Below are 227,225 nucleotides of genomic sequence, written 5' to 3'. Positions count from 1 at the left end.
TCGGAAGCAAGTTTGGCAGCGCCCGTGTGATCGGAGCCATCGGAAGCGAAGGACGCCGAGCCTGTATGGTCGTAACCGTCAGAAGCGACAGCCGCTTGCGTGGTGTAAGTAGCCGAGCCAGTGCGGTCGTAACCGTCAGCGGCGAAGGTGTTAGCGGCCAGGACAGAGAGGGTCAGGGCGAGGATCAGTTTGGTTTTCATGGTAGTGGCTCCAGGTTCGTTGGCGTTTTGTGCCTTGGGTATGGAATTGATACTACGCCAGATAATTCGATTAAAAAGCGCAGATAAACGCTAAAAACAATCGTAAAAAACGATCTATACGGTTCGGCGCTTCATCTGCCTTAAAGAGCGAGGCGGGTGGGTCGAACCGTTAAGGGGAGAGCGGGTGATCAGCCGTTAGAGCAGCCGTTACCCATGACGCTGTAACGCAGAATGTGGCGTTGGCCTTTGGAGTCGTCGTATTCCATTTTCGCCGGAACAACTTCGCAGACGTTCGGGATTTCGCTCATGGAGATAACTTTGGCGATGTCCAGGTGAGTGGAGTAAGTGTATTCCTCAATGGCGGGTTGCTGCTGCGCGACATCAGTCGGGACCTCGTCTGCCATGGCGGTTGCGCACAGGCTGCTGAGGGCCAGAACTAATAAAGCTTTCATTTCAAATTTACCTTTTAGAGGTCGAGTGGGGTCACGCAACCTTTTTGGGGTTGCGTGTGGAACTTAAGTACTAGGTTTTGGATTAACTGCCTTCGTGGGGGCTGCAACTTGGTTAATCACGTTGCCTTGTTGGCGAGGCTGATTTTAGGCGGGGGGGTTGCATTCATATAGGCGTGCTTTTGATAAACACCTTTGACAGATTTCGTAACAATCAACGAATAACGTTGTAGGAGCTGGCTTGCTGGCGATCTTGACGATGCGGTTTTTTCAGGTGGACCGCGTTATCGTTCTTCGCGGGCAAGCCTCGCTCCTACAGGGGTTGCGTTTTGTTCGGGACGTGCGTTCCAGACTTGTTTTGGGCTTATCACGATATTTTGTAGGGGCTTGTTACTACCATCGTCGAATGGTTCTATAGGCCCGGTCCGGCTACAACTGGGTCATACAAAAACAACTATTCCACCGAGGTAAGAAAGATGAGTGCGGCTTCTCTGTATCCCGTTCGTCCCGAGGTTGCGGCCAACACGTTGACTGATGAGGCGACCTACAAGGCCATGTACCAGCAGTCCGTCGTCAACCCGGACGGCTTCTGGCGCGAGCAAGCCAAACGCCTCGACTGGATCAAGCCTTTCACCACGGTGAAACAGACCTCCTTCGATGATCACCATGTCGACATCAAATGGTTCGCCGACGGTACCCTGAACGTTTCCTACAACTGCCTCGACCGTCATCTGGCCGAGCGCGGCGATCAAATCGCGATTATTTGGGAAGGGGATGACCCGGCCGAAAGCCGCAACATCACTTACCGCGAGCTGCACGAAGAAGTCTGCAAGTTCGCCAACGCCCTGCGCGGCCAGGATGTGCACCGCGGCGACGTGGTGACTATCTATATGCCGATGATCCCCGAAGCCGTGGTCGCCATGCTGGCGTGTACCCGGATCGGCGCGATTCACTCGGTGGTGTTCGGTGGTTTCTCGCCGGAAGCCCTGGCCGGCCGGATCATCGACTGCAAATCCAAAGTGGTGATCACCGCCGACGAAGGTATTCGTGCCGGCAAGAAGATCCCGCTCAAGACCAACGTCGACGACGCGCTGACCAACCCGGAAACCAGCAGCATTCAGAAGGTCATTGTGTGCAAGCGCACCGGTGGCGACATCAAGTGGAACCAGCATCGCGACATCTGGTACGAAGACCTGATGAAAGTGGCGGGCAGTGTCTGCGCGCCGAAAGAGATGGGCGCTGAAGAAGCGCTGTTCATCCTTTACACCTCCGGTTCCACCGGCAAGCCGAAGGGCGTGCAGCACACCACCGGCGGTTACTTGTTGTATGCGGCCATGACCCACGAGCGCGTGTTCGACTACCGCCCGGGCGAAATCTACTGGTGCACCGCCGACGTCGGTTGGGTCACCGGCCACACGTACATCGTCTACGGCCCGCTGGCCAACGGCGCGACCACGGTGCTGTTCGAAGGCGTGCCGAACTATCCGGACATCACTCGGGTGGCGAAGATCGTCGACAAGCACAAGGTCAACATCCTCTACACCGCGCCGACCGCGATCCGCGCGATGATGGCGTCGGGCAAGGCTGCCGTTGAAGGCGCTGATGGCAGCAGCCTGCGTCTGCTGGGTTCGGTCGGTGAGCCGATCAACCCGGAAGCGTGGGATTGGTACTACAAGAATGTCGGTCAGTCCCGTTGCCCGATCGTCGATACCTGGTGGCAGACCGAAACCGGTGGCAACATGATGAGCCCGCTGCCGGGCGCTCACGGCCTCAAACCGGGTTCTGCTGCACGTCCGTTCTTCGGCGTGGTGCCGGCACTGGTGGACAACCTGGGCAACATTCTCGAAGGCGTTGCCGAGGGCAACCTGGTGATTCTCGATTCGTGGCCAGGCCAGGCGCGCACGCTGTATGGCGACCATGACCGCTTCGTCGATACCTACTTCAAGACCTTCCGCGGCATGTACTTCACCGGCGACGGTGCGCGTCGTGACGAAGACGGTTACTACTGGATTACCGGTCGCGTGGATGACGTGCTCAACGTGTCCGGTCACCGCATGGGCACCGCGGAGATCGAAAGCGCGATGGTCGCCCACCCGAAAGTCGCCGAAGCGGCCGTGGTCGGTGTGCCGCACGACATCAAAGGGCAGGGCATTTATGTCTACGTCACTCTGATCGGTGGCGAAGAGCCGAGCGAGCAACTGCGTCTGGAACTGAAAAACTGGGTACGCAAAGAGATCGGTCCAATTGCCTCGCCGGATGTGATTCAGTGGGCACCGGGTCTGCCGAAAACCCGTTCGGGCAAAATCATGCGCCGGATCCTGCGCAAGATTGCTACGGCTGAATACGATGGGTTGGGGGATATCTCCACCCTGGCGGATCCGGGTGTGGTGCAGCATTTGATTGATACGCACAAGACCATGAACGTCGCTTAACCCGCCGTTCCTGAGTCATCGAAGCCCCGCCCGGCATTGCGCCTGGCGGGGCTTTTTTTCGTACTGATCGTTCCCACGCTCTGCGTGGGAATGCCGCCGTAGACGCTCTGCGTCCGCCGTGAGCGCTGTGACGCAGAGCGTCACGGGATGCATTCCCACGCGGAGCGTGGGAACGATCAATGGAGAGCCAATAATTATCGACTTCGTCTGTAGGCTCATTCCCACTGTTACCCATCACCTTTCAAGTAACTGAATGTGTAACCGCCCGCGCCGATCCGGGGCATTGGGAAACGCGAAGCCCCATCATCGGGCCTCTCCATCCCCCATAAAAAATAAGACACAACGCTGTGCTTGCCGGATTAGAAGGGTTTGCCAATAATAGGCCCGCAATTTGCAGCATAGATCGGTTCACTGTCTTTTGCTCTTGCATGAATTTGCAAGGCTGTCAACGCGCCCAAGCGGCTATCTCGGTGCTTCTGTAATTAGTTGTCGCATTGAAGAAATATCGGCTTCGGGCCTGTCGTTAGAATGCCGATCACTCGCTCGTTGTTGCTCGCGTTGAAAAAAGCGCGCGATTCCTACGACGCAGCACCGCTTTGCGGTTCCACTCATTCGCATATTGGGCTGTCGCTCACTCTGCCGTTTTAGCCCTTTACCGATGGAGTCCCAAGATGAAGAAACTCGTGCTGCTTGGCGCCCTGGCACTGTCCGTGCTGTCCCTGCCGACTTTCGCCGATGAAAAGCCTCTGAAAATTGGTATCGAGGCGGCTTACCCTCCGTTCGCTTCCAAAGCGCCGGACGGCAGCATCGTTGGTTTCGACTACGACATCGGCAACGCTCTGTGCGAAGAGATGAAGGTCAAGTGCGTATGGGTCGAGCAAGAGTTCGACGGTCTGATTCCGGCACTCAAGGTGCGCAAGATCGACGCGATCCTGTCGTCCATGTCGATCACTGAAGACCGCAAGAAGTCCGTGGACTTCACCAACAAGTACTACAACACCCCGGCTCGCCTGGTCATGAAGGCTGGTACTCCCGTCAGCGACAGCCTGGCTGAGCTCAAGGGCAAGAACATCGGCGTACAACGTGGTTCGATCCACGAGCGTTTCGCCCGTGAAGTCCTGGCCCCGCTGGGTGCCGAGATCAAGCCTTACGGTTCGCAGAACGAAATCTACCTCGACGTCGCTGCCGGCCGCCTCGACGGCACCGTGGCAGACGCTACGCTGCTGGATGACGGTTTCCTGAAGACCGACGCCGGCAAAGGTTTCGCCTTCGTTGGCCCGGCCTTCACCGACGTCAAATACTTCGGCGACGGCGTGGGTATCGCGGTTCGCAAGGGTGACGCGCTGAAAGACAAGATCAACACCGCGATCACTGCCATTCGCGAGAACGGCAAGTACAAGCAAATCCAGGACAAGTACTTCGCCTTCGATATCTACGGCAAGTAATACGTCCCGGTGACAAGTCCGAAATGGCGCAAGCAACAGGATCTCTGAGGTTTGCGCCATTTTTTCATCCCAACTTTCGAGGACCTGAATCATGTTGAAAGGCTACGGGGCTGTCATCCTCGATGGCGCATGGCTGACGCTTCAGCTCGCCTTGTCGTCCATGGTCTTGGCCATTGTTCTGGGTCTGATCGGCGTTGCGCTGCGTCTGTCCCCGATTCGCTGGCTGGCCTGGCTGGGCGACCTGTATTCCACGGTGATCCGCGGTATTCCCGACCTGGTGCTGATCCTGCTGATTTTTTACGGCGGTCAGGACCTGCTCAACCGTGTCGCACCGATGCTCGGTTTTGACGACTACATCGACCTGAACCCGTTGGCCGCCGGTATCGGCACCTTGGGCTTCATCTTCGGTGCGTACCTGTCGGAAACCTTCCGTGGCGCTTTCATGGCGATCCCTAAAGGTCAGGCAGAAGCCGGCATGGCGTACGGCATGAGCAGTTTTCAGGTGTTCTTCCGGGTGTTGGTGCCGCAGATGATTCGCCTGGCGATTCCGGGCTTTACCAACAACTGGCTGGTACTGACCAAGGCCACCGCGCTGATTTCGGTGGTGGGTCTGCAAGACATGATGTTCAAGGCCAAGCAGGCGGCAGATGCTACCCGCGAGCCTTTCACCTTCTTCCTCGCAGTGGCGGCGATGTACCTGGTGATCACCAGTGTCTCGTTGCTGGCATTGCGTCACCTTGAGAAGCGCTACTCGGTAGGCGTAAGGGCGGCTGATCTATGATCTTCGACTACAACGTCATTTGGGAGGCCTTGCCGCTGTACTTCGGCGGCCTGGTGACTACCCTCAAATTGCTCGCGCTGTCGCTGTTGTTCGGCCTGCTGTGCGCCTTGCCGCTGGGCTTGATGCGCGTCTCGAAGAACGCGGTCGTCAACATGAGCGCCTGGCTCTACACCTACGTGATCCGCGGCACGCCGATGCTGGTGCAGCTGTTTTTGATCTACTACGGTCTGGCGCAATTCGAAGCCGTACGTGAAAGCTTCCTCTGGCCGTGGCTGTCCAGCGCCACGTTCTGTGCGTGCCTGGCCTTCGCGATCAACACCAGCGCCTACACCGCTGAAATCATCGCCGGCAGCCTGCGGGCCACGCCGAACGGTGAGATCGAAGCCGCCAAGGCGATGGGCATGTCGCGCTACAAAATGTACAAGCGCATCCTGCTGCCGTCGGCCCTGCGCCGGGCGCTGCCGCAGTACAGCAACGAAGTGATCATGATGCTGCAGACCACCAGTCTGGCGTCCATCGTGACCCTGATCGACATCACCGGCGCCGCGCGCACGGTCAACGCTCAGTTCTACTTGCCGTTCGAAGCCTACATCACGGCGGGTGTGTTCTACCTGTGCCTGACCTTCATTCTGGTGCGCCTGTTCAAACTGGCCGAGCGCCGCTGGCTGGGCTATCTGGCCCCGCGGAAGCACTGATATGGAACGCATCGATCATGCATTGCCGTGGAGCCACCTGGGCAGCGAGCGCCAGATTTCGGTGTTCCGCTTCGGCGGTGGCGAGCGCAAGGCTTACATCCAGGCCAGCCTGCACGCCGATGAATTGCCGGGGATGCGCACGGCCTGGGAGCTGAAAAAGCGCCTGACCGAGCTCGAAGCCCAAGGCTTGCTCAACGGTGTGATCGAATTGGTGCCGGTGGCCAATCCACTGGGCCTCGGTCAACTGCTGCAAGGCAGTCATCAAGGGCGTTTCGAAGCGGGCAGCGGCAAGAATTTCAACCGGGATTTCGTCGAGCTGAGCGAGCCGGTGGCCGCTGCGCTGGAAGGGCATCTGGGCGATGATCCGCACACCAACATTCGCTTGATCCGTCAGGCCATGAGCGATGCGCTGGCCGCATTGCCACCGGCCGCGAGTCAGTTGCAAGGCATGCAGCGCATTTTGCTCAGCCATGCCTGCACCGCCGATGTCGTGCTGGATCTGCACTGCGATTGCGAAGCGGCGCTGCACATGTACACCTTGCCGCAACACTGGCCGCAATGGCGTTCGCTCGCCGCGCACCTGAATGTGAAAGTGGGTCTGCTGGCGGAAGATTCCGGCGGCAGCTCCTTTGATGAAGCCTGTTCATTGCCTTGGCTGCGCCTGTCGCGTCTGTTCCCGGATGCACAGATTCCACTGGCTTGCCTGGCGACTACCATTGAGCTGGGTGGTCAGTCTGATACCGGTCGCCCTGAGGCTGAGGCTTATGCCGAAGGCATTCTCGCATTCCTCGCCGAGCAGGGTTTGATCAGCGGCGAATGGCCAAAACCTGCGCAGGACGCGTGCGAAGGCATGCCGTTCGAAGGCACCGAATTGCTGTTCGCGCCGCACCCTGGCGTGATCAGCTTTTTGCGCAAGCCCGGCGAGTGGGTCGAAGCCGGTGACGAGATTTTCGAAGTGATCGATCCGTTATCGGATCGGGTCAGCACGGTGTGTGCTGGTACGTCCGGGGTGCTGTTTGCCATTGAACGGCTGCGTTATGCCCAACCCGGTTTCTGGCTGGCCAAGGTGGCGGGGCGCGAAGCGCTGCGTCACGGGCGCTTGCTCAACGACTGACTGTTTTTGTGAGAACCGACCGCATGTACAAACTTGAAGTCCAAGACCTGCATAAACGCTATGGCAGTCACGAAGTGCTCAAGGGCGTGTCCCTGAAAGCGGCGGCTGGCGATGTGATCAGCATCATCGGCTCCAGTGGCTCCGGCAAAAGTACGTTCCTGCGTTGCATCAACCTGCTCGAGCAGCCGCACGCGGGCAAGATTCTGCTCAACAACGAAGAGCTGAAACTGGTCGCCAACAAGGACGGCGCGCTGAAGGCGGCCGACCCGAAACAGCTGCAACGCATGCGTTCGCGCCTGTCGATGGTGTTCCAGCATTTCAATCTGTGGTCGCACATGACCGCGCTGGAAAACATCATGGAAGCGCCGGTGCACGTGCTTGGCATGTCCAAGGCCGAAGCCCGCGAGAAGGCCGAGCACTACCTGAACAAGGTCGGCGTGGCGCATCGCAAGGATGCTTATCCGGGCCACATGTCCGGCGGCGAGCAGCAGCGCGTGGCGATTGCCCGGGCGCTGGCGATGGAGCCCGAGGTGATGCTGTTCGACGAACCGACCTCGGCGCTCGACCCGGAACTGGTCGGCGACGTGCTGAAAGTCATGCAGGCCCTGGCCCTCGAAGGCCGGACCATGGTGGTGGTGACGCACGAAATGGGCTTCGCCCGTGAAGTGTCGAACCAGCTGGTGTTCCTGCACAAAGGTGTCGTCGAAGAAAGTGGCAACCCGCGTGAGGTGCTGGTCAATCCACAGTCCGAACGCTTGCAACAATTCCTCTCGGGCAGCCTGAAGTAATCGCTCCCGTTACGCACCAAATTAGGTCATGCTGCGCACCGCGCGCCAGATGGTCTAATTTGGTTGCAGCCGCTTTCGGCTTCTAACACTGTTTTCGTTTCGGATTGCCCGCCATGACTGCCCATCGAATTGGTTTCCTGATTTGGCCCAGCACTAAAGCACTGACGCTTGCGCTGGCTGAGGAGGCCTTGCGTGTTGCCCAGCGTGTGCATCCGGACGTTGTCTACGAACTGTCGTTTTTGCAGGCCGAACCACCGACCGAAGGCGCCTGGCAATTGCCGGGTGAGCCATGGGCCGGCAAGCTCGAAAACTTCCAGAAACTATTCCTGCTCGCCGATGAGCCACCGACCTCACTCGCGCCGGCGCTCAGTAGTTCGTTGAAACAATTGGTGCGTGCTGGCTGCGTGATCGGTGGTTTGTCTGCCGGTGTTTATCCGTTGGCTCAACTGGGTTTGCTCGACGGTTATCGCGCGGCCGTGCATTGGCGCTGGCAGGACGATTTCACCGAACGTTTCCCGAAAGTCATCGCCACCAGTCATCTGTTCGACTGGGATCGCGATCGCCTGACCGCGTGCGGTGGCCTGTCGGTACTCGACTTGCTGCTGGCCGTGCTGGCCCGTGATCACGGCGCCGAACTGGCGGGTGCGGTGTCCGAAGAACTGGTGGTCGAGCGCATCCGCGAGGGCGGTGAGCGCCAACGCATTCCGCTGCAGAACCGTCTCGGTTCCAGCCATCCGAAGCTCACGCAAGCCGTGTTGCTGATGGAAGCCAATATTGAAGAACCGCTGACCACCGACGAAATCGCCCAGCATGTGTGCGTGTCCCGTCGGCAGTTGGAGCGGATTTTCAAGCAATACCTCAACCGTGTGCCGAGCCAGTATTACCTGGAGTTGCGCCTGAACAAGGCCCGGCAGATGTTGATGCAAACCAGCAAGTCGATCATCCAGATCGGCCTGTCGTGTGGCTTCTCTTCGGGGCCGCATTTCTCCAGCGCCTACCGAAACTTCTTCGGCGCCACGCCGCGGGAAGATCGCAACCAGCGGCGCAGCAGCAGCCCGTTCGAGTTGTCGTCGGTGCCGTCCGAGCGTGGGTGATCGAGCAACCCACGCCGCAAGACAGTCGCCGAATCAAGCCTCGACTTCGGACCCTTCAGACGTCGAAATGTCCATTTCACCCCGGTTGATCACCTCTTCCACCCCAAAGTCCACGCGGGTGCGTTCGTAATAGTTGATCAGCCGTCCCAGGCTTTCCTCAGAAAACGGGTTGCCTCGCAATGAGATGTTTTCCGCCGTTTCCACTGGCAGTTCCATCAGGTCGCTGGGGAATTCGGTGATGGCATTCATGCTCAGGTCTGCCCAGTCCAGTTCCTCCAGTTGAAGTAGTCCGGGCGGTACTTCGGTAATGCCGGTGTCGTTGAGCAGGACGGTCGCCAGATCCGGCATCTGCCTCAGATCAGGTGTATGCCCCAGTGGGTTGTAGCCCAGATCGAGGTAGTCGAGGTGCTCCATGCCGGCCAGCGCGTTTGCCGATTCCACTGACAAACTGATACGGCACCTGGCAAGTGACAGCGAGCGCAGTCGACCCATTTTGAACACGGCGTCGGGAATGTTGCCTAGATCGTATTCGCGCAAGCGAAGGGTTTTCAGGTTGGGGAAAGCATCCAGGAAACGCCCGATGCGCGTTTCGCCATCGACACCTTGCAGCTCCAGCGTGGACACATGGCTGAAGTCGGCACTGAGGGCAGGCAATTCTCCATTTATCTGTTGATCGATGACCAGTTCAAACGTTGGCTCAAGCGAATCATTGAAATCATCCAGTTCGGATTCATGACGCCAGCATCGCTCCAGTGCTTACTTGAAATCGTCACGGTTGGCGTGCTCGATAAACAATTGCTGTGCATCGAACGGTTGCCCCGTCAGCGGGTGCAGCGGCGGAAGGTCGGCCGTCCATGCGGCGAGATCGTCGCTCAATTGAGAGAGTTCTGCTTCCAGCTTTGCAAGTTCTGTGCGGCCCTCTCCCAATGTGCCGGGTAATTCATACACGAAGTCGCTGGCCTGTCCGATTTCCAGATTTGGGTACAGCGCCTTGACGCGTTGGATATCCGCATCGGGTGCCGAAACACCCAGGTCGTAAGACGTCTCGAAGTAATACTGCTTGATCAGTTCTCGTGCCTGGTCGTTGAGCGGGTTGTCAGAAAGATGCACGCCGCGCTTTTCATACACCGGGCTCTCGAACAGTTCGGCAGGCAACTCGCTGATGTTGTTGTTCATCAACAAGAGCGTTTTGAGACGAATGTTTTGCAGGGCGCCGCCGGGGATGTCAGTCAGCCCGGTATGGTTCAGGTCCAGATGAACGAGTTCTGGCATTGAATCGATCTGCGGCACGCCTTCGATCGGATTCCGGTTGAGATCCAGCATCTTCAGTTTTTTCATCGATGACAGCTTTGACCAGGCGACGGCATCGAAATTGATTGCGCAATCGCTCAGTATCAATGTCTCAAGATTTGCCATTTGCCCGATGACCTCGGGAAGCGAGTTCAGCGAGAAACGGCGCAACTCCAGTCGAAGAAGCCCGGGGAATTGCTGCAGAAAGCCGGGGACGCCATGCACCGCATGAGTGCCCTCGAGCATGAGCATCGAGACATGGCTGAAGTCCGCCGTCAGGTTTGGCAGGTCTCCTGGGACAGGTTCGGCAAACCGCAGCAAATAGCGGTCGGTGCCATCCGGCGCATCGAAGTCCCGCTCGGTCTGTCGGCGCCAACTGTCCTGGATTTCCTGAGCCAGCAACCGGCGATTGTGTTGCGTCGCCTGTTGTTCCACATCGTCGAGCGGCAGCCCGGTTTCGTGGTGGACGGTGGGGGCATCGGTGACCCAGCGTTCCAGATCCCGATGCAATTGATCGAGTTCGCGCGACAGGCGTGAAAGTTCCATGCGAGCGCCGTCGGGATGGCGTTGCAGCTGGGAGACGACGGCGCGCAGCTCCTCCGCAGACAAGCCGGGATAAACCTCGCGAACCCGATCATCAAGCGTTGGCGTCGGGCGATGACTTCGGCGGTAGCCGTCCGTGCCTCCAGGCAGGCGCATGGTCGTCGGATCGTAAAAGGGTTTTCGATGAGGGTTTTTGGCGAACAGCTTGCGCAATTCCGGTTGATTGATCGCGTGCTCGGCAATGCGCTGTTTGAACGCTCTGGCGTCTTCGACAGAAACCCCCAGCGCAGTGCGCTCCGTCTCTGGCAGCACCTGAAGCAGGGCGTGATAGAAGTTAGCGGCTGGCTCGCTGTTTCCATGAACCTGATAAGTGCCGTCATCCGCATGCATCAGTGTCTTGAGGAGCGGTGCGTCGCTCGGTCCAATGTTGTCGCGCAATGACCCGGTCTCGGAAAACTCCCTGACCTCGATGCGCAGTCCGGCCGGCCAGCCGGGCATCGATTCGAGGCTGTGCAAGGCCAGTCGGTGAGTGTCCGCCGTTTCCATGCCGTCGAGAAAGAAACCTTCGTAAGCCCTGGCGACGCGTACCGCTTCCATGGCTTTGACGACCACGTCTTTCAGGCGCTGAGGAACGCGTCCGTTGTGCAGTTGCATCAGCTCGGTGCCGGAAGCGTTGTCCACCAGTTCTTGCGCGATGTCTGTTGGCAGGCCCTGGACTTCGCCCTGCAACAGCAGAACCTGACGATCATCGGTGTTTTCAAGTTCGCGGTAGCGGGATTCGAACAGCGATAGGCGCTGGTTCAGCGCTTGATAGTGGTCGGGGTGGCCGGGCTGCTCGGTCAGCGCCTGAATATCGCGATCGATTGTGTAGCGCTTGATGGTGTCGGTCAGCAATGAAGGCGGGCGCTGGCTCTCGACATGGGCCTCGCGCAATACATTGTCGTGGAAGCCGCTGATGCGCAGGATTTGCTCACGCTCGGCGCTGCTGAACGACTCGACACTGTGCCCGAGGCGGCGCATCACGGTGTCCCGGTCCCACGTCAAGGGTTGATCCAGTGTTGTTTGCCAGGCGCCATGATGGTTGTGCCGAAGCGACGGTTGATAGGCATCGGCACGGTCAGGATGCTCAATCTGAAAACGACCGGTTTCGCTATCGAGTTTGACGGTGTAGAGCCTGTCCTCAAGGCGCAGCAGCATTTTGCCCTCATGCTGATACAAGCCGAGCTGATCGGGCCTGGTGGTTTTCGGCAAATCGACAGGCTGCTCGTAAGGCGCGAGATCCGGTTTCCAGTATCGGGTTTTGCCACCGACTGTTTCGACCGGTTTGAGCGGGGAGAACAGTGCCACGGCTTCGCTGGACATCAAGCGGCTGAACGCACCGGCCGCCAGGGCGCCGCCCACCGCGAATGTCCCGAGTTGCACCACCGATTCTACGAGGGTCATCACGTGTCCGAACGCTTCGGTCTTCAGGCCTTCGGCCCAGTCGACAATGCCTTCAAAGGTTTCGTCGAGTACCTGGTAGGCCATGTAGGCCAGCACTAACTCACCCAGAAACGGAACAAAGGGCAGGGCCACGAACGTTGCGACCTCAAGAATTGTGGTCGCGACTTTGCTGAAGGTGTCCCACAGCGCCCAACGTGCAGCTCGGTTGGCGCTGGCGGTGGATACAGCCAGGGTGCGGGCGTCATTGAGGATCTTGTTCACTTGCTGCTGGTAGAGGTGAGTCCACAGACCGGTTTTGATCGGGTTCACCGAGAACTGCAGGTTGGGTTTGTCGATGGGGGTGTCTCGCCAACTGGGCAGCGGATCGCCGTGCTGGCGCTCATGCCAAATGACGCTGCTCAGACGTCGGGAGAGGTCGGCAAAAAAATGCCCTCGCTCCTGATGATCGACAAAACGACTGAAGAACGCTTGGTAAGCGGGGGAGCGCAGCTTGCGGGTCAGGTCTTTGATGAACGTCAACGAGTCGGGATAGTGTTTGAGTGGATGCTCCGGATCGTCGGGAATATAGACAATGATCGGCGTTGCCTGCCGTGAACGCTGAAGTTCGGGCGCGAACACCACGATGCCAGTCAGCACCGAGGACATCATCGTCAGGTCATGACAGTGCAGTAGTTGATTATCCAGCCGCACGCCTTCGCGACCCTCCAGAAAATCGAGAATCGCCTGCCAGGCGTCGATCGGCAGGTCTTCTCGGGTATGGGCCAGTTGCAGGGCGGCTCGAAGGGCGGCTTTGTGCGTACTGACGACGTTCGATTCCAGTACCGCGCCGGCCACCGGCTGGTTCAACCCGAGAAATGCTTTCAGGTAAGTCTCGTATTGGCCGCCGATATCCAGTTCCCGACACAGGCGGGTGAACGCCTGAATAGAGAGACGGCGCTTGATCGCGGGCAGCGTGTCGAACTGTCCGGTGGGTGAGGGCTGAGTGATGAACGTCGAGGCGGACTCATAGGCTTTCGCTTTGGTTTCCGAGTCCTGAAAATTGTGCAGGGCGGCATCGAGCAGCGACACCGTCCAGGTACGCGCGGCGCCGGACTTGATCGCAAACCAGGGGATGTTCTGCGCAATGTACAGGCGCAAGAAGGTGGTCTTGACGTCCAGTTCGAGGCCGAAGCGGGTTTTCAGCGCATCACTCAGCAGTGATTCGGCAAAGTCCCGGGCGTTTTGCAGTCTGGACAGCCTCGCCTCCAGGCGATTGCGCCGGGTCCAGTGTTCCTCGCTGGCCATTTTCAGCGACTGGTGTTGCTCGCGGGTTGCTCTGGCGTGCCCATCAGGAAGTTGCAGTCGGGCGCTTTTCAGCGCATTGCGTGTGGCGGGCGAGGCTTTTAATACCCAGTCGGGCAGATTGTTGAGCGCGTGATGGAAGTGCGCGTCCGGCGTAGCAGTAAGCTCGAGTTCTTGATTCATTGCGCTAGTCCCTTAGCGATCGGATAGAACCCAAGCAAAACAGACGATGAAGCAGGGCGTGCGGTACATATTTACCGCACCGCTCGACAACCCTGCCTATAACCTGTGCCGGCAGTTTAAACTGCGCCTTTGCGACGCTATATGTCGCATTGCCGTAAACCCGGCTGAAACCGGGGTTTGCGCTATAAGAAGTTGTCGCTTGGCGGCAAGGCCGGGCTGAAAACTGTCCTTACAATCCTCACCAAGCTCGCCAGTTTCAGGCGAGTGTTCCTCATCAGGAGACTCCGATGTCCGTTGAGCACGCTGCGGTACAACGCGCCGATTTCGACCAGGTAATGGTTCCCAACTACGCGCCTGCCGCTTTCATCCCTGTGCGTGGCGCCGGTTCCCGCGTCTGGGACCAGTCTGGCCGCGAGCTGATCGACTTCGCCGGCGGGATTGCCGTTAACGTATTGGGCCATGCGCACCCGGCGCTGGTCAGTGCCTTGACCGAACAGGCGAACAAGCTGTGGCACGTGTCCAACGTCTTCACCAATGAGCCGGCCTTGCGCCTGGCGCATAAGCTGATCGACGCTACGTTTGCCGAGCGCGTGTTCTTCTGCAACTCCGGCGCCGAAGCCAACGAGGCCGCCTTCAAGCTGGCCCGTCGCGTCGGTTTCGATCGTTTCGGCAGCGAGAAGTACGAAATCATCGCCGCGCTCAACAGCTTCCACGGGCGTACCCTGTTCACCGTGAACGTCGGTGGTCAGTCGAAGTATTCCGATGGCTTCGGTCCGAAGATCACCGGTATCACCCACGTGCCGTACAACGATCTGGCCGCGCTGAAAGCTGCCATTTCCGACAAGACTTGCGCTGTGGTCCTGGAACCCATCCAGGGCGAGAGCGGCGTCATCCCGGCTGAGCTCGAGTACCTGCAAGGTGCCCGCGAACTCTGCACCGCGCATAACGCGCTGCTGATCTTCGACGAAGTGCAAACCGGCATGGGCCGCAGCGGCAAGCTGTTCGCCTACCAGCATTACGGCGTGACCCCGGACATCCTGACCAGCGCCAAGAGCCTGGGCGGTGGTTTCCCGATCGCGGCAATGCTGACCACCGAAGACCTGGCCAAACATCTGGTCGTCGGCACCCACGGCACCACGTACGGCGGCAACCCGCTGGCGTGCGCTGTCGCTGAAGCCGTGATCGACGTGGTTAATACCCCTGAAGTGCTGGCCGGCGTCAACGCCAAGCACGACAAGTTCAAGGCTCGCCTGGAACAGATCGGTGAGAAGTACGGCCTGTTCACCGAGGTCCGGGGTATGGGCCTGTTGATTGGTTGCGTGCTGAACGATGCCTGGAAAGGCAAGGCCAAGGACATCTTCAACGCCGCTGAAAAAGAAGGCCTGATGATTCTGCAAGCCGGCCCCGACGTGGTTCGTTTCGCGCCAAGCCTGGTGGTTGAAGACGCCGATATCGATGCCGGTCTGGACCGTTTCGAACGCGCTGCGGCCAAACTGACTCAAGCCTGATAGACCCTTCGACGCCTGATATTTCAGGCGTCGAACAAATTTTTATGCCGGCCCCGCTTTTCTGTAGGAGCGAAGCTTGCTCGCGAAGGTGTGTCAGTCGACCTCACGGTGGCTGACACACCTTCGCGAGCAAGCTTCGCTCCTACAAGGGCCCGGCTTATTTTCCTCAAAGAGTTTTTCGAGAAAGGAGTGACACCATGCTGGTGATGCGCCCCGCGCAAATGGCTGATCTGGGCGAGGTACAGCGTCTGGCTGCGGACAGCCCGATTGGTGTCACTTCCTTGCCGGATGACGTTGAACGCCTGAGCGACAAGATCGCAGCAAGCGAAGCTTCGTTTTCCGCTGAAGTCAGCTTCAACGGTGAAGAGAGCTATTTCTTCGTTCTCGAAGACACCGCCACCGGCAAACTGGTGGGCTGTTCGGCCATCGTTGCGTCGGCCGGTTATTCCGAGCCGTTCTACAGTTTCCGTAATGAAACCTTTGTGCACGCCTCCCGCGAGCTGAAGATTCATAACAAGATTCACGTGCTTTCCCAGTGCCACGACCTGACCGGCAACAGCTTGCTGACCAGTTTCTACGTGCAGCCTGAGCTGGTGGGGTCGGCCTGGTCGGAACTCAACTCCCGTGGTCGCTTGCTGTTCGTGGCCAGCCATCCGGAGCGTTTTGCCGATTCGGTGGTGACCGAGATCGTCGGTTACAGCGATGAAAATGGCGACTCGCCGTTCTGGGATGCCATCGGTCGTAACTTCTTCGACCTCAACTACGCCGCTGCCGAGCGTCTGTGCGGTCTGAAGAGCCGGACGTTCCTGGCCGAGCTGATGCCGCATTACCCGATCTATGTGCCGCTGCTGCCGGACTCCGCTCAAGAAGCGATGGGCCAGGTGCACCCACGGGCGCAGATCACCTTCGACATCCTGATGCGCGAAGGCTTCGAGACCGATCACTACATCGACATTTTCGACGGTGGCCCGACCCTGCACGCCCGTGTCTCGGGGATCCGTTCGATCGCCCAGAGCCGTGTGGTCCCGGTGAAAATCGGCGAGCCGGTCAAAGGCGCCGGTCGTCAGTACCTGGTGGCCAACGCCCAGTTGCAGGATTACCGCGCGGTATTGCTTGAGCTCGATTACGCACCAGGCAAACCCGTGACCCTGGACCTGGAAGCAGCCGAAGCCCTGGGCGTCGGTGAAGGTGCGAGCGTGCGCCTGGTGGCGGTTTAACGACTGCTTTGAATGCCTGGAAAGAGAAGTGTTTCGCGGGTGGCAGCAGCGGCCCGTTTGAGGAGATAGCATGATCGTTCGTCCCGTACGCAGCAGCGATTTACCCGCTCTGATCGACCTGGCCCGCAGCACCGGCACCGGCCTGACCACGTTGCCGGCCAATGAAGAACGTCTGGCCCATCGGGTCGGCTGGGCCGAGAAGACCTTCCGCGGCGAAGCCGGGCGGGGCGATGCGGACTACCTGTTCGTGCTCGAAGACGATGACGGCCGCGTGGTGGGCATTTCCGCCATCGCCGGTGCCGTCGGTCTGCGTGAGCCTTGGTACAACTTCCGGGTTGGCCTGACCGTCAGCGCTTCCCAGGAACTGAACATCTACCGCGAGATACCGACGCTGTTCCTGGCCAACGACCTGACCGGCAATTCCGAGCTGTGCTCGCTGTTCCTGCACGCCGACTACCGCAGTGGCCTCAACGGTCGCATGCTGGCCAAGGCGCGGATGCTGTTCATCGCCGAGTTCCCACAGCTGTTCGGCAACAAGATCATCGCCGAGATGCGCGGTGTGTCCGATGACGCCGGGCGTTCGCCGTTCTGGGAAAGTCTGGGCCGGCATTTCTTCAAGATGGAATTCAGCCAGGCCGATTACCTCACCGGCGTGGGTAACAAGGCGTTCATCGCCGAACTGATGCCGAAATTCCCGTTGTACACCTGCTTCCTGTCGCCAGATGCTCGCAACGTGATCGGCAAGGTTCATCCGGACACCGAGCCGGCGTTGTCCATGCTCAAGAGCGAAGGTTTCAGCTACCAAGGCTACGTCGACATCTTCGACGCCGGTCCCGCGGTGGAGTGCGAAACCGCCAAGATCCGCGCAATTCGCGACAGCCAGGCGCTGGTGCTGGCCATCGGCACGCCGGGAGACGACGCCACACCGTTCCTCATTCATAACCGCAAGCGCGAAGACTGCCGGATCACTGCTGCTCCTGCACGTTTCGCCGCCGGCACGCTGGTGGTCGATCCGCTGACCGCCAAGCGTCTTCAACTCAACGCCGGCGATCAAGTGCGCGCCGTTCCGTTGTCCGCTGCCAGGGAGTCGAAATAATGAATTCGCTATACATCGCAGGTGAATGGCTGGCCGGCCAGGGTGAAGCCTTTCAGTCGCTGAACCCGGTCACTCAGCAAGTATTGTGGACGGGCGAGGGCGCCACCACGGCTCAGGTTGAATCGGCCGTGCAAGCCGCGCGCCAGGCATTCCCGGGCTGGGCCCGACGTACCCTGGAAGAACGCATCACAGTGCTGGAAGCCTTTGCCGCCGCGCTGAAGAACAACGCTGACGAATTGGCTCGCACCATCGGTGAAGAGACCGGCAAACCCTTGTGGGAAGCGGCGACCGAAGTCACCAGCATGGTCAACAAGATAGCGATCTCGGTGCAGAGCTACCGCGAACGTACCGGCGAGAAGAGCGGCCCATTGGGCGACGCCACCGCCGTGCTGCGCCACAAACCACACGGTGTGGTCGCGGTGTTCGGGCCTTACAACTTCCCTGGCCACTTGCCGAACGGCCATATTGTGCCGGCGCTGCTGGCCGGTAACAGTGTGCTGTTCAAGCCAAGCGAGCTGACGCCGAAAGTCGCCGAGCTGACGGTCAAGTGCTGGATCGAAGCCGGCCTGCCAGCAGGCGTATTGAACCTGCTGCAAGGTGCTCGTGAAACCGGTATCGCCCTGGCGGCGAACCCGGGCATCGACGGCTTGTTCTTCACCGGTTCCAGCCGCACCGGCAATCACCTGCACCAGCAGTTTGCCGGTCGTCCGGACAAGATCCTCGCGCTGGAAATGGGCGGTAACAACCCGCTGGTCGTTGATCAGGTCGCAGACCTCGATGCTGCCGTTTACACCATCATCCAGTCGGCCTTCATTTCTGCCGGTCAGCGTTGCACGTGTGCCCGCCGCTTGCTGGTGCCGCAGGGCGCCTGGGGCGACACACTGCTGGCACGTCTGGTGGCAGTCAGCTCGACGATTGAAGTCGGCGCGTTTGATCAGCAACCGGCACCGTTCATGGGCTCGGTGATTTCCCTTGGTGCTGCGAAAGCCCTGATGGATGCGCAAGAGCATCTGCTGGGCAACGGCGCCGTGGCGCTGCTGGAAATGACTCAACCACACGCTCAAGCCGCCTTGCTGACCCCAGGCATTCTGGACGTGACGGCCGTGGCTGATCGTCCTGATGAAGAGCTGTTCGGCCCGCTGCTGCAAGTGATCCGCTACGCTGATTTTGAAGCGGCGATCGCTGAAGCCAACGACACCGACTATGGCCTGGCGGCCGGTCTGCTGTCGGATTCCGAAGCACGTTATCAGCAGTTCTGGCTGGAAAGCCGTGCTGGCATCGTCAACTGGAACAAGCAACTGACCGGTGCTGCGAGCAGCGCGCCATTCGGTGGTGTCGGCGCCTCGGGCAACCACCGCGCCAGCGCCTACTACGCGGCAGATTACTGCGCGTACCCGGTTGCTTCGTTGGAAACGCCGAGCCTGACCTTGCCGACCGCTTTGACGCCCGGCGTGCGCATGTCGTAAGACCGCTTTCGCGGGCAAGCCTCGCTCCTACATTGGAATGCATTCCCCTGTAGGAGCGAGGCTTGCCCGCGAAGGCCGCGACTCGGTCTTAAAGAACAGTTACTGATGCCTATAACAACAGATTCTCGTGGAGCCTCGCTGATGAAATCCTATGAAGTCAATTTTGACGGTCTAGTGGGGCCGACCCATAACTACGGCGGCCTGTCCTACGGCAATGTCGCGTCCCAGAGCAACAGCCAGCAGTCTTCGAACCCGAAGGAAGCCGCGCTGCAAGGCCTGGCGAAAATGAAATCGCTGATGGAAATGGGCTTTCAACAGGGCGTGCTGGCACCACAGGAGCGCCCGGACGTGGCAGCCCTGCGTCGCTTGGGTTTCAGCGGCACCGATGCTCAGGTGATCGAGCAAGCAGCCAAAGAAGCCATGCCGCTGCTGGTTGCCAGTTGCTCGGCATCGAGCATGTGGGTGGCCAACGCCGCCACCGTCAGTCCGAGCGCCGACACCGCGGATGGCCGTGTGCATTTCACGGCGGCCAACCTGAACTGCAAATATCACCGCAGCATCGAACACCCGACCACCAGTCGCGTGCTGGGGGCTATGTTTGCTGACCAGAAGCACTTCGCACACCACGCCGCATTGCCAGCCGTGGCGCAGTTCGGGGACGAAGGTGCAGCCAACCACACCCGTTTCTGCCGTGAGTACGGCGAAGCTGGCGTCGAGTTCTTCGTGTTCGGCCGCAGCGCGTTCGACACCCGTTACCCGGCACCGCAGAAATACCCGGCCCGCCAGACCCTCGAAGCCTCCCAGGCGGTTGCCCGCCTGCACGGCTTGAGCGATGACGGCGTGGTTTACGCTCAGCAGAACCCTTCGGTGATCGATCAGGGCGTGTTCCACAACGATGTGATCGCGGTGGGTAATGGCGAGGTGCTGTTCTATCACGAGGATGCGTTCCTCGACACCGAGCAGATGCTCGCTGAATTGCAAAGCAAACTCGCCAAAGTTGGTGGGAAATTTCAGGCAATCTGCGTACCGCGCTCCGCAGTAACTGTCGAAGACGCCGTTCGTTCCTACCTGTTCAATAGCCAACTGCTGTCGCGTCCTGACGGCTCGATGCTGTTGATCGTGCCGGAAGAGTGCCGTGGCAACGAGCGTGTCTGGCAGTACCTGCAAAGTTTGACCAGCTCCGGCGGGCTGATTCGCGAAGTGAAAGTGTTCGATTTGAAGCAGAGCATGCAGAACGGCGGTGGCCCGGCTTGCCTGCGACTGCGCGTCGCGCTCAACGAAACCGAACTGGCGGCCGTCAACCCAGGGGTTATCATGACGGCACCGTTGTACGGCACGCTGACCGAATGGGTCGACAAGCACTACCGCGACCGCATGACCGAAAACGATCTCGCGGACCCGCAATTGCTGCTTGAGTGCCGGACGGCACTGGATGAACTGACGCAAATCCTTAAACTGGGCGCGGTTTATCCATTCCAGATCAATTGAACGTCGAGAGCGTAAAACATGAGCGATACCCTGCAGCTGATCCTTGAAGACACCGACGGCACGCAACTGGAAACGTCCTGCACCCGCGTCGCGGTCATGTGGCAAGGCAAAGAGCTGTGGATTCAGCAGGACGGCCGCGGCCAACTGCTGATCGGCGTGGACGTCGAAGAAGGTGACGCTGAATACGCAAACCTGCTGCTGCGCCCATTGGCGACTAATCTGGTAAGTCTGCAACTGGAAATGGAACCGGCTGAAGTCGGTGACGAAGACCATGTGCACGGCCCGGATTGCGCGCACGACCATTAAGGAAACCGCTCTATGCTCGCCCTCGGCAAACTGCTTGAACTGACCCTCGCCGGCCGCGAACCGGCGGAGAAGACTCAACTGACTGTCGAAGGCGTGCGCATGCGCTGGTTGAGTGAAGGTGCGCTGGAAGTCCGGCCACCTGAAGCTCGCGACAATGGCCTGGACTTGCTGCTATCAGCCGGCATCCACGGCAACGAAACAGCGCCGATCGAGTTGCTCGATCGCCTGTTGCATGACCTCGCCCGCGGCGACTTGAAACCGCGCGCACGTATTCTATTCCTGTTCGGCAACCCGGAAGCGATTCGCAAAGGCGAGCGTTTCATCGAACAGGACGTCAACCGGCTGTTCAACGGCCGTCACGAACAAAGCAGCGGCTCCGAAGCCCTGCGCGCCTGTGAACTGGAGCGGCTGGCGGCGAGTTTCTTCAGCCTGCCGGACCGTAATCGTCTGCACTACGACCTGCACACGGCCATTCGCGGTTCGAAAATCGAGCAGTTCGCACTGTATCCCTGGAAAGAAGGCCGTCAGCATTCACGCCTGGAACTGGCGCGCCTGCGCGCTGCCGGCATGGAAGCGGTGCTGCTGCAGAACAAGCCGTCGATCGTCTTCAGCTCTTATACCTACGACAAACTCGGTGCCGAGTCCTTTACCCTGGAGTTGGGCAAGGCGCGGCCCTTCGGGCAGAACGATGGGGTCAACGTCGATCTGCTGGAAACCCGCCTCAAACAGATTATCGAAGGCAACGAGCCGGCCCAGACCGAAGAGGCGCTGGACGGTTTGCAGCTGTTTAGCGTGGCACGAGAAATCATCAAGCACAGCGATAGCTTCCGTCTGAACCTGCCAGTGGACATCGAGAACTTTTCGGAGTTGGAAGTGGGCTATTTGCTGGCCGAAGACATCGCCCAAACCCGGTGGATCATTGAGGAGGAGGGGGCCCGGATCATCTTCCCGAACCCCAAGGTCAAGAACGGCCTGCGCGCCGGCATCCTGGTTGTGCCGACCACCGACGAAAACCTCGCCTGACTGATCGTTCCCACGCTCCGCGTGGGAATGCAGCCCGGGACGCTCTGCGTCCCAACAGCGGACGCAGAGCGTCCATTGAGGCATTCCCACGCAGAGCGTGGGAACGATCATCAGACTAGACGGCTACCGCACGAGGCTCATTACGACGCAACACACGCATCTTGTGCAGCGTGTCCGCGCACGTCTTCGCCGCTTCCTGGCCTTTATGCACGAAATGCTCGAAGAAGAACTTCTGATGTTCTTCGCCGGCATGGAAGTGGTGCGGGGTCAAAACCACCGAGAACACCGGCACTTCGGTTTCCAGCTGAACCTGCATCAGGCCGCTGATCACCGACTGGGCGACGAATTCGTGGCGGTAGATCCCGCCGTCGACCACCAGACCCGCAGCGACGATGCCGGCATAACGACCGGACTTGGCCAGCAGCTTGGCGTGCAGCGGAATTTCAAAGGCGCCGCCGACTTCGAAGAAGTCGATCTCCGACTCCTGATAACCCTGAGCAATCATTTCGGCCACAAAGCCCTTACGGCTCTGATCGACGATTTCTTTGTGCCAGCAGGCCTGGATGAACGCAACGCGCTCGCCCTGATGGTTTTTGCTTTTGCTATCGATTGCGGTGGGTTGCATGTTCTGACTCCTGTTTATGTAAAAAACAGGGCATATGAATCGAATGGGATTTAAGGGTACGCACGCTCGCACGAATGCCTGCGGACGGCCCTTTGGCGCCAATCCCGTTCTCTCTTCATCCGGACTATGACCGTCGGCCCCGGGATCACACCGGGTCTGCTGACCTTGCCGCCATCACAGCCATTGCCGTGCCTGTCGCCAAGCGCTCGCGGGCTATGCGCATTGCGCGCAATTACCGCCGGTGGGGAGTTGCACCCCGCCCTGAGAACGTTTTGCCGCCAGATTGTTTGGCGGCGAAGCGTTTTTAACACATATTTCTCACCTGTGCATTGCTGCTATCTGATGATTGCTATCGACTTTTTCGTCGGATCAAGAAGCCATTTCCTACTCAAGGGTTGATTATTCGTCGGCGTGACCGCAGTAATTCCCTACTGAAAGGGTTTTCCCCCTGCTTACCGAGGCCAGATTCATGAGCGTTATCGATCTTCGCAGCGACACCGTCACCCAACCGACCGCAGGGATGCTCGACGCGATGGCCGCAGCAGCCACCGGTGATGACGTTTACGGTGAAGATCCGACGGTCAATCGACTGGAAGCCGAGCTTGCGAATCAGTTGGGTTTTGCTGCAGCGCTGTTTGTCCCGACAGGCACCATGAGCAATCTGCTGGGCTTGATGGCCCATTGTGAGCGCGGTGACGAATACATCGTCGGCCAGCAGGCTCACACGTATAAGTACGAAGGCGGTGGGGCCGCGGTGCTCGGTTCGATCCAGCCGCAGCCACTGGAAGTGCAGGCGGATGGTTCGCTGGACTTGGCGCACGTCGCGGCCGCGATCAAACCGGATGACTTCCACTTCGCCCGCACCCGTTTGCTGGCGCTGGAAAACACCATGCAGGGCAAGGTCCTGCCGCTGGAGTATCTGGCCCGGGCCCGCAGGTTCACCCGTGAGCACGGGCTGGCGCTGCACCTTGACGGCGCGCGGCTGTACAACGCGGCGGTCAAGCTGGGGGTCGATGCCCGAGAGATCACTCAGTATTTCGATTCCGTTTCGGTCTGCCTGTCCAAGGGCCTGGGCGCGCCGATCGGTTCGGTGCTGTGTGGTTCGGCCGAGTTGATCGGCAAGGCGCGGCGTCTGCGCAAGATGGTCGGTGGCGGTATGCGCCAGGCCGGTATTCTGGCGGCGGCAGGTTTGTACGCGCTGGATAATAATGTTCAGCGTCTGACTGACGACCACACCAATGCCCAATTGCTGGCCGAAGGCCTGCGAGCCGCGGGTTATGAGGTCGAGCCGGTGCAGACCAACATGGTTTACGTGCAGATGGGCGACAAGGCCGAGGCCATCAAGGCATTTTCCGCGGAGCGCGGGATCAAGCTCAGCGCTGCCGGGCGCCTGCGTATGGTCACGCACATGGACGTCAGCCGCGCTCAAATCGAGCAGGTCGTCGCGACATTCGTCGAGTTTTCGCGCAACTGATAGCGTTAGCGGTCCAATTGACCGTTTCTATCGTATAAACACGCTGTACCCCGCGCGCAGGGCCGATATAATGCGGCCCTTTGCCGTCGCTTCGTCTGTTGACGTTTCGCACAGGCCTATGGCCGCAGCCTCCGTGGAAGAACCTAATGAAAAGCGCAGAAATCCGTGAAGCCTTCCTTCGCTTCTTCGAAGAGCAAGGCCACACCCGTGTAGCCTCCAGCTCTTTGATTCCGGGCAACGATCCAACCCTGCTGTTCACTAACGCGGGGATGAACCAGTTCAAGGATTGCTTCCTGGGCCAGGAAAAGCGCGCGTACACCCGCGCGGTCAGCAGCCAGAAATGCGTGCGCGCCGGCGGCAAGCACAACGACCTGGAAAACGTCGGTTATACCGCCCGTCACCACACCTTCTTCGAAATGCTGGGTAACTTCAGCTTCGGTGATTATTTCAAGCGTGACGCCATCACCTACGCCTGGAACTTCCTGACGTCCGACAAGTGGCTGAACCTGCCGCAAGAAAAGCTCTGGGTCACCGTCTACGCCAGCGATGACGAGGCCTATGACATCTGGACCAAGGAAATCGGCGTTCCGGCCGAGCGCATGGTTCGTATCGGCGATAACAAAGGCGCGCCGTACGCTTCCGACAACTTCTGGACCATGGGCGATACCGGCCCGTGCGGTCCTTGCACCGAGATTTTCTACGATCACGGCGCCGACATCTGGGGCGGCCCACCGGGCTCGCCGGAAGAAGACGGCGACCGTTACATCGAAATCTGGAACAACGTGTTCATGCAGTTCAACCGCACCGCCGATGGCGTGTTGCACCCGCTGCCAGCACCGTCGGTCGACACCGGCATGGGCCTGGAGCGGATCAGTGCCGTGCTGCAGCACGTTCACTCGAACTATGAAATCGACCTGTTCCAGAGCCTGCTGAGCGCATCGGCCAAGGCCATCGGTTGCAGCAACGACAATCAGGCGTCCCTGAAAGTCGTCGCCGACCACATTCGCTCGTGCGGTTTCCTGATTGCCGACGGCGTGCTGCCGTCCAACGAAGGTCGTGGCTACGTGCTGCGCCGGATCATTCGTCGCGCCTGCCGTCACGGCAACAAACTGGGCGCCAAGGGCAGCTTCTTCTACCAGATCGTTGCAGCGCTGGTCGCCGAGATGGGCGAAGCCTTCCCTGAGCTGAAGTCCCAGCAAGCGCACATCGAGCGCGTGCTGAAAGCCGAAGAAGAGCAGTTCTCCAAAACCCTGGAGCACGGCCTGAAAATCCTCGAGCAGGATCTGGCCGAGCTCAAAGGCGAGGTAGTGCCGGGCGACGTAGTGTTCAAGTTGTACGACACCTACGGTTTCCCGATGGACCTGACCGGCGACATCGCTCGCGAACGCAGCCTGACCATCGACGAAGCAGGCTTCGAGCGCGAAATGGAAGCCCAGCGCGTCCGTGCCCGTTCCGCCAGCTCCTTCGGCATGGACTACAACAGCCTGGTCAAGGTTGACGTAGCCACCGAATTCACCGGCTATGAAGCGACTAAAGGTTCGGCGAAAGTCGTTGGCCTCTATAAGGATGGCCAGTCGGTCGACGTACTCAGTGAAGGCGAAGAGGGTGTGGTCGTTCTCAATCAGACCCCGTTCTACGCTGAGTCCGGCGGCCAGATCGGTGACTGCGGGTATCTGCAGGCCGGCAACAGCCGCTTCGACGTGCGCGATACCACCAAGACCGGCGGTGCGTTCCTGCATCACGGTGTGCTGGCGTCGGGCAGCCTGATGATTGGTGCGCCGGTTGAAACCCACGTTGAAGCCGAAGTGCGTCACGCGACTTCGCTGAACCACTCGGCGACTCACTTGCTGCATGCGGCATTGCGTCAGGTGTTGGGCGAGCACGTTCAGCAGAAAGGCTCGTTGGTCGACAGTCAGCGCCTGCGCTTCGACTTCAGCCACTTTGAAGCCATCAAGCCTGAGCAGTTGAAGGCGCTGGAAGACATCGTCAACGCCGAGATTCGCAAGAACTCCGAAGTTGAAACCGAAGAAACCGATATCGAAACCGCCAAGCAGAAGGGCGCCATGGCGCTGTTCGGCGAGAAGTACGGCGACAGCGTGCGCGTACTGAGCATGGGCGGTGATTTCTCCGTCGAACTGTGCGGTGGTATCCACGCCAACCGTACTGGCGACATCGGCCTGCTGAAAATCATCAGCGAAGGCGGTGTGGCCTCCGGCGTGCGTCGTATCGAAGCGGTCACCGGCGCCGCGGCGCTGGCATACTTGAACGCTGCGGAAGAACAACTCAAGGAAGCGGCCAACCTGGTCAAGGGCAGCCGCGACAACCTGATCGACAAGCTGTCGGCTGTGCTTGAGCGCAACCGTCTGCTGGAGAAGCAACTCGAGCAGTTGCAGGCCAAGGCTGCCAGCGCGGCGGGCGACGATCTGTCGGCTTCCGCCCTGGACGTCAAAGGCGTGAAAGTATTGGCCGTGCGTCTGGACGGTCAGGACGGCAAGGCGCTGCTGGCGCTGGTCGATCAACTGAAAAACAAACTCGGCCGCGCAGTGATCCTGCTCGGCAGTGTCCATGAGGAAAAGGTCGTTCTGGTTGCAGGCGTAACCAAAGACCTGACTGGCCAACTCAAAGCCGGTGATTTGATGAAGCAAGCCGCTGCGGCAGTGGGCGGGAAGGGCGGTGGTCGTCCAGACATGGCGCAGGGCGGTGGTGTAGACGCTGGCGCACTGGATGCGGCATTGGCCCTGACTGTTCCATTTGTAGAGCAGGGTTTATAAGGCAGTGTGTCCGGCCCGCAGTCTAGTGGCGGGCCAGAATGCTGTTTGAGTGATTATTTGGGCGCCCTTCATGGGCAGAGGCGGCTTTGAAATGGCTTTGATCGTACAGAAATTTGGAGGCACCTCCGTCGGCACTGTCGAGAGAATCGAGCAGGTCGCCGACAAGGTTAAGAAATTCCGCGAGGCCGGCGATGACCTGGTGGTTGTGCTGTCTGCAATGAGCGGCGAAACCAACCGTCTGATCGATCTGGCCAAGCAAATCAGTGGCGACGGCCAACCGGTTCCTCGTGAGCTGGATGTGATCGTCTCCACCGGTGAGCAGGTGACGATTGCGCTGTTGGCCATGGCGCTGATCAAGCGCGGCGTGCCCGCGGTGTCTTACACAGGCAGTCAGGTGCGGATTCTGACGGACAGCGCTCACAATAAAGCGCGTATCTTGCAGATTGATGAACAGAAGATTCGGGGTGACCTGAAGGCCGGTCGTGTGGTCGTTGTCGCCGGTTTCCAGGGCGTCGACGAACACGGCAACATCACCACCCTTGGTCGTGGCGGTTCCGACACCACGGGTGTGGCACTGGCGGCAGCCTTGAAGGCTGACGAATGCCAGATCTACACCGATGTCGACGGCGTCTACACCACCGACCCGCGTGTGGTGTCCGTGGCTCAGCGCCTGGACAAGATTACCTTCGAAGAGATGCTGGAAATGGCCAGCCTCGGTTCCAAGGTGTTGCAGATCCGTGCGGTGGAATTCGCCGGTAAGTACAACGTTCCGCTGCGCGTACTGCACAGCTTCAAGGAGGGTCCGGGCACCCTCATTACTATTGATGAAGAGGAAACCATGGAACAGCCGATCATTTCCGGCATCGCTTTCAACCGCGATGAAGCCAAGCTGACCATCCGTGGCGTGCCAGACACCCCGGGCGTTGCATTCAAGATTCTCGGCCCGATCAGTGCCGCGAACATCGAAGTCGACATGATCGTGCAAAACGTTGCGCACGATAACACCACCGACTTCACCTTCACCGTGCACCGCAATGACTTCCAGGCAGCGCAAACCGTGCTGGAAAACACCGCTCGCGAGATCGGTGCCCGTGAAGTCGTTGGCGATATCAAGATTGCCAAGGTGTCGATCGTCGGTGTGGGCATGCGCTCCCACGCAGGCGTGGCCAGCCGCATGTTCGAATCCCTGGCCAAGGAAAGCATCAACATCCAGATGATCTCGACCTCGGAGATCAAAGTCTCCGTAGTGATCGAAGAGAAGTATCTGGAACTGGCTGTGCGCGCTCTGCACACGGCTTTTGAACTGGACGCGCCGGCCCGCCAGGGCGAGTGATGCGTTTGCCGAAGGGCGCGGTCTGACCGCGCCCTTTTGTTTTTTTGAATGGTGCGGCCCGAAGCTGTTCTTTTGCTCGCGCTAGTCAATACTCAGGCATGTAGGGCTGCGATCGCTCCGGTTGTAGGTCGAGTGCCTTTTTTTTGCAGACTGTTGTCCCTGAAATGAAATGCGTGAGGAGAAAGGTATGCTGATTCTGACTCGTCGGTGCGCAGAAAGCCTGATTATTGGTGATGGCGAAATCACCGTGACCGTGCTCGGCGTCAAAGGAAATCAAGTGCGTATCGGTGTCAACGCCCCGAAAGAGGTTGCTGTCCACCGTGAAGAAATTTACCTGCGTATAAAGAAAGAGAAGGACGAAGAACCAAGCCATTAATTTTTATCGTTTTTTATGTTTGCAAACGGGGAAGAAGCTGGTTAATATACGCCCCGTGTTGCGGAGAGCTGGCCGAGTGGCCGAAGGCGCTCCCCTGCTAAGGGAGTACACCTCAAAAGGGTGTCGGGGGTTCGAATCCCCCGTTCTCCGCCATTATTTGCGTAGTACGTTGTAATCTGGCTTCTTCGGTAACTTGTTGAAATTACTAGAAAAAAGCGCTTTACAAAAAGATTCAACGGCCTATAATGCGCGGCAACAAATGCACTCGTAGCTCAGCTGGATAGAGTACTCGGCTACGAACCGAGCGGTCACAGGTTCGAATCCTGTCGAGTGCACCATTTAAGAGTTGTTTGCAGTAATGTGAATGACTTGGCTTCAACCAGTTGTGATCTGGTATAAAAACACAAATGCACTCGTAGCTCAGCTGGATAGAGTACTCGGCTACGAACCGAGCGGTCACAGGTTCGAATCCTGTCGAGTGCACCAAACACCAAAAAGCCCGCGTTTAACGCGGGCTTTTTGCCGTCTGGGATTTGGCTTTTCCTTTGGTGCATCCTCTCTCATCGAACTCGACATGTGCGCTACGACCTCGCTTGGTGTCGTAACGGTAGCTCGTGGCTGAATTGCGAATACTGATCTTGTCTGGCTTGCCAAGGGCGCTCTCGACGTCCTGCTGACTCATGCCGGCGACAACCCGCTGATTGATGATGGCTGCGCGGCGTTCCCTGGCGCTGATCAGGTTTCCACATTTGTCCTCGGTCTTGCCGACGACAGTCGGATCTCTCCTTTTGATTTTCATGCCTGATGTTTCACGAGTCTCGGCTTCCGGCATGAGAGCGGTCGTGCTGCCTGGCGTGAAGGTGCGCACATCCTGAAGCGAAAGGCTGTCTCCGGCCGTACAGCTCAACGTAGTGAAGGTAATGCGCCCGTTGGCCGCTTCGCAGCGGTGAACGGTCGTGGCTAGCGCCCAGGGCGACGGGCAGAGCAGGGCGATCAATAAAAAATAATGTGCATTCGATGGCATTAAACGTCCTCCATGACGGTCCATCTCAAGGGTAGTCGCTACATTTTTCGGCTGTGGTGTGTTTTCTTTTCAGGATGAGTCGTCGCAGCTTGATGGATCAGGACAGTGCTCAGGTTTGTCTTGCAAGCGCTTGTTTCAGCCACGATTTTTTAACGTTTAAAACCGTCGGGCGGTGTATCATTGCGCCCGTCAGCCCCGCCGGGGCTTGTGGAATACCTCCATGGACTTACCCAGTAGTTACTCAGTACCCCGTTTTTCCAATCATGAATTGACTGATTGATCCTTCCGGCGTGCCCCGCTGCTGGGAGTGGAGTTCGCCTATGTCTGAAGTTGAAGTAAAGAAAACGCAGGAAAGCTTGCAGGACCGCCTCGCTCAAGTTGTTGAGCTGCTGCAGCGTCAGCGGGTGGTCGAAGACCTGACTCATCGCCAGGAAGGTCCGCATCACGACCGGGTCGAGAACCTGGTTCACCGGCAAAACCTCGTCGAGTTGCAACGCAAGCTCGATGATTTGCACTCCGCCGACGTCGCCTACATCCTTGAAGCCTTGCCGCTGGACGATCGTCTGATGCTCTGGCAATTGGTCAAGGCCGATCGCGACGGCGACATTCTGCTCGAAGTATCCGATTCTGTTCGTGAAACGCTGATCGCCGACATGGACGATCACGAGCTCCTGGCTGCGGCCAAGGACATGGACGCCGACGAACTTGCTGACCTGGCCTCCGAGCTGCCGCGAGACGTCGTCCACGAGCTGATGGAAACCCTCGATGGCCAGCAGCGTGAGCGCGTACGCTCTGCGTTGTCCTACGACGAGGATCAGGTCGGTGCGCTGATGGACTTCGAGATGGTGACGATCCGTGAGGACGTCAGTCTCGAAGTGGTTTTGCGTTACCTGCGGCGCCTCAAGGAGCTGCCGAGCCACACGGACAAATTGTTCGTGGTTGATTACGACGGTGTCCTCAAGGGCGTGTTGCCCATCAAGCGTTTGCTGGTCAACGACCCGGAAAAACAGGTTTCTGAAGTCATGGCCAGCGACCCGGTGAGTTTTCACCCGGATGAAGACGCCTATGACGCTGCTCAGGCGTTCGAACGTTACGACTTGATCTCGGCGCCTGTGGTCGACAAGAACGGCAAACTGATCGGCCGTCTGACCATCGATGAAATGGTCGACCTGATTCGTGAAGAGAGCGAAAACGAAGTTCTCAACATGGCGGGTCTGCGCGAAGAAGAAGATATTTTTGCGTCAGTCTGGAAATCCCTGCGTAACCGTTGGGCGTGGCTGGCCGTTAACCTGATCACCGCGTTTATCGCATCCCGGGTGATTGGTCTTTTCGAAGGCTCCATCGAGAAACTGGTGGCGCTGGCGGCATTGATGCCGATCGTGGCCGGTATCGGTGGCAACTCGGGTAACCAGACGATCACCATGATCGTTCGGGCCATGGCGCTGGATCAGGTCAGCACCGGCAATACTTCGCGCCTGATGCGCAAGGAATTGGCGGTAGGTCTGATCAATGGCCTGGTCTGGGGCGGTGTGATCGGCGTGGTTGCCTACCTGCTGTATGGCAGTTGGTCTCTGGGTGTGGTGATGACGGCCGCCATGACGCTCAATCTGTTGCTTGCGGCATTGGCGGGAGTGTTGATTCCCATGACCCTGGCGCGGTTGGGGCGCGATCCTGCGATGGGCGCCAGTGTGATGATCACCGCTATGACGGACAGCGGCGGGTTTTTCATCTTTCTCGGGCTGGCGACAATCTTCCTGCTCTGACTTGCTGACGTTAAAAACCCGCCAATCGGCGGGTTTTTTATGCCCGAATTTCAGGCAAAAAAAGCCAGCGATTAAGCTGGCTTGAGCGTTCGGAATGAATCAGGAAGCGTCTGCGGCCATTTCGGCATCATGCGCAATCAGCGAAACAAGAGCGTTCTGCTGACGGTGGGAGAGTTGGCGGAAGCGTTGCAGCAGTTCACGTTCGTGCAATGACAGCTCCGGGCTGTCCAGGCGCATGCTCAATTCTTCGCCCAACGCGCCTTCCTGAATAAGGCTCTGCTCAAGGCGCGCGATGATTTCGGAGTTCATGCTGCGATGATGATTGCGAGCCACCTCGGCAATGCGTTCACGCATTCCGTCTGGCAGACGTACGACGAACTTGTCAGCCGTACGGCTGGAATAAATTGCCTGTTTCAATGGGCGCATATATTTAACCGGTTAGTTCAGGGGAGCGGTTCTCGGGATTGGCCGCAGGATGTCTGATAGGACAAGCGGTCTGGCCAAATGTTCAACCTGAATTGATAGAGGCTCGCATCATGCCTCAATGTAGCCAGTTCATTGGCGTCAATTCTGTGACAAATATTGAACTGGATAAAGGCGTTATGCCAGCACCAATTATCAGAAATGCGGACTGGTTTGAAAAGTTTGCTCTAGTCCGTATTACTGACCGCATCCTCCTGGCCGACAGGTGATGTCCGAAGACGCCTGAGGGTGCATGCTGTGCGGATTCGATCAGTGTTCCTTACGTGTACAGGATAGTGGCAAATGGCCGATTTACTAGGGGCAGACGTGCAGTGGGAGGCTATTTCAGGATGGATGGCAGGCTGATTTACTTGATGGGGCCTTCTGGATCTGGCAAGGACAGCCTCATCGAAGCCGCTCGAGAGCCGTTGCAGGCGCTCAATTGTGAAGTGGTGCGTCGGTTCATCACGCGGTCGGCCGAATCAGTGGGTGAGGATGCGATCGGAGTTTCCCGGGAAGAGTTCGAGCGACACAGAGTCGAGGGCGATTTCGCACTGTGCTGGAACGCCAATGGCCTGGATTACGGTATTCCGATCGAAATAGATCAATGGCTCAATGACGGCCGACATGTCCTCGTCAACGGCTCCCGCGGCCATTTGGTCGAGGCGCTGCACCGATATCCAACGCTGTTGCCGGTTCTGTTGACGGTCAAGGATAACGTCCTGCGAGAACGGCTGTTGCGCCGTGGTCGCGAGAGTCTTGCGGAGATTGAAGCAAGGCTCCACCGCAATGGGTTATTCACGGCAGAGGGTTCAATCGGTGGCACTCAGATCCATCGACTCGACAATTCAGGCGAACTGTCCACCACAGTTGCCAATCTGCTGAACCTGTTGAGAGTTATCGCAGTACCGGATCGAACTTGATCTTGCGCCCGGCAATCAGCGCCAGCACAAACAGCGCACCGAATACGCCGCAGGCGATCAGGGGCAAGGTAACGACCGTGTCCTGGACCACTGACAGATGAAGAATGCCGCTCAGTAAGGCGAGGATGAAAAATCCAGCGGCGGATTTGGACATGCGGTGCTCCTGATGGGGTGATTCAAAATACCAAACGTTCGGAAGACTGAGGCAGCGGGATGCCTTCCTGGCTCAGCTCTTGGCTGACAAAGCTGCGCTCGTCGCTCATAACCGCCAATTGAGGCGCTCTTTGCAGTTGAAGGTAATGAGGCATGCGTTGGGCAACTGGCTCAGCACCGCTCTCGGGGACAAAATGAAAGCCCAACAGAATCGCCAGGGCGATCGCGTTCGAGAGTAAAAGGGCGCTGTTCATGAGGCTGGCCTCCGCAGTTCTTTGGAAAACAGCAAAGCAGCCCGCATGCCAAAAGTTTAACTGCAATTAAATCCTTTAAAAACAATGAATTAAGTTATTTGTGCGAGGTGACTGCATTGCATTTTGCAATGATGGCTTTTTGCGGTGATGCAATTTGCACGGTAAACAAAGCCACGCCCCGCCAAGGCGTGTGCCTACACTTAAAAAGCCCAAAGGACGACATGACAAAAGCAGGCCTGCCCGTTAACATGCTCGCCGTCCATTGCACCGCGTTTCTTCGTGGTCGACCTGTGTCTCAGTAGCTCAATTGGATAGAGCATCCCCCTCCTAAGGGGAAGGTTGGCAGTTCGAACCTGCCCTGGGACACCATTTAATCCGAGCCTCTTCGGTCACCTGCCTGACAGCGCATTTACTCCTCGTCAGCAGGTCGCACCAAGAGGCAAAAAAAGCCCCGCCGGGCGATTGTCCGGCGGGGCTTTTTTACGCGCGATCACCCGACGACCTACATGGAAAGTCTGTCATTGCTGTGCCTTACTCCAGACACACCTCATGGAGTGAAATCGATGCGACGAAGAGGCGCAACGTTCTGGTTATGGACCAACATCCGATTGCCTCTCCATACCCATGAAGAAGTGCTCAGCAGTGGCGAGCACATCGAGGTGCTGGCGCGGGTCAGTCATGAGGGGGTTACCCAAGTATTTATCGGCGTCTACGGCACCAATGGCTGGGCGATTCGCGAGGAGTTCCATGACCGGCTCGTTGGTGAACAGTGCTGCGTCGCCTTGACGTGGGGCGCTCAGCGAGCGAGGGAGATTGTCGCGGACACCCAGGAGTTCGTCGCGCCGCACCGGGTGCAGTTGACGTTGAGTCCGGTCATCACCGATGAGTCGATACTGGCGCTGCGGCGGATGGAGATGACCGAGCGCGAGTCGTTGAAGCTCAGATCTGACGATGCCTGGGAGGAGTACCTGGCGGCCAAGGCGGCCATGCTGACACTGATGCGCTCAACCAAGGTCGATCCCTCGGTTTGGGCCGATAACAAGGAGCGACTCAGGCAGGCCATCGACCGACGAGCCTGGATCCAGCGCGCCTATTTGCACTGAACCTGTCTCAGGTCAGGGAGCGTCGCAGCGCCTCAATGGTTTCGATCAGGTCATCGTAGGACACCGGTTTTCCAATGTACTGGTTAAAGCCCGATTGCCGTGACCTTTGAATGTCGCTGTGTGCGCCATAGCCGGTCAGCGCAATGGCCGGCACATCCCTGACGAGCGGCAGCTGGCGTAAGGCGCTCATCAGCTCGTGGCCGTTCATGACCGGCATACCCAGGTCCGAAATGATCAGGTCGAAACGGGTGCTTTTTGCGGCATCCAATGCAGCCACCGGACGGTCGAACGCAATCACTTGCGCGTCTTCCATTTCCAGCAGCATTTTCAAGGTTTCCAGCACGTCGGCGGAGTCGTCGACCAACAGGATCGTCAAACCGCTCAGCCTGCCAGAGGCTTCCTCTACCTGGGTCGGGGATTGAGCCTCATCTTTGGTGTGGGTCAGGGGCAGGTAAACCGTGAAGGTACAACCCGTTCCGACCCCGGCAGAGTTCACCTCGACCGTTCCCCGTTGGGCTTCGGTCAATTGGCGGACCAGGGACAAGCCAATCCCCAGACCTTCACGGTTGTGGGTGGCGTGTTGCTTTTCAGCCTGGCCGAACAGGTCGAACACGTGATCGAGGTTCTCGGCCGCGATGCCGGCACCGTTGTCTTTGACGTCCAGCCGCGCCATGTTTCCAACCTGGCTGGCGATCAATTGCACGTGGCCATTGGAAGGCGTGAATTTCAGCGCGTTATTCACCAGGTTCCAGATGATTTGCTCCAGGCGCGTCGGGTCGGCATGGACCAACAATGCGCCTGAAGGCACGTGCAGTTCGACGGTGGCGTCGTGTCGGTCGTTGAGCACGACGGCGTGAATATCACGCAACACACCGGCCAGATCCACGGCGATTGGTTTCAGCTTGAGTTTGCCGGTGCGCACCCGAGCGACATCCATCAGATCATCGATGATCCGTGCCTGGCTGTTGACGGCGTCGCAGATGGTGTTGACGGCCTTGGCGGCCGGCGCCACCGATTTGGTCACCGGCAAGCGACGCAGCAGTTCGGCACTGAGCTGAATCAGGTTCAACGGATGCTTGAGTTCGTGGGACATGACCGCGAAGAACTCATCCTTGAGGTAATTGGTGTTGCGCGTTTCGGCCAACTGTTGGCTTTGCTCTTCATGCTGACGCTTGTGGCCGGTCAGGTCCCGGGCAATTTTCACGTAGCCCTGAAGGTTATCGCCGCTGAGCAGGGTAACCTCGCCGCTGCAAAAGAAGCGGCTGCCGTCCTTGTGCAGGTGCCAGCGCTCATCTTCGCTGCGACCCTGGGTGCGCACCGACAGCAGTTCGTTTTCAGGCACGCCGGACGCGCGATCTTCAGCCGAGAAAATAAAGTCGTAATAGGCGCCCTCGGCCTCAGCCTTGCTGTAGCCGAAGATCAATTCGGCGCCTTTGTTCCAAGTGGTGATCACGCCCCGCTCATCGAGGGTGATGATGGCGTAGTCGCGAGTGCTTTCGGCGACCAGGCGCATGCGTTCTTCGCCCAGTCTCAGTTCCTCTTCGGCCGCTCGACGTTTGGTGATGTCGATGAACGTCAGCACGGTGCCGTCGATGTGGTCTTCGCTGGAGCGATAGGGCAGCAGGCGGGCAATGTACCAGCGGTTATCGGTGCTGCTGACTTCGCGCTCAATCATGTTCAACGATTCGAACACCTGCACCGCGTCACCCGCCAGGTCTTCGTAATGCAGGCGATGGGTAATGTCGAGCAAGGAGCGCCCGGTATCCACCGGCAACATGCTGAAGATGTCAGTGGCGCGCGGGGTGAACCACTTGATGCGCATGCTGCGGTCGACAAACACCGTGGCGATGTCGGTGGAGGCGATCAGGTTGGTCAGGTAGTCGTTGATCTTGTCGGTTTCTTCGACCTTGGTTTTCAGCTCGTAGTTGACCGTCAGCAACTCTTCGTTGATCGACTGCAGCTCTTCCTTGCTGGTCTCCAGTTCTTCGGTGGCCGAGCGCAATTCTTCGTTGATCGCCTGCATTTCTTCGTTGGAAGCCTTGAGCTCTTCGCTGGAGACTTCCGTTTGTTCGATGGTGTCCTGCAGGTGCAGCTTGGTGCGTTGCAGTTCACGCTCCAGGTTGGACAGCACCTGGCTTTCGGTCAGCAGCACGGTGGTGGCCGCCCGCTCTGAAGGGTCAACCTCGACTTCGTCGAAGATCACCAGAAGGTATTCGTCGTCCGACTCTTCATCCTTGTAAGGGTGGGCGACCAGATCGATCAGGTAACTGCGGTCATCACGCTTGATCGGCACTTCGCGGGACTTCGCCGGCAGGCCGCTCTGCTGGACCTGGAACAGTGTGGTGCGGATCTCCAGGCGCAATTCAGGAAGAATCAGTGTCAGTAAGTTGCGCGACAATTCGCCGCCGACATGACGCAGGAAACGTCCGGCACTCTCGCTCATGTGCAGAATGTCGGCGTTGCCATCGACGATCACGCTCGGTGGTGCGGACTGTTCGAGGGCGCGTTGATGGATATCGGCGAATGACAGTTTGCGCGGCACGCTGCTTTGCGGCACCTGTTGGGAAATGTTGGTCCGCACATAACCTCCACGCGGCATGGTCGGTGTGCGCCGACTGTTGGCCGTGCCGGTCTTGGCACGGAAGATCCGGTTGCGTTTATCCACCGGGGTGAACAGTTCGTGGCACGCATCCGCGCTCTCGGAAGAACCGAGGAACAGGAAGCCGCCTGGGCGCAGGGCAAAGTGGAACATCTGGAGGATTTCGCGTTGCACTTCGCGATCCAGATAGATCAGCAGGTTGCGGCAAACAATCAGGTCGATCTGCGAGAAGGGCGGGTCGGACAACAGGCTGTGTTTGGCGAACAAGACCTTTTCGCGAATTTCCTTGCGGATCCGATAGTGATCGTCTTCCTTGATGAAGTAGTGGCGCAGCCGCGAGGGGGGCACATCGGTGATGATCGCTTGTGGATACAGGCCGGCCCGGCCGACGCTGATGGCGCGTTCGTCGATGTCGGTGGCGAACAGCTGCATCGACGCCGCGCAGGTGTCCAGTTGCAGTTGATCGTTGAGCAGCATCGCCAGGCTGTAGGCTTCTTCACCCGTGGAGCAACCTGCGGACCAGACCCGGATTTCTTCTTTCTCGGGTTGCGCGGACACGACGGCGCTGACCAGTTGCGGCACGACATCGCGCTCCAGGGCTTCGAAGGCTTCTCGATCACGAAAGAAATTGGTCACGCCGATCAGCATGTCGTCCAGCAGTGCCTTGGTTTCCTCGGGGTTGTTCTGCAAATACTGGTAATAAGCGCCCGGGTCCGGCTGGCCGGTGACCTGCATCCGGCGTTCGATCCGGCGCAACACGGTGGCGCGTTTGTAGTGCTTGAAGTCGTGGCCGGTACCGGTGCGCAACTGAATCAGGATGTCGCGCAGCATTTGTTCGGCAACTGCCGCGTCACGCTTGGACAGCGCAGCAAGGGTTTGCAGTTCCGGATCGTTGGCGGTGGGTAAAGAAATTTCCCTGGCGTTGCGCCATAGCTCCAGCAGCTTTTGCGGCATTTCCACCACGGGAAGCACCAGGTCAACCATGCGGGTTTCGATGGCCGCGCGAGGCATGCCATCGAATTCGGCGTCCTCCGGTGCCTGGGCCAGTGTAATGCCACCCTGCTCCTTGATCCGTGACAATCCGACAGCGCCGTCCGAGCCGGTGCCCGACAACACCAGGCAGAAGGCGCGTTCGCGGTGCACATCGGCCAGGTCGCGGAAGAACAGATCAATGGACGCGTGGCGACCTTCGTGCGGGTCTGTGGCAATGACCTCCAGCACGCCATCATTCATCGACAGCCGTTGCGCCGGTGAAATGACGAACACCCGGTTTTTCTCGATGGCCACCGTTTCGGTGACCTGCAGAACCGGCATCTTGGTCGATTCCTGGATGATCTTGTCAGCGATGCTTTGGTGATCGGGCGACAGATGGAGAATGATCACGAAGGCCATGCCATTGTCCTGAGGCATGTTTTCAAAGAACTGTTTGATCGCTTGCAGCCCGCCCCCCGACGCACCGATGCCCACCACCGGAAAGTCCAGGGTGCTGGGGCTCAGGGCCTTTCGCTCAGGAGCCGGGGCCGGGTGCTTGGGAGTGGTGGTCATCACGTTGCCTTTGGCGAGGGCAAACGCCTCGAGTTCAAATGGGGTGTGGGTGGGACTTAACAAATCAGGATAATCGCGATTTTCAATAACACCTTCAAATATTTAGCGCGTACTGAGCGGCATGACTTCTTAAGGGAACGCCACTACTGGCCGATAACCCGAACAGTCATGGTCTTCTTCTTAAATTGCCTGGAAATCTTCGATGCTGTCGTATCACCAAAAGCGTTTTTTGATCGTCGATGATTTCTCGGATTTCCGCAGTTCCGTCAGGTCGATGCTGCGCGAGCTGGGCGTCAAGGAAGTCGACACCGCCGACACCGGTGAACAGGCGCTGCGTATGTGTTCGCAGAAGGCCTACGATTTCATCCTGCAGGACTTTCACCTGGGCGATGGCAAGAAGAACGGTCAGCAGGTGCTTGAAGACCTGATGATCGAGAAGCTGATCAGTCATGAAGCCGTGTTCGTCATGGTCACCGCCGAGACCAGTCAGGCGATGGTGCTCAGTGCGTTGGAACACGAACCCGATGCGTACCTGACCAAACCGTTCAACCGTTCCGGCCTGGCTCAGCGTCTGGAGCGGCTGGAACAACGCAAGACGTTGCTCAAGCCGATCCTGCAAGCCCTTGACCGGGGCAAGCCGGTTGAAGTGCTCAATGCCTGCATCGCCTTGTGCAAGCAAGACATCCGCTACTCGCCGTTGTGCCTGCGCTATCGCGCCGATGCCCTGCGCGACCTGAATCAGAACGAGGCGCTGGAGCGTCTCTACGACAGCATCATTGCTGATCGGCCTTTGCCGTGGGCGTTTGCCGGTCTGGGTAAACTGCTGTTCAAGCGCGGCCAGGTCGGTCAGGCCAAGGGCGTCTACGAAAAAGCCCTGAAAGTGTTCCCGATGATGCCGGCGCTCTACGACGGCATGGCCGATGTGCTGGTCGCTGAAGGCGACACCAAGGCTGCCCAGGACGTGCTGGAAGAGGCGATCCGCTTGTCGCCGCTGGCGGTGCGCCGGCAAGCGCTGCTGGGCAAGTTGGCGATGGCCAATGAAGATTTTGAAACCGCCTCCAAAGCCTATCGTCAGGCGGTGGCGCAGGGCGCGCAGTCACGTTTCAAGGATGCGGAGAGCAACTTGGGACTGGCCCACGCCTTGATCAGCAAAGGCAGCGAGAAAGGCCTGGATACCCGGACCCGGCTGGAAATCAACACGACGCTGAGTGCGGTGGCCAAGGAAAACCCTACCGATCCGGGTCTGCAGATTCGTGCGCGGCTGATGAAAGCCACCAGCCTGCTGCTTAACGATGCCGAAACCGCCGAGAAGCTCACTGAGCAGGCGATGATGCGCCTCGATGGCATGGAACAGTTCATGAGCGCCGAAGCGGCGCTGCTGGTGGCCAAGCAACTGCAGATGCTCGGGCAGGCCAGCGCCGGTGCTTCGATGTTGAAAAACTGCGCGGAAATCTACGGCGACGACCCGACGGTGATGAAGGGCATCGCCAAGTTGACCGACGATCCAGCCATCCTCAATTCTGGCAACGCCGCTGCCGACCTCAACCGTCAGGGCGTGCGGGTATACAAGACCGGCAACCTGGTGGAAGCGCGGCAGGTGTTCCGCAAGGCCCTGGCGATGCAGCCGAAGAACATCAGTATCGCGCTGAACATGGCGCAGTCGCTGCTGCACGGCACCGACACCAGTGTCCCTTCGGCGGAGCTGGAGGAATGTCGGACCTGCCTGAAAATGGTCGGCCTGATGCCCGACACCGATGCGCGTTATTCCCGTTATCAGAAGCTGCGAAGCAAGGCGTTTGGCGAATGAACGACAGCGAACAGGCACTCGATTTTTCCACGGTAATTGCCTCCACCGTGCACGATATGAAGAACTCCCTGGCCATGCTGATGCAGGCCCACAGCCAATGGCTGACGCGCTTGCCGGATTCGCAGCAGCACACCCCGGAGCAGGGCGTCATCGACTTCGAGTTCGCCCACCTCAACGGCATGCTGGTGCAGTTGCTGGGGCTGTACAAACTCGGCGTCAACCAAATGCCATTGCAGCCGGCCTACCATGAGCTGGATGATTTCATCGAAGCGCAACTGGCGGCGCATCAAGACGTGTTCGCCAGTCGCGGCATTATGGCGACCTATGAAGTGGACCCGTTGAGCCCGTTGGGCTTCTTCGACCGGGAGCTGATTGCTTCGGTGCTGGCCAACAGCATTAACAACGCCATTCGTTACGCCCGCCACGCGGTGTTGATCAGCGTCAGCGATGAAGCCGGCCAACTGGTGCTGACCGTCAACGACGATGGCGAGGGTTATCCACCCGAGATGATCGAGCGTCAGGTCGAATACGTGCAGGGCATCAACCACAGCAGCGGAAGCACTGGCCTGGGCCTGTACTTTGCCGGGCGGATTGCCGCACTTCATCAGCGCAATGGCGTGGGCGGACGCACCGAAATCAGCAACGGCGGGCCGCTGGGTGGCGGAGTGTTCAACCTCTATCTGCCCTGACCGGTTCTTTTTGTTGGCCGCTGCTTGATATTCCGAACAGGCGGAGCCTATTTTGTACGGGTCGCCGTTCGCGGCTTGCATAACAAAAAGGATTGCGTCATGACAACCGATGGCCATTGTTCACTCGCGGAGCGATTGACGGGCATTGACGAGATTGAATGCGTCACGCCGGACCTGAATGGCGTACCGCGCGGCAAGGTAATGACTTCCGAAGGCTTTCTCGAAGGGCGGCGTTTGCAGTTGGCACGGGGGGTGCTGCTGCAGTGCATCATGGGCGGATATCCGCCAGCGCGCTTTTATGGAAGCGATGATGGCGACCTGGCGCTGGTGCCCGATCCCGCACAGATCCATCGCTTGCCCTGGAGCAAACAGCCGCGAGCTTTCGCCATTTGCGATGCGGATGAGCTGACCGGCGAAAGCTCGTCTCTGTCGACCCGTGGTCAACTCAAGGCCGTGATCGCGCGTTACGCGGCCCTCGGCCTGGCGCCGGTCGTGGCGACCGAGCTGGAATTCTTTGTCTTCGCGCCCAACACCGACCCGACTCAACCGTTCCAGCCGCCGCTGGGCCTGGACGGTCGTCGCGAGGACGGTCTTTCGGCGTTCAGTGTGAGTTCCAATAACGGCTTGCGGCCGTTCTTCAGTGAAGTCTACGCCTGCATGGCGGCGTTGAACTTGCCGCGCGATACCTTCATGCACGAGATGGGCGTCAGCCAGTTTGAGATCAACCTGCTGCACGGCGACCCGCTGCTGTTGGCCGACCAGACCTTCCTGTTCAAACATCTGCTTAAAGAAGTCGCACTCAAGCATGGCCTGATCGTGGTCTGCATGGCCAAGCCGCTGGCGCACACGCCGGGCAGTTCGATGCATATTCACCAGAGCATCGTCGAGATCGGCAGCGGGCGTAACGTGTTCAGTGACAAGGCCGGTGAGCCGACCGCGACCTTCCGTCATTTCATCGCCGGTCAGCAGGCCGGCATGGCGGATTTCACCGCGTTGTTCGCGCCGAACGTGAACTCCTATCAGCGCTTGTGTCATCCCTACGCATCGCCGAATAATGCCTGCTGGTCCCACGACAACCGTGCGGCCGGATTGCGTATTCCGGCCAGCTCCCCAGCCGCTCGTCGGGTCGAGAACCGCTTGCCGGGGGCCGATGCAAATCCCTATCTGGCGATCGCCGCCAGTCTTGCCGCAGGGTTGTATGGCATTGAACACAAACTGGAGCCGAGCGAGGCGATCCAGGGCGAATTTGAAGTGCCGGATAATCTTTCGTTGCCGTGTACCTTGCATGCCGCTATTGAACGTCTGAAACGTAGCCAATTGGCGAAGGAACTGTTCGGCAAGGAGTTCATCGAAGGCTACGTCGCTTCGAAAACCCTGGAGTTGGCCAGCTTTTTTGATGAAATTACTCCCTGGGAGCGCCGTGTCCTGGCCGCTCAGGCCTGACGTTCCATCGTCTTCGGGCTATCTTTTCGGGTAGCCCGATTCTCACTGCAAGGAGCCGCTCGGAACGCCGATGCGCCAAATCTGGAAACCTTTTCGAGCGCTTTATTTTGCCTCGCTGATGATGTTGATCGGCTCCGGCTTGCTGAGTACTTACCTGGGCTTGCGCCTGGCGGCCGATCATGTCGACAGCCTGTGGGTCGGTGCGTTGATGGCGGCCAACTATTTCGGCCTGGTGCTGGGTGGCAAGATTGGCCATCGGCTGATCGCCCGGGTCGGGCATATTCGAGCCTATTCGGCTTGCGCCGGGATTGTCGGCGCGGCGGTGCTGGGCCATGGCCTGGTGGACTGGTTGCCCGCTTGGCTGTTTTTGCGGGTCATTGTCGGCCTCGGCATGATGTGCCAGTACATGGTCATCGAAAGCTGGCTCAATGAGCAGGCGGAAGCCAAGCAACGTGGCATTGTGTTCAGCGGCTACATGATCGCCTCATACCTGGGGCTGGTGCTGGGTCAATTGATTCTGGTCATGCACCCGGCGCTGGGCCTTGAACTGTTGATGTTGGTCGCCCTGTGCTTTGCCCTGTGCCTGGTGCCGGTGGCCCTGACCCAGCGGATTCACCCGGCACCGTTGCACCCGGCACCGATGGAGCCGCGTTTCTTTATCAAACGCGTGCCGCAATCGTTGAGTACGGTGCTGGGGGCGGGGTTGATCGTCGGCTCGTTCTACGGTCTGGCGCCGCTGTACGCCTCGCAGCAAGGCTTGTCCACGGAGCAGGTCGGTCTGTTCATGGGTAGCTGCATTTTCGCCGGTCTGGTGGTGCAGTGGCCGCTGGGTTGGCTGTCCGATCGTTATGACCGGGCACTGTTGATCCGCTGTTTTGCATTTAGTCTGGCGCTGGCTGCATTGCCACTGGCGATCATCAAGCAAGTGCCGCTGGAGGTGCTGTTCATCGCCGGTTTCCTCTGCTCGTTAGTTCAGTTCTGCCTGTATCCGTTGGCGGTGGCGTTTTCCAACGACCACGTCGAGGGTGATCGTCGGGTGTCCCTGACGGCGATGCTGTTGGTGACCTACGGTGTCGGCGCCAGTATCGGACCGCTGGTGGCCGGGGTGCTGATGAAGCTGTTCGGCAGCCACATGCTCTATGCCTTCTTCAGCTTCTTCGCGTTGGTGCTGGTGTGGCGGATTCGCCCGAAAGCGGTAACCAACCTGCATCAGGTGGACGATGCGCCGCTGCATCACGTCGCCATGCCGGACAGCATGTCGAGTTCGCCGTTGGTGGCTTGCCTTGACCCGCGTGTCGATGAACAGGTGGTGCAGGACCAGATGCAGAACCCGATCAACCCTGAGCCGGACCCGGAACCCGAATCAGAACCCGAAACCGATCCGCCGCCCGAAGACCCTGATGCACCTCGCGAGCAAAGTTTTACCGAGGCCAGGCCTTAAATTTAAGGCATAAAAAAACGGGCAGTCACCGCAAGGGACTGCCCGTTTTCTATTGAAGCGTCGTATTACATGTCGTCTTTGTCGAAGCGTCGTGCTTCGCGCTGAAGCTGATAGACGAACCGCTCGACCTGGCGCTGCACCAGCCCGCTCATGTTGTGAAAGCGTACGCCGGCGAAGGTGGTGGAGATCTTCTCTTCGAAGTGCAGGTAACGCAACTCGACCGGTGCCGTCATGTTGCCAAAGGGCAGGGCGGCGATGAAGCGGTCGTAGACCTGGCCCAGTTGCAGGCTGCCCGTGATGTCGCCTTCAAAGCGCAACTTGCAGCCGGTGGCCGAGATGTCCAGGAGCTTGCCACTGATCGGCGACTTGAGTTTTTCACCCCCTAGATCGACGTTGACCAGTTGTGCCAGCTTCAATGCAGCACGGAATGCATTGCGGCGCTGATGGTAAACCACCTCGGAAGGCAGGGGGCCACGGTAGCAGCGAGCACCACCGGATTCGTCGATGGTCAACGGGCCGTTGCTTTCCCAGGCAATACGCACGCCGTCATGAAAGCCTTCAACCTTGAAGGGTTCGCCGGCCAGCAGAAAACGTTCACCGTCGCGGGGAATCATTTCGTCCAGGGCAATCATGTTTTTGTCGCGATCAAGGTCCACCAGATAACTCTGGAAGCGCTGGCTGCGCTCATGGAACGTGATGATCAGCGGATCATGGCTGTCTTGCAGCTGACGCAGGTTGCCGGAGATCTCCAGGGGCGTGGTGAGCACCTTGGGTGGCTGCGGAGCATCTTCCGCGCTTAAGGCATTGAACACGGTTCATCAATCTCCAGACAAAATATGACTACGGCTGGCTATCAGTTTGCCAGCATGTTTCGCGTCTTGATAGTGCGTGTTTTTCGGCAGGCTCAAGCCTGACTGAGCGCGCGCGGCTTCGCAAGCATGGAGGTTGATCCGCGTGCATCATAGAGCGCTGGCGGCTCGCCGCCGTTGAGGATTTTCAGCTGATTGGCCGTCGCGGCCTGTTGCACCAGAATCGACTGGCCATTCTTGATGTTGGCCGCCTGGCACTGTGCCAGAAGATCGGTCAGCACATCGCTCTGCTCCAGTAACTGAACGCCAATGCTCGAATGGCTGGCGAGTTGCTCCAGGCCGTTGCGGTTGGTCGGCAGATTGAGGCTGGCGAGGATTTCACTGCGCTTGCGGCCATGCTGATCGAGCAGAATGATCAATGCCTGTTTCTGCGCCAGAATTTCTTCCAGCAGTGGCATGTCACGACCGTGCAAGGCGAGGGACTCGGTTTGCAGTAACTCCAGCAAATGCTGTGCTGGAGCGAAATCGTCAGTGATCAGTTGCAGTAAATTAGAGTCGTGCATGGCTGGCCTTGGGTTTTAAGCGTCCAAAAGCCTGGCGCGGGCCTTGGCCTAGCGCTGGGCTTCGAAGTTGAGCAGTTTGCTGGCTACACGGTTGCTGTCGACTTTGTAGCTGCCATCGGCAATCGCTGCTTTCAACTCGGCCACACGGGCGTTGTCGACGGCAGGCTGATCGCGCAGCTTGTCAGTGACCTTCTGCAACTGTTGAGCCTCATTGCTGAGATGTACCGATTCCCCGCTTTTGGCGGTACTGGCCTGCTCGGCCGGCGTATTCAGCGGCGCGGATTTGCCGGCTTCGGCGGTTTCCTTCGCGGTGCTGGTACGTGTACTGCCGGTAAGTGACGAGGAACTGTTCAAACGGCTGAAATCGATGACCATGATAAAAAAACCTCTGGGTATTTGGACGCTTGCCATGTTTTCGGCCCTACCCGGGAAAACTTTAGGCCCATTTATCAATGAGCTTGCGCGCGTCAGCGCTTGCCCTGCCTGGGGCACAGTTTAGGTAACAGTCGGGCGGCGCGCCACATCTTCGCCACGAACAGAGATCCCTACATGGCCACTTCCACCTGACCCGGCGCGATAACTTGCGCCTTGATGACCCGCTGGGAGTTGAGGTTTTTCACCCGAATCTGTTCGCGCAAGCCGCCGTTGGACAGCGCTTCACCCGGCATGCGCACGCTGAGCGTACCACTGCGGGCGGTAATCACCACCTGGTCGCCCTTGCTGATGACTTCTGCCTGTTCCATGTGCACCAGGGTCATGACCTGATCGGCGACCATTGGTCGGGTAAGTTTCTGCCCGATCGCCTGGTCGACAGACGTCAGGTAACCCTGGTTGATCAGGCTGATGTCACGCTCGCGCAAGGTCACATCTTCGGGCTCGACGATACCGGCGCGTCGCAGCGGGCGGGTGGTGGTCACAATGTCGCGAAACAGGTGTACTTGAGCGGGTACGAAGACAGTCCAGGGGGACGCGCCCTCGCAGCGAACCTTGACCGTAACGCGACCCAGTGGTTTGGTCGGGCTCTCCAGGGACGCTGTCAATTCCTTGTCGCACATGGGCATGCGCAGTCGCGGATCGAGCTGGCTGACCTGAATTTCGTAGCGGCCTTCCGTTTGGCTGGTCGCCAGATAGTCTTCTACGGTGAATTCAAGAAAGCCCTGGGTGACGCCGATAAGCATGTCAGGCAAGGTAACCGCGTCAGCAAGGGCAGGGCAGCCAGCGTTGAACAGGCAGACGGCCGACATCGCGCAAAGCAATTTGCGGGCGTTTGATGTCAGGCGTCGGAAAAATGTCGGTTTTGTGTTCATAAAAGTTAAAAAGCAAGCGCCGTGCCGTTTAGTGATGAATGTGCGTCGCAACACACTTAAGCGTTGGTGTAGGAGTCTGTGCATGGCTGGTGTAATGGATGCAGTAAACCAGCGCACGCAACTGGTAGGGCAGAATCGCCTTGAGCTGTTGTTGTTCCGTCTTGACGGTCAGCAGCTGTATGGGATCAACGTGTTCAAGGTTCGGGAGGTGCTGCAATGCCCCAAACTGACGCTGATGCCAAAATCCAGTCCTGTCGTGTGCGGTGTGGCAAATATTCGGGGGGCGACCATTCCGATTCTTGATCTGGCGATGGCGACCGGCTCCGGTGCGCTGAAAGATCAAAGCAATCCCTTTGTGATCATCACGGAGTACAACACCAAGACCCAGGGTTTCCTGGTGCGGTCAGTGGAGCGCATCGTCAACATGAATTGGGAGGAGATTCATCCGCCACCCAAGGGCACGGGACGCGATCATTACCTGACGGCTGTGACTCGGGTCGACAATCAGTTAGTCGAAATCATCGACGTCGAGAAAGTGCTGGCAGAAGTGGCGCCGACACCGGAAGCGATTTCCGTCGGCGTGGTGGATGTCGAAACCCAGCACAAGGCGCTGTCCTTGCGAGTACTGACGGTCGATGACTCGTCGGTGGCGCGCAAGCAGGTGACCCGTTGCCTGCAGACGGTCGGTGTCGAAGTGGTGGCGTTGAACGACGGTCGGCAAGCGCTGGATTACCTGCGCAAGCTAGTCGACGAGGGCAAGAAGCCGGAAGAAGAGTTCCTGATGATGATTTCCGACATCGAGATGCCGGAGATGGACGGGTACACCCTCACGGCCGAGATCCGCAATGACCCTCGCATGCAAAAGCTTCATATCATCCTGCATACTTCGTTGTCGGGTGTATTCAATCAGGCGATGGTCAAGAAGGTCGGTGCCGATGACTTCCTTGCCAAATTCCGTCCTGATGACCTGGCATCCCGGGTAGTCAACCGGATCAAAGCAGCAGACATCAGCTAGGGGCCTTCTGCCCCTGGCGGTTAACACGATTTAAGAGGCGGCATCTTTGTCTACGGGTAATTTGGATTTCGAACAGTTCCGGGTCTTCCTGGAAAAAGCCTGTGGCATTTTGCTCGGTGAAAACAAGCAATACCTGGTCTCGAGCCGTCTCAACAAACTGATGGAACAGCAGGGCATCAAGTCCCTGGGTGAGCTGGTCCAGCGCATCCAGACCCAGCCGCGCAGCGGTTTGCGCGAGATGGTGGTGGATGCCATGACCACCAACGAAACCCTGTGGTTTCGTGACACCTATCCGTTTGAAGTCTTGAAGAACAAGGTGCTGCCCGCAGCGATCAAGGCCGCCCCTGGCCAGCGTCTGCGGATCTGGTCGGCGGCGTGTTCGTCGGGTCAGGAACCGTATTCGCTGTCGATGTCGATCGATGAGTTCGAGCGCGTGAACATGGGCCAGTTGAAGATGGGCGTGCAAATCGTTGCCACCGACCTGTCCGGCACCATGCTGACCAACTGCAAGACCGGCGAGTACGACAGCCTGGCCATCGGCCGTGGTCTGTCGCCCGAGCGCCTTCAGCGTTACTTCGACCCGAAAGGACCGGGGCGCTGGGCAATCAAGGCACCGATCAAGAGCCGGGTGGAGTTTCGCTCGTTCAACCTGCTGGACAGCTACGCGAGCCTCGGCAAGTTCGACATCGTGTTCTGCCGCAACGTGCTGATCTACTTCTCCGCCGAGGTGAAGAAGGACATCCTGTTGCGCATTCACAGCACGTTGAAGCCTGGCGGTTATCTGTTCCTCGGTGCTTCCGAGGCGCTGAACGGTTTGCCGGATCATTACCAGATGGTCCAGTGCAGCCCGGGGATCATTTACCAGGCGAAGTGATTCGTTGACGGTATAAAAAACGGGAGTCCTCAGGGGCTCCCGTTTTTTTTGTGCCGGATGATTTCTCATCCCGCCGCATTACCTGTAGGAGCGAGGCTTGCCCGCGAAGGCGGTGGGACAGTCAATAATGATGTTGTCTGACACACCGCTTTCGCGGGCAAGCCTCGCTCCTACAATTGCTCGGTGGTGCCGTGGGAAAGCGGCAGAAAAGCGGCAGGCGGCGGAAATCGGTTGCCGCTTTTCTGGCATTGCCGCGTTGCCACTGCCCGCAAAGCCCCGGTTTACGGCCTTTTTTTAATTGGCACGACGCTTGCTATGTCCATGTTACGAAAAATCAGGTCACCCGAAGGTTTCCGACATGAGCATCAGCTTCGATAAAGCGCTCGGTATCCACGAACAAGCCCTGGGCTTGCGCGCTCAGCGTGCCGAAGTCCTGGCCAACAACATCGCCAACGCCGACACCCCGAACTACAAGGCTCGGGATCTGGACTTCTCGAAAGTGCTCGCCGAGCAAAACGAGAAGACCAAGAGCGGCACTTTCGCCTTGAACATGACCAACAGCCGTCATATCGAAGCCGAAGGCCTGGGTAATGGTGACGAGTCGCTGCTGTATCGCACGCCGATGCAACCGTCGATCGACCAGAACACCGTGGACGCCCAGCTCGAACAGTCGAACTACGCGGAAAACGCGGTCGGCTTCCAGGCCAGCTTCACCCTGCTCAACAGCAAATTCAAAGGGCTGGTATCAGCCCTGCGCGGAGAGTAAGCCATGTCTCTATCCAGTGTTTTCAACATTGCCGGTAGCGGCATGAGTGCCCAGACCACTCGCTTGAACACCGTCGCCAGTAACATCGCCAACGCCGAGACCGTCTCGTCGAGCATCGACCAGACCTACCGTGCACGGCACCCGGTATTCGCCACCATGTTCCAGGGCGGCCAGAGCGGCGGCAGCGATTCGCTGTTCCAGAACCAGGACGCGGCCGGTCAAGGCGTGCAAGTGCTGGGCGTGGTCGAAGACCAGAGCAACCTTGAGGCGCGCTACGAGCCGAACCATCCTGCGGCCGACGCCAAGGGCTACGTCTACTACCCGAACGTCAACGTGGTGGAAGAAATGGCTGACATGATTTCCGCGAGCCGTTCGTTCCAGACCAACGCCGAAATGATGAACACCGCCAAGACCATGATGCAGAAGGTCCTGACCCTCGGTCAGTGATAAGGGGCGACTCAGATGAGTGTTACCGATACCACCAGTGGTTTGAGCCTCAACGACATCCTGGCCAACTCCTCGATCAAGACCACCACCACGACTGACGGCCTGGCATCTGCCACCAACAGCGCCACGGGCAGCAAATCCCTGGGCAAGGACGCGTTCCTGCAGTTGCTGGTGACGCAACTGAAAAACCAGAACCCGCTGGAACCGCAGGACAACGGCGCGTTCGTCGCCCAGTTGGCGCAGTTCAGTAGTCTGGAAGGTATTACCACGCTCAACGACACCGTGAGCGGCCTGGCCAGCAACTACAACTCGTCCCAGGCACTCCAGGCCTCGTCGCTGGTGGGGCGTTCGGTTATCGCGCCGGGCAGCAAAGCGGTGGTCGATACCTCCAAGAGCATGAACGGTACGGTTGTGATTCCCGCTTCAGTGGCCGGGGCCACTTTGAAGATCACCGACGCGGACGGCAAAACCGTTCGCACCATCGACATGGGCGCTCAGTCAGCCGGCGATGCCAGCTTCATCTGGGATGGCAAGAACGATGCGGGCGAAACGGCTGCGTCGGGCACTTACACCTTCTCGGCGTCGAGCACCATCGATGGTCAGGCCGTAGCGCTGATCACCAACCTGCCAGCGACCGTCAACAGCGTGACCATCAGCCAGACCGGCGGTGAGTTGATGTTGAACCTGGCCGGGCTGGGCAGCATCGCCCTGTCCAAAGTACAAACCATTGGTATGTAGAGCCGACTAACACGGCATAAAGGAGTGGAATATGTCTTTCAATATCGGCCTTAGCGGTCTCTATGCAGCCAACAAACAACTGGACGTGACGGGCAACAACATCGCCAACGTCGCGACCACCGGTTTCAAATCGTCCCGTGCAGAATTCGAAGACGTTTACTCGGCGACCAAGCTGGGTTCGGGCGGCAAGACCACCGGTAACGGTGTGCGTCTGGCCAACGTTTCCCAACAGTTCACCCAGGGCGACATCAACAATACTGGTAACGTGCTGGACATGGGCATCAACGGCTCCGGCTTCTTCGTACTGAACAACAGCGGCTCGCTGTCCTACACCCGTGCCGGTACGTTCAAGGTCGACAAGGACGGTTACGTCACCAACACCGACGGCACTTCGCGTCTGCAGGGCTACGGCGTGGATGCCAATGGCAAGATCCTCAATGGCGTGTTGACTGACCTGCGCATCGACACGTCCAACCTGGCGCCGAAATCCACCAGCACCGTTTCGTCGACGATCAACCTGAACTCGACGGCTGACGTGATCGACCAGACTGTTGCCGCCAACACGTTCGATCCGACCAAGCCGGCCACCTTCACCAAACAGTTCAGCACCCCGATTTTCGACACTCAGGGCAACCAGCACACCATGGATCAATACATGGTCAAGACTGGGGCCAACACGTGGGATACCTACACCCTGATCGATGGTCGCAACCCGGATGGCAGTGACCCTGCTGTTGCTGCTACCGCTCCGGTCGCTTCGACCATGACGTTCGACACGTCAGGCAAGTTGCTCCAGGTCAGCACCCCGGTTGTTCCGGCGACTGTTCCGCCAACGGCGACCATCAGCAGCGATCTGACGATCATGAACTGGACTCCGGGCACTGTGACCGCCGGCGTCTGGACAGCCAACGGCGCCGCCGCCAACCCGGCGGGCGTGACCATCTCCATGGCCAACACCACGCAGTTCAACGCCGATACCGCGCGTTCGATTCCTGCGCAGAACGGTTACGCCACTGGCCAGATCACCAACCTGACCATCGACGGTAGCGGAGTGTTGCTGGCTAACTTTAGCAACAACCAGACCAAGGCTATCGGCCAGATCTCGCTCGCCAGCTTCACCAACGAGCAAGGTCTGCAGCCAGTCGGTGGCACCAGCTGGAAAGAAACCTTCGCGTCGGGTATCCCGGGCTACGATGCGCCGGAAACCGGCACGCTGGGTTCGATCGCCTCCAACTCCCTGGAAGAGTCCAACGTCAACCTGACCAATGAACTGGTCGACCTGATCAAGGCGCAAAGCAACTACCAGGCGAACGCCAAGACCATCTCCACCCAAAGCACCATCATGCAAACCATCATTCAGATGACCTGATGCGGGTTCGCGGATAGCGCTGCACAAAGAGCCCCTCGCAAGAGGGGCTTTTTTGTGGGCGGGATTTTTATCAGGAGCTGAGTTTTTGGTTGCCTGTGATGGCCCCTTCGCGGGCAAGTCGGATCGCCGCACCGCTCGCTCCTACAGGATATATGTCGTCCACATGAGCAACGCGATCCTGTAGGCGCGAGGCTTGCCCGCGAAGGCGTCAGACGGGGCAGCACATTTCCATGGGCAAAAAGAAAACCCCCGACCAATCCAGAGGACTGATCGGGGGTTTCGAGTAAGCGCCTTGCAGCGCCCCGGCTCAGCTTATTGGCAAGCTTCGCAATCCGGCTCGTCGATGGCGCAAGCCTTCGGCACTGGAGCAGGACCGGCAGGCGCTGCCAGGACCGAATCTTCACCGTGGTTGCCGCCGCTGGAAACAGCGTTCAGCTTACCGGTGTTGATGGTCGACTTCTCGGTGCTGGTCGCGGCCAGGGCACGGAGGTAGTAAGTGGTTTTCAGACCACGGTACCAGGCCATGCGGTAGGTCACGTCCAGCTTCTTGCCCGATGCGCCAGCGATGTACAGGTTCAGGGACTGAGCCTGGTCGATCCACTTCTGACGACGGCTGGCCGCGTCAACGATCCACTTGGTGTCCACTTCGAAGGCGGTCGCGTAGAGCTCTTTGAGTTCTTGCGGGATGCGCTCGATCTGTTGCACCGAACCGTCGTAGTACTTCAGGTCGTTGATCATGACCGAGTCCCACAGACCGCGAGCCTTCAGGTCGCGAACCAGGTACGGGTTGATCACGGTGAATTCGCCCGACAGGTTCGATTTCACATAGAGGTTCTGGTAGGTCGGTTCGATCGACTGCGATACGCCAGTGATGTTGGCGATGGTCGCGGTCGGTGCGATGGCCATGATGTTGGAGTTACGAATGCCTTTCTGCACACGGGCACGAACCGGTGCCCAGTCCAGGGATTCGTTCAGGTCAACGTCGATGTACTTCTGGCCACGTTGCTCGATCAGGATCTGTTGCGAATCCAGCGGCAGGATGCCTTTGGACCACAGCGAACCCTGGAACGTCTCGTAGGCGCCGCGCTCGTCGGCCAGGTCGCAGGAAGCCTGGATCGCGTAGTAGCTGACCGCTTCCATCGACTTGTCGGCGAACTCGACGGCAGCATCGGAACCGTATGGAATGTGCTGCAGGTACAACGCGTCCTGGAAGCCCATGATGCCCAGACCGACCGGACGGTGCTTGAAGTTGGAGTTCTTCGCTTGTGGCACCGAGTAGTAGTTGATGTCGATAACGTTATCGAGCATGCGAACGGCGGTGTTCACGGTGCGTTCCAGCTTGGCGGTGTCGAGCTTGCCGTTGGTGATGTGGTTCGGCAGGTTGATCGAGCCCAGGTTGCAAACGGCGATCTCGTCCTTGTTGGTGTTCAAGGTGATCTCGGTGCACAGGTTCGAGCTGTGGACCACGCCGACGTGCTGCTGCGGGCTGCGCAGGTTGCACGGGTCTTTGAAGGTCAGCCATGGGTGGCCGGTTTCAAACAGCATGGACAGCATTTTGCGCCACAGGTCTTTGGCCTGGATGGTCTTGAACAGCTTGATCTTGCCCGGGTACTCGGACAGGGCTTCGTAGTACTCGTAACGCTCTTCGAAGGCCTTGCCGGTCAGGTCGTGCAGATCCGGCACTTCGGACGGCGAGAACAGGGTCCACTTGCCGTCATCGAAGACGCGCTTCATGAACAGGTCAGGGATCCAGTTGGCGGTGTTCATGTCGTGGGTACGACGACGATCATCACCGGTGTTCTTACGGAGTTCGATGAACTCTTCGATGTCCATGTGCCAGGTTTCCAGGTAGGCACACACAGCGCCTTTGCGCTTGCCACCCTGGTTAACGGCAACGGCGGTGTCGTTCACCACTTTCAGGAACGGAACAACGCCCTGGGATTTGCCGTTGGTGCCCTTGATGTACGAACCGAGTGCACGAACCGGCGTCCAGTCGTTGCCCAGGCCGCCCGCAAATTTCGACAACATGGCGTTGTCGTGGATCGCGTGGTAAATGCCCGACAGGTCATCCGGCACGGTGGTCAGGTAGCAGCTCGACAGCTGTGGACGCAGGGTGCCCGCGTTGAACAGGGTCGGGGTCGACGACATGTAGTCAAAGGACGACAACAGGTTGTAGAACTCGATGGCGCGGTCTTCTTTCTGCTTCTCTTCGATCGCCAGGCCCATGGCCACGCGCATGAAGAAGATTTGCGGCAGTTCGAAGCGGATACCGTCCTTGTGGATGAAGTAACGGTCGTACAGGGTTTGCAGACCCAGGTACGTGAACTGCTGATCGCGCTCGTGGTTGATGGCCTTGCCGAGTTTTTCCAGGTCGAAGGTAGCGAGGACCGGGTTCAGCAATTCGAATTCGATACCCTTGGCAATGTAGGCAGGCAGGGCCTTGGCGTACAGGTCGACCATCTCGTGGTGAGTGGCGCTTTCGGCGACTTCCAGGAAGCTCAGGCCTTCGGCACGCAGGGTGTCCATCAGCAGGCGAGCGGTCACGAACGAGTAGTTCGGCTCACGCTCGACCAGGGTACGGGCGGTCATCACCAAAGCGGTGTTGACGTCGGTCAGGGCCACGCCGTCGTACAGGTTTTTCAGGGTTTCGCGCTGGATCAGGTCGCCGTCGACTTCTGCAAGGCCTTCGCACGCTTCGGTGACGATGGTGTTCAGGCGGCCCATGTCCAGAGGCGCAAAGGAGCCGTCGGCGCGGGTGATGCGGATCGACGGGTGAGCGTTGACTGCTTCTTCGGCCGGTGCGTGGGCGGCGCGTTCTTTCGAGCGACCGTCACGGTAGATCACGTAGTCGCGGGCAACTTTCTGCTCGCCGGCACGCATCAGGGCCAGTTCGACCTGGTCCTGGATTTCTTCGATGTGGATCGTGCCGCCCGATGGCATGCGACGTTTGAAGGTCGCGGTGACTTGTTCGGTCAGACGGGCAACGGTGTCGTGGATTCGCGACGAAGCGGCAGCGGTGCCGCCCTCAACTGCGAGAAACGCTTTGGTGATGGCGACGGTAATCTTGTCATCGGTGTAAGGAACGACAGTGCCGTTACGCTTGATCACGCGCAGCTGGCCAGGCGCGGTGGCGGACAGATCCGAAGTCGAATCAGCGGCCTGCGGCAAGGTACCCTGCGGGTTCTCGCGAGTTGTGTCGGTTTGCATGGGTGTCTCCACATTCTCTATGTTTGTTTGGGCACCATCACGGTGCCCACCGTTCTGTCCTGAAGCACTACAACCGACGGGCGTCGGGCATAACAACTTCGGGACAGTAGGAAAAGGCTAATGATGCCGCTTCCTTGCCGAAGTCATTGGTCGCGAGCGTGGGCTCGAAACCGGATTCCATTCAGGGTGACAGTAATGACTGCAACACCCGTACCGTTCTGGCTGTTCTGGCCTTTAAAAACGGTGCCATCCGCAGGTGCGGTTTGGGCTTGTAAAATCACGCTTGGTTCAACCATAAACAGCAATAAAGCGCTTGAGTTTCTGGTCTGAAATGTGGTTGGGCTTTTTAAGCCAAAACCCTACATGTAGGGTTTTTTTGGCGCCGTGCTACAAGATAATGCGTTTTGGAGGGTGTTGCAACGTACTGCCTGTGGATAAACCTGTGCGTAAATTGTGTGTGAAAGAGGGAACAGGCGTGTAGGCCGCGACCTAGCGGGAGCGGACCGTTTTTCACTGATTTTCAGCGATTGAAAACAGTCATTCGGATTTTTAAGGGCGCGAACCCTATCACAAAAATCCGGGTTGTCCGAACGCATTTACCGGCTTGTGTTCTCGGCGAGCGACGTTTATACAATCGGCCAATGCAGATGCATTCTTATCCTCCCCCATCATTACAAAAAAGACGGGTGGATCCTTCCTTATTAGCGTTGTTGGCAAGCAGAGGTCACCGTGGAGCAAGAAGCCTGGCAGGTATTGATTGTGGAGGACGACCAGCGTCTGGCCGAACTGACCCGCGATTACCTGGAAGCCAATGGCCTGCGCGTGTCGATCGAGGGCAATGGCGCCCTGGCGGCGGCCCGCATCATCAAGGAGCAGCCGGACCTGGTGATCCTCGACCTTATGTTGCCGGGCGAAGATGGCCTGAGCATCTGCCGCAAGGTCCGCGACAAGTATGACGGCCCGATCCTGATGCTCACCGCCCGCACCGACGACACCGATCAAATTCTTGGCCTGGACCTGGGCGCCGACGACTACGTGTGCAAACCGGTTCGCCCACGTCTGCTGCTGGCGCGCATCCAGGCCCTGTTGCGACGCAGTGAAGCCCCTGAAGTGGCGCCGGAAAAACAACGGCGCCTGCAGTTCGGTCCGCTGGTGGTGGACAACGCATTGCGCGAAGCCTGGCTGAATGACAACGGCATCGAACTGACCAGCGCCGAGTTCGATCTGCTCTGGCTGCTGGTGGCCAACGCCGGGCGCATCCTGTCCCGGGAAGAGATTTTCACCGCGCTGCGCGGCATTGGCTATGACGGCCAGGACCGTTCCATCGACGTGCGCATCTCGCGCATCCGCCCCAAAATCGGCGATGACCCGGAGCATCCGCGGCTGATCAAGACCGTCCGCAGTAAAGGTTATCTGTTCGTTCCGGAAGCCTGCACGCTGTGAACTCGATCTTCCTGCGTATTTACGGTGGCATGTGCGCGGCGCTGATTCTGGTGGCGGTACTCGGCGTGCTGGCCTTGCACTTGCTCAACCAGGTGCGCGGCGAGCAGTACCGCGAACGCCTGGCCCACGGCACGTTCTCGCTGATGGCCGACAACCTGAGCCCGATGAACGAGACCGAGCGCCACCGTGCCGTGGTGGTGTGGGAGCGGTTGCTGGGAATTCCTCTGGCGCTGAAGACCTTTGCCCAGACCGACCTCGACCTCACCCAGCGCACCCGAGTGCTGCACGGTCAGGCGCTGGTGGAACAGACCGGCCCGCATGCGGCGAAGGTTTACCGGTTGGTCAGCGACAAGGAACAACTGGTGCTGACGGGGGAAGTCCAGCAGATCAGCGAGCAACTGGCCCGGGCGACTATTTACCTGCTGGCCGATGAACTGGTGCGCTATCCGGTGGGCGAGCAACCCGAGCGCCTGGCGCAGTTGAAGCGTGACAAAGGGTTTGGTTTCGATTTGCGGCTGGTTACGGTCGAACAGGCGGACATGGACGAGGACCAGAGTCGTCGGGTGTCTGAGGGCGACACGGTGATGGCGCTGGGCAAGGGCGGCGACTCGATCCGGGTGTTTGCTGGCATGGTCGGTACACCGTGGGTGCTGGAAATCGGTCCGTTGTATCAGATGAATCCTTATCCGCCGGAGTGGCTGGTGCTGATCGCCGCGCTTGGGTTGAGCCTGATCGGTTTGATCGTCTATTTGTTGGTGCGGCAACTTGAGCGCCGTTTGCGTGGCCTGGAAGCGGCCGCCACACGCATCGCCAAGGGCAGTCTGGAAACCCGCGTACCGGCACGCGGTGCGGACTCGGTGGGACGGCTGGCCTCGGCGTTCAACGGCATGGCCGAGCACTTGCAGCAGTTGCTGGCGATCCAGCGTGAATTGGTGCGCGCCGTGTCTCATGAGCTGCGCACACCCGTGGCACGCCTGCGTTTTGGTCTGGAAATGATCGGCTCGGCCACCACGCCGCAGGCGCTGGAAAAATACTGTGAAGGCATGGACCACGACATCGAAGATCTCGATCGCCTGGTGGATGAGATGCTCACTTACGCACGACTGGAGCAGGGCTCACCGGCGCTGAATTTTCAGCGGATCGATCTGGATGCGTTGGTCAGTCAGGTGATCGAAGAACTGGCGCCGTTACGCGCCGAGGTCACGGTGCAGCGCGGGTTGTGCCTGTCCGCCGCTGACAACGACGACGCGTGGGTCGAGGCCGAGCCGCGCTACCTGCACCGGGCGCTGCAGAACCTGGTGAGCAATGCCATGCGCCACGCTCAATCACGGGTGACCGTCAGCTATCAGGTGGGGCAACAGCGCTGTCGGGTGGATGTCGAGGATGATGGGCCGGGCGTGCCGGAAATGGCCTGGGAGAAGATTTTCACGCCGTTCCTGCGCCTCGATGACAGTCGCACCCGCGCCTCGGGCGGGCATGGGTTGGGGTTGTCCATCGTGCGGCGAATCATCCATTGGCATGATGGCCGGGCGTTGATCAGCAAGAGCAAAAGCCTGGGCGGGGCGTGTTTCAGCCTGAGTTGGCCGAGGCATCAGGAGAAGCGTTGAGATCCTGGTTGTCTGGTCTATCGCCTTCGCGGGCAAGCCTCGCTCCTACAGGTTCCACATTCTGTAGGAGCGAGCGGTGCGGCGATCCGACTTGCCCGCGAAGAGGCCCTTCCAAACACTGAAGATCCTCAGGCCTTGATGCTGACCAGACTCAACAACTGCCCATCCACAACCCCGAACTGCGCATCCAGCTCAGTGCCATTGCGCCACTCGCTGGACAGATCCGTCAGCAACCGCAGTCGCACTTCACCGCTCTCGGTCCACTCCAGCACTTCGGCGTGCTCAAAATAAAAACGCTGCTGAACGATCGGATAAAGCGCCTTGAACAGGCTTTCCTTCACCGAAAACGTCAGGGTCACCAGCATCGCCAACTGATCGCGACGGCCGGCGGTCATGCGTTGCAACTCAGGTGCGGTGAGGATTTCCCCGGACAGGCGTTCGGCCCGTTCAGGGTTGAGCAGGTTTTCCAGGTCCATCCCCAAGCCGCGCCAGTGGGCTTTCTTCGCGACAATCGCCGAGGCCCGGCCGGTGCTGTGGGTAATCGAGCCCGTGATGTGCGTCGGCCACACCGGTGCCCGGTCCTCGCCGATGGCCGGGATAAAGCTCAGCCCTTCCAACTGTTGCAACGCAGCCCGAGCGCACACCCGCCCGGCGAGAAACTCAGCCTGACGCTTGGCGACCGAACGCTGGATGGTGGGCGGCGGCTCGATGGCGCTGCGCTGGAAATCATCGCTGGCCAGTTGCGAGGTATCGAAGTGAGTGCTCAACAACACCGTATCGGCCAGCGCAAACGGCAGCGGCCAATGGGCATCGAGTGGGGTGCAGCAGACGGGTAGGGCGGGGGCGGGATTCATGTCGGGCATTTTGCCGGGTTGCCTTGTTGCTGGGTAGCCCTGACGTTAGACCGCGTTATCGTTCTTCGCGGGCAAGCCTCGCTCCTACGGAGTTGCATCGTCCCTGTAGGAGCGAGGCTTGCCCGCGAACGCCATCACTCGTTTTGTCTGATCAACCAAAAATCTTCTTGAAAAACGCCTGCATGTCCGCCCAGGATTTCTCATCCGCGGCTTTGTTATAGCCAATATCCGGCCCAGCATGATCGCCATGACTCAGACGATCCGCATCAGGGTTACTAAACCCATGTTTGGCGCCCTCAAGGCTGACGAACTGGTAATCGGCGCCCGCTTTGTCCATCTCGGCCTTGAAGGCCGCAACGTTATCCGCCGTTATCATGCTATCCAGAGCGCCATGTTCGACGAGGATTTTTGCTTTCACGCTACCCGGTGTGGCAGGCGTTTTGGTCGCCAATGCCCCGTGGAAACTCACCACGCCCGCCAGCGGCAAGCCCTGACGTGCGGCATTCAGCACCACACCACCACCGAAGCAATAACCGATGGCCGCAAGTTTGTCCGGATTGGTCTGCGGCTGTTTCTTCAACAGATCGAGCCCGGCCTGGAAGCGCGCACTCGCTGCGCCACTGTCTTTCAATGCAACTTGCATAAACGCCATGGCGTCCTTCGGATGCTCAGTGTTCTTGCCGTCGCCATACATGTCGATGGCCAGTGCGCTGTAGCCCAGACCGGCGAGATCACGGGCGCGACGCTTAGTGTACTCGTTGAGCCCCCACCATTCATGCACCACCACAACACCTGGGCGCGGTCCTTTCATGGCATCGTCGTAGGCGTAATAGCCGATCAATTTTGTGCCGTCGGTGCTTTGGTAGGGGATTTCCTGGGTCTTGATGGCGGCTTGGCTGAACCCGCTCAGGGCCATTAATACGAGGGCGAGGAAAATACGCATGGTCGAATCTCCTGCAAGAAAGTGATCACAACAGCCTGGTCGATTTGATTCAGCTCCGGTTCAGAGTGCGTTCAGGGTGAGTTCAGGGCCGGTTGAGTAACCTTGCCCGTACCCAAAAAGCACGTAGCGCATGAGGAAACTCCCTAATGACTGGCTTTAAGAACCTGCTTCTGGCGTTTACCGTCCTGAGCGCGAGTACCGCGGCGCTCGCTTCTGACGACAATTTCGCCAGCCTTACTCTTGGGAAGACCAGCGACAAGGTCAAAAAGTCCCACGCCCTGAACAGCTCGAACATTGACGGCGTGGCTGGCAATGACAGCGCTTGGCGCGTGCGTCTAGGCCAACAAAGCAACGAGGGCAGTTATTACGCCGCTTACGACAACGTGTCGGTCTCGCACAATGGCATTAAACTCCGTCAGGAAGACCTCATGGGCCGCTACGATCTGTCCTACCACAGCCAGTCGCCATGTTAGCCATCGTGAAGCGCCGTTGTGCCACTGGAGATGTTGATTTGCCCGGGAGAGCGTTATGAAACTGCTGGTCGTCGAAGATGAAGCGCTGTTGCGCCATCACCTGCAAACCCGCCTGACGGACAGCGGCCACGTGGTCGAGTCCGTGGCCAATGCCGAGGAGGCGCTGTACCAGACCGAGCAGTTCAACCATGACCTGGCGGTGATCGACCTCGGCCTGCCGGGCATGGGCGGGCTCGACCTGATCCGTCAGCTGCGCTCGCGCGGCAAGACCTTTCCGATCCTGATCCTCACCGCGCGCGGCAACTGGCAGGACAAGGTCGAAGGCCTCGCTGCCGGCGCCGACGATTACGTGGTCAAGCCGTTCCAGTTCGAAGAACTCGACGCGCGCCTGAATGCCTTGCTGCGCCGCTCCAGCGGTTTCACCCAGTCGACCATCGTCGCCGGGCCATTGCTGCTGGACCTCAATCGCAAACAGGCGTCCCTCGATGAACAACCGCTGGCGCTGACCGCGTATGAGTACCGAATCCTCGAGTACCTGATGCGTCATCACCAGCAAGTGGTGGCCAAGGACCGCTTGATGGAACAGCTCTACCCGGACGATGACGAGCGCGATCCGAACGTGATCGAAGTGCTGGTCGGTCGTCTGCGCCGCAAACTTGAAGGCCCGGCCGGCTTCAAACCGATCGATACCGTGCGTGGCCTCGGCTACCTGTTCAATGAGCGCTGCACTTGATTCGTTCCCTTCGTGTCCGCTTGATGCTCGCCGCCACCCTCCTGGCGGTGCTGTTCATGCTGGCGCTGCTGCCAGCCATGCAGGGTGCGTTCAGCCTGGCGTTGCAGGATTCGATCGAGCAACGCCTGGCGTCGGACGTCACCACGTTGATCTCCGCCGCACGAGTGGAAGGCAACCGCTTGCAGATGCCGGCGCAGTTGCCCGATGAGCGCTTCAACCTCACTGACAGCCGTTTGCTCGGTTACATCTATGACCGCGAAGCTCACCTGGTCTGGCGCTCGAAGGGCACCCAGCAAGAAAACATCAATTACAAACCGCGTTATGACGGACGCGGTAACGAGTTCGCGAGGATCACCGAAGCCAACGGCCAGGAATTCTTCGTCTATGACGTCGAGGTCAAACTGCTGGGTGGCAAGAGCGCGGCGTTCAGCATCGTCGCGCTGCAACCGGTGCGCGAATACGAAGACACCCTCGAAGGCCTGCGGGAAAACCTGTATCTGGGCTTCGGCGCAGCGTTGCTGGTGTTGCTCGCGTTGCTGTGGATCGGCCTGACCTGGGGCTTGCAGGCATTGCGCCGGCTCAGTCAGGAACTGGACGAAATCGAAAGCGGCACCCGCGAAAGTCTCAGCGAACAACACCCGCGCGAACTGCTGCGCCTGACCGGCTCCCTCAACCGCTTGCTGCACAGCGAGCGCGAACAACGCAGCCGATATCGCGATTCCCTCGACGACCTGGCCCACAGCCTGAAAACCCCGCTGGCCGTGTTGCAAGGCGTCAGCGAAGACATGGCCCAGCGCCCGGCAGATCGCGATCAGGCCTGGGTGCTGCAAACTCAGATCGAGCGCATGAGCCAGCAGATCAGCTATCAACTGCAACGCGCCAGCCTGCGCAAAAGCGGTCTGGTGCGCCACCAAGTGCGCCTGCGCCCCGTGCTGCAAAGCCTCTGCGACACCCTGGACAAGGTCTACCGCGACAAACGCGTGCGGGTCGCTTTCGATTTGCCGGAGCAGTGTTATGTGCCGATCGAGCAGGGCGCCTTACTGGAAATGATGGGCAACCTGCTGGAAAACGCCTATCGCCTGTGCCTGGGCGAAGTGCGCATCAGCGTGCGTGAAAGCCTGGCTGGGGTTGAACTGTGCATCGAGGACGACGGTCCGGGCGTGCCGCAGGACCAACGTGCGCGGATTCTTGAGCGCGGCGAACGGCTGGATCGTCAGCATCCGGGGCAGGGGATTGGGCTGGCGGTGGTCAAGGACATTATTGAGAGCTACAACGCGAAGCTGATGCTGGGGGATTCGCCGATGGGCGGGGCGGCGTTTCGGATTCATTTTCCGGTGGTGTGACCGCTGCTCCCGATCATTCCCACGCTCCGCGTGGGAATGCCTCCCCGGACGCTCCGCGTCCACTTCGGCAGGGACGCGGAGCGTCCCGGGTTGCATTCCCACGCGGAGCGTGGGAACGATCATTAGGCGGTGTTTAAAACCACCTCAACCCGGCTGCCCACATCAAAGCCACCCCGCGCACACCCGGCACCATGTTCATCGTCAACCCGGAGCTCGATACCGAAACCTTGCTGGCCCACGCTTGCGAGTCGCTGGCCTCGGCCAATGTCATGACCATGGACCTGGCGGATCATATGGAGGGGCCGAGTCGCCATTCGCTGTTGGGTATTGCGCAAATCATCATGCTGGGGGAGCTGGCGGTAAATCGGGCGCTGGATAACATCGATCCACAGTAAACGATCGTTCCCACGCTCCGCGTGGGAATGCAGCCCGGGACGCTCTGCGTCCCTCTCGAGAGCTGGAACGCGGAGCTTTGCTGCGCGTGGGAACGATCAGTGGCTCTAGTTTTCTTGGGCGCGGTAGGCGCCAGGCGTCAACCCGGTCCACTTCTTGAACGCCCGATGAAACGCCGAAGGCTCGGAAAACCCCAGATGCTCGGCAATCTGCTGCAACGACAAATCCGCACGCCCCAAGTGATAAATCGCAATGTCCCTGCGCAGCTGATCCTTCAATTCCTGAAAACTCGACCCTTCTTCGCGCAAATGCCGGCGCAAGGTCTGCGGGCTGATGTGCAAGTGCGCGGCCACCGTTTCCAGGTCCGGCCAACGTGAACTGTCGCGGCTGAGCAACCGGCGTAGTTGGCTGCTCAAACTGTCGCCGTCATCCGGGCGTGACAACAGGTCGGCGGGAGAGTGTTCGAGGAAATGTTTGAGCGTCCGTTCGTCCTGTAACAAAGGCATGTTCAGGTAACGACTGTGAAACAGCAGGCTGCTCTGCGCGGCGGAAAATTCCAACGGGCAGGGGAATAGCAAATCGTATTCGGCGCCATGCTCGGGTTTCGGGTAGCTGAACGTCGCCTGCTCCAGCCGAATGCGCTGGCCGATCAGCCAGCTGCCGAGTCGATGCCACACCATCAGCTGGCTCTCGGTGAGGAAGTGATCCGGGTCACGGAACTGCGAATCATCCAGGCTGAGGCGGATCATTTCGTCTTCGCGGGTCAGGGTCAGACGCGGCCCCTCGGGGAATAGGCTATAAAACAATAAGCCGCGATGGAGTGCTTTTTCCAGATTGCGGCAGTGGATCACGGCATGGCACATCATGGCGAAGCTGCCGGTTCTGCTCGGCACCGGCCCGAAACCCAAGTACTCGTCGTCCAGCGCCAGCCACAAACCCTGGATCAACCGGGTGAACTGCTCAGGTGCAATTCGCGCACGCGGTTCGTCAAGCAACTCAGGGATGATGCCCAGTTGTTGCAACAGGTGTGAATAGTCATAACCCAACCGGCGCGCACCACCGAGGGCGGCACGGGCGAAATGACTGGCGATGGTGCGTTCGCGCATAGAAGGCAGGTCCGTCCATTGAACGGCAGGATGGTAGCCGTGGTGGCCGACGATGAACAAGGCGGATATCCGCCAAATTGTAGGATGTGATTTGGCCGGTGGGCGGAAATCCGCCACATCTCTGTCACCGAGCAGTGACCAGGAAAAACCTGTAACCCTTGATGTCAAAAGGCTTGCAGGCTTTTTGACGAAGGTGGCACGGGCCTTGCGATACAACCCGCAGATGCCTGCCGTTGCGCAGCTCGACAAAACAAATCCCTCCAGTGCAGGAGGGTTCGCAATTGAAGTGTCTTGGGCAACAGATGGATGTTGTCACCGGGCACTCTTGAGGAACTTTGCAATGACGACTCGTCAGCCACTGTACAAATCCTTGTATTTCCAGGTGATCGTTGCTATCGCCATCGGCATCTTGCTCGGTCACTTCTACCCACAGACCGGTGTAGCCCTCAAGCCGCTGGGTGACGGGTTCATCAAACTGATCAAAATGATCATCGCGCCGATCATCTTTTGCACCGTCGTCAGCGGTATCGCGGGCATGCAGAACATGAAATCGGTCGGCAAGACCGGCGGTTACGCGCTGCTGTACTTCGAAATCGTTTCGACCATCGCATTGCTGGTCGGTCTGGTGGTGGTCAACATCATCCAGCCGGGTGCCGGCATGCACATCGACGTCACCACGCTGGATGCCTCCAAAGTCGCGGCCTATGTAGCGGCCGGTGCTGATCAAAGCGTCGTTGGCTTCCTGCTGAACGTGATCCCGTCCACCATCGTCGGCGCGTTCGCCACGGGCGATATCCTGCAAGTGCTGATGTTCTCGGTGATCTTCGGTTTCGCCCTGCATCGCCTGGGTGCCTACGGCAAGCCGATCCTGGACTTCATCGATCGCTTCGCCCACGTGATGTTCAACATCATCAACATGATCATGAAACTCGCGCCACTCGGTGCCTTCGGTGCCATGGCGTTCACCATCGGTGCCTACGGTGTTGGCTCGCTGGTGCAACTGGGTCAGTTGATGGCGTGCTTCTACATCACTTGCCTGTTGTTCGTTCTGGTGGTGCTGGGCGGTATCGCTCGCGCTCACGGCTTCAGCGTGCTGAAAGTGATTCGCTACATCCGTGAAGAGCTGTTGATCGTGCTGGGTACTTCTTCTTCGGAATCGGTGCTGCCACGCATGCTGATCAAAATGGAGCGTCTGGGCGCGAAGAAATCCGTCGTGGGTCTGGTGATCCCGACCGGTTACTCGTTTAACCTCGACGGTACTGCGATCTACCTGACCATGGCGGCAGTGTTCATTGCTCAGGCAACCGACACCCACATGGACATCACTCACCAGATCACGCTGCTGGTGGTGTTGCTGCTGTCCTCCAAAGGCGCCGCCGGTGTGACCGGTAGTGGCTTCATCGTATTGGCTGCCACCTTGTCCGCCGTGGGTCACCTGCCGGTTGCCGGCCTGGCACTGATCCTCGGTATCGACCGCTTCATGTCCGAAGCCCGTGCCCTGACCAACCTGGTCGGTAACGCGGTTGCCACGCTGGTTGTGGCCAAGTGGGTCAAGGAGCTGGACACCGACGTGATGCACGCTGAATTGGCTTCTGGCGGTCGCGGTATCTCCGACGAGCCTAAAGACGATGTTCTGGGCCACGTCGAAGGGGCAACTCCAACCAACGTCAAATAAGACGGCCGCACTGAAAAAACCCGCTTCGGCGGGTTTTTTCATGCCTGGGATTTGAGCGCAACGGTCAGCGCATCTGATGCATAAGGTGATTGCTGCAATGTCGTTGGCTGCCTAGTCTGGAGGCATCGTTTACGGAGAACGCCCATGCTCGGTCCACTGGCATCACTCAAGGTTCTGGATTTCTCGACACTGCTGCCGGGGCCGTTTGCCTCGTTATTGCTGGCGGACATGGGCGCCGAGGTGCTGCGCATCGAATCGCCAACGCGCATGGACCTGCTGCGGGTATTGCCGCCTCACGATCAGGGCGTCTCCGCCAGCCACGCCTACCTCAATCGCAACAAGCGCAGCCTGGCGCTGGACCTCAAGCAGCCTGAGGCGCTGGAGGTGATCAAGCAGTTGCTGCAGGACTACGACATCGTCCTGGAGCAGTTCCGCCCCGGCGTGATGGAGCGATTGGGCCTGGGTTATGACGCCTTGAAAGCGATCAATCCGAAACTGATCTACGTGTCGATCACTGGTTACGGCCAGACCGGTCCCTACAAGGACCGCGCCGGCCACGACATCAACTACCTGGCGCTGGCGGGGCTGGCGAGCTACACCGGCCGCGCCGACAGCGGGCCGTTGCCGTTGAGTATGCAAGTGGCGGATATCGCCGGTGGCTCGTTGCACGGGGTGATCGGGTTGCTGGCGGCGGTCATCGCCCGGCAGCAAACCGGGTTGGGGCAACATCTGGATGTGAGCATGACCGACTGCGCGTTCAGCCTGAACGCCATGGCCGGCGCCGGTTATCTGGCCTGCGGTGAGGAACCGGGGAGGGAGAATCAGATGCTCAATGGCGGCAGCTTCTACGACTATTACCGTTCGCGCGATGGGCGTTGGTTGTCGGTGGGTAGTCTGGAGCCGGCGTTCATGCAGCAATTGTGCACGGCGCTGGGTCGGCCGGAACTCGCGGCCAAGGGGCTCTCTCCCAAGCCTGCGGAGCAACTAGCGCTCAAGAATGAGCTGAAAGCCGAATTCGAGACGCATGACTTTGCCGCGTTGTGCGCGCTGTTTGCCGGCGTCGATGCTTGCGTGGAGCCGGTGTTGAGCGTGGGCGAAGCGGTGCGGCATCCGCAGTTGAAGGCGCGGGACCTGGTGACTGAAGTGCCGCGAGGGGATGGGACGAGTCAGGCGCAGATGGCCTGCCCGTTGAAGTTTTCGCAAGGGTTGCCCGAGCCTAAGCACATTGGCGCGACGCTGGGGCAGCATACGGATCAGGTGTTGGGGGAGTTGGGGTATAGCGCTGAGCGGATTGCAGAATTGCGGCTTGCCAAGGTCGTCGTATAGATCGTTCCCACGCTCCGCGTGAGAATGCCGCCATGGACGCTCCGCGTCCACTGTGACGCAGAGCGTCACGGGATGCGTTCCCACGCAGAGCGTGGGAACGATCAATCTAACTACTCGACCCGCATCTCCCCACTGAACACTAACGTGCTCCGGCACCGCCGACACAAATACCGCCGCCCCTGGCGCACCAAACCATGACGCTGGGCCGAAAACGGGAAATCACTGTCCGCACACGGGCACTTGTAGATGTAGCGGGTCACGCTGCGACGTTTGACGTCGTAGGTGTGGCAGCGATTGGGCGGCAGTTCGTACACGCCGCGCATGATCAGCTGCCACTCTTCACCGTGGGGCGCAATGCGGTCGCCGAACAGTTGATGGGCGATCAGGTGCGCGACCTCGTGGGCCACGGTTTGCTTGAGGAAGTCCTCGGTGTTTTCCCGGTACAGCTGCGGATTGAAGCGCAGCAGGTTCTCGTGCAAATGCGCGACACCGGCTTTTTGACCACGCAGCTTGAGGCTCACCACGGGGCGTTTGAAAGGTCGTTTGAAAAAGGATTCAGCGAGTTGGTAACAGTCTTCGACGCGGGTATTAAGTTGCTCGGGCATGCTTGATGGATCTCCAGAGACGTCGAGTATGCCGCAACCCTCGAGCCTTGCGAATCGCCGAGGCGCCGAATGGTCGTCACCGTTTTCTATCCTTTAGCATTAGAAGGCCGCCTTGCGGCGGCCTGTGTTGGCAGATCTAGTTTTTGGGTGAAGTGTTGCTAATTCGTATAGACCGGCCCCACGCCGAGTCCCCAGACAATCACAGTGAACGCCATGATGGCCACCAGCACCACCAGGCCTACGGCAAGCACCGAACTCGAAAACAGGAATCCCTCGTCTGATGGAATGTTCATGAAAGTGGGTAGCCCCACATACAGCAAGTACACCGTGTAGCAGATGGCCGCGGTGCCGACGATCATCCCAAGCCACATGTGTGGGTACAGCGCCGCCAGACCGCCGATGAACAGCGGTGTCGCGGTGTAGGTTGCAAAGGCAATGCAGCGTGCCAGGCTCGGGTTGGCGTCATAGGTGCGAGCCATCCAGTGGATGAATGCGCCCATTACCGCAACACCGCCGAGCATCGCCAGGTACGACATGACCGTCATCCATAACGCACTCTCCACCGTCAGCATCACCGGCGCTCGACTGCCAATGACCCAGCCGACCTGAGTGGTGCCGATAAACGCTGATACAGCGGGAATCGCCGCCAGGATCAGGGTGTGGGTGAGATACATGTGGCTGATGCTTTCCTCCTGGTCGCCACGAATCTCTTTCCATTCTTGGTCAGGGTGGGTGAAGAGCCCCACTACGTGATGGATCATGCCAGTCACTCCTCTTGTTTTTACCGTCGCCCCCCAGTGGAGCGCTTACGGGCCAAAGTGGCCGAGAAAGGAAAAGGTCTGGATATGTGTGTGACCTTATGTCGCAGTATAGAAAGGTCTTAACGGCGCAGGTTGCAGGGTGTTAGAGCAAATCGCGCTGTAAACACGCCTGTTAATCGCCGCAGGGTCTGTCGCTTAGAGGCTCTTCGCCCCCGAAGCGTTTTTGCGTAAAATGCCGACCTTTCGTCACACCTCACGGATTTCGCGTCATGGGCACTCTTACGGTCAACCAGAACAAACTGCAAAAGCGCCTTCGCCGCCAGGCCGGTGAGGCTGTTGCCGATTTCAACATGATTGAAGACGGCGACAAGGTCATGGTCTGCCTGTCCGGTGGCAAGGACAGCTACACCCTGCTCGACGTGCTGATGCACTTTCAGAAGGTCGCGCCGATCAAGTTCGAGATCGTGGCCGTGAACATGGACCAGAAGCAGCCGGGGTTCCCTGAGCACGTGTTGCCGGCCTACCTCAAAGCGCTGGGTATCGAGTACCACATCGTCGAGAAAGACACCTATTCGGTGGTCAAGGAGCTGATCCCGGAAGGCAAGACCACCTGTTCGCTGTGCTCGCGCCTGCGTCGGGGCACGCTCTACACCTTCGCCGACGAAATCGGTGCGACCAAAATGGCCCTCGGTCATCACCGTGACGACATCGTCGAGACCTTTTTCCTGAACATGTTCTTCAATGGTTCGCTCAAAGCCATGCCGCCGAAGCTGCGGGCCGACGATGGCCGCAACGTGGTAATCCGTCCGCTGGCCTACTGCAACGAAAAAGACATCCAGGCCTACTCGGACTTCAAGCAATTCCCGATCATTCCGTGCAACCTCTGTGGTTCCCAGGAAAACCTGCAACGGCAGGTGGTCAAGGACATGCTTCAGGAGTGGGAGCGCAAAACACCAGGCCGGACCGAAAGCATTTTCCGCAGCTTGCAGAACGTGATCCCGTCGCAACTGGCGGACCGCAACCTGTTCGACTTCACCAGCCTGCGCATCGACGAAACCGCAGCTTCGCGCTTCGTCAACGTTGTAAACCTCTAAACACAATCACTGTGGGAGCCAGCCTGCTGGCGATAGCGGCGGGTCAGACACATCATTGTTGACTGACCCGCCGCTATCGCCAGCAGGCTGGCTCCCACATGGGTCTATTCACTTACTCATCAGGAGAGGGCATGCGCGATTACAAGTGGCTGCACGAATACTGTCTGAACCGCTTCGGTTCAGCGGCTGAACTGGAAGCCCATCTGCCCGTTCCGAAAACCCCGGCGCAATTGCGCAAGATCAGCGACGACCGCTACCTCTCGACCATGGCGCTGCGCGTATTCCGCGCCGGGCTCAAGCACAGTTTGGTGGACGCCAAATGGCCGGCGTTCGAAGAAGTGTTCTTCAAGTTCGACCCGGAAAAAGTCGTGCTGATGAGCGCCGAACACCTTGAGCGCTTGATGCAGGACGCGCGGATCATTCGCCACTTAGGCAAGCTCAAGAGCGTGCCGCGCAATGCGCAGTTCGTGCTCGACGTCGCGCATGAAAAGGGCAGCTTCGGCGCGTTGATCGCCGATTGGCCGGTCACGGATATCGTCGGTCTGTGGACCTACCTGAAAAAACGTGGGCATCAATTGGGCGGGTTGTCGGCGCCACGATTCTTGCGGATGGTGGGCAAGGATACGTTTGTGCCGAGCTACGACGTGGTCGCGGCGTTGAATGCGCAGAAGATTGTCGACAAGGTGCCGACCAGTCTGCGGGATCTGGCGTTGGTACAGGATGTGTTCAACCAGTGGCATGAACAGAGTGGCGGTCGGGCGATGAGCCAGATTTCGATGATGCTGGCGTATACCGTCAATCATTGAAGCGGAAGATCGTTCCCACGCTCTGCGTGGGAATGCCGCCCGGGACGCTCTGCGTCCCTGTGGCGCGGAGCGTCACTTGATGCATTCCCACGCGGAGCGTGGGAACGATCACTGTGGGGGCGGTCAGGCGACGGAGGTTTCGCCTTCACCCGCCAACTTGCGGTTCAACTGAAACCGCCACCGCACATACAACAGCGCCGAGCAGAACACCGCCAGGCTCGCGCCCATCTCCAGCAAACCAAACAACTGTCGGTTCGGGTCATACGCGGCCAATGCGCCCTTGGTGAAATACAGGTTCACCACAAAACACATCCATGAATGCCCGCGCGCGCTGCCGACAATCATCCCCGGCGCCAGCAACAGCAGCGGCACCAGTTCGATCAGCAGAATCACCCACGGCCTTGCGCCGTGCAGGTCGGCGACCACCAGGTAGTAGGCGCAAAGCAGCCCCACCAGACCGAAAAAGCACAGCAGGCTGATGATGCGCATCGCTCGAACCCTGGGTTCGAGCCATTCGATGGAGGGCAGAATCTTCGGCTTCTTGGCCACGTTAGCGCTCCAGTTTCTGTGCAGTCTTGGCCAAGCGCAGACCCAAGGCCCGGCACAGCGCGACTTCATGTTCATTCAAACCGAGTTTGCCATCGGCCCCGGCGTGATGGCTGGCGCCGTAAGGCGTGCCGCCGCCGCGGGTTTCCAGCAGGGCCGATTCGCTGTACGGCAGGCCGGTGATCAGCATGCCGTGGTGCAGCAACGGAAGCATCATCGACAGCAGCGTGGTTTCCTGACCGCCGTGCAGGCTTGCGGTGGAGGTAAAGACCCCGGCCGGTTTGCCCACCAAAGCGCCGGTCAGCCACAGGTTGCTGGTGCCGTCGAGGAAATACTTGAGCGGCGCCGCCATGTTGCCGAACCGGGTCGGGCTGCCCATGGCCAGGCCTGCGCAGTTCTTCAGGTCGTCGAGGCTGGCGTACAGCGCGCCTTCGTCCGGAATGTCCGGCGACACCGCTTCGCACTCGGTGGAAATCGGCGGCACCGTGCGCAGGCGCGCTTCCATCCCGGACTGCTCGACGCCCCGGGCAATCTGCCGGGCCATTTCATTGGTCGAGCCGCTGCGGCTGTAATACAGAACCAGAATGTACGGCGCACTCACGGCAGCAACTCCAGCACATTCTCCGGCGGCCGGCCGATGATGGCTTTGTCGCCGACTTCGAGAATCGGTCGCTCCATGAGTTTCGGGTTGGCGGCGATGGCGGCAATCAATTGCGCTTCGCTGAGGCTGCTGTCGGCCAGGTTGAGGGTTTTGTACTCGTCCTCACCGGTACGCAGCAGTTGCCGGGCGCTGATGCCCAGCTTGGTCAGCAGGCTCTGGATTTGCACGGCGTCCAGCGGAGTCTCCAGGTAGCGGACCACCGTCGGGGTCAGGCCACGGGCTTCGAGCAGTTCGAGCGCACCGCGGGATTTCGAGCAGCGCGGGTTGTGATAAAGCGTCAGATCGGTCATGTGCGGTTCGCATCTTGCGTAAGGTGACGGCTATTCTAACTGTGCAGCGCGTAATCCAGAACCTTGGGAGGCGATGGGTCGCAGGCGCATTCAATTTTGAACAAGGATCACGACATGACTAGGCGACTGGCAACGGCATTGGCGATCATGGGCACGTTGATGCTGGGGGGCTGCGGTAACGACTATGGCATCGACCAGAATGGCCACAAAGTCGCTGCCGAACGTTTGGACAAACAATGGCTGGTGCTCAATTACTGGGCTGAATGGTGCGGGCCGTGCCGGACCGAAATCCCGGAATTGAACACCTTGGCCGATCAACTCAAGGACAAGAAGATTGGGGTGTTCGGGGTCAACTTCGACAACGTGCAGGGTGAAGAGCTGAAAAGCGCCAGCGAGAAGCTGGGGATCAAGTTCACCGTGCTGGCTTCTGATCCGGCCGATCTTTTTGAGTTGCCGCGCAGCGAGGCGTTGCCGGTGACTTACATCATCGATAACAAGGGCAAGGTGCGGGAGCAACTGATGGGCGAGCAGACGGCGGCGGGGGTGATGGCGAAGCTTGAGGCGTTGCAGGCGAAGAACTAATTGCGCTGATCGTTCCCACGCTCCGCGTGGGAATGCATCCTGTGACGCTCTGCGTCACGATCATTACGATCAGCTAGAGGGATCAACCCTCTTCGAGCCACCAACGCAACGGCTTCCCTTCCGCCGGCCAAAAGCGCATCTGCTCGATTGGCGAGACGTCCCAACGCTGAACGTTTTCCAACGCCTGGAGGAAACGCTTTTCCTGCTCCATCAACGCCGGCGCACACAGTTTGCGGGTGCTGCCGACTTTGCCGAAGCTCAGCTTGTCGCCTTCCAGGGTGTACGGCGCGAACCAGTGGTTGCAGCCGCCGTTGCCATAGGCGCGACCGTCTTCACCGAGGGTGACGGTCAGGTGGCTGTAGTCCATCAATGGACGTTCGCCGATCCACTCCAGAATGTAGCTGCGGTTCTGTTGCAATTGAACCGGCTCGGCGGCGCAGCCCAGCAGGCTGGCGCCAACCATCGCGGTCAGAGCAAGGCGTTTCATCACGCAGGCTCCTGGCATTTCGGGCACAGGTGCTTCTCGGCGATAGTGGTCCAGCCCAACTCGGCGATCCGTGCAGTGGCAGCCGGCTTTTCAGCCTTGTTGCCCAGCTTGGCGTCGACCGCGAACTCGAAGCTCAGCTCTTTGGCGCAGCTGTCGCAGTTGACTTTCCAGGTGTGGATCGCCAGTTCGCCGAACACCGGACCACTGGCCACCGCGACCCATTGGCCGGGCGGGTTGATCAGGTGGCGAACCGTTTCGACGGTCAGGCGCATGGACAAGTCCTTGGCACCCTTGAGGGTCACAACCAACACGTCGTTATTACGAATCGAGCCGCCGTTGCCGGTGACTTGATAACGCCCCGGCACAAGGGCGCGGCATTCGGTGAGGGTGTGTTGCGGGTTCATCAGGCTATAGCGGAAATCGTGTTCGACCATGGGTCCTCCAAATATGCGCGGCATGCTAGCACGGACATCAGCGCAGCATGGCGCGGGCATGTGACCTTCGATCTGGTTCAGTCACCCTTCACCAGATTCGCTGGCGCGCCCGCCGCCCAGGCGGCGATGTTCTGCAGGGTGGTCGCAGCAATCGCGCCCAGGGCTTCGTGGGTCAGGAAGGCCTGGTGAGCGGTGACGATCACGTTCGGAAAGGTCAGCAGCCGCGCCAGCACATCGTCCTGCAGCGGCAGGTCGGAACGGTCCTCGAAGAACAGCTGCGCCTCCTCTTCATACACATCCAGCCCCAGATAACCCAGTTGACCGTCCTTCAACGCGTCGATCAGTGCCGGCGTGTCCACCAGACCACCGCGTCCGGTGTTGATCAGCATCGCGCCGGGCTGCATGTGCGCCAGTGACTCGCTGTTGATCAAGTGTTTGCTCTGCTCGTTGAGCGGGCAGTGCAGGCTGATGATCTGAGACTCGGCCAGCAGTTCCGGCAGGCTCAGGTAACGAGCACCGAGGGCTTCGACTTGCGGGTTGGGGAAGGGGTCGTATGCGAGCAATTGGCAGCCAAAGCCGTTCATGATTTTCGCGAAGGTCGCGCCGATCTGTCCGGTGCCGACCACGCCGACGGTCTTGCCCATCAGGTCGAAGCCGGTCAGCCCGTGCAGGCTGAAATCCCCTTCGCGCGTGCGGTTGTAGGCGCGGTGCAGGCGTCGGTTGAGCGCCAGGATCAGCGCCACTGCATGTTCCGCCACCGCGTGGGGCGAGTAGGCCGGAACGCGCACAATCGACAATCCCAGAAGCTTCGCCACCGCCAGGTCGACATGGTTGTAACCGGCCGAGCGCAGGGCGATCAGGCGTGTGCCGCCGGCGGCCAGGCGTTCGAGCACCGGTGCGCTGAGGTCATCATTAATAAAGGCGCAGACCACCTCGTGATACTCCGCCAGCGCCACCGTATCGAGGCTCAGTCGCGCCGATTGAAAGTGCAGCTCGATGCCGGCCGGTCGCTCGGCACTGAGAAAACTGTCGCGGTCGTAGGTCTGGCTGCTGAAAAGAATCGTGCGCATGCGGTCCTCCTGGAATGTCCATCAAGCATTGATACGGGCATGGGCGGCCAGGCGATTGATGGCTCGGTCGAGGTCTTCCAGCGCGCTGGGGGCTTTCGGGTCCTGTTGTTTGAGCAGGGTTTCGCTGCGCTGGCAGGCGGCGCGCAGTTGCGGGACGCCGCAATAGCGTGTTGCGCCATGCAGACGATGGACTCGCTCGATCAGGGCGTTCTGGTCGTTGTTTTCCCGGGCAAAGCGAATCGCCTCGCGGTCGGCTTCCAGCGACGCCAGCAGCATCGCCAGCATGTCCGCCGCCAGGTCAGCCTTGCCAGCCGCCAGGCGCAAACCTTCCTCGTGATCGAGCACCTGCAACTCATGACCGCCGCCGTGGCTGTCGCTGGAACGCTCTGGGCCATGATTGCGCAGCGCCAGGCCGGTCCACTTCAGCACCACCTGGGCCAGTTGCCGTTCGCTGATCGGTTTGGTCAGGTAGTCGTCCATACCGCTTTGCAGCAGCGCGCGTTTTTCGTTGGCCATGGCGTGAGCGGTGAGGGCAACGATCGGCAGCGGCGTGCAATGCCGTTCACTTTCCCACTGGCGAATCGCTTCGGTGCTTTGACGCCCGTCCATGCCGGGCATCTGAACGTCCATCAGCACCAGGTCGAAGGTCTCGGTCTGCACCGCCTTGACTGCCGCGTAACCGCTTTCCACCGCGAGTACTTTGGCGCCCATGTCTTCGAGCAGGGTTTGCACCAGCAGCAGGTTGGCCGGGTTGTCGTCGACGCAAAGCACCTTTGGCGCACGGCTGGACAATGGCTCGCCGGGTTCGCTGCGGTGCTGACGCGGGTTGACCAGGTCGGACAAGGCCCGCCGCAACTTGCGGGTGCAGGCCGGTTTGGCCTGGAGCTGGCTGTGCGGGTTGGGCACCGAGAGGTGGAACAGCGTCTGTTCGGTGGTCGGGCACAACACCAGCACCTTGCAGCCCAGGTGTTCGAGGTCCCAGATGTGCTGGTTGAGGCGCTCCGGTGGCATGTCATTGCTGGTGATGCCGAGCACCGCCAGGTCGATCGCCTGATCGGTCTGATGTGCGCTGGTCACGCCATTGGCCAGGCTTTCCAGGGTATTGAACGGGGTGACTTCGAGGCCGCAGTCTTCCAGTTGATGCTGCAACGCCTGACGGGCCAGTTCGTGGTTTTCCAGTACCGCCACCCGGCGCCCGAGCAGTGGTGGACCGGGCAGGTCTTCGGCGTCGTCGCGGGTTTTGGGCAGGCTCAGGCTGATCCAGAATTCCGAGCCTTCGCCGGGCGTACTGTCGACACCGATCTCGCCGCCCATCTGCTCGATCAGGCGTTTGGAAATCACCAATCCCAGACCGGTGCCGCCCGGTTGCCGGGACAGCGAATTGTCGGCCTGGCTGAAGGCCTGGAACAAGGCGCGCACGTCCTGGTTCGACAGCCCGATACCGGTGTCCTGAATGCTGATGCGCAGTTGCACGCTGTCTTCATGTTCTTCTTCGAGCATGGCCCGGGCGACGATGGTGCCTTCGCGGGTGAACTTGATCGCATTGCTGACCAGGTTGGTGAGGATCTGCTTGAGCCGCAGCGGATCGCCCACCAGCGACAGCGGCGTATCGCGATAAACCAGGCTCACCAGTTCCAGCTGCTTGGCGTGGGCGGCCGGGGCGAGGATGGTCAGCGTGTCCTGGAGCAGATCGCGCAAGTTGAACGGAATATGGTCGAGCACCAGTTTGCCGGCCTCGATTTTCGAGAAGTCGAGAATCTCGTTGATGATCCCCAACAGGCTGTCGGCGGACTTTTCGATGGTGCCCAGATAGTCGAGCTGGCGCGGCGTCAGCTCGCTTTTTTGCAGCAGGTGCGTGAAGCCGAGAATGCCGTTGAGCGGCGTGCGGATTTCATGGCTCATGTTGGCCAGGAACTCGGATTTGATCCGGCTCGCTTCAAGGGCTTCCTTGCGCGCCAGGTCCAGTTCGATGTTCTGGATTTCGATGGTTTCAAGGTTCTGGCGCACGTCTTCGGTGGCCTGGTCGATGCTGTGCTGCAATTCTTCCTGCGCGTTCTGCAGAGTGCCGGCCATGCGGTTGATGCCGGACGCCAGTGTGTCCAGCTCCTGGCTGCCGAGGGGCGGCAGACGGGTTTCCAGATGACCGTCCTTGAGTTGCGCCACCGCTTGCTTGATCTGGCTCAGCGGCCGATTGATGGTCCGGCCCATGCGCAACGCCAGCAGCGCCGCACCGGCCAGGCCTGCGCCGATCAACAGCAGGCTGGCAAACAGGCTGCGGTAACCGCGCAGCAGCATGCCGTTGTGGGACAGTTCGAGTTCGACCCAGCCCAGCAGGCGGTCGGCTTCATCGGGAATCACGTCACCGGCCAGATTGCGGTGCTTGCCGAACACCGGCAGCAAGTAACGCGTCGCGTCATTGCCGCTGCGGCGCAGCATCTGCGAACTGTTGCCGACCGGTGCCTGATTGAGCATGGTCGGGCCGGCGTGGGCCAACAGAGAGCGGTCGGGCGCGAGGAACGAAACGGCGCGCACGTCCGTTTGTTCGAGAGATTGGGTGGCAATGCGTTCCAGCAGCTCGGTGTTCTTGTGGCCCATGGCCGGGGCCACCAGGGGCGCCAGTTGTTCGGCGATCATCTCGCCACGCTGCATGAGCTGGGTTTGCAGGTCGGATTGCTGCATCCAGGTGAAATAGCCGCCCAGAACCAATGCCATCAGGCTGGTCGGCAACAGGGTCAGCAATAGCACGCGGCCTTTAATTCCCAGTTTCTTGAGCACGCATCTCTCCTGCATCCAGCTATTTAATGACCTGCACGTACGTCCGGCACGCGCCACTTGCGCAGTGTAGCTATTTGCAAGCGGGCAATCTTCGTAAATTGATGTCGGCATTCGTCGGCCCGATCGCCACTTTCTACGTCATGGGCAAAGCTTGGGTTGCCCACAGCGAGGCAATCTTGAATAATCGCCAACTGAGAATTATTTGCAGATACTCATGACTCCCATCTCTATTGGCCAGCCCCGAATTCTTTCCATAGAAGACGACCTCGTGCTCGGTGCTTATGTTCACGAGCACCTGGGACGTTGCGGTTTTCAGGTGACATGGTGCCAGAACGGTCATGAAGGTTTGACCATCGCCCGCCAGCAAGTTTTCGATGTGGTGCTGATGGATATTCTGCTGCCGGGCCTGGACGGGCTGAACGTACTGACACAGTTGCGCCAAAGCCATTCCACCCCGGTGCTGCTGATGTCGGCGCTCGGTGCCGAGGCGGATCGCATCAGTGGCTTTCGCCTGGGCGCCGATGATTACCTGCCCAAACCCTTCAGCATGGTTGAGTTGCGGGTGCGCATCGAAGCGATCCTGCGGCGGGTTGCGCTTGACCGCCGACCAGCGCCGGCACCGATTGCCTCTTCGGCGGGCAGCCTGCGTTTCGACGATGAACGCTGTGATGTCTTTTATGGCGAACACGTTGCCGGCCTGACCCGCAGCGAGTACCGGTTGCTGGAAACGCTGAACCGCAGCGGCGATGAAGTCCTGAGCAAAGCCTTCCTTTATCAGCATGTCTTGCAGCGAGGTTATGCGCCCCATGACCGCAGCCTCGACATGCACATCAGCCAGATCCGTCGCAAGCTCAAGGCCATCGGTTACACCGAGCGGGAAGTGCGCACTGTCTGGGGCAAGGGTTACGTATTGAGTGCTGTCGATGAAATGGTCTGACCTGCCAGGCAGGCATTCGCTGTTCTGGAAGCTGGCCTGTTTGTTGGTGGCGTTCTGTCTGCTGATGATCTGGCTCAGTTGGTCCTGGGGACGCTACATGGAACAGAAAAACCTGTTCCTGTCCAACGAGGCCCGGGGCACGCTGACCCGCTACGCCGCCGAGGCCGAGCAGGCATGGAACAAGCGCCAGAGTGCAGGCGTCGATGCCTGGTTGCAGAGTGTCGGCCATCGCGAGTCGACATGGGTCGGTGTGATTGGCGGCGATTTGCAGTCATTGAGCAGTTACCCGCTGACGGAAAAAGAAATCCAGCGCCTGACCTTTTTGCGCGGTCTGGACTGGCCGATGAGTCGCCATAGCAAAGGCCTGCCGTGGCTGCGCGTGCCTTTTCCCAACGATCCGTCCGCCGGCAGCCTGGTCATCGAACTGCCCCAGCGTTTCATGCCCGGCCGCTACCGGGTGTTCTGGCGGGTGATCACCAACGGCGTGATTCCCGGACTGTTCACATTACTACTGTGCGTCGGTCTGTATCGGTTGCTGGTCGTGCCGTTAAACAGTCTGCGCGAACAGGCCAATGCCTGGCGTGCCGACCAGCTGAGCGTGCGCTTGTCGAGCCAAACCACCAACCGTTCGGATGAGTTGGGTGAACTGGGGCGGGCCTTCGATCACATGTCCGAGCGCCTGCAAAGCACGGTGGCCCTGCAACAACAACTGCTGCGCGACCTGTCCCACGAATTGCGCACGCCACTGAGTCGCCTGCGGGTAGCCAGCGAAAGCGAGCAGGGGCTGGCGCAATTGCGCGAGCGCATTGGCCGAGAGGTCGATGGCATGCAACGACTGGTGGAAGACACCCTGCAACTGGCCTGGCTTGACACCGAGCGCGCCCCATTGCCCGACGAAGCAATCCAGATCCAGGCGTTGTGGGAGATGCTCACGGAAAATGCCTGCTATGAAAGTGGCTGGCCGGCGAGCCAGTTGCAGTGTGCGGTGGATTCGTCCTGCTGGGTGCGCGGCAATCTCAATACGTTGGCCCAGGCGCTGGAAAACATCCTGCGCAATGCCATTCGTCATTCACCGCCGGGTGGCGTTGTGCGCCTTGGCGGACAGCGCGATGGCGATTTCTGGCATGTGTGGCTGGAGGATCAGGGTGGCGGGGTGGCTGATGAAGATCTGGAGCGGATCTTTTCGCCGTTCATCCGACTTGACGGTTCGCGACCGGGGGATGGTGGATTTGGCTTGGGGTTGAGCATTGCGAGGAATGCGGTGACGCGGCAGGGTGGCAGTCTTTGGGCTGAGAACACTGAGGTAGGGTTGCGGCTGAATATTCGATTAGTGGCTGATGATGGAGGTGTCAGTGACGACGCCATCGCGAGCAAGCCCGCTCCCACAGTGGTTCTCTGCCAGCCACAAATCGTGTGATCAACCCCGCACCCTGTGGGAGCGGGCTTGCCCGCGAAGAGGCCCTAACGTCCACCATAAAATCCGCCCTTATTCCCATAAGCCATAAGCACCGCACTTTGCGTGATATGGCCTGCCGAAGTTTGTCGGTATGATAGGCGCCCCCGCAGTCTGGATTGCGAATACGCCATGACCTTGCAGTACCCAACCATCGCCGATTGCGTCGGCAACACCCCGCTGGTCCGTTTGCAGCGCCTGCCTGGCGCCACCAGCAATACCCTTTTGCTCAAGCTCGAGGGGAATAACCCGGCGGGTTCGGTCAAGGACCGGCCGGCGTTGTCGATGATCACGCGCGCCGAGTTGCGCGGGCAGATCCACGTCGGCGATACGCTGATCGAAGCGACCTCGGGCAACACCGGGATCGCGCTGGCGATGGCTGCCGCGATCAAGGGTTACAAGATGATCCTGATCATGCCCGACAGCTCCAGCGCCGAGCGTAAGGCGGCGATGACTGCCTATGGCGCCGAGTTGATTCTGGTCAGCCAGGAAGAAGGCATGGAAGGTGCCCGTGACCTCGCCGACCGGATGCAGGCCGAAGGCCGCGGCAAGGTGCTGGATCAGTTCGCCAACGGCGACAACCCCGAAGCGCACTACACCACCACCGGCCCGGAAATCTGGCGTCAGACCGAAGGCTCCATCACGCATTTCGTCAGTTCGATGGGCACCACCGGCACCATCATGGGCGTCTCGCGCTACTTGAAAGAGCAGAACGAGAACGTGCAGATCATCGGTCTGCAACCGATGGAAGGCTCGGCGATTCCGGGCATCCGTCGCTGGCCGCAGGAATACCTGCCGAAGATCTACCAGGCCGAGCGCGTGGACCGGATCGTCGACATGGCGCAAAGCGAAGCCGAAGACGTGACCCGTCGTCTGGCCCGCGAAGAAGGCATCTTCTGCGGCGTGTCCTCGGGCGGTGCCGTGGCAGCCATGCTGCGTCTGTCCCAAGAAGTTGAAAACGCGGTGATCGTCGCGATCATCTGCGACCGTGGCGACCGTTACTTGTCGACCGGCATTTTCGACGCGCCCAACTGATGGCCAAGCAAGAGAGAGGCCTGCGCTTCCAACCCACGGGCGGCAGCAAGGCCCCGCAAATCCCGACGGGCAAAAAGCAGCGCTTGAGCATCGAGCGCCTGGCCAATGACGGTCGCGGTATCGCTTTTTTTGAAGGTCGCACCTGGTTCGTCATCGGCGCTTTGGCCGGTGAAGAAGTCGAGGCGCGCGTGTTGGGCGCCCACGGCAAAGTGGTCGAGGCACGTACCGAGCGCGTCTTCCAGGCCAGCGAACTGCGCCGGCCGGCACCGTGTCCGCATGCCGGTCGCTGTGGTGGTTGCAGCGTGCAACATCTGCCTCACAACGAACAACTTGCCCTGAAACAGCGCATGCTCGCCGAGCAATTGTCGAAGGTCGCCGGTGTCGAACCCGAAGAATGGGCCGCGCCGTTGAGCGGTCCGGAATTCGGTTACCGCCGACGCGCCCGAGTGGCGGTACGCTGGGACATGAAGGCGAAAAAACTCGAAGTCGGTTTCCGCGCCGCTGGCAGTCAGGACATTGTTGCGATCAACGAATGCACGGTGCTGGTACAGCCCTTGCAACCGATCATGACCCGCCTGCCGGAGATGTTGCGGCGCTTGAGCAAGCCTCAAGCGCTGGGGCATGTGGAATTATTTGCCGGATCAAAGCTGGCCGTTTTGCTGCGGCACATGGCGCCGCTGTCCGACGCCGACATGACGATACTCAAGGATTTCTGCGCCTTCCATGACGCCCAACTGTGGCTGCACGGTGACGGCGAACCGCAACCGGTCGAGGCTGACCAGTCGTTGGGTTATCGACTTGAACAGTGGGACTTGAACCTGGCCTATCGGCCGGGGGATTTCATTCAGGTCAACGCCGGGGTCAACGAAGCAATGGTTGCCCAGGCGCTGGACTGGTTGAAGCCGAAAGCAGATGAGCGAGTTCTCGATCTATTCTGTGGGTTGGGCAACTTCGCTTTGCCGCTGGCCAAAGTCGTTCGCGAAGTGGTGGCGGTGGAAGGTGTGCAGGCGATGGTCGAGCGGGCAGCTGCAAACGCCGCTAGCAATAATCTGAATAACGTAAAGTTTTTTCAGGCCGATTTATCCCAGCCCTTGACCGATGCCGAATGGGCGCGCGAAGGCTTTTCTGCGGTACTCTTGGACCCACCGCGTGACGGTGCTTTCGAGGCCGTGCGCAAGCTGGCGTCCCTGGGCGCCAAACGGTTGGTGTACGTGTCGTGCAACCCTGCAACGCTGGCGCGCGATACGGTCGAATTGATCAAGCAGGGCTACCGGTTAAAACGTGCCGGGATTCTCGATATGTTTCCTCAGACGGCACATGTCGAGGCCATGGCGTTATTTGAAGCGAGCTAGGACGGCTCGTCTGGTCCGACTGGCCCGCCCGTGCCGCGCTCGCATTAGCCCCGCGAGCGTTCACGGGTAACGAAAAGGTCAGCGATTTGACGCATTGAATCTGCGTCGTAGGGAAGGTAAGCAAGATGGTACAGGTGAGAGCACACCAGCCGATCAACACCGACGGCAGTATCAATCTCGAGGCTTGGCTCGATCACGCGGTCAGTGTCGATCCGGCACTGGATCGCGAAGCCTTGAAGGAAGCCTGCGAGTTCGCTCGACAGGCCGAACAGCAAGCCAATGCGGCGAAGAACCTGTGGTCCGAAGGGACGTCCAGTTTCCGCACGGGCCTTGAGATCGCCGAGATTCTCGCCGACCTCAAACTCGATCAGGATTCGTTGGTTGCCGCGATCCTGTATCGCGGCGTGCGCGAAGGCCAGATTGAATTGCCGGCGGTCAGCCAGCGCTTCGGTCCGGTGGTCGCCAAACTCATCGACGGCGTGTTGCGCATGGCGGCGATCAGCGCCAGCCTCAGCCCCCGTCAATCCCTGGTGCTGGGCACTCAGGGCCAGGTCGAAAACCTGCGCAAGATGCTGGTCGCCATGGTCGACGACGTTCGCGTTGCGCTGATCAAACTGGCCGAACGCACCTGCGCGATCCGTGCGGTGAAAACCGCCGATGACGAAAAACGCAACCGCGTCGCTCGCGAAGTCTTCGATATCTACGCGCCTTTGGCTCACCGTCTCGGTATCGGTCACATCAAGTGGGAACTGGAGGACTTGTCCTTCCGTTACCTTGAGCCCGATCAGTACAAGCAGATCGCCAAGTTGCTTCATGAGCGGCGCCTGGATCGCGAGCGCTTCATCAGCGACGTGATGACTCAGCTGAAAAACGAACTGCAGGCCACTGGCGTCGATGCCGACATCAGCGGCCGGGCCAAACACATCTATTCGATCTGGCGCAAAATGCAGCGCAAGGGTCTGGAATTCAGCCAGATCTACGACGTGCGTGCCGTTCGCGTGCTGGTGCCGGAAATGCGCGATTGCTACACCGCGCTCGGTATCGTCCACACCCTGTGGCGGCACATCCCGAAAGAATTCGACGACTACATCGCCAACCCGAAAGAGAACGGCTACCGCTCGCTGCACACCGCGGTGATCGGCCCCGAGGGCAAGGTGCTGGAAGTGCAGATCCGCACCCACGCCATGCACGAAGAAGCCGAGCTGGGCGTTTGCGCGCACTGGCGTTACAAAGGCACTGACGTCAAATCCGGTTCCAACCATTACGAAGAGAAAATTTCCTGGCTGCGTCAGGTCCTCGAGTGGCACGAAGAGCTGGGTGACATCGGCGGCCTGGCAGAACAGCTGCGGGTCGATATCGAGCCGGACCGGGTCTACATCTTCACCCCGGACGGTCACGCCATCGACTTGCCGAAGGGCGCTACACCGCTGGACTTCGCCTACCGCGTGCACACCGAAATCGGTCACAACTGCCGTGGCGCGAAGATCAACGGGCGCATCGTTCCGCTCAACTACAGCCTGCAAACTGGTGAGCAGGTCGAGATCATCACCAGCAAGCATGGCACCCCGAGCCGCGACTGGCTGAACTCGAACCTGGGTTACATCACCACCTCGCGGGCACGGGCGAAGATCGTTCACTGGTTCAAATTGCAGGCGCGCGATCAGAACGTCGCGGCGGGTAAAACCTTGCTCGAGCGCGAACTCAATCGCCTCGGTCTGCCAGCAGTGGATTTCGACAAGCTGGCCGAAAAGGCCAACATGAAAACCGCCGAGGACATGTTCGCCGCCCTCGGTGCCGGCGATTTGCGTCTGGCGCAACTGGTGAATCTGGCGCAGCAACTGGTCGAGCCGGAACGCGGCAACGAACAGCTGGAACTGATTCCACGCAAGGCCACCGGTTACAAACCAGGCAAGCGCGGTGACATCCAGATCCAGGGCGTCGGCAACCTGATGACCCAGATGGCCGGCTGCTGCCAGCCGCTGCCAGGGGATGCGATCGTCGGTTACATCACCGTGGGCCGTGGCGTGAGCATTCACCGTCAGGACTGCGCCTCGGTGCTGCAACTGGGCGGGCGCGAGCCCGAGCGGATCATCCAGGTCAGCTGGGGTCCGGTGCCGGTGCTCACCTATCCGGTGGACATCATCATCCGCGCCTACGACCGGTCCGGTTTGCTGCGTGACGTTTCGCAAGTGCTGCTCAACGAACGGATCAACGTGCTGGCGGTGAACACCCGCTCGAACAAAGAGGACAACACCGCGTTGATGTCCCTGACCATCGAGATTCCGGGACTGGATGCACTGGGGCGGTTGCTGGGTCGAATTTCCCAGTTGCCAAACATCATCGAAACCCGCCGTAACCGGACTCCATGAAACCGATGTACAGCCTTGAAGACTTGCTTCACCTGATGAGCCGTCTGCGCGACCCGCAGTTCGGCTGCCCGTGGGACATCAAGCAAACCTACGAAACCATCGTCACGCACACCCTCGAAGAAGCCTACGAAGTCGCCGATGCCATCGAGCGCGGTGACTTCGATCATTTGCAGGGTGAGTTGGGGGATTTACTGTTCCAGGTGGTTTATTACAGTCAACTGGCCCGGGAAGAAGGGCGCTTCGAATTCGCCGGGGTTATCGACAGCATTACCCGCAAGCTGATCCGTCGTCATCCTCACGTGTTTCCGACCGGCGATCTGTACGCGCCGCTGGATGTCCCGCGTCTGAATGAAGAACAGGTCAAACAGCGCTGGGAAGAGATCAAGGCTGAAGAGCGTGCCGAGAAATCATCCGCGCCTGAACAACTGTCCTTGCTCGATGATGTACCCGCCGCATTGCCGGCGCTGTCCCGTTCCGCGAAGTTGCAGAAGCGTGCAGGGCAGGTCGGTTTCGACTGGCCGGACGCCTTGCCGGTATTGGATAAAGTCCGCGAAGAGCTTGATGAAGTGCTCGAAGCCATGGCCGACAATGACTCGGCAGCGATTGCCGATGAAGTCGGTGATCTGTTGTTTTCCGTGGTCAATCTGGCGCGCCATCTCAAGGTCGATCCGGAAACTGCACTGCGTGGCGCCAACAGCAAGTTCGAAAGACGCTTCCGTTTTATCGAACAGGCATTGCGCGATACCCACCGTCCCATAGAAGATTGCACCCTCGAAGAGTTGGACGCCTTGTGGGGCGAAGCCAAACGTCAGGAAAAGAATTTGCCCAGCTGCGGTTGAGCAGTTGCCTAAGTGAGAAATAAGCACCATGAGCATTTCCCTTCGCGACCAGTTGCTCAAAGCAGGGCTGGTCAACCAAAAGCAGGCCAAACAGGTCGGCAAAGAGAAGCAGAAACAGCAACGTCTGGCCCACAAAGGTCAGATCGAACTCGATGACTCCCAGCAGCGCGCCGCCCAGGAAGCCATGGCCGAGAAGGTCAAGCGCGACCAGGAGCTGAACCGTCAGCAGCAGGAGAAGGCAGAAGCCAAGGCCCGCGCCGCCCAGGTCAAGCAATTGATCGAAGTGTCGCGTCTGCCGAAGCTGACGACCGAGGACTACTACAACTTCGTCGACGACAAGAAGGTCAAGCGCCTCTGCGTCAACACCTTGATGCGCAACAAGCTCAGCAGCGGTTCGCTGGCGATCGTGCACCATGCCGGCGGTTATGAAGTGATCCCGCGTGAAGCGGCCCTGAAGATCCAGGAGCGCGATCCACAGCGCATCGTGCAGCTGAATGTGAAGACCGAAGAAGTCGCTGCCGAGGACGATCCGTATGCGGCCTATCAGATCCCTGACGATCTGATGTGGTAAACCGTTAAGGCTGCAACAACGGCAAACCCCGCTCATGGCGGGGTTTGTCGTTTTCAATGCTGTCATTGCTTATGCGGATTGGAGCGCTCGTTGCTGCTCCAGTTTTTCCAGTTCGGCCTTGTAGCTGTGAGCGTCGGTCTCGGAGTGGAACATCCCCACCAGCATGTCTTGTTGGTGCACGTCCCACATCCGGATACCGGCGGCTATGCCTTCATGGGATTTATGTGAATCGTCGCGTTCAGTTACTTTTACAGTCATCTGCTAGCTCCAATCTCTGTTATCTGCAGCAAGGCGTGTGCAGGCCTCTGTTATATGTTTGGTTAGCTGGCTAAGTAAACGACTGAGTTTGGTAACGGACTTTTGCAAAATCGGAGAAAGTCCTGCAGCCCGCTAAATACGCGACATTCGGTCGCAGGGCGTTGAGTTTTATGACAAAAGCTTCATGTTTACATTGAAGAAAACCGCGGCTTGGTCACGGTACCTGTAGGAGCCAGGCTTGCCGGCGAAGGCGTCCTCAAGTACGTCTTCGCCGGCAAGCCTGGCTCCTACAAAAAGCATTGCAGTGCACATTTCCAGGCACAAAAAAAACGCCCCGAACCAGTCGGGGCGTTTTTATGTGCAGTGAAGCGGCGGGGTATTACTTACCCTGCCAGCGCTTCAGTACCAGCGTGGCGTTGGTGCCGCCGAAGCCGAAGCTGTTGCTCATCACGGTGTTGATGGTGGCGTCTTCGCGAGTCTTGGTCAGGATCGGCATGTCAGCCACTTCCGGGTCCAGTTCGTCGATGTTGGCGGAACCCGCCATGAAGTTGCCTTCCATCATCAGCATGCAGTAGATCGCTTCGTGAACGCCGGCGGCGCCCAGGGAGTGACCCGACAAGCTCTTGGTGGAGCTGATGGCCGGAGCCTTGTCGCCGAACACTTCACGCACACCTTTCATCTCCGCGACGTCGCCGACCGGAGTCGAAGTGCCGTGGGTGTTCAGGTAGTCGATCGGAGCGTCAACGGTGGACATGGCCATCTGCATGCAGCGGATGGCACCTTCGCCGCTTGGGGCGACCATGTCGTAGCCGTCGGAGGTCGCGCCGTAGCCAACGATTTCCGCGTAGATCTTCGCGCCGCGGGCCAGAGCGTGTTCCAGCTCTTCGACCACGACCATGCCGCCACCGCCGGCGATGACGAAACCGTCACGCTTGGCGTCGTAGGCACGGGAAGCTTTTTCCGGGGTTTCGTTGTACTGGCTGGACAGTGCGCCCATGGCGTCGAACAGGAACGATTGGCTCCAATGTTCTTCTTCACCGCCGCCGGCGAACACGATGTCCTGCTTGCCCATCTGGATCTGTTCCATGGCGGTACCGATGCAGTGAGCACTGGTGGCGCAGGCAGAAGCGATGGAGTAGTTCAGGCCCTTGATCTTGAACGGCGTGGCCAGGCAAGCGGAAACGGTGCTGCTCATGGTCCGCGTTACACGGTACGGGCCAACGCGCTTCACGCCTTTCTCGCGCAGGATGTCCAGCGCTTCCATCTGGTTCAGCGTGGAGGCGCCACCGGAACCGGCGATCAGGCCGGTACGCGGGTTGGAGACTTGCTCATCGGTCAGACCGGAGTCGGCGATGGCGTCTTTCATGGCCAGGTAGGCGTAAGCCGCCGCGTGGCCGACGAAGCGAAAGATCTTGCGATCGATCAGCTCTTCGAGGGGAAGGTCAATGGAGCCGGAAACCTGGCTACGCAGACCCATTTCGGCATATTCCGGATTGAACCGGATGCCAGGGCGGCTTGCACGCAGGTTAGCGGAGACGGTCTCTTTGTCATTGCCCAGGCACGAAACGATGCCCAGACCAGTGATAACGACGCGGCGCATGCGGATAACCCTTAGAAGTTTTCAGTGGATGTGAAAACGCCGACCCGAAGGCCTTCGGCGGTGTAGATCTCGCGGCCGTCGACGCTGACCGAACCATCGGCAATGGCCAGGTTCAGCTTGCCCTTCAGTACGCGCTTGATCTGAATGTTATAGGTCACTTTCTTGGCGGTCGGCAGGACTTGGCCGAAGAATTTTACTTCGCCCGAACCCAGCGCACGACCACGGCCCGGCAAACCTTGCCAGCCGAGGAAGAAACCGACCAGTTGCCACATGGCGTCGAGGCCCAGGCAGCCTGGCATTACCGGATCACCTTCGAAGTGGCAGGCGAAGAACCACAGGTCCGGAGTGATATCCAGCTCGGCGACCAATTCACCTTTGCCGTACTTGCCACCCTCGGCGCTGATATGGGTGATGCGATCCACCATCAACATGTTCGGGGCGGGCAGTTGTGCGTTACCTGGGCCGAACAGCTCACCGCGACTGCAGCGCAGCAGGTCTTCCCGAGTAAAGGCGTTTTGTTGGGTCATGCGAGCTCCTCAATAATCCCATGCGGCAGGTGGGGCAAATCTTCCCGGCCGATCGAAGCGTTCATGCCTCGAGTCAGCAGCCTACTCATAGACTATTGCGTTGTGGTGAAAGTCACAGCACCAAGGACATGAATGTACACTTGTGCACTGAAATTATTATTCAAGCCCCTTTTCGGGCCTGTTCGGGTGCCTAAGACTGCCGCACTTTCGCCTTTCACGCCAGTCGCAGATAGCCGAAAGGCCTGCACTACTGCACCCAGCGCTGCAGAATTTGCTGCAGATCATTGCGTTTGAAGGGCTTGGCCAGGTAATCGTTCATTCCCGCCGATAAACAGGCTTCACGGTCGCCCTGCAAGGCGTTGGCGGTCAGTGCAATGATCGGCAAGTCAGCGCAGCCGGGCAATTGGCGAATCTGTCGGGTGGCTTCATAGCCATCGATGATGGGTAGTCGACAGTCCATCAGAATGGCTTCGAAAATCAGACTCTCGGCACTGCGCACCGCCTGAGCGCCATCGGTGGCGACGCTGACAGTAAAGCCCAGACTGCGCAACATTGCTTCGATGACCGTCTGGTTGACCGGATTGTCTTCCACCAGCAATACATTGCGCCCTTCGCCATCACCGGTGCCGGTCTGAGTACGCGGCGCCAATACCGGCAGCGTCTGTTTAGAGAGTGCCAGCGGGATTTCCAGCGTGAACACCGAGCCGCGACCTTCCTCGCTCTGGGCGCGTAACGTGCCGCCCATGCGTTCAGCCAGCGTGCGAGCAATCGGCAGGCCCAGCCCGGTGCCACCGTAACGCCTCGAAATAGAACTGTCGGCCTGCTGGAAGGCGTTGAACATCAATTCCAGGCTTTCAGCCGAGATACCAATCCCGCTGTCGCGCACGGTGCAGGTGAACCACAGCAGTTCGTGATCCAGCGACTGCCATTGCGGTTCGATGCTGATACGGCCCCGTTCGGTGAATTTCAGCGCATTGCCGATCAGGTTGACCAGGATTTGCCGGATGCGCGTCGGATCGCCCTGAACCTGCAGCGCGCGCATGTCCTCCGGGATCACTAGCGCCAGGTCGAGCCTGCGTTGCAAGGCGCTGTGCGAAAACGACTGGGCGCAACTGCTGATCAGGTCCGCGAGGTTGAACGGAATGTGCTCCAACTCCAGTTCCGAGCGCTCGATGCGCGAGAAATCGAGAATGTCGTTGATGACTTTGAGCAGGTGTTCGGTGGACTCCGAGGCAAGCGCTGCGTATTCGACCTGTTCCTCGGTCATCGCGGTGGTTTCCAGCAGTTGCAGCATGCCCAGCACGCCATTCATCGGCGTTCGCAGTTCGTGGCTCATCATCGCGAGGAAATCGGATTTGGCGTTGTTGGCCTTTTCCGCTTCCTCGCGCGTCTGGATCAACTGCGCCATCGCTTGATGCTGTTCGCGGCTGGCTTGTTCGAGGCCGTCGGCGAGGTTGTTGATGTGTTGCGACAGCGCGCCCAGTTCGGTGTCGTCGACGATCGGCAGTGGCGTTTTGTAGTCGCCGTCCTGAATCGCCTTGACCGCGTTGCCGATGTCGCGGATCGGTTGCGAGAGGCTGCCGGCCAGTCGACGGGCGATCAGAAAAGTAAACAGCAGCGCGAACAGCGCCAGGATCCCGGCCTTGAACAGGATTTCCTGTTGACGCTGGCTGAAGGCGTCATTGGACAGGCCGACGATCACCCGCCCCAGGTAATCCTCGGCGGTGGCATTATTGGTGACGCGGCTGTTCTGGAAGAAATCATTGTGCAGTTGGATACGTTGCAGCCGCACCGGCGCCTGGAACACTTCAACCTGTTGCGAGCGGTTGTGGGTTTCCGACGGTTGCTCGACGTACACCAGAATCCGGTTGGCGCTGTCCTGGACTTCCAGAAAGCGCACATTGGGCGTGGCCAGGGTGGCCTTGAGCAAACTGTCGAGCACCTCGTTGTTGCCCGAGATCACCCCATATTCGGTGGCTGGAGCCAGTTGGTTGGCGATCAGCTGTCCAGTGTGGTTGAGCTCCCGACGCAGGTCCTGAATCCGTACGAAGGTGAAGAAGCTGATCAACAGCAACGTCAGCAACAGGGCAGGGCCGAGACTGATGATTTGCGTGCGGGTGTTGATGTCCCAACGGCGACGGAAGGTCATGGGCGCTTTTCTCCTTCGGCCAACTGTGTTGCGACAGAGGCTTCATTCATCTGTTCAATCCCTAATGAACGAGCCACTTGTGGGTTACTTAAGACTTTGAAACGTTGCGGGTAGTGAGTGCGTGGCCATGTGGCCGGTGGCCGGTCGAGCAGTTCGTCGAGTATCGCCAGCCAATCGCTCTGATCGCTGTAGGTGCTGGCCAGGCTTCCCGCCCTGACAAACCCGGCGTTAGGACCGATCAGTGCCAGTTGCCGTGCATAGCTGCTGAGCAACAGGTTCTTCGCGGTTTTCGGGTTGTACACATCGGGATCATCAAGGCCCAGCAACACGTCGCTGTTTTTCAGCAAGGTCTGCAGCGGCCGGCTGTCGTTAGTGTTATCCCAGCGCTGGGTGACCACCTCAAGGCCCAGGGAGTGGGCGGCCTGATGCAGTTCTTTCAAAAGGAATTCGCTGTGGCTGTCGAAGAGCACGCCGACCCGTTTGGCCTCAGGCAGGAGCAGTCGGGTCAGGCGCAATTGTCGCTCCAGGGGCGGGTCGCTCCAGAGCAGGCTGAGGCGCGGGGGCAGGGTGGCGCCCAGATGCTGACGGGCTTGCAGGCGGCTGATGCGCAGCACCAGCGTCGCCGGGCCTTGGGCGTCTTGCACGCGCCAGTCGAGGCTCGGCAGGTCGAGTAGAATCAAACGGGTGCTGGCGGGCAGTTTGCCCGGCGCCGGCAGGCTGGCCAGTGGCTGGAAGCGCACGTTATCGGCCGGCCGCAACTCGCTCAGGGCCTGGGTGAAGGATTGCATGCCCGGGCTGTCCTCGGCGCCGGTCAGCAAAATGTCCGCGGCGGTGGCCCCCAAGGGACTCAGCAGGCCGGCAAACACCAGGCACAGCCCGGCCAGCAGGCGGCCAAGGATTGGCGTCTTCTGTGACGGGCGATGCAGCATCTTAAAACGCCAGCTCCGCGCTGAAGTAAAGCACCCGGCGCTCGTCGTAGTTATTGTCGACGAAGGTAGTGGGCTGACTGTCGAGGCGTTGCTGGAGCACGCCGGCCAATTCCAGGTTGGCCTTGCCCAGGCCGATGCGTTTGGCGATGCGCGTGTCGACCCGTTCGAAGCGGTAGCCGTTCAGCGCATCGTCACCATAGTAGAAGAGCGCGCTGTTCCAACCATGGCCCCAGTTGCGCAGCCAACCGGCGGAACCGCTGTTTCGAGCAGTCTGTTGCGCGTCCTGTGGGTTGCTCGCCTCGGCGTCGACGTAGGCGTACGTCAGGCGCAGGCGATCGGCGCTGCTGATTCGCCAGTCGAGCTGGGTTTCGGTCCCTTCGAGGCGCGAGCTGTTCGAGTTGCTGGCGATGTACTGATTGTTGCGCAGCGGTTCGCTGATCATCCCGGTGATTTCGTCGTAGAACAGCTTCACATCGACCGCCAGTCCCCACTCGGCAAAGTAGCCGTTGTAGCCCAGTTCTCGGGAGCGCATGTGTTCCTGTTCGAGGTTGCCGGGGCCGCGGGTCTTGACGAAATAACGGGCACTGGACTGGCCATAGGCGCTGGGGCGCAGGTTCTTTACCTGATAGCTCCAGTTGACGTTGTTCTCGAACATGTCCGGTGAGCGGATGGCTTCCGAGTACACCGCCCGCAGGCCATGGCGCGGGTTGATCAGGTAGTTGACCGCCACCCGAGGGGTGAGCGAACTGCCGGTCAATTGCGTGTCTTCGAACATCGCTCCGCCCTGCAGCAACCAATGCTCGGTGGCGCGCCACTCGAGTTGGCCGAACGCCCGCCAGGTGGTGTCGTCGAGGGTGCCATTGAAGTAAGTCTCGGAATCTGCCCGGTCGTAACGATAATTCATGCCGCTGACCAGCCGCAGACTATCGGACAGACTGAGGGTGTCCTGCACTTCGAGGTCGTAGCGCGACTCCCGGGCGCTTTGGTCGATATCACCGCAGAGGGTTTGTCGGGCGCCGTTTCGCCATTGGTCCAGCACTTGATTGGCCAGTGCACGCTGGACCGGGTCACCTGCGGGCGCGCCAGGGCCGGTGTAGCGTTCCATATTGCGTGCCAGGCGTTCGGTGTAGTTCGGGTTGAGCTGCCAGAGCTCGGTCAACTGCGGGCTGAACGAAACCTCGGCATCGCAGGCACGCCAGGTTTGCTGACGATCCCAGTGTTGCGCCGAGCCCTGGATATAAAGGCTGTGATCGGGATTGATGTCGAGGTTCCAGCGCAGTGAGCCGGCGTAGTCCTTGGCGATGACGTCGGAATTGTCCCCGGAAGCAGTAATCCCCGAGAAGACCGGGCGGTAGGTATATGGCCGCTGGTTGGTCCCGTCCTTGGCATTCAATTGCCAGTCGATGCTCTGGTTTTCAGTGAGCGTCTGGCTGACCGCGAGGTTGAAGCGATTCAAGCGACGGCTGTCGCGGTAATCGGCGCCATTACGGTCCGAGTCGAAGCCGTCGTCTTGTTGACCGGACAGTGACAGGCGCAGGTCGCCGTCGTCCCAGCCCACACCCTGGCTGGCGTAAAAGTCGTCGATGCCGCGCTGTCCACGGGTGACTTTCAGCCGCGTGCCGTGGCTGTCGGCCGGGTTGCGCGTGATGATGTTGACCACCGCCATCAGTGCATTGGCGCCATAGCTGACGGTGTTCGGGCCGCGGAAAACTTCGATGCGTTCGATGTCTTCCATGGCTACCGGAATGTCACTCCAGTCCACCGTGGCCAGGCCTGCGCGGTACACCGAGCGGCCATCGATCAACACTTGCAGGCGTCGCGCTTCGGTCGCGTTGGTGCCGTGATAGTTCACCGCCGCCTGGTTACCGCTGATGTTGCCAACCATCATTCCCGGCACCAGTCGCAGCAACTCGCTGATGTCCCGGGCGCCACTGGCGTTGATCAGTTCGCTGTCGATCACCGTCATACTCCCCGGCACCGCGGCCGGCGACTGCTTGAGCCGCGTAGCGGTCAGCACTTGCGGCAGCGACTCGCTGTCGAGGAACAAGTCGTCGGCGAGCAATGGCGAGCTGAACATCAGCGCCAGTACCAGCGGCGAGCGAGGTGAAGGGGAGCCAAACGACACGACACATCCTTGATAGCGAACAATTGGCGCGCATGTTAACCGAGCGCAATGACTTTTCCAGTCACGTTGTGGGCATTTTCCTCGGTTTTGTTGGTCTTCTTCCTACAAGTGTCGGTAATTGATGCGGGGGCTGGCCGCCACTGGGCCGCTCCGTATAATGCCGTCATCGCCACTGGTATGGATTAACGGATTGCATATGACTGAACAGCGCCCAATTGCGGTCCTGGGAGGCGGAAGTTTTGGTACCGCCGTGGCTAATCTGCTGGCCGAGAACGGGCATCAGGTGCGGCAGTGGATGCGTGACCCTGAACAGGCCGAGGCCATTCGGGTCAATCGCGAGAACCCGCGTTACCTCAAAGGCATCAAGATTCTTCCGGCCGTCGAGCCTGTCACGGACCTGCTGGCCACTCTGGAAGCGTGCGACCTGTGCTTCGTCGCGCTGCCGTCCAGCGCGCTGCGCTCGGTGCTGGCTCCTCACGCCGCACGTTTGAGCGGCAAGCTGCTGGTGAGCCTGACCAAAGGCATCGAAGCCCACACCTTCAAACTGATGAGCGAAATCCTCGAAGAGATCGCCCCGCAAGCGCGCATCGGCGTGCTGTCCGGACCGAACCTGGCCCGAGAAATCGCCGAACACGCGCTGACCGCCACGGTGGTCGCCAGCGAAGACGAAGAACTCTGCCAGCGGGTCCAGGAGGCGTTGCATGGCCGGACCTTTCGCGTGTACGCCAGCGCCGACCGCTTCGGCGTGGAGTTGGGCGGCGCGCTGAAAAACGTCTACGCGATCATTGCCGGCATGGCAGTGGCGCTGGGCATGGGCGAAAACACTAAGAGCATGCTGATTACCCGAGCGTTGGCGGAAATGACCCGCTTTGCGGTGAATCAAGGCGCCAACCCAATGACCTTCCTTGGTTTGGCGGGCGTCGGCGATTTGATCGTCACCTGCTCGTCGCCCAAAAGCCGTAACTACCAGGTCGGGTTCGCCCTCGGCCAGGGCTTGAGTCTGGAAGATGCCGTGACGCGCCTGGGCGAAGTCGCCGAAGGGGTGAACACCCTCAAGGTGCTTAAGGCCAAGGCTCAGGAAGTGGGCGTGTATATGCCGCTGGTCGCCGGGCTCCATGCCATCCTGTTCGAAGGGCGCACGCTGGAGCAGGTGATCGGTCTATTGATGCGTGCCGAGCCGAAAACCGACGTCGATTTCATTTCCACCAGTGGTTTCAACTGAGCACTCAATTTACAGGGGCAGGGAGCGAGACATGAACGATCCGAAAGAAGAAGCCAAGTACGAATCCATCCTGCTGCGTGTGTTGTGGATGATCGTCTACGTGCTGGTCTGGCAAGTGGCGCAATTCATCCTCGGCGCCGTGGTGCTGGTGCAGTTGATCTATCGTTTAATCTATGGCGCCCCAAGCGCCAGCCTGATGAATTTCGGCGACAGCCTGAGCCAGTTTCTGGCACAGATCGGTCGTTTCGGCAGTTTCCACAGCGACCAGAAACCTTGGCCGTTCGCCGACTGGCCGACGCCGCGTACACCGGAAGGTGAAGCGCCGCACGCCGTGGCGCCTGCACCACACCCGGCCCGAGATGAGGAGCCCAAGCTATGAAACTCTGGATACTGCGTCATGGTGAAGCCGAGCCACACGGTACTCGCCCGGACTCCGAGCGGACCCTGACCGTCAAGGGTCGTGAAGAGGTGTTGCGCACCGCGGCAGAGTTGATCGGTAAGCCGCTCACTGCAATTTATGCCAGTCCTTACCTGCGAGCGCAGGAGACGGCAGAAATTGTGCGTGCGGCGCTGAATTTCGCGCCGGAGATTCGCACCGTCGAGTGGTTGACCCCCGACAACCGACCGCAAGCTGTGGCCGAGCAGTTGGTGTCTGTGGATCATGCGCTGCTGGTCAGCCATAACCCGCTGGTGGGTAACCTGTTGGGTTACCTTCAGCATGGACATGTGCAGGACCCGGAGGCGGTGAAAACTGCCGGCCTTGCAGAACTTGAAGGCGAAGGCCCGCTGGCCGGAGCGATGAAGCTCACCGGCATCAAGCACCCGTAAAATAGTCAACCGAGCAACTGCTTGGTTGACTACGCTTGCTCCAGACCAAAAATAAAGGAGCGAGTCGCATGCCTGCTGCTTTTCGTTTGCCGTTGGACGTTTTCTACGAGCGTGAAGCGCGCCATCCCCGCCAGCGCTTTTTGGTCCAGCCCACGGGCGGCGGCCAGGTCGAAACGCTGACCTGGGAAGACGTCGGGCATCAGGCCCGTTGCGCCGCACACTGGTTGCGGGCGCGCGAATTGCCACACGGCAGCCACATCGCCCTGATCTCGAAAAACTGCGCGCACTGGATCATCGCCGACCTGGCGATCTGGATGGCCGGCCATGTGTCGGTGCCGCTCTACCCGAACCTTACCGCCGAGACCGTGGCCCAGGTTCTTGAACATTCCGAAGCGGCGTTGGTGTTCATCGGCAAACTCGATGACTGGCCTGGCATGTCTCGCGGGGTCAGCGCTGATCTGCCGACGATCAGCCTGCCGTTGCATCCGCCCGGCACGTTCGATTTCAGCTGGGCCGACCTGCAAAAGAGCTCACCGATCCAGGACGATCCCAAGCCGTCCGCCGACCAGTTGGCGACCATTATTTACACCTCCGGCACCACCGGCATGCCCAAAGGTGTGATGCACAGCTTCGCCAGTCTGGGGTTTGCCACCACGCGCGGCACGCAGTTGTTCGGCCTGAATGAGTCGGATCGGCTGCTGTCCTACCTGCCGCTGTGCCATGTCGCCGAGCGGATGTTCGTCGAGTTGGCGTCGATCTACACCGGGCAAACGGTATTTTTTGCCGAGAACCTGGACACCTTCCTCACCGACTTGCGTCGTGCACGACCGACCGCGCTGTTTGGCGTGCCGAGGATCTGGACCAAATTCCAGATGGGCGTGTACAGCAAGATCCCGGCAAAGCGCCTCGACTTCCTGCTCGGTCTGCCGATCATCGGCAAGCGGGTCGGGCACAAAGTCCTCGTCGGGCTTGGGCTGGATGCCTTGCGCATCGCGTTGTCCGGCGCCGCGCCAGTGCCGCAGACCTTGCTGCTGTGGTACCGCAAACTGGGGCTGGATGTGCTGGAGGTCTACGGCATGACCGAAAGCTGCGGCTATTCGCACGTTGGCCTGCCGGGCCAGAACAAACCCGGCTGGATCGGCAAGCCATGCCCGGAGGTTGAGGTGTGGATTGCCGAGTCGGGCGAGGTCATGGTGCGCAGTGGTGCGACCATGCTCGGGTATTTCAAGGAGCCTGAGAAAACCGCCGAAACCATCACCGAGGACGGCTTCCTGCGCACGGGTGACATGGGGGAGGAGGACGCCGAAGGTAACCTGCGCCTGACTGGGCGCCTGAAAGAGATTTTCAAGACCAGCAAAGGCAAATATGTCGCCCCGGCACCGATCGAAAATCGTCTGGCGGTGCATTCGCGGATCGAACAGGTCTGTGTGGTCGGCGATGGCTTGAGTGCGCCGCTGGGGTTGTGCGTGCTCTCGGCGGTCGGTCAGCAGGATGCCAGCGGAACGGCGCGCGCAGGTCTGCATTCAAGCCTGGAAAAACTCTTGGAGGAGGTCAACGGCGCCCTCGACAAACACGAACGCTTGCGTCGATTGGTGGTGGTCAAGGACAGTTGGGCGGTGGAAAACGGCTTCCTGACGCCGACCCTGAAGATCAAGCGCAACATGATCGAAGCCGCGTACGGTGCCCGTTTCGAAGAATGGAGCGAGCGCAGTGAAGCGGTGCTGTGGCAGGATTGAGCCACGAATAAAACCAACCAAGGAAAGCAACGATGAGTCTGTGGCGTACCACTCCCAACGTCGAGCAGCTGAACGCAATCCAGAAAAACACCATTGGCGAAGTGCTGGATATTCGCTTCGAAGCCTTCGACGAAGAGTCCCTGACCGCGAGCATGGTCATCGACCATCGCACTCACCAGCCTTATGGCTTGCTGCACGGCGGCGCCTCGGTGGTGTTGGCCGAAACCGTGGGCTCGATGGCCAGTTACCTGTGCATCGATGCCAGCAAGTATTACTGCGTAGGCCTGGAAATCAACGCCAACCATTTGCGCGGCTTGCGCAATGGGCGGGTCACGGCGGTGGCCAAGCCGATTCACATTGGCCGCACGACGCATGTCTGGGATATCCGTTTGACCAGCGATGAGGGCAAGGCCAGTTGTGTGTCGCGGTTGACCATGGCGGTGGTGCCGTTGGGTGAGAATCCACCGGGACGTTGATGTTTCAAGATCAAAAGATCGCAGCCTGCGGCAGCTCCTACATTTAATTGCGTACATCCTGTAGGAGCTGGCGAAGCCTGCGATCTTTTGATCTTTGCGATATCTCCTACCACCATTCCTGGCAGTTATGGTCATTGCTGAAGGACGTCGTCTTACGGACAATCAACCCCTGTTCTAGCTCATGGATCGACCGGTATGTCGCAGCAGATATTTTTCGCCCACGCCAACGGGTTCCCCTCGGGCACCTACGGCAAGTTGTTCGCGGCGCTGGCGCCCGAGTATCAGGTGACGCATCTGGAGCAGCACGCCCACGACCCGCGTTTTCCGGCGGACGACAACTGGTACAACCTGGTGGACGAGCTGATTCATCACCTCAAACAGCAACCGGAACCGGTATGGGGCGTCGGCCACTCCTTCGGTGGCGTGCTGCATCTGCACGCGGCGTTGCGGTGCCCCGCGCTCTATCGCGGCGTGGTGATGCTTGATTCGCCGGTGCTGACCCGTGCCGATCAATGGGTGATCCGTGCGGCCAAACGCTTTGGTTTCATCGATCGCCTGACCCCGGCCGGCCGTACGTTGGGGCGGCGCGAAGAGTTCGCCGATCTGGAAGCGGCTCGGCTGTATTTCGCTGGCAAAACCCTGTTCCGTGGCTTCGACCCGGAATGCTTCGACGCCTACCTGCAACACGGCTTGCACAAGGTGGGCGACGCGCTGCGTTTGCGCTTCGACCCGGCCACGGAAATCAGCATCTACCGCGGCGTGCCGCACACCAGCCCCGGCCGCGCACGTCAGCTGAAAGTGCCGCTGGCCGTCGTTCGAGGGCACAAGAGCCGCGTGGTGATGCGTCATCACGCAAGCGCTGTGGGGCGCATGCCGCTGGGCGAGTCTCTGACCATGCCCGGCGGCCACATGTTTCCCCTCGAGCGTCCCCAGGACACGGCCACGCTACTGAAAAATCTGTTCAGCCGCTGGGAAGGTCGCCGCCAACAGGATTGCGCATGAGCAACGTCGTTGAAGAAGTCCGCCTGAGCCTGCCGCACATCGAGCTGGCAGCGCACCTGTTCGGTCCCGAAGACGGCATGCCGGTGATCGCTTTACATGGCTGGCTGGACAACGCCAACAGCTTTGCCCGACTGGCGCCGAAGCTCAAAGGCTTGCGCATCATTGCGCTGGACATGGCCGGTCACGGTCATTCCGGGCATCGTCCGACCGGTGCCGGGTACGCGCTGTGGGACTACGCCCATGACGTGCTGCAAGTCGCCGAACAACTGGGCTGGAAACGCTTCGCGCTGCTGGGGCATTCCATGGGCGCGATTGTTTCGCTGGTGCTGGCCGGTTCGTTGCCGGAGCGGGTGACCCATCTGGCGTTGATCGACGGCATCATTCCTCCTACAGACAAAGGCGAAAACGCTGCCGAACGGATGGGCATGGCCCTGCAAGCGCAGCTGGATTTGCGGGAGAAGCGCAAACCGGTCTACAAAACGCTCGACCGGGCCATCGAAGCGCGCATGAAAGGCTTGGTAGCGGTCAGTCGCGAAGCCGCCGAACTACTGGCCCAACGTGGGTTGATGCCGGTGCCGGGCGGTTATACCTGGCGCACCGATAACCGCCTCACGTTACCGTCGCCGCTGCGTCTGACCACCGAACAGGCGATGGCCTTCGTCCAGCGGGTCAGTTGTCCTGCAAAACTGGTGGTGGCTGCCGACGGCATGCTCGCCAAACATCCCGAGTTGCTGGAGCGTCTACCCTTTAGCCGTGAACAGCTGTCTGGCGGCCATCATTTGCACCTGAATGACGAACCCGGCGCCGACCTTGTCGCAGACTGTTTCAATCGGTTCTTCGCCGTTCCTTGACTTGCGCCGGGCAACTGTCGAGGCTGGGCGGGTTGAAATGGGAGACAACCATGATAGATCTCTACACCGCTGCGACCCCGAATGGCCACAAGGTCTCTATCGTGCTCGAGGAACTCGGCTTGCCCTACACGGTGCACGCCTTGAGTTTCGACAAAAAGGAACAGAAGTCCAAAGATTTCCTCAAGATCAATCCCAATGGCCGGATTCCGGCGATCGTCGACCGCGCCAACGGCGATTTTGCCGTGTTCGAATCCGGCGCCATCCTGATCTACCTCGCTGAACTGAGTGGCAAACTGCTGCCCAAAGACCCCAAGGGGCGCTCGGTAGTGTTGCAATGGCTGATGTTCCAGATGGGTGGGATCGGCCCGATGCAAGGTCAGGCCAACGTGTTTTTCCGTTATTTTCCGGAGAAACTCCAGGGCGCCATCGACCGTTATCAGCATGAAACCCGTCGTCTCTATGAAGTACTCGACACGCGCCTGCAAGCCGTAGAGTTCCTTGCGGGCGCGTACAGCATTGCCGACATCGCCACTTATCCGTGGGTCCGCAGCCACGAATGGTCGGGTGTCGAGGTCGATGGTTTGCCGGCCTTGCAGCGCTGGATGGCGACCATGGAGGCGCGTCCGGCGGTGCAGCGTGGTTTGCTGGTGCCGGAGTACATTGATGACGCCAGTATCATCAAGGGTGCCCAGGCCATGCTGATCCGATGAGTCTATCCATGCGTTCACTCAGTCTGCTGGCGCTGTGTTGTTTCAGTCCCCTGTTGTTTGCCGCCGATGTCCCGGGCAGCCAGGACCTGCCAATCGTGCCGCGTATGGCCGATGCGCAGATCGTCGACTATCGTCCGGTCGTCGAACTTGAGCGGATCTATCCACTGGGTTCGATCCGCAAGATCAGCGGCCAGTTGCGTTTCGACGGTCAGGTCAGCGCCCGGGGGAAAACCACCTCGGTGACCTACGAGCTGCCGGCGGAGCACTCCTCCACAGAAGCATTTACTGCCGCTCGCGAAGCCTTGCAGAAGCAGGACGCCCAGTTGCTGTTCTGGTGCCAGGCTCGTGATTGCGGCGAAAGCAGCCTGTGGGCTAACGATGTCTTCGGCAATGCCAAGCTCTATGGCGCGGATGATCAGCAAGCGTATTTGCTGTTGCGCCTGGCGGCCCCGCAGGACAACACGCTGGTGGCGCTTTACAGCATCACGCGCGGCAATCGCAAAGCTTATTTGCACGTCGAACAATTCGACGCCGCTGCGCCGCTGGGCGATTTGCTGCCGACGTCTGCAACCTTGCTTCGGGAGCTCAAAAGCACCGGTGAGCTCGATTTGCCCAAACTGACCGGCGATCCTGACGATACCTGGCTGCGCCTGATCTCCCGTGGATTGAATCTGGACACCACGTTGCGGGTCAGTGTTTCCGGGCCGAAGGCCGAAGCCTGGCGTCAGGCACTGATCGGACAGGGTGTGCGTACCGCCAGGATGGAAGCCGGCAGCGTCGAGGGCGCAGGCTTGCACATCGAACTGTTGCGATAAGCTTTATCAGGCGAACGTGCAAGCCGCGTTCGCCTACTCTTTTGCTGACGGACTTTTTTCGAGATTTAGATGATCAATAACGATCGGCTGTTGGTGCAGATCCTGCTCCTGGTGCTGTTTGGCGCGAGCTTCTGGGTGATGGCGCCGTTCTGGTCGGCGCTGTTCTGGGGGGCGGTGCTGGCGTTTGCCAGTTGGCCGCTGATGCGTTTGCTGACGCGTTGGCTCAATGGTCGCGAGTCGCTGGCGGCGGCATTGCTGACGCTGGGCTGGATGTTGCTGGTGGCGGTGCCGCTGGTGTGGCTGGGGTTCAACCTCGCGGACCATGTGCGCGATGCCACGGCGTTCATCAAGGATGTGCAGGTCGATGGGCTGCCGCAAGCGCCGACCTGGCTGGGCAGTGTTCCCTTGGTGGGCGAGCGGCTGGTGGGGATCTGGAACAGCATCGATCAGCAGGGCGCGGCGATGATGCTGGCGGTCAAACCTTATCTGGGCCAGGTCGGCAATTGGTTGCTGGCGCGCAGTGCGCAGATTGGCGGCGGGATTCTCGAGCTGACGTTGAGTATCGTTTTCGTGTTCTTTTTCTACCGTGACGGGCCGCGTTTGGCGGCGTTTGTCCATGGGCTGCTGGAACGGCTGATTGGTGACCGTGCCGGGTATTACATTGAATTGGTGGCGGGCACGGTGCAGCGGGTGGTGAACGGTGTGATCGGGACGGCGGCGGCCCAAGCGGTTCTGGCGTTGATCGGGTTTTTGATTGCCGGGGTTCCCGGGGCGCTTGTGCTGGGGATTGTTACGTTTTTGCTGAGCCTGATTCCGATGGGGCCGCCACTGGTGTGGATTCCGGCCACGGCGTGGCTGGCCTGGAAGGGTGAGTACGGGATGGCGGTGTTTCTCGGGATTTGGGGGACGTTCATCATCAGTGGCGTCGACAACGTGCTCAAACCGTATTTGATCAGCCGGGGCGGAAATTTGCCGTTGGTGATTGTCCTGCTCGGGGTGTTTGGCGGGTTGATTGCCTTTGGGTTTATTGGCTTGTTCATCGGCCCGACATTGTTGGCAGTGGCCTACAGCCTGCTGACGGACTGGAGCAAGAGTCAGGCTCGGGTTGAGGATCGCCGGCCCTGAGATTTTTGTTGGGGCTTAGGGCCTCTTCGCGGGCAAGCCTCGCTCCTACAGGTATAGTGCATGACCGTAGGAGCGAGGCTTGCCCGCGAAGCTTTTGATTTAAGTGGCCTCGTTCAGGTATTTGCCCACGGTCGCCACGTTGTCGAGCGAGTACTGCTTGCTCAGGTTGGCGATCATTTTGTTCAGGGCTTCGGAAACGTTCGACTGATCGGTGGAGCTGTCCGTGTTTCTCTCGCGGCCGGCTTGCAACGCCGCTTTCAACTCGTCGCTGCTGACGCCGCCACTGTCGTCGCTATCCAGCACTTTGAGCAACGCGGCACTGGTGTCGGTGCTGGACGATGACGTGCTGCTGGTCTGCAACGCACTGGTCAGTTCGGTGGCGCTGACACTGCCGTCGCTGTCCGCATCGAGCTGGCTGAACAGTTCTTCGCTGGAGACTTGTTGAGGTGGCGGTGGCGGCGGGGCGAGGCTGGCGGCGAGTTCGTCCTGGCTGACGGTGCCGTCTTCGTTTTTGTCCAGGGCCGAGAAGATTTCTGCGCTGTCGGCGCTGCTACCGGCGCTGGTCAGGCCATTGCTCAGCTCATCGCTGCTGATGGCGCCGTCACCGTCGGCGTCCAGGGCGCTGATCAGCGCGTCAGCCAGCTCAGTGTTCGGTGCCTGATCCTGTGGCGGCGGCGGGGGGGCCATCGCGGCCATTTCTTCACTGCTCAGGCTGCCGCTGTCGTCGCTGTCCAGGTCGGCGAAATTCTTGCTCAGGCTGACCAGCAGGCCGTCGTCGGTTTTCTGCGACAGGGCGCTCTTGAGTTCGTCCTGATCCACTGCGCCGTCGCTGTTGCTGTCGAGTTTGGCGAGCAGGTCTTTCTGAAATTGTTGACTGCGGGCGGTGCTGGTCGTGGTGCTGTTGGTGCTGGTATAGCTCGTGTAACTGCTGACGCTGCCGATCATTGGGCTCACTCCTTGGAATGGGTAACCGGTGGGTGCACCGGCTTATGCAGCCTCAAGGGGCAAGTTGTCGTGGGTATGTGAGGTTTGTACCGAACGGTACACAGAGTAAGACGGGTCCTTGTAGCAGCAGGCTTCGCCATCCAATTACACGGATCGAGGTAACCGGATAACGGCGGTCAAACCACCCCCCGGGGTTTCTTCCAGGCTCAGATGTCCACCCAGGCGTTCGGCCGCCTCGCGGGCGATGGTCATGCCCAGCCCGACACCACCGGAGTTGCGGTTGCGCGATCCTTCCAGACGAAAGAACGGCTCGAACACGGCTTCACGTTTATCCGCCGCAATACCTGGCCCTTGGTCGATGACCCGGATCACCAGGGTTTCGCGAGTGTCTTGGAGCGTAATCACTGCCTGCCCGGCATAACGCAGGGCATTGTCCAGCAGGTTGTTGATGCACGAGCGCAAGGCCATCGGCTGCACTTGCAACGGTGCGCAGTGGCCGCTGGTGAGAACATCGGCGCCCTGGTCCTGGGCGTTTTCACTCAGGGATTCGACCAGCGCCTGCACGTCCATCCACTGCAGGGCCTCACTGGTGCGCTGCTCGTGCAGGTAAGTGAGGGTGGCATCGAGCATGCTGATCATGTCGTCCAGATCCTGACGCATCTGGCCTTGCAGTTTGTTGTCGTCGATCTGCTCCAGCCGCAGCTTGAGCCGCGACAGCGGCGTGCGCAGGTCGTGGGAGACGGCGCCAAGCATCCGCGAGCGTTGCTGCACTTGTTCACGAATGCGTTGCTGCATCTTGTTGAAGGTGTGCGCCGCTTGCCGTGCTTCCCGTGGGCCGGATTCATCCAGAGGCGGGCTGTCGAGGTTTTCGCTCAGCCGCTCGGCAGCATCGCTCAGACGCTGGATCGGTCGGCTCAACAGTTTGGCGCCGTACCACGCGGCAATGATGAGCGAGACCAGTTGAAAGGTCAGCGGCACCAAAGGGCCGCCGAACCACGGCCGCGGGGGGCGTTTTTCGAAGCGTGGGTCCATCGGCGGATGCTGTCCGTCGAAGTTTTCGGAAAACCCTGGCGGCGGTGGGGGCGGCGGGGGGCCGTAATAATGAAACCAGAAAAACGCCAACAGGTGCGCCAGGATGATCGCCACCAGCAGCATGCCAAACAGGCGGCCGAATAGCGTATCGAAGCGTGCACGCATCAGCCGATGTCTCTGGCGTCGAACAGATAACCCTCACCGCGAACGGTTTTAATCAACTGCGGGGCTTTCGGGTCATCACCGAGTTTCTGGCGCAGGCGCGAGACCAGCAGATCGATGCTGCGATCAAAGGCTTCGATCGAGCGACCGCGAGCGGCGTCCAGCAGTTGTTCGCGGCTGAGTACCCGACGCGGACGTTCGATGAACACCCAGAGCAAACGAAACTCGGCGTTGGACAGCGGCACCACCAGGCCATCAGCGGCGATCAACTGACGCAGCACGCTGTTCAGGCGCCAGTTGTCGAAACGGATGTTGGCCCGCTGTTCAGTGCGATCGTCGCGCACCCGCCGCAGGATAGTCTGGATGCGCGCCACCAATTCTCGCGGTTCGAACGGCTTGGCCATGTAGTCGTCGGCGCCCAGTTCCAGGCCGATGATCCGGTCGGTGGGTTCGCAGCGGGCGGTGAGCATCAGGATCGGGATGTCCGATTCGGCGCGTAGCCAGCGGCACAGCGACAAACCGTCTTCGCCGGGCAGCATCAGGTCGAGCACCACGACGTCGAAATGCTCCGCTTGCAGCGCCAGGCGCATTGCGGCGCCATCGGTGACGCCGCTGGCGTGAATGTTGAACCGGGCCAGGTAGTCGATCATCAGTTCGCGGATCGGGACGTCATCGTCGACGATCAGGGCACGAATGCTCCAGCGTTTGTCGTCGCCGGGCGCTTTTTGATCGTCGTTCACAGGTGCGTGGAGGTTGTGCATGCGTGCGTTCATCTGCCAGGTAGGCTGCCAACCACAAAGATGGGCTGCGAGGTTGTGGTTTCAGCATAGGCGTCCGGCCCGGAGGCGGGAAGTGCTGTAAGGACGTGTTGCGGCTGCCGAAGGTAACGTTGAAGGGTGTTGCAGGCGTGTCGTGTGTGTATCTGAGTCGACACAATTGGCACAAGGGCTAATCTTGCTTGAGCCGTCTCGACGAATTACCGATCATCGGGTCCCGCAGAGGCGCTGGTTCCGCTACAATGCGCGCCGATTTCGACCTGCCTGAGAGCCCACTCATGTCCGCCTGCCAGACTCCTATCATCGTCGCCCTGGATTTCCCCACCCGTGACGCCGCACTGAAGCTGGCCGATCAGTTGGACCCGAAGCTGTGCCGGGTCAAAGTCGGTAAAGAACTGTTCACCAGCTGCGCTTCGGAAATCGTTGGCACCCTGCGTGACAAGGGTTTCGAAGTGTTCCTGGACCTCAAGTTCCATGACATCCCGAACACCACCGCCATGGCTGTCAAGGCGGCTGCGGAAATGGGCGTGTGGATGGTCAATGTGCACTGCTCCGGTGGTTTGCGCATGATGGCCGCGTGCCGTGAAGTCCTCGACCAGCGCACCGGTCCGAAGCCATTGCTGATCGGCGTGACCGTGCTGACCAGCATGGAGCGTGAAGATCTGGCGGGTATCGGACTGGATATCGAGCCGCAGGAGCAAGTGTTGCGTCTGGCAGCGTTGGCGGAAAAAGCCGGGATGGATGGTCTGGTTTGCTCGGCACTGGAAGCCCGGGCCCTGAAATCGGCGCACCCGTCGCTGCAACTGGTGACCCCGGGGATTCGTCCGGCGGGCAGCGCCCAGGATGATCAGCGTCGCATTCTGACGCCGCGTCAGGCGCTGGATGCCGGTTCCGATTATCTGGTGATCGGCCGTCCGATCAGCCAGGCAGCGGATCCAGCCAAGGCGTTGGCGGCCGTAGTCGCCGAACTCGCCTAACAAAACGCCGCATAGCCAAATGTGGGAGCGAGCCTGCTCGCGAATACGGAGTGTCAGCCGACATCATTGTTGACTGATACACCGCTTTCGCGAGCAGGCTCGCTCCCACATTGGTTTTTGGGTCTCTTCAAATTTTGGATCAGACCTTCAACACCAACTTCCCGAAATTCTCGCCGCTGAACAACTTCATCAGCGTTTCCGGGAACGTCTCCAGTCCTTCAACGATATCTTCCTTGCTCTTGAGCTGCCCCTTGGCCATCCAGCCGGCCATTTCTTGCCCGGCGGCGGCGAACTGTGCGGCGTAGTCCATTACCACAAAGCCTTCCATCCGCGCGCGATTGACCAGCAGCGCCAGGTAGTTGGCCGGGCCTTTGACCGCTTCCTTGTTGTTGTACTGGCTGATGGCGCCGCAAATCACCACTCGCGCTTTCATGGCCAGGCGACTCAACACCGCGTCGAGGATATCGCCGCCGACGTTATCGAAATACACATCGACACCTTTCGGACATTCGCGCTTGAGGCCGGCGTGGACGTCTTCGTTTTTGTAATCGATGGCACCGTCAAAACCCAGTTCGTCGATCAGGAACTGGCACTTGTCCGCGCCCCCGGCAATACCGACTACGCGGCAACCTTTGATCTTGGCGATCTGCCCGGCAATGCTCCCCACCGCACCCGCAGCACCTGACAACACCACGGTGTCACCCGCCTTTGGTGCGCCGACATCGAGCAGGGCGAAATAAGCGGTCATCCCGGTCATGCCCAGCGCCGACAGATAACGCGGCAGCGGCGCCAGTTTCGGATCGACCTTGTAGAAACCTCGTGGCTCGCCGAGGAAGTAATCCTGCACACCCAGGGCACCGTTGACGTAATCCCCGACCGCAAAGCCCGGATTATTCGAGGCAACGACTTTGCCTACCCCCAATGCGCGCATCACTTCGCCGATACCGACTGGCGGGATGTAGGACTTGCCCTCGTTCATCCAGCCACGCATGGCCGGGTCCAGGGACAGGTATTCGTTTTTGACCAGAATCTGACCCGCAGCCGGTTCGCCGACCGGTACTTCTTGATAGGTGAAGGTCTCACGGGTCGCCGCGCCCACCGGACGTTTGGCGAGCAGGAACTGGCGATTGGTCTGGGTAGTCATGACAGGCACTCAAGATGAATGAAGACTTGTTGATAGACCTTCAAGACCGATGCCGCAAGTTTGGCTGATGCGGCGAATGCATATCGATCCAGTGCAGTGATAGTCGAGCCGACGGTTTTATCACTGTCACTCATGGGCGCCCAACCGGCCTTCTGATAGTGCTGCCGTGCCGCAGGCCCCTGTGGCTAGATTGCGAACACGTGATCCCCCGCATCTTCTCTTCGAGGACATAACAATGAGCATGACGTTTTCTGGCCAGGTCGCCGTTGTGACGGGCGCCGCCAATGGCATTGGCCGCGCGACCGCCCAGGCGTTCGCCGCTGAAGGCTTGAAAGTGATAGTGGCCGACCTGGACGTGGCGGGTGGTGAGGATACGGTGGCGCTGATTCGTACCGCTGGCGGTGAAGCTACCTTCGTGCGCTGCAACGTCACGCTGGAAAGCGATGTAAAAAATCTGATGGACGAGGTGGTCAATACCTACGGCCGTCTCGACTATGCCTTCAACAACGCCGGTATCGAGATCGAGAAAGGCAAGCTCGCCGAGGGTACGGTCGATGAGTTCGACGCGATCATGGGCGTCAACGTCAAGGGCGTCTGGTTGTGCATGAAGTACCAGTTGCCCTTACTGCTGGCCCAAGGCGGCGGTGCGATCGTCAACACCGCTTCGGTAGCCGGCCTTGGGGCTGCGCCGAAGATGAGCATTTACGCGGCATCGAAACACGCGGTGATCGGCCTGACCAAGTCGGCGGCCATCGAATACGCCAAGAAAAAGATTCGGGTGAACGCGGTGTGTCCGGCCGTGATCGACACCGACATGTTCCGCCGTGCCTATGAAGCTGACCCGAAGAAAGGTGAGTTCGCCAATGCCATGCACCCGGTCGGGCGCATCGGCAAGGTCGAGGAAATTGCCAGTGCGGTGCTGTACTTGTGCAGCGACGGTGCAGCGTTCACCACGGGGCATTCACTGGCGGTGGACGGTGGCGTGACAGCGTTCTGAAACCAGGCACTGCAACGTAGGAAAAAACCCGCATTTGTGCGGGTTTTTTTTCGGTTCCTCAAAGGGGCCGGACAATGTGTTTCAAATGGTTAGAACCGAGGGTTTTGGCGGCGTTGTCGCACAGCTCATCGACCGCTCCTGTGATTAACTGTTTCCCGCAAAACGGACAGGAGTTTGCTTGCTCATGGAGTTGAGAATCGATCGACGGGCATTGGTGCCGGTCGTACAGCAAATCGTCGACGCGCTAGCCTGCTGGCTTCGCCGTGGCGAGGTGCCGCCGGGGACGCGTTTGCCTTCTGTGCGGCAAATCGCCCGGATCAATTTGCTCAGTCAGTCCAGCGTCGTTGAAGCCTGTGAGCGTCTGGTGGCTCAAGGGGTGCTGGCGTCGCGTCATGGCGCCGGTTTCATTGTCGCCATTCCAGCACTGGCCACTCAGGGGCAACAGGATTGCCCCTGGTTCGAGGGGGCAGAAGTGAAGCAGGGCGGTACCTCGGGCGAGCTCAACTTGGGGTGTGGTGGGCTGCCCGAGAGCTGGCGCGAAACTGACGACTTGAGCTACGCGATCTGTCAGGTCAGCCGCACCGACATGGCTGGCTTGTTCAACTACAGCACGCCGCTGGGCCTGCCAGCCTTGCGCCAACAGATCCACAAACGCCTGAAACAGCTGGATATCGTGGTGGAGGAAAGCCGGATCCTGACAACGGCGGGTGCCAGTCAGGGACTGGACCTGATTGTGCGGACCTTGTTCAAGCCGGGTGATTGCGTGGTGGTAGAGAATCCCGGTTATTCCTTGCTGTTCGATCTGCTCAGGCTGCACGGTGTCAGCATGATCGAGGTGCCGCGAACCCCGCGCGGGCCGGACATTGAAGCGCTTGAGGCGCTGCTGGTGAAGGACCGGCCTCGCGGGATCTTCATCAATAGCTTCTATCACAATCCAACGGGCAGCAGCCTGGCGCCGGCGGTGGCGCAGCGGGTTCTGCAACTGGCTAAAACCTATGGCCTTCTGGTGATCGAAGACGACGTCTATGCGGATTTGCACAGCGGCCCCGGTACGCGGCTCGCCGCGCTCGATATTGATGACAGCGTGATCTACGTCGGCAGTTATTCCAAAACCCTCAGCAGTTCCTTGCGGGTCGGTTTTGTCGTGGCCGGCGCCGGGGTTATTTCGCGGCTGGCCGAGGTCAAGATGATCAGCAGCATGGGCGCTTCACGGTTTTGCGAGTCGGTGCTGGCAAGCCTGTTGGCCAACGGTGCCTACCGCAAATTGGTACAGCGCCAGCGCCAGCGTTTGAGCAATGACAGGGAGGCGGCGTTACAAGTGCTTGAAGACGCCGAGTGGGAGGTCTTCGGCAAGCCGGTCGGAGGCCTGTTCATCTGGGCGCGATCTCGGATGTCCGACTACGCTCAGGTGCGGACTCAGGCACAGCGCTTCGGTGTCCTGTTGTCTTCTGCGACGGCATTCAGTCCCACCGGAGAGGCCAATGACTGGCAGCGCATCAATGTGGCCTATGCCTGTGATCCGCGGGCCCGGGCATTTTTTCAGGCCACCGCTCTGGATCGACCTCAAGCGTTCTGAAAACGACGTGAGCGTAGCTTTTTGCCATTATTCCGACGCCAGAGACTTGTGTTGATACAGGCCCGTTGCGAATCTGCGTCAACAGACTATATCAGGGGACTAAGTGCAATGATTTCGGCCGTGCAAGGACGTTTTGCCAACCTCGGTATGGCGAAAAAACTGGGTGTCGGATTTGTACTGGTGCTGCTGTTGACAGCCTTGGTGGCGGCCATCGGCGTATGGTCCCTGCAAACCATCAGCCAGCGCTTCGACGGGCTCAAGCAGATGTCGTCGCTCAACAGCGGTTTGCTCAAGGTGAGACTGCTCGAGCAGGAATACGCCTTGCACGGCAACCCCAAAACCGCCGATGCCCTGCACGAGGGCGTTGACGGCCTGATCGCCCTGGCGACCCAACTGAAAGCGGCGTCTGCGGCCAACGTGCCGGTGATGAATGACGTCGAGCAGTCACTGGGGGCCTACCGCAAGGCCTTTGACGAGTTCGTCTCGCTCAGCCAGGCCAAGGACCTGGCGCTGGAGATGGCCAGTTGGTCGGTGTCCAGCGTGGCCAATAACCTCGACGTGCTGCAGGCCGGGCTGGCCGATGACGGCGCTTATACCTTGAAGGAATCCGAAGGCAAGGACGGCGGGCAGTTCATCGAACAAGCCAATCAGGTCAGCCAGGTGTCGCGGTTGATGTTGCAAGCCATGAACGAAGCACGTGTGCGCCTGGACCTGAGCCGCAAAGGCGACGACAGCGCGGGGCAGGGAAAGATTGAGCAGGCCGACCAGGCACTGACCCAGGCCGAGCAGCTGAAAACCACGGTCAAGGATGAGGGTTATCAGACCGTCCTCAATGAAGTGGTCGGGCACATTGGCGGATTCAGCGAAAAACTGGCCGAGTACACGGGCCTGCTGGCGCAGGAAAAGACTGTCTATGAGCAGCTGCATCAGCGCGCCGCTCAGGTGGTGGAACGGGTGGATCAGGCCTATGTCGCCGAAGACCAGTCGATGCAGACGGAGCTGAAAAAGAATTCGCTGCTGATCATCGGTTCCTCGGCGCTGGCGCTGCTGGTCGGGCTGATTGCGGCCTGGGTGATTACCCGGTTGATCGTGGCACCGCTGCGCAGTGTGATCCGTGTCGCTCAGCAGATTGCCTCCGGCGATTTGAGTGCGACGGTTGAAGTGACCCGCCGTGACGAGATCGGGCAGTTGATGCAGGCCATGCAACAGATGGGTGCCGGGCTTAGCAGTATTGTCAGCGGTTTGCAGGCGGGTATCGAACAGTTGGCCAGTTCAGCGCAGTCGCTGTCGGCGGTGACTGAGCAAACCAATCTTGAAGTCAGCAGCCAGAAGGAAGAAACCGAACAGGTCGCTACCGCGATGAATCAAATGACCGCCACCGTGCATGACGTTGCGCGGAACGCGGAGGAGGCTGCCCAGGCGGCTCAGACGGCGGATGGCAAGGTTGAAAGTGGTCAGCAGGTGGTGCGCCAGAGCATGGCGCGGATCGAGCAGTTGGCGGATTCAGCGACCTCGGCCAGTTCGAGCATCGAAAGTTTGAGTGCGGAAATCCAGAACATCGGTACGGTGCTGAGCGTCATCAAGAGTGTGGCCGAGCAGACCAATCTGTTGGCCCTCAACGCGGCTATCGAGGCGGCGCGGGCCGGCGAGCAGGGCAGGGGCTTTGCGGTGGTGGCCGATGAAGTGCGGGCCTTGGCCAAGCGCACTCAGCAATCGACCGAGGAGATCGAACGATTGGTGAGTGCCTTGCGCTCGGCGGCTCAGTCTTCTGTTCAGCAGATTCAGAACAGTGGCGAGTTGGTGAAGCTGGCGGTGAGTGATGCGTTGCAGACTGAGAGTGCGCTGGGGAGTATTGCGGCGGCAGTGTCTTTGATTCAGCAGATGAACCAGCAAATTGCAGCGGCTGCCGAGGAGCAGAGTTCGGTGGCTGAGGAGATTAATCGCAGTGTCACGAGTATTCGCGCCAGCGCGGATCAGTCTTCGTTGGCGATGCAGGGGAATGCGGCTTCCAGTATTGAGTTGGCGCAGTTGGGGGTTGAGTTGAAGGGGATGGTGGGGCACTTTCGGCTCTGATTTTTGATTGAGTGTATATCCGTTGCTGCGGTAACGGCCGCTTCGACCACCTCTCGATGTGTTCGACTGCGTCGAACGGTGCTGTGCAGTGGTCAACTAATCCGGACACCTCGATAGGTGGATTTGATGCCATCACCCGCTCGTAAACGGTCGGCGGGTGTACGCCGCTTCATTGTGGGAGCGAGCCTGCTCGCGAAGGTGGCCTGATAGTCGACCTTTCTGTCCTGGCTGTACCCGCCTATCAAACGCGACGCAAAAAAAAGCCACCTGTTCAGGTGGCTCTCTCTTCTGCTTTATCTAATCAGTCGTAGATCGCTTTTTTCTTCCAGTCCGCATCGGCCTCGACGTCTTTGAGGCCTTCGGTCAGCTGGTTCACTTCGCCTTCTACCGGGGCGATGTTGTCCATGACTTGTGCGTTGGCGCGAGCCAGGAGTTTTTCCAGGTATTCCAGTTGTTCGGCGTAGACCTGGGGTTCCTGTTGTTTGCGCAGGTATTGCACGCCGCGTTCGAACGCCAGGCGGGCCTGGCCGGGCTGGTTCTGTTGCAGGGCGTGCTGGCCGAGGTTGTTGAAGAATTCGATGTGCAGCAGGACCAGGATGTGGCGAACTTCGCGGATCCAGCGTTTGGCTTCGTTGGTCGGCAAGAAGCCGTCCTGTGCAGCGCGGGTGATTTGGCCGTGCAGGGCTTCGAGCAGGAAGCGTACGTCCTTGGCTTTGGCTTCGGTCTGGATCGGTGCCGGCGGGTTGTTGACCGGGATCGATTCACCCTGGCCGACCAAGGCGCTCAGTTCGCCGATCCGTGCCTTGAGGTTGGAACTGGTTTTTTCCAGATTGAGCAGGCGTTGGCAGACGTTCAGTTCCAGACGAGTCAACAGCAGCTTGAGTGCCGGTGTCATCAACTGGCCGGGGAAGGTCTCGGTGATTTCACCGCAACGACGCAGACGATCGTTGAGCTCAACTTTGGCGCGGGCCTTTTCCAGCTTGTTGTTTTCCACCACATGGTTCATGTAGCCAATGGCGATCAATAGTGCGATCCCGGCTACGACTAGCAGGGTGATCATGAGTGGTGTCACCGGTAAGACCTCTTTATGGGGTTCGCGTGCGAGTGTAGTGGCTTGGCATTGGGACGCATAGCGCCGCTCAGCGAGTTCAATCGGCTACTGCACTGCCTGTATCGGCCGCGTTCCTGCTTATATAAGTAATAGCGTGCGAGGTGCACATTGCCATCATCTTTGGCGTGGGTGGACTATAACGTCTTGGTGGATGTCAGAATATAGGCGTCAAACGCCGGGCGACGGAAAAGCCGGATTAGTGTCTTAAAGCAGGGCGAAGTCATTGATTTAAATAAATTTATATCTGGGGGTTGACGACCCCTCAATCCATCCATAGAATGCGCGCCACTTACAGCGTAAAGCACACAGCGAAACGCGGTAGGGAGTGAATGTTGTACGTGTGTCCCCTTCGTCTAGTGGCCTAGGACACCGCCCTTTCACGGCGGTAACAGGGGTTCGAGTCCCCTAGGGGACGCCAATGCGGGAATAGCTCAGTTGGTAGAGCACGACCTTGCCAAGGTCGGGGTCGCGAGTTCGAGTCTCGTTTCCCGCTCCAATTTTAAACAGCGTTGCTTTCGGGCAGGGCTGAGTGAAACCAGAACCGATATCTTCGGATACGGATTTGGGCACTGAAATACACACCATGTGTTTCAGTTAGCGTGTCCCCTTCGTCTAGTGGCCTAGGACACCGCCCTTTCACGGCGGTAACAGGGGTTCGAGTCCCCTAGGGGACGCCATTTGCGGGAATAGCTCAGTTGGTAGAGCACGACCTTGCCAAGGTCGGGGTCGCGAGTTCGAGTCTCGTTTCCCGCTCCATATTTAACGAAAACGCCGCTCAGCAATGAGCGGCGTTTTTGTTTGTGCGTCATCCATAAAAAAGGACCGTAAGGTCCTTTTTTTTGTATTGGAATCAAGACGACCAAAGCGTCGGCCCCGCCTGAACAGCGGGTCCGAAAGAGCATCAGAGTTTCGGCAACTGCCCGATGCGCCCCATCATCTCGGTCACGATCTGCAGGTCCAGCAGGAACTGGTCGACAGTCTTGAACTCGTTGTCGGTGTGGCCGGTGTACTTGACCTCGGGCCTGGCTAGACCGAATTGCACGCCATTGGGCAGCTCATGGACCGAGGTGGCGCCGGCGGAGCTGCCGAACTTGTGTTCCATGCCCAGGTTTTCAGTGGACACCGCCAGCAAGGCCTTGACCCATTCACCCTCAGGGTTGCGGTACATCGGCTCGGCGATCGAGTAGGTGAAGGTCGCCGCTACGTGGGTCTTCTTGCTCCAGGCGCCAATCTTTTCAGCAATTTTCGCCTTGAGCGCTTCCGGGGACTCGCCCTTCGGCACGCGCAGGTTGACCGCGAGCTTGAAGGCTTTGTCATCCATCCCGACAAAGGTCAGGGAAGTGGTCAGCGGACCCATGAAGGCATCGGAGAAGCCGACCCCCAATTTGCCACCCAGGTAATCCAGGCCCCAGTTGTCGGCGGCGTAGCGGGCAGCGTCAGTGATGTGGTTGTGCTTCAGCGCGACTTTTCCATCAACGCTATGGATGAAGCCCAGCATCCTGGCCACTGGGTTAACACCGGACTCGGGCTCGGAGGAGTGAGCGGAAACGCCGGTGAAGGTCAGCTTGACGTCCTTGCCGTCGACCTTGGCGTTTACCTCGAAGTTACCGCCATTGCGCTTGGCATAATCCGTACCGGCCTTTTGCAGGCTGGCAGCCAGTTCGGCGGGCTTGTCGGTGACAAGGGTGGCCACCGAAGCAGAAGGAATCTGGTTGGTGGCCATCCCGCCAGTCATCGAGATGATTTCGGCGCCCTTGCCTTGACCATTACGTCGCGGGAAGTTGGCCATGACTGTGCCGTAGCCTTTCTCGGCAATCACCACCGGATAGCCGCCATCCAGCGCCAGGTTGTAGTTCGGCGTCGGGTTGTGTTCGAAGTAATAAGGGATGGCGTCGCCGGTGGTTTCTTCGGTGGTGTCGACCAACAGCTTGAAGTTCCTGGCCAGTGGCAGCTTCTCTTCCTTGATGATCTTCATGGCGTACATCGCCACCACGATGCCGTTTTTGTCATCCTCGGTGCCCCGGCCATACATGCGGTCGCCGATCAGGGTGATTTTGAACGGATCAAGTTGGGTGCCGTCTTTCAGGACCCAGTTCTCTGGTGTCACGGGTACCACATCGGCATGCGCGTGAATGCCCACGACTTCATCGCCACTGCCTTCGAGGGAGATCTCATAGACGCGGTTGTCGATGTTGCGAAAGTTCAGGTTGAAGGCCTGGGCCAGGCCCTTGATCTTGTCGGCGATCTTGATGAATTCAGGGTTGTCGTGCTGGGCTACACCGTCCACTTGGAAGGTCGGTATTTCCACCAGTTCACGCAGGGTTTCGGCGGCCGCACTGCCATATTTCACCCGGGCATAAATACCCAGCAGGCGATTGATCTCGTTCTGCTGTTCGGCAGACAGGGTTTTGTTGTCGAGAAAGGCACTGATTGCCGGGCCGAGGTTGGCGGTTTTGGCCAGGTCACTCTTGGCCACGCCTCCCAGGAATTGCCTGAAATCCGTGACTGATGTGTCACTGAAGGTCTTGAGGATAGTCGCGCTCTGTTGCGGGCTGATGTTGGCGTGCGCGAGCGTGGTGAACGACGAAAGGCCGGCCAGTATCAGGGTTGACGCGGCCAGGTGCTTGAGTGAGAAATTCATTGCTGAGGGCATTCCTTTGCAGGCAGTTTGTGAGAAGTTTCTGATCGATGAGACAGAAACGTTACCAAGCTAACACCACGAGAGAGCGATAGGGGAGTCCCCGAAGTGGGATCTGTCGCACAGAAACGCAAAAGCGGCGCACAAACGAAAAAGGCCCGCCAGTCAGACTGAGCGGGCCTTTGGCATGGGCGCAGGTTTTACATCGACAGAATCAGGCGCCCGGCGAACAGGATCAGAATCACCCCCATGGTGCGTTCGAACCAGTGCCCCATGCGCATAAACAGCAGCCGTACCCGGGCACTGGAAAAGAACAGCGCGACGATCACAAACCACAGCGCATTCACAAAACACATCCAGATTCCGTAAAGCGCCTGGATCTTCAGTGGCGTTGTGGCGCTGATGATGGTGGTGAAGATCGCCAGGAAAAACAGTGTGGCTTTCGGGTTGGTCGCGTTGGTCAGGAATCCGGTGGTAAATGCCTTCAGCAATGTTTGTTCTACGACCGGTTCGTCAGGCTTGTCGCCTTCCAGTACGGTCTTGGGCTTGCTGCGCAACAGGCTGACACCGAGGTACAAAATGTAAGCGCCCCCCACAACCTTGGCCACCGTCAGCAGCCAAGGGGTCGTGTGCATCAGCGCGCCGACGCCGAGCAGGGTGTAAAGCACATGCACCGAAATGCCTGCGCCGATGCCCAACGCCGTGCAAATTCCGACCAATCGACCGAAGCGCACACTCTGACGGATGGTCACTGCGAAGTCCGGCCCGGGTGCGACCACGGCCAGAAAGTGGATAGTTGCCAGCGCCAGAAACTCGCCCAGGTAATTCGAAAGCATCTCAACTCCAGAAAGTAAGGGGTGAAGCATTGCCGCGATAGCCGACAAAGAATGAAAGGCTCAAGCGCGGGTCGGCCACACCCGGTGTCACCGAGTGCATGCAGCGCGAATTGAACATGATGAAATCACCGGGTTCAGGAAGAATCTCCAGGGCCGGAGTGCCGAGCAGAGCCGGATCGATGCCGTAACTGTCGCCACGCATTTCGTCGAACTGATCCGGAGAAATGTCGTGGTCCCACATCTGCAGTGCACCCCCCTCGGTGGGCATGTTCAGGTAAACATTGCAGGCGAACTGCGCTTCCAGGCTTCTGGCCTGGTAACTGTCCGGCGCGTCCTTGGCGAAAATATCGTGGTGGGCCAGAAAACAGATCCCGGGTTTCACCACCCGGGACAACCCGACATACATCTTGCGACCGTAGAGATTTTCCAGGAGCGCACCCGCCGGCCAGGACTCATCGAGCATGCAGCGCAGGGTGTCGACGGGGGACGAATAGGGCGCACACCGGTTGCGCAATTCCGCAATGTTGCGGGTGGCGCGTTCGAAATAATCTTCGATCAGCAGCGGCTGGTTTTCCGCTTCATAAAACGCCATGCCGATACGGCCGATGCTCGGCGCATTGATATAGCCTTCGAAACCAGGGGCGAGGATCTTGTCGCCAATCTGAATCGCCAGCGGCTTGGGCAACAAGCCTTTGACGCGGATGGCGAGGACTTCTTCGTTGGCCAGTTTTTTTATGCACGTCTCATCGAGACGCTCGACGTCAAGCATCATGTCTTAGGTCCATCTATCAGATAGTCAACAGAACCCGCGACCGCAGGTCCCCCCGGCGTCAGGCGATGACGAGAACGGCATCGCCCAAATGCTCAATTCACGCTGTAGTGGACTGACAGCGTTCCTTTCTTCTGCGAAAGGGACGCGATCGTGACCGTTCCCAAATCCTTCAGGCTACGTACATGGGTGCCGCCGCAGTCGTAGGCGGGCAGGTCACCGAAACCGATTTCCCGGGCGCCTTCGCGAAGTGACGTCAGACGCGGCAGGTCATGGGTGATCCACTGCTCAATGCCGTGCTGAAGGGTCTGGGCGTCAACGTCCTGTGCTGAATCCGCCGGTTTGAACTGCACACGTCCTTCGCCCGGCCAGTGATGAGCCTTGATCGGCATCCAGCCCATGACCTGGATGAAGTGGCCGATCAGATGGCCGGCAGAATGCAGGCGGGTATTTAACTGGCGGCGTTGTTCGTCGACCCGAATCTGAGTCATGCCGAGTTTTACCGGGTGGTCGACGAAATGGATGATCCGGTCCGGATCCTGAACCACGCGCAGCACCCGGCTTTCGGCGATCCAGCCGGTATCAAAGGGCTGTCCACCGCCTTGGGGGTGAAACAACGTGGCGCGAAGCACCACAGCAAATTCGTTCTCGTGGGGCGTGCAATCCAGGACTTCCACATTGGCCTTGAGGTCATCACTATGGAAAAAGAGGCGAAGCGTCATATTCCATGCCCTTATTAACAATTCTATTTTTTATTATATGAAGCGTGGAATTGCGTGATAATCCGTTCAAACATCAAAGGACTGTTGCGTTGTGAGCATAAATCTTCCACTACAGCTGCTCGGTGAAATGGCGATTTTCGTCAAGGTTGTCGAGACCGGCAGCTTCTCCGAGGCAGCTCGCCAGTTGGGTGCTTCACCCTCGGCGGTCAGTCGCAGCATTTCGCGTCTGGAGAAGGCGCTCGCCACTCGTTTGCTGCAACGAACCACGCGCAAGTTACGCTTGAGCGACGGTGGCGAAGAGGTGTTCAAGCGTTGCCAGGAGATGGTCAGCGCGGCCAAGTCGGTGATGGAAATCAGCGGTCAGTTCACCCATGAAGCGCAAGGACTGGTGCGAGTCAGCGTGCCGAAGGCGGTGGGGCGGTTCGTGATTCATCCACATATGCCGGAATTTCTGCGGCGTTATCCCAAAGTGGATGTGGAGTTGTTGCTTGAAGACCGCCAGGTGGATTTGATCGACGACAACGTTGATCTGGCGATTCGTATTACTGATCGGCCACCCGCTGGGCTGGTAGGGCGGCAATTGCTGACCATCGATCATTTGCTCTGTGCAACCCCGCAATACCTGGCCGAGCACGGCACACCGACTCATCCTCACGACTTGCTCAATCACAGCTGCATCTACCTGGGCGAAACCCCGAGCGATGCGCGCTGGAAATTCAAGAAAGGCACCAAGGCTGTAACCGTTGGTGTACGCGGACGTTATGCGGCCAATCACACCGGCGTGCGGTTAGGTGCGGTGTTGCAGCACATCGGGATTGGCAGCCTGCCGTACTTCACCGCGCGTTATGCGCTGGAGCAGGGGCTGATCGTGCAGGTGCTGCCGGACTGGACCTTTCTGGCGTCATACCACGGCGGTGCCTGGTTGCTGCATTCGCCAACCCGTTATCTGCCACCGAAGTTACGGGTGCTGATCGACTATCTGGTGGAGTGCCTGGAGAAAGAGCCGACCCTGGGTAAGCCTGGCAAGTTGAGTGATTCGGGCAAGGTCGCGGCGGAGTATGAGTTGCCGGAGAGTGATGGGTTGCTCTGAAGCGAAGATCAAAAAAAGGCCCGCCTGTTCAACCATGCGGGCCTTTTGAATTTCTGACCGTGGATCAGTGCTTGCTGTCCTGGTTCGACATCGCCAGCAGCTGTTTTTCCTGGTTCCAGTCGAACGGTTCGTCGTTTTGTTCGGCTTCGAAACGACGTTCTTCCAGCGCCTGGTACAAGTCGATTTCATCGTCGGGCATGTAATGCAGGCAGTCACCGGCGAAGTACCACAGCAGGTCGCGCGGGACCAGATGGGCGATTTGCGGATAGCGGGTGATCACCTGGCACAGAATGTCCTGGCCCAGGTATTGGCTTTCGATCGGATCGACCGGCAGCAACGCACGCAGTTCGTCGAAGCGCTCCAGGAACAAGGCATGGCTTTCTTCGGGAACCTGTTCGGCCTCACCCACGGCGACCAGGATGCTGCGCAAGTGGTCAAGCAAGACGAGATGATCGGCAACGACGTTGGACACGAGATAAGTCCTCAAGAGCAAAACGGGCGCAGGAGTATAAAGCCCCTGCGCCCTTTTTCCCATGGTAGAGAGGGTCGCCTGGATCAGCGGACCTTTCCTTGCGCCAGCGCCAGCTCCTCTTTGTCGAAATCATCGACATCGATCACCTTGCGCCGCGCCGCTTCGGCGTCACGCAAGGTTTGCGCTTCCACTGGCTGCAACACACCAGCCTCAAGCGCTGCATCGATGTTGTGTTCCCCGGCGACGGGTTTGACCTGACCGCTTTTGAGCGCGACATGAAGCTTTTTCTGCAGCGGTTGCGCGGCACTCAGCAGGTTACACGCGTGTTGCAGGGCGCCGACCGGGTCCTCGGTCGATTGCGGACGGTAGCAACCGCCGAGCAACTCTTCCAGGGTTGGATCGCCTTTGGCGCGGCCGATCACGGCGGCCACTTCGGCGCCGAGTTTATCCGACGGCCCTTTGTGACGACGGCCGAACGGGAACACGATCACCCGCAACAGGCAACCCAACACCTTGTTCGGGAAATTGGTCAGCAGTTCATCCAGCGCACGCTCCGACTGACCCAGGCTTTCTTCCATGGCCCAGGTAAACAGCGGTGCCATGTGCTCCGGTGAATCGAGGTCGTGGTAACGCTTGAGCGCGGCGGAGGCGAGGTACATGTTGCTGAGCACATCCCCCAAGCGAGCCGACAGACGTTCGCGTCGTTTCAGTTCACCGCCCAGCAGCATCATGCTCAGGTCGGCAAGCATGGCGAACGCGGCAGCCTGGCGGTTGAGGGCGCGGAAGTAACCCTGGCTGAGCCTGTTGCCCGGCATATGTTCGAAATGGCCGAAACCAAGGTTCAGCACCAGGGTGCTGGCGGCGTTGCTCACGGCAAAACCGATGTGCTTGAGCAGCAGACTATCAAATTCGGTGAGGGCCTGATCCTTGTCCTCACGACCGGCGAGGGCCATTTCCTTAAGCACGAATGGATGGCAGCGGATCGCACCCTGACCGAAGATCATCAGGTTGCGCGAGAGAATGTTCGCGCCTTCCACGGTGATGAAAATCGGTGCGCCATTCCAGCTGCGACCGAGGTAGTTGTTCGGTCCCATGATGATTGCCTTGCCGCCATGAACATCCATGGCGTGACTGATGCACTCGCGGCCGCGTTCAGTGAGGTGGTACTTGAGAATCGCCGACAGCACCGACGGTTTTTCACCGAGGTCCACCGCGTTGGCGGTGAGCATCCGCGCGGCGTCCATCATCCAGGCGTTGCCGCCGATGCGCGCCATCGCTTCCTGAATCCCTTCAAATGCCGACAAAGGAACATTGAATTGCTCACGGACCTGAGCGTACTGGCCGGTCACCAGACTGGTGAACTTGGCGGCGCCTGTGCCAACCGCTGGCAACGAAATCGAACGCCCGACCGACAGGCAGTTCATCAGCATCATCCAGCCTTTACCGAGCATTTCCTGGCCGCCGATGAGGAACTCCAGCGGTACGAACACATCTTTGCCGGCGTTCGGGCCGTTCATGAATGACGCACCCAACGGCAAGTGACGGCGGCCGATTTCAACACCGGCGGTATCGGTCGGGATCAACGCCAGACTGATACCCAGGTCTTCCTCCTCTCCCAGCAGGTGATCCGGGTCGTAGGCCTTGAAGGCCAGGCCGAGGAGGGTGGCGACCGGGCCCAGCGTGATGTAACGCTTTTCCCAGTTCAGGCGCAGGCCCAAGGTTTCCTTGCCGTCCCATTCACCTTTGCAGATCACCCCGGTGTCGGGCATGGCGCCGGCATCAGAGCCGGCCAGTGGGCCGGTCAGTGCGAAGCACGGGATGTCGTCACCGCGCGCCAGTCGTGGCAGGTAATGGTTGCGTTGTTCGTCGGTGCCGTAATGCAGCAGCAGTTCGGCCGGGCCGAGGGAGTTGGGGACCATCACGGTGGACGCGAGGTCGCCGCTGCGGGTCGCCAGTTTCATCGCCACCTGGGAGTGGGCATAGGCGGAGAAACCCTTGCCGCCGAACTCCTTGGGAATGATCAGGGCGAAGAAGCCGTTTTCCTTGATGTGGGTCCAGGCTTCGGCCGGCAGGTCCATGGTTTGACCGATCTGCCAGTCGCTGACCATGGCGCAGAGTTCTTCGGTCGGGCCGTCGATAAAGGCCTGTTCCTCTTCGCTCAGCTGCGCTTTTGGATAGGACAGCAGTGTGTTCCAGTCCGGGCGACCGCTGAACAGTTCGCCGTCCCACCACACTGTGCCGGCATCGATCGCATCGCGTTCGGTTTCCGACATCGGCGGCAGGGTTTTCTGGAACCAGCTGAACAGCGGCGCACTGAAATATTTACGGCGCAGGTCGGGGAGCAACAAGGGCGCTGCGACAGCCGCGATCAACACCCAGAGAACCAGCAGCAACCAGCCTGGCGCGCGGCTGAAAGCGCCCATCGCCACCACGTAAACGGCAACGACGCACAGGGCGGGCAGTGGGGCGATACGACGGTGGGCTAAATACGCAATCCCGACAACCAGAACCAGTATCCACAACAGCAGCATATTTAATCCTCCGTGAAACCAGGGCAAAACCAACCTTCAGAGCTTAGACGGCATCCGCAAAACAGGGTGGTCAGAGCGATGTGATTGAAATCGTGGGAAGCCTTCGATGAGTTTTGTAGGACCGGTTGGTACCGGGCCGCGCAAATCGTTCGTTGGGCGGGGCGGCAAAGCGTCCATGTTTGGCCGAAACGTCGTTATCTCTGTGCTGAACGTGTCGCTAGACTCGTGGCTTCCCCAGGAGATTGTTCTCATGCACGAGTATCTGAGTTCCGGCCGCTTCATCGATAGTGACCACCCGTCGGTGGTGGAGTTCGCCGAAAAACATCGCGGCAGCCGTCGTGACCCGCTCGAGCAGGCGATCAATCTCTATTACGCCGTGCGCGAAGCCGTGCGTTACAACCCTTACACCTTCAGTCGCGACCCAGACACCTTGCGCGGCAGTTATGCGTTGGCAGCGGGGGAGAGTTATTGCGTGCCCAAAGCCACGCTCCTGGCCGGATGTGCCCGGCATTGTGCGATCCCTGCGCGTATCGGTCTGGCGGACGTGCGCAATCATTTGTCGACGCCGCGGTTGCTCGAGTTGCTCAAGAGCGATGTGTTCGCCATGCACGGCTATACGGAGCTGTACCTGAACGGTCGCTGGGTCAAAGCCACGCCAGCCTTCAACCAAGGCTTGTGCGAACTGTTCAATGTCGCACCACTGGAATTCGACGGAATCAACGACAGCGTATTCCATCCTTTCAATCGCGACGGCGAGCAGTTGATGGAGTATCTGGTCGACCACGGCCAGTTCACCGATGTGCCTGAAGCGTTCTTTTTCGAGCACCTGGAGAAGTGCTACCCGCATCTGTTCGGCGACAAGCTGCCAGTGCTGCTGGGTGACATGCAGAGCGATTTGAGTCGCGCCTGATCCGGCGTATGCTGCCTGCGCATTCATCCATAAAGAGGCGGTCATGCTGAAGATCTGGGGTCGGAAAAACTCATCGAATGTCAGAAAACCTTTGTGGGCCGCCGAGGAGCTGGGCCTGGCCTATGAAGCCATCGATGCGGGCGGCGCCTTTGGTGTAGTCGATACGCCGGAGTACCGCGCGATGAACCCCAATGGTCGCGTGCCGGTGATTGAAGAAGACGGTTTCGTGCTGTGGGAATCCAACGCCATCGTGCGTTACCTGATGGCTCGCCACGCCAACGGCACAGCCTGGTATCCAGAGGATCTGCAGGCCCGGGCCTCTGCCGACAAGTGGATGGACTGGACCACTTCAAGTTTTGCCGGGCCGTTTCGCACGGTGTTCTGGGGCGTATTGCGCACCCCGGAAGACAAGCGAGACTGGCCGGCCATCAACGCTGCGATCAAGGAATGTGATGGCTTGCTGTCGATGGCCGACCAGGCGCTGGCGACCCAACCGTACCTGTCCGGCGATGAGATCGGCATGGGCGACATTCCTTTGGGCTGTTTTATTTATGCCTGGTTCGAGATGCCGATCGAGCGTGCGCCGCAGCCTCATCTGCAAGCCTGGTACGCACGCCTGAAACAGCGTCCGGCGTATCAGAAAGCGGTGATGACCGCGTTGACTTAATACTCACTATCGACACACTTGACTGTACTTGTGTGGCGGCGACAAGCACCATTGCGCTCGTGCGCCGTGGTTGTATTAGTCGCCGCCCGCCCTTATTTGTCCCTTTCTTCCCTTCTTGGTGCGTAAATCCGATATGAGTTCCGCTCTGTCCATCCGGCAGCTAACCAAAACCTACGGCAACGGTTTCCAGGCCCTGAGTGGTATCGATCTGGACGTCGCCGAAGGTGACTTTTTCGCCTTGCTCGGCCCTAACGGCGCCGGCAAATCCACAACCATCGGCATTCTCTCGACCCTGGTGAACAAGACCAGCGGGACGGTGAATATCTTCGGTCACGACCTGGACAAGAATCCTGCGCAGCTCAAGCGCTCCATCGGCGTGGTGCCCCAGGAATTTAACTTCAACCAGTTCGAAAAGACCTTCGACATCGTCGTGACCCAGGCCGGTTATTACGGCATCCCGCCGAAAATCGCCAAGGAACGCGCCGAGCAATACCTGACCCAACTAGGCCTGTGGGACAAGCGCGATACGCCATCGCGTTCACTGTCCGGCGGCATGAAGCGTCGACTGATGATCGCCCGTGCACTGGTTCACGAACCGCGCCTGCTGATCCTCGACGAACCGACGGCGGGTGTGGACATCGAACTGCGACGTTCGATGTGGACATTCCTCACCGAGCTGAACAAGAAAGGCATCACCATCATTCTCACCACCCACTACCTGGAAGAGGCTGAGCAGTTGTGCCGCAACATCGGCATCATCGACCACGGCACCATCGTCGAGAACACCAGCATGAAACAGTTGCTCGGCCAACTGCATGTGGAAACGTTCCTGCTCGACATTAAAAACACGCTGCAAACCGCGCCACAGTTGCTCGGTTACCCAACCAAGCTGCTCGACAGCCACACCATCGAAGTTCAGGTCGACAAGGCCATGGGCATCACCGCGCTGTTCACCCAATTGGCGCAGCAGAACATCGAAGTGTTGAGCCTGCGCAACAAAACCAATCGCCTCGAGGAGTTGTTCGTGTCCCTGGTGGAGAAAAATCTGTCGAAGGTGGCGGTATGAGTTCCGAGCTGCAACCCAACCTCGTTGCCCTCAATACCATCGTTTACCGAGAGGTCAAACGCTTTACCCGGATCTGGCCGCAGACGCTGCTGCCGCCGGCAATCACCATGGTTCTGTACTTCGTGATCTTCGGCAATCTGATCGGCCGGCAGATCGGTGACATGGGTGGTTTCACCTACATGGAGTACATCGTGCCGGGGCTGATCATGATGTCGGTGATCACCAACTCCTACGGCAACGTGGTGTCGAGTTTCTTCGGCAGCAAGTTTCAGCGTTCCATCGAAGAGTTGATGGTGTCGCCGGTATCGCCGCATACGATTCTGATCGGCTACACCCTGGGCGGCGTGCTGCGCGGCTTGATGGTCGGGGTCATCGTGACCCTGCTGTCGCTGTTCTTCACCCAGTTGCAGGTGCATCACCTGGGTGTGACCATTCTGGTGGTGGTGCTGACGGCGACGATTTTCTCGCTGCTGGGCTTCATCAACGCCGTGTTTGCACGCAACTTCGATGACATCTCGATCATCCCGACGTTTGTGCTGACACCGCTGACGTACCTGGGCGGGGTGTTTTACTCGATCTCCTTGCTGCCGCCGTTCTGGCAGACCGTGTCCCTGGCCAACCCGGTGCTGCACATGGTCAACGCGTTCCGTTACGGCATTCTTGGCGTTTCGGACATCAAGATCAGCGTGGCGATCACCTTCATGCTGGTGGCGACTGTCGTGTTGTATATCGGTTGCGCACGGCTGCTGGTCAGCGGTCGCGGGATGCGTACTTAAAAGGACGACCGCGTCGCCTGCAATCGCGAGCAGGCTCGCTCCCACATTGGATTTATACTGCCCACATAATTTGTGATCGACACGCAACCCATGTGGGAGCGAGCCTGCTCGCGATGGCGCCAGCCCAGACACCGCAATAAAAACGGCCTCCCAAGTGGAGGCCGTTTTGCGTTTACTGCATCCGGTTTTTCTTGCGCCGCCGCCACTGCCGCCCAACCCACCAGCGCCAGTACATCATGGTCAGGCAATAGGCGAGGGCACCCAGTACCAGCCCCATCACCACTGAACCGAGCAAAAACGGCTGCCACAAGGAAGAGAGTTCGCCGCTTATCCATTCCCAGGTCAATTCATTCGGCAGATGGCGTGCAGGGACGTCCATCAACCAGGCACCGGTCTGGTAAGTGCAGAAGAACACAGCCGGCATGGTGATCGGGTTGGTCAGCCAGACCAGACTGACGGCAATCGGCATGTTGCCGCGCACCATGATGGCAAGAATGGCGGCGACCAGCATCTGCAACGGAATCGGCAGGAATGCCGCGAACAGACCAACAGCCATGGCCCGTGCAACGGAATGGCGGTTGAGGTGCCAGAGGTTCGGGTCATGCAGCAGTGTGCCGAGAAAGCGTAAGGACTTGTGTTCCCTGATGCTGGTCGGGTCTGGCATGTAACGTTTGAATAAGCGCCGGGGCATAAGGCTTCTCGGTCGGTTAAGGCGGCAAGTATGTCTGGATTCTATGCACCGCCCATTCAGACTTTGTGACAATTAATAACGATGCCCGTGCGGTTAGCCGGCTATGCCTAGGAGGGGACTCTCAAGGACGGGCGTATGCGCACAGGGATGATGGCGCTGGCGTTGGGTCTGTTGATCCTGCGTTTTTTACCGGTATTACCGCCGGTCTGGTTATGGATGTTGTTGCCGGTGATCGGTTTGATGGTGCTGCCGTTTCGCAGCTATCCATTGGCATTTTTGCTGTTCGGCTTCAGTTGGGCGTGTGCGCAGGCGCAGTGGGCACTGGATGATCGACTGCCGATGAGCTTCGATGGCGAAACCCGTTGGGTTGAAGGGCGGGTGGTGGGATTGCCCCAGAACACTGAGACAGTCGTGCGTTTCGAACTGGCGGACGCGCGGTCTCGACACGGTAAGTTGCCGCAACTGATACGCCTGGCCTGGTATGACGGACCGCTGGTGCACAGCGGCGAACGATGGCGACTGGCAATCAAGTTGAAGCGTCCTGCCGGGCTGCTCAACCCCCATGCCTTCGATTACGACGCCTGGCTGCTGGCGCAACGCATCGGCGCCACCGGGACGGTCAAGGATGGCGAGCGGCTGATGGAAACCCGGTGGGCCTGGCGCGACGGCATTCGCCAGCGTTTGCAGTCCGTGGATGCCCAGGGGCGAACCGGTGCGCTGACGGCGTTGGTGCTGGGGGATGGCGCCGGACTGAGTCGCGAAGACTGGCAGGTGCTGCAAGACACCGGCACCGTCCATCTGTTGGTGATTTCCGGACAGCACATCGGGTTGCTGGCAGGGGTGGTGTATCTACTGATCGCCGGGATGGCCCGTTATGGCCTGTGGCCTAAACGCTTGCCTTGGCTGCCGTGGGCCTGTGGACTGGCGTTCACGGCTGCTCTCGGTTATGGGCTGCTGGCCGGTTTCGAGGTGCCGGTGCGACGGGCCTGCGTGATGATCGGCCTGGTGCTGTTGTGGCGGCTGCGATTTCGTCATCTCGGTGCCTGGTGGCCATTGTTGCTGGCGCTCGATGGCGTTTTGCTGCTCGACCCGCTGGCGAGCCTGCAACCGGGTTTCTGGTTGTCATTCGCGGCGGTGGCGGTGTTGATTTTCACCTTCGGTGGTCGGTTGGGCCCATGGCGTCGGTGGCAAACGTGGACCCGCGCCCAATGGCTGATCGCGATCGGTCTGTGCCCATTGTTGCTGGTGCTCGGATTGCCGATCAGTCTCAGCGGGCCAGTGGCCAATTTGCTGGCGGTGCCGTGGATCAGTCTGGTAGTGCTGCCTCCGGCTTTGCTGGGCACGTTGTTTTTACCCCTTCCTTATGTGGGCGAAGGGCTGCTGTGGTTGGCAGGAGGTTTGATCGACCTTTTGTTCAAGGGCCTGGCACTGATGGCCGGGTGCTTGCCCGCGTGGGTGCCGGTGGCGATCCCGTTGTGGGTATGGGCACTCGGCGCACTGGGTGCCTTTCTACTATTAATGCCTCGGGGTGTGCCGTTTCGCTCGTTGGGCTGGCCGATGCTGCTGTTGCTGGTCTTTGCGCCCCGGCAAATGTTGCCTGACGGCATTGCCGAAGTCTGGCAGCTGGATGTCGGCCAGGGTCTGGCAATCCTGGTGCGCACCCGTCATCACACGCTGTTGTATGACACCGGGCCACGTTTCGGCGATTTCGACCTGGGCGAGCGGGTGGTGCTGCCTTCGTTGCGCAAACTGGGCGTGAACGGACTCGATCTGATGCTGATCAGCCACGCCGACGCCGATCATGCTGGCGGCGCCCGGGCCGTTGCCAATGGGTTGCCGGTGAAGCGGGTCGTCAGTGGCGATCCCCTGGCGCTGCCTGCCGAGTTGCAGGCCGAGGGCTGCGAGAGTGGCAAGCAATGGGTCTGGGACGATGTGAGGTTCCAGCTTTGGCAATGGTCTTTCGCCCGCGACAGCAATCAAAAATCCTGCGTCCTGCAGATAGAAGCCAACGGTGAGCGAATGTTGCTAACCGGTGATATAGACGCCGCAGCCGAGCGAGCCCTGCTCGACAGTCCGCTGGCGGTACCTACGGACTGGCTGCAGGCGCCGCATCACGGCAGCCGCAGTTCATCTTCGATGACGCTGCTCAACGGGCTGCAACCCAAAGCGGTGATGATCTCCCGCGGCCAGGGCAATTCATTCGGTCATCCCCATCCCACGGTCATCGCGCGCTATCAAAAGCGCGGTATGTTGATCTATGACAGCGCCGAACAGGGCGCCATCCGTCTGCAACTGGGACGCTTCAAGCCGCCGTGGACGATGCGTCAAGAACAGCGTTTCTGGCGCTCTACGCCATAACCCGGGGTTATTAAAGCCCGACCGGTTGCGACATCACGGTTTTCGGTGCGCCGACCCCCTATGTTAGAGTGGCGCACTTTTTCGAGGGGACTGTCACTGTGTGGGAATTGGTCAAATCCGGCGGGTGGATGATGATACCGATCATTCTGAGTTCCATCGCGGCCATGGCGATTGTCGCCGAACGTCTCTGGACCTTGCGAGCCAGCCGTGTGACCCCGGAGCATTTGCTCGGGCAGGTCTGGGTGTGGATCAAGGACAAACAACTCAATAAAGACAAACTCAAGGAACTGCGCGCCAACTCGCCGCTGGGCGAGATCCTGGCTGCCGGTCTGGCCAACTCCAGGCATGGTCGCGAGATCATGAAAGAGTGCATTGAAGAAGCTGCCGCGCGAGTGATTCACGAGCTCGAACGCTACATCAACGCGCTGGGCACCATCGCCGCCATGGCCCCGTTGCTGGGTCTGTTGGGGACGGTATTGGGCATGATCGATATCTTCAGCGCGTTCATGGGCACGGGCATGGGCACCAATGCTGCGGTGCTGGCTGGCGGTATTTCCAAAGCGCTGATCACCACGGCCGCGGGCCTGATGGTCGGCATCCCGGCAGTATTCTTTCATCGATTCCTGCAACGCCGGATCGATGAACTGGTGGTGGGCATGGAGCAGGAAGCGATCAAACTGGTCGAGGTGATACAGGGTGACCGTGATGTTGACCTGAATGGGGGCAAAGCGTGAAATTCCGCCGCAAACCGCGGGAAACGGTAGACATCAACCTTGCGTCGCTGATTGACGTGGTGTTTATCCTGCTGCTGTTTTTCGTCGTGACCACCACGTTTACCCGTGAAACCCAGTTGCGCGTTGATCTGCCGGAAGCGGTCAGCGGTTCGCCAGCCGAAGACCAACAGGTCAAACACCTGGACGTTGCCATCAGTGCCGAAGGCGCGTTCTCGGTGAATAATCAGGTATTGCCCAAGAACGACCTGGCGACCCTGATGGACGCGCTGCAGAAAGAATCCAGTGGCGACACCAACCTGCCGCTGTCCATCAGCGCTGATGGCAAGACTCAGCATCAGTCCGTCATCACCGCCATGGACGCCGCCGGCAAGCTTGGTTTCAGCCACCTGCGCATGACCACTGTCGAGGCGGCGCCGCCCGCGCCCTGATGGCCATGTCCGATCGCTTGCTCACCGCGTGGTACGAAGGTCATCCGGCCCTGAAGTTGTTACAGCCGCTGGAGTGGCTGTATCGGCGCGTGGTCATGAGCAAGCGCAAGCGCTTCCTGGCGGGTGAGGGTGAGATCTATCAGCCACCGGTGCCGCTGATCGTCGTCGGTAACATCACCGTCGGCGGCACGGGCAAGACGCCGCTGATTCTCTGGATGATCGAGCACTGCCAGCGCAGCGGCCTGCGGGTCGGCGTGGTCAGCCGGGGTTACGGCGCCAGGCCGGCGCAATTGCCGTGGCGGGTTGAGGCGGATCAAAGCGCCAGTATCGCAGGAGACGAGCCGCTGTTGATCGTCCAGCGCACCGGCGTCCCGTTGATGATTGACCCGGACCGTAGCCGTGCCGTCAAAGCGCTGCTGGCGAGTGAACCGCTGGACCTGATCCTCTCCGACGACGGCATGCAGCATTACCGGCTGGCCCGCGACCTGGAACTGGTACTGATCGACGCCGCCCGCGGCTTGGGCAACCAGCGTTGCCTGCCCGCCGGGCCGTTGCGTGAGCCGGCCGAGCGCCTGCAAAGCGTCGACGCGGTGCTCTACAACGGCGCAACTGCCGATCGCGACGGCGGTTTTGCCTTCCAGCTTCGACCCACCGAACTGGTCAATCTGCAAACCGGCGAACGGCGTCCCCTTGACCACTTTCCCGCTGGGCAGGCCCTGCACGCCGTGGCTGGGATCGGCAATCCGCAGCGTTTCTTCACGACCCTCGAAACGCTACACTGGCAGCCAGTCCCGCATGCGTTTGCCGACCACGCCGAATACAGCGTGCAGGCCTTGAATTTCACACCGTCATTGCCGTTGGTGATGACCGAAAAGGACGCGGTGAAGTGCCGTGCCTTCGCCGCCGCCGATTGGTGGTACCTGGCGGTCGATGCTGCGCCATCGCCGGCCTTCGTGGCCTGGTTCGATACGCAGCTGATGCGCCTGTTGCCGGCTCGTCTTTTGCCTTAAATCCGTTTTTATCCAGGGAATGCTCATGGACACCAAATTGCTCGATATCCTCGCTTGCCCGGTCTGCAAAGGCCCGCTCAAGCTCAGTGCCGACAAAACCGAGCTGATCAGCAAGGGTGCAGGTCTCGCTTACCCGATTCGCGACGGCATCCCGGTGATGCTCGAAACCGAAGCCCGTACCCTGACCACCGACGAGCGTCTGGATAAATGACCACAGCCTTTACCGTTGTCATTCCATCGCGTTACGCCTCCACCCGCTTGCCGGGCAAGCCGCTGCTGCTGATCGCCGGCAAGCCGATGATCCAGCATGTCTGGGAACAGGCGAGCAAAAGCAGCGCCCAACGCGTGGTGGTCGCCACTGACGATGCGCGCATCGTTGAGGCCTGCAAAGGGTTTGGCGCCGAAGTGGTGCTGACCCGCGAAGATCACAATTCCGGTACCGATCGCCTGGCCGAAGTCGCCACGAAACTGGGCCTGGCGCCGGACGCCATTGTGGTCAACGTTCAGGGTGACGAACCGCTGATCCCGCCGAGCGTGATCGATCAGGTGGCTGCCAACCTGGCCGCTCACACCGAAGCGCGCATGGCCACGTTGGCCGAGCCGATCGAAGACGTGGAAACCCTGTTCAACCCCAACGTGGTCAAGGTCGTCAGCGACCTTAATGGCCTGGCGCTAACGTTCAGCCGTGCCACGTTGCCGTGGGCCCGGGACGCGTTCGCCAAAAGCCGCGAGCAATTGCCGGAAGGCGTGCCGTATCGTCGCCACATCGGCATCTATGCCTACCGCGCCGGTTTCCTGCATGACTTCGTCAGCTGGGGCCCATGCTGGCTGGAAAACACCGAATCCCTGGAACAGCTGCGAGCCCTGTGGCACGGCGTGCGAATTCACGTCGCCGACGCGCTGATCGCACCGCCCACCGGCGTCGATACCGTTGAAGACCTCGAGCGCGTTCGTCGCCTGCTGGAGGCCTGATGCGGGTTTTGTTCGTCTGCCTGGGCAACATCTGCCGTTCGCCCACGGCTGAAGGTGTGCTGCGACACAAACTGCGCGAAGCGGGGTTGGCCGATCAAATCGAAGTCGCCTCCGCCGGCACCGGTGACTGGCACGTCGGCAAGGCCCCGGACAAGCGCAGCCAGGCTGCGGCGAAACTGCGCGGTTATGACCTGTCCGCTCAGCGCGGCCAGCAAGTGACCCGTGCGGATTTCACCACCTACGACCTGATTCTGGCGATGGACAACAGCAATCTGCGCAACCTCAAGGCCCTGCAACCGGCCAAGGGCAAGGCCGAGCTGGATCTGTTCCTGCGTCGCTACCAGTCGGAAATCGATGAAGTGCCGGATCCGTATTACGACGGCGACCAAGGCTTTGAGCAGGTGCTGGACCTGATCGAGCGCGCCAGTGATTTGCTGGTGATCGAATTGAAGGGACGGTTATGAGTTTGCAGGTACAAGCCCGGGTTTCGCTCAAACCGTTCAACAGTTTTGGTGTCGACGTTCAGGCCCGGTTATTTGCCGAAGCCCATAGCGATGCCGACGTGCGTGAAGGCCTGGCCTATGCGGCAGAACATGACGTGCCGCTGCTGGTGATTGGCGGGGGCAGCAACCTGCTGCTGACGGCCGATATCCAGTCGCTGGTGCTGCGCATGGCCACACGCGGGATTCGCATCCTGAGTGATGACGGCAGCAAGGTCGTTATAGAAGCCGAGGCGGGCGAGCCTTGGCATCCGTTCGTGCAACACACGCTGGCGCAGGGTTTGTCCGGTCTGGAAAACCTCAGCCTGATCCCCGGCACCGTCGGCGCGGCACCGATGCAGAACATCGGCGCCTATGGTGTGGAGATCAAGGATGTTTTTGCCGGCCTGACTGCTTTGGATCGCAAGAGCGGCGAGCTGCGGGACTTCACCCTGGAAGAATGCAACTTCGCCTACCGCGACAGCCTGTTCAAACAGGAACCGGGGCGCTGGTTGATCCTGCGGGTACGATTCATCCTGGACCGCGCCGCGCACCTGCATCTGGAGTACGGCCCGGTGCGGCAGCGCCTGACCGAGCAAGGCATCGATCACCCGACCGCCACCGATGTCAGCCAGGCGATTTGCAGTATCCGCAACGAAAAACTTCCGGACCCGGCAGTGCTCGGTAATGCCGGCAGCTTCTTCAAGAATCCTTTGGTGCCAGCGGCGCTTGTCGCGCAACTCAAAGGTGAATACCCGGATCTGGTGGCCTACGCACAACCCGACGGGCAGATGAAACTGGCGGCAGGCTGGCTGATCGAGCGGGCCGGCTGGAAAGGTTTCCGTGACGCCGATGCCGGCGTGCATAAATTGCAGGCGTTGGTGCTGGTCAACTACGGCAACGCGACGGGTCTGCAATTGCTGAACCTGGCGCAACGCATCCAAAAAGACATTTCAGAACGTTTCCATGTTGACCTGGAAATGGAGCCTAATCGGTATTGAGGCTACGCTTTCAAGACTGATTTCAAAGCCCTGCACACCTTCAACTGTGCAGGGCTTTTTTGTTAATGCTGAGTTAACTTAGCCACCTAACGATGCAAACGTTTGCTCCACCAAAGGCCCGATGCAGACGCTATCGTCCGCAAAAGAGAGCCTCATTAGCCTGAGCCGATCTGCGTGATGCCAACCGCCAACCCCTGGCGGCAGATTGCTCGACCCCATAACCAATAACTATGCGGGCGTGCCCATGATTACCCTGAAGCTCAATGGTCAAGACCATCAACTCGATGTCACCGAGGACATGCCGCTGCTCTGGGCGATCCGCGACGTGGCCGGTTACAACGGCACCAAATTTGGCTGCGGCATGGGCCTGTGCGGCGCCTGCACCATTCATATCGAAGGCGCTCCGGCGCGCAGTTGCATCACGCCGATCGGTTCGGTAGTTGGCCAGAACGTCACCACCATCGATAACCTGCACGCCGACCCGGTCGGGCAAATCGTTCAGCAAGCCTGGCTCGACACCGCCGTGGCCCAGTGCGGTTTCTGCCAGGGTGGGCAGATCATGTCCGCCACAGCGCTACTCAAGACCAACCCGAACCCCAGTGACGAACAGATCGAAGAGGCGATGGTCGGCAATATTTGCCGCTGCGGCACTTACAACCGCATCAAGACCGCCATCCGCCAGGCATCCACTCACCTGAAGGAGGCCAAGGCATGAGCCAATTACCGAATGATTTTGCGCTGAGTAACCTCAGTCGCCGTGGCTTCCTTAAAGGCGTCGGTGCGACCAGCGCGTTGGTGCTGGCGGCGAGCTGGGGCTGGCAAGACGCGTTTGCTGAAGAAAAAGAGAAGAAGTTCGGCGCCGACGGCATGCCCAACGGCTGGATCGATGATCCGAAGGTTTACATCAGCATTGCCGCTGACGGCATGGTTACCGTGGTCTGCAACCGTTCGGAAATGGGCCAGGGTGTGCGCACCAGCCTGACGATGGTGGTGGCCGATGAGCTGGACGCGGACTGGGCGATGATGAAGGTGCAGCAGGCGCCGGGCGACGAAGTGCGTTTCGGCAACCAGGACACCGATGGTTCGCGCAGCATGCGCCACTGGTACGAGCCGATGCGTCGCTGCGGTGCTGCCGCAAGGACCATGCTCGAACAAGCGGCTGCCGAGCAGTGGAAAGTGCCGGTCAGCGAATGCCATGCACAGCTGCATAAAGTCATCCATAAACCGTCCGGTCGTGAACTGGGTTACGGTGCCCTGGCCGCCGCTGCCGGTGCGTTGGCAGTACCGGCGCGTGACAGCCTGCGGCTCAAGCAGCCGTCGGAATTTCGCTACATCGGCAAGGAAGGGACCAAGGCCATCGACGGTGCCGACATCGTCAATGGCCGCGCCATTTATGGTGCAGACGTACATTTCGACGGCATGCTCTACGCCACCATTGCGCGCCCTGCGGTGTACGGCGGCAAGGTTAAGTCCGTCGACTCCAGCGCCGCGATGAAAGTCCCGGGCGTGATCAAGGTCCTGCAGATCGAAGGCCATCCGCTGCCGTCGGAGTTTCAGCCGCTGGGCGGCGTGGCCGTGGTGGCTAGCAACACCTGGGCCGCGATCAAAGGCCGCGAGGCGCTGAACATCGAGTGGGATGACGGTCCCAACGCCAGTTACGACTCGATCGCCTACCGCAAAGAACTGGAAGCCGCGTCCCTCAAGCCCGGCAAAGTGGTGCGCAATACCGGCAACATCGACGAGGCCATGAGCAGCGCCGACAGCACGCTCGAAGCATCCTATTACCTGCCGCACCTGACGCAGGCGCCAATGGAACCGATGGTCGCCATCGCCCGCTTCAAGGACGGTGTGTGCGAAGCCTGGGCCCCAAGCCAGGCACCCCAAGTCACCCGCGAACGAATTGGCGAACGCCTGGGCATTCCATTCGATAACGTCAGCTTTAACGTCACCCTGCTGGGCGGCGGTTTCGGTCGTAAATCCAAACCGGACTTCATCATCGAAGCTGCGATCCTTGCCAAGGAATTCCCTGGCAAGGCTGTCCGGGTGCAATGGACGCGTGAAGACGACATCCACTGTTCCTACTTCCACACGGTGTCGACCGAATACCTGAAGGCCAGCCTGAACAAGGACGGTCTGCCGTCCGGCTGGTTGCACCGCACCGTGGCGCCGAGCATCACCGCGCTGTTTGCGCCGGGCATGAACCACGAGGCGGCCTTCGAACTGGGCATGGGTTTTACCAACATGGCGTACGCGATCCCCAACGTGCGCCTGGAAAACCCGGAAGCGGCGATTCACACGCGGGTTGGCTGGTATCGCTCGGTGTCGAACATTCCTCACGGTTTTGCGATTCAGAGCTTTGTCGATGAACTGGCGCACAAGGCCGGCCAGGATCCGCTCAAGTACCAGATCAAATTGCTCGGCCCGGACCGGCAGATCGATCCGCGCACCTTGAGTGAGGAGTGGAACTACGGCGAATCGCCCGAGCGGTATCCGATCGACACCGCGCGGCTGCGCACGGTGCTGGAAACCGCTGCCAAAGCCGCAGGTTGGGGGCGTGAAATGCCCAAGGGGCGAGGCCTGGGCCTGGCGGTGCATTACAGTTTCGTCACCTATGTGGCGGCGGTTATCGAGGTTGAAGTCAAAGACGACGGCACGCTGATCGTGCACAAGGCCGATATCGCCGTGGATTGCGGTCCGCAGATCAACCCCGAGCGAATTCGTGCGCAGTTCGAAGGCGCCTGCGTCATGGGCCTGGGCAACGCGGTGCTGGGGGAAATCAGTTTCAAGGACGGCAAGGTTCAGCAGGACAACTTCCACATGTACGAAGTGGCGCGCATGTCCCTGGCACCGAAGGAAGTTGCGGTTCATCTGGTCACACCACCGGGCGTAGTGCCGTTAGGCGGTGTCGGTGAGCCGGGCGTGCCACCGATTGCGCCAGCGCTGTGCAACGCAATCTTTGCCGCCACGGGCAAGCGCATCCGCGATCTGCCGGTTCGCTATCAGTTGCAAGGTTGGCAGAAGGTGCAGGCCTGATGGACAGCGTCGATCTGAATGTCCTGCGCAGCGTGCTGGAATGGCGCCGCGCCGGTCAGCGGGTGGTGTTGTACAGCGTGGTCCAGACCTGGGGCACCGCGCCTCGGGCACCTGGCGCCATGTTGGCCTTGCGTGAAGACGGCGTGGTGATTGGCTCGGTGTCCGGCGGGTGTGTCGAAGACGATTTGATTGACCGGCTCCACGACGGTCGTATTCCAGCCGATGGGCCGCCGGTGCAGTTGATCACTTACGGCGTTACCCGTGAGGAGGCGGCACGCTTCGGTTTGCCGTGCGGTGGCACCTTGCGCCTGACCGAGGAGCGGGTCGGCGACCCGGCTTGGGTTGCCGAGTTGCTGGCGCGCTGCGAGGCGCATGAAATCGTTGCGCGAGCGCTGAATATCGAGACCGGTGAAGTGGTTTTGCAACCAGCCAACAAGACTGATGTGCTGACATTTGACGGGCAGACCTTGCGCGCCCTCTACGGCCCGCGTTGGCGCTTGTTGCTGATCGGCGCCGGGCAACTGTCCCGTTATGTCGCCGAGATGGCGCGGCTGCTGGATTTTGAAGTGCTGATCTGCGATCCACGCACCGAGTTCGTTTACGGCTGGGAAGAGCAACACGGGCGGTTTGTCTCGGGCATGCCCGATGAAGCGGTGCTCAGCATCCAGACTGACGAGCGTACGGCCATCGTCGCACTGACCCACGATCCTCGACTGGATGACATGGCGTTGCTCACGGCCCTGGACTCCAAGGCGTTTTATGTCGGTGCGCTGGGCTCGCGGATCAACAGCTTGAAGCGCCGGGAGAACCTGGCTCAGCTAGGCTTGTCACAGCAGGCCATCGAGCGGCTGCATGGCCCGATCGGTTTGCACATTGGCAGCCACACACCGGCGGAAATTGCCTTGTCGCTGCTGGCCGAAATTGTCGCGATCAAGAACGGCGTCGAACTGAAGCAGAAGAAGCCGTTGCAGGAGGTCGTATGAGTGAACCTATCGGCGTCATCGTGTTGGCGGCGGGGCAGGGCAGTCGGTTTCGACAGGAGGCCGGTGCCGACAAGGACAAGCTGGTGGCGGATTGTACGGGGCGCGATGGCGCTGTTCATTCGATGATCGAGCAAGTGCTGGTGAATTTGCCGGGCTCCCTTGAGAAGCGCGTTCTGGTGACCACCGACGATCGCCCGCAAGTGAGTCGTATGGCCCAGGCCTATGGCTGCGAGATTGTGCTGATCGAGTCGACGGGGATGGGAGACAGCATCGCGGCCGGGGTGGCGGCGTGTCCACAACTCGGTGGCTGGCTGATAGTGCTGGGGGATATGCCGTTTATCTTACCGTCGAGTATCCATCGGGTGGTGGCGGGAATCACTGATGACGCCGTCAGTGTTCCGGTGCATGAGGGTGAGTACGGGCATCCGGTGGGATTTGGGCGCAGCTTTGGTCCGGCGTTGATGGCATTGTCCGGTGATCGAGGTGCCAAGGCGTTATTTGCGCAGGCGAGGGTGGTCGAGGTGGCGGTGGACGATCCCGGGGTGTTGTGGGATGTGGATACACCTGAGAGGTTGGTTTTCGCCTGATTTACCGTCATCGCGAGCAGGCTCGCTCCCACATTGTATCTGCGGTGTTATCACTATTTTGTAATCACCGCCGAACCCTGTGGGAGCGAGCCTGCTCGCGAATGCAGGCGACTCGGTCTTTCAGACGAAATAAAAAAAGCCCCGCCTGGATCACCAGGCGGGGCTTTTTAATGGCCGATGGAATCAGACGAGAGGTTTAGGCTCGTGTTCTTTTTCCAGGGCTTGCTCGTGTTGCTCTACCGCGTCCTGAACGGAGCGCGGCGCTTCTTCGATCACCGATGCAGCGGGTTCGGCAGCAGCGACTTCAGCAGCCGGGGCAGGTGCTGCCTCGACGACTTCAGCGACAACCGGTGCTGGTTCGACAGCCGCCGGAGCAGCAGCGGCAGCCAGTTCGGCTTCCTTCTGCAGACGCTCTTCTTCACGCTTGCGGCGACGCACTTCACGTGGGTCGTTCGGCGCACGGCCGCTTGGCGTCAGGGCGCTGACAGGGGCGGCTTCGACTTCCGGTGCAGCCACTTCGGCAACAACCGGCGCTTCAACTACCGGAGCAGGCTCGGCAGCAGCAACCACTGGCTCGGAAACCATGGCCTCGGCTTCTGGCGCTTCGGCGGCGGTTGGCTCGGCAACCCAGTTGAATGCGGTTTGCTCTTCGCGAACTTCACGGACAGCTTCGGTCACTGTTTCGGTTGATGTTTCGACAACCGGTTCTGCGGCAACCACTGGCTCAGCGGCAGCTTCAAATACAGGCTGTGCTTCACGAACCGGGGCCACTTCGATTTCCGGAGCGGCGGTGGCTTCGACCGGAGTCGTTGCTTCAACCACTGGCGCTTCCACTGGAGCAGTTTCCAGGGTGGTAGCAGTAGCGCGTTCGGCTTGCTCGTTAGCCTGTGCTTCGGCTGGAGCGCTGATCACGGTGCTGGCAACGGCTGCGGTAACAGCCAGGCCGGCGGCCAGATCGGCAGCGCTTGGCGCTTCGTTGGTGTCGGCAGCTTCGTTACCTTCGGCGGATTCGGATTCTTCCGAACCTTCGATCACATTGCCGTTGGCATCGCGCTGACGCTCACGACGGTTGCTGCGACGACGCTGGCCACGGGAGCGGCGGCGTGGACGATCGCCTTCGGCGTTGTCCTGACCGTCTTCCTGCAGTTGCTCTTCGTTGGTGGTCAGCTCTTCTTCAGCGACTGCGGCAACGGCTTGTTCGGCACGTGGCTGACGTTCTTCACGCGGTGGGCGTGGAGCACGTTCTTCGCGTGGCTGGCGAGCTGGACGCTCTTCAGCGGTAGCAGCAGCGGTCGGAGCGACATCCAGAGGCTCACGCAGTTCACGAACCGGACGCTCTTCACGATCGCCACGTGGCTTGCGATCTTCGCGAGGAGCGCGCGGTGCACGTTCCTCACGAGGGGCACGTGGAGCGCGTTCTTCGCGGGCTACTACTGCTGGAGTTTCTTCGCGGGCTTCGCGTGGTTCACGTGGTGCGCGTTCTTCACGCGGTGCACGTTCCTCACGAGGCTTGCGTTCTTCATCGCGGCGACCGTTACGGTTGCGGCTCTGCTGACGACCGTTGCGACGCTCTTCATTGCGGGCCGGACGCTCAGTGGTCGCTGGTTTTTCAACCACAGCCGGAGCGGCAGGCTCTTCCTTGGTCGCAAACAGGCTGACCAGCGACTTCACCAGGCCTTTGAACAGGCTTGGTTCTGGCACGGCGACCGGTGCTGCAACAGGTGCGGCGACGACTTCGGTCGGAACCGGAGCGTTGGCGCGGGCCGGTGCAGTCTTGACCGCGGCTTCCTGGCGAACCAGGGTGCGGGTTGCAGCGGCAGGCTGGACTTCTTCGACCTCGGCAGCGGCAGCAGCGATTTCGTAGCTGGACTGATTGATGCTGGCTTCCGGGCTGTCATCACGCAGACGCTGAACTTCGAAGTGCGGTGTTTCGAGGTGATCGTTCGGCAGAATGACGATGCGGGCACGGGTGCGCAGTTCGATCTTGGTGATCGAGTTGCGTTTTTCGTTGAGCAGGAACGCAGCCACCGGGATCGGCACTTGGGCGCGAACTTCGGCGGTGCGGTCTTTCAGGGCTTCTTCTTCGATCAGGCGCAGGATCGCCAGCGACAGCGATTCAACATCACGGATGATGCCGGTGCCGTTGCAACGCGGGCACACGATGCCGCTGCTTTCGCCCAGCGATGGACGCAGGCGCTGACGGGACATTTCCAGCAGGCCGAAGCGCGAGATGCGACCGACTTGCACGCGAGCGCGGTCGGCTTCCAGGCATTCGCGGACTTTCTCTTCCACGGCGCGCTGGTTCTTGGCAGGGGTCATGTCGATGAAGTCGATGACGATCAGGCCGCCGATGTCGCGCAAGCGCAACTGACGGGCGATTTCTTCGGCGGCTTCAAGGTTGGTCTGCAGGGCGGTTTCTTCGATGTCGCTGCCTTTGGTGGCGCGCGCCGAGTTGATGTCGATGGACACCAGGGCTTCGGTCGGATCGATAACGATAGAGCCACCGGAAGGCAGTTCAACGACGCGCTGGAAGGCGGTCTCGATCTGGCTTTCGATCTGGAAACGGTTGAACAGCGGAACGCTGTCTTCATACAGCTTGATCTTGCTGGCGTACTGCGGCATCACCTGGCGGATGAAGGTCAGGGCTTCGTCCTGGGCTTCAACGCTGTCGATCAGCACTTCGCCGATGTCCTGGCGCAGGTAATCGCGGATGGCGCGGATGATCACGTTGCTTTCCTGGTAGATCAGGAACGGCGCGGAGCGATCCAGCGAGGCTTCTTTGATGGCGGTCCAGAGTTGCAGCAGGTAATCGAGGTCCCACTGCATTTCTTCGCTACTGCGGCCCAGGCCGGCAGTGCGAACGATCAGACCCATGTCGGCTGGCGCAACCAGTCCGTTCAGGGCTTCACGCAGTTCATTGCGCTCTTCACCTTCGATACGACGGGAGATACCGCCGGCACGCGGGTTGTTCGGCATCAGCACCAGGTAACGACCGGCCAGGCTGATGAAAGTGGTCAGGGCGGCGCCCTTGTTGCCACGTTCTTCTTTCTCGACCTGAACGATAACTTCCTGGCCTTCGCTCAGGACGTCCTTGATGTTGACGCGGCCTTCGGGGGCTTTCTTGAAGTATTCGCGAGAGATTTCTTTGAGGGGCAGGAAGCCGTGGCGCTCAGAGCCGAAATCGACAAAGGCAGCCTCAAGGCTTGGTTCGATGCGAGTAATCCGGCCTTTATAGATGTTGGCCTTTTTCTGCTCGCGTGCACCGGATTCAATGTCCAGGTCGTAGAGGCGTTGGCCATCTACCAGTGCAACACGCAACTCTTCGGGTTGGGTTGCGTTAATCAGCATTCTTTTCATGTAGTACCGTCGGTTTCCGGGCTGCCGGAAACGGCGTTCGGCACACACGACTTCTCATGGTCGGTGTCAGGTGCGTCAGGAGTGGTTGGACACTCCAGTGTCTAGCGAACCCCGACCAATTGGGCCGGTGTCGCGACGTACGCGTCCTGCTTGCTGTGGCTACTTAAGCACTCAGTCAGGAGGAGGAATCAACCAGCGGCTGTGGACGAGATGAAGCGTCTTGATAAAGCCTATTGCTACACAGTCCAGCGGTTGTGCATCTCCACCCTACACGTATCCCTGAAAATTCGGGTGCTGCCGCGCGCAGAATCCGCAGCGGGTTGGCATTTACCGTGAGCTCCGAAAGGGGAGGTCACGCATCATGGCTAATTTAGGCGTTGTTTCCGAAGCGTTCGCTCGGGGTTGTTCGTAGCTGACTGCACTTTGTGAACTGGCCGTGAATATTTGCTCGCAAGGCGAGTGAAAACTCTGCTTTGCGGCATGCTTCAGGCCTCATGTCACCTGCGCTCGTTACAACTGCAAACTCTACCGTTTCGTAGCGAAAGCCCCGTAGGACGGCCTCTCGTCCTCGTGAATTGCGTGGTCAGGGCCGGTTTTTGACCGTTAGTCCGCTGTCCAGGCCACTTTTGGCGGCGTTCGCGACTATAGCAGCAATGATTAAGTGCTTCAATTCCATAAAAATTGTTATCATCCGCGCCATGACGACTACTGCCCCTTCGACCCCAGCCGTACAACTGCTGGAGGTCTCGCCGGAATATGCCGGCCAACGTATTGATAACTTCCTTCTCGCTCGGCTCAAAGGCGTGCCCAAGACCTTGATTTACCGCATTTTGCGCAAGGGCGAAGTGCGGGTTAACAAAGGTCGGATCAAGCCCGAATACAAGCTGCAGGCGGGCGATATCGTGCGCGTGCCGCCGGTTCGCGTGCCTGAGCGAGACGAACCTGTGCCACTGGCCCAAGGTTTGCTGCAACGCCTCGAAGCCTCGATTGTCTTCGAGGACAAGGCGCTGATCGTGATCAACAAGCCTTGCGGCATCGCGGTTCACGGTGGCAGCGGCTTGACTTACGGCGTGATCGAAGCCTTTCGTCAGTTGCGTCCCGATTGCAAGGAGCTCGAACTGGTTCACCGTCTCGACCGTGATACCTCCGGTCTGTTGATGATCGCCAAGAAGCGCAGCATGCTGCGTCACTTGCACACGGCATTGCGCGGCGATGGCGTCGATAAGCGCTATATGGCGCTGGTCCGCGGTAACTGGGCGGCCTCGATCAAGCAAGTTCGTGCGTCGCTCGGCAAGAGCAATCTGCGCTCCGGCGAGCGCATGGTCGAGGTCGACGAGGAGGAGGGGAAGGAGTCTGTGACCGTGTTCAAGGTCCTGCGCCGCTTCGGCGATTTTGCCACCCTGATCGAAGCCAAACCGATCACTGGTCGGACTCACCAGATCCGCGTCCATACTCTGCACGCCGGGCATTGCATCGCTGGCGATGCCAAGTACGGCGATGAAGGTTTCAGCAAAGAAATTCGTGACCTGGGCGGCAAGCGCCTGTTCCTGCATGCCTACATGCTGACCGTGCCGCTGCCCGATGGTGGTGAGCTGAAATTGCAGGCGCCCGTGGATGAGATGTGGGCCAAAACCGTGGAGCGCCTGAGTGCACCCATCTGATTACAAACTGCTGATTTTCGACTGGGACGGCACACTGGCTGATTCCATTGGTCGGATTGTCGAGGCCATGCATGTCGCGTCCGAGCGGTCCGGATTTCAGTTGCGCGATGATTTTGCCGTCAAGGGCATCATCGGTCTGGGCTTGCCGGAAGCGATTCGTACCTTGTATCCGGACATTGGCGATGCCGAGCTGATCGCCTTTCGCGAGCACTACGCCGATCACTACATTGCGTCAGAAGCCGTGCCTTCGCCGTTGTTCGAAGGCGTTGTCGAGTCGATGGAGGCGTTTCGTGCCGATGGTTATCACTTGGCGGTCGCAACCGGAAAGGCTCGTCGCGGGCTGGACCGGGTGCTGAAGGCGCATGGCTGGGAGGATTATTTCGATATCACCCGTGCGGCCGACGAGACCGCCAGCAAACCCCATCCGCTGATGCTTGAGCAGATCCTCGCTCACTGCGAGGTTCGCCCTGAGCAGGCGCTGATGGTGGGCGATTCGTCCTTCGACCTGCAGATGGCGCGCAATGCCGGCATGGACTCCGTGGCAGTCAGCTATGGCGCTCAATCGATCGAGGCGTTGAGGCTGTTCGAGCCGCGACTGGCCATTGATCGTTTTTCAGAATTGCATGCCTGGCTGAGTCAGCGGGCTTAATACGTTTTTGCTGGGGTAGAAGTCATGACCGACGAATGGAAAGCGCCCGCCAAGGCGAGCGCAGAGAGCGGTGACGAGAAAAGCTGGAAGCTGCTGGAAAAGACCCTGCTGGCCAGTGTGCAGGAGCAGCGCCGGTCCCGTCGCTGGGGGATTTTCTTCAAATTGCTGACCTTTGTGTACCTGTTGGGTGCGCTGGTCCTGTTCACGCCGCTGATGGACATGGAAAAAGCCGCCACTCGCAGTGCCAATTACACCGCGCTGATCGACGTGACCGGCATGATCGCCGACAAGGAGCCTGCCAGCGCTGACAACATCGTCGGCAGTCTGCGTGCGGCTTTCGAGGACGAGAAGGTCAAGGGTGTGATCCTGCGGATCAACAGCCCGGGCGGCAGTCCGGTGCAGTCGGGTTATGTGTATGACGAAATTGTCCGTCTGCGCGGCTTGCACCCGGATACCAAGGTGTACGCGGTGATCTCGGACCTTGGGGCTTCCGGTGCTTATTACATCGCCAGCGCGGCCGATCAGATTTATGCCGACAAGGCGAGTCTGGTCGGTTCCATTGGTGTGACGGCGGCCGGTTACGGCTTTGTCGGCACCATGGAGAAGCTCGGCGTCGAGCGTCGGACGTACACGTCGGGCGAGCACAAATCGTTCCTCGATCCGTTCCAGCCTCAGAAGCCTGAAGAGACTCAGTTCTGGCAGGGCGTGCTGGATACGACACACCAGCAGTTCATCAATAGCGTGAAAAAGGGCCGTGGCGACCGTCTCAAGGACAAAGAGCATCCGGAGCTGTTCTCCGGGTTGGTCTGGAACGGGGAGCAGGCGTTGCCGCTGGGCCTGATCGATGGTCTGGGGAATGCCAGCTCGGTGGCGCGTGATGTGATTGGCGAGAAAGAACTGGTGGACTTTACCGTTCAGGAATCGCCGTTTGATCGCTTCTCGAAGAAGCTTGGTGCCAGCGTGGCTGAGCATCTGGCGATGTGGATGGGCTTCCAGGGGCCTTCGTTGCGCTGATTCTCCTGTCACATAAAAAAACCGGCTTTTGCCGGTTTTTTTTTGACCTTTAAGGTATCTGCACGCCTTCTGCGAGCAGCATGTCGACCAGGCGAATCAATGGCAGGCCTATCAGGCTGGTGGCGTCAGGGCCTTCGGTGCTTTGAAACAGGCTCACCCCTAAACCTTCGGCTTTGAAGCTGCCAGCGCAGTCGTAGGGCTGTTCGGCGTGCAGGTAGCGTTCGATGCGCGATGGGTCGAGTGTGCGCATGTGTACGGTGAAGGGCACGCAGTCGACCTGGCAGGCGCCGGTCTGGCTGTTAAGCAGTGCGAGGCCGGTGAGGAAGGTCACGCTGATGCCACTGGCAGCCAGCAGCTGCTCGCGGGCCTTTTCGAAGGTGTGCGGTTTGCCGATGATCCGGTCGCCGAGTACCGCGACCTGGTCGGAGCCGATGATCAGATGAGCGGGGTGGATGTCGGCCAATGCGCGTGCTTTTTCCTCGGAGAGGCGCTTGACCAGCGCAATGGCGGACTCGTCCGGGCGATGGCTTTCGTCGATATCCGGCGAGCTGCAGGTAAACGGCAGCTGCAAGCGGGCCAGCAATTCCCGGCGATAAACCGAGCTTGAAGCGAGTAATAAAGGCAGCATGCGCATCTCCAGAAGACAGGCGCGAATTCTAGCGAGGCTTCCAAGTGACGGACAGGGCTGAATTTCCTTTGACATGGCCGGGGGCATCCCTATAATGCTGCGCCTATGTTGAATGACCCGATTCCACCTCACGTTGACCCGCGCAAATTGGCTGATCGTGGCACCACCCTTCAAGGTGAAATGCTGCTGGCCGATTTGGAGAGACTCTGCGACCCGCTTTCCGATACTGTCGGTACGGTGCAGGCTAAATTCGTTTTTGAACGAGATGAACGTAAGTCTGTGGTAATCCACAGCTTTATCGACACCGAAGTCAAAATGGTTTGCCAGCGTTGTCTTGAGCTGGTCACCCTGCCGATCCATAGCGAATGCAGTTATGCTGTGGTGAAGGAGGGTGCGAATACCCAGTCGTTGCCGAAAGGTTATGACGTGCTGGAACTGGGCGAAGATCCTTTGGATCTGCAGTCACTGATCGAGGAGGAGCTTCTGCTCGCCTTGCCCATTGTGCCTGCTCATCATCCGGAAGAATGCCAGCAGCCGGCGGGTCTCGATGAGCCCGAACCGAGCGAGGACGAGGTAACGCGGTCCAACCCGTTCAGTGTATTGGCGCAGTTAAAGCGTGACCCAAACGTTTAGGAGTTAATCAATTATGGCTGTTCAGCAGAACAAAAAATCCCGCTCTGCCCGTGACATGCGTCGTTCGCACGACGCCCTGACGGCAAGCACTCTGTCTGTAGAAAAAACCACCGGTGAAATTCACCTGCGTCACCACGTATCGCCAGAAGGCGTATACCGTGGCCGTAAAGTGATCGACAAGGGCGCTGACGAGTAATCACTTGTCTGCTCAAGTCATCGCGATTGACGCAATGGGCGGGGACTTCGGTCCCCGCAGCATTGTTCAGGCCAGCCTTGCTTGTCTGTCTGCTACGCCCTCGCTGCACCTGACCCTCGTCGGTCAACCCTCTCTTCTTGAAGAATTGCTCTCTGGCCAATCGGCTGTGGATCGCTCGCGCCTGTCGATTGTGGCGGCGTCCGAAGTCATCACCATGGACGAAAAACCTGCCCAGGCCTTGCGCGGCAAGCCCGATTCGTCGATGCGTGTGGCCCTGGAGTTACTGCGAGACGGCAAGGTCCAGGCCTGTGTCAGTGCCGGCAATACCGGCGCGCTGATGGCGTTGTCGCGGTTCGTGCTCAAGACCTTGCCAGGCATTGATCGGCCAGCGATGGTTGCGGCGATTCCGACGCAGAAGGGTTACTGCCAGTTGCTCGACCTGGGCGCCAATGTCGATTGCAGTGCCGAGCATCTGTTGCAGTTTGCGGTGATGGGGTCGGTGGCGGCGGAAACCCTGGGTATCGTTCGTCCGCGCGTGGCGCTGCTGAACATCGGTACTGAAGACATCAAGGGTAATCAGCAGGTCAAGCTGGCGGCCACGTTGTTGCAGAGCGCTCGCGGCATCAATTACATCGGTTTTGTCGAAGGTGACGGTGTATACCGTGGCGAGGCGGATGTGGTGGTATGTGACGGTTTTGTCGGCAATATCCTGCTCAAGTCCAGCGAAGGCCTGGCGACTATGATTGCCGGGCGCATCGAAGCCTTGTTCAAGAAAAATCTCGCGTCGAAAGTGGTCGGTGCGCTGGCATTACCGCTGATGAAGCGTTTGCAAGCCGATCTGGCGCCTGCGCGACATAACGGCGCAAGTTTCCTTGGTTTGCAGGGGATTGTGGTCAAAAGTCATGGTTCAGCGGGGGTTCAGGGCTTCCAGAGTGCGATTCAGCGCGCCTTGATCGAGATCCAGGAAAACCTGCCGGAACGCATTCATGGTCGTCTGGAGGATTTGTTGCTTTAGGCGTTTTCGTCGGACAATGCTTAAATGTGACCGCTCAGTTCAATTTGCCATCCAACTGTCAGTTTCTTGCGTTCCTCCAAGCGGGACGTCAATTCTCCGACGACAAGATCATTAGGGGCTTGTTACATGTCTGCTTCCCTCGCATTCGTCTTTCCGGGACAGGGTTCGCAGTCCCTCGGCATGCTGGCCGAGTTAGGCGCGCAACATCCAGTTGTCCTCGAAACATTCAAAGAAGCTTCCGATGCTCTGGGTTACGACCTGTGGGCACTGACCCAGCAAGGGCCGGAAGAACAACTCAATCAAACAGATAAAACCCAGCCGGCCATTCTGACCGCCTCGATTGCCTTGTGGCGTCTGTGGCTGGCTGAAGGCGGCGCGCGTCCGGCTTATGTTGCTGGTCACAGCCTGGGCGAATACAGCGCTTTGGTCGCCGCAGGCAGTCTGAGCCTGGGCGACGCGGTGAAGCTGGTTGAATCCCGGGGCAAGCTGATGCAGGAAGCCGTTCCGGCCGGGCAAGGTGGCATGGCCGCCATTCTCGGTCTGGACGATGCTGATGTGCTGGCAGCCTGCGCCGAAGCGGCGCAAGGCGAAGTGGTCAGTGCGGTCAACTTCAACTCCCCTGGCCAAGTGGTTATCGCCGGTGCCAAGGCAGCGGTCGAGCGCGCCATCGAAGGCTGCAAGGCCCGTGGTGCCAAGCGCGCCATGCCATTGCCGGTCAGCGTGCCGTCCCATTGCGCGCTGATGCGTCCGGCGGCCGAGCGTTTCGCCGAGTCGATCGCAGCGATCGACTGGCAGACGCCGCAGATCCCGGTGGTTCAGAACGTCAGCGCCAATGTGCCGGCTGATCTGGAAACACTCAAGCGCGATCTGCTTGAGCAGCTTTACAAGCCTGTACGCTGGGTCGAGTCGGTTCAGGCACTGGCCGCCAAGGGTGCTACCCAGTTGGTCGAATGCGGCCCTGGCAAAGTGCTGGCGGGTCTGAACAAGCGTTGCGCCGAAGGCGTGTCGACATCCAACCTCAATACCCCCGACGCCTTCGCTGCCGCTCGCGCAGCGCTGGCCTGAATCAGGAGAAGCCTGCATGAGTCTGCAAGGTAAAGTTGCATTGGTCACCGGCGCGAGCCGCGGTATCGGCCAGGCTATCGCCCTGGAATTGGGTCGTCAGGGCGCCATCGTTATCGGCACCGCGACGTCTGCCTCGGGTGCCGAGCGCATTGCCGCTACCCTGAAGGAAAACGGTATTCAAGGCACTGGTCTGGAACTCAATGTCACCAGCAATGAATCTGTCGCGGCGGTGCTGGCTAGCATCACTTCGCAGTTCGGTGCGCCGGCGATCCTGGTCAACAATGCCGGTATCACCCGCGATAATCTGATGATGCGCATGAAAGATGACGAATGGCATGACGTCGTCGACACCAACCTGAACAGTCTGTTCCGCCTGTCCAAGGGTGTTTTGCGCGGCATGACCAAAGCCCGTTGGGGACGAATTATCAGTATTGGCTCGGTTGTGGGTGCCATGGGCAACGCAGGCCAAGTAAACTACGCAGCCGCCAAGGCCGGTCTGGAAGGTTTCAGCCGTTCACTGGCGCGTGAAGTCGGTTCGCGTTCGATTACGGTAAACTCGGTGGCTCCTGGGTTCATCGACACCGATATGACCCGCGAACTGCCTGACGCACAGCGTGAAGCCTTGCAGACGCAGATTCCGCTGGGCCGTCTGGGACAAGCTCAAGAGATCGCGTCTGTGGTCGCTTTTCTTGCATCCGACGGTGCGGCTTACGTTACTGGGGCTACAATCCCGGTGAACGGCGGGATGTACATGAGTTAAATGTGACGGGTTGCTTCAAAAAAATGTCATACGAGCTGTCTAAAATCCGTTATAAAGCTGCAATCTATTTATAGGCAGAGGGCCGCTGGGTTTGAGGAGTGAAGCTTTCAGTTGAAAAACTGAAAAGTCTTTCTATACACTTACCCACTGGCCAGCTGCCTGAATTTGTCCATTAGGAGTGAAAACAAGGTATGAGCACCATCGAAGAGCGCGTCAAGAAAATCGTTGCTGAGCAACTGGGCGTTAAAGAAGAAGAAGTGGTCAACACTGCTTCCTTCGTTGAAGACCTGGGTGCCGACTCCCTTGACACCGTTGAGCTGGTGATGGCTCTGGAAGAGGAATTCGAGACCGAAATCCCTGACGAAGAAGCTGAGAAGATCACTACTGTACAAGCTGCAATCGACTACGTTACTAGCCATCAGGCGTAATAGTTTGTAATCGTTGCTTGCTGTCATGGAAAAACCGCACTGCCATCACGGCGTGCGGTTTTTTCTTTAGGCCTGATGCAAAGTCGTCATTTGAAAAAGGAGAGTGCTGTGTCGCGTAGACGCGTCGTAGTCACCGGTATGGGTATGTTGTCGCCACTGGGTACGGATGTGCCGAGCAGTTGGCAGGGCATTCTGGCTGGCCGCAGTGGCATTGGTCTGATCGAACACACCGACCTTTCTGCCTATTCCACCCGTTTTGGCGGCTCGGTAAAGGGCTTCAATGTCGAGGAATACCTGTCGGTCAAGGAAGCTCGCAAGCTCGACCTGTTTATTCAATACGGTCTGGCAGCAGGTTTTCAGGCAGTTCGTAACGCAGGTCTGGAAGTCACCGACGCCAACCGTGAGCGCATCGGCGTGGCCATGGGGTCGGGTATTGGCGGACTGACCAATATCGAAGAAACCAGCCGCACGCTGCATGATTCCGGCCCACGACGGATTTCTCCGTTTTTCGTGCCTGGCTCGATCATCAATATGATTTCCGGTTTCCTGTCCATCCACCTGGGTGCACAGGGACCTAACTACGCCATCGCCACTGCGTGTACCACCGGTACGCACTGCATTGGCATGGCGGCCCGCAACATCATGTACGACGAAGCCGACGTGATGATTGCCGGCGGCGCCGAGATGGCGGCTTGCGGTCTGGGCATGGGCGGCTTCGGAGCCTCCCGCGCACTGTCGACCCGCAACGACGAGCCGACCCGCGCCAGCCGACCATGGGACAAGGGCCGTGATGGCTTTGTACTGTCCGACGGTGCCGGTGCGCTGGTTCTGGAAGAACTGGAACACGCCAAGGCTCGCGGCGCGACTATCTACGCCGAGCTGATCGGCTTTGGCACCAGTGGCGATGCCTACCACATGACTTCGCCACCGGCTGATGGTGCGGGTGCTGCGCGTTGCATCACCAATGCGCTTCGCGATGCCAAGATCAATGGCGATCAGGTTCAGTACGTAAACGCTCACGGCACCTCGACTTCGGCGGGCGACCTTGCCGAAGCCTGCGCGATCAAGTCGGTGTTCGGCGATCACGCTTACAAGCTGGCGGTCAGTTCGACCAAGTCCATGACCGGTCACCTGTTGGGTGCGGCGGGCGCGGTCGAGGCGATCTTCAGTGTGCTGGCGATCAACAGTCAGGTAGCGCCGCCGACCATCAACCTTGATGAGCCGGACGAAGGTTGCGACCTCGATTTCGTACCGCATACCGCGCGCAATATGAATATCGATGTGGTGCTGTCCAACTCCTTCGGGTTTGGCGGTACCAACGGCTCGCTGGTGTTCCGCCGGTTTGCTGACTGATGGACAGCTGGGTCGACGGTCAGCCGGCTGACGCTTTGTCGCTGAAGGATCGCGGCCTGGCTTATGGTGATGGTCTGTTCGAGACCATCGCTGTGCGCAACGGCACGCCAGTGTTGCTGGATCGGCATCTGGTGCGTTTGGTCAAAGGTTGCCAGCGATTGGCAATTAATCTCGACCATGCGGCGGTGTGCACTGAGTTACTGACCTATGCCCAAGCGTTGGGCGAAGGTGTGCTAAAGCTCATCGTCACGCGTGGCGAAAGCGCACGCGGTTACGCGCCCGATCCTTCGGCTCAGGCGCGACGCATTATGCTGGGTAATCCTCCTGCGGTTTATCCTGCTGCCAATGCGGAGCAGGGCGTTCGCCTGTTCCCCTGTGCGACGCGGCTTTCCAAACAGCCTCTGCTCGCCGGACTCAAACACCTGAACCGTCTTGAACAGGTCATCGCCCGTTCCGAATGGCAAGACACCGATCATGCCGAAGGCTTGATGCTCGATCAGGCCGGGCGTGTCATTGAAGGCGTGTTCAGCAATCTGTTCCTGGTGCGCGATGGTGTACTCATCACGGCCGATCTCAAACGCTGTGGCGTGGCCGGCGTGATGCGTGCCGAATTGTTGTTTCAAGCCGAGTCATTGGGGATCCCCACCCAAATCACCGACATCACCCTCGATCAGCTGCAATGGGCTGATGAAGTCTTTGTCTGCAACAGCGTGTATGGCGTTTGGCCTGTGTGCGCCTATGCAGCACTGAGCTGGCCGGTTGGTCCGCTCACCCGTAAACTCCGAACCATTGCCCGCGCGCTACTGGATGCTTGATACGTGAGACGTAAATTCTTGCTGCTGCTGGAAACCGGATTGGTTCTGGCGGGGCTGTGTCTGGGCGCTTCCGCCTGGAAAATCCATTCGGCGCTGGAACAACCGCTGAACATCACCCAGGAAGAACTGCTGGAAGTGCCCAAAGGCACGACGCCGACCCGCACCTTCTATCGACTCGAAGCCGATGGCGTCATCAAGGATGCTTTTTGGCTTCGCGTGTATTGGCGCTTCAATCTCGCCAAACAACCGTTGCACAAGGGCGAATACCGCATGCAGCCCGGCATGACCGTTGAAGGACTGATTGACCTGTGGAAACGCGGGGAAATAGTTCAGTACAGCCTGACCCTGGTCGAAGGCTGGAATTTTCATCAGGTCCGCGCTGCTCTGGCCAAGGATGAAAAACTCGAAAAGACCCTCGACGGTTTGAGTGATAGCGAGGTGATGGACAAACTCGGCCACACCGGGATCTTTCCGGAAGGTCGATTCTTCCCTGACACCTATCGCTTCGTGCGCGGCATGACCGACGTCGAGCTGCTGAAAAAAGCCTACGACCGTCTCGACGAAGTCCTTGCCAAGGAGTGGAGCCTGCGCGCGCCTGATGTGCCGTACACCGAACCCTACCAGGCGCTGATCATGGCCTCGCTGGTGGAAAAGGAAACCGGTGTGCCGCAAGAGCGTGGACAAATCGCTGGCGTGTTTGTGCGGCGCATGGAAATGGGCATGTTGTTGCAGACCGATCCGACCGTGATCTACGGCCTCGGTGATCGTTACAACGGCAAATTGACTCGCGCCCATCTCAAGGAGGCGACCCCGTACAACACCTACATGATTTCGGGCCTGCCGCCGACTCCGATCGCCATGGTCGGCCGCGAAGCGATTCATGCTGCGCTGAATCCGGTGGCTGGCAATAGCCTCTATTTCGTGGCTCGTGGTGATGGCAGTCACGTGTTCTCCGATGATCTGGACGCGCACAATAACGCTGTGCGTGAGTTCCAGATCAGACGCCGCGCCGACTACCGCTCCAGCCCCGCGCCGACCACGGCGCCAGAGGCGACGGATGAGCAGGCACCGATTCCGGCCGCATCGCCCGACACCGCCCCCGAGGCTTTGCCGCAAGTGCCGCCGCAAGAGCCTGCTGAAGCGGCGCCACCCGAGCCGCAAGCGCCTGCCCAGGAACCGTCACAGGAGCCGGCGCAAGAACCCGTTCAAGAACCCGCTGCTGCACCTGTGCCCGAACCGGATGCAACCGCGCCGCAAAGCCCGCAATGACTCTGACTAAGGACTGCCTGTGACTGGCTTGTTTATTACTCTGGAAGGCCCGGAAGGCGCGGGCAAGAGCACCAATCGCGAATACCTGGCCGAGCGCCTGCGCGCCGCCGGGATCGAGGTCTTGCTGACCCGCGAACCCGGCGGCACGCCGTTGGCCGAGCGGATCCGCGAAGTACTGCTGGCGCCGGTTGACGAAGTCATGAACCCGGACACTGAATTGCTGTTGGTGTTCGCCGCGCGAGCCCAGCATCTGGCCGAGGTGATTCGCCCGGCGCTGGCCCGTGGCGCAGTCGTCTTGTGTGATCGCTTTACCGATTCGACCTACGCCTATCAGGGCGGCGGTCGCGGCCTGTCGCTGGAGCGCATCGCGACCCTGGAAACCTTCGTCCAGGGCGATCTGCGCCCGGACCTGACGTTGATTTTCGATCTGCCGGTGGAAGTGGGCCTGGCCCGCGCCAGCGCTCGCGGTCGTCTGGATCGTTTCGAACTCGAAGGCCGGACCTTTTTTGATGCGGTGCGCAGTGCTTTCCTCAAGCGTGCTGAAGCGGATCCTGCGCGTTATGTCCTGGTCGATGCCGCCCAGCCGCTGGCGCAGGTTCAGCAGTCACTGGATGCCTTGCTGCCGCGTCTGCTGGAGTTGACTCGTGGCTGAAGCCTATCCGTGGCAGGACAGTCTCTGGCAGCAGTTGGCCGGCCGCAAGCAACATGCTCACGCCTATCTGCTCCATGGCCCGGCCGGGATCGGCAAGCGTGCGTTGGCCGAGCGCTTGATGGCCAGTTTGCTGTGCCAGCGTCCATCCGCCCAGGATGCTTGCGGCGAATGCAAATCCTGTCTGTTGCTGAAGGCCGGCAGTCACCCCGACAACTACATTCTGGAACCGGAAGAAGCCGATAAGGCGATCAAGGTCGATCAGGTTCGTGACCTGGTCAGCTTCGTGGTCCAGACCGCGCAGATGGGCGGCCGCAAAGTGGTGCTGATCGAACCGGCCGAGTCGATGAACATCAACGCCGCCAACGCCCTGCTCAAAAGCCTTGAAGAACCTTCCGGCGATACTGTTTTGCTGTTGGTCAGCCACCAGACCAGTCGTCTGTTGCCGACGATCAAGAGCCGCTGCGTGCAGCAGGCCTGTCCACTGCCGAGCGAAGCCATGAGTCTTGCGTGGCTGGCGAAGGCTTTGCCGGACTGCTCGGAAGAAGAGCGCGTCGAGTTGCTGACCCTCGCCGCCGGTTCGCCACTGGCCGCCGTCAACTTGCAGACCCAGGGCGTGCGCGAGCAGCGCGCGCTGGTGGTCGATGGCGTGAAAAAGTTGCTCAAGCAGCAACAGTCGCCAACACAATTGGCCGAAGGCTGGAATGCAATTCCACTGTTGCTGCTATTCGACTGGTTCTGCGATTGGTCGAGCCTGATCCTGCGCTATCAGCTGACTCAGGATGAAGAAGGGCTGGGACTAGCGGACATGCGCAAGGTGATTCAGTACCTGGCGCAAAAAGCCGGCCAGGACAAAGTCCTGAATATCCAGGACTGGATCCTCGTCCAGCGCCAGAAAGTGATGAGCAAAGCCAACCTCAATCGGGTGTTGTTGCTGGAAGCGCTGTTGGTGCAATGGGCGGGTTTGCCTACCCAGAAGTGACCGTGTGGGCCTAGACTCTGAGCATCAGCAGTGGAGGACAGCATGAATGAACTCGTCAATCCTGGGCCGCGCAACGGCATTTTGTCCCTGACGATCAAGGACAAGTCCGTACTTTTCGCGGCCTACATGCCATTCATCAAGAACGGTGGCCTGTTTATCCCGACCAACAAGAGCTACAAGTTGGGCGATGAGGTATTCATGCTGCTGAACCTGATGGATGAGCCGGAAAAAATTCCGGTCGCCGGCAAGGTCACCTGGATCACGCCAAAAGGTGCACAGGGCAACCGGGCCGCGGGAGTCGGCGTGCAATTCAACGACGGCGACAACACGGCCCGCAGTCGAATCGAAACCCATCTGGCCGGAGCCCTGAAGTCCGACCGTCCCACTCATACGATGTAAGTTGCAGCCCTTTTATGCTCGTAGATTCCCATTGCCACCTTGATCGCCTAGACCTCACCGCCCACGACGGCTCGCTGGATGCTGCACTGGATGCGGCCCGTCGACGCGGGGTAGGACATTTTCTGTGTATCGGCGTCAGCGTCGAGAACGCCGCGGACGTCAAAGCCCTGGCCGAACGTTACGACGACGTCGACTGTTCGGTTGGTGTACATCCGCTGGATGTGCAGCCGGGTGCAGCGCCGGCGCTGGATTGGCTGTTGCGCGAGCTCAACCACCCGCGCGTGGTGGCGATCGGTGAAACCGGTCTGGATTATCACTACGAACCGGAAGCGGCAGAGCTGCAGCAGGAGTCGTTTCGCCTGCATCTGCAAGCGGCGCAGCAGACGGGCAAACCGGTGATCATTCACACCCGGGGGGCTCGCGCCGATACATTGAGCTTGTTGCGCGAAGCGGCGCTGCCCCAGGCTGGCGTGCTGCACTGTTTCACCGAAGATTGGGACATGGCCAAAGCGGCGCTGGACATGGGGTATTACATTTCCTTGTCCGGGATTGTCACTTTCCGCAATGCCGACGCTCTGCGTGACGTGGCCAGTAAAGTGCCAGCTGACCGATTGCTGGTGGAAACCGACTCGCCCTACCTGGCGCCGATTCCTCATCGCGGCAAGCCGAACCTGCCGCAGTACGTGCGCGACGTAGCGGAATTTCTGGCAATGTTGCGAGGTGAGTCCTACGAGCGGTTTGCCGAGCAAACCACCGAAAACTTCAAGCGACTTTTTCCGCTGGCGCATCTGAAAGGTTAAATCGCAGGCAAAAAAAACCCGGGTTCTGGGGGGTGAATCCGGGTTAAGACCATTAGGAGTAAAACAAAGGCACGCGGTCCGTTGGTACCTATATCGGCGCGACACTTGGGGGAGATGCCCCGCCGACATTTGAAGTATTGATCAGTATTGCGCCGAGTCCAGTTTACCGGCCGAGATTTTTTAAACAAATTTGGAATACGCGCGCTTCTGTTGAGTTCTCATCAATCTGCAAAGATGTCGGAATTCATCAAGAAACACTTATATGGTCGGATGATCCGTGCATTTTTGCGCAAGTTAGGCATAATACGCGGCTTCGAATTTTGACCCCTACAGACCTTTTCTTATGCATAAAGAACCTCGTAAGGTCCGTGAGTTTCGTCGCCGCGAGCAAGAAATTCTCGATACCGCGCTCAAGCTGTTCCTCGATCAAGGTGAAGACAGTGTCACCGTCGAGATGATTGCTGATGCCGTCGGTATCGGTAAAGGCACGATCTACAAGCACTTCAAATCCAAGGCCGAGATCTATCTGCGCCTGATGCTCGATTACGAGCGCGATTTGAACGAGCTGTTGCATTCGGCCGATGTCGACAAGGATAAGGAAGCCCTGTCCCGCGCCTACTTCGAATTCCGCATGCGCGACCCACAACGCTATCGGTTGTTCGATCGCCTGGAAGAAAAGGTGGTCAAGGGCAATCAGGTGCCGGAGATGGTCGAGGAACTGCACAAGATCCGCGCCTCGAACTTCGAACGCCTGACCCTGCTGATCAAGGGCCGGATCAGCGAAGGCAAGCTCGAAGACGTGCCGCCATACTTCCATTACTGCGCGTCCTGGGCGCTGGTGCACGGCGCTGTGGCGCTGTATCACTCGCCGTTCTGGAGCAATGTGCTGGAAGATCAGGAAGGCTTCTTCCAGTTCCTGATGGATATCGGCGTGCGCATGGGCAACAAGCGCAAGCGCGATAACGACACCCCGAGCAGCTGAACCATTCAGTTGCCTTATTGCGCCATTATTTCGCTACGTGGCGCAGTACCGCAGGAATATACTCAGGCTTAGGTATTGCTAAAACTTGATTTGTGAGTCAAGTTTTAGCGGTCCGAATATTCTTCCGCCGGAGTGATCCATGATCGTTGACCGTCAAGGCAGGCGTTTCCGCAATTTGCGAATCAGTCTGACTTCAGCCTGCAATTACGCTTGTACCTACTGCGTGCCCAACGGCAAGCGGTTGGTTGCTGCGCAGGATGAATTGTCGGCCGAGGCCATGGCACGCGGTGTGGCGTATCTGATCGAGGCCGCAGGCATCGAGCGTTTGCGCATCACCGGTGGCGAACCGCTGGTCAGCCCCAAACTCGAAACCTTCATGACCGCCGTCGGACAGATGGGCCTGGCGGACATCAGCCTGACTACCAATGGCCAGCTGCTGGCGAAGAAACTGCCACTGCTGGTGGACGCCGGCATTCGTCGCATTAACGTTTCCCTCGATACCCTGGATGCCAGCGCTTTTCGCAGCATTGCCCGTGGCGGCGATCTGGCGACTGTGCTCGACGGTATGGATCAGGCCAGCGCAGCCGGCCTGAAGATCAAGGTCAATATGGTGCCGCTGCGTGGGCAGAACCTCGATCAAGTGATGCCGCTACTCGATTACTGTCTGGAGCGCGGCTATGAGCTTCGTTTCATCGAGCTGATGCGCATGGGCCACCTGGCCAGCGACTCCAATGCTTTCCTGCAACAGTTTGTCAGCCTTCAGCAGTTGCTGAGCCTGATCGGTGAGCGCTACGAGTATCTTCAGGCCGATGCGCCAGTCGACGCCACGGCCGTGCGTTACGAGATTCCGGGGCAAGGCCACTTCGGTGTGATCGCCAACGAAAGCGTTCCGTTCTGCCGCACCTGCTCGCGGCTGCGTTTGTCGTCCACGGGCTGGCTGCATGGCTGCCTGTCGTCGAGCAATCGCCACTATGTCGGCGATCTGCTGGACAAGCCTCGCCATCAGGCGCTGCCGGCGTTGCAGCGACTCCTGGTGAAAGCGTTGGGCGACAAGCAGGAAGTGGCGTTCTCCGGTGGCGCGACCATCATGAAGATTATCGGCGGCTGAACATCCCTCATCGCGAGCAGGCTCGCTCCCACAGGAGAATGCATTTCACCTGTGGGAGCGAGCCTGCTCGCGAAAGCGATCTATAAGACGCTGATGTTCCCGAGCTGGCGCGGAAGCTGCATCCCATGGCCATTCGCCGGTTTTCCGTCACCGGCCTCTGGAGGGTAGGATGCGTAGCCTGGTTTTGCTGCTGGCCGTTTTGGCGCTGGGTGGCTGCATGAATGTCAGCGATCTGGCTGAAGGGACTCGCTACCACATGAGCGACGCGGGGCTGCTTGACCATAGCGACAGCCGCCGTGTGAATAACCTGCGCATTCAACCGGACTCATTCGTCTATATCGCCCAAGGCGCTTTTGTGCCGCCAGGCAGTGCTGTCTACCCACGACCTAACGTAATAGCCGAAGTCGCCTTCGATGGTTTTGTCGAATACTTCCCTATGGTCCGCCGCGCCCGTGCCCCGGAAGGTCTTGATCAAGCCATGGGCGAGGCCCGTGCCGCCGGTGCCCATTACCTGCTCTATACCCGGTTCGCCAGGTCCGACGACCGTATCGGCAACTCGGACGAATGGCTCGATCAGGAAGCCGTGGATCGCCTCGGTATCGACAGCGGCGTGATTCAGATCATGTTGATCGAGACCAGCAACCAGTATTTGATTGATACTGCACGCATCAAGAGTCGTGGCGGTTTACTGACGTTCCACGACAAAAAGCCAGAAGACCTGATGGGCCCGCCGCTGGAACAATACGCGCGCAGCCTGCTGGGGCTCAGCGACCAGTAATTCAAAAGGAGAACGCCATGAGTGGCCCGCAAAAAGCCAACGATCTGTTGGGGCAAATCCCCAAAACCAAAGGCTTGCCGCCGGTCCACCTGTGGAACCCCGACTTTTGCGGCGACATCGACATGCGTATCGCCCGTGATGGCACCTGGTATTACCTGGGCACGCCGATCGGGCGCAAGCCGATGGTCAAACTGTTCTCCACCATCATTCGCCGCGATGGTGACGATTACTTCCTCATCACCCCGGTCGAGAAGGTTGGCATCAAGGTCGACGATGCGCCCTTCGTGGCGATTGCCGTGGATGTCGAAGGCGAGGGTGAAACCCAAGTCTTGCGCTTCACCACTAATGTCGATGAGACCGCCGAGGCCGGCAGCGAACACCCCATGCGCGTGGTGATCGACCCGGTCACGCAGGAGCCTGCGCCCTACGTGCATGTGCGCACCAACCTTGAAGCCCTGATCCACCGCAACGTGTTCTACCAACTGGTGGAGCTGGCCGTCACCCGCGAGATCGACGGGCAGCGCTGGTTAGGCGTGTGGAGCGGTGGCGAGTTCTTCCCCATCGGGCTTGAGCCGTAATTGGATCAAAATGTGGGAGCGGCGGTGCGGCGATCCGACATTGGATCTCAGCGTGCTTCTAAAAAATCAAATTGACACTCAATCGTATGATGATTAGCGTGGACACCCATCGCGAACGGCTTTGTGCCGTCCCTGAATCGAGGTGTCCATGTCCAGCAGTTTTCATGCGTCGACGGTCGATTGGCTGGGTTGCTGGATCGCCACGGGCCAGGTCAAACCGGGTGAAACCCTCAAGGTCGAAGCCGACCTGGGCGAGCAACTCGGTGTCAGTCGCACCGTTATTCGTGAAGCCATCAAAACCCTGGTCGCCAAGGGCATGCTTGAAGTCGGGCCAAAGGTCGGCACGCGGGTGTTGCCGGTACGACGCTGGAACCTCTTCGATCCGCAAGTCGTAGGCTGGCTGTCGCGCAGCGGCTTGCCGGAAAACTTCGTCGACGACTTGCTCGACTTGCGTCGCACCATCGAACCGATGGCCGTACGCTGGGCTTGCGAGCGCGCTACCGTCGAGCAGGTTCAAGCCATCCTTCAGGCTTACAACGCATTGGAGAGGGCAGTGGACAGCGGCGTCGATTACAACCGTGCCGACCAGTTCTTCCACGAGTGCATCCTCGCCGCCAGCCACAATCAATTCATCGAACAAATGGTCCCGGCCCTCGGCGCGCTGCTGGCGGTGTCTTTCGAAGTGTCCGCCGCCGACCCGGACGAATTGCGCCGCACGCTACCGATTCACAAAGACATGGCCGAGGCCATCGCTGCCCGGGATACCGCGCGAGGTGTCTGGGCCTGCATGACCCTGATCGATAACGCCGACCTGGCCATCAAGCGCTTCTACCCGCAAGTCATGGCCGACAAGAAGGCCAGCTGACAACAATAAAAAAGCAGGAGGTTTCATGACGTGGACTGCCGTTACCGAACATCGCGCGCAGCTCGGCGAAGGCCCGTTCTGGGACGCGCCGACCCAGGCGCTGTACTGGGTTGATATCGCCGGTCAACAGGCACTGCGGCTGATTGGTGCCAACGTGCAGATCTGGCAGATGCCCGAGCACGTGTCTGCCTTCATTCCCTGCGAAAGCGGCGATGCACTGGTGACGTTGAACAGCGGCGTGTATCGACTCGATCTGGATTCCCCCGGCCTGGAGCCACGACTGACCTTGCTCTGCGTCGCCGATCCGCAACCCGCCAATCGCGCCAATGAAGCCCGCTGCGATGCTCAGGGCCGACTCTGGCTCGGCACCATGCAGAACAACATCGGCGAGCAGGGCGAAGACGTGCCCATCGTGCGGCGTTCCGGTGGCCTGTTTCGCATTGATCGCGATGCTCGGGTCACGCCGTTGCTTCGAGGGCTGGGCATCCCTAATACGTTGCTGTGGAGCGAAGACGCAACCACCGTGTATTTCGCCGACAGCCTCGACCGCACGATCTATCAGCATTTCATCCGCACCGACGGCAACCTCGACCCCGCCAAAGTCTGGTTCGGGCCCCATGAACGCGGCGGCCCTGATGGCTCGGCGATGGATGCCGAGGGTTATATCTGGAACGCGCGTTGGGACGGCAGCTGCCTGCTCAGACTGACCCCGGACGGGCAGGTTGATCGCGTGATCGAGCTGCCGGTCAGCCGCCCCACCAGTTGCGTATTCGGTGGCGAAGACCTGAAAACCCTCTACATCACCAGTGCCGCGAGCCCGCTCAACCGTCCATTGGACGGCGCGTTGCTGTCGATTCGAGTCGATGTGGTCGGAAAAGCCTGTACTCGTTTTGCCGGATGAGTCCCAAAATATGGGATGTTAAATTATATATTGAGATTATTTGCGGGTCGGGTTTATAGTCGGCCATCAGTTACACGCACTCACACTTAAAAAAACAAAACAGGTGAAGTGATGCAGCGATTTTCCAAAAAGCCTTTTGACCGGACATCGACAGATGCCCGGTTTTTGTCGTGCCTTCGAAAAGGAGTCTTGATCCATGGCTGAACCTCTTTCCTTGCCACCGGTGCCCGAGCCACCGAAGGGTGAGCGACTGAAAAACAAGGTCGTACTGCTGACCGGTGCCGCTCAGGGTATCGGCGAGGCGATTGTCGCGACGTTCGCTTCCCAGCATGCCAAGCTGATCATCAGCGATATCCAGGGTGAGAAAGTCGAAAAGGTCGCGGCCCACTGGCGGGACAAAGGCTTTGATGTTCAGGCGATCAAGGCCGATGTGTCCAGGCAGCAGGACCTGCACGCCATGGCCAAACTGGCGATCGAACTTCACGGTCGGATCGACGTGCTGGTCAACTGTGCCGGGGTCAATGTGTTCCGCGATCCGCTGGAAATGACCGAGGAAGACTGGCATCGCTGCTTCGCCATCGACCTGGACGGCGCCTGGTACGGCTGCAAGGCTGTATTGCCGCAGATGATCGAACAGGGCATCGGCAGCATCATCAACATTGCCTCGACCCATTCCACTCACATCATTCCCGGCTGCTTCCCGTACCCGGTGGCCAAACATGGCTTGCTCGGCCTGACCCGCGCCCTGGGCATCGAGTACGCGCCGAAAGGCATTCGCGTCAACGCCATCGCGCCGGGCTACATCGAAACCCAACTGAACGTCGATTACTGGAACGGTTTTGCCGATCCGCATGCCGAGCGTCAGCGCGCCTTCGATCTGCATCCGCCACGTCGCATCGGGCAGCCGATCGAAGTCGCGATGACGGCCGTTTTCCTGGCCAGCGATGAAGCGCCGTTTATCAATGCTTCGTGCATCACCATCGACGGTGGTCGCTCGGTCATGTACCACGACTGAGTAAATCGGGTTTCAGACGCGGAACTACGCCTGAAATCCAATCATCATACGATATGACTATTAGCTATACGGTTTGATTGGCATTCAAATAACGCTCAAAAAAAATAACAAGGAGTCAGCTTATGAATCGTCGTCGTGGGATCCGTTCCCTGTGCTGTGCCGCTTTGGCGGTCACCGCGGTCAGCCTGAGCAGTTCGTTGCTGGCGGTCGAGGAAGTGAAGATTGGTTTTCTGGTCAAGCAGGCGGAAGAGCCCTGGTTCCAGACCGAGTGGGCGTTCGCCGAAAAGGCCGGGAGAGAGAAGGGCTTCACTGTCATCAAGATCGCCGTGCCGGACGGCGAGAAAACCCTCTCGGCCATCGACAGCCTCGCCGCCAACGGTGCCAAGGGCTTCGTGATCTGCCCGCCAGACGTATCCCTCGGCCCCGCGATCATGGCCAAGGCCAAGCTCAACGGTTTGAAAGTCATCGCAGTCGATGACCGCTTCGTCGATGCCGGCGGTAAGTTCATGGAACACGTTCCTTACCTCGGCATGGCAGCGTTCGAAGTCGGTCAGAAACAAGGCAACGCCATGGCCGCCGAAGCGAAGAAGCGCGGCTGGGACTGGAAAGACACCTACGCGGTGATCAACACCTACAACGAACTCGACACCGGCAAGAAACGCACCGACGGTTCGGCCAAAGCCCTGGAAGACGCCGGTCTGCCGAAAGACCACATTCTGTTCTCGGCGCTGAAAACCCTCGACGTACCGGGCAGCATGGACGCCACCAACTCGGCGCTGGTGAAACTGCCGAGTGCGGCGAAAAACCTGATCATCGGCGGCATGAACGACAACACCGTGCTGGGCGGCGTGCGCGCTACCGAGAGCGCCGGTTTTGCCGCGGCCAACGTGATCGGCATCGGTATCAACGGCACCGACGCCATCGGCGAACTGAAGAAGGCCAACAGCGGCTTCTTCGGCTCGATGCTGCCGAGCCCGCACATCGAGGGCTACAACACCGCGAGCATGATGTTCGACTGGGTCACCACCGGCAAAGAGCCACCGAAATACACCGCGATGGACGACGTGACACTGATCACTCGCGAGAACTTCAAGCAGGAACTGGAAAAGATCGGCCTCTGGAACTGAGGCGCGGTTGATTTCATCGGCGGCCCTGGTGACGGGGCTGCCTGATCTGTGTGAAGAGGTGGTTATGGCGCAAACAAAAATACAACAACACAGCGGCTGTTCTTTTAGTGGCAGTGGCAGCTTGCGCTTCAACGGGATCGGCAAGACCTTTCCCGGGGTGAAGGCGCTGGATGGCATCAGCTTCGTCGCCCACCCGGGGCAGGTTCACGCCTTGATGGGTGAGAACGGCGCCGGCAAATCCACGCTGCTGAAAATCCTCGGCGGTGCTTACACCCCGAGCAGCGGCGATCTGCAGATCGGCGAGCAGACGATGGCTTTCAGGTCCACCGCCGACAGCATCGGCAGTGGCGTCGCAGTGATCCATCAAGAGCTGCACCTGGTCCCGGAAATGACCGTGGCAGAGAACCTGTTCCTCGGTCATCTGCCGGCCAGTTTCGGCCTGATCAATCGTGGAGCGCTGCGGCAACAGGCACTGGCCTGCCTCAAGGGCCTGGCCGATGAAATCGATCCGCAAGAGAAAGTAGGGCGCCTGTCCCTGGGTCAGCGTCAACTGGTGGAAATCGCCAAGGCCTTGTCCCGTGGTGCGCATGTGATCGCGTTTGACGAACCCACCAGCAGCCTTTCGGCGCGGGAGATTGATCGTTTGATGGCGATCATCGGTCGCCTGCGGGACGAAGGCAAAGTGGTGCTTTACGTCTCCCATCGCATGGAGGAAGTGTTCCGCATCTGCAACGCGGTGACAGTGTTCAAGGACGGTCGCTTTGTGCGCACTTTCGACGACATGAGCGAACTGACTCACGATCAGCTGGTGACCTGCATGGTCGGTCGCGACATTCAGGACATCTACGATTACCGCCACCGTCTGCGTGGCGCGGTGGCGCTCAGGGTCGACGGTTTGCTGGGGCCGGGTTTGCGTGAGCCGGTGAGTTTCGAGGTGCACAAAGGCGAGATTCTCGGGTTGTTCGGCTTGGTCGGCGCCGGTCGCACCGAGCTGTTCAGGATGCTCAGCGGCCTTGAGCGCAACACCGCCGGACGCCTGGAGTTGCGCGGTCATGAACTGAAGTTGCGTTCACCCCGCGATGCGATTGCCGCCGGGATTCTGCTGTGCCCCGAGGACCGCAAGAAGGAGGGCATCCTGCCGCTCGCCAGCGTCGCCGAGAACATCAACATCAGCGCCCGCGGTGCCCATTCCACTTTCGGCTGCCTGTTGCGTGGCCTGTGGGAGAAGGACAACGCCGACAAGCAGATCAAAGCACTGAAAGTGAAGACGCCCAACGCGGCGCAGAAAATCATGTACCTGTCCGGCGGCAATCAGCAGAAGGCCATTCTCGGTCGCTGGCTGTCGATGCCGATGAAAGTCCTGCTGCTCGACGAACCGACGCGCGGCATCGACATCGGTGCCAAGGCCGAGATTTACCAGATCATTCACAACCTGGCGGCCAGCGGCATCGCGGTGATCGTGGTGTCCAGCGACCTGATGGAAGTGATGGGTATTTCCGACCGCATCCTGGTGCTCTGCGAAGGCGCAATGCGCGGCGAACTGTCCCGCGAACAGGCCAATGAATCCAACCTGCTGCAACTGGCTTTGCCGCGCCAACGCGCTGACGGCGTGGCGAACTGAGAGGTGACTATGACAATCCAAAACAACGCTCTGCCCACCCAGCGCAAACCTCTGGACCTGCGACGCTTTCTCGATGATTGGGTGATGCTGTTGGCGGCCGTCGGGATCTTCGTGCTCTGCACCTTGCTGATCGACAACTTCCTCTCGCCGCTGAACATGCGCGGTCTGGGCCTGGCGATTTCGACGACGGGGATTGCCGCTTGCACCATGTTGTATTGCCTGGCGTCCGGGCACTTTGATTTGTCGGTGGGATCGGTGATTGCCTGTGCCGGCGTGGTCGCCGCGGTGGTGATGCGCGACACCGACAGCGTGTTTCTCGGTGTGGTTGCGGCGCTGTTCATGGGGCTGATTGTCGGGTTGATCAACGGAATCGTGATTGCCAAGCTTCGGGTCAATGCGTTGATTACCACGCTGGCGACCATGCAGATCGTTCGCGGCCTGGCTTACATCTTCGCCAACGGCAAAGCGGTGGGCGTGTCGCAAGAGCAGTTCTTCGTCTTCGGTAACGGCCAGTTGTTGGGTATGCCGGTGCCGATCCTGATCACCATCGTCTGCTTCCTGTTTTTCGGCTGGTTGCTGAACTACACCACCTACGGGCGCAACACCATGGCCATTGGCGGTAACCAGGAAGCGGCGCTGTTGGCCGGGGTGAACGTTGACCGGACCAAGATCATCATCTTCGCCGTGCACGGGGTAATCGGGGCGTTGGCCGGGGTGATTCTGGCGTCGCGCATGACGTCCGGTCAGCCGATGATCGGCCAGGGTTTTGAGCTGACGGTGATTTCTGCCTGCGTGTTGGGCGGGGTGTCGTTGAGTGGCGGGATCGGCATGATTCGGCATGTGATTGCCGGGGTGCTGATTCTGGCGATTATTGAGAACGCGATGAACCTGAAGAACATCGATACGTTTTACCAGTATGTGATTCGGGGTTCGATTTTGCTCTTGGCCGTCGTCATCGACCGCTTGAAACAACGCTAACCCCTGCTAACTGATCGTTCCCACGCTCTGCGTGGGAATGCCTCAATGGACGCTCCGCGTCCGCTTCGGCAGGGACACGGAGCGTCCCGGGCTGCATTCCCACGCAGAGCGTGGGAACGATCATGTGTAACTCCTTCCGTCACTTCCCCTAAATACTCCTTGCCCGCCCAATCCCGTTTCGGTTATCACGTTGTACATGATTAGACAGGTACGATTTGACAAGAAACAACGGGTGGTCGACGAACTCATCCGGCGCATCGAAAGTGGCCTCATGGAGGATGGCTTTCTGCTGCCGGGCGAGCATCAATTGGCTCAAGAATTCAAAGTCAGCCGCGGCACGCTGCGCGAAGCCCTGGCCGAGTTGAAACGGCGCAACTACATTGCGACGCAAAGCGGGGTGGGCTCCATCGTCACTTTCGACGGTGTAGTGCTCGATCAGCGCAGCGGCTGGGCCCAGGCCCTGGCCGACAGCGGGGCGCTGATCAACACCGAAGTGCTGCGGCTGGAGGCGGTCACCCGTCCTGACCTGTTGTCGCGTTTCGGCACTGACCAATTCATCACCCTCGACCGGCGCCGCCGTTCCAACGAAGGCAAGCTGGTCTCCCTCGAACGCTCATTGATGCCTGCCACCGGAGGCCTGGAAAGCCTGCCGCGGGTCGGCCTGATCGATAACTCCCTGACCATCACCCTGGCCGCCTATGGCTACATCGGGGAGCGCGGTGATCAATGGATCGGCGCCGAACCCTTGAACGCCGAAGACGCCGAACTGCTGGGACGTCCGGTCGGCACTGTATTCCTCAAGGCCTTGCGCACCACCTACGACCGTCAAAACCGCTTCATGGAGCAGGTCGAAAGCTTGCTCGACCCGGTGCACTTTCGCCTGCATTTGCAGTTTGGAGAGTCAAAATGACCGCGCTCAATCGAGCCTTGGGTGCGTTCTACGGACTGGCCCTGGGCGATGCGCTGGGCATGCCGACCCAATCCCTGAGTCGCGCCGAAATCAAGGCGCGCTTCGGCGAGATCACTGACCTGGAAGACGCTGGCCCGGATCAACCGATTGCAGCCAACATGCCCAAAGGCTCGATCACCGATGACACCGAACAGGCGATTCTGGTCGGTCAATTGCTGGTTGAAGGCGAGGGCCGGATCGAACCGGCGATGCTCGCCCAACGGCTGATCGAATGGGAAGCCGAGATGCAGGCCAAGGGCTCGCAAGACTTGCTTGGCCCTTCGACCAAACGCGCGATCGAAATGATCCTCGCCGGCCATTCGCCGGAAGAGGCGGGGCGCTACGGCACCACCAATGGCGCGGCGATGCGCATCACGCCGGTGGGGCTCGCGGCGGACGTCGCCAACCCTGAACGTTTCATCAACGCTGTCGTGCAGGCTTGCCAGGTCACCCACAACACCACGCTGGGCATTTCCAGCGCGGCAGCGGTGGCGGCGGTGGTCTCGGCCGGTATCAACGGCATGGATTTGGGCGAGGCATTGAACCTCGGCCAGCAAATCGCTCAGCAAGCTGAAAGCCATGGTTACTGGGTGGCTGGCGGACGCATCGCCTCGCGCATCAGCTGGGCGCGGACCATCAGCGTCGACAGCGACAAGGCATTGCTGGCGGATTTGATGTACGACGTGATTGGCACTTCAGTGGCTTCCCAGGAATCGGTGGTGGTCTCGTTTGCCCTGGCTCAACAAGTGGCCATTGGCGAAGTGAACGCGTTCGAAGCACTGTGCATGGCCGCGAGCCTTGGCGGCGACACTGACACCATCGCGGCGATTCTCGGCGCCATGCTCGGAGCCTGCCTGGGACTTGAGAGTTGGCCGGCGGCGATGATCGAGAAGGTCAAAACCGTTAACGACCTGGAGCTGGAACCGTTGGTGCAGGGGCTATTGGCCTTGCGTTGACAGCACTGGCATCTTCGTCGGAACGCCGCCCGGAGCAGGCTCCCACAGGGATAGTGCAAACCTTAAGGTACACGCGGTACCTGTGGGAGCGAGCCTGCTCGCGAAGGGCGCGCCGCCCATTTGAATTTTTCACCGCAACGGAACGCACAAACACGGCCAGGACCGCCGGGATGTTATGTCGACTTCCGAAACTGCCGACAACCACAACAATGGCAACAGGAGTATTTTTCATGAGTTCATCGAACACCGGGCAAAGCGCCGGGCAACTGGAAACCCGTGGCATCGAGCCGGTGCCGGAAGCGGAATGCAACGGTCATCCGCTGCAACTGTTCTGGGTCTGGTTCGCGGCCAACATTTCTATCCTCGGCCTACCGCTGGGTGCGACCCTCGTAGCCTTTCGCGGGCTGGCCATCTGGCAGGCGATCATCGTCGCGATCCTCGGTGCTGCCGGCTCCTTCGCGGTGGTCGGGATCATCTCCATTGCCGGTCGCCGTGGTCGCGCTCCGAGCCTGACGTTGTCGCGAGCGATCTTCGGCGTACGCGGCAACATCGGCCCGACCCTGGTCTCGCTGATGTCGCGTCTGGGCTGGGAAACCGTCAACACCACCACCGCGGCCTTCGTGCTGTTGTCGCTGTGCTCGATTCTGTTCGGTTCGCCGGTAGAAGCCAAAAGCGCACCCGTGCTGACGTTGATCTTCATTGCGATTTTCGTACTGCTGACCCTGTCGGTGTCGGGCCTCGGTCACGCCACCTTGCTGGTGATTCAGAAGTGGGCTACTTACGTGTTCGGTGCGCTGAACCTGCTGGTGGGCGGCTTCCTCTGCGCCACCATCGACTGGAGTGCGGTGTTCAACGCAACGCCCGCGCCGTTGAGCGCGATGATCATTGGCGTCGGCACCATGGCCGCTGGCACCGGGATCGGTTGGGCCAACGCGGGTGCCGACATGTCGCGCTATCAGCATCGCAGCGTCAAAGCCGTGCGCCTGGTGGCTTCGGCTGCGTTTGGTGCGGGGATTCCGCTGGTATTGTTGATCACCCTCGGCGGTCTGCTGTCGGTGGGCAACAATGACCTGGCCTCGGCCACTGACCCGATCATTGCAATCCGCGACATGCTGCCGACCTGGATGGCCGTGCCATACCTGATCACCGCGTTCGGTGGGTTGCTGCTGTCGAACAACCTGTCGGTGTACTCCGCCGGTTTGACCACGTTGACGCTCGGTCTGAAGGTCAAACGCGTCTACGCAGTGGTGGTCGACATCGTCGCGATCTTCGCCGGTTCGATTTATTTCATGCTGATCGCCGACAGCTTCTACGGTCCGTTCATTACCTTCATTTCGCTGCTGGCGGTGCCGATCACGGCGTGGGTCGGGATCTTCGTCGTCGACCTGATTCACCGTCATTACTACAGCCCCAAAGACCTGCTGGACGTCAGCCCGAGCAGCGCTTACTGGTACAGCGGCGGTATTGAGTGGCGCGCCTTCGGTGCGTGGGCGGTGGCGATCGTATTGGGCTTCAGCTTCACCACCATCGGCACCACCGAACAAACTGTCTGGTTCCGCGGCTTCCTGTCCGACTCCTGGTTGGGCCATAACGGTCTCGGCTGGATCGTGACGTTCCTGGTGGCCGGCGGGATTTATTGGGTACTCGGCGGGGCCAAGGACCGTCGCGCCGCGATAACCGAGAACGCTCATGCCTAGATTGCTGCACACCGGCCAGGTCATGATCGACCTGGTCATGGCCGTGGATAAACTGCCTCATTCGGGCGGCGATGTGCTGGCGCAGTCCGCCAGTTTCGAGGCTGGCGGCGGCTTCAATGTGATGGCTGCCGCCCAGCGCAATGGCTTGCCGGTGATTTACCTCGGTCGCCACGGCACCGGGCGTTTCGGCGATCTGGCGCGCGAGGCGATGAAGGCTGAAGGCATTCGGATTGGCATCGAGCGCAGCGCCGAACGAGATACTGGATTGTGCGTCGCGGTAACCGAAGCGTCAGCGGAGCGCAGTTTCATTTCCTACATCGGTGCCGAGGGTGAGTTGACCGCCGAGGACTTGGCGAGCGTGCCGGCCGAGGCGGGTGACTATGTCTACGTCAGTGGCTACAGCCTGCTGCATGGCGGCAAAGCCCAGGCGCTAGTGGATTGGGTTCTGGATTTGCCGCGAGGAATCAACGTGGTGTTCGATCCGGGCCCGCTGGTGGATTCGCCGGATGAGCCGTTGATGCAAGCCTTGCTGGCACGCATCGATCTGTGGACCAGCAACAGTGTCGAGGCGTTGAAGTTTACCGGTACGTCGGACATTGCCGAGGCCTTGAACCGGTTGGCCGATCATCTGCCGGCCGACGTCTTGATGGTGGTTCGTGACGGCCCTCAAGGGTGCTGGATCAGCCAGCGTGGAGACCGCCAGCATGTGCCGGGTTTCAAGGTTGAGGCGGTGGACAGCAACGGCGCGGGGGATGCGCATGCCGGGGTATTTGTGGCCGGGTTGGCGCAAGGATTGGTATCGGTTGAAGCGGCGCGGCGGGCTAATGCGGCGGCTGCGTTGGCGGTGACTCGATGGGGGCCGGCGACTTCACCTGGTGTTGCAGAGGTGGATGCGTTAATCAGCAAGATTTTCGACGCCTGATCTACCGCTTTCGCGAGCAGGCTCGCTCCCACAGGGGATTTGCGAACGACACAAATCCCCTGTGGGAGCGAGCCTGCTCGCGAAGGGGCCATTAAATTCACTACAGATCCTGGGTTTACCCAGCCTTGCGCAACGCCTCGATCAAGGCCTGCTTGCGCATGCTCGAGCGTCCCGGAATCTTCTTCGCCCGGGCTTCTTTCATCAAACTGTCGACGGTCTGGGTATCGCGCGAAGCCTTGCTGGTACGCGAATGACCTTCACGGCTGGCCACCGCACGTCGAGCCGATTCCTGGCGATCTTCTGACTTGGCACTCGCCGGTTTCTTGCGTCCGGAACCCCCTTTGCGTTCACCGCCGCCCGACTGCTTGTTCACCGTCGCCCAGGCTCGGGCCTCAGCTTCATCTTTTGAGACACCTTTGTGCTCGTAGCTCTCTTCGATGTGCTCGGCCTTGCGCTTCTGCTCGGCGGTGTATTTGTCTTTGCTTCCACGAGGCATGGGATTTCTCCTGCTGCTTGTAGAGTCTGTCTAACGGTCGCAGCCGCGCACGACTGCGACCTGATTCGTCTTGCTAAACGTCCAGCTTGCGCGCCGCTTCAACCCCTGCGGCACTGAGTTTGATCGGCAAACTCAACGAATGCTCACCCGCTTCGTTGCAAGTCACATGCCCATGTTGAATCAGGCCGCGATCCTGCAGCGTGGCGAGGGTGCTGGCCACGACTTTCTCCCCCCGGTAATTGTCCAGGACCTCTTTGCCCAAACCACTTGGATGGGCATGCAGCAGACGGGTCAGGACTTCTTTCTCAAGGTTTTTATCGACGTTCATGGTTACCTCTTCATGGATGTGGATAGGTCGCTCGCGTCGGCGAACTCTCCATTTAATGAGTGTCCTTACCTGATGTTGGTCTGCCCCCGATTTGGATTGGTGCCTGATGAACGACGAACGGTCTAGGCCTGCTGCAGCGCTTTGCTGATAACGGCGCGGCGCCAGACCAGCCGGCCGACGCTGATCAGCCAGTTCAGCAGGGCCACTGCCAGTACCGTGAGCAGCAGCGCTGACATCCCTTGTTCGACGATGATTTTTCCGGCCAGCAACGGAAAGCCGAACACACCGATGAAGTAGGACAAGCTGAACAGCAGCAAGGATTGCGCGGTGGTGCCATTTGGCGCCTCGTTGGCCGCCAGGCCATTGATCACCGAATAGGTCAGCCCGTAACCGACCCCGAGCATCACTGCCGCCAGCACGTAGCTGAACCTGTCGTCGACGACAAAACCGAACATCAGGATCGAGCCCATCATCAAGCCCGACAGCAGGCAGGACGCCCAGAATGGGTCGCGCTTGACCACGAAGCTGGCGATCAGCATTCGGCTGCTGATCGCTGCGCTCATGAAGCCGAGGAAGAACAGTGAATAGTCGAGTGAGCGCGCCGCCGCGTAGCTGGTTTGAAAACTCGACAGACCGCCGAATACGCAACCACCGAGGCCAACCATGATGATCGGGAACACCGCTCTGGACGACAGCACTTGCGCCGCTGCACGCCAGGAAATTCGTGACACCGTTGCCGAGTGGGCGGGTGCCTTCTTGAGCTGCGAATCCAGCCGCCAGAACAGCAACACGCCCATCAGGCTGGCCAGCGCCGCCAGGTAAAACGCCGCGGTGATCGGATACCCGAGGGCGCTCGCGGCGCGCCCCAGTAATGGACCGCTGCCGATCCCGGTCATCATGCTGCCCGACAGCAGCGCAAAGTATTTCGCGCGTTGGGCAGGCGTTACCAGACTCGCCACGATGATCGGCCCCAAGGTGTAGAACACGCCCCAACCCAGCCCCAGCAAGAGCCCGAAAAACAACAGCAGATTGCCGAAGCCTGGCGTCAGGGCGAAGCCCAGGCTGGCGGCCACCAGCAAGACGCCGAACAGGGCAATTGATCGAGCGGCGCCGAGCAAATCGGACAAGTGTCCGGAGACGATGACCGCGACAAAGGTGCTGAGCATCGCCGCCGAAATCACACTGCCGGCATCGTGCTCGTTGCCGCCGCGGGAACCGATCAACAGCGACAGCAAAAAAGTCGAGCCGTAGGACAGCGACAGCAAATAGCTGGCGAGGCAAAACAGGCCGAACAACCTGCTGGAGACTGGGGGTGTTGCGCTAGACATGACGCGGTTCCTTGACCCGATAGAAGAGAGCTTCATCTATCTATCACGCAAGGCATCGATGTTAGGTCTGAGGTTATCGATTTCAGGGTTAGCGCTGGCCGGAGTAAAGCTTCAGCAGGCGCCGATTTCTTCCTTGAACAACACCATGAAGCCCTTCAACCGTTCGTGGCGAATCTGCGCCAAACGTTGGCCGGTGGTCGTCTGGAATCCGTCCGCCAAGTGCAGCAGTTTGGTCTGGAAGTGGTCAAGGCAAAAACGTTTGTCATCGTATTCCCGTGCCTTCGCCTCGGGATCCTGTGGGTCGTACAACGCGCTGCCCATACGTCCGGCGATGTAAAAGGTCCGCGCCACACCGAGCATGCCGAGAGAGTCGAGGCGGTCGGCGTCCTGCATGATTTTGGCTTCGAGCGTTGTCGGCGCGATGTTGGCGGAAAAACTGTGCGCTTCGATGGCATGGGCAACAGCGCTGACTTTTACGCCTGGCCAGGCCATGTCCGCCAACACTTTTGATGCCTTCACGGCGGCCAGCCGCGACGCCTGAGAACGCAACGGCGAGTTCTTCTCTACCGCCACGCAATCATGCAAAAGCACCGCCGCCAGCAGCACCTCAAGATCCCCACCTTCTTCAGCGTGGAGTGATCGCACGTTGTGCCAGACCCGCTGCAAGTGCGACAGATCATGAGCGCCATCTTCCGACGGCTCCAGCGCGTGGGGTAGCAGTTGCGCAGCGAGGAGTTGCAGTGGCGCGAAAGCATCAGTGTTCATAAACATCCTGTTAAGTGAAAACGTCTTTTGCAACGACATAGCCCTGTAGCAGCAGGCTTCGCCAGCTGCTATGTATGGACTCGCCCTCACTGTCTACCCGCTTTTGAAAAACCGCCGCCCCGTTGCATCTATGTATTAGGCCTATTCGAGGAAGCCGTCTTCGGCTTCTGGCCAAAATTGGAAGAGCTCGTGGTTTGCCGATTACAGTCAGGCCTCGAAGGCCAGTAGCAGCTAAGGCATCAATCCACGCCGGTCTTACCTGGGGTCAATTTTTTTTCAGCAAAGGGCCGGACAGTTAGTACCTCGGTGGCAGAACTCTGTCGCTCAGTGGCTCATCGTCGCTTGCTGGCCATCACCAGCCTGGCGACGATAAGTCTGGTCATTCTGTAGAAGCACCCAGACGATTCGCAGGTTGCGGTTGGCTAACCTGACCGCAGCCTCCTTACGGCCCAGTCGGCTCATCCAGCGCAACAAGCGGCGGTCATCGGGTTGCTGGGAATCAGGTCGTAGTTGTTGCAGTACCGCATGGGCTCCCTGGATCATCAGGCTGCGTAAATAAACATCGCCGCGCTTGGTCATGTCCCCCAGCCGGACCGTCTGCCCGCTGCTGTGCTGGTCAGGCACCATGCCAAAGTACGCGGCAAACTTGCGGGCATTGGGAAATCGCTCAGGCTTGGTTTCCTTGGCCACCAGTGCCGTGGCAGTGACTGGGCCGATGCCGCGCACAGTCATCAGTCGCTTCGCCGTCATGTCGGCGTTGGCGGCCACTTCCAGGCGCCCCGTCAGCACGCTGATGCGTTCGCCCAAATGGCGCCACTCGGCCAACAGTTCGTCGATCAGTTCACGCAGCAGGCCCGGCACCGGCTGGGTGGCATCTTCCAGTACCCGCGGAATTTTCTGGCTGATCGCAACATCGCCCTGCGCCAAGGCCACGCCATGCTCGAGCAGCAGGCCGCGCATCTGATTACTCACCGCCGTGCGTCGACGCACATAGCCTTGGCGGGCGCGATGCAACGCCTGCATTGCCAGCGCCGCAACGCTTTTGACCGGCACTGCGTAGATCTTTTCATCGCGACCAGCCCGCAGAATCGCCAGCGCATCGTTGCGATCATTTTTAGGCCCGCTGCGATGTGTGGCCACCAAACCGGCTGGAAGAATCCGCGCCAGATTGCCTTGGTCTTGCAGCTGCCGGGCCCAGGCTTGAGCACCCGGACCGGTCTCCATCAGAACCACGACATGAGGCGGCAACTGGCGTAGAAACTCATAAAACGCCTCGCGCGACTTGATCCGTTGCTCGTAGTGCACCTGGCCGAGGACGTCTTCACCGGCGACCTGAAAGACCTGCTTGGCCAGATCGACCGCCACGGTTGTGCAGGCCGACAAATCGGAAGAAGACAGGGATTGATCAATCGAAGTATGCTTTTTCATGGACTCGCCCTCGCTGTCGTTGGCTGTTTAGACTGCCATCGTGGCGCATTGACGCCTCGGCTTGGGCGAGTCCATCCAATTACACATGCTCCATGGATCAGCTTTGAATTTCCAGTGTGACGAGCGCCGCTCGCCGACTTAGTATGGCGTTTTCCACTTTTGACGAAGGCACGTCCATGACGATCGAGATCCGCCCGGCGACCCCGAGCGATGCACCGCAAATCCTCGGGTTCATCACCGAACTGGCCGACTACGAACGTGCCCGCCACGAAGTCATCGCCAGCGTCGCCGACATCGAACGCAGCCTGTTCAGCGAAGGCGCCACCGCTCACGGCCTGATCTGCCTGCGCGACGGCTTGCCGATCGGCTTCGCGGTGTTCTTCTTCAGTTATTCCACGTGGCTGGGCAGCAACTGCCTGTACCTCGAAGACCTCTACATCACCCCCGAACAACGCGGCGGCGGTGCCGGCAAAACCTTGTTGCGCCATTTAGCAAAAGTCGCCTGCGCCAATGATTGCGGCCGATTCGAGTGGAGCGTGCTGGACTGGAACAAACCGGCGATCGAGTTCTACAAATCCTTGGGGGCTCAGCCGCAGGAAGAGTGGGTTCGGTATCGGATGGATGGGGCTGTGTTGCGGGAGTTTGCAGCGGGCCATTGATCGCACGCGACATCCTTTAAAGATCGCAGCCTTTGGCAGCTTCTACCTTGATTTGTAGGAGCCGCCGAAAGCTGCGATCTTTTTTTGTCTTTATCTCAATATATGGGATGTATATTTATATATTGAGATTTCTATGCGTCAGGGTTTATAGTCCAGCTCACTCACTGCCAATAAACAAAACAGGTGAATCGATGCTGGCGCAATTGATCGCGCTCGATTGGGGGACAACCTCATTACGTGCTTACAAACTCGCCGCGGGTGGCCAGGTGCTCGAACAGCGTTCGCTGTCGTCGGGCATCATGCAGCTGCCCAGGACGCCGCGAATGATTGCGGGTCAGGCATGTACCGACGGTTTTGAGCTGGCCTTCGATGAGGCCTGCGGTGACTGGCTCGACGCGCAGCCCGACTTGCCGGTGATTGCTTGCGGCATGGTCGGCAGCGCACAAGGCTGGTGTGAAGCGGCTTACCGCGATACGCCGGCGAACGTCGCCAATCTCGGAACTTCCCTACAAACGGTTCGCAGTCTTCGCGGTGTCAATGTGCACATCGTGCCGGGCGTGATTCAGCGTTCGCGCCTGCCGAACGTGATGCGCGGTGAAGAAACCCAGGTGCTTGGCGTTCTGCACAATCTAACGGGTGAGGCGGGCAACGATCTGTTGATCGGCCTGCCGGGCAGTCACTCGAAATGGGTGGAAGTGGCCGACGGCTGCATCGTGCATTTCGATACCTTCATGACCGGCGAAGTCTTCGCCGTGCTCAGCGAACACAGCATTCTGGGGCGCACCCAGCAAAAGGGCGCGTCCTTCGATGGCCAAGCCTTTGATCGTGGTGTGCAAGTGGCCCTGTCGGCGGATGGCGAGATCGGGCCGTTGTCGACATTGTTCAGTGCCCGCAGCCTCGGGTTGACTGGCGAACTCAGCGCCACCGCCCAACCGGATTACTTGTCCGGTCTGTTGATCGGCCATGAACTGTCAGCGTTGGCGAGTGTTCAGCGACGCCGACGCAACAGCGTTCATCTGCCTTCGATCATCCTCATCGGTAATTCCCAACTCTGTGTCCGCTACAGCCGGGCTCTCGACGCTTGCGGTTTTGCCCGGGTGACCCTGGCCGAACAAGCCACCGAACGCGGCTTGTGGCAGTTGGCGGTTGCCGCCGGACTGATCACACACACTCATCCCGTTAAACCTGACTGGAGGTCTGACATGCTCAAGCAAGCATTGGCGCAAAACGGTCTGATCGCGATTTTGCGTGGCCTGCGCCCGCAAGAAGCGGCAGCCATCGGCGAAGTCCTTTACGCCGCCGGATTTCGCGTCATCGAAGTGCCGCTTAATTCCCCTGAGCCGTACGAAAGTATCCGCATCCTGCGCAGTACCTTGCCCGCCGATTGCCTGATCGGCGCGGGCACGGTGTTGACGCCGGAACAGGTCGAACAGGTGAAAGCAGCGGGGGGCCAAGTGATCGTCATGCCTCACAGCGATGCCAAGGTGTTGCGTGCAGCGAAAGCGGCGGGGTTGTTCCTGTCGCCGGGTGTGGCGACGCCGACTGAAGCCTTTGCTGCATTGGCCGAAGGGGCGGACGTGCTGAAGATGTTCCCGGCCGAGCAGATGGGCCCGGCAGTCGTCAAAGCCTGGCTCGCGGTGCTGCCTGCGGGAACGATTCTGGCACCGGTCGGCGGGGTCACGCCGGACAACATGCAGGTGTTTATCGACGCAGGGGTCAAAGGATTCGGCCTCGGTTCCGGGTTGTTCAAACCGGGCATGACACCTGAGGAAGTGGCCGTAAACGCCAAGGCTTACGTGGCTGCCTGGAAAGCCCTTCGCTAAGACTTTTTGGCGCCGCGAGCGCTGCATCTATAAGAGCTGCACTTATAAAAAGAGAGCAAAAGATGAAAATCACCAAACTGACCACCTTCATCGTTCCGCCGCGCTGGTGCTTCCTCAAGGTTGAAACCGACGAGGGCGTGACCGGCTGGGGCGAACCCGTGGTCGAAGGTCGCGCGCACACGGTTGCCGCCGCCGTTGAAGAATTGTCCGACTACCTGATCGGCAAAGACCCACGCAACATTGAAGACATCTGGACCGTGCTCTACCGCGGCGGCTTCTACCGGGGTGGCGCAATCCACATGAGCGCGTTGGCCGGTATCGATCAGGCACTGTGGGACATCAAGGGCAAGGCCTTGGGTGTATCGGTCAGCGACTTGCTGGGCGGCCAAGTGCGGGACAAGATTCGCGTCTATTCGTGGATCGGCGGCGACCGGCCGGCGGACACCGCTCGCGCTGCGAAAGAGGCCGTCGAACGTGGTTTCACTGCGGTGAAAATGAACGGCACCGAAGAACTGCAATTCCTCGATTCCTTCGAGAAAGTCGACCTGGCCCTGGCCAACGTCGCCGCCGTGCGTGACGCGGTGGGCCCGAACGTCGGCATCGGCATGGACTTCCATGGCCGGGTGCACAAGCCCATGGCCAAGGTGCTGATGAAGGAACTCGACCCGTACAAACTGATGTTCATCGAAGAGCCGGTGCTCAGCGAAAACTACGAAGCGCTGAAGGAACTCGCGCCGCTGACCAGCACACCGATTGCCCTCGGCGAGCGGCTGTTCTCGCGTTGGGATTTCAAGCGTGTGCTCAGCGAAGGTTACGTCGACATCATTCAGCCGGATGCTTCCCACGCCGGCGGTATCACCGAAACCCGCAAGATCGCCAACATGGCCGAAGCCTATGACGTGGCGCTGGCGCTGCATTGCCCGTTGGGCCCGATTGCGTTGGCGGCGTGCCTGCAACTGGATGCGGTTTGCTACAACGCGTTCATCCAGGAACAGAGCCTGGGCATCCACTACAACGAGAGCAATGACCTGCTGGATTACGTCAAGGATCCGCGGGTGTTCGACTACGACAAAGGCTTCGTGAAAATCCCCAACGGCCCGGGCCTGGGGATCGAGATCAACGAGGAATACGTCATCGAACGCGCGACGGTCGGCCACCGCTGGCGCAACCCGATCTGGCGCCATGCCGATGGCAGCTTTGCCGAGTGGTGAGTTCTCCCTGACCCACCGCAAATCCCTGTGGGAGCCAGCCTGCTGGCGATTTGGTCGGCACATCCAGCATTTATGGTGACTGACACACCGCGATCGCCAGCAGGCTGGCTCCCACAGTTTGATCTCCATGGACAGGGAGATCTGCATCATTCCAGTTTCATATCGACCTCAATAAACATAAGAAGAGGCATTCCCCATGCAACCGCAAACCCTCACCGGGCAGGCGTCGTTGGTGTCGCCCAGCCGCAAGCGTTTTTTCATCATGGTCCTGCTGTTTATCACCGTGGTGATCAACTACCTGGACCGCAGCAACCTGTCCATCGCCGCTCCGGCGCTGACCAGCGAATTGGGCATCGATCCGATTCATGTCGGTCTGATTTTCTCCGCATTCGGCTGGACTTACGCCGCCATGCAAATCCCCGGCGGCTGGCTGGTGGATCGCGTCCCGCCGCGGATTCTTTATAGCGTCGCGCTGCTGTTATGGTCGATCGCCACCGTCATGCTCGGCTTCGCGGCCAGCTTCATCGCACTGTTCGTGTTGCGCATGGCGGTCGGCGCACTGGAAGCACCGGCGTACCCGATCAACAGCCGTGTGGTCACCACCTGGTTTCCCGAGCGCGAGCGTGCCACAGCCATCGGTTTTTACACCTCCGGGCAATTCGTCGGTCTGGCGTTCCTGACGCCGGTATTGGCTTGGCTGCAGCATCAATATGGCTGGCACATGGTGTTTGTCAGCACCGGTGTGGTGGGTATTCTCTGGGCGGTGATCTGGTACGCGGTGTACCGCGAGCCACGGGATTTCAAAGGCGCCAATGACGCCGAAATCGACCTGATCCGCGAGGGTGGCGGGCTGGTGGATATCCAGGCTGAACAAGCCAAAGTCAAAGCCAAATTCAGCTGGACCGATCTCGGTATCGTTCTGACCAAACGCAAATTGTGGGGCATCTACCTCGGTCAGTTTTGCCTCAACTCAACCTTGTGGTTTTTTCTGACGTGGTTCCCGACCTACCTGGTGAAATATCGCGGCATGGACTTCATCAAGTCCGGCCTGTTGGCGTCGCTGCCGTTTCTCGCAGCCTTCGTCGGTGTGCTGTGTTCGGGGTTCTTTTCCGACTGGCTGATCCGCCGCGGTTACACAGTGGGTTTCGCCCGCAAGTTGCCGATCATTGGCGGCCTGCTGATTTCCACCTCGATCATCGGCGCCAACTTCGTCGAGTCGACACCGCTGGTGATTGCCTTCCTCGCGTTGGCGTTCTTCGGCAACGGGCTGGCTTCGATCACCTGGTCGCTGGTTTCAACGCTGGCTCCGGCGCGATTGCTGGGACTGACCGGCGGGGTGTTCAACTTCATCGGCAACCTGTCGGCGATTACCACGCCGATCGTCATCGGTTTTCTCGCCACCGGTGATTCGTTTGCCCCGGCGATCACCTACATCTCGGTTCTGGCGTTGATTGGTGCGCTTTCCTACATCTTGCTGGTAGGCAAGGTCGAGCGTATCAAGTTGTAGTCGCAGCCGTCGGGCGACCATAATGCCGCCCGTTCACTCGCTCAACGGTAAAGGCTGGATATGCAGGAAGACGCCCCAAAAATCGCCAAGGACGCCGCACCGACCGGCACCCAGACACTGCTTCGTGGTTTGGGTGTGGTTCAGGCCGTGGCCAGTGGCGCCCGCGATCTCAAGGAAATCGCCCGGCTGATTGGCACGACACGCAGCACCACCCATCGTTTGGCCAGTTGCCTGGTGGACGAGCGTTACCTGCGCGTGGTGCCGCAAGTCGGTTATCTGTTGGGGCCGAAACTGATCGAGCTGGGTTTCCAGGCGCGCGAAGAGCTGCCGCTGGTGACCCTGGCCGGGCCGTATCTGGATGAGTTGTCGGCGTTGACGGGCGACACCATTCATTTGGCGATTCGTGAAGGCGACGAGGTGCTGTACCTGCACAAGAATCCGGGGCGCAATGGCCCGGAAATGCGTTCGCGGGTCGGCCATCGCATGCCGTTGGCGCGTACCGGGATCGGCAAGGCGCTGATGCTCGATGACACGCAGGAAGAATGGCAGCGGTTGTACGAAGTCAGCTTGCCGGCCGGTGGGAAAAATCAGTTCTGGCCGCAGCACCCGGAGCAGTCCTGGGAGCAGTTTCAGCAGCGCATGGTCGAGTATGTGACGGGCGGTTATGCCTTCGATCTGGAAGACAATGAACCGTCGATCCGCTGCGTGGCAGCGCCGATCCGCGATGCCAGCAAACGCATCGTTGCCGGCATCAGCATCGCCAGCACCGTGCCGTATATGCCGCTGGAGAAAATGGCCGAGCTGATTCCCCTGATCAAAGGGGTCACAGCCCGGCTGTCGGCGGAGCTTGGCGCCAAGGTCTGATCAGACCTTCAGTGTCGCCATGTCGATCACAAAGCGGTACTTCACATCACCTGCAATCATGCGGGCGTAAGCCTCGTTGATCTGGCGAATGTCGAGCATTTCGATGTCGCAGGTGATGTTGTGCTCGGCGCAGAAATCCAGCACCTCCTGGGTTTCGGCGATGCCGCCGATCAGCGAGCCGGCCAATACGCGACGGCTCATCACCAGTTTGCCAGCGTGGACCGGTGGATCGACCGGCTCGATCAGCCCGACCAGAATGTGCACGCCGTCGAAACGCAGCGTATCGAGGTAGGGATTGAGGTCGTGCTGCACCGGAATGGTGTCCAGCAGGAAGTCGAAATAGCCGGCCGCAGCCTTCATCTGATCGGCATCGGTGGACACAATCACGTGGTCCGCACCTTGGCGACGACCTTCTTCAGCCTTGCTCGCCGAGCGGGTAAACAACGTCACTTCCGCACCCATGGCCTTGGCGAACTTGATACCCATGTGGCCGAGGCCGCCCATGCCGAGAATCCCGACCTTGTCGCCAGCCTTCACGCCGTAGTGTTTGAGCGGCGAGTAAGTGGTGATACCGGCGCATAGAATTGGCGCGGCGCTGGCCAGGTCGAGTTTCTCGGGGATGCGCACCACGAAGTGCTCGCTGACCACGATGCTGTCGGAATAGCCACCCATGGTGTTGCTGCCATCAACCCGGTCCGGGGTGGCGTACGTCATGGTCGGACCTTCGAGGCAGTATTGCTCAAGGTTCGACTGGCAGGCTTCGCAGCTGCGGCAGGAGTCAACCATGCAGCCGACGCCGACCAGATCGCCGACCTTATGCTGGGTGACGTTCGCACCGACGGCGGTAACTTTGCCTACGATCTCGTGGCCAGGCATCAGTGGGTAAACGGCAATGCCCCACTCGTTGCGTGCCTGATGGATGTCGGAATGGCAGACGCCGCAGTAGAGAATATCGATCGCCACGTCGTCGGCCCGAGGGCTGCGGCGTTCGAATTTCACGGGGGCGAGGGGAGTGGTGGCCGACTGGGCGGCGTATCCGATAGCGGTGTACATGATGAACCTCGCAAAAGCTGTGACAGATGAGGTGGCACATTCTGGGCGCCGCACCTGTCACCGGCCATGGCGATTCCTCCGGGTGTCATGCCTAATCCTCCGGCTTGTTTCTTTGATTGGTCAAATGGGCGATCAGACCTGCGATGATCCTTTCATCCCTTTTTCCGCGACTTTTTCTGTGAAGAGCTCTCCATGTTGTTGACCCGTCATCTCGATGCCAATGCCACCCTGGTTTCGCTGATTGAGCCACTGGCGATCCGCGACGGTTTCGCCCCTACGGCATTGCCGGGGGTGCAAGTTTTGCGGGCCAGTTGCGACGTGGCCCGTGGTCCGCAGATTTACGAGCCGAGCCTGGTCATCATCGCGCAGGGCAGCAAACTGGCGTACCTCGGGCCGCGTACCCTGGAATATGGTGCCGGGCATTATCTGATTCAGGCATTGCCGGTACCTTTTGAGTGCGAAACTTTTTCGGCACCGGATGGGCCAATGCTAGGGATTTCCATCGCCATTGACCGGGTACTGCTCGGCGAGTTGGTGTTAGCCATGGGGCTGGCGCCGGGGCGCAATATTCCTGCGCAGACGCCGGAGTCGATGACCTCGGCTGTGCTCGACAATGACATGCGCGGTTGTGTAGAGCGGCTGTTGCGTTGCCTGCACGATCCGCTGGAATGCCAGATCATGGCGCAGGCGCGATTGCGTGAGTTGCTGTTCGTCGCGTTGCGTGGACCGCAAGCCGATGTGCTGCGGGCGCTGGTGGAACAACAGGGACAGTTCGCCCGGATCGCAGCATCGCTCAGCCATTTGCATGCGCATTACACCGAGCCGTTGAACGTCGAGACGCTGGCCAGTTGCGCGAACATGAGCGCGTCGACGTTTCATGAGCATTTCAAGCGCAGCACGTTGTTGTCGCCGGTGCAGTATTTGAAGCGTTTGCGCTTGCTCAAGGCCCAGCAGTTGTTGCTCGCCGAAGGTTTGGGTGTGGCGCAAGTGGCGCATCGGGTGGGGTATCAGAGTACGTCGCAGTTCAGTCGCGAGTACAAGCGCTACTTCGAGCGTAGTCCGGGAGATGAACGCGCTGCTTGATACACCATTGATCCCCTGTGGGAGCGAGCCTGCTCGCGAAAGCGGTCGATCATTCAGCATTGATATTGATTGATACACCGCATTCGCGAGCAGGCTCGCTCCCACATTGGTATTTGGTGTTTCATAAATTCCAGGCAACAAAAAGGCCCCCATTCGGGTAATGCCGATCAGTTAAGCCCTTTCGCTTGACCTTTGGCCGCAAGAAATCAAAATCCGATGCCTGTACTGGCATCGGATTTTTTTATGCGTCTCGCTCGGGCACTGGAACTGACCCACACCATCGTCTCCACTCCAAACTCAATCGAGGGATTGGACTCCTTGCTCGACCCTTCTTTGGTCGAGCAAGCACTTGAACAGGCAGGCGTAGCGACCCTGCGCAAGCGGCGCTTGCCGTTGGAAATGATGCTTTGGTGCGTGATCTCCATGGCGTTCTTTCGGCGCATGTCGGCGTGGGATGTGGTCAGCCGCATGAATATCATGCTGCCGGGCCAGCGCCCGCTGGTGGCACCCAGCGCCGTGGTTCAAGCCCGTCAGAGATTGGGCAGCGAGGCTGTACGACAAGTCTTCCATCTGACTCAGAAAAGTTGGCATGAAGCGGCCTCTCATCCAACTTGGGCCGGTTTGCGTTTACTGGGGGTCGATGGCGTTGTCTGGCGAACGCCCGATACGCTGGAAAACCGTGCGCGTTACGACTCCGCCAGCAACCAGCATGGCGACACCGGTTTTCCTCAGGTACGCATGGTCTGCCAAATGGAGTTGACCAGCCATTTGCTCATCGGCAGTGCGTTTGACGGCTATCGCAGCAACGAGATGAAACTGGCGGAGCAGTTGATCGAAACCACCCCTGATCACTCGCTGACGCTGTTTGATCGTGGTTTTTATTCGTTAGGTTTACTGCATCAATGGCAGCAGGCAGGGATCGAGCGTCACTGGCTGATGCCGCTGAAAAAAGGCTCGCAGTACGAAGTGCTTCAGCGTTTGGGGCGCCAGGATGCGGTTGTCTCATTAAGCACTTCGCCGCAGGCCCGCAAGCAATGGCCGGGGCTGCCGGAGCGCCTGACCGCGCGGCTCCTGAGCAAAACGGTCAAGGGCAAGGTGTGTCAGATCCTGACGTCGATGGCCGATCCGCTGCGCTTTCCGCCCGACGAAATCGTCGACCTGTACAGCCAGCGATGGGAGATCGAATTAGGATTTCGGGAGATGAAACAGACTTTGCTCAACAGCAGTTACACGCTGCGCAGCAAGACGCCGGAGATGATCGAGCAGGAGCTGTGGGGAGTACTGCTGGGCTACAACTTGTTGCGCTATCAGATGGTGGAAATGAGTCGTCACTGTCCAGGAATTTACCCATGCGAAATGAGCTTTAGCGCGTGCACCTGGGCGATTCTCGGGTTTATCAACAGCGTCTCCGCCGACCGTTCCGGGAACATCCCCAAGTACCTGGCCGAGCTTCATGCCTCAGCCATGCATTACGTCCTGCCTCATCGGCGGGAGGAACGCATTTATCCTCGGGCTATTAGGCTCAAATCCCCGAAGTATCCGATCAAAAATAAAAATGCCAGTCAGCTTAACTGACTGGCATTACCCCATTCGGGAGCCTTGATGTTCAGCCGTTCGACTTACATGTTCGGATAAGTCGGGCCGCCAGAGCCTTCCGGCGCCACCCAAGTGATGTTCTGTGCAGGGTCCTTGATGTCGCAGGTCTTGCAGTGAACGCAGTTCTGGGCGTTGATCTGGAAGCGCTTCTCGCCGTCTTCCTTGGTCACTACTTCGTACACGCCGGCCGGGCAGTAACGCTGGGCAGGCTCATCGTACAGGGGCAGGTTCTTGGCGATCGGGATGCTCGGGTCGGTCAGTTTCAGGTGGCACGGCTGTTCTTCTTCATGGTTGGTACCAGAGATGAACACCGAGCTGAGTTTGTCGAAGCTGATCTTGCCGTCCGGTTTCGGGTAGTCGATCTTCTTGCAATCGGCCGCCAGTTTCAGGCAAGCGTAATCCGGCTTGTTATCGTGCAGGGTGAACGGCAGTTTGCCGCCGAAGATGTTCTGGTCGAGCCAGTTGAAACCGCCGCCGACGATGGCGCCGAACTTGTGGATCGCCGGGCCGAAGTTGCGGCTGGCGAACAGTTCGTCGTAGAGCCAGCTTTTCTTGAAGGCGTCGACGTAGGTGGTCAGCTCTTCGGTGCCGTCTTTTTCAGCAAACAGCGCCTCGGCTACGGATTCGGCGGCGAGCATGCCGGACTTCATCGCGGTGTGGCTGCCTTTGATCTTGGCGAAGTTCAGGGTGCCGAGGTCGCAACCGATCAGCGCGCCGCCCTTGAAGACCATTTTCGGCAGCGAGTTCAGGCCGCCCTTGCTGATGGCGCGTGCGCCGTAGCTGATGCGCTTGCCGCCTTCCAGGTACTGCTTGAGCACCGGGTGATGCTTGAGGCGCTGGAACTCGTCGAATGGCGACAGGAAAGTGTTGCTATAGGACAGGTCGACGATCAGCCCCACTACGACCTGGTTGTTTTCCAGGTGATAGAGGAACGAGCCGCCGGTGTTCTCGGTGCCCATGATGTCCAGCGGCCAACCGGCGGTGTGGACCACCAGGCCTGGCTGATGTTTGGCCGGATCGACTTCCCAGATTTCTTTCAGGCCGATGCCGTAGTGCTGGGCGTCGGCATCGCTGTCGAGGTTGAAGCGCTTGATCAGCTGCTTGCCGATATGGCCGCGGCAACCTTCGGCGAACAGCGTGTACTTGCCACGCAGCTCCATGCCTGGGGTGTACAGGCCTTCTTTCGGATGACCTTCGCGGTCAACGCCCAGATCGCCAGTGATGATCCCGCGAACCACGCCATTGTCGTCGAACAGCGCTTCCTGGGCGGCGAAGCCTGGGTAGATTTCTACGCCCAGGTTCTCGGCCTGCTGGGCCAGCCATCGGCACAGGTTGCCCAAGGAGATGATGTAGTTGCCTTCGTTGTGCATGGTCTTGGGCACAAAGAGGTCAGGAATCTTCTGCGCGCTGTCGGCGTTCTTGAGAACGAAGATGTCATCGCGGGTGACCGGTGTATTCAGCGGTGCGCCGAGTTCTTTCCAGTCAGGGAACAATTCGTTCAGGGCGCGGGGTTCGAAAATCGCCCCGGAGAGAATGTGAGCACCGACTTCGGAGCCTTTTTCGACCACGCAGACGCTGATTTCCTTACCGGCTTCGGCGGCCTTCTGCTTCAATCGGCAGGCGGCGGAAAGACCAGCGGGGCCGGCACCGACGATGACCACGTCGAATTCCATGTATTCGCGTTCCACAGGTTATCTCCTACTCAAGGCTCAACAGTTTTTTTTCTAATTGGAGGTTTGGTGTCGCATCCATGAATTCCTGCGCAATGCAGGAAGAGGACAATCGATGAGCCACCTTTCTCTCTAAGGTGGCGCATTATATCTACACCACTCCTAGCGTCCAATACAAACGTTTGTTTGAATCGGCTCAAAGCCAGAGAAATCAAAGTCACGCGGCTTATGACTGGCCATTTTGCCGTATTGACCGGAATAGGCGTTCCGGTCAAGATACGGTCGGTTTTGCGCTCGCCGTAGGCTGACTGTTGGTTTCAAGAGCACCTCTAAAGACAGGGCGATGGCAGTACAGGGTGGTGCGCCGTGCAAGTTTGCTGCGCAGTTTACACGTCGCGATATTGAATGACTTGTCGGTCATCACTGACGAACGGTCATCTGCATCGTGAGCGCTTGTCACTTGACACCTTTGCCAGCGTTTTTAGAGGTGCCCTTGCGCCGATGAGCATCAAACCGCCAGGTTCGCCTAGGCGACTTTCTTTTCACCGGAGAGTAACGAGGAATCCATGAAGGTTCTTGTAGCTGTCAAACGCGTTGTGGATTACAACGTCAAGGTTCGCGTCAAGGCGGACAATTCCGGCGTCGACCTCGCCAACGTCAAGATGTCGATGAACCCGTTCTGCGAAATCGCAGTGGAAGAAGCCGTACGCCTGAAAGAGAAAGGTGTTGCGACTGAAATCGTCGTCGTCTCCATCGGCCCGTCCACCGCTCAAGAGCAACTGCGCACCGCGCTGGCTCTGGGTGCCGACCGCGCCATCCTCGTCGAATCCGCCGAAGATCTGACCTCCCTGGCCGTTGCCAAACTGTTGAAAGCGGTTGTCGACAAGGAACAGCCTCAGCTGGTGATCCTTGGCAAACAAGCCATCGACAGCGACAACAACCAGACGGGCCAGATGCTCGCAGCATTGAGCGGCTACGGTCAGGGCACGTTCGCGTCCAAAGTCGAAATCAGCGGCGACACCGTTGCCGTGACTCGCGAAGTCGACGGCGGCGCGCAGACGGTTTCCCTGAAACTGCCAGCCATCGTCACCACCGACCTGCGTTTGAACGAGCCGCGCTATGCGTCCCTGCCAAACATCATGAAAGCCAAGAAGAAGCCTCTCGAAGTGCTGACTCCGGACGCTTTGGGCGTTTCCACCGCCTCCACCAACAAGACCGTGAAAGTCGAAGCGCCAGCTGCACGCAGCGCGGGTATCAAGGTCAAGTCGGTGGCTGAACTGGTCGAGAAACTGAAAAACGAAGCGAAGGTAATCTAATCATGACTATCTTGGTAATCGCTGAACACGACAACAAGGTCGTGGCCCCGGCCACACTGAACACCGTGGCGGCTGCCGCCAAAATCGGTGGTGACATCCACGTTCTGGTTGCAGGCCAAGGCGTTGGCGCCGTGGCTGAAGCCGCTGCGAAAATCGCTGGCGTGGCGAAAGTGCTGGTGGCCGATAACGCCGCCTACGCTCACCAACTGCCGGAAAACGTCGCGCCGCTGGTCGCCGAGTTGGGCGCTGGCTACAGCCACATCCTGGCTGCCGCTACCTCCAACGGCAAAAACATCCTGCCGCGCGTTGCCGCTCAGCTGGACGTTGACCAGATCTCCGAGATCATCTCGGTCGAAAGCGCTGACACCTTCAAGCGCCCGATCTACGCCGGTAACGCCATCGCAACCGTTCAATCGAACGCTGCGGTCAAAGTGATCACCGTGCGCGCCACCGGTTTCGATCCGGTTTCTGCTGAAGGTGGTTCGGCGGCTGTTGAAGCCGTTGCGGCTGCTCACGATGCTGGCACTTCCAGCTTCGTCGGCGAAGAACTGGCCAAGTCCGATCGTCCGGAACTGACCGCTGCCAAGATCGTCGTTTCCGGCGGTCGCGGTATGCAGAACGGCGACAACTTCAAACACCTGTACGCCCTGGCCGACAAGCTGGGCGCTGCCGTCGGTGCTTCCCGCGCCGCGGTCGACGCAGGTTTTGTACCCAACGACATGCAGGTCGGTCAGACCGGCAAGATCGTTGCTCCACAGCTGTACATCGCGGTCGGTATCTCCGGCGCGATCCAGCACCTGGCCGGCATGAAAGACTCCAAAGTGATCGTTGCGATCAACAAGGACGAAGAAGCGCCGATCTTCCAGGTGGCCGATTACGGCCTGGTGGCAGACCTGTTCGAAGCCATCCCTGAGTTTGAGAAGCTGGTCTAATCCAGCGGCCTGACTTATAAAGAGCCCGACCTTTTGGTCGGGCTTTTTTTTGTTCCGGATTTGAGTGGGAGAGTGTTGCCATGGATCTGCGCCGCGTTTACGGCTGGTCATTGCTGCTGGGTCTGACGGTGTTGCCGGTGCTGTCCGTCGCTGCGGGCAAGTGCGAACGCCTGGTGGTGACCGGCAGCCCGGATGCGCCACCGTACCTGTGGCAAGACCCGCAAAACCCCAAGCACCTGATCGGCGCCAGTGCTGATCTGTTGCAGCACGTGGCGGGGGAGTTGGGCATCAAGGTCGAATTGCTTTATGCCGGCAAACGCTCCCAGGCCCTGGATGAAGTGCGCAGCGGGCGCATGGACATGCTGGCCGACGCGCCGTTGACGGTCAGTGAGCTGGAAACCCTGGATTACATTCATCCTCCGATACTGGAAAACGATTACCTGGTCTGGACCCGCAAAGATTCGACACTGGTCTACAACGAAGCGCAGGACCTTCACGGTCATCCCGGCGCGCTGTCGGAAAAGTCTCGTATGACCCCGGCATTTGGCACGTTCGCCGAGCAGCAATTGACCCTCGTTCGTACTCCCAACCTGACCCAGGCCTTTCAGAAATTGCTGCTGGGCGAGGTGGAATTTGTCCTTGCCGGACGCTACTCGGGCATGGCGGCCGCGCAGACACTTAACTTGGCCAACGACCTGATCGCCCGTCCACAACCGATCGACAAACCCGGCCTGTTCCTCGCGGTTTCCCACAACTCAGCCTGCAACGATCCGTGGTTGCGCGGACAGCTGGCCAAAAAGATGACAGAATTGCCCGCGTCCGGACTGACGGAAGCCGTGCTGCAACGCAATATCGAGCGCTGGAAGGCGCAAGTCTCACAACCGCAGCAGCCACCTGTCAGTACCCCAAAACAGTAGGGATTTTTAGTGAGTATTCGACCTCTTTTCGCTGCCCTGGCCGTTCTGGCTCTGGCGGGTTGTGCAGCCGATCCGGCGCCGAATGAACAAATGCGCCTGACCGAACAGGCACTCGAGCAGGCCAAGGCCGTGGGCGCCACTGCCGACGACGTGCCGGAAATGAAACTGGCCGAAGACAAGTTCAACCGCGCCAAGGGCAGCATGAACGACCAATCCTTCAAGAACGCGCGCATGCGGGCCGAGCAGGCCGAGCTGGACGCGCGCCTGGCCGAAGCCCGGGTACTGACCCTCAAGAGCGAGGAGCAGTTGAACGTGCTCAATACCCGCATCACTCGCCTGCGCAAGCAACTGGGAGATGCCCAATGAGCCTCAAGACCAAAGCACTCGGCGGTTTGATCCTGGCAGGCAGCGTAAGTCTCTATGGTTGTGCCGGTCAGCACAGCGAGGCCGCGTTGCAGCAAGCCAGTACTGACTTCCAGAAGGTCAAGGAAGACTCCAATGTGCTGCGTATTGCGCCCAAGGACGTGATTCGCGCGGGTGAGTCGCTGGCCCGCGCCGATCGTCTGTCCAGCTACTGGGGCAGTGGATCGGACGTGTTGCATTACGCTTACCTGAGTGAGCGCTACAGCGAAATCGCGCGCGAACACACCAATCAGGTGCTCAACGAAGAACGTGCAGCGAAGCTCGAACTGGAGCGTCAGCGCCTGCAACTGGCCCTGCGCGAATCCAAATTGCTCAGCGTGCAGCAGCAGGGCAAGTGGCTCGAAGAACAGATTGTCGCGCTGGCGACCACCCAGACCGACCGTGGCCTGGTGATGACCTTGGGCGATGTGCTGTTCGACACGGGCGAAGCGGAGTTGAAAAACTCGGCGAACCGCGTGGTGTTGAAGATCGTGCAGTTCCTGCAGCTTAACCCCAAGCGCGTGGTGCGCATCGAAGGCTACGCCGACAGTACCGGCGGCAAGCAGGAAAACCTCAAGCTGTCTCGCGACCGTGCGCAATCGGTAGCGAACGTGCTGATGGATCTGGGCATCGACGACAAACGCATCCAGGTCGAAGGTTATGGCGATGAATACCCGGTGGACGTGAATGCCTCCGAACGGGGCCGGGCACAGAACCGTCGGGTGGAAATTGTGTTCTCCGACGAAAAAGGCCAGCTCGGCGCTGCCCGGTAGGAGCTGGCGGAGCCTGCGATCTTTTGATCTTGCTCTTGATACTCAAGTGGGCCTGAAAAGATCGCAGCCTCGTTTCACTCGACAGCTCCTACAACCCGGCCTGCCCGTCAGCGCCGGGTTTTTTTACGCCTGCTAATCAACTCACAAAACAGTACAGTTTTTGCTGACACTGCACTGTACGGTCGACTATTGTGGCAACTGTCCCAGTACACTTCTAAACTGTTCCGGTATTGTTTCACACAAGAATAAAATGCCCGTGAAATCGAGTGCTGCGTCATGACCAATCTCTTGCTCTACCAACGTATTGCTCAGCAACTGGCCGAAGACATCCGCCGTGGCGTCTATCAACCGGGGGAGCGCGTGCCTTCTGTACGCAAGATGAGCTCGCAGCTCAACGTCAGCCACGCGACGGTGTTGCAGGCTTACGCCAACCTCGAGGATCAGGGGCTGATCCGTGCCCGGCCGCAATCGGGATACTACGTGCACCAGACCCCGGCCCTGACCGCGCCGACACCGGACATCGCCAGGGTCGAACGTCCCGGCCTGGTCACTCGCAGCAGCATCATCCAACAAGTCCTGGTCGAATCCCGCCGCGAAGGTGTGTTTCCCTTGGGCGCGGCCGTACCGAGCGTTGATTATCTGCCGGTGCGGGCGCTGCATCAGCAACTGGCCAAAGTCACCCGTTTCCATAGCCCGCGGGCTTTCAGCTACATGTTCAGCCCCGGCTTTGAGCCATTGCGCCGTCAGGTTGCTATTCGCATGCGCGATGCCGGCGTGGTGGTCGATCCGTCGGAAGTGGTGATTACCCACGGCTGCGTCGATGCCTTGCAGATGTCGCTGCGCGTGCTGACCCGGCCGGGCGACTTGATCGCCGCCGAGTCGCCGACCTACTACGGTTTGCTGCAACTGGCTGACCTGCTGGGCCTCAAGGTCATCGAAATCCCCAGTGATCCGGCCACCGGTATGAGCCTCGAAGCCCTGCAGTTGGCGGCCAACCAGTGGTCGATCAAGGCGCTGGTGCTGACCACTCGCCTGAGCAATCCATTGGGCGGCACCATGCCTGAAGAGCGGCAAAAGCAACTGCTGCGTCTGGCCTCGGATTTCGATATCCAGATTGTCGAAGACGATATCTACGGCGAGTTGATGTTCGAGCAGGGTCGCACCAAGTCGCTTAAAGCCTACGATCGGCTGGACCGGGTGATCTACTGCTCAAGTTTCTCCAAAACCCTGTCGCCGGGCGTGCGGATTGGCTGGATGATTGCCGGCAAGTACCAGCAGGAAATCCAGCGTTTGCAGACCTTCAGTACCCATTCGGCCTGCAGCGTCACGCAAATGGGCATTGCGGCCTATCTGGAGAACGGTGGTTACGACCGGCATTTGCGCTACATCCGTCAGGAGTACCGCAAGAACCTCAGCGCTTTCCAGCTGGCGGTGCAGCAATACTTCCCGGAAGGCACGCAGATGACCCGGCCGACCGGCGGCTTCATTTTGTGGGTCAGCCTGCCGGGGCGGGTCAACACGCAAGAGCTGCACGTTCGTGCGTTGCAGCAGGGCATCAGTATCGCGCCGGGGCTGATTTTCAGTAACACCGAGCAGTTCAACCACTGCATACGGCTGAACTGCGGCACACCCTGGAACCGTGAAGCCGAACGTGCATTGATGACCCTGGGCATGCTCGCCACCCAGCTCTGTCAGGAGATGGCTGGCGGCCTGTAACGGGGCGGGCAGGTTATGCCTGTCCGTGCTTGTCATGTTGCCTGCAACAGGCGAGCATATGGCCTCCTGCCGTTTGCGCCGTTGGGTCCATGAAATCGATTTTCCCTGCCGTCTGGCTTTCGATCTGCCTGCTGATAACCTTCCAGGCCGAAGGCGTCATGGCGGCTTCCGTTCAGGAAAAGCCGGCAGCCAGCGCCACATCGAAAAAACCGGCTCCTGCCAAAAAAGCCGCGCCGGTCAAAAAGAAAGCGGCAGCGGTGAAAAAACGACCGCCGATTGCCTCCAAGTCCAAACCCGCCAGTGAGGTCGTGAAAACCAAACTTCCTTCGGTCGACCTGGATTTGAGCCTGCCTCAGGACATGGCCGAGGAGCTAAAACCGATCGGTACGGTCCCATTGCCCCGGCACGACGCTGTGTTGCCACAAATGTTCGGTGACAAGAGCACGCCGTTTCAGCTCAACGGACGGTTGATCAGCAACGAAATGCAGTTGCAACTGCGCAACGAAGAGCGCCGTGAAGTCGAAGGCGCAGCGCTGGAATTCGAGTTCAAGCGGTAATTCCTTCCCATCTGTGACCCGCTGGCCAGACGCTTTGTCGGAGACTGGTCAGTCACGCTCGTTTGAGCGAAAAAACCCGGGTCCAGGCAATTTTAAACAAGCGTTTTAGCGGTTACTCTGTGCCACGTCCATTAACACATCGCCCGTCGCGAGGAGCTCGTCGTCATGAAATGCCGTGAAGGCTGTGGCGCCTGTTGCATTGCCCCTTCCATCAGTTCACCGATTCCCGGCATGCCCAAGGGCAAAGCCGCCGGAGAACGTTGCATACAACTCTCTGCCGAAAACCTTTGCGGTATTTTCGGCAAACCGGAACGTCCTGCAGTGTGTTCGGCGTTCGAAGCCGACATCGAAGTCTGCGGAAACAGCAGTGACGAAGCGATCAAATTGCTGGGTTGGTGGGAGCAAATGACGGCGGCGTGATGTGTCCAACGAACGGAACTTCAACAATAAGGAATAAGATTATGGGTTCGCTGCATCGTATGGCTGTGTTGTGTGGTTTGACGGTAATGCTCGCCACCACGGCCGCCCACGCCGAAGACTGGAAAGTCGCCAAGGAACAGGACGGTATCAAGGTCTCCTTGAGTGAGGTGGCCGGTTCCGATTACAAGGCCTACCGTGGTGTCACGCTAATGAAGACCACCTTGGCCAAACTGCGCGCATTGCAGGAAGACGTGCCAGGGGCCTGCGCCTGGATTCACGAATGCAAGACCCAGAAGTTGCTCAAACATGAAGGTGATCAGAGCTGGACTTACACCCAGTTCAATACCCCTTGGCCGGTCACCGAGCGTGACTCGGTGCTGCATGTGATCACCGTCGAGGGTGCCGATGGCAGTCTTACCCGTAAGCTCGAAGGTGTGCCGAAGTACATTCCTGAGGAAAAAGGCTTTGTGCGGGTGACCAAGGTCGACGGTTTCTGGAAGTTCGTGCCCAAGGGTGACCAGATTGAAGTGACCTATCAGGTGCACACCGAGCCGGGCGGTAGCATACCGTCGATGGTGGCCAACAAGTTTGTGGTCGATGCGCCGTTCAATACCTTGAAAGCCCTGAAAGAACGCGCTGAGAAGTAATTGCTCTTTTGATAAAACGCCCTGACTGGTTCGGGGCGTTTTTTATTGGGTATGGCGGGTTATTTGATTGGGGGCATATCCGTTTCTGCGGTCATGGCGACTGGCGGTTTCGCTTTTACAGTGAGTCACTTGGAAAAGCCCCAAGTAATCAAGGGCTCTTGCCCCGCCATTCGGTGCCTCGCTTTGGCTCGGCATGCCCTCACTCCGGCATTGCTCCGGGGGCCCGCCGCCATCGGCCATCCATGGCCGGGGGCGGCTACCGCGGCATCCTTGCCGCGGTGCCCCCTGCGCAACGCCTGCATTCGGCCTCTGGGAAAGGGGCGGCGGATCTACAGCTAAAGCAACAGCAACAGCAACAGCAACAGCAACAGCAACGGCAAGATCAAAAGATCGCAGCCTCGCTTCGCTCGACAGCTCCTACAGGGAAATGCGTTCACTTGAAGCCAGGCCGGCCGGTAGGCCGCCTCGCTTTGGCGGTGTACGCCCCCTCGAGAGGCCGAGTGGAGGTTCTGCGCAGTGGGCAACCCGGCATGGATGCCGGGTTAGCCGCGCACGGCCATGGATGGCCGATCGCGGCGGGCCCACGGAGCAGGACCGGAGCGCGGGCACCCTGAGCCTAGGCGAAGGGCCGAACGAAAGGGGCAAAAGCGCTTTGGTTACTTTCGCGCTTTTCGAAAGTGACTCGCTGTAAAAGCGAAACCGCCAGCGGCCGTTACCGAAGAAACGGATATGCCCCCGACCAAAGAGCCGCCGTCACAACAGAACCGGACATACCCCCGAACTAACAGGCATCAGGATCTGGGGCCTTTATTGTGTTTCCGGATATCGCGTTGCACGAAATTTTCACAAAGTCTCCAAGACAATTCGCCCGCGCCAAACATGCCGGGCAGTAATCAATGGCAATGCCGCGGTTGATCGTGCAACATTTGCGCACCGCGCAAGCCCCGGGGCCGAGAACTGGCCAACAGAGGGCAGGGCGCCGCTGTATTTTTGAAACTTCAACTTCCAATGGGTCCTAAAACGACATGGCAAACCCGGACGCCCTGAGTCAGCAGCGAGCTTCTAGTCGCCTGCTGCAACCGACCGTCAAATCGCATCTGGCCTACACGCTGCTGTGTGCCCTGGTCATGATGGTCATGTTCAGCCTGCTGCGCGTTGCGCTGCTGGTTTACAACCGCGAGATGATCCTCGACACACCGGCCTCGACCTTTCTCGAAGCGTTCTCCAACGGTTTGCGTTTCGACCTGCGTCTGGTGGTCTATCTCAGTATTCCGTTGTTGCTGGCGCTGTTCAGCGCCCGAGCGATGGCCGCACGCGGGTTCTTCCGTTTCTGGCTGACCATTGCCTCGAGCATCGCGCTGTTCCTCGGCCTGATGGAGATGGATTTCTACCGCGAGTTCCACCAGCGCCTCAACGGCCTGGTCTTCCAGTATGTGAAGGAAGACCCGAAAACCGTAATGAGCATGCTCTGGTATGGTTTCCCGGTGGTTCGCTACCTGCTGGCCTGGGCCGTGGGCACGTTGATCCTGACCCTGGCGTTCAAGGGCGCCGACCGCGCCACCCGTCCTCGTGGTCCATTCAGCGGCGGCAGCATCGGCACGCGCCAGATCGCCCCGTGGTATGCGCGCATCGCGGTGTTCGTCGTCTGCCTGCTGGTCTGCGTGGTGGCCGCTCGTGGCACGCTGCGTCAGGGCCCGCCACTGCGTTGGGGTGACGTCTACACCACCGACTCGAACTTCGCCAACCAGTTGGGCCTCAACGGCACATTGTCTTTGGTCGCAGCGGCCAAGAGCCGGATGTCCGAAGATCGCGACAACATCTGGAAGGCCACCCTGCCACAGCCTGAAGCGCAGAAAGTGGTGCGTGACATGCTGGTGATGGCGGACGACAAACTGGTGGATACCGAAACCGCAGCAGTGCGTCGCGATTACACGCCGCCGGCCGACAAGACCCTGCCGATCAAGAACGTCGTCGTCATCCTGATGGAAAGCATGGCCGGTCACTCGGTGGGTGCCTTGGGCGCACCGGGCAACATCACGCCGTACCTCGACAAACTGTCGAAGGAGGGCCTGATGTTCGACCGCTTCTTCTCCAACGGGACCCATACCCACCAGGGTATGTTCGCCACCATGGCGTGCTTCCCGAACTTGCCGGGCTTCGAATACCTGATGCAGACGCCGGAAGGCAGCCACAAGTTGTCCGGCCTGCCGCAATTGCTCAGCGCCCGTGACTACGGTGATGTCTATGTCTATAACGGCGACTTCGCCTGGGATAACCAGTCGGGTTTCTTCAGCAACCAGGGCATGACCAACTTCATTGGTCGTAACGACTTTGTGAATCCGGTGTTCTCCGATCCGACCTGGGGCGTGTCCGACCAGGACATGTTCGACCGAGGTCTGACTGAGCTCAAGGCGCGGGAAAACGGCAAGCCGTTCTATGCGTTGCTGCAAACCCTCTCCAACCACACGCCATACGCCTTGCCGACGCCATTGCCGGTCGAGCGCGTGACCGATCGGGGTAGCCTGAACGAGCATTTGACTGCCATGCGCTACGCGGACTGGGCGTTGGGCCAGTTCTTTGAAAAAGCCCGCAAGGAGCCGTATTTCAAGGAAACCCTGTTTGTGATCGTCGGCGACCACGGTTTTGGCAACGAGCGTCAGATCACCGAAATGGACCTGGGCCGCTTCAACGTGCCGATGCTGATGATCGCACCGGGCATCCAGGAAAAGTTCGGCCAGCGTGACCACACCGTGGGCACGCAGATCGACATCGTGCCGACCATCATGGGCCGTATTGGCGGCGAAGTGCGTCATCAGTGCTGGGGGCGCGACCTGCTTAACCTGCCTGAAGGCGACACTGGTTTTGGCGTGATCAAGCCATCGGGTAGCGAGCAGACCACCGCCATCGTCACGGCTGACCAGGTTCTGGTTTTGCCCCAGGATAAGGCAATGGCGCCGAAGATGTACCAGTACGAACTGGGCGCCAAGCCTCACGCCGAGATCGTTCCGGATGCGCCGCGTACCGCTGAGCTCAAGCTCAAGCTCGAAGCGTTCCTGCAGACGGCGACCAAGAGCCTGCTGGACAATACTGCGGGTGTGGTTGACGGCAAGCCGGACTAAAAATTTGACGCAATAAAAAAGAGGCCCTTCAAAAAGGGCCTCTTTTTTTGCCTGCTAAAACCTTTATATCTTGCCGAGCAACAGCAGGATCAACAGCACCACCAACACGACGCCGATGATACCCGACGGGCCATAACCCCAACTTCTGGAGTGCGGGAACACCGGCAAACCACCAATCAGCAAGAGGATCAGGATTACGATAAGAATTGTGCCCATGTCTATTTCCTTGTTGGAAGTGTTCTGGATTACCTGGCGTTTAAGTGTCAGCCGGGATGCTATAAAACCAGGCTGCTTACAAAATCCGACTGTCGCGTATGAAGGAAAATTCCAAGTTTTTTTAATGTTTTTCGAAGAAAGGCTTATTTCGTTTTTTAATACTCTAGTTGGTTCAGGCGCTCCCGCGGTTTGCTCGGGCCATTCAGCAATCTGATGGAGCGTGGGTCGGGCATTGTCCTTCGCTACACTCGATGCATCTTCCCCGGAACTACAAGGCTGTTTGCTATGCAAAATCGCATGATGATCACTGGCGCGGGCTCGGGCTTAGGTCGCGAAATCGCGCTGCGCTGGGCGCGTGAAGGCTGGCAGCTGGCCTTGTCGGATGTCAGCGAACCCGGTCTGCAGGAAACCCTGAAGCTGGTGCGTGACGCCGGTGGTGATGGTTTTATCCAGCGTTGTGACGTGCGCGATTACAGCCAGCTGACCGCCTTCGCCCAAGCTTGCGAAGAGAAACTCGGTGGCATCGATGTCATCGTCAATAACGCCGGTGTTGCCTCGGGCGGGTTCTTCAGTGAGCTGTCCCTGGAGGACTGGGACTGGCAAATCGCGATCAACCTGATGGGCGTGGTCAAGGGCTGCAAGGCCTTCCTGCCGCTGCTGGAAAAAAGCAAAGGCAAGATCATCAACATCGCGTCGATGGCAGCCCTGATGCAAGGCCCGGCCATGAGCAACTACAACGTCGCCAAGGCTGGCGTGGTGGCGTTGTCCGAAAGTCTGCTGGTCGAACTGGCGCAGCAGGAAATCGGCGTGCATGTGGTGTGTCCGTCGTTCTTCCAGACCAACCTGCTGGACTCCTTCCGTGGCCCGACGCCGGCCATGAAAGCCCAGGTCGGCAAGTTGCTGGAAAGCTCGCCGATCACCGCTGCCGACATTGCCGATTACATCTACCAGCACATCGCGGCCGGCGAATTCATGATTCTGCCGCACGAACAGGGCCGTATGGCCTGGGCACTCAAGCAGAAGAACCCGCAATTGCTCTACGACGAAATGACCGTCATGGCCGACAAAATGCGCGCCAAGGCCAAACAAACCGCAGGCTGAGCTTGCCCGTGCACACCACCGTCGTTAGGGTGGCCGCAATCGGCCATCCTCGCGAGACGTTTGCATGCTCAATTACCTGTGGTTTTTCCTTGCCGCGCTGTTTGAAATCGCCGGATGCTTTGCCTTCTGGATGTGGCTACGCCAGGGCAAAAGCGCCTGGTGGGTTGTGCCGGCTCTGCTCAGCCTGACCTTGTTCGCGCTGCTGCTGACCCGCATCGAAGCGACCTACGCCGGTCGCGCCTACGCCGCTTACGGTGGCATCTACATCATCGCGTCGATTGGATGGCTGGCGGTGGTCGAGCGGATTCGTCCGCTGGGCTCGGACTGGATCGGCGTGGCGTTGTGTGTAATCGGGGCGAGCGTCATCCTTTTCGGCCCACGATTCTCCGCTGCCTGAAGGATCGGTCCTTCATTCAAAGGATTTGTCAGACGTTTCCTTAGGAGGCGTTCGTCCTGTGCTGTAGGGCGGGACTGATTGTCTGTCAGCGCATTGAAGAGCCGCTGCACGCGGGGCATCTTCAGGGTCCGATAACCCTGAAGGATGAATGTCATGCTTGTACTCAGTCGCGTTGTGGGCGAATTGATTTCCATCGGAGACGACATTTCCGTGCGCATTGTCGCCGTCAACGGCAACACTGTGCGCTTCGGCGTCGAAGCGCCGCCGAACGTCAACGTGCACCGTGCCGAGGTCTACGACCGCATCCAGCTCAAACGGGCAAAAAACAAAGGGCGCTGAAGGCCTCAGTCGAACAGGTGCTTGGGCACATCATGCTTGAGCATCAACTGGCATTGCTCGCTGTCCGGATCGAAGACAATCAGCGCCTGGCCCTTGGTCAATGCCTGGCGAACACGCAGAACACGGGTTTCCAGCGGCGTGTCATCACCGTTGTCCGTACCGTCACGGGTTACGAAATCCTCGATCAGGCGGGTGAGGGTGTCGACTTCAAGTTGGTCGTGGGGAATCAGCATGGGCACCTCGGCTAAACAATGTCGCGATGCTACGGCGAATGGGAGGTTGCGGCTAGCCTCGGTCTCACGTGTTAGTGATCGTTCCCACGCTCTGCGCTCATCGTTCTACATAACTCTGTTTTCAAGTATTTTTGAAACTCGAAGAAATGGAGAACGAAGATTGAATTGGGCACAGGACGAAATGAAAACCGCCGACTTGGGTGATGGCCGTTTAAATGCCAGGCTCGCCAGCTTTTTAGGACGCCTAGCCGATCATCCCGGCAACAGCATCCCGACCGCTTGTCGAGGGCTGGCAGAAACCACGGCGGCCTATCGATTTCTTGATAATGAGAAAGTCACGTTCCAGAAGGTGTTGCGGCCCCATCAGGACGCGACCCTGCAACGGATGCAAAGCAGTCCCGTGGTGCTGTTGGCGCAAGACACGACCGAGATGGACAAATGGGTCAATCTCGGTCCCAAAGGGATGGGCACGATCAAGGCGCAGAAGAAGTTTTCTCGACGTCTGCACCCAACCATTGCCTTTACCCCCGAACGTATTTGTCTGGGCGTCGTCGATGCTCAGTGGTGGAGCCGCGATAAACCGAGCCCCCGCCATGAGCGCCGAGATAAAGGGATTGATGAGAAAGAGAGTCAGCGCTGGATTGACAGTTATCAAACCAGTTGCGCGATTCAGGGGCAGCTACCGCAGACCCTGGTGGTCAACCTCGCCGATGCTGAGGGTGATCTGTACGAATGGTTTGTTGATTATCAGCAATTCGCTCCAGACACGCAGGCCCAATGGATCGTGCGGGCGGCTCAAGACAGGCGCTTGCTGGGGGCTGACAACGGGAAGTTGTGGTCGGCACTGGATCAGGCACCGTCCTTGGGAACACTCAAGGTTGAAGTCAAAGCTCGTCCCCAGCGCCCCGCCCGACTGGCTGATGTCACCTTGCGCGCGGCAACCGTGACCCTGCGTGCCCCCGACAGGCCGGGTTATAAATTGCCCAGCGTCTCGATCAATGCTGTGTTGGCCCGTGAAGAAAACGCCATAGACGGTGTTGAACCTCTGGAGTGGCTGCTGCTGACCAGTCTGCCGGTCACTAGCCTGGAGCAGGCGAGCACCGTGGTTGAGTGGTACGGGGTACGCTGGTCTATCGAAGTGTTTTTCAATGTGCTGAAGAATGGTTGTCAGGTCAGTCGATTGCAGCTGGAGACCGAGGAACGGTTGTTGCCCTGCATTGGTTTGTACCTGATCACGACCTGGCGTGTGCTGTACAGCCTGATGCTGGGACGTGCTTGTCCCGATCTAAGCTGCGAGATGGTGTTTGAGGCTTCGGAGTGGAAAGCAGCCTATATCGTGGTCAAACGGTGCCAACCGCCCACTGCGCCCCCTTCTTTAGGAGAAATGGTTTTACTGGTCACGAGCCTGGGAGGCTACTTGGGGCGTAAAAATGACGGACCTCCCGGCCCCAAGGCCATGTGGATAGGGATGCAACGAATACGTGAGTTTGTTATCGCATTAGACGCCCAGCGTGCGCTCATCGAGAGTTGTGTAGAACGATGAGCGCTCTGCGTGGGAATGCCTCCAGGGACGCTCCGCGTTCCAGCTCTCGAAAGGGACGCGGAGCGTCCCGGGCTGCATTCCCACGCGGAGCGTGGGAACGATCGAAAACTCAGTTGTCTGAACGCTGCCCCACCAAACTATCCACCGACGGCACCCGCGTATCGCTTTCCATCTGCGTCTCATGTTCGATTTGATGACTGAACCGGTCCAGTGAACCTTTGGCCGGTTGTGCATCGCTGGCAAACACCGGTGGACTGAGGATGTAGGCGCCGAGCAGGCGGCTGAGGGCGGCGAGGCTGTCGATGTGGGTGCGTTCGTAGCCGTGAGTGGCGTCGCAGCCGAAGGCGAGCAGGGCGGTGCGAATGTCGTGCCCGGCAGTGACCGCCGAATGGGCATCGCTGAAGTAGTAACGGAACAGGTCTCGACGCGCCGGCAATTCATTGTCACTAGCCAGGCGCAGCAGATGCCGTGACAGGTGATAGTCATAAGGTCCGCCGGAATCCTGCATCGCCACGCTCACGGCATGTTCGCTGGAGTGCTGACCCGGCGCGACCGGGGCAATGTCGATGCCGACGAATTCGCTGACGTCCCAAGGTAATGCCGCCGCGGCGCCGCTGCCGGTTTCCTCGGTAATGGTGAACAGCGGATGGCAGTCGATCATCAGCTCTTCGCCGCTGTCGACGATCGCTTTCAATGCCGCCAATAAGGCTGCAACACCGGCCTTGTCGTCGAGATGTCGAGCGCTGATGTGGCCGCTTTCGGTGAACTCCGGCAACGGGTCGAAGGCGACGAAATCGCCGACGCTTATCCCCAGAGAGTCGCAATCGGCACGGGTGGCGCAATAAGCATCCAGGCGCAGTTCGATGTGATCCCAACTGATCGGCATTTCATCTACGGCGGTATTGAATGCATGCCCGGAAGCCATTAGCGGCAGCACGCTGCCACGGATCACGCCGTTGTCGGTAAATAGGCTGACCCGGCTGCCCTCGGCAAAACGGCTGGACCAGCAACCGACGGGGGCCAGGGTCAGACGACCGTTGTCCTTGATCGCGCGAACCGCCGCGCCGATGGTGTCGAGGTGGGCGGAGACCGCACGGTCGGGGCTGTTTTTCTTGCCCTTGAGGGTGGCGCGGATGGTGCCGCGGCGGGTCATTTCAAAGGGAATGCCCAGCTCTTCAAGCCGCTCGGCGACATAGCGCACGATGGTGTCGGTGAACCCGGTCGGGCTGGGAATGGCGAGCATTTCCAGCAGGACTTTTTGCAGATAGATCAGATCCGGTTCGGGAATTTTGCTGGTCATGGAAACTCCTGATGAGTTAAGCGCTGATCGTTCCCACGCTCTGCGTGGGAATGCCTCACCGGACGCTCCGCGTCCGCTTTTTGGGACGCAGAGCGTCCCTGGCTGCATTCCCACGCAGAGCGTGGGAACGATCGTGAGGGGGGAGCGTTAGACCGCCGGCTGACTATGCGCAAACAACAAATCCACAAACCGCTCGGCCGTTGGCTGCGGTTCATGGTTGGCCAGTCCGGCGCGCTCATTGGCTTCGATAAATACATAGTCCGGTTGATCGGCGGCCGGCACTATCAGGTCGAGCCCGACCATCGGAATATCCAGCGCACGTGCCGCACGCACCGCTGCATCCACCAACGTCGGGTGCAGGATCGCCGTGACATCCTCGAGAATGCCGCCGGTATGAAGATTCGCCGTACGCCGTACGAACAGATGCTCACCGGCCGGCAGAATGCTGCTGTAGTCATAACCCGCCGCGTGCAAGGTGCGCTCGGTCTCATGGTCCAGAGGGATTTTGCTTTCGCCGCTGGTAGCCGCTTGACGACGCCGGCTCTGGGCTTCGATTAGCGCACCGATGGAATGCTGACCATCGCCCACCACCTCGGCAGGCCGGCGAATCGCGGCTGCGACCACCTCAAAACCGATCACCAGAATCCGCAAGTCGAGGCCTTCGTGGAAGCTCTCCAACAGCACTCGACTGTCGAACTGGCGGGCGGATTCGATGGCTTGCTGGACCTCTTCGATGGTCCGTAAATCCACCGCGACGCCTTGGCCCTGTTCGCCATCCAGTGGCTTGACCACCACTCGTTCGTGCTCGTCGAGAAAGGCCAGATTGTCATCGGCATTGCCGGCCAGTTGCTGCGCCGGCAGGTTTAAACCCACGGCCTTGAGCACTTTGTGCGTCAGGCTTTTGTCCTGGCACAACGTCATGCTGATGGCGCTAGTCAGATCGCTGAGGGATTCACGGCAACGTACGCGGCGACTGCCATGGATCAATGTGAACAGGCCGGCATCGGCGTCATCGACTTGCACTTCGATGCCGCGGCGGTGAGCTTCCTCGACGATGATCCGTGCATAAGGATTGAACTCGGCTTCGGGACCCGGGCCAAGAAACAACGGCTGATTGATGCAGTTTTTGCGCTTGATCGCGAAGGTCGACAGGTTGCGAAACCCGAGCTTGGCGTAAAGACTTTTCGCCTGGCGGTTGTCGTGCAGCACTGACAGGTCCAGGTAACTCAGCCCACGGCTCATGAAGTGCTCGATCAAGTGCCGCACCAGCACTTCACCGACACCCGGTCGCGAGCATTGCGGATCAACCGCCAGGCACCACAAGCTACTGCCGTTCTCTGGATCGTTGAAAGCCTTGTGATGATTGAGGCCCATGACGCTGCCGATGATCGCGCCGCTGTCCTCATCTTCGGCCAGCCAATAGACGGGCCCACCCTGATGGCGCGGGGTCAGCAAACTCGCGTCAACTGGCAGCATGCCGCGCAACTGATACAGCTGATTAATCGCCTGCCAGTCTGCGTCGCCCTGGGCCCTGCGGATGCGAAAGCCGCGAAACACACGAGTGGACTGGCGGTAGTCACTGAACCACAAGCGCAAGGTGTCGGACGGGTCGAGAAACAATTGGGCCGGCTCCAACCCCAGCACTTGCTGAGGCGCAGCCACGTACAGGGCGATGTCGCGTTCACCGGTTTGCTCGTTGAGCAGCTCTTGGGCCAGGCTCGCCGCGTTCGGAAAGGTATGGCCGATCAGTAACCGGCCCCAACCGCAATGCACGGCGATCGGTGCGGCGCCCAATTCGCTGCCGTCTTCGGCCAGACGCGCCTGCAAGCGTTCGTACGAGGGCGCCTGACCGCGCAACAAGCGCTGGCTGTAGGCCGTGGCGTGGGGTTTCATCGATCAGATTCCTTGTTCACTGAGCCACAGGTTCAGGGCTGCCAATTGCCACAGCTTGGAGCCGCGCAACGGAGTCAACTGGCCTTGCGGATCGGTCAGCAGGCGGTCGAGCATCTCGGGCTTGAACAGGCCGCGATCCTGACTCGGATCAAGCAGCAGCTCGCGCACCCAGTTCAGCGTATCGCCCTGCAAATGCTTCAGACCGGGGACCGGGAAGTAACCTTTCTTGCGGTCGATCACTTCACTCGGAATGACCAGCCGCGCGGCTTCTTTCAAGACTTGTTTGCCGCCATCTGGCAGTTTGAATTTGCCCGGCACGCGAGCCGACAGTTCCACCAGGCGATAGTCGAGAAACGGCGTGCGCGCTTCCAGGCCCCAGGCCATGGTCATGTTGTCGACGCGTTTGACCGGGTCGTCCACCAGCATGATCGTGCTGTCCAGACGCAGGGCTTTGTCCACCGCTGCATCGGCGCCGGGCTGCGCGAAATGTTCTTTGACGAAGTCACCAGCGGCGTCATTCGCTGTCAGCCATTTCGGCTGCACAGTGGCGGCGTAGTCGTCGTAGCTACGGTCGAAAAACGCATCGCGATAGGCCGCGTACGGATCGGCGGCACCGTCGACTTGTGGATACCAGTGATAACCGGCGAACAACTCGTCGGCACCCTGGCCGCTTTGCACCACCTTGCAATGCTTGGCCACTTCACGGGACAGCAGATAGAAAGCAATGCAGTCATGACTGACCATCGGTTCGCTCATGGCGCGGAACGCGGCGGGCAGTTGCTCGATGATCTCTTTTTCGTCAATGCGCAGTTGGTGATGCTGCGTGCCGTAGTGCTTGGCGATCAGGTTCGAATACTGGAACTCGTCGCCGCGCTCGCCGCCGGCATCCTGGAAACCGATGGAGAAGGTCGACAGGTTTTCAACACCGACTTCACGCAACAGACCGACCAGCATGCTCGAATCGACACCGCCCGAAAGCAGAACACCGACGTCGACCGCCGCACGTTGACGGATCGCCACCGCGTCACGGGTGCTGTCGAGTACACGGTCGCGCCAGTCTTCGAGTGTCAGATTCATCTCGTCGGCGTGTGGGCCGTAGGGCAGGGTCCACCAGGTTTTCTGCTCGGTGGTGCCGTCCGCTTCGATGCGCATCCAGGTGGCCGGCGGCAGTTTTTCGATGCCGGCCAGCAAGGTGCGCGGCGCCGGGACCACGGCGTGGAAATTCAGATAATGATTGAGTGCCACCGGATCGAGGATCGGGTTGATGTCGCCGCCTTTGAGCAGCGCCGGCAGTGCCGAGGCAAAGCGCAGACGCTGACCGGTGCGAGACAGGTACAGCGGCTTCACGCCGAGACGGTCGCGGGCGATGAACAGGCGTTTGGCGTCGCGCTCCCAGATGGCGAAGGCGAACATGCCATTGAGCTTGGGCAGCAGCGCTTCGCCCCAGGCGTGATAGCCCTTGAGCAGCACTTCGGTGTCACCACCGGAATAGAAGGCATAACCGAGGCTTTCAAGCTCGGTGCGCAGTTCCGGGAAGTTGTAGATCGCGCCGTTGAAGGCCAGGGACAGGCCCAGTTGATTGTCGACCATCGGCTGCGCCGAGCCGTCCGACAGGTCCATGATTTTCAGGCGACGATGGCCAAGGGCAATCGGCCCCTGGCTGTGAAAGCCCCATGCATCCGGGCCGCGAGGGGCCAGGTGATGGGTGATTCGTTCAACGGCCGCGAGGTCCGCAGGTTGATGATCAAAGCGTAACTCGCCAGCTAATCCGCACATAAATTCCTTACCGGTTTTTCCGTTGGGGAGGGTCAATCAATACGCGCCAAAAACGGCGGGTACTCAGAAACTGACCCGGCTGAATCCCCGGAGTTTTAGACCGATAAGTTATAAGGCGAACCGTCAGACTTTTCCGCGGATCAATTGGCGCACGGCAAAACGGTTGGGATGACAGGCCTCGGCGACTGCCCTGGGCAGGGGCAGAGGTTCGTTCTCGATCCACGCCGCGAGTAATTCACCCGACAGTGGCGCGGTGATCAGACCGCGAGAACCGTGGCCGCTGTTGACGTAAAAACCCTCAAGCCAGGGGCAGGGCGTGTCCGGTACTTGCCGGGCGTCCTTGCTCAGTACGGCGTAGGCGTCGGCGAATGCTGCTTGCTCGGCCAACGGGCCGACGATCGGCAGGTAGTCCGGGCTGGTGCAGCGGAACGCGGCGCGTCCTTCAAGCTGCTGCGGGTCCAGTTCTTGAGCATGCAGTCGAGTGGCCAGGTCGGGGGAGATTTCCTCGAGCAAGGCCAGGTTGCCGAGGTGTTCGGCGAGGGTCGGGGTCAGGTCATCGCTCTTGAAGTCGAAGCTGGCGCCGAGGGTGTGTTCGCCCAGTCGAGCCGGCGCCACATAGCCTTCGGCGCAGACGACGGTGGCCAGGCTCTTGCTTTCAAGTGTTTGCGCCAGTCGGGTGATCTGGCCACGAATGCGTTTGAGGGGCAGCTCGGCGCTTTGAGGAAAACGCTTGATCTCGGCGGCGCCGGCCAGGATCACCACGGGGGCACTGGTCAGCAAATCATCACCGTCCCAGGCCTGCCACTGATCATCAACCTTGCGCAGTTCCAGTACATCGCGATGGGGCAACCACTGGATGTTCACTGAGGACGCCTGCCAATGGCACAACGCTGGTGGATGAACCCAGCCGCCTTCCGGGAAAAATAATCCGCCGTGCTCAAGGGCGATGCCGGCCTGGGCCTCGGCTTGCGGTTGATCGAGCAAGTGCACCAGGTCAGGCGCAAAGGCAACGGCCAATTGCGCCTGACGCTCCGCTTCCTTGGCGTTGAAGGCCAGTTGCAAGACCCCGCAATCGTCCCAGTCGACGCCCCGTTGCAACTGTTCAAGCAAGCGCCGGGTGTGACCGAAACCACTGACAATCAATTGCGACAACGCCGTGCCGTGGGCCGAAAGCTTGAGGTACAGCACGCCCTGAGGATTGCCCGAGGCTTCCTGTGCCAGCGCGTCGTGACGCTCCAGCAGACTCACTTGCCAGCCCCGCGCAGCCAGGCTGGCGGCGCTGGCGCAACCGGCCAGGCCGGCACCGATCACCAGGGCTCGACGTTCGCCGGTCATTGGCGTTGGGCGCGCAAACCATGGTTTGGCCGCGGCGGGCGCCGGGACTTCTTCAGGCCAGCCGAGAAACACGCCGCGCAGGATTTCCCATTTGTGGCCAATGCCGGGCGTACGCTTCATCTTGAAGCCCGCCGCATTCAGCAGGCGGCGCACCCAACCGGTGCTGGTGAAGGTGCTGATGGTCGAGCCGGGTGCCGCCAGACGCGCCAGTTCGGCAAACAGTTCGGCGGTCCACATGTCGGGGTTTTTCGCCGGGGCAAAACCGTCGAGAAACCAGGCATCGATTTGCGCGTCCAGTTGCGGCAACTGCTCCAGTGCATCGCCGATCAACAAGGTCAGCGTGACACGGCCGTTATCCAGCACCAGCCGCTGGAAGCCTTGATGGATCGCCACGTACTGCGCGAGTAACTGATCGGCAAACGGCTTGAGCTCCGGCCACAGGGCCAAAGCACGCTGCAGATCGGCCTGGCTCAACGGGTACTTTTCGACACTGACAAAATGCAGTCGCGCTCCGGTCACCGCATGCTGCTCGAACAACTGCCAGGCGCACAGAAAATTCAACCCGGTACCGAAACCGGTCTCGCCAATCACCAGCAGCCCGCCCACCGGCAATGCAGCAAAACGTTCACGCAGCGCGTTCTGTTCGAGGAAGACGTAGCGGGTTTCGTCCAGCCCTGACAGATCGGAAAAATACACATCATCGAACACCCGCGAGCGCGGGAGCCCTTGGTCGTCCCAGTCGAGCTGGGCGTGGGGCAATACAGGTTTCATGGCAGGCTCGGCAACGACAAGGCGGCCATTCTAGCCGATCGCCGATTATCGGGCGGTGATGATGGTGCGGACTCGAACCGCTTTTCGTAGGAGCATGGCTTGCCAGCGAAGGCGTCCTCGAGTGCGCCTTCGCTGGCAAGCCATGCTCCTACAAAGAACGGTGCAACAGCATGGGGAATTTCCCCGTCGTCCACCTGCCCAATCCGTTAGTCTTGCTCAATCCTGGAAGGAGGCCGTCCCATGTTCGAATCCGCCGAAATCGGTCACGCCATCGACAAAGAAACCTACGACGCCGAAGTGCCGGCCCTGCGTGAAGCCTTGCTCGAAGCGCAATTCGAACTTCACCAGCAACGCCGTTTTCCGGTGATTGTTCTGATCAATGGCATCGAAGGCGCCGGCAAGGGCGAGACGGTCAAGTTGCTTAACGAATGGATGGACCCACGCTTGATCGAGGTCCGCACGTTCGATCAACAGACCGACGAAGAGCTGGCGCGGCCACCGGCATGGCGCTACTGGCGGATGCTCCCGGCCAAGGGCCGCATGGGGATTTTCTTCGGCAACTGGTACAGCCAGATGCTGCAAGGCCGGGTTCATGGCTTGTTCAAGGACCCGGTGCTGGATCAGGCGATCAATCAGTCCGAGCGCTTTGAAAAAATGCTCTGCGACGAAGGCGCGCTGATCTTCAAGTTCTGGTTCCACCTCTCCAAAAAGCAAATGAAGGCGCGGCTCAAGGCCCTGGCGGATGACCCGCTGCACAGCTGGCGCATCAGTCCGCTGGACTGGCAACAATCGCAAACCTACGACAAATTCGTGAAGTACGGCGAACGCGTGTTGCGCCGTACCAGCCGCGACTACGCGCCTTGGCATGTGATCGAAGGGGTGGACGCTCATTACCGCAGTCTGGCAGTGGGCAAGATCCTGCTCGAAGGTCTGCAAAATGCCCTGAAGCGACCCAAGGTCCATCCCGACAAGGTCAATGCTGCGCCGTTGCCCATCAGTGTCGATCAGCTCAACCTGCTCGATAGCCTGGATTTGACCCAGCGTCTGGACAAGGACGATTACGAAGAACAACTGATTACCGAGCAGGCGCGATTCTCAGGCCTGATGCGCGACAAACGCATGCGTCGGCACGCACTGGTGGCGGTATTCGAAGGCAACGATGCGGCAGGCAAGGGCGGGGCGATCCGCCGGGTGGCGGCGGCCCTCGATCCACGCCAGTACAGCATCGTGCCGATTGCCGCGCCCACCGAAGATGAACGTGCGCAGCCCTACCTCTGGCGGTTTTGGCGGCACATCCCGGCCAAGGGCAAGTTCACGGTGTTCGATCGTTCGTGGTACGGGCGGGTGCTGGTGGAGCGTATCGAAGGCTTCTGCCCGCCGGCGGACTGGTTGCGGGCCTACAGTGAAATCAATGATTTCGAAGAGCAGATCGCCGAGGCTGGGGTGATTGTGGTCAAGTTCTGGCTGTCCATCGACAAGCAGACGCAACTGGAGCGCTTCCAGTCCCGGGAGGAAATCCCCTTCAAACGTTTCAAGATCACCGAAGATGACTGGCGCAATCGTGATAAATGGGACGACTACCGCGCGGCGGTCGGCGACATGGTTGATCGCACCAGTACCGAGATATCGCTCTGGACGCTGGTGGAAGCCAATGACAAACGCTGGGCGCGGGTCAAAGTCCTGCGCACCATCAACCTGGCGCTGGAAGAGGCTTTCGACAAGTCCGACAAGCACGACAGGAAGGTGAAAAAGCAAAAGTAGTGAGCGATGGTTACGCATACGCGGGGTGAATGATTGTCGCGGTCGGTAATGCAGTGGACTTATGCTCGGTCCACTCTCAACCGACAACAACAATGAGGTATGCCATGCGTGAAGTGGTGATCGTCGACAGCGTGCGGACCGGCCTGGCCAAATCCTTTCGCGGCAAGTTCAACCTGACCCGTCCGGACGACATGGCGGCTCACTGCATCAACGCACTGTTGGCGCGCACGGGCATTGACCCGGCCAGCGTCGAGGATTGCATCGTCGGTGCCGGCTCCAACGAAGGCGGCCAGGGCTTCAACATCGGTCGCAACGTCGCGGTGCTGTCGCGCCTGGGTACTGGCACTGCCGGCATGACCCTCAACCGTTTTTGCTCGTCGGGCTTGCAGGCGATCGCCATCGCCGCCAACCAGATCGCTTCGGGTTGCAGCGACATCATCGTCGCCGGTGGCGTCGAGTCCATCAGCCTGACCATGAAAAGCGTCAACACCGACAACCTGATCAATCCACTGCTTAAAGAGCAGGTGCCAGGCCTCTATTTCCCGATGGGGCAGACGGCCGAAATCGTTGCCCGTCGTTACGACGTGAGCCGCGAAGAACAGGATCTGTATGCGCTGCAAAGTCAGCAACGTACCGCGCAGGCTCAGGCCGCTGGATTGTTTGACGATGAAATCGTGCCGATGGCGGTGAAGTATCGCGTTGAAGACAAGGCCACCGGTCAGGTGCAGATCCTTGACGGCATCGTCGATCGCGACGACTGCAATCGCCCGAACACCACCCTGGAAAGCTTGGCGGGATTGAAACCGGTGTTTGCCGAAGACGGTTCGGTGACGGCGGGCAATTCTTCTCAGCTGTCCGATGGCGCGTCGATGACGCTGGTGATGAGCCTGGAAAAAGCCCTGGAACTGGGGTTGAAGCCGAAGGCGTTCTTCCGTGGTTTCACCGTGGCCGGTTGCGAGCCGGACGAAATGGGCATCGGCCCGGTGTTCTCGGTGCCGAAGTTGCTCAAGGCCAAGGGGTTGCAGGTTGCCGACATAGATCTGTGGGAACTCAACGAAGCTTTCGCATCCCAGTGCCTGTGCAGCCGCAATCGGCTGGAGATCGATAACGACAAGTACAACGTCAACGGCGGTTCGATTTCCATCGGCCATCCGTTCGGCATGACCGGTTCGCGTCAGGTCGGGCACCTTGTGCGTGAATTGCAACGGCGTAATCTGCGTTACGGCATCGTCACCATGTGTGTGGGTGGCGGGATGGGGGCGACCGGGTTGTTCGAAGCTGTGCGTTAACCCTCAGAACTTCTATTGATTGTTACATCGCCTTCGCGAGCAGGCTCGCTCCCACATTGGATCTGTGGCGCACACCAGATCCCTGTGGGAGCGAGCCTGCTCGCGAATGGAGGCGCCACGGTCTATAGGCTCATACGCAAAAGCAGCATCCGCTCGATGTAAGCCTGTACCTCCCGCGCCAATTTCTCCGGGTTTTCAAACGGCCCCTCCAGGGTGTTTTCCCGAGTGCTGAAATACAACTCCCCATTCACACGACACACCCGGTCACAGCGAAAGTGCGTGGCGGGGGCATTGTCCTGGGCGCGTTTGCCGTACATGGCGATCTCCTGAGTGATGTTCCTGCTGGCGAATTCAATGAGCTTATGCATGAACCACTTACAACGCCTGGCCAGCCGATCGACGGCATAGCGCCAATTTAATGGTGCGACCTGCACAGTTTCATTCGCGGCCAACACCCAACTGTCCCTGTGTGCCGAACGACGCTAAGCCTAGAATGACCGTTCTCGCCACTTGGCTTCGGGGTTCGCCATGCACATTTCATCGGGTCGCTGGGTTTATGGTCTGTTCCTGGCCTTGGTGACCGCGTTGCTGTGGGGAATCCTGCCAATCAAACTCAAGCAAGTGCTGCTGGTGATGGACCCGGTGACGGTGACCTGGTTTCGCCTGATCGTGTCCGGCGGGTGCCTGTTCATTTACCTGGCGGCGACCAGGCGCTTGCCGAGCCGCAAAGTGCTCGGGCCGCGCGGAGGCTGGTTGGTGCTGATGGCGGTGCTCGGCCTGGTGGGCAACTACGTGCTGTACCTGATGGGCCTGAACCTGCTCAGTCCCGGCACCGCGCAACTGGTGGTGCAGATGGGGCCAATCATGTTGCTGATCGCCAGTCTGTTTGTGTTCAAGGAACGGTTCAGCGTGGGGCAGGGGATTGGCCTGTTGGTGCTGCTGATCGGCTTCGCGCTGTTTTTCAATCAGCGGCTGGCCGAGTTGCTCACCTCGCTGACCGATTACACCGCCGGTGTGCTGCTGGTGCTGTTGGCATCCACGGTCTGGACCTTCTACGCCTTGGGCCAGAAGCAATTGCTCACGGTGTGGCATTCGTTCCAGGTAATGATGGTGATCTACCTGTTCTGCGCGCTGCTGCTGACGCCGTGGGTGCATCCGCTGGAAGCGCTGCAACTGAGTCCGCTGCAAGGCTGGCTGCTGCTGGCGTGCTGCATGAACACCCTGATCGCCTATGGCGCGTTTGCCGAGGCTCTGGCCCATTGGGAAGCGTCGCGGGTCAGTGCGACGCTGGCGATTACGCCGTTGGTGACGTTCGCTGCGGTGGCCGTGGCGGCGTGGTTATGGCCGGACTATGTGCATGCCGAGCAGATCAACGGTCTGGGTTATGGCGGGGCAGTGCTGGTGGTACTGGGGTCGGCGCTGGTGGCGTTGGGGCCGTCGTTGATTGCCGGGCTCAAGGCGCGGCGGGTGAGGATGGCCTAAGTTGATCGTTCCCACGCTCTGCGTGGGAATGCATCCCGGGACGCTCCGCGTCCCTGCCGAAGCGGACGCAGAGCGTCCATTGAGGCATTCCCACGCAGAGCGTGGGAACGATCAGTTGGGGAGGGGGCTCAGCCCTTGGCACCGGCCTCCAGCATATTCTCCGGCCGCACCCACGCATCAAACTCTTCATCCGTCAGATACCCAAGTTGCAACGCCGCCTCACGCAAGGTCAGCCCTTCTGCGTAAGCCTTTTTGGCGATCTCCGCCGATTTGTCATAACCAATGTGCGGATTCAGCGCGGTCACCAGCATCAACCCACGTTCCAGGTGTTCAGCCATTTTCTCTGCATCCGGTTCCAGACCCGCGATGCAATGCTGCTGGAAGTTGCTGCAGCCATCGCCCAACAGGCGGATCGATTGCAGCAGGTTGTGGATGATCACCGGTTTGAACACGTTCAATTGCAAATGGCCCTGACTCGCTGCAAAACCAATGGCGACGTCGTTGCCCAAGACCTGGCAAGCAAGCATCGATAGCGCTTCGCACTGAGTCGGATTGACCTTGCCCGGCATGATCGAGCTGCCCGGTTCGTTGGCAGGCAGTTTCACTTCGGCGAAGCCTGCTCGTGGCCCGGAGCCCAGCAGGCGCAGGTCGTTGGCGATTTTCATCAGGGTCACGGCAAGGGTTTTCAGCGCGCCGGACAGTGTTGTCAGCGGTTCATGGCCAGCCAGGGCGGCGAATTTGTTCGGTGCGGTGACGAACGGCAGGCCGGAGAGGGCGGCCAGCTCGGCAGCGATGGCTTCGCCAAAACCGTGGGGTGAGTTCAGCCCGGTGCCGACCGCGGTGCCGCCCTGGGCCAGTTCACACACCGCCGGCAGCGTGCTGCGGATCGCCCGCTCGGCGTAATCCAGTTGCGCGATGAACGCCGAGAGTTCCTGGCCGAAGGTAATCGGCGTCGCGTCCATCATGTGGGTCCGGCCGGTCTTGACCAGTTTCATATGCCGCGCGGACAGCTCGGCCAATCCGCCAGAGAGTTCGCTGATCGCCGGCAGCAAATGCTGTTGCACTGCCTGAACGGCGGCAATGTGCATGGCGGTCGGGAAGCAGTCGTTGGAGCTCTGAGAGCGATTGACGTGATCGTTGGGGTGGACCGGCGCCTTACCGCCGCGAGCATTACCAGCCAGTTCATTGGCGCGCCCGGCGATCACTTCGTTGACGTTCATGTTGCTCTGGGTGCCGCTGCCGGTCTGCCAGACCACCAGCGGGAACTGGTCGTCGTGGCTGCCGTCGAGCACTTCGTCGGCGGCCTGTTCAATCAGCCGGGCGATGTCGGCGGGCAGGTCACCGTTGCGGTCGTTGACCCGCGCCGCGGCTTTCTTGATCAGCGCCAGGGCATGCAGCACCGCCAGTGGCATACGCTCGTTGCCGATGGCGAAGTTAATCAGCGAGCGTTGCGTCTGAGCGCCCCAGTAGGCTTCATCCGGGACTTCCACCTGGCCAAGGCTGTCGGTTTCGATACGGCTCATCATGCACACTCCTGTAGGTCTGATAGCGCAGTTTAGGCCGTGATCGTCGGTTGTGGTTCCATCAGTCTGGAATTTGACCGTTCAACCCCTCTAATTCAGGCCCTGTAAGGCTTGGGGTTGAGCGACACACTTTTTTAGGCGCAGAATGGACGCCCTTGGGGTTTTACCTCGCCTGCTAGAAAAGGAAACTCGATGACTCGTCTTCGTGCCATCTGTACCGCGGTTGCACTGGTTTGCGCCAGCGGCCCTGTTTTTGCCGATACCGCCAGCCACAACGCCAGTGCCGAAGCTTTCCTGACCCTGGCGCACGCTGACAAATTGGGCACCCCGGTGTACATGCAAGTGCAGCAAATGTTCGCTCAGCGCTTTGAACAGACCAAAGCACCTGAATCGAAAAAAGCCCTGCTGGAAACCTACCAGGCCAAGGCCAACGCCGCTCTCGACGCAGCCATTGGCTGGAACAAGCTGAAGCCGGACATGGTCAAGCTCTACACCACCAACTTCAGCGAATCCGAGCTGAAAGACCTGGTCGCGTTCTACCAGTCGCCACTGGGCAAGAAAGTCCTGGAAAAAATGCCGCAGCTGACTCAGCAATCGGCCCAGATGACTCAAGCCAAACTGGAAAGCGCAGTGCCTGTGGTCAACAAACTGCTGGCTGACATGACGGCCGAGCTGGAGCCTAAAGGCGCCGCCGCTCCAGCCAAGAAAAAGCCTTAAGCGGAGTTCGGTATGACCATGCAACAACGCATCGAATCGACGCTGGGCCTGTTGCAGCCGCAGCATCTGCAAGTGCTGGATGAAAGCCACATGCACAGCCGTGGGTTGCAGACCCACTTCAAGGCCGTGGTGGTCAGCCAGCAGTTCGAAGGGCTCAACCGGGTCAAGCGTCACCAAAAAGTCTACGGCACGCTCGGCGAGCTGATGGGCGAGTTCCATGCGTTAGCGCTGCATACCTACACGCCGGAAGAATGGGCACAGATGGATGCGGCTCCGGCCTCGCCAACCTGTGCCGGCGGTAGCAAGCATTAAGCATTGGTTTTTTGCTAGAATCCGCAACGCGCCGCTCACCCGGCGCGTTTTTTTTCGCATCCGGTTCACCCCTTACGAGGGTAGCCACCTGGAGAATCACCCATGACACAACAGATTGTCGTGGCGGCACTGTATAAGTTCGTCACCCTGGAAGATTACGTCGCCCTGCGCGAGCCGCTGCTGCAAGTAATGGTCGACAACGGCATCAAAGGCACGCTGCTGATCGCCGAAGAAGGCATCAACGGCACCGTGTCCGGCAGCCGTGAAGGCATTGACGGGCTAATGGCCTGGCTCAAGAACGACCCGCGCATGGACGACATCGACCACAAAGAGTCGTACTGCGACGATCAGCCGTTCTATCGCACCAAAGTCAAACTCAAGAAAGAAATCGTCACCCTCGGCGTTGAAGGCGTGGACCCGAACAAAAAGGTCGGCACCTACGTCGATCCAGAGAACTGGAACGCCTTGATCAGCGATCCTGAAGTGCTGTTGATCGACACCCGTAACGACTACGAAGTCTCGATCGGCACCTTCGAAGGCGCCATCGACCCGAAGACCACCAGTTTTCGCGAATTCCCCGACTACATCAAAGCCAACTTCGACCCGGCCGTGCACAAGAAAGTCGCAATGTTCTGCACCGGTGGCATTCGTTGTGAAAAGGCGTCGAGCTACATGCTCAGCCAAGGCTTCGACGAGGTTTATCACCTCAAGGGCGGCATCCTGAAGTACCTCGAAGAGGTGCCGCAGGAAGAAACCAAATGGCAGGGTGACTGCTTCGTGTTCGATAACCGCGTGACCGTTCGTCACGACCTCAGCGAAGGTGACTACGATCAATGTCATGCCTGTCGGACACCGATCAGCGTCGAAGACCGCGCGTCCGAGCACTATGTGGCCGGCATCAGTTGCCCGCATTGCTGGGATAAGCTGAGCGAGAAGACCCGTCGCAGTGCCATCGACCGGCAAAAGCAGATCGAACTGGCCAAGGCTCGCAACCTGCCTCATCCGATCGGCTACAACTACAAGCAAACTCCTTCAGAGGCTTGAATCATGTCTGCGCAACGCCTGCTCTATGTGATGGACCCGATGTGTTCCTGGTGCTGGGGCTTTGCGCCGGTGGCCAATGCGCTGGTCGAGCAGGCGCAGGCGGCGGGTGTGGATGTGCATCTGGTGGTGGGCGGCTTGCGCACCGGCAGTGGTTCGGCGCTGGAGCCGACGACCCGGCGCTACATTCTTGAACATTGGCAAGCGGTCACCGAGGCCACTGGCCAACCGTTCAAGATCGAAGGTGCATTGCCCGAAGGGTTTGTCTACGACACCGAGCCCGCCTGTCGGGCGCTGGTCACCGCGCGCAGCCTGGCGCCGGATTGCGCGTGGAAACTGCTCGGGCTTATTCAGCACGCGTTTTACGCCGAAGGGCGCGACGTCACCCACGCCAGTGTTCTGGTGGAGCTGGCGGAGCAGGCTGGTCTGCCGCGCATCGAGTTCGCCGCTGCGTTCGACCGTGCCGATATGCACGCCGCGACGGCTGCCGATTTCACCTGGGTCCAAGACTTGGGCATTGCCGGTTTCCCTACTTTGCTGGCTGAGCGTGATGGTCAATTGGCGCTATTGACCAATGGCTATCAGCCGCTCAGCGTATTGTCTCCGTTGCTCGGCCGCTGGCTGGAGCGCGCTGCCTGTGCATGATCTGCCCGACGACGCGCCAGCTCCTTCGCGTGTCGACCGTCTGAGCTGGGTGGAAATCCGTCGCCTGGCGCTGCATCACAAAAAATCCCTTTGGATCGCCAACGGCGTCGCGGTGCTGGCAACCCTGTGCAGCGTGCCAATCCCCTTGCTCTTGCCGTTGCTGGTCGACGAAGTATTGCTGGGCCACGGCGACGCTGCGCTGAAAATCATGAACCACGCGCTGCCTGACGTCTGGCAGAAAGCCGCAGGCTACATTGGCCTGATGCTGCTGGTGACGCTGGGACTGCGGTGCGCCGCATTGCTGTTCAACGTGGTGCAGGCGCGGTTATTTGCGGCGCTGGCCAAGGACATCGTGTATCGCATTCGCGTGCGACTGATTGAACGGCTCAAGCGCATTTCGCTGGGTGAATACGAAAGCCTGGGCAGCGGCACGGTCACCACCCACCTGGTAACCGACCTGGACACGCTGGACAAATTCGTGGGCGAAACCCTCAGTCGTTTCCTCGTGGCCATGCTGACCCTGGTCGGCACCGCCTCCATCCTGATGTGGATGCACTGGAAGCTGGCGTTGCTGATCCTGCTATTCAACCCGTTGGTGATCTACGCCACGGTGCAGTTGGGCAAGCGGGTCAAGCACCTGAAGAAACTCGAGAACGACAGCACCTCGCGCTTCACCCAGGCACTCACCGAAACCCTCGATTCCATTCAGGAAGTGCGCGCCGGCAACCGCCAGGGCTTTTTCCTCGGGCGCCTGGGTCAACGCGCCCGGGAAGTACGCGATTACGCGGTGAACTCGCAGTGGAAAACCGATGCCTCGAACCGTGCCAGCGGCTTGCTGTTCCAGTTTGGTATCGACATTTTCCGTGCGGCGGCGATGCTCACCGTGCTGTTTTCCGACCTGTCCATCGGCCAGATGCTCGCGGTGTTCAGCTACCTGTGGTTCATGATCGGGCCGGTGGAACAACTGCTGAATCTGCAATACGCCTACTACGCCGCTGGCGGTGCGCTGTCGCGGATCAACGAGTTACTGGCCCGGGCCGATGAGCCTGAATACCCCGGCGGTGTCGACCCGTTCAACGGTCGCGAAACCGTGGGCATCGAAGTCCAGGGTTTGAGTTTCGGTTACGGCGACGAACTGGTGTTGAGCCAGATGAATCTGTCGATCGCTCCCGGTGAAAAAGTTGCGATTGTCGGCGCCAGCGGTGGCGGCAAAAGTACTCTGGTGCAGTTGCTCCTGGGCTTGTACACGCCGCTCGCCGGGACGATCCGCTTCGGCGGTTCGACCCAGCAGGAAATCGGTCTGGAAACGGTCCGGGAAAATGTCGCCGTTGTTCTGCAACATCCGGCGCTGTTCAATGACACCGTCCGCGCCAACTTGACGATGGGCCGTGAGCGCAGTGACGAAGCCTGCTGGCAAGCGCTGGAAATTGCGCAGTTGCACCAGACCGTTAGAGAACTGCCCAATGGCCTGGACAGCATTGTCGGGCGCTCCGGCGTGCGGTTGTCCGGCGGTCAGCGTCAACGCCTGGCCATTGCGCGGATGGTGCTGGCCGAACCGAAAGTGGTGATCCTCGACGAGGCCACCTCAGCGCTGGATGCCGCCACCGAATACAACCTGCACCAGGCGTTGGCGCGGTTCCTGAGCAATCGCACCACGTTGATCATTGCGCACCGGTTGTCTGCGGTGAAGCAGGCTGATCGGGTGCTGGTGTTCGACGGCGGGCAAATTGCCGAAGATGGCGACCATCAGCAATTGATTGCCGATGGTGGTTTGTACGCCAAGCTTTATGGGCATTTGCAGCAGCACTGATTGCCTGAATTTAGCTTGGATCGTTAGGGGAACGGGCAGGACTTGAAGAGCTTGAAGAGCTTGAATGGCTTGAAGAACCTGAATCTGAATCCGAACCTGAAGAACTCGAACTTGACGAAGTGCTATCGTCAGCGGCCGGACGCTTTTGCGTATTAGGACGCTTACCCCAAATCACGTTCAAGGCATCGGCTCCACGCTCATGGCCAAACTCTTTCAAAACGATTGAACAGGAATTGCAGGGGGGAAGAGTAGTTACAACAGTGATGGATTTAATATCTTCAGGGTTCGGATACTTCTCATTGATGAAAGCAACTAGTTTACTTTCGCTATCTACCGATGTAATCCGGTTGATGTGATCGGATTTGCTGGCGTCGTCTATGGGGTGCGGTATTGCCAGCAATTTTCCATCGGCGCTCTGACGGAGTGAGGTTAGATCAGTGCCTGGTTTCAGTTTGTCAATATTGAAATAGGATGTGCCATTAAAACTTATCTCCGGGACATTTTCTCTGTTTTTGAACAGTGGAAGATGCCGGGTATTGTCACCTGCACCGGAAACACTGACATAAACCTCGTCGCGCCCAGCCGCATTTTTTACTTTGGCATAGGCAATATTTCTAAAACTAGCTGAAGTCTGATGGACGGGGATAAGCTTGTGTAGCGCTTCCATCGCCTGGTCGATGCCAACCGCAGTTTTACTTGTGCCTGAAGATCCGGGAAGTGTCGATCCACTAAACAGCGCATCAAATGTCTCTGCGGTGGATTTCTGCAGGTCTGCTGGCGCCTGAATATTTGGTTTCCATAGTTTTGCTCCGTCCGGTAATTCAACAACCATCATCCTGGTCCTTTGGTCAAACATCAGAGCTTCGGCCGGACTGGTATCGACCTTTAACCATTTCATATCGGTTGGAGGGTTCAGTGATGTGCCAATAGGTATTGCGATTTCATTCATTTTTGTGAGTGCTGCTTCGACTGTGTCGATTCCATGAATTCGCGCGTTGTTATTGGCGTTGAGCGAGCCTGAATAGACGATTTCCAGCTCTTTTCCAAAAGTCCCTTTGAGCAATTCATTTGGGCTAAGTTTTTTCATCGTTAGCGGCGTTAAAATATTTTCGTGAATCGGCAAGGAGGTCATGTAATAGTTGTCAATATTGAGTCTGGTGAAAATATACTTAGTCTTCTCGTCGATAGAAGGGACGATAATCGCACCTACAATATGCACGTCATCGATGTGCTCCGCAGTACCCGTTACTTTAATGCTGCCATAAATGCCCGATTGGAATTCTATTTCGGCTGATACTAATTCTTTAGGAATGGGGGTTCGTTGAGTGAGACCGACCCATTCGAGCTTCCCTTTATAGGTATTTAACTTGTCGTTTATATGGTGATAGATTTTACCTTCATAGGCGAGCAGGCTGCTGTCTTTGGTTGACTTTGGTGTCGAGGGGTAGAACGTCTCGTCTCCAAACCATGGGGCCCAACCTTTTTTTTCCCTGATTGTTCCTATCGGGGGCCGGTCGGCAGGACCGTCAGTTGATACGTAATTGTTTTTGCATATATCACCAAGAGCACGCCTGGCGCGACAGGGGCGCTGCTTCAGTTTGTTACTGGTATCAAGGCTGCTGACACGACGCAATGTTTCGCCATCCAGTCGATAAGGTATGTCATTGATAAACATCGTGGTTCGGCCGTCTACTTCAAGTATCTCGCGAACACGGCTGTTTTCAGCAACCTCGACTACTACATGACTGTCGGTTTTTTCAAGGGTGTTGTAGTGAGATTGACCTAACGAAAATTCACCTGAAGCATTGGAAATCTGGGGGGCCATAGGGCCTGCCGGATTGTGGGTCAATCAAATGATACGAAGGAATGTTGCCAGCATTCGCACGGCGCAGCACGACATCATCGATACCGTTTACAGATCCCAGTTGGTCACCTGCTGCAAGGGGTTTCCAGCGACCAGGATCTGTTGCCTGAGGCAAACCCTGTACGAAATCGTATTGACCTGTTCTTCCCGCCAGCCCTTTGAGCTTGAAAAGGCCGAATTTGCCAAGCCTGAATACACCGGCTCCCAATGCTCCGAGCAGTGTCGGTATTCCATCGATGGGGTTCAGATTGTTCAACGTCGAGATGAACAGTTTTTTAGTGAGCGTTATAAACGAGGGTAATGTTGCTCGTATGCTCAACTTGCCTGGGACCGATGCCAGTCTGATGGAGCCCGAAGCGAATTTTCCGATGGGAAGCAAAAACGTGGCGACATCGATAAATATACCGAGAAATCCATCTTTGATTTTGTTCGCATCGCCTGAAGCCAGATCTTCGACACTGCTCCAGAATGGAATAATTAGCTTTGTGATTTTGAGGATTGTGTCCTTGGCTTGCTGTTCTTTATCGAATTTTGTTTGATCATAGGCGGCAGTTTTGTAAAGCTCTTCGTCGACGAAGAAAAAGCTGTGAGCGATAAAATAAGTAATCTTGTTTAAGCGCTGCGACTTTAAAGTGCAGGGGTATGATGTGTAGTTCTCACTGATTTTTGGTGCGGGAAATGTTTCTCCGATTTGGTCGATGATTGCCTTGCAAGTTTTATCCTTTTTTGGTTTTGTGCCCTTTTCATGAGCGTCCCAATCAAAAGGTAGTGTTTTGGGGTCGAGGTAATTAACAGGAAGGCTCCCCCAATACGCTTTTGTAAGCTCGCCTCCGACAAGCTCCGACTTGAAGTTGGCTAACCTGCGAATGATGCCGGCGGAGGGTAGTAATTCGTAATAAGACTTTTGGTTTCCATGGTTGACCGCCAAAAAAAATCCTTTGCGCGCCCGTAACGGTAGGGTGATGGCGAGGGTTTCTCTTCCTGCTTCTTTACCGGAAGCTCTTCGGAGCGTCAGTACTTCTACTTCGCCGTACTCCAGGGCCAGACGATCAGCCAATGGCAATGAAGCCAGTTGAGACAGAATCAACTTCTGGTAGGCACCGCGCTGAAGATATAAATGGATATTGAACGATGCCTTGAATAAAAATTTCACGTCAGGCAGCTTGATAACTTTGTTTTGATGAGCAGGCCGGATTGCATTGCTGTCCACGATGTTGTCTGTGTCGAGTTTTATCCACTTATCAGAAACTACGACGCCATCGGTGAAAAACCACTTTTTACCGTTGTATATATTCCCCGACGCGTAGACATCGACAAATGTGTAGGCGTTTACTTGTGTTCTTCCTGCTGGGCCGCCATGCCGTATCGGATTGACGGTGTACTGATTGGCCTCCTCTACCAATTTTGTGTGCTCCGCATTGAACGTGCCAGAACCGAAAATTTTGGTCAGTTTGCTTTTGGCGATTGTCAGTCGGTTGGGAGTAGGCGCAGCAAGACACGTGATGGCCTCGTTAAGAAGGTCTGTTTGAATCTTCAGTTCGTTGGTAGCGAGAAGGATTGTCTCTTCAGTATGGTAGTTGTCGAGTTGCTGACTTAAACAACCGTTTGTGATCGCCCAATCAAGTGTGGGGGCTATCCTGGTCAAAGCAATTAAATCTAAAAGTTCGGCGGATGCACCTTCGGATTTTTTTATTGGAAAGTCTACAAGCTGTTGGAACGTCATTCGCGGGATCAGAGAACGGTCGATGGCTTTGGCGAGATTTACGCCATGGACAAAGTTGACCCATACGATTGAGCTTCTATAGGGCAGGTCTTCCGGAATACCACGAACCTGAAACTCGGCTGGTAACTGCGGCTTTAACAGAGGCGCAAGCAAGATGGCTTCGTTAGTCGTGGACACATGCCCCGAATCAATCAGGTAGGTTTCAAATTCGCTGCGCAGGGTTCGATAGCTTTTGCCCCAGTTGGAAGGCTGTTCAAGTCGAAAACGTTTAATGGTGTCATCGGGTTTGTCATTCGTGAGGCTATACCAGCGCCGGATGGCCTCTGCTACCAACTTTTTTTTGATGGCGCTATCAGGCTCTTCATCGGGCTGTGCGCCATACCATTTCAGTTGTTCCAGCAGTTTCTGCGCCAGCCGTTGCGCTTTATTACCGCTGAGCAGCCGATCCAGGAAAATGGCAGGGGTTGCGCGCAGTTGATCGGCCGCAATATTGACCAGCGCTTCCTTCCCCAGACTTTCAATGACAGATGTTTCATCGTCGTCAAGGATCAGGCTGACGGCATCGAGTAGTGGCCGATGATCGGATTCCGGGATGAGATCTCCAATATCCATGCCGGTTGCCAGACCGAGCGTATAACTCGCCCGCAACTCTTCCAGCTCCTGAATCAAGGTGTTAAGCGTGTCAGCGTTTTGCGGCTTCTTTGGCTGCAGGCCGTAGTACCACAGGAGTTGAGGAAGGCGGAGTAAGCGGTCGGAGCGTAGTTGTCCACCGATGTTGAGCAAGGACTTCTTGATACTTTCCGCGAGATTTCGTAGTGATTGCCGGTCGGTCACGGGCAACGGGACCATTTTTTTGTTCGCGTCAGCGGCCTCAAATTCAACCTGTCCTTCCTTGAGCGTGGCTGTCAGATAGAGGGTGGCGGTACCTCCTGTTTTGGTACGCAATAGAGCAAGGTAGTCCGGGTGATCCAGGAGTTTTTTCAGGTGGGCTTGTGCAATGTCATGCTCCTGAGCCAGGGGAGAATGGGGTTTCGGAGAAAGAAATACACCGGACAGAGGCATGGAGGCGGTTTTGGCGTTGCGCAGCGATGTTATCAGCGCATCAAACTCCGCCAGTTGCGCCAAATGTTGTAGGTGGGTTGTAGCCGCGGGAAGGGTGGTCAGCATAAATAAAGAGAGCCTGTAACTGTAAGTGGGCTCTCATTTTCCGAGTCTAAAGCGCCGTCAATGCGGTACATATGTATTGGCTGTCTCGAAGTTTGGTCCTTTGCTCGCTTGCCGGGATCGAGAACGCACCCTAGTCTAGCTGTAGCGATCACGTTGGATGCTGATCTGGCAGTGCTAAAACAAGGGACCTCATGAATCAAACGCGGACTCTCGGAACGCCACGGTTGTTGGGCATCGTCTGGCCATTCATCGCCGTAGTGCTGTTTCAGGCCCTGCTGGGCGGTGTCAGCCTGTACGTTCTGTCGGCGGTCCGCGGCTATGTTGCCGGTGAAAGCCTGTGGTCCAAGGGCCAGAAAGACGCCATCTATTACCTCAATCTCTACGCCGACAGTCGCGACGAGACGATCTTCAACAAATACCAGAACTCGATCGCCGAGCCTCAGAGCGGTCACGACTTACGTGTGGCGCTGGACCATCAACCACCGAATATCGAGGCGGCGCGACTGGCGATCCTCAAGGGTGGCAACCACCCGGACGATGTTTCCAGTCTGATCTGGCTCTACCTCAATTTCCGGCACTTCAGTTACCTCGAAAAAGCCATCGACCTCTGGACGGTGGGCGACGCGTATCTGGTGCGTCTTGATAGTGTTGCGCGGGAAATGCATCAGCGCATCACTGCCAGTCAGGCCACCGATACCGACATCAAGCGCTGGAAAGACCAGATATTCGCCATCAACGATGGCGTGACACCGGCGGCGAAAGCCTTCAGCGATGCCTTGGGTGAAGGCTCGCGGATGATCCTGCGGCTGCTGCTGGTGACGAACCTGGCCACTGCCCTGGGCTTGATTGCATTGGCCTTGATGCGCACCCACAAATTGCTCAAGCAGCGTCATGCGTTCGCTGACGCTCTGCAGTTGGAGAAAGACCGGGCGCAAGTCACCCTGCAATCGATTGGCGATGGCGTGATCACCACGGATGTCGACGGCGCGATCGCCTACATGAACCCGGCCGCCGAGGCGTTGACGCACTGGAAGGCCGAACAGGCGACAGGTTTGCCGCTGGCGGCGCTGTTTAATCTGCTGGACGAGAACGCTCAGGCCGATGGCTTTACGCTGATCGAGCACATTTTGAGCGGACAGCTCAGCGGTGGCAGCGAACACTCCAAATTGATCCAGCGCCTGGATGGCAGCACGGTGTCAGTCACCCTCGTCGGTGCGCCGATCCGCACCGCTGGCAAGGTCAGCGGCACGGTGTTGGTGCTGCACGACATGACCCAGGAGCGGCAGTACATTGCCAATTTATCCTGGCAGGCGACCCATGACGCCTTGACCGGGCTCGCCAACCGCCGCGAGTTCGAATATCGCCTGGAACAGGGCCTGCACAACCTGGCGCGGCAATCGGGGCGCCATGCGCTGATGTTCCTCGATCTGGATCAGTTCAAACTGGTCAACGATACCTGTGGTCATGCCGCGGGTGACGAGTTACTGCGGCATATCTGCGCCTTATTGCAGTCCGGTTTGCGCGAAGGCGATACCCTGGCCCGGCTGGGTGGCGACGAGTTTGGCATCCTGCTGGAGAACTGCGCCCCGGAAGCCGCTGAGAAAATCGCCGAGGGCTTGCGGCAGACCGTGCAAAACCTGCACTTCGTCTGGAAAGGCCGACCGTTCGTGACCACGGTGAGTATCGGGCTGGTTCACGTCGCTCAGAACCCGACCACCCTCGAAGCCGCGCTGCGCGCTGCCGACATGGCGTGCTACATGGCCAAGGAAAAAGGCCGCAATCGGGTTCAGGTCTATCACGCCGACGATTCGGAACTGTCCCTGCGCTTCGGCGAGATGGCTTGGGTGCAGCGCTTGCACATGGCGCTGGAAGACAACCGCTTCTGTCTATACGCCCAGGAAATTGCACCCTTGGGCCATATCGAAAAGGGCGGCGGACATATCGAAATTCTGTTGCGCCTGCATGACGAAGCCGGACGCATGATTCTGCCCGATAGTTTTATTCCGGCTGCCGAACGTTATGGGCTGATGACGTCCCTTGACCGCTGGGTTGTGCAGAACGTATTCAAGATCATTGCCCAAAGCATTGCCGAAAAGCACAAAGGGCCGTTAGCCATGTGTGCGATTAATCTGTCAGGCACAACTATCGGAGATGACGCGTTTCTGCACTTCCTGCGTGAACAGTTTGTTACTTACTCCATACCGCCTGAAATGATTTGTTTTGAAATCACTGAAACCAGTGCAATTTCCAATCTTGGAAGTGCAATTAGATTTATTAATGAACTCAAAGGTTTAGGTTGCCACTTCTCGTTGGATGACTTCTGCGCCGGAATGTCCTCATTCGCCTACTTGAAACATTTACCTGTAGACTTCCTGAAGATCGACGGGAGTTTCGTAAAGGATATGCTGGACGACCCGATTAACCGCGCCATGGTCGAAGTGATCAATCACATCGGTCATGTCATGGGTAAGCGTACGATTGCCGAGTTTGTTGAAACACCCCAGATCGAGCAGGCATTGCTGGAGATCGGGGTGGATTACGCTCAAGGGTATGTTATTGAACGCCCGCATCTGTTTACCTGCGACAGTTTACAAAGTCGTCCTTCCAGGCCTCAGCCTTTGTTAATCAAGGCGCCTGGCACGTTCCGTTGAAATCTCTTGCTGATCCTTATAATCACAATCAAAAGGAGCTCGACAGTGATCGACACATTCAACCGAACCGGACCACTCATGGAAGCTGCAAGTTACCCCGCCTGGGCTCAGCGCCTGATCCAGGATTGCAGCGAGAGCAAACGCCGGGTTGTCGAACACGAACTGTATCAGCGTCTGCGTGACAACAAACTCAGCGCAAAGACCATGCGCCAGTACCTGATTGGTGGCTGGCCAGTGGTCGAACAGTTCGCGTTATATATGGCACAGAACCTGACCAAGACCCGCTTTGCCCGCCACCCGGGCGAAGACATGGCGCGTCGCTGGCTAATGCGCAACATTCGCGTCGAATTGAACCATGCTGATTATTGGGTGCACTGGAGCCGTGCGCACGGTGTCAGCCTGGAAGATCTGCAAGCGCAACAGGTTGCCCCTGAACTTCACGCTTTGAGCCACTGGTGTTGGCACACCAGTTCGGCGGATTCGCTGATCGTTGCCATTGCCGCTACCAACTACGCCATTGAAGGTGCGACCGGGGAGTGGTCGGCGCTGGTCTGTTCCAGTGGCGTCTACGCGGCATCGTTCCCGGAGGAAGATCGCAAGCGGGCCATGAAGTGGCTGAAGATGCATGCCCAGTACGACGATGCTCATCCGTGGGAAGCACTGGAAATCATCTGCACGCTGGCGGGCATGAACCCAAGCAAATCCCTGCAAGTGGAATTGCGTCAGGCAGTCTGCAAGAGCTACGACTACATGTTCCTGTTCCTGGAGCGTTGCATGCAGCTTGAGCATGCGGAAAAAGCCCCGGTCGCGCGTGAGCGTAGGGCGCTGGCCGAGAGCTGATCCGTTAGTTTGTTCCATTGAAAAAGCCCGCTCCCTCTGTCTGAGGGGCGGGCTTTTTCGTAAGGACAGCCAATCACTAGGCGCTGACTTTTAGTCCAACCAGCCCGGCAATGATCAGCGCCACACTGGCCAGCCGGAACAGCGCCATGGATTCGCCAAACAGAATGATCCCGGCGATCACTGTCCCGACTGCACCCACACCCGTCCAGATCGCATAGGCCGTGCCCAGCGGCAATTCCTTCATGGCAAGGCCCAGCAAGCCAAGGCTGATGGCCATGGCGGCAACGGTCAATGCGGTGGGGAGGGGACGGCTGAAGCCATCGGTGTATTTCAGGCCGACGGCCCAGCCAACTTCGAACAGGCCAGCGAAAAACAGAATGATCCAGGACATGAGAGACCTCCATCGATTGACGGGGTCGTCCCCAGATTAATGACTCGATCGAGCCGCGAGGTCGTCCTCGCGTTGCGCAATAGAGTGCCCATCATTAATCCGGGGATCAAGTTTTCGGATCAGTCGACAGCCTGCTGAGCTGCTGTTTCCCGATCTTCTTTCTCGCTCATCCGGCGGAAATAGGTCGAGAGCAGCGCCCCGGAAATGTTGTGCCAGACGCTGAACAACGCACTCGGCACCGCCGCCAGCGGCGAGAAGTGCGCACTGGCCAGGGCCGCACCCAACCCGGAGTTCTGCATGCCGACCTCCAGCGCCAGGGATTTACGCTGGGCCAGTGGCAGCTTGAACAGCCTCCCGGTGAAGTAACCCAGCAGATAGCCGAAGCTGTTGTGCAGCATCACCACGGCCATGATCAGCAGGCCGGACTCGGCGATCTTCGCCTGACTGGCGGCCACCACCGCTGTGACGATGATCACGATGCTCACTACCGATATCAGCGGCAGCACCTCCACCGCGTGGCGAACCCGATCGCCCAGCAAGCGCTGGGCAACTACGCCAAGGACGATCGGCAACAGCACCACTTGCAGGATCGACCAGAACAGTTCCATGAAGGACACCGGCAACCAGGCCGAGGCCAGCAGCCAGATCAATGCCGGAGTCAGCAGCGGGGCGAGGAGGGTGGTGACAGCGGCAATGGCCACCGACAGCGCCAGATCCCCACGGGCCAGCCACGTCATCACGTTCGACGAGGTGCCACTTGGGCAGCAACCGACCAGGATGACGCCGACAGCGATCTCCGGCGGCAAGTGGAAAGCCTGGCACAGCAACCACGCCACACCGGGCATGATCACGAAATGCGCAACCACGCCCAAGGCCACGCGCCATGGATGGCGAGCGACTTCAGCGAAGTCTTCGAGTTTGAGGGTCAGGCCCATGCCAAACATCACCAGCCCCAGCAGCGGCACGATGGCACCCTTCAGGCCGATGAACCAGGTCGGTTGCAGGAACGCCACGACGGCGAAAATCAGTACCCAGTAAGCGAAGGTGTTGCCGACAAAGCGACTCAATGCAGCCAGTGCACGCATGGCCTGATCCTTATTGTTAAGTAACACCACAAAACCAATGTGGGAGCGAGCCTGCTCGCGAAGGCGTCATCACAGT

At 59.2% G+C, this 227,225-nt stretch carries 206 protein-coding genes, 8 tRNA genes, 5 pseudogenes and 1 riboswitch (1 of these 220 cut by a window edge); of the genes and pseudogenes, 153 read left to right on the top strand and 66 right to left on the bottom strand.

What is annotated here, in order from left to right; translation table 11 throughout:
- Positions 1-200: the 5' portion of a hypothetical protein gene (locus ACYZT5_RS17060; protein WP_462052088.1), read on the bottom strand. Its footprint begins 115 nt before the window's first position; the window shows 200 of its 315 coding nt (coding positions 1-200); it begins with the start codon at positions 198-200; the stop codon falls past the left edge of the window.
- Positions 201-388: 188 nt separating this feature from the next.
- The gene (locus tag ACYZT5_RS17055) at positions 389-652 is read right to left on the bottom strand and encodes a DUF2790 domain-containing protein (protein WP_038979415.1); all 264 of its coding nucleotides are present in this window, start codon (positions 650-652) and stop codon (positions 389-391) included.
- 473 nt (positions 653-1,125) lie between these two features.
- Here ACYZT5_RS17055 and acs point away from each other — a divergent pair, with 473 nt between their 5' ends.
- The 7 genes from acs (at position 1,126) to argR (ending at position 8,998) form a co-directional block, all read left to right on the top strand.
- Entirely contained in the window at positions 1,126-3,081 is a 1,956-nt protein-coding gene (gene acs / locus ACYZT5_RS17050) for an acetate--CoA ligase (protein ID WP_462052087.1), read from the top strand.
- A gap of 671 nt (positions 3,082-3,752) precedes the next feature.
- Positions 3,753-4,526: an ABC transporter substrate-binding protein gene (locus ACYZT5_RS17045; protein ID WP_008154331.1), complete on the top strand. Its 774-nt coding sequence runs from the start codon at positions 3,753-3,755 to the stop codon at positions 4,524-4,526.
- Between the two features lie 91 nt (positions 4,527-4,617).
- Entirely contained in the window at positions 4,618-5,307 is a 690-nt protein-coding gene (locus ACYZT5_RS17040; RefSeq protein WP_008154330.1) for an ABC transporter permease, read from the top strand.
- Positions 5,304-6,002, top strand: a complete 699-nt coding sequence (locus ACYZT5_RS17035; protein WP_462052086.1) for an ABC transporter permease — start codon at positions 5,304-5,306, stop codon at positions 6,000-6,002. The genes ACYZT5_RS17040 and ACYZT5_RS17035 overlap by 4 nt, the downstream gene beginning before the upstream one ends.
- A gap of 1 nt (position 6,003) precedes the next feature.
- A complete protein-coding gene (locus ACYZT5_RS17030; RefSeq protein ID WP_462052085.1) occupies positions 6,004-7,116 on the top strand; it encodes a M14 family metallopeptidase in 1,113 nt (370 codons plus the stop codon).
- Between the two features lie 23 nt (positions 7,117-7,139).
- A complete protein-coding gene (locus tag ACYZT5_RS17025) occupies positions 7,140-7,904 on the top strand; it encodes an ABC transporter ATP-binding protein (protein WP_008154324.1) in 765 nt (254 codons plus the stop codon).
- A gap of 113 nt (positions 7,905-8,017) precedes the next feature.
- Positions 8,018-8,998: a transcriptional regulator ArgR gene (gene argR / locus ACYZT5_RS17020; protein ID WP_462052084.1), complete on the top strand. Its 981-nt coding sequence runs from the start codon at positions 8,018-8,020 to the stop codon at positions 8,996-8,998.
- 33 nt (positions 8,999-9,031) lie between these two features.
- Here the strand turns inward: argR and ACYZT5_RS17015 are convergent.
- Positions 9,032-13,738: pseudogene (locus tag ACYZT5_RS17015) on the bottom strand (dermonecrotic toxin domain-containing protein).
- Between the two features lie 287 nt (positions 13,739-14,025).
- On the opposite strand from ACYZT5_RS17015, the gene ACYZT5_RS17010 reads away from it, so the two are divergent.
- The 7 genes from ACYZT5_RS17010 to astE all read left to right on the top strand — a co-directional run bounded on the left by ACYZT5_RS17010 (position 14,026) and on the right by astE (position 21,842).
- A complete protein-coding gene (locus tag ACYZT5_RS17010) occupies positions 14,026-15,246 on the top strand; it encodes an aspartate aminotransferase family protein (protein WP_462052083.1) in 1,221 nt (406 codons plus the stop codon).
- A 197-nt stretch (positions 15,247-15,443) separates the two neighbouring features.
- Complete coding sequence (gene aruF, locus ACYZT5_RS17005; protein ID WP_462052082.1) at positions 15,444-16,463, top strand: arginine/ornithine succinyltransferase subunit alpha; 1,020 nt, start codon at positions 15,444-15,446, stop codon at positions 16,461-16,463.
- A gap of 70 nt (positions 16,464-16,533) precedes the next feature.
- Positions 16,534-17,559: an arginine N-succinyltransferase gene (gene astA, locus ACYZT5_RS17000; protein ID WP_462052081.1), complete on the top strand. Its 1,026-nt coding sequence runs from the start codon at positions 16,534-16,536 to the stop codon at positions 17,557-17,559.
- A complete protein-coding gene (astD, locus tag ACYZT5_RS16995; RefSeq protein ID WP_462052263.1) occupies positions 17,556-19,025 on the top strand; it encodes a succinylglutamate-semialdehyde dehydrogenase in 1,470 nt (489 codons plus the stop codon). Before astA ends, astD begins: the two co-directional genes overlap by 4 nt.
- A gap of 141 nt (positions 19,026-19,166) precedes the next feature.
- Positions 19,167-20,513, top strand: a complete 1,347-nt coding sequence (gene astB / locus ACYZT5_RS16990) for an N-succinylarginine dihydrolase (RefSeq protein WP_462052080.1) — start codon at positions 19,167-19,169, stop codon at positions 20,511-20,513.
- An 18-nt stretch (positions 20,514-20,531) separates the two neighbouring features.
- Positions 20,532-20,819: a hypothetical protein gene (locus ACYZT5_RS16985; RefSeq protein WP_033056735.1), complete on the top strand. Its 288-nt coding sequence runs from the start codon at positions 20,532-20,534 to the stop codon at positions 20,817-20,819.
- 12 nt (positions 20,820-20,831) lie between these two features.
- A complete protein-coding gene (astE, locus tag ACYZT5_RS16980) occupies positions 20,832-21,842 on the top strand; it encodes a succinylglutamate desuccinylase (RefSeq protein WP_462052079.1) in 1,011 nt (336 codons plus the stop codon).
- 115 nt (positions 21,843-21,957) lie between these two features.
- On the opposite strand, the gene ACYZT5_RS16975 is transcribed toward astE, so the two are convergent.
- Positions 21,958-22,467, bottom strand: coding sequence for a 6,7-dimethyl-8-ribityllumazine synthase (locus ACYZT5_RS16975; RefSeq protein WP_462052078.1), 510 nt, complete (start codon positions 22,465-22,467; stop codon positions 21,958-21,960).
- A gap of 102 nt (positions 22,468-22,569) precedes the next feature.
- A riboswitch (FMN riboswitch) is annotated at positions 22,570-22,740 on the bottom strand.
- Positions 22,741-22,936: 196 nt separating this feature from the next.
- On the opposite strand from ACYZT5_RS16975, the gene ltaE reads away from it, so the two are divergent.
- The 7 genes from ltaE to ACYZT5_RS16940 all read left to right on the top strand — a co-directional run bounded on the left by ltaE (position 22,937) and on the right by ACYZT5_RS16940 (position 28,907).
- Complete coding sequence (gene ltaE, locus ACYZT5_RS16970) at positions 22,937-23,941, top strand: low-specificity L-threonine aldolase (protein WP_462052077.1); 1,005 nt, start codon at positions 22,937-22,939, stop codon at positions 23,939-23,941.
- 146 nt (positions 23,942-24,087) lie between these two features.
- On the top strand, positions 24,088-26,712 hold the full coding sequence (gene alaS, locus ACYZT5_RS16965; protein ID WP_462052076.1) for an alanine--tRNA ligase: 2,625 nt from the start codon (positions 24,088-24,090) through the stop codon (positions 26,710-26,712).
- Positions 26,713-26,803: 91 nt separating this feature from the next.
- The gene (locus tag ACYZT5_RS16960; RefSeq protein ID WP_129437628.1) at positions 26,804-28,045 is read left to right on the top strand and encodes an aspartate kinase; all 1,242 of its coding nucleotides are present in this window, start codon (positions 26,804-26,806) and stop codon (positions 28,043-28,045) included.
- Between the two features lie 187 nt (positions 28,046-28,232).
- The gene (gene csrA, locus ACYZT5_RS16955; RefSeq protein ID WP_002554426.1) at positions 28,233-28,421 is read left to right on the top strand and encodes a carbon storage regulator CsrA; all 189 of its coding nucleotides are present in this window, start codon (positions 28,233-28,235) and stop codon (positions 28,419-28,421) included.
- A 62-nt stretch (positions 28,422-28,483) separates the two neighbouring features.
- A tRNA-Ser gene (locus ACYZT5_RS16950) sits at positions 28,484-28,574 on the top strand.
- A gap of 108 nt (positions 28,575-28,682) precedes the next feature.
- Positions 28,683-28,759: transfer RNA gene (locus tag ACYZT5_RS16945), tRNA-Arg, on the top strand.
- 71 nt (positions 28,760-28,830) lie between these two features.
- Positions 28,831-28,907 (top strand) — tRNA-Arg (locus ACYZT5_RS16940).
- Between the two features lie 19 nt (positions 28,908-28,926).
- Here ACYZT5_RS16940 and ACYZT5_RS16935 read toward each other — a convergent pair.
- Positions 28,927-29,445, bottom strand: a complete 519-nt coding sequence (locus ACYZT5_RS16935; RefSeq protein WP_462052075.1) for a cell envelope protein SmpA — start codon at positions 29,443-29,445, stop codon at positions 28,927-28,929.
- 320 nt (positions 29,446-29,765) lie between these two features.
- On the opposite strand from ACYZT5_RS16935, the gene mgtE reads away from it, so the two are divergent.
- Positions 29,766-31,208 (top strand): magnesium transporter, encoded by a 1,443-nt coding sequence (gene mgtE / locus ACYZT5_RS16930; RefSeq protein ID WP_462052074.1) that lies wholly within the window; start codon positions 29,766-29,768, stop codon positions 31,206-31,208.
- A gap of 99 nt (positions 31,209-31,307) precedes the next feature.
- Here mgtE and ACYZT5_RS16925 read toward each other — a convergent pair whose 3' ends face one another.
- The gene (locus ACYZT5_RS16925; RefSeq protein WP_003178899.1) at positions 31,308-31,634 is read right to left on the bottom strand and encodes an Arc family DNA-binding protein; all 327 of its coding nucleotides are present in this window, start codon (positions 31,632-31,634) and stop codon (positions 31,308-31,310) included.
- 386 nt (positions 31,635-32,020) lie between these two features.
- Between ACYZT5_RS16925 and phnN the strand changes: the two genes are divergently transcribed.
- Positions 32,021-32,593 (top strand): phosphonate metabolism protein/1,5-bisphosphokinase (PRPP-forming) PhnN, encoded by a 573-nt coding sequence (phnN, locus tag ACYZT5_RS16920; RefSeq protein ID WP_462052073.1) that lies wholly within the window; start codon positions 32,021-32,023, stop codon positions 32,591-32,593.
- On the opposite strand, the gene ACYZT5_RS16915 is transcribed toward phnN, so the two are convergent.
- Both ACYZT5_RS16915 and ACYZT5_RS16910 read right to left on the bottom strand, forming a co-directional pair.
- A complete protein-coding gene (locus tag ACYZT5_RS16915; protein WP_074879199.1) occupies positions 32,568-32,747 on the bottom strand; it encodes a PA3371 family protein in 180 nt (59 codons plus the stop codon). The genes phnN and ACYZT5_RS16915 overlap by 26 nt on opposite strands.
- A 22-nt stretch (positions 32,748-32,769) precedes the next feature.
- The gene (locus tag ACYZT5_RS16910) at positions 32,770-33,000 is read right to left on the bottom strand and encodes a hypothetical protein (protein WP_462052072.1); all 231 of its coding nucleotides are present in this window, start codon (positions 32,998-33,000) and stop codon (positions 32,770-32,772) included.
- 292 nt (positions 33,001-33,292) lie between these two features.
- Here ACYZT5_RS16910 and ACYZT5_RS16905 point away from each other — a divergent pair.
- Positions 33,293-33,369: transfer RNA gene (locus ACYZT5_RS16905), tRNA-Arg, on the top strand.
- 194 nt (positions 33,370-33,563) lie between these two features.
- Complete coding sequence (locus ACYZT5_RS16900) at positions 33,564-34,103, top strand: hypothetical protein (protein WP_462052071.1); 540 nt, start codon at positions 33,564-33,566, stop codon at positions 34,101-34,103.
- A 7-nt stretch (positions 34,104-34,110) separates the two neighbouring features.
- Here the strand turns inward: ACYZT5_RS16900 and ACYZT5_RS16895 are convergent, their stop codons facing one another.
- On the bottom strand, positions 34,111-38,247 hold the full coding sequence (locus ACYZT5_RS16895) for a CheR family methyltransferase (protein ID WP_462052070.1): 4,137 nt from the start codon (positions 38,245-38,247) through the stop codon (positions 34,111-34,113).
- A 202-nt stretch (positions 38,248-38,449) separates the two neighbouring features.
- Between ACYZT5_RS16895 and ACYZT5_RS16890 the strand changes: the two genes are divergently transcribed.
- The 4 genes from ACYZT5_RS16890 to ACYZT5_RS16875 all read left to right on the top strand — a co-directional run bounded on the left by ACYZT5_RS16890 (position 38,450) and on the right by ACYZT5_RS16875 (position 43,627).
- Positions 38,450-40,054: a response regulator gene (locus ACYZT5_RS16890; RefSeq protein WP_462052069.1), complete on the top strand. Its 1,605-nt coding sequence runs from the start codon at positions 38,450-38,452 to the stop codon at positions 40,052-40,054.
- Positions 40,051-40,743 carry a sensor histidine kinase gene (locus ACYZT5_RS16885; RefSeq protein ID WP_462052068.1) on the top strand — a complete coding sequence of 231 codons (693 nt, stop codon included), beginning with the start codon at positions 40,051-40,053 and terminating at the stop codon, positions 40,741-40,743. Before ACYZT5_RS16890 ends, ACYZT5_RS16885 begins: the two co-directional genes overlap by 4 nt.
- A 201-nt stretch (positions 40,744-40,944) precedes the next feature.
- Positions 40,945-42,186, top strand: coding sequence for a glutamine synthetase family protein (locus ACYZT5_RS16880; RefSeq protein WP_462052262.1), 1,242 nt, complete (start codon positions 40,945-40,947; stop codon positions 42,184-42,186).
- A gap of 70 nt (positions 42,187-42,256) precedes the next feature.
- The gene (locus ACYZT5_RS16875) at positions 42,257-43,627 is read left to right on the top strand and encodes an MFS transporter (RefSeq protein ID WP_462052067.1); all 1,371 of its coding nucleotides are present in this window, start codon (positions 42,257-42,259) and stop codon (positions 43,625-43,627) included.
- Between the two features lie 65 nt (positions 43,628-43,692).
- Here ACYZT5_RS16875 and ACYZT5_RS16870 read toward each other — a convergent pair whose 3' ends face one another.
- The 4 genes from ACYZT5_RS16870 to flgA form a co-directional block, all read right to left on the bottom strand.
- Complete coding sequence (locus ACYZT5_RS16870) at positions 43,693-44,439, bottom strand: flagellar brake protein (protein ID WP_462052066.1); 747 nt, start codon at positions 44,437-44,439, stop codon at positions 43,693-43,695.
- A gap of 92 nt (positions 44,440-44,531) precedes the next feature.
- Complete coding sequence (locus tag ACYZT5_RS16865; protein ID WP_462052065.1) at positions 44,532-44,999, bottom strand: flagella synthesis protein FlgN; 468 nt, start codon at positions 44,997-44,999, stop codon at positions 44,532-44,534.
- 48 nt (positions 45,000-45,047) lie between these two features.
- Positions 45,048-45,374 (bottom strand): flagellar biosynthesis anti-sigma factor FlgM, encoded by a 327-nt coding sequence (gene flgM, locus ACYZT5_RS16860; protein WP_438661086.1) that lies wholly within the window; start codon positions 45,372-45,374, stop codon positions 45,048-45,050.
- A 170-nt stretch (positions 45,375-45,544) separates the two neighbouring features.
- Positions 45,545-46,306: a flagellar basal body P-ring formation chaperone FlgA gene (flgA, locus tag ACYZT5_RS16855; RefSeq protein ID WP_462052064.1), complete on the bottom strand. Its 762-nt coding sequence runs from the start codon at positions 46,304-46,306 to the stop codon at positions 45,545-45,547.
- Positions 46,307-46,388: 82 nt separating this feature from the next.
- Between flgA and ACYZT5_RS16850 the strand changes: the two genes are divergently transcribed.
- The 6 genes from ACYZT5_RS16850 (at position 46,389) to flgE (ending at position 51,515) form a co-directional block, all read left to right on the top strand.
- A complete protein-coding gene (locus ACYZT5_RS16850; RefSeq protein WP_008147956.1) occupies positions 46,389-47,321 on the top strand; it encodes a chemotaxis protein CheV in 933 nt (310 codons plus the stop codon).
- Positions 47,322-47,367: 46 nt separating this feature from the next.
- Positions 47,368-48,195, top strand: a complete 828-nt coding sequence (gene cheR, locus ACYZT5_RS16845; protein WP_008147958.1) for a protein-glutamate O-methyltransferase CheR — start codon at positions 47,368-47,370, stop codon at positions 48,193-48,195.
- 358 nt (positions 48,196-48,553) lie between these two features.
- Positions 48,554-48,961: a flagellar basal body rod protein FlgB gene (flgB, locus tag ACYZT5_RS16840; protein ID WP_462052063.1), complete on the top strand. Its 408-nt coding sequence runs from the start codon at positions 48,554-48,556 to the stop codon at positions 48,959-48,961.
- Positions 48,962-48,964: 3 nt separating this feature from the next.
- Positions 48,965-49,408 (top strand): flagellar basal body rod protein FlgC, encoded by a 444-nt coding sequence (flgC, locus tag ACYZT5_RS16835; RefSeq protein WP_007937507.1) that lies wholly within the window; start codon positions 48,965-48,967, stop codon positions 49,406-49,408.
- 15 nt (positions 49,409-49,423) lie between these two features.
- Positions 49,424-50,146, top strand: coding sequence for a flagellar hook assembly protein FlgD (gene flgD, locus ACYZT5_RS16830; protein ID WP_462052062.1), 723 nt, complete (start codon positions 49,424-49,426; stop codon positions 50,144-50,146).
- Between the two features lie 31 nt (positions 50,147-50,177).
- Positions 50,178-51,515, top strand: coding sequence for a flagellar hook protein FlgE (gene flgE / locus ACYZT5_RS16825; RefSeq protein WP_462052061.1), 1,338 nt, complete (start codon positions 50,178-50,180; stop codon positions 51,513-51,515).
- Positions 51,516-51,827: 312 nt separating this feature from the next.
- Here the strand turns inward: flgE and ACYZT5_RS16820 are convergent, their stop codons facing one another.
- Entirely contained in the window at positions 51,828-54,722 is a 2,895-nt protein-coding gene (locus tag ACYZT5_RS16820; protein ID WP_462052060.1) for a ribonucleoside-diphosphate reductase subunit alpha, read from the bottom strand.
- A 195-nt stretch (positions 54,723-54,917) separates the two neighbouring features.
- Here ACYZT5_RS16820 and ACYZT5_RS16815 point away from each other — a divergent pair, with 195 nt between their 5' ends.
- The 3 genes from ACYZT5_RS16815 to ACYZT5_RS16805 all read left to right on the top strand — a co-directional run bounded on the left by ACYZT5_RS16815 (position 54,918) and on the right by ACYZT5_RS16805 (position 57,772).
- The gene (locus tag ACYZT5_RS16815; protein ID WP_462052059.1) at positions 54,918-55,052 is read left to right on the top strand and encodes a hypothetical protein; all 135 of its coding nucleotides are present in this window, start codon (positions 54,918-54,920) and stop codon (positions 55,050-55,052) included.
- Between the two features lie 399 nt (positions 55,053-55,451).
- Positions 55,452-56,165, top strand: a complete 714-nt coding sequence (locus ACYZT5_RS16810; protein WP_462052058.1) for a response regulator — start codon at positions 55,452-55,454, stop codon at positions 56,163-56,165.
- A complete protein-coding gene (locus ACYZT5_RS16805) occupies positions 56,162-57,772 on the top strand; it encodes an ATP-binding protein (RefSeq protein WP_462052057.1) in 1,611 nt (536 codons plus the stop codon). Before ACYZT5_RS16810 ends, ACYZT5_RS16805 begins: the two co-directional genes overlap by 4 nt.
- A 128-nt stretch (positions 57,773-57,900) precedes the next feature.
- Here the strand turns inward: ACYZT5_RS16805 and ACYZT5_RS16800 are convergent, their stop codons facing one another.
- Together ACYZT5_RS16800 and ACYZT5_RS16795 are read right to left on the bottom strand one after the other, a co-directional pair.
- The gene (locus tag ACYZT5_RS16800) at positions 57,901-58,626 is read right to left on the bottom strand and encodes a 4'-phosphopantetheinyl transferase family protein (RefSeq protein ID WP_462052056.1); all 726 of its coding nucleotides are present in this window, start codon (positions 58,624-58,626) and stop codon (positions 57,901-57,903) included.
- A 151-nt stretch (positions 58,627-58,777) separates the two neighbouring features.
- Complete coding sequence (locus ACYZT5_RS16795) at positions 58,778-59,569, bottom strand: dienelactone hydrolase family protein (protein WP_462052055.1); 792 nt, start codon at positions 59,567-59,569, stop codon at positions 58,778-58,780.
- A 146-nt stretch (positions 59,570-59,715) separates the two neighbouring features.
- On the opposite strand from ACYZT5_RS16795, the pseudogene ACYZT5_RS16790 reads away from it, so the two are divergent.
- The 4 genes and pseudogenes from ACYZT5_RS16790 to ACYZT5_RS16775 form a co-directional block, all read left to right on the top strand.
- Positions 59,716-60,021, top strand: a pseudogene (locus ACYZT5_RS16790) (hypothetical protein); the annotation flags it as partial.
- Between the two features lie 76 nt (positions 60,022-60,097).
- Complete coding sequence (locus ACYZT5_RS16785; RefSeq protein WP_008029360.1) at positions 60,098-60,775, top strand: response regulator; 678 nt, start codon at positions 60,098-60,100, stop codon at positions 60,773-60,775.
- Positions 60,772-62,118 carry an ATP-binding protein gene (locus tag ACYZT5_RS16780; protein ID WP_462052054.1) on the top strand — a complete coding sequence of 449 codons (1,347 nt, stop codon included), beginning with the start codon at positions 60,772-60,774 and terminating at the stop codon, positions 62,116-62,118. Before ACYZT5_RS16785 ends, ACYZT5_RS16780 begins: the two co-directional genes overlap by 4 nt.
- A gap of 143 nt (positions 62,119-62,261) precedes the next feature.
- Positions 62,262-62,513, top strand: a pseudogene (locus ACYZT5_RS16775) (DUF6124 family protein); the annotation flags it as partial.
- A gap of 105 nt (positions 62,514-62,618) precedes the next feature.
- Here the strand turns inward: ACYZT5_RS16775 and ACYZT5_RS16770 are convergent.
- The gene (locus ACYZT5_RS16770; RefSeq protein WP_462052053.1) at positions 62,619-63,617 is read right to left on the bottom strand and encodes an AraC family transcriptional regulator; all 999 of its coding nucleotides are present in this window, start codon (positions 63,615-63,617) and stop codon (positions 62,619-62,621) included.
- A 340-nt stretch (positions 63,618-63,957) separates the two neighbouring features.
- Between ACYZT5_RS16770 and ACYZT5_RS16765 the strand changes: the two genes are divergently transcribed.
- Positions 63,958-65,292 (top strand): dicarboxylate/amino acid:cation symporter, encoded by a 1,335-nt coding sequence (locus ACYZT5_RS16765; protein WP_462052052.1) that lies wholly within the window; start codon positions 63,958-63,960, stop codon positions 65,290-65,292.
- A gap of 144 nt (positions 65,293-65,436) precedes the next feature.
- Complete coding sequence (locus tag ACYZT5_RS16760) at positions 65,437-66,618, top strand: CaiB/BaiF CoA transferase family protein (RefSeq protein WP_462052051.1); 1,182 nt, start codon at positions 65,437-65,439, stop codon at positions 66,616-66,618.
- A gap of 110 nt (positions 66,619-66,728) precedes the next feature.
- Here ACYZT5_RS16760 and ACYZT5_RS16755 read toward each other — a convergent pair whose 3' ends face one another.
- Positions 66,729-67,223, bottom strand: coding sequence for a SprT family zinc-dependent metalloprotease (locus ACYZT5_RS16755; protein ID WP_462052050.1), 495 nt, complete (start codon positions 67,221-67,223; stop codon positions 66,729-66,731).
- A 158-nt stretch (positions 67,224-67,381) separates the two neighbouring features.
- Positions 67,382-67,984 carry a Yip1 family protein gene (locus ACYZT5_RS16750; RefSeq protein ID WP_462052049.1) on the bottom strand — a complete coding sequence of 201 codons (603 nt, stop codon included), beginning with the start codon at positions 67,982-67,984 and terminating at the stop codon, positions 67,382-67,384.
- A gap of 269 nt (positions 67,985-68,253) precedes the next feature.
- Here ACYZT5_RS16750 and ttcA point away from each other — a divergent pair, with 269 nt between their 5' ends.
- Together ttcA and ACYZT5_RS16740 are read left to right on the top strand one after the other, a co-directional pair.
- A complete protein-coding gene (ttcA, locus tag ACYZT5_RS16745) occupies positions 68,254-69,078 on the top strand; it encodes a tRNA 2-thiocytidine(32) synthetase TtcA (RefSeq protein ID WP_462052048.1) in 825 nt (274 codons plus the stop codon).
- Between the two features lie 131 nt (positions 69,079-69,209).
- Positions 69,210-69,884 (top strand): DNA-3-methyladenine glycosylase I, encoded by a 675-nt coding sequence (locus ACYZT5_RS16740; RefSeq protein WP_462052047.1) that lies wholly within the window; start codon positions 69,210-69,212, stop codon positions 69,882-69,884.
- Between the two features lie 123 nt (positions 69,885-70,007).
- Here the strand turns inward: ACYZT5_RS16740 and ACYZT5_RS16735 are convergent, their stop codons facing one another.
- The 3 genes from ACYZT5_RS16735 to arsC are packed head-to-tail and all read right to left on the bottom strand — an operon-like array spanning position 70,008 to position 71,381.
- Positions 70,008-70,433 (bottom strand): DUF2069 domain-containing protein, encoded by a 426-nt coding sequence (locus ACYZT5_RS16735; protein ID WP_462052046.1) that lies wholly within the window; start codon positions 70,431-70,433, stop codon positions 70,008-70,010.
- Position 70,434: 1 nt separating this feature from the next.
- Positions 70,435-71,031, bottom strand: coding sequence for an NAD(P)H:quinone oxidoreductase (gene wrbA / locus ACYZT5_RS16730; RefSeq protein WP_461977859.1), 597 nt, complete (start codon positions 71,029-71,031; stop codon positions 70,435-70,437).
- Positions 71,028-71,381, bottom strand: a complete 354-nt coding sequence (arsC, locus tag ACYZT5_RS16725) for an arsenate reductase (glutaredoxin) (protein WP_462052045.1) — start codon at positions 71,379-71,381, stop codon at positions 71,028-71,030. The genes wrbA and arsC overlap by 4 nt, the downstream gene beginning before the upstream one ends.
- Positions 71,382-71,495: 114 nt before the next feature.
- Between arsC and ACYZT5_RS16720 the strand changes: the two genes are divergently transcribed.
- The gene (locus tag ACYZT5_RS16720) at positions 71,496-71,963 is read left to right on the top strand and encodes a TlpA disulfide reductase family protein (RefSeq protein WP_462052044.1); all 468 of its coding nucleotides are present in this window, start codon (positions 71,496-71,498) and stop codon (positions 71,961-71,963) included.
- A gap of 82 nt (positions 71,964-72,045) precedes the next feature.
- Here the strand turns inward: ACYZT5_RS16720 and ACYZT5_RS16715 are convergent, their stop codons facing one another.
- From ACYZT5_RS16715 to ACYZT5_RS16700, 4 genes are all read right to left on the bottom strand, one after another.
- On the bottom strand, positions 72,046-72,450 hold the full coding sequence (locus tag ACYZT5_RS16715) for an META domain-containing protein (RefSeq protein WP_462052043.1): 405 nt from the start codon (positions 72,448-72,450) through the stop codon (positions 72,046-72,048).
- A complete protein-coding gene (locus tag ACYZT5_RS16710) occupies positions 72,450-72,884 on the bottom strand; it encodes a hypothetical protein (RefSeq protein WP_462052042.1) in 435 nt (144 codons plus the stop codon). The genes ACYZT5_RS16715 and ACYZT5_RS16710 overlap by 1 nt, the downstream gene beginning before the upstream one ends.
- Before the next feature lie 77 nt (positions 72,885-72,961).
- On the bottom strand, positions 72,962-73,954 hold the full coding sequence (locus ACYZT5_RS16705; protein WP_462052041.1) for a 2-hydroxyacid dehydrogenase: 993 nt from the start codon (positions 73,952-73,954) through the stop codon (positions 72,962-72,964).
- Positions 73,955-73,975: 21 nt separating this feature from the next.
- Positions 73,976-76,729, bottom strand: coding sequence for a response regulator (locus ACYZT5_RS16700; protein ID WP_462052040.1), 2,754 nt, complete (start codon positions 76,727-76,729; stop codon positions 73,976-73,978).
- Positions 76,730-76,943: 214 nt separating this feature from the next.
- Here ACYZT5_RS16700 and ACYZT5_RS16695 point away from each other — a divergent pair, with 214 nt between their 5' ends.
- The 7 genes from ACYZT5_RS16695 to ACYZT5_RS16665 all read left to right on the top strand — a co-directional run bounded on the left by ACYZT5_RS16695 (position 76,944) and on the right by ACYZT5_RS16665 (position 85,285).
- Positions 76,944-77,666, top strand: a complete 723-nt coding sequence (locus ACYZT5_RS16695) for a response regulator transcription factor (protein WP_462052039.1) — start codon at positions 76,944-76,946, stop codon at positions 77,664-77,666.
- Positions 77,653-79,083, top strand: a complete 1,431-nt coding sequence (locus ACYZT5_RS16690; protein WP_462052038.1) for a histidine kinase sensor domain-containing protein — start codon at positions 77,653-77,655, stop codon at positions 79,081-79,083. The genes ACYZT5_RS16695 and ACYZT5_RS16690 overlap by 14 nt, the downstream gene beginning before the upstream one ends.
- Positions 79,084-79,251: 168 nt before the next feature.
- Positions 79,252-80,154, top strand: coding sequence for a cysteine synthase CysM (gene cysM, locus ACYZT5_RS16685; protein ID WP_462052037.1), 903 nt, complete (start codon positions 79,252-79,254; stop codon positions 80,152-80,154).
- The gene (gene rlmD / locus ACYZT5_RS16680) at positions 80,154-81,506 is read left to right on the top strand and encodes a 23S rRNA (uracil(1939)-C(5))-methyltransferase RlmD (RefSeq protein ID WP_462052036.1); all 1,353 of its coding nucleotides are present in this window, start codon (positions 80,154-80,156) and stop codon (positions 81,504-81,506) included. Before cysM ends, rlmD begins: the two co-directional genes overlap by 1 nt.
- A 125-nt stretch (positions 81,507-81,631) precedes the next feature.
- Entirely contained in the window at positions 81,632-83,875 is a 2,244-nt protein-coding gene (relA, locus tag ACYZT5_RS16675) for a GTP diphosphokinase (RefSeq protein WP_462052035.1), read from the top strand.
- Between the two features lie 5 nt (positions 83,876-83,880).
- Positions 83,881-84,714: a nucleoside triphosphate pyrophosphohydrolase gene (gene mazG / locus ACYZT5_RS16670; protein WP_462052261.1), complete on the top strand. Its 834-nt coding sequence runs from the start codon at positions 83,881-83,883 to the stop codon at positions 84,712-84,714.
- A gap of 28 nt (positions 84,715-84,742) precedes the next feature.
- Complete coding sequence (locus ACYZT5_RS16665; RefSeq protein ID WP_462052034.1) at positions 84,743-85,285, top strand: DUF2058 domain-containing protein; 543 nt, start codon at positions 84,743-84,745, stop codon at positions 85,283-85,285.
- A 69-nt stretch (positions 85,286-85,354) separates the two neighbouring features.
- Here the strand turns inward: ACYZT5_RS16665 and ACYZT5_RS16660 are convergent, their stop codons facing one another.
- The 6 genes from ACYZT5_RS16660 to ACYZT5_RS16635 form a co-directional block, all read right to left on the bottom strand.
- Positions 85,355-85,543, bottom strand: coding sequence for a hypothetical protein (locus ACYZT5_RS16660; RefSeq protein WP_462052033.1), 189 nt, complete (start codon positions 85,541-85,543; stop codon positions 85,355-85,357).
- A gap of 379 nt (positions 85,544-85,922) precedes the next feature.
- On the bottom strand, positions 85,923-87,143 hold the full coding sequence (gene fabB / locus ACYZT5_RS16655) for a beta-ketoacyl-ACP synthase I (RefSeq protein ID WP_462052032.1): 1,221 nt from the start codon (positions 87,141-87,143) through the stop codon (positions 85,923-85,925).
- Between the two features lie 11 nt (positions 87,144-87,154).
- Positions 87,155-87,670, bottom strand: a complete 516-nt coding sequence (gene fabA, locus ACYZT5_RS16650) for a 3-hydroxyacyl-[acyl-carrier-protein] dehydratase FabA (RefSeq protein WP_140667384.1) — start codon at positions 87,668-87,670, stop codon at positions 87,155-87,157.
- A 247-nt stretch (positions 87,671-87,917) separates the two neighbouring features.
- Complete coding sequence (locus ACYZT5_RS16645; RefSeq protein ID WP_462052031.1) at positions 87,918-89,819, bottom strand: ATP-binding protein; 1,902 nt, start codon at positions 89,817-89,819, stop codon at positions 87,918-87,920.
- Complete coding sequence (locus tag ACYZT5_RS16640; protein ID WP_462052030.1) at positions 89,816-90,748, bottom strand: ABC transporter substrate-binding protein; 933 nt, start codon at positions 90,746-90,748, stop codon at positions 89,816-89,818. The genes ACYZT5_RS16645 and ACYZT5_RS16640 overlap by 4 nt, the downstream gene beginning before the upstream one ends.
- Before the next feature lies 1 nt (position 90,749).
- Entirely contained in the window at positions 90,750-92,873 is a 2,124-nt protein-coding gene (locus ACYZT5_RS16635; RefSeq protein WP_462052029.1) for a TonB-dependent receptor plug domain-containing protein, read from the bottom strand.
- Between the two features lie 196 nt (positions 92,874-93,069).
- Between ACYZT5_RS16635 and ACYZT5_RS16630 the strand changes: the two genes are divergently transcribed.
- From ACYZT5_RS16630 to ACYZT5_RS16585, 10 genes are all read left to right on the top strand, one after another.
- Positions 93,070-94,095, top strand: a complete 1,026-nt coding sequence (locus ACYZT5_RS16630) for an NAD(P)H-dependent glycerol-3-phosphate dehydrogenase (protein WP_282375661.1) — start codon at positions 93,070-93,072, stop codon at positions 94,093-94,095.
- Between the two features lie 31 nt (positions 94,096-94,126).
- On the top strand, positions 94,127-94,474 hold the full coding sequence (locus tag ACYZT5_RS16625) for a DUF4389 domain-containing protein (RefSeq protein ID WP_461969439.1): 348 nt from the start codon (positions 94,127-94,129) through the stop codon (positions 94,472-94,474).
- Positions 94,471-94,923 carry a phosphohistidine phosphatase SixA gene (sixA, locus tag ACYZT5_RS16620; protein ID WP_462052028.1) on the top strand — a complete coding sequence of 151 codons (453 nt, stop codon included), beginning with the start codon at positions 94,471-94,473 and terminating at the stop codon, positions 94,921-94,923. The genes ACYZT5_RS16625 and sixA overlap by 4 nt, the downstream gene beginning before the upstream one ends.
- A gap of 68 nt (positions 94,924-94,991) precedes the next feature.
- Positions 94,992-96,659, top strand: coding sequence for an AMP-binding protein (locus ACYZT5_RS16615; RefSeq protein WP_462052027.1), 1,668 nt, complete (start codon positions 94,992-94,994; stop codon positions 96,657-96,659).
- A gap of 32 nt (positions 96,660-96,691) precedes the next feature.
- Positions 96,692-97,135, top strand: coding sequence for a hotdog fold thioesterase (locus ACYZT5_RS16610; RefSeq protein WP_462052026.1), 444 nt, complete (start codon positions 96,692-96,694; stop codon positions 97,133-97,135).
- 195 nt (positions 97,136-97,330) lie between these two features.
- Complete coding sequence (locus tag ACYZT5_RS16605; protein WP_462052025.1) at positions 97,331-98,137, top strand: alpha/beta fold hydrolase; 807 nt, start codon at positions 97,331-97,333, stop codon at positions 98,135-98,137.
- On the top strand, positions 98,134-98,988 hold the full coding sequence (locus ACYZT5_RS16600; RefSeq protein WP_462052024.1) for an alpha/beta hydrolase: 855 nt from the start codon (positions 98,134-98,136) through the stop codon (positions 98,986-98,988). The genes ACYZT5_RS16605 and ACYZT5_RS16600 overlap by 4 nt, the downstream gene beginning before the upstream one ends.
- Before the next feature lie 50 nt (positions 98,989-99,038).
- Entirely contained in the window at positions 99,039-99,698 is a 660-nt protein-coding gene (locus tag ACYZT5_RS16595) for a glutathione S-transferase family protein (RefSeq protein ID WP_462052023.1), read from the top strand.
- An 8-nt stretch (positions 99,699-99,706) separates the two neighbouring features.
- Positions 99,707-100,513, top strand: coding sequence for a DUF4892 domain-containing protein (locus ACYZT5_RS16590; protein WP_462052022.1), 807 nt, complete (start codon positions 99,707-99,709; stop codon positions 100,511-100,513).
- Between the two features lie 69 nt (positions 100,514-100,582).
- Entirely contained in the window at positions 100,583-101,638 is a 1,056-nt protein-coding gene (locus ACYZT5_RS16585) for an AI-2E family transporter (RefSeq protein WP_462052021.1), read from the top strand.
- Between the two features lie 99 nt (positions 101,639-101,737).
- On the opposite strand, the gene xopAW is transcribed toward ACYZT5_RS16585, so the two are convergent.
- The 3 genes from xopAW to ACYZT5_RS16570 form a co-directional block, all read right to left on the bottom strand.
- Positions 101,738-102,583 (bottom strand): XopAW family type III secretion system calcium-binding effector, encoded by an 846-nt coding sequence (xopAW, locus tag ACYZT5_RS16580; RefSeq protein WP_462052020.1) that lies wholly within the window; start codon positions 102,581-102,583, stop codon positions 101,738-101,740.
- 144 nt (positions 102,584-102,727) lie between these two features.
- Entirely contained in the window at positions 102,728-103,780 is a 1,053-nt protein-coding gene (locus ACYZT5_RS16575; protein WP_462052019.1) for a sensor histidine kinase, read from the bottom strand.
- Positions 103,780-104,538 carry a response regulator gene (locus ACYZT5_RS16570; protein ID WP_033053235.1) on the bottom strand — a complete coding sequence of 253 codons (759 nt, stop codon included), beginning with the start codon at positions 104,536-104,538 and terminating at the stop codon, positions 103,780-103,782. The genes ACYZT5_RS16575 and ACYZT5_RS16570 overlap by 1 nt, the downstream gene beginning before the upstream one ends.
- A 293-nt stretch (positions 104,539-104,831) precedes the next feature.
- Between ACYZT5_RS16570 and pyrF the strand changes: the two genes are divergently transcribed.
- Complete coding sequence (gene pyrF / locus ACYZT5_RS16565) at positions 104,832-105,530, top strand: orotidine-5'-phosphate decarboxylase (RefSeq protein ID WP_185752715.1); 699 nt, start codon at positions 104,832-104,834, stop codon at positions 105,528-105,530.
- 139 nt (positions 105,531-105,669) lie between these two features.
- Here the strand turns inward: pyrF and ACYZT5_RS16560 are convergent, their stop codons facing one another.
- Positions 105,670-106,674: an NADP-dependent oxidoreductase gene (locus ACYZT5_RS16560; RefSeq protein WP_129437508.1), complete on the bottom strand. Its 1,005-nt coding sequence runs from the start codon at positions 106,672-106,674 to the stop codon at positions 105,670-105,672.
- Positions 106,671-106,808: a hypothetical protein gene (locus tag ACYZT5_RS16555; RefSeq protein ID WP_462052018.1), complete on the bottom strand. Its 138-nt coding sequence runs from the start codon at positions 106,806-106,808 to the stop codon at positions 106,671-106,673. Before ACYZT5_RS16555 ends, ACYZT5_RS16560 begins: the two co-directional genes overlap by 4 nt.
- 101 nt (positions 106,809-106,909) lie before the next feature.
- On the opposite strand from ACYZT5_RS16555, the gene ACYZT5_RS16550 reads away from it, so the two are divergent.
- The 4 genes and pseudogenes from ACYZT5_RS16550 (at position 106,910) to ACYZT5_RS16535 (ending at position 111,320) form a co-directional block, all read left to right on the top strand.
- A complete protein-coding gene (locus ACYZT5_RS16550; protein WP_462052017.1) occupies positions 106,910-107,671 on the top strand; it encodes an SDR family oxidoreductase in 762 nt (253 codons plus the stop codon).
- Between the two features lie 184 nt (positions 107,672-107,855).
- Complete coding sequence (locus ACYZT5_RS16545) at positions 107,856-109,247, top strand: aminotransferase-like domain-containing protein (protein WP_462052016.1); 1,392 nt, start codon at positions 107,856-107,858, stop codon at positions 109,245-109,247.
- Between the two features lie 108 nt (positions 109,248-109,355).
- Positions 109,356-110,411 (top strand): annotated as a pseudogene (locus tag ACYZT5_RS16540) (methyl-accepting chemotaxis protein); the annotation flags it as partial.
- A gap of 27 nt (positions 110,412-110,438) precedes the next feature.
- Positions 110,439-111,320, top strand: a complete 882-nt coding sequence (locus ACYZT5_RS16535) for a methyl-accepting chemotaxis protein (RefSeq protein WP_371317146.1) — start codon at positions 110,439-110,441, stop codon at positions 111,318-111,320.
- Between the two features lie 301 nt (positions 111,321-111,621).
- Here ACYZT5_RS16535 and ACYZT5_RS16530 read toward each other — a convergent pair whose 3' ends face one another.
- Positions 111,622-112,380, bottom strand: coding sequence for a hypothetical protein (locus ACYZT5_RS16530; RefSeq protein WP_462052015.1), 759 nt, complete (start codon positions 112,378-112,380; stop codon positions 111,622-111,624).
- A gap of 393 nt (positions 112,381-112,773) precedes the next feature.
- Between ACYZT5_RS16530 and ACYZT5_RS16525 the strand changes: the two genes are divergently transcribed.
- The 4 genes from ACYZT5_RS16525 (at position 112,774) to ACYZT5_RS16510 (ending at position 113,187) form a co-directional block, all read left to right on the top strand.
- Positions 112,774-112,849, top strand: a tRNA-Glu gene (locus tag ACYZT5_RS16525).
- A 2-nt stretch (positions 112,850-112,851) separates the two neighbouring features.
- Positions 112,852-112,927, top strand: a tRNA-Gly gene (locus tag ACYZT5_RS16520).
- Positions 112,928-113,032: 105 nt separating this feature from the next.
- Positions 113,033-113,108, top strand: a tRNA-Glu gene (locus ACYZT5_RS16515).
- Between the two features lie 3 nt (positions 113,109-113,111).
- Positions 113,112-113,187, top strand: a tRNA-Gly gene (locus tag ACYZT5_RS16510).
- Between the two features lie 145 nt (positions 113,188-113,332).
- Here ACYZT5_RS16510 and ACYZT5_RS16505 read toward each other — a convergent pair.
- The 4 genes from ACYZT5_RS16505 to ACYZT5_RS16490 all read right to left on the bottom strand — a co-directional run bounded on the left by ACYZT5_RS16505 (position 113,333) and on the right by ACYZT5_RS16490 (position 117,396).
- Positions 113,333-115,072, bottom strand: coding sequence for a dipeptidase (locus tag ACYZT5_RS16505; protein ID WP_462052014.1), 1,740 nt, complete (start codon positions 115,070-115,072; stop codon positions 113,333-113,335).
- 197 nt (positions 115,073-115,269) lie between these two features.
- Positions 115,270-115,905, bottom strand: coding sequence for a LysE family translocator (locus tag ACYZT5_RS16500; RefSeq protein ID WP_033056907.1), 636 nt, complete (start codon positions 115,903-115,905; stop codon positions 115,270-115,272).
- Between the two features lies 1 nt (position 115,906).
- Positions 115,907-116,677, bottom strand: coding sequence for a 2OG-Fe(II) oxygenase (locus tag ACYZT5_RS16495; RefSeq protein ID WP_462052013.1), 771 nt, complete (start codon positions 116,675-116,677; stop codon positions 115,907-115,909).
- A 92-nt stretch (positions 116,678-116,769) separates the two neighbouring features.
- Positions 116,770-117,396, bottom strand: a complete 627-nt coding sequence (locus tag ACYZT5_RS16490) for an alanyl-tRNA editing protein (protein ID WP_462052012.1) — start codon at positions 117,394-117,396, stop codon at positions 116,770-116,772.
- A gap of 91 nt (positions 117,397-117,487) precedes the next feature.
- On the opposite strand from ACYZT5_RS16490, the gene ACYZT5_RS16485 reads away from it, so the two are divergent.
- On the top strand, positions 117,488-118,486 hold the full coding sequence (locus ACYZT5_RS16485) for a LysR family transcriptional regulator (RefSeq protein WP_462052011.1): 999 nt from the start codon (positions 117,488-117,490) through the stop codon (positions 118,484-118,486).
- A gap of 64 nt (positions 118,487-118,550) precedes the next feature.
- On the opposite strand, the gene ACYZT5_RS16480 is transcribed toward ACYZT5_RS16485, so the two are convergent.
- Together ACYZT5_RS16480 and ACYZT5_RS16475 are read right to left on the bottom strand one after the other, a co-directional pair.
- Positions 118,551-118,958, bottom strand: coding sequence for a PA2817 family protein (locus tag ACYZT5_RS16480; protein WP_007905217.1), 408 nt, complete (start codon positions 118,956-118,958; stop codon positions 118,551-118,553).
- Positions 118,959-119,041: 83 nt separating this feature from the next.
- Positions 119,042-121,489 (bottom strand): acyl-CoA dehydrogenase, encoded by a 2,448-nt coding sequence (locus ACYZT5_RS16475; RefSeq protein ID WP_462052010.1) that lies wholly within the window; start codon positions 121,487-121,489, stop codon positions 119,042-119,044.
- A 250-nt stretch (positions 121,490-121,739) separates the two neighbouring features.
- On the opposite strand from ACYZT5_RS16475, the gene ACYZT5_RS16470 reads away from it, so the two are divergent.
- From ACYZT5_RS16470 to ACYZT5_RS16455, 4 genes are all read left to right on the top strand, one after another.
- Entirely contained in the window at positions 121,740-122,399 is a 660-nt protein-coding gene (locus ACYZT5_RS16470) for a transglutaminase-like domain-containing protein (protein WP_462052009.1), read from the top strand.
- Between the two features lie 43 nt (positions 122,400-122,442).
- Complete coding sequence (locus tag ACYZT5_RS16465; RefSeq protein WP_462052008.1) at positions 122,443-123,066, top strand: glutathione S-transferase family protein; 624 nt, start codon at positions 122,443-122,445, stop codon at positions 123,064-123,066.
- Positions 123,067-123,199: 133 nt separating this feature from the next.
- On the top strand, positions 123,200-124,132 hold the full coding sequence (locus ACYZT5_RS16460) for an ABC transporter ATP-binding protein (RefSeq protein ID WP_462052007.1): 933 nt from the start codon (positions 123,200-123,202) through the stop codon (positions 124,130-124,132).
- Positions 124,129-124,908: an ABC transporter permease gene (locus tag ACYZT5_RS16455; protein WP_462052006.1), complete on the top strand. Its 780-nt coding sequence runs from the start codon at positions 124,129-124,131 to the stop codon at positions 124,906-124,908. Before ACYZT5_RS16460 ends, ACYZT5_RS16455 begins: the two co-directional genes overlap by 4 nt.
- 172 nt (positions 124,909-125,080) lie before the next feature.
- On the opposite strand, the gene ACYZT5_RS16450 is transcribed toward ACYZT5_RS16455, so the two are convergent.
- Positions 125,081-125,599 (bottom strand): DUF2062 domain-containing protein, encoded by a 519-nt coding sequence (locus tag ACYZT5_RS16450; RefSeq protein WP_462052005.1) that lies wholly within the window; start codon positions 125,597-125,599, stop codon positions 125,081-125,083.
- 135 nt (positions 125,600-125,734) lie between these two features.
- On the opposite strand from ACYZT5_RS16450, the gene ACYZT5_RS16445 reads away from it, so the two are divergent.
- The 12 genes from ACYZT5_RS16445 to ACYZT5_RS16390 all read left to right on the top strand — a co-directional run bounded on the left by ACYZT5_RS16445 (position 125,735) and on the right by ACYZT5_RS16390 (position 137,184).
- Entirely contained in the window at positions 125,735-127,957 is a 2,223-nt protein-coding gene (locus ACYZT5_RS16445) for a DNA internalization-related competence protein ComEC/Rec2 (protein WP_462052004.1), read from the top strand.
- A gap of 98 nt (positions 127,958-128,055) precedes the next feature.
- Positions 128,056-128,691 carry a MotA/TolQ/ExbB proton channel family protein gene (locus tag ACYZT5_RS16440; RefSeq protein ID WP_462052003.1) on the top strand — a complete coding sequence of 212 codons (636 nt, stop codon included), beginning with the start codon at positions 128,056-128,058 and terminating at the stop codon, positions 128,689-128,691.
- Positions 128,688-129,119: an ExbD/TolR family protein gene (locus tag ACYZT5_RS16435; RefSeq protein WP_008152382.1), complete on the top strand. Its 432-nt coding sequence runs from the start codon at positions 128,688-128,690 to the stop codon at positions 129,117-129,119. Before ACYZT5_RS16440 ends, ACYZT5_RS16435 begins: the two co-directional genes overlap by 4 nt.
- Positions 129,119-130,129 carry a tetraacyldisaccharide 4'-kinase gene (gene lpxK, locus ACYZT5_RS16430; protein WP_462052002.1) on the top strand — a complete coding sequence of 337 codons (1,011 nt, stop codon included), beginning with the start codon at positions 129,119-129,121 and terminating at the stop codon, positions 130,127-130,129. Before ACYZT5_RS16435 ends, lpxK begins: the two co-directional genes overlap by 1 nt.
- Before the next feature lie 25 nt (positions 130,130-130,154).
- The gene (locus ACYZT5_RS16425; RefSeq protein WP_007945752.1) at positions 130,155-130,340 is read left to right on the top strand and encodes a Trm112 family protein; all 186 of its coding nucleotides are present in this window, start codon (positions 130,155-130,157) and stop codon (positions 130,338-130,340) included.
- Entirely contained in the window at positions 130,337-131,101 is a 765-nt protein-coding gene (gene kdsB, locus ACYZT5_RS16420) for a 3-deoxy-manno-octulosonate cytidylyltransferase (protein WP_462052001.1), read from the top strand. Before ACYZT5_RS16425 ends, kdsB begins: the two co-directional genes overlap by 4 nt.
- Positions 131,101-131,565: a low molecular weight protein-tyrosine-phosphatase gene (locus tag ACYZT5_RS16415; protein WP_462052000.1), complete on the top strand. Its 465-nt coding sequence runs from the start codon at positions 131,101-131,103 to the stop codon at positions 131,563-131,565. The genes kdsB and ACYZT5_RS16415 overlap by 1 nt, the downstream gene beginning before the upstream one ends.
- Positions 131,562-132,581, top strand: a complete 1,020-nt coding sequence (gene murB, locus ACYZT5_RS16410; protein WP_462051999.1) for a UDP-N-acetylmuramate dehydrogenase — start codon at positions 131,562-131,564, stop codon at positions 132,579-132,581. Before ACYZT5_RS16415 ends, murB begins: the two co-directional genes overlap by 4 nt.
- Positions 132,582-132,825: 244 nt before the next feature.
- Positions 132,826-133,296: a (2Fe-2S)-binding protein gene (locus ACYZT5_RS16405; protein WP_282481233.1), complete on the top strand. Its 471-nt coding sequence runs from the start codon at positions 132,826-132,828 to the stop codon at positions 133,294-133,296.
- Positions 133,293-135,614 (top strand): xanthine dehydrogenase family protein molybdopterin-binding subunit, encoded by a 2,322-nt coding sequence (locus tag ACYZT5_RS16400; protein ID WP_462051998.1) that lies wholly within the window; start codon positions 133,293-133,295, stop codon positions 135,612-135,614. The genes ACYZT5_RS16405 and ACYZT5_RS16400 overlap by 4 nt, the downstream gene beginning before the upstream one ends.
- Positions 135,614-136,597: an XdhC family protein gene (locus ACYZT5_RS16395; protein WP_462051997.1), complete on the top strand. Its 984-nt coding sequence runs from the start codon at positions 135,614-135,616 to the stop codon at positions 136,595-136,597. The genes ACYZT5_RS16400 and ACYZT5_RS16395 overlap by 1 nt, the downstream gene beginning before the upstream one ends.
- The gene (locus tag ACYZT5_RS16390) at positions 136,594-137,184 is read left to right on the top strand and encodes a nucleotidyltransferase family protein (protein WP_462051996.1); all 591 of its coding nucleotides are present in this window, start codon (positions 136,594-136,596) and stop codon (positions 137,182-137,184) included. The genes ACYZT5_RS16395 and ACYZT5_RS16390 overlap by 4 nt, the downstream gene beginning before the upstream one ends.
- Positions 137,185-137,367: 183 nt before the next feature.
- Here the strand turns inward: ACYZT5_RS16390 and rne are convergent, their stop codons facing one another.
- Positions 137,368-140,541, bottom strand: coding sequence for a ribonuclease E (gene rne, locus ACYZT5_RS16385; protein WP_462051995.1), 3,174 nt, complete (start codon positions 140,539-140,541; stop codon positions 137,368-137,370).
- Between the two features lie 698 nt (positions 140,542-141,239).
- On the opposite strand from rne, the gene rluC reads away from it, so the two are divergent.
- The 3 genes from rluC to ACYZT5_RS16370 are packed head-to-tail and all read left to right on the top strand — an operon-like array spanning position 141,240 to position 143,865.
- Positions 141,240-142,202, top strand: a complete 963-nt coding sequence (gene rluC, locus ACYZT5_RS16380; protein ID WP_462051994.1) for a 23S rRNA pseudouridine(955/2504/2580) synthase RluC — start codon at positions 141,240-141,242, stop codon at positions 142,200-142,202.
- Positions 142,189-142,851, top strand: a complete 663-nt coding sequence (locus ACYZT5_RS16375; RefSeq protein ID WP_462051993.1) for an HAD-IA family hydrolase — start codon at positions 142,189-142,191, stop codon at positions 142,849-142,851. The genes rluC and ACYZT5_RS16375 overlap by 14 nt, the downstream gene beginning before the upstream one ends.
- 24 nt (positions 142,852-142,875) lie before the next feature.
- On the top strand, positions 142,876-143,865 hold the full coding sequence (locus ACYZT5_RS16370; protein ID WP_462051992.1) for a S49 family peptidase: 990 nt from the start codon (positions 142,876-142,878) through the stop codon (positions 143,863-143,865).
- Positions 143,866-143,914: 49 nt separating this feature from the next.
- Here ACYZT5_RS16370 and ACYZT5_RS16365 read toward each other — a convergent pair whose 3' ends face one another.
- Positions 143,915-144,493, bottom strand: a complete 579-nt coding sequence (locus ACYZT5_RS16365) for a Maf family protein (RefSeq protein WP_462051991.1) — start codon at positions 144,491-144,493, stop codon at positions 143,915-143,917.
- 105 nt (positions 144,494-144,598) lie between these two features.
- Between ACYZT5_RS16365 and ACYZT5_RS16360 the strand changes: the two genes are divergently transcribed.
- From ACYZT5_RS16360 to ACYZT5_RS16230, 27 genes are all read left to right on the top strand, one after another.
- Positions 144,599-145,126: a YceD family protein gene (locus ACYZT5_RS16360; RefSeq protein ID WP_008152342.1), complete on the top strand. Its 528-nt coding sequence runs from the start codon at positions 144,599-144,601 to the stop codon at positions 145,124-145,126.
- A 13-nt stretch (positions 145,127-145,139) separates the two neighbouring features.
- On the top strand, positions 145,140-145,322 hold the full coding sequence (rpmF, locus tag ACYZT5_RS16355; protein ID WP_008152339.1) for a 50S ribosomal protein L32: 183 nt from the start codon (positions 145,140-145,142) through the stop codon (positions 145,320-145,322).
- A 4-nt stretch (positions 145,323-145,326) separates the two neighbouring features.
- Complete coding sequence (plsX, locus tag ACYZT5_RS16350) at positions 145,327-146,337, top strand: phosphate acyltransferase PlsX (protein WP_462051990.1); 1,011 nt, start codon at positions 145,327-145,329, stop codon at positions 146,335-146,337.
- Positions 146,338-146,463: 126 nt separating this feature from the next.
- Positions 146,464-147,402, top strand: a complete 939-nt coding sequence (gene fabD, locus ACYZT5_RS16345; RefSeq protein WP_462051989.1) for an ACP S-malonyltransferase — start codon at positions 146,464-146,466, stop codon at positions 147,400-147,402.
- Positions 147,403-147,418: 16 nt separating this feature from the next.
- Positions 147,419-148,162: a 3-oxoacyl-ACP reductase FabG gene (gene fabG, locus ACYZT5_RS16340; protein WP_462051988.1), complete on the top strand. Its 744-nt coding sequence runs from the start codon at positions 147,419-147,421 to the stop codon at positions 148,160-148,162.
- A gap of 191 nt (positions 148,163-148,353) precedes the next feature.
- Positions 148,354-148,590, top strand: a complete 237-nt coding sequence (gene acpP / locus ACYZT5_RS16335) for an acyl carrier protein (protein ID WP_003175607.1) — start codon at positions 148,354-148,356, stop codon at positions 148,588-148,590.
- A gap of 108 nt (positions 148,591-148,698) precedes the next feature.
- Entirely contained in the window at positions 148,699-149,943 is a 1,245-nt protein-coding gene (fabF, locus tag ACYZT5_RS16330) for a beta-ketoacyl-ACP synthase II (protein WP_282375707.1), read from the top strand.
- Entirely contained in the window at positions 149,943-150,758 is an 816-nt protein-coding gene (gene pabC / locus ACYZT5_RS16325) for an aminodeoxychorismate lyase (protein WP_462051987.1), read from the top strand. The genes fabF and pabC overlap by 1 nt, the downstream gene beginning before the upstream one ends.
- A 3-nt stretch (positions 150,759-150,761) precedes the next feature.
- Positions 150,762-152,027: an endolytic transglycosylase MltG gene (gene mltG, locus ACYZT5_RS16320; protein WP_462051986.1), complete on the top strand. Its 1,266-nt coding sequence runs from the start codon at positions 150,762-150,764 to the stop codon at positions 152,025-152,027.
- A 19-nt stretch (positions 152,028-152,046) separates the two neighbouring features.
- Positions 152,047-152,679 carry a dTMP kinase gene (gene tmk, locus ACYZT5_RS16315; RefSeq protein WP_462051985.1) on the top strand — a complete coding sequence of 211 codons (633 nt, stop codon included), beginning with the start codon at positions 152,047-152,049 and terminating at the stop codon, positions 152,677-152,679.
- Complete coding sequence (locus ACYZT5_RS16310; protein WP_462051984.1) at positions 152,672-153,658, top strand: DNA polymerase III subunit delta'; 987 nt, start codon at positions 152,672-152,674, stop codon at positions 153,656-153,658. The genes tmk and ACYZT5_RS16310 overlap by 8 nt, the downstream gene beginning before the upstream one ends.
- Before the next feature lie 42 nt (positions 153,659-153,700).
- Positions 153,701-154,057, top strand: coding sequence for a PilZ domain-containing protein (locus ACYZT5_RS16305; protein WP_462051983.1), 357 nt, complete (start codon positions 153,701-153,703; stop codon positions 154,055-154,057).
- A 14-nt stretch (positions 154,058-154,071) separates the two neighbouring features.
- Entirely contained in the window at positions 154,072-154,857 is a 786-nt protein-coding gene (locus tag ACYZT5_RS16300; RefSeq protein WP_462051982.1) for a TatD family hydrolase, read from the top strand.
- A gap of 343 nt (positions 154,858-155,200) precedes the next feature.
- Positions 155,201-155,839: a TetR/AcrR family transcriptional regulator gene (locus ACYZT5_RS16295; RefSeq protein WP_274072967.1), complete on the top strand. Its 639-nt coding sequence runs from the start codon at positions 155,201-155,203 to the stop codon at positions 155,837-155,839.
- A 139-nt stretch (positions 155,840-155,978) separates the two neighbouring features.
- On the top strand, positions 155,979-156,947 hold the full coding sequence (locus tag ACYZT5_RS16290) for a GTP 3',8-cyclase MoaA (protein WP_462051981.1): 969 nt from the start codon (positions 155,979-155,981) through the stop codon (positions 156,945-156,947).
- 169 nt (positions 156,948-157,116) lie between these two features.
- Positions 157,117-157,725, top strand: a complete 609-nt coding sequence (locus ACYZT5_RS16285) for a DUF4823 domain-containing protein (RefSeq protein ID WP_462051980.1) — start codon at positions 157,117-157,119, stop codon at positions 157,723-157,725.
- 17 nt (positions 157,726-157,742) lie between these two features.
- Complete coding sequence (locus ACYZT5_RS16280) at positions 157,743-158,303, top strand: DUF1285 domain-containing protein (protein ID WP_462051979.1); 561 nt, start codon at positions 157,743-157,745, stop codon at positions 158,301-158,303.
- A 148-nt stretch (positions 158,304-158,451) separates the two neighbouring features.
- Positions 158,452-159,168: a FadR/GntR family transcriptional regulator gene (locus ACYZT5_RS16275; protein ID WP_462051978.1), complete on the top strand. Its 717-nt coding sequence runs from the start codon at positions 158,452-158,454 to the stop codon at positions 159,166-159,168.
- Positions 159,169-159,193: 25 nt separating this feature from the next.
- Positions 159,194-160,069 (top strand): SMP-30/gluconolactonase/LRE family protein, encoded by an 876-nt coding sequence (locus tag ACYZT5_RS16270; RefSeq protein ID WP_462051977.1) that lies wholly within the window; start codon positions 159,194-159,196, stop codon positions 160,067-160,069.
- A gap of 196 nt (positions 160,070-160,265) precedes the next feature.
- The gene (locus ACYZT5_RS16265; RefSeq protein ID WP_462051976.1) at positions 160,266-161,084 is read left to right on the top strand and encodes an SDR family oxidoreductase; all 819 of its coding nucleotides are present in this window, start codon (positions 160,266-160,268) and stop codon (positions 161,082-161,084) included.
- 122 nt (positions 161,085-161,206) lie between these two features.
- The gene (locus ACYZT5_RS16260) at positions 161,207-162,211 is read left to right on the top strand and encodes a substrate-binding domain-containing protein (RefSeq protein WP_462051975.1); all 1,005 of its coding nucleotides are present in this window, start codon (positions 161,207-161,209) and stop codon (positions 162,209-162,211) included.
- Between the two features lie 64 nt (positions 162,212-162,275).
- Entirely contained in the window at positions 162,276-163,832 is a 1,557-nt protein-coding gene (gene araG, locus ACYZT5_RS16255; protein ID WP_462051974.1) for an L-arabinose ABC transporter ATP-binding protein AraG, read from the top strand.
- A 9-nt stretch (positions 163,833-163,841) separates the two neighbouring features.
- Complete coding sequence (gene araH, locus ACYZT5_RS16250; protein WP_462051973.1) at positions 163,842-164,810, top strand: L-arabinose ABC transporter permease AraH; 969 nt, start codon at positions 163,842-163,844, stop codon at positions 164,808-164,810.
- Positions 164,811-165,006: 196 nt separating this feature from the next.
- Complete coding sequence (locus ACYZT5_RS16245) at positions 165,007-165,720, top strand: GntR family transcriptional regulator (protein WP_462051972.1); 714 nt, start codon at positions 165,007-165,009, stop codon at positions 165,718-165,720.
- Positions 165,717-166,715 (top strand): ADP-ribosylglycohydrolase family protein, encoded by a 999-nt coding sequence (locus tag ACYZT5_RS16240; RefSeq protein WP_462051971.1) that lies wholly within the window; start codon positions 165,717-165,719, stop codon positions 166,713-166,715. The genes ACYZT5_RS16245 and ACYZT5_RS16240 overlap by 4 nt, the downstream gene beginning before the upstream one ends.
- 230 nt (positions 166,716-166,945) lie before the next feature.
- Complete coding sequence (locus tag ACYZT5_RS16235) at positions 166,946-168,412, top strand: purine-cytosine permease family protein (RefSeq protein ID WP_462051970.1); 1,467 nt, start codon at positions 166,946-166,948, stop codon at positions 168,410-168,412.
- Positions 168,405-169,334 carry a PfkB family carbohydrate kinase gene (locus ACYZT5_RS16230; RefSeq protein WP_462051969.1) on the top strand — a complete coding sequence of 310 codons (930 nt, stop codon included), beginning with the start codon at positions 168,405-168,407 and terminating at the stop codon, positions 169,332-169,334. Before ACYZT5_RS16235 ends, ACYZT5_RS16230 begins: the two co-directional genes overlap by 8 nt.
- Positions 169,335-169,449: 115 nt before the next feature.
- On the opposite strand, the gene ACYZT5_RS16225 is transcribed toward ACYZT5_RS16230, so the two are convergent.
- The 5 genes from ACYZT5_RS16225 to ACYZT5_RS16205 all read right to left on the bottom strand — a co-directional run bounded on the left by ACYZT5_RS16225 (position 169,450) and on the right by ACYZT5_RS16205 (position 173,634).
- Positions 169,450-169,830, bottom strand: coding sequence for a Rho termination factor N-terminal domain-containing protein (locus ACYZT5_RS16225; protein WP_462051968.1), 381 nt, complete (start codon positions 169,828-169,830; stop codon positions 169,450-169,452).
- 73 nt (positions 169,831-169,903) lie between these two features.
- The gene (locus ACYZT5_RS16220; RefSeq protein WP_462051967.1) at positions 169,904-170,158 is read right to left on the bottom strand and encodes a hypothetical protein; all 255 of its coding nucleotides are present in this window, start codon (positions 170,156-170,158) and stop codon (positions 169,904-169,906) included.
- A gap of 122 nt (positions 170,159-170,280) precedes the next feature.
- Positions 170,281-171,486, bottom strand: a complete 1,206-nt coding sequence (locus ACYZT5_RS16215) for an MFS transporter (RefSeq protein ID WP_462051966.1) — start codon at positions 171,484-171,486, stop codon at positions 170,281-170,283.
- A 111-nt stretch (positions 171,487-171,597) separates the two neighbouring features.
- Positions 171,598-172,251 carry an HD domain-containing protein gene (locus ACYZT5_RS16210; protein ID WP_462051965.1) on the bottom strand — a complete coding sequence of 218 codons (654 nt, stop codon included), beginning with the start codon at positions 172,249-172,251 and terminating at the stop codon, positions 171,598-171,600.
- Positions 172,252-172,575: 324 nt separating this feature from the next.
- Positions 172,576-173,634: an IS110 family RNA-guided transposase gene (locus tag ACYZT5_RS16205; protein ID WP_462052202.1), complete on the bottom strand. Its 1,059-nt coding sequence runs from the start codon at positions 173,632-173,634 to the stop codon at positions 172,576-172,578.
- A gap of 221 nt (positions 173,635-173,855) precedes the next feature.
- On the opposite strand from ACYZT5_RS16205, the gene ACYZT5_RS16200 reads away from it, so the two are divergent.
- The 6 genes and pseudogenes from ACYZT5_RS16200 (at position 173,856) to ACYZT5_RS16175 (ending at position 179,743) form a co-directional block, all read left to right on the top strand.
- Positions 173,856-174,338, top strand: coding sequence for a GNAT family N-acetyltransferase (locus tag ACYZT5_RS16200; protein WP_462051964.1), 483 nt, complete (start codon positions 173,856-173,858; stop codon positions 174,336-174,338).
- 191 nt (positions 174,339-174,529) lie between these two features.
- Positions 174,530-175,504 (top strand): annotated as a pseudogene (locus ACYZT5_RS16195) (2-dehydro-3-deoxygalactonokinase); the annotation flags it as partial.
- A 36-nt stretch (positions 175,505-175,540) separates the two neighbouring features.
- On the top strand, positions 175,541-176,161 hold the full coding sequence (locus ACYZT5_RS16190) for a 2-dehydro-3-deoxy-6-phosphogalactonate aldolase (protein WP_462052260.1): 621 nt from the start codon (positions 175,541-175,543) through the stop codon (positions 176,159-176,161).
- A gap of 62 nt (positions 176,162-176,223) precedes the next feature.
- Positions 176,224-177,372 (top strand): galactonate dehydratase, encoded by a 1,149-nt coding sequence (gene dgoD, locus ACYZT5_RS16185; protein WP_462051963.1) that lies wholly within the window; start codon positions 176,224-176,226, stop codon positions 177,370-177,372.
- A gap of 196 nt (positions 177,373-177,568) precedes the next feature.
- Positions 177,569-178,879: an MFS transporter gene (locus tag ACYZT5_RS16180; RefSeq protein WP_462051962.1), complete on the top strand. Its 1,311-nt coding sequence runs from the start codon at positions 177,569-177,571 to the stop codon at positions 178,877-178,879.
- A gap of 60 nt (positions 178,880-178,939) precedes the next feature.
- A complete protein-coding gene (locus tag ACYZT5_RS16175) occupies positions 178,940-179,743 on the top strand; it encodes an IclR family transcriptional regulator (protein ID WP_462051961.1) in 804 nt (267 codons plus the stop codon).
- Here the strand turns inward: ACYZT5_RS16175 and ACYZT5_RS16170 are convergent, their stop codons facing one another.
- Positions 179,744-180,796 carry an NAD(P)-dependent alcohol dehydrogenase gene (locus tag ACYZT5_RS16170; RefSeq protein WP_462051960.1) on the bottom strand — a complete coding sequence of 351 codons (1,053 nt, stop codon included), beginning with the start codon at positions 180,794-180,796 and terminating at the stop codon, positions 179,744-179,746.
- Between the two features lie 192 nt (positions 180,797-180,988).
- Between ACYZT5_RS16170 and ACYZT5_RS16165 the strand changes: the two genes are divergently transcribed.
- Both ACYZT5_RS16165 and ACYZT5_RS16160 read left to right on the top strand, forming a co-directional pair.
- Positions 180,989-181,879: an AraC family transcriptional regulator gene (locus tag ACYZT5_RS16165; RefSeq protein ID WP_462051959.1), complete on the top strand. Its 891-nt coding sequence runs from the start codon at positions 180,989-180,991 to the stop codon at positions 181,877-181,879.
- Positions 181,880-182,122: 243 nt separating this feature from the next.
- Complete coding sequence (locus ACYZT5_RS16160; RefSeq protein WP_462050906.1) at positions 182,123-183,454, top strand: IS4 family transposase; 1,332 nt, start codon at positions 182,123-182,125, stop codon at positions 183,452-183,454.
- A 44-nt stretch (positions 183,455-183,498) separates the two neighbouring features.
- Here ACYZT5_RS16160 and ACYZT5_RS16155 read toward each other — a convergent pair whose 3' ends face one another.
- Complete coding sequence (locus tag ACYZT5_RS16155) at positions 183,499-185,163, bottom strand: electron transfer flavoprotein-ubiquinone oxidoreductase (RefSeq protein ID WP_462051958.1); 1,665 nt, start codon at positions 185,161-185,163, stop codon at positions 183,499-183,501.
- A gap of 548 nt (positions 185,164-185,711) precedes the next feature.
- Here ACYZT5_RS16155 and ACYZT5_RS16150 point away from each other — a divergent pair.
- From ACYZT5_RS16150 to ACYZT5_RS16105, 10 genes are all read left to right on the top strand, one after another.
- Positions 185,712-186,461 (top strand): electron transfer flavoprotein subunit beta/FixA family protein, encoded by a 750-nt coding sequence (locus ACYZT5_RS16150; RefSeq protein WP_056745417.1) that lies wholly within the window; start codon positions 185,712-185,714, stop codon positions 186,459-186,461.
- Between the two features lie 2 nt (positions 186,462-186,463).
- Complete coding sequence (locus tag ACYZT5_RS16145) at positions 186,464-187,393, top strand: electron transfer flavoprotein subunit alpha/FixB family protein (RefSeq protein WP_462051957.1); 930 nt, start codon at positions 186,464-186,466, stop codon at positions 187,391-187,393.
- A gap of 80 nt (positions 187,394-187,473) precedes the next feature.
- Positions 187,474-188,310 carry a substrate-binding periplasmic protein gene (locus ACYZT5_RS16140; RefSeq protein WP_462051956.1) on the top strand — a complete coding sequence of 279 codons (837 nt, stop codon included), beginning with the start codon at positions 187,474-187,476 and terminating at the stop codon, positions 188,308-188,310.
- Between the two features lie 9 nt (positions 188,311-188,319).
- Positions 188,320-188,676: a DUF4398 domain-containing protein gene (locus tag ACYZT5_RS16135; protein ID WP_462004556.1), complete on the top strand. Its 357-nt coding sequence runs from the start codon at positions 188,320-188,322 to the stop codon at positions 188,674-188,676.
- Complete coding sequence (locus ACYZT5_RS16130) at positions 188,673-189,485, top strand: OmpA family protein (protein ID WP_462051955.1); 813 nt, start codon at positions 188,673-188,675, stop codon at positions 189,483-189,485. The genes ACYZT5_RS16135 and ACYZT5_RS16130 overlap by 4 nt, the downstream gene beginning before the upstream one ends.
- A gap of 276 nt (positions 189,486-189,761) precedes the next feature.
- Positions 189,762-191,201 carry an aminotransferase-like domain-containing protein gene (locus ACYZT5_RS16125; protein WP_462035926.1) on the top strand — a complete coding sequence of 480 codons (1,440 nt, stop codon included), beginning with the start codon at positions 189,762-189,764 and terminating at the stop codon, positions 191,199-191,201.
- 89 nt (positions 191,202-191,290) lie between these two features.
- Complete coding sequence (locus ACYZT5_RS16120) at positions 191,291-191,758, top strand: translation initiation factor 2 (protein WP_462051954.1); 468 nt, start codon at positions 191,291-191,293, stop codon at positions 191,756-191,758.
- 165 nt (positions 191,759-191,923) lie between these two features.
- On the top strand, positions 191,924-192,178 hold the full coding sequence (locus ACYZT5_RS16115; protein WP_462051953.1) for a YkgJ family cysteine cluster protein: 255 nt from the start codon (positions 191,924-191,926) through the stop codon (positions 192,176-192,178).
- 41 nt (positions 192,179-192,219) lie between these two features.
- Positions 192,220-192,825, top strand: a complete 606-nt coding sequence (locus ACYZT5_RS16110) for an START domain-containing protein (protein WP_462051952.1) — start codon at positions 192,220-192,222, stop codon at positions 192,823-192,825.
- Positions 192,826-193,850: 1,025 nt separating this feature from the next.
- Positions 193,851-195,944 (top strand): LTA synthase family protein, encoded by a 2,094-nt coding sequence (locus tag ACYZT5_RS16105; protein WP_462051951.1) that lies wholly within the window; start codon positions 193,851-193,853, stop codon positions 195,942-195,944.
- A gap of 63 nt (positions 195,945-196,007) precedes the next feature.
- Here ACYZT5_RS16105 and ACYZT5_RS16100 read toward each other — a convergent pair whose 3' ends face one another.
- Positions 196,008-196,166: a DUF3309 family protein gene (locus ACYZT5_RS16100; RefSeq protein WP_172901242.1), complete on the bottom strand. Its 159-nt coding sequence runs from the start codon at positions 196,164-196,166 to the stop codon at positions 196,008-196,010.
- Between ACYZT5_RS16100 and ACYZT5_RS16095 the strand changes: the two genes are divergently transcribed.
- The 4 genes from ACYZT5_RS16095 to csrA (ACYZT5_RS16080) all read left to right on the top strand — a co-directional run bounded on the left by ACYZT5_RS16095 (position 196,159) and on the right by csrA (ACYZT5_RS16080) (position 197,997).
- Positions 196,159-196,374, top strand: coding sequence for a hypothetical protein (locus tag ACYZT5_RS16095; RefSeq protein WP_462052363.1), 216 nt, complete (start codon positions 196,159-196,161; stop codon positions 196,372-196,374). The two genes, ACYZT5_RS16100 and ACYZT5_RS16095, sit on opposite strands and share 8 nt — an antisense overlap.
- A gap of 71 nt (positions 196,375-196,445) precedes the next feature.
- The gene (locus tag ACYZT5_RS16090; protein ID WP_462051950.1) at positions 196,446-197,261 is read left to right on the top strand and encodes an SDR family oxidoreductase; all 816 of its coding nucleotides are present in this window, start codon (positions 196,446-196,448) and stop codon (positions 197,259-197,261) included.
- Positions 197,262-197,325: 64 nt separating this feature from the next.
- Positions 197,326-197,658, top strand: a complete 333-nt coding sequence (locus ACYZT5_RS16085) for a YnfA family protein (RefSeq protein ID WP_416128581.1) — start codon at positions 197,326-197,328, stop codon at positions 197,656-197,658.
- Positions 197,659-197,811: 153 nt separating this feature from the next.
- A complete protein-coding gene (csrA, locus tag ACYZT5_RS16080; RefSeq protein ID WP_462051949.1) occupies positions 197,812-197,997 on the top strand; it encodes a carbon storage regulator CsrA in 186 nt (61 codons plus the stop codon).
- 5 nt (positions 197,998-198,002) lie between these two features.
- On the opposite strand, the gene ACYZT5_RS16075 is transcribed toward csrA (ACYZT5_RS16080), so the two are convergent.
- Positions 198,003-198,230, bottom strand: coding sequence for a YheU family protein (locus tag ACYZT5_RS16075; RefSeq protein WP_025212539.1), 228 nt, complete (start codon positions 198,228-198,230; stop codon positions 198,003-198,005).
- A gap of 181 nt (positions 198,231-198,411) precedes the next feature.
- On the opposite strand from ACYZT5_RS16075, the gene ACYZT5_RS16070 reads away from it, so the two are divergent.
- A complete protein-coding gene (locus ACYZT5_RS16070; protein WP_462050839.1) occupies positions 198,412-199,773 on the top strand; it encodes an IS4 family transposase in 1,362 nt (453 codons plus the stop codon).
- A 109-nt stretch (positions 199,774-199,882) separates the two neighbouring features.
- Here ACYZT5_RS16070 and ACYZT5_RS16065 read toward each other — a convergent pair whose 3' ends face one another.
- The 4 genes from ACYZT5_RS16065 to mnmC form a co-directional block, all read right to left on the bottom strand.
- Positions 199,883-201,073, bottom strand: a complete 1,191-nt coding sequence (locus ACYZT5_RS16065) for an osmoprotectant NAGGN system M42 family peptidase (RefSeq protein ID WP_462051948.1) — start codon at positions 201,071-201,073, stop codon at positions 199,883-199,885.
- 147 nt (positions 201,074-201,220) lie between these two features.
- Positions 201,221-202,966 (bottom strand): N-acetylglutaminylglutamine synthetase, encoded by a 1,746-nt coding sequence (ngg, locus tag ACYZT5_RS16060; protein WP_462051947.1) that lies wholly within the window; start codon positions 202,964-202,966, stop codon positions 201,221-201,223.
- A gap of 3 nt (positions 202,967-202,969) precedes the next feature.
- Positions 202,970-204,742, bottom strand: coding sequence for an N-acetylglutaminylglutamine amidotransferase (locus ACYZT5_RS16055; protein WP_462051946.1), 1,773 nt, complete (start codon positions 204,740-204,742; stop codon positions 202,970-202,972).
- Positions 204,743-204,865: 123 nt separating this feature from the next.
- Positions 204,866-206,848, bottom strand: coding sequence for a bifunctional tRNA (5-methylaminomethyl-2-thiouridine)(34)-methyltransferase MnmC2/FAD-dependent 5-carboxymethylaminomethyl-2-thiouridine(34) oxidoreductase MnmC1 (gene mnmC, locus ACYZT5_RS16050; RefSeq protein WP_462051945.1), 1,983 nt, complete (start codon positions 206,846-206,848; stop codon positions 204,866-204,868).
- A 240-nt stretch (positions 206,849-207,088) separates the two neighbouring features.
- Between mnmC and pap the strand changes: the two genes are divergently transcribed.
- Entirely contained in the window at positions 207,089-208,609 is a 1,521-nt protein-coding gene (pap, locus tag ACYZT5_RS16045) for a polyphosphate:AMP phosphotransferase (protein WP_462051944.1), read from the top strand.
- Positions 208,610-208,713: 104 nt separating this feature from the next.
- Positions 208,714-209,898 (top strand): thiolase family protein, encoded by a 1,185-nt coding sequence (locus ACYZT5_RS16040; RefSeq protein ID WP_462051943.1) that lies wholly within the window; start codon positions 208,714-208,716, stop codon positions 209,896-209,898.
- Between the two features lie 122 nt (positions 209,899-210,020).
- Here ACYZT5_RS16040 and ACYZT5_RS16035 read toward each other — a convergent pair whose 3' ends face one another.
- Positions 210,021-210,215 carry a DUF6316 family protein gene (locus ACYZT5_RS16035; protein ID WP_149629284.1) on the bottom strand — a complete coding sequence of 65 codons (195 nt, stop codon included), beginning with the start codon at positions 210,213-210,215 and terminating at the stop codon, positions 210,021-210,023.
- 211 nt (positions 210,216-210,426) lie between these two features.
- Between ACYZT5_RS16035 and ACYZT5_RS16030 the strand changes: the two genes are divergently transcribed.
- Positions 210,427-211,380: a DMT family transporter gene (locus ACYZT5_RS16030; RefSeq protein WP_462051942.1), complete on the top strand. Its 954-nt coding sequence runs from the start codon at positions 210,427-210,429 to the stop codon at positions 211,378-211,380.
- Positions 211,381-211,508: 128 nt separating this feature from the next.
- On the opposite strand, the gene ACYZT5_RS16025 is transcribed toward ACYZT5_RS16030, so the two are convergent.
- Complete coding sequence (locus ACYZT5_RS16025) at positions 211,509-212,903, bottom strand: class II fumarate hydratase (protein ID WP_462051941.1); 1,395 nt, start codon at positions 212,901-212,903, stop codon at positions 211,509-211,511.
- 192 nt (positions 212,904-213,095) lie between these two features.
- On the opposite strand from ACYZT5_RS16025, the gene ACYZT5_RS16020 reads away from it, so the two are divergent.
- The 5 genes from ACYZT5_RS16020 to ACYZT5_RS16000 all read left to right on the top strand — a co-directional run bounded on the left by ACYZT5_RS16020 (position 213,096) and on the right by ACYZT5_RS16000 (position 217,428).
- The gene (locus tag ACYZT5_RS16020) at positions 213,096-213,620 is read left to right on the top strand and encodes a DUF2059 domain-containing protein (RefSeq protein WP_056742489.1); all 525 of its coding nucleotides are present in this window, start codon (positions 213,096-213,098) and stop codon (positions 213,618-213,620) included.
- 12 nt (positions 213,621-213,632) lie between these two features.
- Entirely contained in the window at positions 213,633-213,932 is a 300-nt protein-coding gene (locus ACYZT5_RS16015; protein ID WP_462051940.1) for a BolA family protein, read from the top strand.
- 102 nt (positions 213,933-214,034) lie between these two features.
- The gene (gene trhO / locus ACYZT5_RS16010; RefSeq protein ID WP_462051939.1) at positions 214,035-214,976 is read left to right on the top strand and encodes an oxygen-dependent tRNA uridine(34) hydroxylase TrhO; all 942 of its coding nucleotides are present in this window, start codon (positions 214,035-214,037) and stop codon (positions 214,974-214,976) included.
- A 3-nt stretch (positions 214,977-214,979) separates the two neighbouring features.
- Positions 214,980-215,618: a DsbA family protein gene (locus ACYZT5_RS16005; RefSeq protein WP_462051938.1), complete on the top strand. Its 639-nt coding sequence runs from the start codon at positions 214,980-214,982 to the stop codon at positions 215,616-215,618.
- A complete protein-coding gene (locus tag ACYZT5_RS16000) occupies positions 215,611-217,428 on the top strand; it encodes an ABC transporter ATP-binding protein (RefSeq protein WP_462051937.1) in 1,818 nt (605 codons plus the stop codon). The genes ACYZT5_RS16005 and ACYZT5_RS16000 overlap by 8 nt, the downstream gene beginning before the upstream one ends.
- 10 nt (positions 217,429-217,438) lie before the next feature.
- On the opposite strand, the gene ACYZT5_RS15995 is transcribed toward ACYZT5_RS16000, so the two are convergent.
- Together ACYZT5_RS15995 and ACYZT5_RS15990 are read right to left on the bottom strand one after the other, a co-directional pair.
- Complete coding sequence (locus ACYZT5_RS15995) at positions 217,439-219,253, bottom strand: deaminase domain-containing protein (RefSeq protein WP_462051936.1); 1,815 nt, start codon at positions 219,251-219,253, stop codon at positions 217,439-217,441.
- Positions 219,222-222,182, bottom strand: a complete 2,961-nt coding sequence (locus ACYZT5_RS15990) for a hypothetical protein (RefSeq protein ID WP_462051935.1) — start codon at positions 222,180-222,182, stop codon at positions 219,222-219,224. Before ACYZT5_RS15990 ends, ACYZT5_RS15995 begins: the two co-directional genes overlap by 32 nt.
- Positions 222,183-222,373: 191 nt before the next feature.
- On the opposite strand from ACYZT5_RS15990, the gene ACYZT5_RS15985 reads away from it, so the two are divergent.
- Together ACYZT5_RS15985 and ACYZT5_RS15980 are read left to right on the top strand one after the other, a co-directional pair.
- Positions 222,374-224,833 (top strand): EAL domain-containing protein, encoded by a 2,460-nt coding sequence (locus ACYZT5_RS15985; RefSeq protein ID WP_462051934.1) that lies wholly within the window; start codon positions 222,374-222,376, stop codon positions 224,831-224,833.
- A 78-nt stretch (positions 224,834-224,911) separates the two neighbouring features.
- A complete protein-coding gene (locus ACYZT5_RS15980; RefSeq protein ID WP_462051933.1) occupies positions 224,912-225,673 on the top strand; it encodes a TenA family transcriptional regulator in 762 nt (253 codons plus the stop codon).
- 76 nt (positions 225,674-225,749) lie between these two features.
- Here ACYZT5_RS15980 and sugE read toward each other — a convergent pair whose 3' ends face one another.
- Both sugE and ACYZT5_RS15970 read right to left on the bottom strand, forming a co-directional pair.
- On the bottom strand, positions 225,750-226,064 hold the full coding sequence (gene sugE, locus ACYZT5_RS15975) for a quaternary ammonium compound efflux SMR transporter SugE (RefSeq protein ID WP_027922462.1): 315 nt from the start codon (positions 226,062-226,064) through the stop codon (positions 225,750-225,752).
- 119 nt (positions 226,065-226,183) lie between these two features.
- Positions 226,184-227,149: a bile acid:sodium symporter family protein gene (locus tag ACYZT5_RS15970; RefSeq protein WP_462051932.1), complete on the bottom strand. Its 966-nt coding sequence runs from the start codon at positions 227,147-227,149 to the stop codon at positions 226,184-226,186.
- Positions 227,150-227,225 lie beyond the last annotated feature (76 nt).

Source organism: Pseudomonas sp. LB3P14, assembly GCF_054898045.1.
This window is presented reverse-complemented; position numbering and strand designations above follow the sequence as displayed.

What these genes read in the sequence shown, in the direction of transcription:
- ACYZT5_RS16765 (WP_462052052.1), top strand. Translation starts at nt 63,958, where the DNA reads ATGACGACTCGTCAGCCACTGTACAAATCCTTGTATTTCCAGGTGATC.
- ACYZT5_RS16535 (WP_371317146.1), top strand. Translation starts at nt 110,439, where the DNA reads ATGCAGGCCATGCAACAGATGGGTGCCGGGCTTAGCAGTATTGTCAGC.
- ACYZT5_RS16110 (WP_462051952.1), top strand. Translation starts at nt 192,220, where the DNA reads ATGGGTTCGCTGCATCGTATGGCTGTGTTGTGTGGTTTGACGGTAATG.
- ACYZT5_RS16190 (WP_462052260.1), top strand. Translation starts at nt 175,541, where the DNA reads ATGCTCAAGCAAGCATTGGCGCAAAACGGTCTGATCGCGATTTTGCGT.
- ACYZT5_RS16370 (WP_462051992.1), top strand. Translation starts at nt 142,876, where the DNA reads ATGACCGACGAATGGAAAGCGCCCGCCAAGGCGAGCGCAGAGAGCGGT.
- arsC (WP_462052045.1), bottom strand. Translation starts at nt 71,381, where the DNA reads ATGACCGATCTGACGCTTTATCACAACCCGCGCTGCTCGAAATCCCGC.
- ACYZT5_RS16070 (WP_462050839.1), top strand. Translation starts at nt 198,412, where the DNA reads ATGAAAACCGCCGACTTGGGTGATGGCCGTTTAAATGCCAGGCTCGCC.
- ACYZT5_RS16425 (WP_007945752.1), top strand. Translation starts at nt 130,155, where the DNA reads ATGGACACCAAATTGCTCGATATCCTCGCTTGCCCGGTCTGCAAAGGC.
- ACYZT5_RS16300 (WP_462051982.1), top strand. Translation starts at nt 154,072, where the DNA reads ATGCTCGTAGATTCCCATTGCCACCTTGATCGCCTAGACCTCACCGCC.
- fabG (WP_462051988.1), top strand. Translation starts at nt 147,419, where the DNA reads ATGAGTCTGCAAGGTAAAGTTGCATTGGTCACCGGCGCGAGCCGCGGT.
- ACYZT5_RS16450 (WP_462052005.1), bottom strand. Translation starts at nt 125,599, where the DNA reads ATGCCCCGGCGCTTATTCAAACGTTACATGCCAGACCCGACCAGCATC.
- ACYZT5_RS16160 (WP_462050906.1), top strand. Translation starts at nt 182,123, where the DNA reads ATGCGTCTCGCTCGGGCACTGGAACTGACCCACACCATCGTCTCCACT.
- ACYZT5_RS16560 (WP_129437508.1), bottom strand. Translation starts at nt 106,674, where the DNA reads ATGACTACCCAGACCAATCGCCAGTTCCTGCTCGCCAAACGTCCGGTG.
- ACYZT5_RS16710 (WP_462052042.1), bottom strand. Translation starts at nt 72,884, where the DNA reads ATGGTCGAACACGATTTCCGCTATAGCCTGATGAACCCGCAACACACC.
- pap (WP_462051944.1), top strand. Translation starts at nt 207,089, where the DNA reads ATGTTCGAATCCGCCGAAATCGGTCACGCCATCGACAAAGAAACCTAC.
- ACYZT5_RS16500 (WP_033056907.1), bottom strand. Translation starts at nt 115,905, where the DNA reads ATGCTTTCGAATTACCTGGGCGAGTTTCTGGCGCTGGCAACTATCCAC.
- csrA (WP_002554426.1), top strand. Translation starts at nt 28,233, where the DNA reads ATGCTGATTCTGACTCGTCGGTGCGCAGAAAGCCTGATTATTGGTGAT.
- ACYZT5_RS16295 (WP_274072967.1), top strand. Translation starts at nt 155,201, where the DNA reads ATGCATAAAGAACCTCGTAAGGTCCGTGAGTTTCGTCGCCGCGAGCAA.
- ACYZT5_RS16570 (WP_033053235.1), bottom strand. Translation starts at nt 104,538, where the DNA reads ATGCACAACCTCCACGCACCTGTGAACGACGATCAAAAAGCGCCCGGC.
- ACYZT5_RS16220 (WP_462051967.1), bottom strand. Translation starts at nt 170,158, where the DNA reads ATGAACGTCGATAAAAACCTTGAGAAAGAAGTCCTGACCCGTCTGCTG.
- ACYZT5_RS16005 (WP_462051938.1), top strand. Translation starts at nt 214,980, where the DNA reads ATGTCTGCGCAACGCCTGCTCTATGTGATGGACCCGATGTGTTCCTGG.
- ACYZT5_RS16150 (WP_056745417.1), top strand. Translation starts at nt 185,712, where the DNA reads ATGAAGGTTCTTGTAGCTGTCAAACGCGTTGTGGATTACAACGTCAAG.
- ACYZT5_RS16265 (WP_462051976.1), top strand. Translation starts at nt 160,266, where the DNA reads ATGGCTGAACCTCTTTCCTTGCCACCGGTGCCCGAGCCACCGAAGGGT.
- ACYZT5_RS17045 (WP_008154331.1), top strand. Translation starts at nt 3,753, where the DNA reads ATGAAGAAACTCGTGCTGCTTGGCGCCCTGGCACTGTCCGTGCTGTCC.
- ACYZT5_RS16715 (WP_462052043.1), bottom strand. Translation starts at nt 72,450, where the DNA reads ATGAAACGCCTTGCTCTGACCGCGATGGTTGGCGCCAGCCTGCTGGGC.
- ACYZT5_RS16470 (WP_462052009.1), top strand. Translation starts at nt 121,740, where the DNA reads ATGCACGAGTATCTGAGTTCCGGCCGCTTCATCGATAGTGACCACCCG.
- ACYZT5_RS16890 (WP_462052069.1), top strand. Translation starts at nt 38,450, where the DNA reads ATGCTGTCGTATCACCAAAAGCGTTTTTTGATCGTCGATGATTTCTCG.
- ACYZT5_RS17010 (WP_462052083.1), top strand. Translation starts at nt 14,026, where the DNA reads ATGTCCGTTGAGCACGCTGCGGTACAACGCGCCGATTTCGACCAGGTA.
- ACYZT5_RS16115 (WP_462051953.1), top strand. Translation starts at nt 191,924, where the DNA reads ATGAAATGCCGTGAAGGCTGTGGCGCCTGTTGCATTGCCCCTTCCATC.
- ACYZT5_RS16795 (WP_462052055.1), bottom strand. Translation starts at nt 59,569, where the DNA reads ATGCGTATTTTCCTCGCCCTCGTATTAATGGCCCTGAGCGGGTTCAGC.
- ACYZT5_RS16530 (WP_462052015.1), bottom strand. Translation starts at nt 112,380, where the DNA reads ATGATCACCCTGCTAGTCGTAGCCGGGATCGCACTATTGATCGCCATT.
- csrA (WP_462051949.1), top strand. Translation starts at nt 197,812, where the DNA reads ATGCTTGTACTCAGTCGCGTTGTGGGCGAATTGATTTCCATCGGAGAC.
- ACYZT5_RS17025 (WP_008154324.1), top strand. Translation starts at nt 7,140, where the DNA reads ATGTACAAACTTGAAGTCCAAGACCTGCATAAACGCTATGGCAGTCAC.
- astB (WP_462052080.1), top strand. Translation starts at nt 19,167, where the DNA reads ATGAAATCCTATGAAGTCAATTTTGACGGTCTAGTGGGGCCGACCCAT.
- ACYZT5_RS16215 (WP_462051966.1), bottom strand. Translation starts at nt 171,486, where the DNA reads ATGTCTAGCGCAACACCCCCAGTCTCCAGCAGGTTGTTCGGCCTGTTT.
- ACYZT5_RS16280 (WP_462051979.1), top strand. Translation starts at nt 157,743, where the DNA reads ATGAGTGGCCCGCAAAAAGCCAACGATCTGTTGGGGCAAATCCCCAAA.
- alaS (WP_462052076.1), top strand. Translation starts at nt 24,088, where the DNA reads ATGAAAAGCGCAGAAATCCGTGAAGCCTTCCTTCGCTTCTTCGAAGAG.
- ACYZT5_RS16140 (WP_462051956.1), top strand. Translation starts at nt 187,474, where the DNA reads ATGGATCTGCGCCGCGTTTACGGCTGGTCATTGCTGCTGGGTCTGACG.
- ACYZT5_RS16490 (WP_462052012.1), bottom strand. Translation starts at nt 117,396, where the DNA reads ATGACGCTTCGCCTCTTTTTCCATAGTGATGACCTCAAGGCCAATGTG.
- ACYZT5_RS16130 (WP_462051955.1), top strand. Translation starts at nt 188,673, where the DNA reads ATGAGCCTCAAGACCAAAGCACTCGGCGGTTTGATCCTGGCAGGCAGC.
- ACYZT5_RS16645 (WP_462052031.1), bottom strand. Translation starts at nt 89,819, where the DNA reads ATGACCTTCCGTCGCCGTTGGGACATCAACACCCGCACGCAAATCATC.
- ACYZT5_RS16085 (WP_416128581.1), top strand. Translation starts at nt 197,326, where the DNA reads ATGCTCAATTACCTGTGGTTTTTCCTTGCCGCGCTGTTTGAAATCGCC.
- ACYZT5_RS16075 (WP_025212539.1), bottom strand. Translation starts at nt 198,230, where the DNA reads ATGCTGATTCCCCACGACCAACTTGAAGTCGACACCCTCACCCGCCTG.
- ACYZT5_RS16740 (WP_462052047.1), top strand. Translation starts at nt 69,210, where the DNA reads ATGCGCGATTACAAGTGGCTGCACGAATACTGTCTGAACCGCTTCGGT.
- ACYZT5_RS16090 (WP_462051950.1), top strand. Translation starts at nt 196,446, where the DNA reads ATGCAAAATCGCATGATGATCACTGGCGCGGGCTCGGGCTTAGGTCGC.
- ACYZT5_RS16800 (WP_462052056.1), bottom strand. Translation starts at nt 58,626, where the DNA reads ATGAATCCCGCCCCCGCCCTACCCGTCTGCTGCACCCCACTCGATGCC.
- fabB (WP_462052032.1), bottom strand. Translation starts at nt 87,143, where the DNA reads ATGCGCCGCGTCGTTATCACTGGTCTGGGCATCGTTTCGTGCCTGGGC.
- ACYZT5_RS16170 (WP_462051960.1), bottom strand. Translation starts at nt 180,796, where the DNA reads ATGTACACCGCTATCGGATACGCCGCCCAGTCGGCCACCACTCCCCTC.
- ACYZT5_RS16705 (WP_462052041.1), bottom strand. Translation starts at nt 73,954, where the DNA reads ATGCGCACGATTCTTTTCAGCAGCCAGACCTACGACCGCGACAGTTTT.
- fabA (WP_140667384.1), bottom strand. Translation starts at nt 87,670, where the DNA reads ATGACCCAACAAAACGCCTTTACTCGGGAAGACCTGCTGCGCTGCAGT.
- ACYZT5_RS16875 (WP_462052067.1), top strand. Translation starts at nt 42,257, where the DNA reads ATGCGCCAAATCTGGAAACCTTTTCGAGCGCTTTATTTTGCCTCGCTG.
- ACYZT5_RS15990 (WP_462051935.1), bottom strand. Translation starts at nt 222,182, where the DNA reads ATGCTGACCACCCTTCCCGCGGCTACAACCCACCTACAACATTTGGCG.
- xopAW (WP_462052020.1), bottom strand. Translation starts at nt 102,583, where the DNA reads ATGATCGGCAGCGTCAGCAGTTACACGAGCTATACCAGCACCAACAGC.
- ACYZT5_RS16145 (WP_462051957.1), top strand. Translation starts at nt 186,464, where the DNA reads ATGACTATCTTGGTAATCGCTGAACACGACAACAAGGTCGTGGCCCCG.
- ACYZT5_RS17035 (WP_462052086.1), top strand. Translation starts at nt 5,304, where the DNA reads ATGATCTTCGACTACAACGTCATTTGGGAGGCCTTGCCGCTGTACTTC.
- acs (WP_462052087.1), top strand. Translation starts at nt 1,126, where the DNA reads ATGAGTGCGGCTTCTCTGTATCCCGTTCGTCCCGAGGTTGCGGCCAAC.
- rluC (WP_462051994.1), top strand. Translation starts at nt 141,240, where the DNA reads ATGACGACTACTGCCCCTTCGACCCCAGCCGTACAACTGCTGGAGGTC.
- astE (WP_462052079.1), top strand. Translation starts at nt 20,832, where the DNA reads ATGCTCGCCCTCGGCAAACTGCTTGAACTGACCCTCGCCGGCCGCGAA.
- trhO (WP_462051939.1), top strand. Translation starts at nt 214,035, where the DNA reads ATGACACAACAGATTGTCGTGGCGGCACTGTATAAGTTCGTCACCCTG.
- ACYZT5_RS16225 (WP_462051968.1), bottom strand. Translation starts at nt 169,830, where the DNA reads ATGCCTCGTGGAAGCAAAGACAAATACACCGCCGAGCAGAAGCGCAAG.
- relA (WP_462052035.1), top strand. Translation starts at nt 81,632, where the DNA reads ATGGTACAGGTGAGAGCACACCAGCCGATCAACACCGACGGCAGTATC.
- ACYZT5_RS16505 (WP_462052014.1), bottom strand. Translation starts at nt 115,072, where the DNA reads ATGAATTTCTCACTCAAGCACCTGGCCGCGTCAACCCTGATACTGGCC.
- ACYZT5_RS16750 (WP_462052049.1), bottom strand. Translation starts at nt 67,984, where the DNA reads ATGATCCATCACGTAGTGGGGCTCTTCACCCACCCTGACCAAGAATGG.
- ACYZT5_RS16960 (WP_129437628.1), top strand. Translation starts at nt 26,804, where the DNA reads ATGGCTTTGATCGTACAGAAATTTGGAGGCACCTCCGTCGGCACTGTC.
- ACYZT5_RS16035 (WP_149629284.1), bottom strand. Translation starts at nt 210,215, where the DNA reads ATGTACGGCAAACGCGCCCAGGACAATGCCCCCGCCACGCACTTTCGC.
- ACYZT5_RS16665 (WP_462052034.1), top strand. Translation starts at nt 84,743, where the DNA reads ATGAGCATTTCCCTTCGCGACCAGTTGCTCAAAGCAGGGCTGGTCAAC.
- ACYZT5_RS16360 (WP_008152342.1), top strand. Translation starts at nt 144,599, where the DNA reads ATGTTGAATGACCCGATTCCACCTCACGTTGACCCGCGCAAATTGGCT.
- rlmD (WP_462052036.1), top strand. Translation starts at nt 80,154, where the DNA reads ATGGCCAAGCAAGAGAGAGGCCTGCGCTTCCAACCCACGGGCGGCAGC.
- ACYZT5_RS16210 (WP_462051965.1), bottom strand. Translation starts at nt 172,251, where the DNA reads ATGAACACTGATGCTTTCGCGCCACTGCAACTCCTCGCTGCGCAACTG.
- ACYZT5_RS16125 (WP_462035926.1), top strand. Translation starts at nt 189,762, where the DNA reads ATGACCAATCTCTTGCTCTACCAACGTATTGCTCAGCAACTGGCCGAA.
- ACYZT5_RS16065 (WP_462051948.1), bottom strand. Translation starts at nt 201,073, where the DNA reads ATGACCAGCAAAATTCCCGAACCGGATCTGATCTATCTGCAAAAAGTC.
- ACYZT5_RS16935 (WP_462052075.1), bottom strand. Translation starts at nt 29,445, where the DNA reads ATGCCATCGAATGCACATTATTTTTTATTGATCGCCCTGCTCTGCCCG.
- ACYZT5_RS16445 (WP_462052004.1), top strand. Translation starts at nt 125,735, where the DNA reads ATGCGCACAGGGATGATGGCGCTGGCGTTGGGTCTGTTGATCCTGCGT.
- araH (WP_462051973.1), top strand. Translation starts at nt 163,842, where the DNA reads ATGACAATCCAAAACAACGCTCTGCCCACCCAGCGCAAACCTCTGGAC.
- murB (WP_462051999.1), top strand. Translation starts at nt 131,562, where the DNA reads ATGAGTTTGCAGGTACAAGCCCGGGTTTCGCTCAAACCGTTCAACAGT.
- mazG (WP_462052261.1), top strand. Translation starts at nt 83,881, where the DNA reads ATGTACAGCCTTGAAGACTTGCTTCACCTGATGAGCCGTCTGCGCGAC.
- flgE (WP_462052061.1), top strand. Translation starts at nt 50,178, where the DNA reads ATGTCTTTCAATATCGGCCTTAGCGGTCTCTATGCAGCCAACAAACAA.
- ACYZT5_RS16260 (WP_462051975.1), top strand. Translation starts at nt 161,207, where the DNA reads ATGAATCGTCGTCGTGGGATCCGTTCCCTGTGCTGTGCCGCTTTGGCG.
- ACYZT5_RS16975 (WP_462052078.1), bottom strand. Translation starts at nt 22,467, where the DNA reads ATGCAACCCACCGCAATCGATAGCAAAAGCAAAAACCATCAGGGCGAG.
- ttcA (WP_462052048.1), top strand. Translation starts at nt 68,254, where the DNA reads ATGGGCACTCTTACGGTCAACCAGAACAAACTGCAAAAGCGCCTTCGC.
- acpP (WP_003175607.1), top strand. Translation starts at nt 148,354, where the DNA reads ATGAGCACCATCGAAGAGCGCGTCAAGAAAATCGTTGCTGAGCAACTG.
- ACYZT5_RS16575 (WP_462052019.1), bottom strand. Translation starts at nt 103,780, where the DNA reads ATGCGTGCACGCTTCGATACGCTATTCGGCCGCCTGTTTGGCATGCTG.
- lpxK (WP_462052002.1), top strand. Translation starts at nt 129,119, where the DNA reads ATGGCCATGTCCGATCGCTTGCTCACCGCGTGGTACGAAGGTCATCCG.
- rne (WP_462051995.1), bottom strand. Translation starts at nt 140,541, where the DNA reads ATGAAAAGAATGCTGATTAACGCAACCCAACCCGAAGAGTTGCGTGTT.
- ACYZT5_RS16460 (WP_462052007.1), top strand. Translation starts at nt 123,200, where the DNA reads ATGAGTTCCGCTCTGTCCATCCGGCAGCTAACCAAAACCTACGGCAAC.
- ACYZT5_RS16885 (WP_462052068.1), top strand. Translation starts at nt 40,051, where the DNA reads ATGAACGACAGCGAACAGGCACTCGATTTTTCCACGGTAATTGCCTCC.
- ACYZT5_RS16770 (WP_462052053.1), bottom strand. Translation starts at nt 63,617, where the DNA reads ATGCGCGAACGCACCATCGCCAGTCATTTCGCCCGTGCCGCCCTCGGT.
- cysM (WP_462052037.1), top strand. Translation starts at nt 79,252, where the DNA reads ATGACCTTGCAGTACCCAACCATCGCCGATTGCGTCGGCAACACCCCG.
- ACYZT5_RS16595 (WP_462052023.1), top strand. Translation starts at nt 99,039, where the DNA reads ATGATAGATCTCTACACCGCTGCGACCCCGAATGGCCACAAGGTCTCT.
- ACYZT5_RS16915 (WP_074879199.1), bottom strand. Translation starts at nt 32,747, where the DNA reads ATGTCCAAATCCGCCGCTGGATTTTTCATCCTCGCCTTACTGAGCGGC.
- ACYZT5_RS16615 (WP_462052027.1), top strand. Translation starts at nt 94,992, where the DNA reads ATGCCTGCTGCTTTTCGTTTGCCGTTGGACGTTTTCTACGAGCGTGAA.
- ACYZT5_RS16910 (WP_462052072.1), bottom strand. Translation starts at nt 33,000, where the DNA reads ATGAACAGCGCCCTTTTACTCTCGAACGCGATCGCCCTGGCGATTCTG.
- mnmC (WP_462051945.1), bottom strand. Translation starts at nt 206,848, where the DNA reads ATGAAACCTGTATTGCCCCACGCCCAGCTCGACTGGGACGACCAAGGG.
- ACYZT5_RS16095 (WP_462052363.1), top strand. Translation starts at nt 196,159, where the DNA reads ATGTCTATTTCCTTGTTGGAAGTGTTCTGGATTACCTGGCGTTTAAGT.
- ACYZT5_RS16585 (WP_462052021.1), top strand. Translation starts at nt 100,583, where the DNA reads ATGATCAATAACGATCGGCTGTTGGTGCAGATCCTGCTCCTGGTGCTG.
- flgD (WP_462052062.1), top strand. Translation starts at nt 49,424, where the DNA reads ATGAGTGTTACCGATACCACCAGTGGTTTGAGCCTCAACGACATCCTG.
- ACYZT5_RS16105 (WP_462051951.1), top strand. Translation starts at nt 193,851, where the DNA reads ATGGCAAACCCGGACGCCCTGAGTCAGCAGCGAGCTTCTAGTCGCCTG.
- dgoD (WP_462051963.1), top strand. Translation starts at nt 176,224, where the DNA reads ATGAAAATCACCAAACTGACCACCTTCATCGTTCCGCCGCGCTGGTGC.
- ACYZT5_RS16245 (WP_462051972.1), top strand. Translation starts at nt 165,007, where the DNA reads ATGATTAGACAGGTACGATTTGACAAGAAACAACGGGTGGTCGACGAA.
- astA (WP_462052081.1), top strand. Translation starts at nt 16,534, where the DNA reads ATGATCGTTCGTCCCGTACGCAGCAGCGATTTACCCGCTCTGATCGAC.
- ACYZT5_RS16395 (WP_462051997.1), top strand. Translation starts at nt 135,614, where the DNA reads ATGGACAGCGTCGATCTGAATGTCCTGCGCAGCGTGCTGGAATGGCGC.
- ngg (WP_462051947.1), bottom strand. Translation starts at nt 202,966, where the DNA reads ATGAAACCCCACGCCACGGCCTACAGCCAGCGCTTGTTGCGCGGTCAG.
- ACYZT5_RS16550 (WP_462052017.1), top strand. Translation starts at nt 106,910, where the DNA reads ATGAGCATGACGTTTTCTGGCCAGGTCGCCGTTGTGACGGGCGCCGCC.
- ACYZT5_RS16690 (WP_462052038.1), top strand. Translation starts at nt 77,653, where the DNA reads ATGAAATGGTCTGACCTGCCAGGCAGGCATTCGCTGTTCTGGAAGCTG.
- ACYZT5_RS16415 (WP_462052000.1), top strand. Translation starts at nt 131,101, where the DNA reads ATGCGGGTTTTGTTCGTCTGCCTGGGCAACATCTGCCGTTCGCCCACG.
- ACYZT5_RS16365 (WP_462051991.1), bottom strand. Translation starts at nt 144,493, where the DNA reads ATGCTGCCTTTATTACTCGCTTCAAGCTCGGTTTATCGCCGGGAATTG.
- ACYZT5_RS16660 (WP_462052033.1), bottom strand. Translation starts at nt 85,543, where the DNA reads ATGACTGTAAAAGTAACTGAACGCGACGATTCACATAAATCCCATGAA.
- ACYZT5_RS16880 (WP_462052262.1), top strand. Translation starts at nt 40,945, where the DNA reads ATGACTTCCGAAGGCTTTCTCGAAGGGCGGCGTTTGCAGTTGGCACGG.
- ACYZT5_RS16030 (WP_462051942.1), top strand. Translation starts at nt 210,427, where the DNA reads ATGCACATTTCATCGGGTCGCTGGGTTTATGGTCTGTTCCTGGCCTTG.
- rpmF (WP_008152339.1), top strand. Translation starts at nt 145,140, where the DNA reads ATGGCTGTTCAGCAGAACAAAAAATCCCGCTCTGCCCGTGACATGCGT.
- ACYZT5_RS16495 (WP_462052013.1), bottom strand. Translation starts at nt 116,677, where the DNA reads ATGATGCTTGACGTCGAGCGTCTCGATGAGACGTGCATAAAAAAACTG.
- ACYZT5_RS16475 (WP_462052010.1), bottom strand. Translation starts at nt 121,489, where the DNA reads ATGCTGCTGTTGTGGATACTGGTTCTGGTTGTCGGGATTGCGTATTTA.
- ACYZT5_RS16555 (WP_462052018.1), bottom strand. Translation starts at nt 106,808, where the DNA reads ATGAGTGACAGTGATAAAACCGTCGGCTCGACTATCACTGCACTGGAT.
- fabD (WP_462051989.1), top strand. Translation starts at nt 146,464, where the DNA reads ATGTCTGCTTCCCTCGCATTCGTCTTTCCGGGACAGGGTTCGCAGTCC.
- ACYZT5_RS16120 (WP_462051954.1), top strand. Translation starts at nt 191,291, where the DNA reads ATGAAATCGATTTTCCCTGCCGTCTGGCTTTCGATCTGCCTGCTGATA.
- ACYZT5_RS16400 (WP_462051998.1), top strand. Translation starts at nt 133,293, where the DNA reads ATGAGCCAATTACCGAATGATTTTGCGCTGAGTAACCTCAGTCGCCGT.
- pabC (WP_462051987.1), top strand. Translation starts at nt 149,943, where the DNA reads ATGGACAGCTGGGTCGACGGTCAGCCGGCTGACGCTTTGTCGCTGAAG.
- flgC (WP_007937507.1), top strand. Translation starts at nt 48,965, where the DNA reads ATGTCTCTATCCAGTGTTTTCAACATTGCCGGTAGCGGCATGAGTGCC.
- ACYZT5_RS16600 (WP_462052024.1), top strand. Translation starts at nt 98,134, where the DNA reads ATGAGCAACGTCGTTGAAGAAGTCCGCCTGAGCCTGCCGCACATCGAG.
- ACYZT5_RS16640 (WP_462052030.1), bottom strand. Translation starts at nt 90,748, where the DNA reads ATGCTGCATCGCCCGTCACAGAAGACGCCAATCCTTGGCCGCCTGCTG.
- ACYZT5_RS16455 (WP_462052006.1), top strand. Translation starts at nt 124,129, where the DNA reads ATGAGTTCCGAGCTGCAACCCAACCTCGTTGCCCTCAATACCATCGTT.
- ACYZT5_RS16755 (WP_462052050.1), bottom strand. Translation starts at nt 67,223, where the DNA reads ATGCCCGAGCAACTTAATACCCGCGTCGAAGACTGTTACCAACTCGCT.
- argR (WP_462052084.1), top strand. Translation starts at nt 8,018, where the DNA reads ATGACTGCCCATCGAATTGGTTTCCTGATTTGGCCCAGCACTAAAGCA.
- ACYZT5_RS15995 (WP_462051936.1), bottom strand. Translation starts at nt 219,253, where the DNA reads ATGGCCCCCCAGATTTCCAATGCTTCAGGTGAATTTTCGTTAGGTCAA.
- ACYZT5_RS16285 (WP_462051980.1), top strand. Translation starts at nt 157,117, where the DNA reads ATGCGTAGCCTGGTTTTGCTGCTGGCCGTTTTGGCGCTGGGTGGCTGC.
- mgtE (WP_462052074.1), top strand. Translation starts at nt 29,766, where the DNA reads ATGTCTGAAGTTGAAGTAAAGAAAACGCAGGAAAGCTTGCAGGACCGC.
- ACYZT5_RS16040 (WP_462051943.1), top strand. Translation starts at nt 208,714, where the DNA reads ATGCGTGAAGTGGTGATCGTCGACAGCGTGCGGACCGGCCTGGCCAAA.
- ACYZT5_RS16165 (WP_462051959.1), top strand. Translation starts at nt 180,989, where the DNA reads ATGTTGTTGACCCGTCATCTCGATGCCAATGCCACCCTGGTTTCGCTG.
- ACYZT5_RS16785 (WP_008029360.1), top strand. Translation starts at nt 60,098, where the DNA reads ATGAAACTGCTGGTCGTCGAAGATGAAGCGCTGTTGCGCCATCACCTG.
- ACYZT5_RS16630 (WP_282375661.1), top strand. Translation starts at nt 93,070, where the DNA reads ATGACTGAACAGCGCCCAATTGCGGTCCTGGGAGGCGGAAGTTTTGGT.
- phnN (WP_462052073.1), top strand. Translation starts at nt 32,021, where the DNA reads ATGGATGGCAGGCTGATTTACTTGATGGGGCCTTCTGGATCTGGCAAG.
- ACYZT5_RS16760 (WP_462052051.1), top strand. Translation starts at nt 65,437, where the DNA reads ATGCTCGGTCCACTGGCATCACTCAAGGTTCTGGATTTCTCGACACTG.
- ACYZT5_RS16850 (WP_008147956.1), top strand. Translation starts at nt 46,389, where the DNA reads ATGGCTGGTGTAATGGATGCAGTAAACCAGCGCACGCAACTGGTAGGG.
- ACYZT5_RS16275 (WP_462051978.1), top strand. Translation starts at nt 158,452, where the DNA reads ATGTCCAGCAGTTTTCATGCGTCGACGGTCGATTGGCTGGGTTGCTGG.
- ACYZT5_RS15985 (WP_462051934.1), top strand. Translation starts at nt 222,374, where the DNA reads ATGAATCAAACGCGGACTCTCGGAACGCCACGGTTGTTGGGCATCGTC.
- ACYZT5_RS16985 (WP_033056735.1), top strand. Translation starts at nt 20,532, where the DNA reads ATGAGCGATACCCTGCAGCTGATCCTTGAAGACACCGACGGCACGCAA.
- ACYZT5_RS16720 (WP_462052044.1), top strand. Translation starts at nt 71,496, where the DNA reads ATGACTAGGCGACTGGCAACGGCATTGGCGATCATGGGCACGTTGATG.
- flgB (WP_462052063.1), top strand. Translation starts at nt 48,554, where the DNA reads ATGAGCATCAGCTTCGATAAAGCGCTCGGTATCCACGAACAAGCCCTG.
- ACYZT5_RS16820 (WP_462052060.1), bottom strand. Translation starts at nt 54,722, where the DNA reads ATGCAAACCGACACAACTCGCGAGAACCCGCAGGGTACCTTGCCGCAG.
- ACYZT5_RS16025 (WP_462051941.1), bottom strand. Translation starts at nt 212,903, where the DNA reads ATGAGCCGTATCGAAACCGACAGCCTTGGCCAGGTGGAAGTCCCGGAT.
- ACYZT5_RS16180 (WP_462051962.1), top strand. Translation starts at nt 177,569, where the DNA reads ATGCAACCGCAAACCCTCACCGGGCAGGCGTCGTTGGTGTCGCCCAGC.
- ACYZT5_RS16055 (WP_462051946.1), bottom strand. Translation starts at nt 204,742, where the DNA reads ATGTGCGGATTAGCTGGCGAGTTACGCTTTGATCATCAACCTGCGGAC.
- ACYZT5_RS16240 (WP_462051971.1), top strand. Translation starts at nt 165,717, where the DNA reads ATGACCGCGCTCAATCGAGCCTTGGGTGCGTTCTACGGACTGGCCCTG.
- ACYZT5_RS16590 (WP_462052022.1), top strand. Translation starts at nt 99,707, where the DNA reads ATGCGTTCACTCAGTCTGCTGGCGCTGTGTTGTTTCAGTCCCCTGTTG.
- ACYZT5_RS15970 (WP_462051932.1), bottom strand. Translation starts at nt 227,149, where the DNA reads ATGCGTGCACTGGCTGCATTGAGTCGCTTTGTCGGCAACACCTTCGCT.
- ltaE (WP_462052077.1), top strand. Translation starts at nt 22,937, where the DNA reads ATGAGCGTTATCGATCTTCGCAGCGACACCGTCACCCAACCGACCGCA.
- ACYZT5_RS16695 (WP_462052039.1), top strand. Translation starts at nt 76,944, where the DNA reads ATGACTCCCATCTCTATTGGCCAGCCCCGAATTCTTTCCATAGAAGAC.
- ACYZT5_RS16465 (WP_462052008.1), top strand. Translation starts at nt 122,443, where the DNA reads ATGCTGAAGATCTGGGGTCGGAAAAACTCATCGAATGTCAGAAAACCT.
- flgM (WP_438661086.1), bottom strand. Translation starts at nt 45,374, where the DNA reads ATGGTCATCGATTTCAGCCGTTTGAACAGTTCCTCGTCACTTACCGGC.
- ACYZT5_RS16230 (WP_462051969.1), top strand. Translation starts at nt 168,405, where the DNA reads ATGCCTAGATTGCTGCACACCGGCCAGGTCATGATCGACCTGGTCATG.
- ACYZT5_RS16925 (WP_003178899.1), bottom strand. Translation starts at nt 31,634, where the DNA reads ATGCGCCCATTGAAACAGGCAATTTATTCCAGCCGTACGGCTGACAAG.
- ACYZT5_RS16175 (WP_462051961.1), top strand. Translation starts at nt 178,940, where the DNA reads ATGCAGGAAGACGCCCCAAAAATCGCCAAGGACGCCGCACCGACCGGC.
- ACYZT5_RS16900 (WP_462052071.1), top strand. Translation starts at nt 33,564, where the DNA reads ATGCGACGAAGAGGCGCAACGTTCTGGTTATGGACCAACATCCGATTG.
- ACYZT5_RS17030 (WP_462052085.1), top strand. Translation starts at nt 6,004, where the DNA reads ATGGAACGCATCGATCATGCATTGCCGTGGAGCCACCTGGGCAGCGAG.
- ACYZT5_RS16545 (WP_462052016.1), top strand. Translation starts at nt 107,856, where the DNA reads ATGGAGTTGAGAATCGATCGACGGGCATTGGTGCCGGTCGTACAGCAA.
- ACYZT5_RS16270 (WP_462051977.1), top strand. Translation starts at nt 159,194, where the DNA reads ATGACGTGGACTGCCGTTACCGAACATCGCGCGCAGCTCGGCGAAGGC.
- sugE (WP_027922462.1), bottom strand. Translation starts at nt 226,064, where the DNA reads ATGTCCTGGATCATTCTGTTTTTCGCTGGCCTGTTCGAAGTTGGCTGG.
- ACYZT5_RS16020 (WP_056742489.1), top strand. Translation starts at nt 213,096, where the DNA reads ATGACTCGTCTTCGTGCCATCTGTACCGCGGTTGCACTGGTTTGCGCC.
- ACYZT5_RS16235 (WP_462051970.1), top strand. Translation starts at nt 166,946, where the DNA reads ATGAGTTCATCGAACACCGGGCAAAGCGCCGGGCAACTGGAAACCCGT.
- ACYZT5_RS16405 (WP_282481233.1), top strand. Translation starts at nt 132,826, where the DNA reads ATGATTACCCTGAAGCTCAATGGTCAAGACCATCAACTCGATGTCACC.
- ACYZT5_RS16895 (WP_462052070.1), bottom strand. Translation starts at nt 38,247, where the DNA reads ATGACCACCACTCCCAAGCACCCGGCCCCGGCTCCTGAGCGAAAGGCC.
- ACYZT5_RS16390 (WP_462051996.1), top strand. Translation starts at nt 136,594, where the DNA reads ATGAGTGAACCTATCGGCGTCATCGTGTTGGCGGCGGGGCAGGGCAGT.
- ACYZT5_RS16610 (WP_462052026.1), top strand. Translation starts at nt 96,692, where the DNA reads ATGAGTCTGTGGCGTACCACTCCCAACGTCGAGCAGCTGAACGCAATC.
- ACYZT5_RS16865 (WP_462052065.1), bottom strand. Translation starts at nt 44,999, where the DNA reads ATGCACGACTCTAATTTACTGCAACTGATCACTGACGATTTCGCTCCA.
- ACYZT5_RS16605 (WP_462052025.1), top strand. Translation starts at nt 97,331, where the DNA reads ATGTCGCAGCAGATATTTTTCGCCCACGCCAACGGGTTCCCCTCGGGC.
- ACYZT5_RS16290 (WP_462051981.1), top strand. Translation starts at nt 155,979, where the DNA reads ATGATCGTTGACCGTCAAGGCAGGCGTTTCCGCAATTTGCGAATCAGT.
- araG (WP_462051974.1), top strand. Translation starts at nt 162,276, where the DNA reads ATGGCGCAAACAAAAATACAACAACACAGCGGCTGTTCTTTTAGTGGC.
- pyrF (WP_185752715.1), top strand. Translation starts at nt 104,832, where the DNA reads ATGTCCGCCTGCCAGACTCCTATCATCGTCGCCCTGGATTTCCCCACC.
- kdsB (WP_462052001.1), top strand. Translation starts at nt 130,337, where the DNA reads ATGACCACAGCCTTTACCGTTGTCATTCCATCGCGTTACGCCTCCACC.
- ACYZT5_RS15980 (WP_462051933.1), top strand. Translation starts at nt 224,912, where the DNA reads ATGGAAGCTGCAAGTTACCCCGCCTGGGCTCAGCGCCTGATCCAGGAT.
- ACYZT5_RS16305 (WP_462051983.1), top strand. Translation starts at nt 153,701, where the DNA reads ATGAATGAACTCGTCAATCCTGGGCCGCGCAACGGCATTTTGTCCCTG.
- flgA (WP_462052064.1), bottom strand. Translation starts at nt 46,306, where the DNA reads ATGAACACAAAACCGACATTTTTCCGACGCCTGACATCAAACGCCCGC.
- ACYZT5_RS16815 (WP_462052059.1), top strand. Translation starts at nt 54,918, where the DNA reads ATGACTGCAACACCCGTACCGTTCTGGCTGTTCTGGCCTTTAAAAACG.
- ACYZT5_RS17055 (WP_038979415.1), bottom strand. Translation starts at nt 652, where the DNA reads ATGAAAGCTTTATTAGTTCTGGCCCTCAGCAGCCTGTGCGCAACCGCC.
- ACYZT5_RS16625 (WP_461969439.1), top strand. Translation starts at nt 94,127, where the DNA reads ATGAACGATCCGAAAGAAGAAGCCAAGTACGAATCCATCCTGCTGCGT.
- ACYZT5_RS16200 (WP_462051964.1), top strand. Translation starts at nt 173,856, where the DNA reads ATGACGATCGAGATCCGCCCGGCGACCCCGAGCGATGCACCGCAAATC.
- aruF (WP_462052082.1), top strand. Translation starts at nt 15,444, where the DNA reads ATGCTGGTGATGCGCCCCGCGCAAATGGCTGATCTGGGCGAGGTACAG.
- ACYZT5_RS16015 (WP_462051940.1), top strand. Translation starts at nt 213,633, where the DNA reads ATGACCATGCAACAACGCATCGAATCGACGCTGGGCCTGTTGCAGCCG.
- sixA (WP_462052028.1), top strand. Translation starts at nt 94,471, where the DNA reads ATGAAACTCTGGATACTGCGTCATGGTGAAGCCGAGCCACACGGTACT.
- ACYZT5_RS17040 (WP_008154330.1), top strand. Translation starts at nt 4,618, where the DNA reads ATGTTGAAAGGCTACGGGGCTGTCATCCTCGATGGCGCATGGCTGACG.